The organism is Salinarimonas ramus, assembly GCF_014645695.1.
Lineage (GTDB): Bacteria > Pseudomonadota > Alphaproteobacteria > Rhizobiales > Beijerinckiaceae > Salinarimonas > Salinarimonas ramus.
Genome location: NZ_BMMF01000011.1, coordinates 55,040 through 220,490, shown reverse-complemented (window position 1 = coordinate 220,490; position 165,451 = coordinate 55,040). Strand labels below are relative to the sequence as shown.

Genomic DNA, 165,451 nt, shown 5'->3' with positions numbered 1-165,451 from the left:
TCGATGACCACCCGCGAAGCCGTCCGTCCGCTACGGCGCTATGGAGGGCGCGCGGCCGGACGGCTCCGCTCCCGTCGAGCTACACCACCATCGGGGACACGACCAAGCGAAGGGACTAAACCTGACCTTGCGGAAGAGCTCTTCCCGCCGTAACGTCTCTTTTGAGTAGGCAAGATCTGTTCTGGTTCAGATTCAGATGCTATCCAAATCCGAAGCAGCCTACGTCGCTGGACTTGAGCCGGCGGTCGTTGAAAGGGCGATCGACCGCGCCCGGTTTGCGCGGCCGTACATCGAGCGCCGCCCACGTGGTTGGACGATTAGTCCCCAGGCCGTGCTTATCATCGCAGCAGACCAACTATTGGCCAAGGACGTCGCTGCAGCGGTGCGTACCAAGCTGAGGCGCCATCTCGAGGCCGAACTGCTGCAGAAGCCCGTCGAAGCAATGGGCGTGGTGATCGTGCCCGAGACTTTTCTGCCTCTCAAAGTGGACCTGACCCACGTCGCTGGCTCAATCGTCACGCGTTTGCGGGCTCGAAGCGGCCCGGAAAAATATCGATGAGGACGACGAAGTGCAGGCCGGCGCGCCGACCTTCCGCGGCACCCGTGTCCTGGTGCGCCCCGTGGCGGCTGCCCTTGCGCGAGGGGTCGATCGAGAGAAGCTCAAGGAGGATTATCGGCTCAGCGACGAGCAGCTGAGTGCAGCCCTCGTCTACGTCGCGGCCCGGCCTCGCTGAGGTGTCCCAAATTTCAATCCGAGTTGATTGCCGCCGCCGAGCGGGGTGAAGAGGTGATCATTGCCCACGGCGGTGTTCCTGTCGTGCCGCTCGTTCCGGCGAAACGTCGGCGCGTTCGGCTCGGCCTCCTGGAGGTTGTCGTTTCGAGGGCGACCATACCGAATTTTCTCGAGTTTGTGAGCGAGCCGGAGCTTGCCGAGTGGAGCGCATGACGAAAGTACCCGACAGGATAATCGCGCAACTGCTATTGAGCTGCCGTGCCTTTCGATGTCGAAAGACCATACCTTTGGTGGACTGAAGGCCATATCGGGCTGGAACGGTCGCGTCTGGGACGGGGAAGCGTGAGAGCTGGTCATCTCATCGGCAATCTTGCGTGCCGCTGCCGAAGTAGGCGTTACTCCTCAGACACGCAATGGGGATGTCCACGGAAAGAGCCTTGTGAAGTAGCAATAAAACGGCCTAATAAATAGCCACGCGAGCATGGCGTCGGACCAGTCATTCTGGCTGCGACGAATGATCTCGGTCCAGATGTGGCGGCGATTAGCGATGCGGCGCGCATTGACGCGCCAAGCGTTTATCAAGTGGAGAACTACGAGAACGTTGCTGCTATCGATGAGCGACGCCGATGGAAAGACATGAACGGAACTCCTCTGGCTGACCTTCACACGCTTTCGCGCGACCGATAGCTGCTGCCGAGATCGGCGGATGACCTACTCCACCAAACGTTGGACCTTCAAAGCTACTCGCTGATGTCGTTATGGGGCCCAGTTAAGCTGCGATCCTGCCGGATGGGGTCGACCTTTGGCACGCCGTCAGGCTGCCAGAGGCGAGGGCGGGGTGCCGCTCGTTCAGGTGCGATCACCAGCCGAATTTGGGTCGGTTCAAACCCCTCGCTCATCAGCGCGTCTGAGAAGCTCGTGGGATGCTCGACCGTGTACGCTCGAGCAAAGGTGACGGCTGCCTCGAAGGCTGCGCGCGGAATGTCTGGGTTCTCTTTGACGAGTTCGTCGAGCGTCTCGCCGCGGTTCACCCGTGCGAGAACCGAGTAGACGGTTGTTCGGGTACCGCGAATGACAGGCACGCCGCCATGCACGGCTCCATTCCTCTCGATCCAATTCTTGGACACGCTCAGCCTCTATGGGTTGCTTCAAGAGCCCCGAAGCAATATATACTTTGGTGAAATCTCGATCGTTCTTAACCTTGAGAAGGTATACGCACTTCCCGTGAGCGCGCAACCGAACAGAAGTCCGCCTTATTGCAAAAACTCATCGTGATTTATCTTTTGGTTGCGTTTTCACGTTTGAAGACGCTATACTTCGCCATGTCCAGACTAGCGGGTGTGCCTACACGAATTGCAATTGATTTGTGTGCGAAGGAATTTGGGTGGAAAGTGATGAGCTTTGAGCAAATTCGCCGCACAGGTTTGTGTCACAGAGCGAGAAAAAGCGGTTCTCGATCAATGAGCGGAGCGAAGCACTTCGCTTGACCCTACAGTAGGTGTGAACGTCCCCGAGGACCGGATCGCCTCGCCGCCCCCGCGCTCGGCGGCGTGCGCTCTCGCGCGGCCACGACCCCGTCGCTCGCTCCCTCTCTCATCGGAGCACGTCCCGTGAACATCCGTCCCTACGACGCCGCCCGAGACCTCGAGCGCTGCCTTGCCATCTGGCGCGCCGCCTCCGAGGTCGGGCATCCGTTCCTCGGCCGAGAGGCGCTCGACGCCGACGCCGATCTCGTGCGCGACGTCTACATGCCTCGGGCCGAAACCTACGTCGCCGAGGAGGACGGGCGCGTGGTCGGCTTCGTCGCCCTCCTCGATGCGTTTGTCGGCGGTCTCTTCGTCGATCCCGCCGCACACGGCCGCGGCGTCGGCGCCGCGCTCGTGGCGCATGCGGCTCGAAAGCAGGGCCTCCTGGAGGTCGAGGTCTACGCGCAGAACGCGGGCGCTCGGGCATTCTACACCCGGGTCGGCTTCGTCGAGACGCAACGCCGTGACGAGGACGACCAGGGCCGGCCGCACGCCCTCGTGCGGATGACGAGGCCCGCGCCCGGCTGAGGACCCCGCCGTCGTCCGGCCGCATGACACGCCAATGGGGGGTGGACCACGCGAAGGCGGCCGAGGCGCGCGATACCGCCGGGCGCTGGGTCGCGTCGTCGGCGTCACGGATCAGTCGATGTGCTCCCCGGGGTTCGCGACGACGTCCGTCCAGAACCGCGCCGCGATCGGGGAGAGGGCTCGGCTCCGGCTGCGCACGAGGTAGTAGGGCTCGCTGCGCGCCGGCAAGCGCACCGGTAGAATCGTCGTCGTCTGCGTGCGGCTCAGGACGTTGGCGACCTCCGTCGACAGGAGCGCGACGAAATCCGGGTTGCGCTGGAGCAGGGCGAGCGTGGCGAAGGCGGAGGTCGTCTCGACGAGGCTCGTCGGGAAGCGCAGCTCCTGCGCCTTGAATTCCTGCTCGAGATAAAGCCGCATCGGCATGTTGGCCGCGTAGACGATCCAGGTGCTCTCGGCGAGGTCGCGCAAGGTCGCCGAGCTCGATGCGAGCGGATGGCGGACGTTGGCGACGACCGCGAGCTCCTCCTCCCAGATCCGGGCGTCGACGTACTTCTCGGGGCGGGCGCTGACGCTCGTGCGGCAGATGGCGATCTCGAGCCGTCCCGCGTCGAGAAGCCCGAGCAGGCTGGCGCTCGTGTCCTCCACGAGCTCGACGCGGATCGCGCGGTTGCGATCCATGAGCCGGGTCAGGTGGTGGGTGAGGAGCGGCACCGCACCCATGATGGTGCCGACCGCGAGACGCCCGCCGTGCCCATCCAGGATCCCGAGCATCTCCTCGCGCAGATGCGAGACGTCCTGCTGGATCAGGCGGGCGTAGCGCACGACGCAATGACCGAGCTCGTTGGCCCGCAAGCCGCGATTCGTGCGCACGAAGAGCGGGTGGCCGATCGCGTCCTCGATCTCCTGCAGCGCCTTGGTTGCGCCGGGCTGGCTGATGCCGACGGCCTCCGCGGCGCGCAGGAGCGAGCCGTTGTCGTCGATGGCGGTCAGCAGGCGGAAGTGGCGAAGCTTCAGCCGCGCCAGCATCGGCTCGATGTCGGGCAGCATCCGATATTCCTATCCGTCATACCGATATCCCGACACTCGATTAGCCCAAGCCGGATGCCAACGCTAGGCTCGCGCCAAAGCAAAGAAAGAGGCGGCACGTCCGAGCGAGCCTCCGCCCCGGCGGAGAAGGGACTTTCCGTTTCGCGATACGAGAGGCGCTCAGCGCCCGGGAGGAACGATGTCCTGGCCGCTGCGGTGGCTCATGAGGCTGCTCGACCACCTGCTGGTGGTCGGCATGAGCGTGATGAGCCTGATGGTCTTCTGGAACGTCGTGCTGCGCTACGGCTTCAGCTCCGGCATCCCGTTCTCCGTCGAGGTGTCGCGGCTGATCTTCGTGTGGATCACCTTCGTCGGCGGCGTCGCGGCCCTGGCGCAGGGCGCGCACATGAGCGTGGACACGCTCGTCGCGCGCCTGCCCGCGAAGGCGCGCGTCGCCTGCTTTCTCCTCGCCCACGGCCTGATGCTCTGGATCTGCGTGCTGCTCTGGCAGGGGAGCTGGTCGCAGACGGTGCTCAACTGGAACAACCGCGCACCGATCTCCGGCATCTCGGTCGGGCTGATGTACGCGGCGGGCCTCGTCGCCGCCGCCTTCATGGCGCTGATCCTGGTCGTAAACCTCGTTCGCGCGCTGCGCGGGCACCTGCCGGCCACCTGGTCCGCTCCGGCCGAGCAAGAGGAGAAGCAGGGCGAGCCGCGCACGGGCGAGGTGCCGCGATGACCGCGTTCGTCTTCCTCGGCTCCCTCTTCGGGGCCATCGGCATCGGCGTCCCGATCGCCTTCGCGCTGATGCTGTGTGCGCTCGCGCTGATGTTCCAGCTCGGTCACGTGGACGCGCAGATCCTCGCGCAGAAGCTCATCGACGGCGCCGACAGCTATCCCCTGATGGCGATCCCCTTCTTCCTGCTCGCCGGCGAGCTGATGAACGCGGGCGGCCTCTCGCGGCGGATCGTGGCCGTCGCCCTCTCGCTCTTCGGCCATCTGCGTGGCGGCCTCGGCTACGTCGTCATCGGCACGGGGCTCGTGCTCGCGAGCCTCTCGGGCTCCGCCATCGCCGACACGGCGACGCTCGCGGTGATGCTCATCCCGCTGATGCGGGAGGCGGGCTACCGGATCGAGCGCGCGAGCGGATTGATGGCGGCGACCGGCATCATCGCGCCGATCATCCCCCCGTCGGTCGGCTTCGTCGTGCTCGGCGTCACCGCCAACATCTCCATCATCCGGCTCTTCATGGCGGGCATCGTGCCGGGTCTGCTCATGGCTGCGAGCCTCGTCGTCGCCTGGTGGTGGGTCTCGCGCGGGGAGGAGACCGCGACGCTGCCCAAGCAGCCGCGCGCGGCGGTGCTCGCGAACCTTCGCTCCGCGGTGTGGGCGCTGCTCCTGCCCGTCATCATCATCGGCGGGCTTCGCTTCGGCATCTTCACGCCCACAGAAGCCGGCGTCGTCGCCGCCGCCTACGCGATGGTCGTCGGCCTCCTCGTCTACCGGGAGATGACGCTCGCGACGCTGCACGCCGCGATCCTGGCCGCGGCCCGCACGACGGCCGTGATCATGCTGCTCATCGCCGCCTCGAGCGTCACGGCCTTCCTCGTCACGATCGCGGGCCTTCCGGGGCAGCTCGTCGCGCTGCTCCAGCCCTTCATGGCGGACCCGAAGCTCCTCATGGGCACGATCGTGCTGGGTGTCTTCGTGATCGGGATGGTGCTCGATTTCACGCCCGCGATCACGATCCTCGTGCCGCTCCTGATGCCCGTCGTCGTCGCCGCCGGCATCGACCCGATCTACTTCGGCGTCGTGTTCCTCATGACGGCCGCGGTCGGGATGATCACGCCGCCGGTGGGCGCCGTGCTGAACACCGTGTGCGGCATCAGCAGGATCTCCATGGGCGCCGCGACGCGCGGGATCCTGCCGTTCCTCGTGGCCGAGATCGCGGTGATCGTCCTTCTCGTCCTGGTTCCGGAGCTCGTGACCGTTCCGGCATCCTGGTTCTACTGAAAAATCAACAATCCGGAGGAAAGCTCATGAAGAAGATGCTCGCCATGCTCGCTCTCGCCAGCGCCACCCTGGCGTCCGGCCCGGTGCTCGCGCAGGACGCACGCCTCGGCTACGTGCCGATCGAGGCGCATCCGGTCGGCCAAGGCTCGATCCGGTTCGCCGGGCTCGTCGCCGAGAAGACGAACGGGCGCATCACCATCGAGACCTTCGCCAACGGCGTCCTCGGCAACGAGCCGCAGATGCAGTCCTCGCTGCAGGCGGGCTTCCTCGACGTGATGGTCGGCCCGACCTCGAACCTCGTCGGAACGATCCCCCAGTTCCTGATCTTCGACCTGCCCTTCTTCTTCCCCGATTTCGAGGCGGTCGACGCCGTCACCGACGGGCCGGTGGGCGACGCTCTGTTCGCGCGCCTCGAGGAGATGGGCATCGTCGGGCTCGCCTATTGGGACAACGGCTTTCGTCACATGACGAACGCGCTGCGCCCGGTGGAGAGCGTCGAGGACATGGCGGGCCTCAAGATCCGCGTCATTCCCAACCCGCTCTTCATCGCGACCTTCGAGGCTCTCGGCACGAACCCGGTGCCGCTGCCCTATCCCGAGCTCTACACCGCTCTCGAGAGCGGCGCCGTGGACGCCCAGGAGACGCCCGTCGGCCTGATCTACGCGAGCAAGTTCTACGAGGTGCAGGACCATCTCACGCTGACGGGCCACGTCTACACGCCCTACGTGCTGCTCGCCAGCAAGCGCTGGTTCGACGGCCTCTCCGCCGAGGATCAGGCCCTCGTCCGGGAGGCGGCGCAGGAATCGGCCGAGTACCAGCGCGGGCTGTCGCGCAATGACGCCGAGCGCCTGACGGGCCTTCTCGCGGAGCAAGGCATGGAGATCACGCGCCTGCCCGAGAGCGAGATGGAGACCTTGCGCACGCGCGTCGCCCCCGTCGTCGAGCGCTTCACGGAGACGATCGGCACCGATCTCGTGAGCCAGGCTCGCGAAGCCATCGCCGCCGGCCGCTGACGGTCCGGGGCCGGGCACGCGCCCGGCCCCTTTCCCAAGCCGTTCCGATCCCCGGACGCGCCGCGCGAGCGCGCCCGCAGCTCCTCCTCCCATCCACGAAAGGTCGCCGGCAGATGGCCGCCATCACCTATCTCACCGATATCGAGTTCGGCGCTGGCGCCGTCGCGCAGATCCCCGGACGGCTCGAGCGGCTCGGCATTCGGCGGCCGTTCCTCGTCTCCGACCGCGGCGTCGCCGCCGCGGGGCTGCTCGATGCCGTCGCGCCGTTCCTGCCGGCGGGCTTGCCGACCTTCCTCGACGTTCCCTCGAACCCGACGGAGGAGGCGACGCTCGAGGCCGTCGCGGCCTACCGCGCGCACGGCTGCGACGGCGTCGTCGCGGTCGGCGGCGGCTCGCCCATCGATCTCGCCAAGGGCGTCGCGCTGCTCGCGACCCACGAGGGCGCGATGTCGCGCTTCGCGCTGATCGAGGGCGGGCTCACGGCGATCACCGCCGCCGTGGCGCCGGTGATCGCCGTTCCGACGACGGCCGGGACCGGATCGGAGGTCGGGCGCGCCGCTTTGATCACGCTCACGGACGGGCGCAAGCTCGGCCTGGTCAGCCCCCACCTCATCCCGAAGGCCGCGATCTGCGATCCGCAGCTGACGCTCGGCATGCCGCCCGCGCTCACGGCGGCGACGGCGCTCGACGCCCTTTCGCATTGCCTCGAGACCTATCTCTCGCCACGCGAGAACCCGCCGGCGGAGGCGATCGCGCTCGACGGCGCCGTGCGGATCTGGTCGAACGTCCTCAAGGCGTTCGACGACGGCTCGAACCTCGCCGCGCGCAGCGAGCTGATGATGGGCTCGCTGCAGGGCGGCCTGACCTTCCAGAAGGGCCTGGGGGCGGTGCACGCGCTCTCCCATGCGCTGGGCGCCCTCAAGTCGCCCAACCTCCACCACGGCACGCTCAACGCGATCCTGATGCCGCCGGTCATGCGGCTGAACCGCGCCGCCGCGCCCGCGAAGATCGCGCGCATCGAGAAGGCGCTCGAGATCGAGGCGGGTACGCTGGAGGACGCGCTCGACGGGCTCAACCGCAGGCTCGGCATTCCCGCGGGCCTGGCCACGCTCGGCCTGCGCGCGGACCAGCTCGACACGGTCGTGCGCGGCGCCCTCGCCGACCACAGCCACGCGACCAATCCCCGGCCGCTGACGGCTGACGACTATCGGGCGCTGCTCGACGCGGTGTTCGTCTGAGATGCGCAGACGACCCGTGCACACGTACCCGATCGCCTGCGACTAGGGCGCCGGCGACGCGATCTTCAGGAAGGCGGCGGGTGAGACCAGGACGATCGAGAGCTCGGCGGCGTGGTGGCCCTGCTCGCGAGGTCGGCAGCCGGAGGCCGAGACTCTATCGTGATGGTCTCGTCGGCCTGCAGCCGCCTCGAAGCCCGACCGGCAGCGACACGCGGATCGGGGCGACCTTCGACCCGCTCCCGGCCGAGCTCAAGCCGCCATCGCGCGCCAGCTGCCCTGCCGGACGAAGTGGGCGAGATCGTCCGAGGACATCGGAGTCGCGAAGGCGTATCCCTGGAGCACGTCGCACCCGAGGTCGCGCAGGATCGACACGTGCTCCATCGTCTCCACGCCCTCCCCCACCACCTCGATGCCGAGGGAGCGCCCGATCTCGACGATCGAGGCGACGAGCCGGCGCTGCTCGAGCGACTGAACGATCGGATGAACGAGGCGCCGCTCGATCTTGAGCCGAGCGGGGCGCAGCTGCAGGAGGCCGACGATCGACGCGTACCCGGTGCCGAAATCGTCGATCTCGATGCTGATGCCCATCTCGGCGAGCTGGGCGATGTTGCGTTTCGAGACGGCATCCTCGTCGTCGAGGAAGATCGTCTCGAGGAGCTCGAAGGACAATTCGCCGGGCGTGATCGCGAGGTCTCTGAGCCCATCGATCAAGCTCTCGTCCTTAAGCCGCCCGGCGGAAACGTTGACGGACTTCTTCGGGATGGTGACGCCCGCCGCCGCCCACCGTCTCGACTGCAGGAGCGTCTCTTCCAGGATCGCGCGATCGATGAGCGGCGCGACGCCGAGATCCTCCGCCGTCGACAGGAACGCCGCCGGCGCGAGCAGGCCGCGCGTGGGGTGACGCCAGCGTGCCAGCGCTTCGACGCCCACCACGTCGAGCGTGCGCGCGTCGAATTGCGGCTGGAAGAACGCGACGAACTCGCGCCGCTCCAGCCCGCCGAGGATCTCGTCGGCCAGCGTCTTGTGCGCGACGACCTCCGCCTTCAGCGACGCGTCGAAGAACTCGAATCGGTTGCGGCCTCTGTTCTTCGCGCGATAGAGCGCGAGATCGGCGTCGATGAGCAGTTGCTTCGTCGAGGACGTGTCGCTCTCCTCGTTCACGGCGATGCCGATGCTCGCGCCGAAGCGGCACTCGTGATTCTGGTAGGGCACGGGCCGCGACATCTCGCCGATGATCCGCTCGGCGAGTGCGCACAACCCGGCCGGCGAGACGGCGCTCATGACCGCCACGACGAACTCGTCGCCACCGACACGTGCGACGACGTCGCCCGCACGGGCACCTCGGCGCAACACCTCGGCCGCATGGACGAGCATGGCGTCGCCTGCGGCGTGTCCCAGCGTATCGTTGATCTGCTTGAACCGGTCGAGATCGACGTGGAGGATGGCGGACGGGTCGGGGCGGCCGGGGCCTCCGATCCGCTCGTCGAGGAAGCGACGGTTGGGCAGGCCGGTCAGGCTGTCGTGCAGCGAGGCCTGCTCCATCTGCCGACGGGCGTCCTCCAGGTCGGCGTTGCGCGCCTCGGCGCTTCTGTTCGCCTCGACCAGCTGCATCTTGCGCCGGACGTCGTCCGAGACGTCCCAGTTCACGCCGAGCGCGAGGCGGTGACCGGACGCGTCGCGATGGATGGCGCCGATGGCGCGCACCCAGGACCAGGTGCCGTCGGGACGCAGCACGCGAAACTCGGCGGTGTAGGTCGTCTCGTCGCGGACGGCGGCTTCGAAGGCCGCGACGACGCGATCGCGATCCTCGGGATGCACGCCGTCCTTCCAATCGTCCAGCATGAAGGCGGAGGATCGCGCAGGCGCGCCGTAGAGCTCCTTCATGCGCTCGTCCCAGCGCAGCTCCCCGGTCTCCAGATCGAGTTCCCATACACCGATGCGGGAGGTCTCGAGCGCCAGGCCCAAGCGGCGCGACAGGATCCGCAGCTCGCGCTCGCGAACCGCGAGCTCCCGAGCCTGCCTGCGGTGACGATCGTAGAGGATGCCGGCGACGAAGGCCGGTACGATCACGGCGAGGCCGGCGAGGAGGAGAACGAGGCGAAAGTGGACGACGCCTTCCGGCGTGCTCGTCCATCCGCCGCGCGGCACGGCGGCGATCCGCCAACCGCCGGCCGGCAGCGACACGTCGGCGACGACCGGGTCCTCGTCGAGAACGGCGGCATCGCCGAAGAAGACGCGTGCGTCCTCCGGATCGGAATCGATCCCCGTGAGCGCGACGCGAAGCGGCAGGTCCTCGCGCAGGAGCCCGCTCGCCTCGTAGAAGCGGGTGACGTCGATCACGGCCGAGACGAGCCCCCACGGGCGCTTGCCGGCGACGTCGCCCTCGAATGAGGGGTCGTCGACGAAGACGGGCAGGCGCCCGATGAAGCCGCGCCCGCCCTGCACGAGATCGACCGGTCCCGCCAGCACCATCTCCCGTGCCCGCATGGCGGCGAGAGCGGCGTCCCGCTGCGCGGGGTTGGTGAGATAGCTGAGCCCGACGGCCGCCTCGTTTCCCGCCAGCGGATACATGAAGCGAATGACGAGATCGGGTGCCGCGGCGATGTTGCGAAGCTGCGACCGCTCGCCGATGAGAGCGGACGCGATCGCGTCGAAGCGCGCCGCATCGATCGTCGGATCGGTGGCGATGACGGCGACGAGGCCGCGCACGAGCTGGATGTTGCCGTTGATCGTGCTCTCGATCTCGGCGCGGAGGCTCGCGAGCATGCCGGCCGTCTCGGCACGCTCCTGCTCGCGCGCGACGCTGCGGCTCTGCCGGTCGGCCATGAGGCAGACCAGGACAACCAGCGCGCAAACCGTTATCGCGCCGATCAACCCCGGTCTCAGCTTGGGTCGCATGGGCAATACCCGCCTCGCCTCGACACGTGCCGTGAGACCGTCCCACCGCACGGTCGACGGGTTCGTAGAATGCAGCCGCGATGACTAAGAATTGGTGTTCCGAAGCGACGATGCTCTTCCGGCTCTGCAGAAGACGATCAGGCTCGATCGCGTGAACGAGTGACCGCGCGGGCGAACCTCACGTGGCCTTTCGCCTGCGCACCCGCATCACGAGCGGGCTCGTCGCGACGAGGATCGCGAGCAGCCAAAACACGATCGCCGCCGGCGTCTCGAACAGGATCGACCAGTCGCCCGCGCTGATCGAGAGCGCGCGCCGCAGGTTGCTCTCGAGCAGCGCGCCGAGCACGAGGCCGAGGATCACCGGGGCGAGGCTGAAGCCGAGCTTGCGCAGGACGTACCCGGAAAAGCCGAGGATCAGCATCAGGACGAGATCGAAGGTCGCGCCGTAGAGCGAGAACACGCCGACGAAGGTGAGCATCACGACGAGGGGCACGAGATAGGCCGTGTCGATGGACAGGAGCCGCGCGAAGATGCCGACCATGGGCAGGTTCAGCACGAGGAGCGCGATGTTGCCCATGTACATCGAGGCGATGAGCCCCCAGGCGACCTCGGGGCGCTGCTCGAACATCAGCGGCCCGGGTGTCACGTTGAAGAGCAGGAGCGCGCCCAGCAGGATCGCCGTCGTGCCCGAGCCGGGGATGCCCAGCGTGAGCATGGGCACCATGGCGCCCGCGGCGGCGGCGTTGTTGGCGGTCTCCGGCGCGACGAGGCCGCGCGGGTCGCCCTTGCCGAACATCGCGTCGTCGCCTTGCGCCATGCGCTTCTCGACGCCGTAGGCGACGGCGGACGCGATCGAGGCGCCGGTGCCCGGCAGCACGCCGACGAAGAAGCCGATCACGGCCGAGCGTGCCATCGTCCAGCGATAGCCGACGATCTCGCGCACCCGCTCGCCGATATTGTCGCGCTGCGCCCTGATGGTGGAGGCGACAGGCGTCCAGCTCTCGAGAAGCAGCAGCGCCTCCGAGATGGCGAAGAGACCGATGACGACGATGAGGAATTCCATGCCGTCGAAGAGGTTCGGGATGCCCATCGTGAAGCGCATCACGCCGGTGGCGGAATCGATGCCGATGGTCGCGAGCATCAGGCCGATGACGACGCCGATGATGGTCTTCAACGGGCGCGATCCGACGAGCGTCGCGAGGCAGGAGAAGGCGAAGACCATCAAGGCCACGTAGTCGCCGGGCCCGAAGCCGACGGCGACGCGACCGAGGAAGGGCGCGAACACCGTCATCATGACGAGCGCCGCCGTGCCGCCGACGAAGGAGGCGAGCGCGGAGAGCGCCAGCGCCCGCCCGGCCTCGCCGTTCTTGGCCATGGGATGGCCGTCGAGCGTGGTCATGACGGCGGAGGCGTCGCCCGGCACGTTGAGCAGGATCGACGAGATGCGCCCGCCGTACTCCGCGCCGTAATAGACGCCCGCGAGCAGGATCAGCGCGCTCTCCGCGGGCAGGCCCAGCGAATAGGCGAGCGGCAGGAGGATCGCGACGCCGTTGATCGGGCCGATGCCGGGCAGCGCCCCGACCAGCGTCCCGAAGAAGCAGCCGACGATCAGGAGGCCGAGATTGAGCGGGGTCAGCGCGACGGCGAAGCCCTCCGCGAGACCGGCGAGGATGTCCATGGCGGATCAGCTCCGGAAGATGTCGCCGAAGGGGACGTTGAGGCCGAGCGCCTCGGCGATGCCGAAATAGCCGACGATCGCGAGCACGACGCCGTAGATCGCGGCCTTGACGGCGGGGAGCCCGAACAGGCGGGCCATGGCGAAGGTCATCAGAGCCGTCGAGATCATGAAGCCGAGCGGCACGAACAGCGCGGCGTAGATCCCCATCACGATCGCGCCGGCGCCGACGCGGAAGGCTTGGCCGCGATCGGTGAACCACGTGACCCGATCCGGACGAGCGACGAGGAGCACCCCCGTCGTGGCGAGCACCGCCGCGAGCAGCAGCGGGAACGCGGTCGGCCCCAGCGGCTCGTACTGGAACGGCACGTGGATGTTCCAGGCGTCGACGGCGTAGAGACCGGCGACGCCCAGGAGGACCGCGCCGAACGCGCGGTCCCAGAGCGTGGTGGCGCTCATTGGATCAGGCCGGCTTCCCGTGCGAGATCGCGGAAGGAGGCGACCTGCTCCTTCACGTAGGCGTCGAACTCGGCGCCGGCCATGTCGAACTGGAAGAGGCCCTGCTCGGCGCGGATCTCGGCGAAGCGCGGGTCGCCGTAGAGCTCCTCGAAGCGCGCGACCCACCAGTCGTAGGCCTCGTCGGAGACCTCCTGGCCCATGTAGTAGCCGCGGAAGATCGTCCAGACGACGTCGTAGCCCTCCTCGCGCGCGGTCGGGAACCCGGCGAAGGGCTCGGGCAGGCGCTCCTCGGAGAGGACCGCGAGGATGCGCATCGTGCCCGCACCGAGCTCGCCGGCCATCTCGGAGACGTCGCCGGTATAGACGTCGATCTGGCCGCCCAGCAGCGCGGCCTTGGAGGCGCCGCCGCCCTCGTAGGCGACGTAGCGCAGGTTGCGCGGGTCGACGCCGATCGTGCGCATCAGGAGCGCGGCCTTCATCCAGTCCTGGCTGCCGATCGAGCCGCCGGCGCCGAGCACGATGCCGGTCGGATCGGCCTTCGCCGCTTCCATCAGCTCGCCCAGCGTCTGATAGGGGCTGTCCTCGCGCACGATGACGGCGCCGAAATCGGCGCCCGCGGACGCGAGCCAGCGCGCGTCGTTCTCGTCGAAGTCCGCGCCGAACTTGCCCTGCGCGATGTTGAGCGCCGAGCCCGACGAGAGCGCGACGATGACGTTCGGGTCGTCGATGCGGTTCGAATTCATGTGGGCGTAGGCGACGGCGCCGATGCCGCCGGGCATGAAGGTGACCTCCATCGGCGAAGGCAGCGCCGGCTCCAGCGCGCGCTGCGCCACGCGGCAGGTGAGGTCGAAGCCGCCGCCGGGATTCGCGGGCGCGATGCACTCGGCGCGCTCCGGCTCGAAGGCGGCAGCGGGCAACGCGAAGCCGGCGAGGACGAGCGCAGCGAGCGCCGTTTTCAGGCTCTTCATCGGGTTTCCTCCGTCTGGATGCGCGTCGTGGTGCGCGCTCTCTATCGAGGCGCCGCCCGCGTGTTTCGGCGTACGGGTCGACGCTCCGAGACGTGACACTAGCGCGCGAACCTGTCATTCACCTGTCGTCTAACCGAGCCGTGACGCCGATGCGGATCCTGATCGTCGAGGACGCGCGCACCATCGCCGAGGCCGCCGCCGCACCGCTGGCGCGGTCCGGGCACGCGGTCGACGTGGTGGGCACCGGCGATGGCGCGGAGGACGCGCTCGCGGTGCAGGCCTACGACCTCGTCATCCTCGACCTCGGCCTGCCGGACGTGGACGGCACGACGCTGCTCGCCCGCTGGCGATCACGGGGCATGGCGGCGCCGATCCTGGTCCTGACCGCGCGCTCGGCGGTGGACGACCGCGTCGCGGCGCTCGACCAGGGGGCGGACGACTACCTGATCAAGCCCTTCGAGAGCGACGAGCTCGCAGCGCGCTGCCGGGCGCTGCTGCGGCGCGCGCGAGGGGAGGCGCACGACGCCTTGCGCATCGGCACCCTCGTTCTCGACCGCGGCCGGCGCACGGTGACGATCGACGGTGCGCCCGTCGATCTCCCCAACCGCGAATTCCGCCTGCTCGACGTGCTGCTCACGGCGCAGGGGCGCGTGCTCTCCAAGGAGGAGATAGCCGACAAGCTCTACGGCTTCGACGACACCGCCGGGCTCAACGCCATCGAGGTCTATGTCGGGCGGCTGCGAAAGCGGCTCGACGGCTCGGGCGCGACGATCCGCACCCTGCGCGGGCTCGGCTACACCATCGTGGAGCAGGCGCCGTGATCGAGGCGCGCGTCTCGCTCCTGCGCCGGCTGACCGTGCGCCTCGCCCTCGTCTTCGTGGGCGGGGCCGTGCTGCTCGGCCTCGCCGCCTCCCATTACGGCCGACGCGCGGCGGACGCGGCCTACGACCAGGTGCTGGCGGGGGCCGCGCTGTCGATCGCGGAGACCGTGGCCTTCGTCGAGGGACGGCTCGTGGTCGATGTCCCCGTGGCGGCGTTCGACATGCTGGCGCTCGCCCGCGACGACCGGGTCTTCTACCAGGTGCGCGCACCCGACGGGGCGCTCGTCACCGGCTACGACGATCTGCCGATGATCGAGGCCGAGCCGATCAGTGCGGCGGCGGTCTTCGACGATCGGCCCTACAAGGGCGAGATCGTGCGCGTCGCGACGATCGGGCGGCTGATCGCCGATCCGGGCCTGCAGGGCTGGGCGCGAATCTCGGTCGCGCAGACCCGGGAGGCACGCAGCGCGCTCGCACGCGAGATGGCGCTGGGCGCCGTGTTCCCCCTCGTCGGCATCGCGGCGCTCGCGCTCTTCCTGGCGGGCGCGAGCGTGATCACGGCGCTGCGGCCGCTGCGGCGGCTGGAGCGCGATCTCGCGAGCCGCGACGCGACGGACCTGCGCCCGCTCTCCGGCGCGGTGCCCGCCGAGATCGCGCGGCTGGTCGCCGGCTTCAACACGTTCGTCGGGCGCTTCGCCGGACAGCTCGAGGCGATGCAGGCCTTCATCTCCGACGCCGCGCACCAAATGCGCACGCCGCTCGCCACCATAAAGGCCGAGATCGCTCTCCAGCGCGAGCGCCAGCCGGCGCGCGAGACGCGCGAGACGCTCGCCGTGCTGGAGGCCCGCGTCGACGAGGCGACGGCGCGGGTGAACCAGCTCCTCGCCCACGCCTTCGTCGCCCATCGCAGCGAATTGCCGACGCTCGAGCCCTGCGACCTGGCGCGGCTCGTGCCGGAGGCGCTGCGCGAGCTCTCGCCCCTCGTGCTGGCGCGCGGGGCGGACATCACCTTCGAGCACGACGGCGGGCGCGCGCCGGTACGCGCCGATCCGGTGCTCCTGCGCGAGGCGTTGCGCAACCTCGTCTCGAACGCGCTGGAGCACGCCCGGCGGCCCGGGGGCGGCACGCGCATCCGCGTCTCGATCGCGGACGCGCCCGGCGGCTCGCGTCGCATCCGCGTCGAGGACGACGGGCCGGGCATTCCCGAGAGCCGCCGCGGCGAGGTCGTCGAGCGGTTCAGCCGGCCGGGTGGCGGCGGGCTCGGCCTCGCCATCGTGGCGCGGGTCGCGCGCGCGCATCACGGCCGGCTCGCCCTGGGCGAGAGCCCCCTCGGCGGTCTGTGCGCGGACATCCTGCTCCCCGCCGGCGGCGAGCCGGCGCGTCCCCGCGCCGCCCGAGGCGTCGGCGCCCCCGCGATGCTCCTCGCCGGGGTGCTCGCGCTCGCAGCGCCCGAGACGCCGCACGCGCAGACCATCGTCGAGGACTTCCCCGCCCGCGCCCAGCCGGAGCGGCGCCTGCGCATCCACAGCGCCACCGATCTCGACGCCATGCGCCCCATCGTCGAGGCGTTCCGCATCCGCCATCCCGAGGTCGCCGTCACCTTCGTCGACATGAACACGAACGACCTCTACGAGGCGGCGCGAGACGCGGCGGCGGGAGCCGGCGAGCCGGCGGACCTGATGATCTCGTCCGCCATGGACCTGCAGGTGAAGCTCGCCAACGACGGCCTCGCCGCGCGTCACGTCACGCCGATCGCGGCGAGCCTGCCGGACTGGGCGCGCTGGCGCGACCGGGTCTTCGCCTTCACCTACGAGCCGGCGGTGATCGTCTACAACCCGAGCCTCGTCTCGGCGCAGGAGGCGCCGCGCACGCGCTTCGATCTCGTGCGCCTCCTGCGCGAGGAGCCCGAGCGCTTCCGCGAGCGCGTCGTCACCTACGACATCGTCGACAGCGGCGTGGGCTACCTCCTCGCCTCCCAGGACGCGGCGCAGCCGGGCGCCTTCGCCAACCTGATCGAGAGCTTCGGGCGCGTGGACGCCGACGTCGTCTGCTGCACCTCGATCATGCTCGACGGCATCGCCGAGGGCCGCTGGACCTTCGGCTACAATCTGCTCGGCTCCTACGCCCAGGAGGCGATCGAGCGCGGAGCGAACCTCGAGATCGTGCTGCCCGCCGACGTGACGCTCGCGGTCTCGCGGACGGCGCTCGTGTCGGCGCAGGCGCGCAATTCGCGAGACGCCGCGCTCTTCCTCGACTTCCTGATCTCGATCGAGGGCCAGACCGTGCTCGCGGACGTGAGCCGCATGTTCGCCGTCCACCCGGCTATCCTCGGGCCCCGCTCGACCACGGGCCTCGAAGCGCGCCTCGCCGGCCCCTTGCGCCCGATCCGCCTCACGCCGGCGCTCCTCGCCTATCTCGACGCGCAGAAGAAGCCGCGGTTTCTCGCGGAGTGGAGCGCCCTGATCGGGTACGAGGAGGGCGAGGAGGTGCGGTGATCACCCCTCGTCCCCCGGCAGCACCGTCGCGACGATCGCCGCGTCGAGCGCCTCGTAGGCGGGCAGGTCGATGAGGTCGTAGAGCTCGGCGCGCGTGAGCATCTCCGGCACGAGCGCGCGCGTCGTGCCGTCAGCCGCGAGCGTCGCGTAGAGCCTCCCTTGCGCCTTCGCGGCCATGCGCAGCGAGGAGACCGGCCAGATCGCCATGCGGTATCCCATCGCCTGGAGCTCCGCGGCGGTCAGTGCCGGCGTGCGGCCGAACTCGGTCATGTTGGCGAGCAGCGGCACGTCCGGCATCGCCTCGGCGAAGGCGGCGAGCATCTCGACGCTGGTCAACGCCTCGGGGAAGATCGCGTCGGCGCCGGCCTCGACGTAGAGACGCGCGCGGGCGAGCGCGCCGTCGAGCCCCTCGCTCGCGGCGGCGTCGGTGCGCGCGACGATCACGAGATCGCGCCGGGCGCGGGAGGCGGCGGCGATCTTCGCGGCGGCGTCGCGCGGGTCGGCGAGGCGCTTGTCGTCGAGATGGCCGCACTTCTTCGGCAGCACCTGATCCTCGATCTGCACGGCGGCGGCGCCGGCATCCTCCAGCGTGCGCACCGCGTGCATGACGTTGAGCGCCTCGCCGAAGCCGGTATCGATGTCGACGAGAACCGGCAGATCGGCCGCGCGCGCGATGGTGCGGGTGAAGAACGCCACCTCGTCCGGCGTGATCATGCCGAGATCGGGAATGCCCATGGAGGCCGTCATCGCAGCGCCCGACAGGTAGAGCGCCTCGAAGCCCGCGCGCTTCGCCTGGAGCGCCGCGAGCCCGTCATGCGCGCCGGGCATCACGAGAAGGGTGTCTTCCGCCAGGCGAGACCTCAGGCGTGATCCCGCGCTGCGCGCCGATCGATCCGGGACGAGGTAGGGCATGGCGTGCTCCGATCAGGGAAATGCGTCGGCGGCGTTAGCATGGCGGCGGTGGTGGCGTCGACCGACCGGGTCTCGTTTCGCCCATCGCGGCTTCGCGTTCCTGCGCGTTGAGAACGTCCCGGGAAGGCGACACCCTGTCGAGAGCCGCGCGCCGATCGTCGGGACGGAGGAACCACCATGTCATCGCCCCTGCCCGCCTCCAGGACCGGCCGCATCGGGCGTCCCGACGGCGCGACGATCGTCTACGAGATCACGGGCAGCGGCCCTGCCCTGCTGTTCGCGCACGGGCTCGGCGGCAATCATCTCAGCTGGTGGCAGCAGCTGCCCGTCTTCGCGCGCGCCCACACCTGCATCGCCTTCTCGCATCGCGGCTTTTCGCCGTCCACCAGCCCCGAGGGCGCGCCGGACCCGCGCGACTACGCCGCTGACGCGGCGGCGCTGCTCGATCACCTGGAGATCGACCGGGTCGTGCACGTCGGCCAGTCGATGGGCGGCTGGACCGGGGTCGAGCTCGCGCTCCGGCATCCCGAGCGGCTCGCCGGCCTCGTCCTCGCCTGCACCACCGGCTCGCTCGACTTCGATCGGTTCGACGATCCCGCCATTGTCGCGTGGCGCGAGCGGGCGCCGAGGATGGTCGCGGAGATGGACGCGCGCGGCATCCACCGCGCCACCGGCGAGGTCTTCGCGCGCACCGAGCCCGCTTTGCACAACCTCTACGGCATGATCGACAGGCTGAACGCCGGGCTCGACAAGGAGGCGGTGCGCCGGCGGATCTGGGAGATGCGCAGCCGCGGCCCCGAGGATGCCGCTCGCATCGCCTGCCCCGTCCTGTGCATCACCGGGGAGGACGACGCCGTGATCGCGCCCGCCGGCGTGCGCGCCGTCGCGCGGCACATCCCGGACGCGACGGTGGTCGGAATTCCCGCGACGGGCCACTCGGTCTATTTCGAGCGCGCCGACCTGTTCAACGCCGTTCTCGCCGAGTTCCTCGAGAGGATCGGCTGGCGCTGATCCGCGGCGGCGCCTCGGACGTCCGCTCGCGTCCGCGAACCGAAAACCTCCGCCGTGCGTTCTCGCGCGGGCGCCTGACGCCCGGCGAGCCCTCGAGGAGCGATGTCGCGGCGCAACGATACGATCGACTTCTGGCGGGGGCTCGTCCTCGTCACGATCACCATCAACCACATTCCCGGCAACGGGCTGGAGCACCTGACCCACCGCAATATCGGCTTCTCCGATGCGGCCGAGGCCTTCGTGTTCGTCTCCGGGCTGGCGCTGGCCGTCATCTACGGGCCGCGCATCGCGCGCGAAGGGATCGGACCGACGGCGCAGCGCAGTCTCGCCCGCGCAATCGAGCTCTACCGCACGCATCTTTCGCTCACCGCCTTCGCGATCGTGTCGTTCGCGGCCCTCGCCCTCCTCACCGGGACGGAGGAGCTGCTCACGGCCCACGGCCGGGCGCCCGTCTTCGAGAGCACGCCGGAGGCGCTCGTCGGCCTCGTCGCGCTCAGCTACCAGATCGGCTACTTCAACATCCTCCCGCTCTACGTCGCCCTGATGCTCATGGCGCCGGCGCTCTTCCTGGTGGCGCGGCGCTTCGGGACGGGATGGATGCTCGGCCTTTCGCTCGCGGTCTACGTCGCCGGCCGCATGCTGCCGCTCGACCTCCCCTCCTGGCCGGAGGGAGCGGGCGGCTGGTTCTTCGATCCGCTCACCTGGCAGCTCCTCTTCGCGCTCGGGCTCGCGGCTGGCCTGACCTGGCGCGGCGAGGCGCCGGCGCGCGTGCCGGCACTCGTCGGTGCCGCCGCGGCGATCGTCGCCGTCGCCTGGATCGTGATCACCGAGGCCTTCGGCGCGATGCCGGGCCTGCGCGGGCTCGTCATGCCCCACCTCGATCTCGGCAAGAACGAGCTCGGCCTCGGCCGCATCGTCCATTTCGCGGCTCTGGCCTATCTCCTCGTCGCGCTGCGGGTCGCCGACGTCGTCGGGCACGGGACGGTCGGCGCCGAGCTGAAGCGGCTCGGCCGTCACGGGCTGCCGGTCTTCGTCGCGGGATCGGTGCTGGCCGCGCTCGGCCAGGCGCTCACCATCGTCGCCGTGGAGCATCGCCTCGATGGCGTCGCGGTGATCGCGATGCTATACACGCTGGCCTCGATCGGCTTCCTCGTCCTGCTGGCGCGTCATCGCGAATGGTCCTCTCCCGTCTCTTCCGCGCCGGCGCCGCCGAAGGCCGCCCCTCGCGCGGCGCCTCTCGTGCCCGCACCGGTGCCGGTCCCCTCGCGATCCTCGCGCTCGCGGCGACCCTGATCGCGCCCCTCGCCCCGTGGACGACGCCCGCGCTGGCGTCGTCCTGCGCCGAGGTCACCGCCGTCACCCGGGCCGACACCCTGCCCCGTCTCCCGGCGGCGGGCGGTTTCCGGGTGCTGGCGATCGGCTCCTCATCCACTTTCGGCACCGGCGCGAGCGCGCCGAGCCTCACCTATCCCGCACGGCTCGAGGCGCTGCTGCGCGCCCGCATCGCGCGCGAAGACGTCGTCGTCGTCAATGCCGGCATCCCCGGCGAGACCGCGGACGCCACGCTCGACCGTTTCGCGCGCCTCCTAGCGCAGGAGCGCTTCGATCTCGCCATCTGGCAGGTGGGGACGAACGATGCTTTGCGCGGCGTCGCGCCGGACGAGTTCGCGGCGCGGCTGGAGCGGGGCGTCGCGCTCGCCCGCGACGGTCGCGTCCCGCTCCTCGTCGTCGACCCGCAATACTTCCCCGGCATCCCGGACAGGGTCGCCTACGAGCGCACGGTGCGGCTCGTCGGCGATCTGGCTGAGGCCCGCGGCGTCGCGGTGCTTCGCCGCTACGACGTCATGCGCGCCTGGGCGGACCGCTCGGAGGCGCATCTCGCCTCCATGCTCTCGGGAGATCGCTTCCACATGGGCGACGCCGGCTATGCCTGCCTCGCCGACCTGATCGCGGACGCGCTCGTCGGCGCCGATGGGCGGACCGCCTTCGCGGAGTGAGCGAGCGCGGGCGCCGAGCAGAGGGATCGCCCGCGCGGACGCGTTACGGCAGCTGCAACAGACGGCATCAGCGCGTCGTGCGCGCCCCTCTCAGATCGGCCAGCGTCCGCTGCAGACGCGCCGCCTGCGCCTCGTCGGTGGCGAGCGCCAGCGCGCGGGCGACGGCGCCGTGCGCCTCCTCGACGCGGCCGAGCTGCGCGAGCAGCGCGCCGTGGACGTCGTGGAAGGGCAGGTAGCCGTCGAGCGCGCCGGCCAGCCCCTCGACGAGGGCGAGCCCCGCCTGCGGTCCGAAGGTCTTCGCCACCGCGACCGCGCGAGAGAGGCGCACGACCGGCGTCGGCTGGACGCGCTCGAGCATGGCGTAGAGGAGCGCGATGCGCCGCCAGTCGCAGCCGCCTCCGTCTCGCGCTGGGACATGCTCGGCGGCGATGGCGGCCTGGAGGACGTAGGGTCCCGGCGGGCCGGCGGCCTGCGCCCGCGCGAGGAGCGCGAGCCCTTCGGCGACGACTGCCTCGTCCCATCGGCGTCTCTCCTGCGCCTCGATCGGGACGATCGCCCCATCCGCGTCCGTGCGGGCGCCGGCGCGGGCGTGGTGGAGCAGCATCAGGGCGAGCAGGCCGTCGAGCTCCGGCGTTCCGGGGAAGAGCGCCGCGAGGAGCCGGGCGAGCCGGATCGCTTCCGCGGCCAGGGTCACGCGCGGGTCGCCGGGGCCGCGACCGCAATGCCCCTCGTTGAAGAGCAGGTAGAGCGCCGCCGCCACCGCCGAGAGCCGCGCCTCGCGCTCCTCGGCGCTGGGCACCTCGAAGCAGATGCCGGCCTTGGCGATGGCGCGCTTGGCGCGCGTGATGCGCTGCTCCATCGCGCTCTCGGAGACGAGGAAGGCGCGGGCGATCTCCGCGACGCCGAGCCCGCAGACGATCTTGAGCGCGAGCGCGATCTGATGCGGCGGCGGCAGCTCGGGACGGCAGCAGACGAAGAGGAGCCGCAGCACGTCGTCGCCGCAGCCGGCATCGTCGAGCCGCTCGACGAGCGGCGCTTCGGCGTCGGAGACGTCGGAGAGCGCGTCCTCCGGCGGCAGCGGCACGTCGCGCGACCGGCGCCGCACGCGATCGGTGCCGGCGTTGCGCCCCACGAGAACGAGCCAGGCGAGCGGGTCCGCCGGCATGCCGCGCTCGGGCCAGGTGGCGAGCGCGCGCAGGCAGGCCTCCTGGAAGGCGTCCTGCGCGGCGTCGAGGTCCCGGAACCGGCGCAGCAGCGCCGCCAGCGCGCGCGGCCGCGCCGTCGTCAACGCATCGGCGATCGCGCTCGTCTCGGGCATCGGGGGCGCTCCGCGGGGGACAGGCGACCGAGGACGCACGAGCACGGCGCGTCCCGACACGCGATCATGCTCCGTTCGGGCTGCGACCGCCAGCCGCAGGTGACGTCCTCACGTCGCGTCCTTCGCGTCGGCGATGACGATCCACGGTGCGCCGAAGCGGTCCTTCGTCATGCCGAAGGCGGGCGACCAGGACGTCGCCGCCATCGGCATGCCGACCTCGCCGCCCTCCGCGAGCGCCGCGAACAGGCGCTTCGCCTCGGCGACGCTTTCCACCTCGAGCGTGATCCAGGCGCTGCGCGGTGTCTCGTAGGGCATGGACCAATGCATGTCGCCGCCCATGAGCACCTGGTCGCCGACCCGCAGCTGCACGTGGGCGAGGTGGTCCTTCGCGTTCGCGGGGATCTCGCCCATGCCGGGAAGGTCGGCGAAGGGGAGCATCACGAGCTCGCCGCCCAAAAGCTCGCGATAGAAGGCAAAAGCCTCGCGGGCGCGCCCGTCGAAGCTGATGTTGGCCGAAATGCGCATGCTCGCCTCCCCGCGCTCACATCTCGACGAAGGGCGTGAAGCCGCCCCAGATCATCCGCTTCGTGTCGAAGGGCGGCGCCTCCATGCCGGGCTTGAGGCGGGGGTCCGCCATGACCTTCTGCAGGATCTCGTCGCGTGCCGCCCGCGAGGGGTAGACGATCCAGGAGAAGACGACGATCTCCTCCTCGGTCGCCATCACGGCGCGCGGGAACGAGGTCAGCTCCCCGTAGGCGACGTCGTCGGCGAGCGCCTCGACGTAGGCGAGCGCGCCGTATTCCTTCCAGATCTCGCCCGCGACCCGCGCGAGCGCTTCGTAATCCGTGAGGCGGTCCTTGGGGACCGCGATGATGAAACCGTCGACGTAGGCCATGGCTCGTTCTCCTTGTCCGCGCCGAGGACGCGGCAACCGGGGCTCGCCCGACATCGTCGCGATCCTCGGCTCGGGCGAGGCGTCTTCGCACCCTCGTAACCATTCGCCGACGAAACGTCTCGCGACCGCCCTCGCACGCCTGCGGTCGGCGTGAAGCTATCGGTTCGTTAGCGAACTCACGCTTCCATCCCGTGAAAACGGGAGGAGTTTCGTGTTCCGACGTTTCGTACGCCGCGGCAGGCCCACCTTCACGGCCTACCTCATCGCGCTCAGCATCGCGCTCTCGGCGCCGCTCCTCGTGTTCGCGGGCGTGCTGTCGCACAAGCTCGCCGATCGCGAGCGGGCGGAGGTGGAGCGCGGCGTGCTCGACGCGGCGAGCGAGATCCGGCGCGCGACGGACGATCTCGTGGCCGAGACGGTCGCGGGCCTGCGCATCCTCGCCGCGTCGCGCTCGCTCTGGTCTTCCGACCTCTCCCCCTTCTACGCCGAGGCCCTCGTCGCCGGCCGCGAGCTCGGCGGGCACGTGGCGCTCGCCGAGGCGAACGGCGAGCGGCTGATCTACACGCGCGTGCCCTGGGGCACGCTCCTCGCCAACGAGGACGGCGGCGCGACGGTGGAGACCGTCGTGCGCACCGGCGCGCCCTCCGTGTCCGGGCTCTTCGTCTCGCCGCAGACGGGCGAGCGGATGGTGTCCATCGCGGTCCCGGCGCGTGCGGGAGACGTGACGCGTCGCGTACTGAGCCTGGAGATCCCCATCGAGCGCCTCCTCGCGGTCATCCGCGAGACGGGCGTCGGCGCGCCGCATTGGGGGTCGATCTCGGATGCGAACGGGATCGTGCTCGCCCGCAGCGAGGAGAACGCCGTCTTCGCCGGGCGGCGGCTGCCGGGCTTCGACGAGCTGACGGAGAAGGCCGGCTCCTGGCGTGGCGCGAACTTCCTCGGCGTGCCCGTCTTCGGCGCCTACGAGCGCTCGGACGTCACGGGCTGGACCGCGGGCGTCGGCATCTCTGAGGACGTGCTTCTCGCCCCGCTCGCGGCCTCGCGGCTGCGCCTGCTCGGGCTCGGCGCGCTGGTGCTAGCCGTCACCACGGCGGTCGCGTTCCCCATATGCCAGGACATCGCCTCGAATTTCGCGCGCCTCACCGACATGGCGAAGCGGCTCGGCATGGGCCAGCCGCTGGAGGCGCCGGCGATCCATGTCGCGGAGGCGCACACGATCGCCGCAGTCATGGCGCGCGCCTCGACCCATCTCGCCCATCGCAGCGAGCGACTGCGCGAGGCGAAGGACGAGCTCGAGGCGCGCGTCGAGGCGCGCACGCGCGAGCTCACCGAGCAGACGGCGCTCCTCCAGACCACCCTCGACCACATGGACCAGGGCCTCGTCATGGTCGACGAGGACGGTCGCGTCTCCGTCTGCAACAGGCGCGCCGTCGATCTCCTCGACCTGCCCGAGGACCTCGTCGCCCGCAATCCGACGGTCGCGGAGCTGCACGCCTACCAGCTGGAGAACGACGAATTCCGTCGGGCCGAGGACGCCGAGCGAGTCAAGGAGCTCTACGGCGGGGGCGCCTTCAAGGCGCGCCTCTACGAGCGCACGCGCCCTAACGGCACCGTGCTCGAGATCCGCACCGTGCCGCGCCCCGAGGGCGGCGCCGTGCGCACGTTCACCGACATCACGGCGCGCAAGACGGCCGAGGCCGAGCTCGCGCGGATGGCCCGCCACGACGCGCTGACGGGCCTGCCCAACCGCACGAGCCTGCGCGAGCGCCTCGACGAGCGCCTCGCGGAGGCGACGCGGCACGACCGGCCGTTCTCCGTCCTGTGCCTCGATCTCGACCGGTTCAAGATCGTCAACGACACGATGGGCCATCACGCCGGCGACGTGCTCTTGTGCCAGGTGGCCGAGCGCCTGCGCCAGGTGGTGCGGCGGGAGGACCACGTCGCGCGGATCGGCGGGGACGAGTTCGTCCTCGTCTGCCCGGACGGCGCCGAGGGCTCCGGCGCGGAGGCGCTCGCGCGCCGCATCGTCGCCGCGCTCGCCGAGCCCTTCCTCATCGCCGACCAGACGATCGCCATCGGGGTGAGCATCGGCATCGCCCGCGGCCCGCAGGACGGCGCGGAGATCGACGACCTGCTCAAGGCCGCGGATCTCGCGCTCTACCGGGCGAAGGCGGACGGGCGCAACACCTGGCGCGCCTTCTCGCCGGAGATGGATGCGGCGCATCTCGAGCGGCAGATGCTGGAGATCGAGCTGCGGCACGCGCTCGCGCGCGGCGAGATCGCGCTGGCCTACCAGCCCATCGTCGACATCGAGACCGGCGCGGTGACCGCCGTGGAGGCTCTGTGCCGCTGGACGCATCCGCGTCTGGGCCCCATCTCGCCCGCGCGCTTCATCCCGCTCGCGGAGGAGACCGGGCTCATCGCCGCGCTCGGGGAGTACGTGCTCGACGCCGCCTGCCGCGACGCCGCCTCCTGGGAGACGCCGGTGCGGGTCGCCGTCAACGTCTCCGCCATGCAATTCGCCCGCGGCGACCTCCACGCGAGCGTCGTCGCCGCGCTTTCGCGCACGGGCCTTCCGGCCGACCGGCTGGAGCTCGAGATCACCGAGAGCGCGCTCATGGACGGGCCCGCCGTGCTCGATCTCCTGCACGGCCTGCGCCGGCTCGGCGTGCGCCTCGCCATGGACGATTTCGGCACGGGCTATTCCTCGCTGAGCTATCTGGAGCGCTTCCCCTTCGACAAGCTGAAGATCGACGGCTCCTTCGTGAAGAAGATCACCCGCCCGGAGACGGACGCCATCGTGCGCGCCATCGTCGGGCTGGGCGACCGGCTCGGCATGACGATCACCGCCGAGGGCGTGGAGACGGAGGAGCAATTGCGCCTCGTGCGCGACGTCGGCTGCGGCGAGGCGCAGGGCTTCCTTCTCGGCCGCCCCGGCCCCGCGGACGTCATCGCCCAGCGCCTCCGCAGAGACCGCTCGAAAGCCGCGTGACCCGGAAGACGATCGCGCTCGCGCGGCGCGCTTGGAACCCTCGCCATATCGGCGCCTTTCCGCTCTCGTAGGATCGTGTGACCGCATGATCGTGCAGGCCGGCGCAAACGAGAGAGGGGCGAACCATGACACGCGCGAGACTTCGGCTGACGATGGCCGCGTTCGCCCTCTTCCTGGCGAGCGTCCTCGTGCCCGGCGTCGCGTACGCGGTGCCGGTCGCGACGACGACGCAGCTGAACCTGCGCGCCGGTCCCGGCGTCGGCAGCCCGGTGGTCGCGGTGATGCCCCCGGGCGAGGTGGTCGAGCTGCGCGGCTGCCAGGGCACCTGGTGCTTCGTCGTCTATCGCGGGAGGCTCGGCTGGGCGAGCGGGCGCTACCTCGTGCGCATCCCCTTCCGGGCGCAGCCCCGCGGCGGCCTGCCGCTCCTCGACTGGCTCGCGCCCCGTGCCGAGCCGCCGACCGCGCGGCTCGCGCCGCCGCCTCCCGGGACGGCGTTGCCGCGGGTGATCGAGCCGCCTGCGACGCCCGCGCCCGAGCCGAGGCGCGAGCGCCGCGTGCGGCGTCCCTCCCCCGCGCCGACGCCCGAGCGCGGCGCGCCCCCGCGCGACGGCGGCGTCCTGCGCGACGCGGCTCCCACGATCACGGTCCCGCGCCCCGACGCGTCGCCGCCGGAGCCGGAGACGTCGCCCGGCACCGCAGCACCGCGATCGACACCGCGGGCCTCGGACGAGACGCAGGAGACGACCGGCGAAAGCGGCGGCGAGCCCCGCCGCCGGCTGCATCGCGGCAACGCGACGACCGGCGGGTCCGGCTCGGACGTGCTCTAGGCCGAGCGTGACCTTCGCGAACGCTAGGGAAGGCTTCGGGCTCAGGATCGGTTAACCGAATGACGCCTAAGCTCGGCGCGCTGTCGCAACGGACCCCCGAACGATGCCCGGCCAGAGGCCAGACCCGACGAACATGTCCCGCCAAGAGGACGCCCCCACCTCGCACGATGCCCTGCTCGCGGCCCTCCACGCCGCCGAGGAGACCATCGCCGTGCAGGGGCGCGCCCTCGCCCACAGCCGCAAGGTCTTCGCCCGCGCCTCCGAGGCCGCGAAGATCGGCGTGTGGGAGTGCGACCTCGCCACCCAGGCCATCACCTGGACGGACGGCGTCTACGACATCTTCGACATTCCCCGCGGCGAGCCGGTGGACCGCGCCCGCGCGCTCGCGGCCTACGACCCGGCCTCCGCGCGCGAGCTCGAGGCGGTGCGCTCCGCCGCGATCGACGCGCGCACGGGCTTCAGCCTCGACGCCAGGATCCGCACCGAGCGCGGCAACGTCCGCTGGATGCGCGTGACCGCGAGCATCGAGTGCGAGGACGGGCGCGCCGTGCGCATCTTCGGCATGAAGCAGGACATCACCGAGGAGAAGACGCTCGCCGAGCGCACCCGCTTCCTCGCCGAGTGCGACCCGCTCACCGGTCTCGCCAATCGCGCCCTCTTCCATGCCCGCCTCGCAGACGCCCTGACGTCGGGCACCGAGGGCCTCGCCCTCCTCCTCGTCGACCTCGACGGCTTCAAGGCGGTGAACGACACCTACGGGCATCACGCGGGCGATCTGTGCCTCGTCGCCGTCGCGGAGCGGCTGCGGGACGCCTGTGGGGCGGACGCCCTCGTCGCACGCATCGGCGGCGACGAGTTCGCGATCCTCGTCGCGGACGTCGACGTGGAGGCGCTCGCCGCACGGATCGTGGAGGATGCCGAGCGGCCGATCCCGCACGGCGCCTCGGCGCTGAAGCTCGGCGCCTCCGTCGGCATCGCGCGCGCCGCCGACGCGATGGGGCGCGAGGCGGAGCTCTTCACCGACGCCGATCTCGCGCTCTACGCGGCGAAGCGCACCGGGCGCGGCTGCTACCGCGTCTACGATCCCGCCATGCGGCGCGTGGAGAACGCGCGGATCGCGGTGATCGGCGCCGTCTCGGACGCCCTCGCGGCGGGGCGGCTCGATCTCCACTACCAGCCGCTCGTCTCGCTTCCCTCCGGCGCCGTCCTCGGCAGCGAGGCGCTGCTGCGCCTCGCGACGCCCGAGGGCGACCTCCTTCCCGCCCGCTCCCTCGCCGCCGCCTTCGAGGACGCCGATCTCTCCCGGCGCATCGGCCGCTTCGTCCTGGAGCGCGTGCTCGACCAGGCCGCGCGCTGGGCGCGCGGCGGGCTGCGCCACGGGCGTATCTCGATCAACCTCGCCGAGGAGGAGGCGCGCGCGGCCGATTTCGCACCGACGCTCCTCGCGGGGCTGGAGCGCGCGGGGCTCGCGCCCGGCGCGATTGCGGTCGAGGTCCCCGAGGACGTCTTCGCCCGGGCCGATCCGGACCTCGTCGCAGCACTCGCCTGCCTTCGGGCGAACGGCGTGCGCATCGCCATCGACGATTTCGGCGCCGCCTTCGCGTCCCTGGCCCAGCTGCGCTTCTGCCCGGTGGACATCGTCAAGGTCGACGCCGCGTTCGTTGGCGCCCTCGATCCCGGCAGCTCGGAGCGGATCGTCGTCGAGGCGCTCGTCCACGCCGCGAGCGGCCTCGGGGTCGAGCTCGTCGCCAAGAACGTCGAGAGCCGCGAGCTCGGCTCGCGCCTCTCGGCCATCGGCTTCTCCGCGGCGCAGGGGCACGCCTGGCACCCGGCGCTGCCCGCGAGCGACCTCGCGCGGCTCCTGCCGACGGACACCGCGGACATCGTGCGCGTCGCCTGAGGCGCGCGAGATCCGTGGCCCGGCAGGTTCCTGTCCCCGACCGCCCCTCTCCCATCCCTCTCGTTACGTAAGCTCCTGCATCCACGCAACCTCGCTGCGCAGTGCACGGCTATTCACCGTCGCGCTTGCGGGTGATGGGGCCAACGGATAGTTTACATCTAATCCGTCGTGGGAGACGGAGCGATCTGCCGGTCCACGGCAGCAGGGAGACTATCCGCTCATGATCAAGACCATGCTCAAGGCGAGCGCCTTCTCGATCGCGCTGGCCACGGCTCTCGGTGTGACGGGCGCGCCGGCGCTCGCTCAGGAGGTCGTCTACAATCGCGGCAACGACACCGATCCGTCGTCGCTCGACCAGCACAAGACGTCGACGGTCGCCGAGGCGCACCTCTTGCGCGACCTCTACGAGGGCCTCGTGGTCTACAATTCCGAGGCCGAGGTGATCCCGGGCGTCGCGGAGAGCTGGGAGGTCTCGGAGGACGGCCGGGTCTACACGTTCACGCTTCGCGAGAACGCGCGCTGGTCGAACGGCGACCCCGTCACCGCGGGCGACTTCGTCTTCGCCTTCCGCCGCATCCAGGATCCGGCGACGGCTGCGGGCTACGCCAACATTCTCTATCCGATCCTCAACGCCGAGGCGATCAACCGCGGCGACATGCCCAAGGAGGAGCTCGGCGCCCGCGCGATCGACGATCGCACCCTCGAGATCACCCTCGAGAACGCGACGCCCTACTTCATCGAGCTTCTGACGCACCAGACCGGCCTGCCGCTGCACCAGGCCTCCGTCGAGGAGCACGGCGACGCCTTCACGCGCCCGGGCAACCTCGTCACGAACGGCGCCTACACGCTCGAGAGCTTCACGCCGAACGACCGGATCGTGATGCGCAAGAACGAGAACTTCCACGACGCCGACAACGTGCAGATCGACGTCGTCAACTACATCCCCTTCGAGGAGCGCGCCACCTGCGTGCGCCGCTTCGAGGCCGGCGAGGTGCAGTCCTGCTCCGATTTGCCCTCCGAGCAGATCGCGGATCTGCGCGAGCGCCTGGGCGATCAGGTCCGGATCGCGCCCTATCTCGGCACGTACTACCTGCCGGTGAAGGTGCCCAAGGAGACGCTCGGCGATCCGCGCGTGCGCGAGGCGATGTCCATGGCCATCGACCGCGTCTTCCTCGCCGAGGAGATCTGGCAGGACACGATGGTCCCGGCCTACTCGCTCGTGCCCCCCGGCACGAACAACTACGTCGAGGACGCTCCGCAGCTGGACTACGCCAAGACGGACATTCTCGACCGTGAGGACCAGGCCATCGCGCTGCTCGAGGAGGCCGGCATCGGCCCCGGCGAGCTGACCGTCGACCTGCGCTACAACACCTCCGAGAACAACAAGAACACCATGACGGCGGTGGGCGAGATGCTGCGCAACATCGGCATCGAATCGACCCTGACCGAGATGGAGGGCGCGACCTACTTCAACTACCTGCGCGAGGACGGCGACTTCGACGTCGCCCGCGCCGGCTGGATCGGCGACTACAACGACCCGCAGAACTTCCTCTTCCTCTACGAGTCGGACAACCTCGGCTTCAACTATCCGCGCTGGGCGAACGAGGAGTACGATCGCCTGATGCAACAGGCCGAGACCGAGACGGACCTCCAGGCCCGCGCCGAGATCCTGGCGCAGGCCGAGCGGCTCTTCCTCTCGGAGGTGCCGGCGATCCCGATCCTGTTCTACACCTCCAAGGCCCTCGTCTCTCCGCAGCTCTCGGGCTGGGAGGACAACATCATGAACGTGCACGGCACGCGTTTCCTGTCGCTGTCGAACTGACGCGACGCACCCGTCCCCGCGCGCGGCACGCGCCGCCGCGCGCGGGAGGCTTTCCGGCCGCGGGCCGCGCGTCCCGCCCGCGCGCACGGCGCATCCAGGACAAGAGACATGCTCGGCTTCGTGCTCCGGCGCCTCGCCGGCGCCATCCCGACGATCTTCATCGTCGTGACGCTCGCCTATTTCATGATCCGGGCGGCGCCCGGCGGCCCGTTCGATCTCGAGCGGCCGCTCGACCCCTTGATCATGGAAAACCTCAACGCGGCGTTCAATCTCGACAAGCCGCTGTGGCAGCAATACCTGCTGTATCTCGGCAACCTGCTGCAGGGCGATTTCGGGCCGAGCTTCACGCGCCGCGACTTCTCCGTCGCCGACCTGTTCGCGGTGGGCCTGCCGGTCTCCGTGACGCTCGGCGGCCTCGCGCTCCTGCTCGCGCTCGTCGTCGGCGCCTCCCTGGGCGTGCTCGCGGCGCTGCGCCAGAACAAGGGCGCGGACTACGCCGTCGTGGGCATCGCGACCTTCGGCATCACCATCCCGAACTTCGTCGTGGCGCCGATCCTGTCGTTGCTCTTCGGCGTGTGGATGGGCTGGCTGCCGGCGGGCGGATGGGGCACGCCGGCGCACATGGTGCTGCCGGTCGTCACGCTTGCGCTGCCGCAGATCGCCATCATCGCCCGCCTCACCCGCGGCGCGACGATCGAGGCGCTGCGCTCGAACCACGTGCGCACCGCGCGCGCCTACGGCCTGCCGACCCGCGTCGTCGTGATCACGCACACGCTGCGCGCGGCGATCCTGCCCGTCGTCTCCTATCTCGGCCCCGCCGCGGCGGCGCTGCTGACCGGGTCCGTCGTCGTCGAGACGATCTTCGGCATTCCCGGCATCGGGCGCTACTTCGTCCAGGGGGCGCTCGCGCGCGACTACACGCTCGTGATGGGGACCGTGGTGGTCATCGCGATCTTCGTCGTGATCTTCAACCTGCTCGTCGACATCGCCTACGCGCTGCTCGACCCGCGCGTCCGCTACGAGCGCTGAGGAGGCACCCATGCAGATGCGCATCGATCCGGCCGCCTCCTCCGACGATCTCGCCCGCGAGGTCGCGGACGCGGGCGCCGCACGCTCGCTGTGGCAGGACGCCTTCATCCGCCTTCGGCGCAACAAGGCCGCGGTTGCGAGCGCCATCGTGCTCGCCTTCTTCGCCTTCGTCGCCGTGTTCGGGCCGGCGCTCGCGCCCAACCCCTACGACGAGGTGTTCCCGCAATACGTGCGCGTCCCGGCGAGCCTGGAGGCCTATCCGCGCGCCGACAGCATCGTGCCCGAGTTCGAGAGCGTGCTCGCCCGCGCCCGGGTCGATGTCGGCGAGATCACGCTCGACGGCGGCACGATTTCCGCGCCGATCGTCACCGATCGCGGCATCGATCCGCGCTTCGTGCGCTTCGTGGAGCGCTCGGACCTGTTCACCAATGCCCGCATCGAGGAGGTCTCGCCCGACGAGACCCGCGCCGTCATGGTGGCCGACGTCAAGCGCACGTACTTCTTCTTCGGCACCGACGCCAACGGCCGCGATCTCTTCGCGCGCACCATGATCGGCGTGCGCATCTCGCTCGCCATCGGCCTGCTCGCCTCCCTCACCGCACTCGTCATCGGCGTCACCTACGGCGCGGTGGCGGGCTTCCTCGGCGGGCGGATCGACGGCGTGATGATGCGCTTCGTCGACATCCTCTACTCGCTGCCGTTCATCTTCTTCGTGATCCTGCTCGTCGTGTTCTTCGGCGGCAACTTCGTGCTGATGTTCCTCGCGGTCGGCGCGATCGAATGGCTCGACATGGCCCGCATCGTGCGCGGCCAGACGATCTCGCTCAAGCGCCAGGAATTCGTGCAGGCGGCGGAGGCGCTCGGCGTCAAGCCCGGCGGCATCGTACGCCGGCACATCGTGCCGAACACGCTCGGGCCCGTCGTCGTCTACCTCACGCTGCTCGTGCCCAAGGTGATCCTGCTCGAGAGCTTCCTCTCGTTCCTCGGGCTCGGCGTGCAGGAGCCGCTGACCTCGCTCGGCGTGCTCATCTCGGAGGGCGCCGCCAACATGCAGGGCGCGACCTGGATGCTGATCTTCCCGGCGATCACCCTCATCGTCATCCTCTTCGCGCTCAACTTCCTGGGCGACGGCCTGCGCGACGCGCTCGACCCGAGGGACCGCTGATGAACGCGATGACCAACGATCCCGTCCTCACGGTGCGCGGCCTGAAGGTCGCCTTCGAGACGAACGACGGCCTCGTCGAGGCCGTGCGCGGCATCGACCTCGACGTCCATCGCGGCGAGACCGTCGCCATCGTCGGCGAATCGGGCTCGGGCAAGAGCCAGTCGATGATGGCGGCCATGGGACTGCTGGCCTCGAACGGGCGCGCCTCGGGCCAGGCGCTCTATCGCGGGCAGGACCTGGTGGGCATGCGCGAGCGCGACCTCAATCGCATCCGCGGCGACAAGATCACGATGATCTTCCAGGAGCCGATGACCTCGCTCGATCCGCTCTACCGGATCGGGCGCCAGCTCGCCGAGCCGATGATCCACCATCGCGGGCTCTCCAGGCGCGAGGCGCGGGAGAAGGGCATCGCGCTCCTCGAGCGCGTCGGCATCCCCGACCCGCAGCGGCGTATCGATTCCTACCCGCACGAGCTCTCGGGCGGCCAGCGCCAACGCGTGATGATCGCGATGGCGCTCGCCAACGACCCCGACCTCCTCATCGCCGATGAGCCGACCACCGCGCTCGACGTCACCGTGCAGGCGCAGATCCTCACGCTGCTCGCCGATCTCCAGCGCGAGCGGGGCATGGCGATCGTGTTCATCACGCACGATCTCGGCATCGTCCGGCGCTTCGCGAGCCGCGTCTACGTCATGCGCCGCGGCGAGGTGGTGGAGAGCGGGGCGACGCGCGAGGTCTTCGCGAACCCGAGCCACCCCTACACGCGCATGCTCATCGACGCCGAGCCCGCGGGGGCGAAGGAACCGCCGCCGGCGGGCGCGCCGCTCGCGCTCACGGGAGAGAACGTGCGCGTCTCCTTCGACATCGGCGGCGGCTTCCTCAAGGGCCCGTCCGTGGCCCTGCGCGCCGTCGACGATGTCACCGTGCGCGTGCGGGAGGGCGAGACGATCGGGATCGTGGGCGAATCGGGCTCGGGCAAGTCGACGCTCGGGCGCGCGCTGCTGCGGCTCCTGCCGAGCGAGGGCCGCGTCGTCTTCATGGGCCGCGACATCTCGATGGCCGACAAGGCCGCCATGCGCCCGCTGCGCAAGGAGTTGCAGCTCGTCTTCCAGGACCCGTTCGGGTCGCTGTCGCCGCGCATGACGGTCGGCCAGATCGTCACCGAGGGCCTCCTCGTCCACGAGCCGGGCATCTCGGGCCGCGAGCGCGACCGCCGGGCGGTGGAGGCGCTGCGCGAGGTCGATCTCGATCCGGCCATGCGCAACCGCTACCCGCACGAATTCTCCGGCGGGCAGCGCCAGCGCATCGCCATCGCCCGCGCGGTCATCCTCAAGCCCCGCGTCGTCGTCCTCGACGAGCCGACCTCGGCGCTCGACCGCTCGGTGCAAAAGCAGATCGTCGAGCTCCTGCGCGACATCCAGTCCCGCTACGGTCTCGCCTACCTCTTCATCAGCCACGACCTCGCGGTCGTGCGCGCCATGTCCGACCACGTCGTCGTGATGAAGACCGGGCGCGTCGTCGAGGAGGGCCCCACCGCCGCGATCTTCGACCGTCCCGCGAGCGAGTACACGAAAAGCCTCATGCACGCGGCCTTCTCGCAGGAGGACTTCCACGTCGAGGCCATGCGGGTGGCGCAGGGCGGGTGAGCCCGCGCTCCTCCGCGACGACCTTCGCATCCCCGCACCGCGCACCGCGTTATGGTCGTGCGCGCCGTGATTGACCGGGCGCGTGAGATATGTCAGCATTGCTGACGTAAAACTGCGCGACGAGATCGGGAAAACCGACGGGCGCGGATCGAGGAGGAGGATGCCATGGACGAGGTACGGCTCGATCGCGAGACCGCCGCCGCCGAACGCGCCGCGGGCGCCATCGGCGAGGTGCTCGAGAAGACCTCGCTGCGCGAGGTTTCGCTCGACGACAAGTACGACCTCGGCAAGGAGCGCGTCTTCCTCACCGGCACGCAGGCGATCATCCGCATGCTGCTGATGCAGCGCGAGCGCGATCGCCTCGCCGGGCTCGACACCGCGGGCTTCGTCTCCGGCTATCGCGGCTCGCCCATCGGCGGGCTCGACCTCAACCTGTTTCGCGCCAAGAAGCAGCTCGCCGCCGCCAACGTCGTCTTCCAGCCGGGGCTCAACGAGGAGCTCGCGGCCACCGCCGTGTGGGGCTCCCAGCAGGCGCAGATGCGCGGCGAGGGCAAGCACGACGGCGTCTTCGGCGTCTGGTACGGCAAGGGCCCGGGCGTCGACCGCTCCGGCGACGTCTTCCGCCACGCCAACATGGCGGGCTCGGCCGCGAACGGCGGCGTGCTGGCGCTGATGGGCGACGACCACACGGCGGAGAGCTCCACCGTCGCGCACCAGTCGGAATTCCACTTCGTCGACGTGATGATGCCGATCCTGAACCCCGCGGGCGTTCAGGAGATCCTCGATTACGGCCTGCACGGCTTCGCCATGAGCCGCTTCACCGGCGCGTGGGTGGCCTTCAAGTGCGTGAAGGACAACATCGAATCGACGGCCTCCGTCGACGCCTCGCTTGGGCGCGTGAAGATCGAGATCCCCGACGATTTCGTGATGCCGCCGGGCGGGCTCAACATCCGCGCGGGCGACGGCATCCTCGAGCAGGAGGCGCGCCTCCACGACTTCAAGCGCGACGCGATGCTCGCCTACGTGCGCGCCAACGGCCTCAACAAGCTCGTCCTGTCGGGCGGGCGCACGCCCAAGATCGGCGTCATCACGGTCGGCAAGTCCTATCTCGACGTGCGCCAGGCCATGGACGAGCTCGGGCTGGACGAGGTCAAGGCCAACGACATGGGGCTTCGCCTCTACAAGGTCGCCTGCCCCTGGCCGCTGTCTCGAGCCGAGCTCGTCGACTTCGCCCGCGGGCTCGACCTCGTCATGGTGGTGGAGGAGAAGCGCTCCCTCATCGAGGTCCAGGTCCGCGAGGAGCTCTACGGCACGACGGACCAGCCGACCTGCATCGGCAAGAAGGACGAGGAGGGCCGCTGGCTCTTCCCGGTCAAGGGCGCGCTCGATTCGAACGACATCGCCGTGGCGATCGGCGAGCGGCTCCTGCGCTACCATTCCAACGACGATCTCGCCGGGCGCGTGGCGCGCATCCGCGAGGCGCAGGAGGTGCTGGCGACGACGACCGACGTCGGGACCCGCACGCCGCATTTCTGCGCCGGCTGCCCGCACAACACCTCCACCAAGGTGCCCGACGGCATGCGCGCCTATGCGGGCATCGGCTGCCACTACATGGTCCAGTGGATGGAGCGCGGCACGCAGGGCTTCACGCAGATGGGCGGCGAGGGCGCGAACTGGATCGGCGAGGCGCCGTTCTCCAAGCGCGGCCACGTCTTTCAGAACCTCGGCGACGGCACCTACAACCATTCGGGCATCCTGGCGCTGCGCTGGGCGGCGCACACCAAGACGAACATCACCTACAAGATCCTCTACAACGACGCCGTCGCCATGACGGGCGGCCAGCCCCACGAGGGCGCGCTCACCGTCGACATGATCGCGCGCCAGGTGCGCGCGGAGGGCGTCGAGCGCATCGCGCTCGTCACCGACGAGCCGGACAAGTACCCCAAGACCGTCAAGTGGCCGGAGGGGATCACCATCCATCACCGCGACGAGCTCGACCACGTCCAGCGCATGCTGGCCGAGATCGGCGGCGTGTCGGTGATGATCTACGACCAGACCTGCGCCTCCGAGAAGCGCCGGCGCCGCAAGCGCGGCACCTATCCCGATCCCGACAAGCGCGTGATCATCAACGAGCTCGTCTGCGAGGGCTGCGGGGATTGCTCGGTGCAGTCGAACTGCGTCGCCGTGCAGCCGCTCGAGACCGAGTTCGGGCGCAAGCGTCAGATCGACCAGTCCAACTGCAACAAGGACTTCTCGTGCGTGAAGGGCTTCTGCCCCTCCTTCGTCACGGTGGAGGGCGCCAAGCCCAAGAAGGCGAAGGTGTCGGGCTCCGCCGACGCGCTGCCCGAGACGATGCCCGAGCCGACGATCCCCGGCATCGACCGCACCTGGAACTGCATTGTCACGGGCGTCGGCGGCACCGGCGTCGTGACGATCGGCGCCATCCTCGGCATGGCGGCGCATCTCGAGGGCAAGGGCTGCGGCATGATCGACATGGCCGGCCTCGCCCAGAAGGGCGGCGCGGTCTATTCGCACGTGCGCCTCGCCAACACCCCCGAGGAGATCCACGCCATCCGCGTCGCGGCGGGCTCGGCCGATCTCGTGCTCGGCTGCGATCTCGTCGTCACCGGCATGAAGAAGGTGCTCGCCGGCGTCTCGGCCGGGCGCACGCATCTCGTCGTCAACACGGCGGAGACCTTCCCCGGCGACTTCACCCGCAATCCGGACTTCTCGCTGCCGGCCGCGCGCCTTCGCCGCGAGATCGAGCGCCATGCAGGCGGGCGCATGCTCGACTTCCTGGACGCCACCGCCATCGCCACCGCCGTCCTCGGCAACGCCATCGCCGCCAACATGATGATGCTCGGCTTCGCCTACCAGAAGGGCGCGATCCCGCTCGCGGGCGAGGCGATCGAACGGGCGATCACGCTGAACGGCGAGGCCGTCGCCATGAACATCGAGGCCTTCCGCCTCGGCCGGCGCGCGGCGGCGCATCCCGAGGGCCTCGCCGCCCTCGTCGCCTCCCTCAAGGCGCCGACGCCGGTGCGCACCCTCTCCGAGACGCTCGACGAGGCGATCGCCCGGCGCGTCGACTTCCTCACCGCCTACCAGTCGAAGCGCTACGCGCAGAGCTACGAGCGGCTCGTCTCCAGGGTGCGCGAGGCGGAGGCCGACAAGGTGCCGGGCGCCGACCAGCTCTCCTGGGCGGTGGCGCGCAACCTCTTCAAGCTCATGGCCTACAAGGACGAGTACGAGGTCGCGCGGCTCTATTCGGACGGCTCGTTCCAGCGCCAGCTGGAGCAGACCTTCGAGGGCGAGAACCTCAAGCTCACCTTCCACCTCGCCCCGCCGATGATCGCCCCCAAGGACGAGCACACCGGCCTGCCCCGCAAGGTCACGTTCGGGCCGTGGATGATGAAGGGCTTCTCGCTGCTCGCCCGCTTCAAGGGCCTGCGCGGCACGCCCCTCGACGTCTTCGGCTACACGCACGAGCGGCGCACCGAGCGCCGCCTCGTGAAGGAGTACCGCGCCACGATCGAGGAGATCCTCGCGCGCCTCTCGCCGCAGACCCACGTGACGGCGCTCGGCCTCGCCTCGCTGCCGGCGAAGATCCGCGGCTTCGGCCACGTGAAGGAGCGCAACCTCGCCGCCGCGGAAGCGGAGAAGGCGGTGCTGCTGGAGCGCCTGCGCGACCCGCAGGGGCCGGAGATGGCGAAGGCGGCGGAGTAGGCCATTCCGCAGATCTCGTCCGACAGGCCTCGTCGATCGCGCATGCCCGTGTGATTATGTCGCCGTTCACGCAACATTTGAACGCAACGTTGACGGTCCGCGTGCGATCAAGCTCCTGCACGTCGAAACGAGCAGGAGCACGAACGATGCAAACGCAAGCGGTGAACGGCGGTGGAGCCGGACCGGCGGTCAAGGACAAGACACTGGGCCTGATCGTCTACGGCCTCTATCTGGTGGGCTTCTTCACCGGTGTCAGCGCGCTGATCGGTGTCATCATAGCGCACGTGCGTCGCGCCGAGGCGGATCCGGTGACGGCGACCCATCTCGATTATCAGATCCGCACGTTCTGGATCGGCCTCGCGATGCTTCTCGTCGGAGCTCTGCTCTCGCTGGTGCTGATCGGCTGGTTCGTTCTGCTCTTCTGGGCGGTCTGGACGATCGTCCGCTGCGTCAAGGGAGGCCTGCGGCTGAACGACGGCCTCCCGATTCAGGACCCGCGCGCCCTTCTCTGGTGAGCGCTGCTGACGCGTGCCGTCGAAGTATCTGACCGGTCGTTGAATCGGCCATCGGCAGGAGCCCCGCGCACCCCGGCGCGGGGCTCGTTTCGTTTGCGCGTCGCAACATCGGGATGCGCGCTGCAGCGCAGCATCGTGACGGGCGCGCGCGGCTTTCGATCGCCCAATTCACAACGGATTACGGCCTTTTCGCGACCGCAGCATCTTCCCTAACAGTACTCAAGTGCAGCGCAGCATCATGGTACGAATGTCTAGTGTACTTAGCAGTCATTCATTCTGGATACCGACGATCTCGTGAGCTAGCGTCCAATCATGCCCAAAGGAAGACTGGCCCGATCCAGCGTGCATGCATCCAATCGAGCGAATGTTTCGGGAGGAACTCGATGAGCAAGCTCACCTTCACCAGGCGCGGGTTGATGAAGACCACCGCCGCGGTCGGCGCCGGTCTCGCCATGCCGCATCTCTTCATCCGCGGCGCGAACGCCTTCACCAACGAGCCCGGCAGCGGCAGCGTCACGCTCGGCTTCAACGTACCCCAGTCCGGCCCCTATGCCGACGAGGGCGCGGACGAGCTGCGCGCCTACATGCTGGCCGTCGAGCACCTCAACGGCGAGGGCGACGGCGGCATGCTCTCGACCTTCTCCTCGAAGGCGCTCGAAGGTGCGGGCATCCTCGGCCGCAAGGTCGAGTACGTCACCGGCGACACGCAGACGAAGTCGGATGCGGCGCGCGCCTCGGCGAAGTCCATGATCGAGAAGGACGGCGCCATCATGATCACGGGCGGCTCGTCCTCGGGCGTCGCGGTGGCCGTGCAGGCGCTCTGCCAGGAGGCGGGCGTCATCTTCATGGCGGGCCTCACGCATTCCAACGACACGACGGGCAAGGACCGCAAGGCCAACGGCTTCCGGCACTTCTTCAACTCGTACATGTCGGGCGCGGCGCTGGCGCCGGTGCTCGAGAACGCCTACGGCACGGACCGCAAGGCCTACCATCTCACCGCCGACTACAATTGGGGCTACACGACCGAGGAGGCGATCCGCACCGCCACCGAGGCCATGGGCTGGGAGACGGTGGAGGCGGTGAAGACGCCGCTCGCGCAGACGGACTTCTCGTCCTACATCGCGCCGGTGGCGCAGTCGGACGCCGACGTGCTGGTCCTCAACCATTACGGCGGCAACATGGTCAACTCGCTGACCAACGCCGTCCAGTTCGGCCTGCGCGACCGCATGGTCAACGGCAAGAACTTCGAGATCATCGTGCCGCTCTACTCGCGCCTGATGGCCAAGGGCGCCGGCGAGAACGTGAAGGGCATCTTCGGCTCGACCAATTGGCACTGGACGCTCCAGGACGAGGGCTCGCGGGCCTTCGTGCGCTCCTTCGGCACCAAGTACGGCTTCCCGCCGAGCCAGGCGGCGCACACCTGCTACGTGCAGACGCTCCTCTACGCCGACGCCGTGCAGCGCGCGGGCTCGTTCAATCCCTGTGCGGTCGTCGAGGCGCTGGAGGGCTACGAGTTCGACGGTCTCGGCAACGGCCCGACGCTCTACCGCGCCGAGGATCACCAGTGCTTCAAGGACGTGCTGGTGGTGCGCGGCAAGGAGAACCCGGAGAGCGAGTTCGACCTCCTCGAGGTCGTCGAGGTGACCCCCGTCGAGCAGGTCACCTACCCGCCGGACCATCCGCAATTCGCCGGAGGCCAGCTCGGCGTCTGCAATCCCGGCGCCTGAGCCGGCACCCATCCGCCAGGCACGGCCGGTCGCGCGCTCCCGCGCGGCCGGCCTTGCGGTCCGAACGGACGCGATCCGAGACGGAACATCATGGACGCCATCATCCTCCAGGTCCTCAACGGCCTCGACAAGGGCTCGGCCTACGCGCTCATCGCGCTCGGCCTGACGCTCATCTTCGGCACGCTCGGGGTCGTGAACTTCGCCCACGGGGCTTTGTTCATGCTGGGCGCCTTCTGCGCCGTGACGCTCAACGTCATCCTGCGCGCGTCCTTCACCACGATCGACGAGACGCGCACGGACTTCCTGGGCAATCCGCTCAAGGTCGAGACGCCCTACGTCGAATACTGGTTCGGGCCGGAGGTCGGCGGCTCCATCATCGAATGGTCGGTGCCGCTCGCGATCCTGTTCGCGATCCCCGTCATGGCGCTCGTCGGGATCGCCATGGAACGCGGGCTCGTGAAGCATTTCTACAAGCGCCCGCACGCGGACCAGATCCTCGTGACCTTCGGGCTCGCAATCGTGCTCCAGGAGATCATCAAGGCCTTCTACGGCGCGAACCCGATCCCGACGCCGGCGCCCGACGCGTTCTCCGGGTCGTTCGATTTCGGCGCGCTCGTCGGCTTCGACGCGGGCTCGATCATCTATCCCTATTGGCGGCTCGTCTATTTCGGCTTCGCGGCGGCGGTGATCGCCGGCGTCTTCGCCTTCCTCCAGTTCACCACCTTCGGCATGGTGGTGCGCGCGGGCATGGCGGATCGCGAGACGGTGGGGCTGCTCGGCATCGACATCGACCGGCGCTTCACCTTCATGTTCGCGCTCGCCGCCATCGTGGCGGGCCTCGCCGGGGTGATGTACGCGCCCATCAACGCGCCGAACTACCACATGGGCATGGACTTCCTCGTCCTGTCCTTCGTCGTGGTGGTGGTCGGCGGCATGGGCTCGCTGCCCGGCGCCGTGCTCGCGGGCTTCCTGCTCGGCATCCTCGAGAGCTTCGCCTCGATGGCCGCCGTGGTGACGCTGCTGCCCGGCATCAACCAGGTGATCATCTACCTCGTCGCCATCGTCATCCTGCTGACGCGGCCCCGCGGCCTGATGGGCCGCAAGGGCGTGATGGAGTGAGCCCCATGCTCGGTCTCGGCGCCAAGGACACGCGTCTCTTCCTGATCGTGATCGGGCTGACGCTCTTCGCCCCCTTCCTGCTCAACCCCTTCCCGGCGGATTCGAGCCTCGCGCAGTTCAACGCGGGCTATCCCGACCTGATGCAGCGCTTCGTCATCTTCGGCATCTTCGCCATCGGCTTCAACATCCTCTTCGGCCTGACGGGCTACCTCTCCTTCGGCCACGCGGCCTTCCTCGGGGTGGGCTCGTATGCCGGCGTGTGGATGATGAAGCTGCTCACGATGAACGTCGTGCCGGCGATCCTCATGTCGGTGATCTTCGCCGGGCTGTTCTCGCTCCTCGTCGGCTGGATCTCGCTGAGGCGATCGGGGATCTACTTCTCGATCCTCACGCTCGCCTTCGCGCAGATGTCGTTCGCGCTGGCCTATTCCGTGCTCACGCCGATCACCAACGGCGAGACCGGCCTGCAGCTCGCCCTCGACGACCCCCGCGTGCTCGGCGTCAGCCGCACGGAGGCGGGCTCGATCCCGCTGACCCACTTCTTCGGGCTCGAGATGCGCGACGGGTTCGACTGGACGATCGGTGGCTGGGTCTTCACCTTCAACGTCGGCTACTACCTGTCGGCACTGGTGATGGTGGCGGCGTTCTACGTCTCGATCCGCATCTTCCGCTCGCCCTTCGGCATGATGCTCAAGGCGGTGAAGTCCAACCAGCAGCGCATGCTCTACACGGGGCTGAACCCGCGCCCCTACACGCTCGCCGCCTTCGTGATCTCGGGCATGTATGCCGGGCTCGCGGGCGGGCTCATGGTGGCGATGGACCCGCTCGCCGGCGCCGAGCGCATGCAATGGACGGCGTCGGGCGAGGTCGTGCTGATGACGATCCTCGGCGGCGCGGGCACGCTGATCGGGCCGGTGCTCGGGGCGGGGCTGATCAAGTATTTCGAGAACATCTTCTCGAAGATCAACTCCAACGTCCTGCACCAATGGTTCGGCTTCCTGCCGGACGGGCTCGAGGACGCGCTCGTCTTCGTCGTCTACCCCTTCGTGGGCAAGGGCTGGCACCTGACGCTCGGCATCGTCTTCATGCTCGTCGTCATCTTCCTGCCGGGCGGCCTCGTGGAGGGCGGGCAGCGCATCGGGCGGCTGTTCCGGCGCGGGCGGTCGTCGTCCTCGAAGCACGAGCGCACGGCCGCGACGCCGTCCTCCCACGCGGCGGAGTGATCGACATGGGTCTCCTCGAGGTCAAGCACGTCAACAAGAGCTTCGGCGGGCTCAAGGCCCTCACCGACGTCAATCTCGACGTCGCGCAGGGCTCCGTCCACGCCATCATCGGGCCCAACGGCGCGGGCAAGTCGACGCTGCTCAACACGCTCATCGCCAAGCTCGCGCCGGATACGGGCTCGGTGACGTTCGACGGGCGCCCGCTGGTGGGCATGACGCCCCACGAGATCAACCAGGTCGGCGTCTCGCGGGTGTTCCAGACGCCGGAGATCTTCGGGGAGCTGACGCTTCTCGAGAACGTCATGATCCCCGCCTTCGCCCGGCGCGACGGCGCCTTCGGCCTGCACGCCTGGAACCAGGTGATGCGCGAGGGCGCCATCCGCGAGAAGGCGATGGCGCTCCTCGCCGAGCTCAAGCTCGACGGCAAGAGCCACGTCGAGGCGCGCCACCTCTCCCGCGGCGACAAGCGCCGGCTGGAGCTCGCCATGTGCCTGGTGCAGGAGCCCAAGCTCCTGCTGCTGGACGAGCCCACCGCCGGCATGTCGCGGGCGGACACGAACCGCACGATCGACATCCTCAAGGAGATTGCCGGGCGCGGGCTGACCATGGTCGTCATCGAGCACGACATGCACGTCGTGTTCTCGCTGGCGGACCGCATCTCGGTGCTGGCCCAGGGCGCCATCATCGCCGAGGACCTGCCCGAGAACATCAAGGGCAACCCGAAGGTCCAGGAAGCCTATCTCGGGGGAGCGCATCTGTGAGCGACACCATCGACAAGCAGCCGAACACCAAGCAGCCGGACGCCGCGCCCGCGGCGCGCCCCGCGCGCGGCGGCGCCCTCCTCGGCGACGAGGTGTTCACGCGCCACGGCGAGGGGCCCCCGCCGCGAAACCTCGCGGAGCACGCCTATTTTTCCGTGTGGGACCTGCACGCCTATTACGGCGAGAGCTACATCGTGCAGGGGGTCTCCTTCCAGGTCCGCGAGGGCGAGATCCTGGCGCTGCTGGGCCGCAACGGCGCGGGCAAGACCTCGACCTTGCGCGCCATCGCCCGCGTCGACGAGCCGGCGGTGCGCCACGGCGAGATCTGGCTCGACCACAAGCCGCTCCACGCCATGAAGGCGCACGGCGCCGCGCAGAGCGGGGTGGGCCTCGTGCCGGAGGACCGGCGCATCATCCAGGGCCTCACCGTCGAGGAGAACCTGCAGCTCGCCCAGATCGCGCCGCCCGTCGGCTGGTCGATCGAGCGCATCTACGATCTCTTCCCGCGGCTCGGCGAGCGCCGCAAGCAGGAGGGCACGACGCTCTCGGGCGGCGAGCAGCAGATGCTCGCCATCGGCCGGGCGCTCGCGCGCGACGTGAAGCTGCTCTTGCTCGACGAGCCCTACGAGGGCCTCGCGCCCGTCATCGTGCAGGAGATCGAGCGCACGCTCGAGGAGATCAAGCGGCTGGGCATGACGACGATCATCGTCGAGCAGAACGCCATCGCCGCTCTCCACCTCGCCGATCGCGCCATCATCCTCGACATGGGCGAGATCGTCTTCGACGGCACGGCGAAGGAGGTGCTCGACAATACCGAGCTGCGGCAGGAATACCTCGCGATCTGAGGCGACGTCCGCCGGGCGCACGCCGCGCCCGGCGTCCCGCCCCGCCTCAATGCGCGCCGTGCCCGCCCGTCATCGCCTGCCCGCTGGCGTTGGGCAGCGCGATCATGACGTTCTGCATCATGCCCTGGTCCTCGTGGTCGAGGATGTGGCAGTGGAGCACGAACTCGCCGATGTAGCGCTGGTAGCGCGTGCGCATGACGACCCGGTAGCCCGGCTTCACGAACAGCGTATCCTTCCACACGCCCTTCATCCCAGCGTATTGCGTGTCGTCCGGCTCCCCCGCGACGCTCACGTCGACGCCGTCGGGATTCAGGATCTCCACCACCTGGAACGGGTTGACGTGGATGTGGAAGGGGTGGCCCGCCGCCGGGTTGGTGCCCGAGGTGAGCGTCCATTCGTCCACGCCACCCAGCGTCAGCAGCCGGTCGACGCGGTCGGGCTCGTAGGCCTGCCCGTCGATGAGGAAGCCCGTGGGCGACGTCGTCGTGTCGATGGAGAAGGCGAGGGACTGCGTGCCCGTCACCTCCGAGGCCTCGATGGTCGGGTGCGGCACGAACTTGTCGAGGCGCAGCCCCGCGAGGAGGTCGGCGGCGACCGTCTCGCGCACGTCGGCGGGCATGGTGCGGTTCGCGGCCGCGACGAGGGCTGCGGTGAGGTAGGCCGTGAGCCCCGTCGGGTCCGCGGGTACCGCGTCCGCCCCCGGCGCGACCTCGACCGCCCCCATCAGCTGGCGGCTCTCGGCGCCGCCGCTCACCGTCGTCGAAGCGGGCGCGGCGGCGTCGATGACGCAATAGCTGCCCGCCTCGGGAAAGACGACGAGGAGGTCGGTGCGGTAGCCCGGCTGCAGCACGCTCTCGGTGCGGGGCTGGATGCGCGCGCGGGTGAGGCCGTCCTCCGCCATGGCGAAGGTGGTGAGCGGCTCGCCGGGGCAGTTCGCGGCGAGCCAGTCCTCGTCGGTCTCGGCGTCCGCCACCGTGTCGAGCGGCTGGTAATCGTCCGCCGCCTTGCGGAACTCGAGCTTGATCGTGTCACGGATGCCCGCATGCGCGATGCGCCAGCGCTCGACGCGGCCCGTCTCCGCGCCGGGGAAGGTCGGCAGGATCTCGCCGTTGATCGACGTGTAGCGCCCCGATGCCGCCCAGTCGCCGGGCGAGAAATTGTCGTAGCTCTCGATCACGCCGGCCTGGCCCGGGTCGCAGCGATAGGTGCCGTCCGGGTTGGTCTCGAGGTTCCCCTGCGCGTCGTAGCAGGCGTACTGGTTCTGCTGCAGCAGCACGAGCCGCTCGGTGAAGGGCTGCCCGTCGGCGCGCATCAGGAGCGTGTCGATGTCGCCGTTCGTCTCCGGCGTGGGCAGGCGATCGCCGCGGATGACGATGAAGCCCGCCATGCCCGAGGACACTTGCAGCGCCACGCCGCCGTGGAGATGGGGATGGTACCAGAACGTTCCGGAGGGGTGGTCGGCGGGAATGTTCCACTCGTACTGGAAGCTCACGCCGGGATCGATGGCGATGAGCACGTTGTCGCTGTTGCCGGTGGGGCTGACCCACAGCCCGTGCGAATGCAGGTTCGTGCGGTTGAAGCAGTGGGGGATGTTGATGTCGGTGATGTCCTCCGGACAGGACTGGTCGGGCACCGGCAGCTCGTTGTGGAGCGTCACGCGCACGGTCTCGCCCGGCGCGACCTGGATCGTGGGCCCGACATAGGGCGCGACGTTCGCCACGTCCGCGGGCGCGTTGAGGTCGACATAGGCGCGTAGCCGCGCGGCGTCGTCGCGCCCCTCCGCGGGATCCCAGATCGTGCCGTCGACGTAGCGGATGGCGAGGTCGAGGGCCGCCTCGCCCGGCGCGACGCGCGGACTCGGGGCCGGCGCCGCCAGGAGGAAGGGCCGGATCGCGTCCGGCGGCGGCGCGGCGCGCTGGATCCGCGCGTCCGGGATCTCGGGCACGAGGCGCTCGGGCGCGAGCTGCTCGGGTGCTTGCGCCGCGGCGCCGCTCGCGGCGAGCACGGACGCGGCCATGGCGGCCGCCAGGGCCGCAGCGGAGACCGCCGCGGGCGAGAATGTTCGATGTCGCATGGAAGCCCCTCCCCTCGACGGCCGCGCGCTGCCGAATCACGGCGCGCCCGGAAACGCCCTCATGGACGTTCGATTGCGAAGCTTGCGCCGAGGTTGCCGAGAGCTTCAATTCGGAGATGTACGTGCCCGCGCTTACCTCCCCTCTCCCGCCCGTCCGGCTTCCGGGGCATGGATCAAATCGCCGTGCATCGGCGAACCATTCTTCACGCGTGCGTTACCGTCCCATGCGTCGGGCTCCACCCGACCTTCAAATCGAAAGAGCCGCGTCCTATATTGTGGGGATGGCGCGGCCGTCCGGAGGAGGCCGCGTAGGGCCCGCCCTTCGCGGGGGCCGAAGGAGGAGAACACATGGCTGGCGCGCTACCCGTACTCGCCAACGAAGGCGGTCTCTCCCGCTATCTGGACGAGATCCGCAAGTTTCCCATGCTCGACCCGGCCGAGGAGTTCATGCTCGCCAAGCGCTGGCGAGAACATGGGGATTCCGACGCCGCGCACAAGCTCGTGACCTCGCATCTGCGTCTCGTGGCCAAGATCGCCATGGGCTATCGCGGTTACGGCCTGCCCATCTCCGAGGTGGTCTCGGAGGGCAATGTCGGCCTGATGCAGGCGATCAAGCGCTTCGAGCCGGACAAGGGCTTCCGCCTCGCCACCTACGCGATGTGGTGGATCAAGGCGGCGATCCAGGAATACATCCTGCGCTCGTGGTCGCTCGTGAAGATGGGCACCACCGCGAACCAGAAGAAGCTCTTCTTCAACCTGCGCAAGGCCAAGAGCCGCATCTCGGCCCTGGACGAGGGCGATCTGCGCCCCGATCAGGTGAAGGAGATCGCCACCCGTCTGGGCGTCAACGAGCAGGACGTCGTCGACATGAACCGCCGTCTCGGCGGCGACGCCTCCCTCAACGCGCCCCTGCGCGAGGAGGGCGAGGGCGAGTGGCAGGACTGGCTCGTCGACGATTCCGCCTCGCAGGAATCGATCCTCGCCGCCGAGGAGGAGGGGCAGAACCGCCTCTCCGCGCTGCGTCAGGCGCTCGGTGTCCTCAACGAGCGCGAGCGCCGTATCTTCGAGGCCCGCCGCCTCGCCGAGGACCCGATCACGCTGGAGGACCTCTCCACCGAGTTCGGCGTCTCCCGCGAGCGCGTCCGCCAGATCGAGGTGCGCGCGTTCGAGAAGGTGCAGGAGGCGGTCAAGAAGAACATCGCCGCCATCGAGACCGCGCCAGGACGGGCTCGGGAGCTGACGGACGCGCGGGCGGGCTGACTTCCACGAACGGGTGTGGGGCACGCGGTGCCCCGGATCGGCCGGGAGCGAAACGCCCCCGGCGGGTTGGTGCAGCCGGTTCCCGAAGGGCAGGGATCGGCCGTTCTTGACCGCGCATGAACGTGTATCTACACTCATCGCATGTCGCTCGACGAGACCCGTGCCTGCCTCTGCCTCGCCTCCCGGCGCGCCGCGCGCGCGATCACGGCCGCGTTCGACCGGGCTCTGAAGCCGCACGGTCTTCGGGCGACGCAGTTCACCCTGCTCTCCGTTCTCGCCATCAAGGGCCCGACGCGGATCGGCACGCTGGCGACGATCGTGGGGACGGAGCGCACGACCATGACCCGCAACGTCGCCGTCGCGGAGAAGGCGGGTCTCGTCGTCACGCGCCGCGACGAGGCGGACGCCCGCCAGCGGCTCGTGGGCATCAGCGCGCGCGGGCGGACCGTGCTGGAGGAGGCGTTCGTCACCTGGCGCCGGGTCCAGGGCGAGCTCGCGGCGGGCCTCGGCGCGGAGGCGGTGGACGGGCTGCGGCGATTCTCGGCGGCGGGTCGCCGCCCGGCGATGGGAGCCGTGTCGTGAGCGCCGCGGAACGCCCCGCCGGGCTGCGCCCCCCACGTCGGCGTCCCCCGCGGGTCCTCGCCCCGATCGCCGGCCTCGTCTGCGACGGGCCCTTCGCCGAGGCGCGCGAATACGCCGCCTCGGTCTTCGCTGCGAGAGCGGCTTCGCGCGAGGCGACGGCGTCACCGGCGGCGCGCGATCTCGCCGGGCGGTGAGGACCGGGTCTTCGTCGGCCGCGATGTCGGAAGCGCCGCCCGCGAAGCGTCCTGGGCACGTCCGCCCTCTCCTCGACGGAGCCCGTCCCGATGAAGCTCTACGGCATTCCCCCGACCCGCGCCCTGCGGCCGATCTGGCTCCTCAACGAGCTCGATCTCGAATGCGAGATCGTCCCCGTCGACATCCCGCACGGCGAGCACCTCGGCGAGGCGTTCCTTGCGGTGAACCCCTTCGGCAAGATCCCCGCTCTCGTCGACGGGGACGTGCGCATCGCGGAATCGGCGGCGATCTCGCTCTACCTGGCGGAGCGCTACGGCAACGGGCGCTTCATACCCGACGACGTGCGTGCCAGGGCGGAGATGTACCAGTGGATCTTCTTCCTCGTCACCGAGATCGAGCAGCCGCTGTGGCGCGATGCGCTGCACACGGTCATCTACCCCGCCCACGAGCGTCGTCCCGAGGAGGTCGCGCTCGCCAACCGTGACTGCCGCCGGATGCTGGAGCCGCTCGAGGCGCACATGAAGGAGCGGGAGTGGTTCGTCGGCACCACGTCGACCGTCGCGGACTTCATCGGCGCCTTCACCCTCGACTGGGCACGCGAGGCCGGGCTCCTCGACGCCTCGCCCGCTTTGACGGCGTTCGTCGATCGCATGTACGCTCGCGACACCGCGCCGCCGACGGTGGCCGAGGGCTTCGCCACGCTGCGCGCCGGCGCCATCCCGGACCGCCGTCGCCGGCCGCGATAGCCTTGTCGCGCGATCCCGAGGGCAACCTCTGGAGCCTCTCACCTACGGGCCGAATGCGGACGGCGGCGCCGCTCACGCCGCCACGGCGAAGACACCCACCAGGGCCGCGAGGGCGGCGCCGATGCCGAGCATCTCCAGCGCGTGGCGGCGGTCTTGTCGCGAGGTCGCGCCGCCGCCGTAGTCGAAGCGCTCGTAGACGACGCGCTTCGGCGCGAGCCCGATGTCCTCGAGCGTATCGGAGACGCTCGTCACCATCGGGCCGGGGCCGCAGATGAAGGCGACCGTGCTCTCCGGCTCGCGCCCCGCGAGGAGCGCGCGCAGGCGCGCGGCGTCTAGCCGGCCCACCTCCCCCGCCCAGCCGGGCCCGCCCTCCTCCGCGACGAGGAGCACCGCGAGGTCGAGCCGGTCCGCGTAGGAGGCGATCTCGTCGAGGCAGGCGAAGGTCGCCGGGCGGCCGGCGGCGTAGGCGAGGCGCACGGGCCGCCGATCGCCACGCGCGGCGAGGTCGCGCAAGAGCCCCATGATCGGCCCGATGCCCGCCCCGCCGGCGACGAGGAGCACCGTCTCGCCCGGATGCGCGTCGACCGTAAAGGTGCCGTAGGGCCCGTCGATGCCGATCGGCGTTCCGGGCGCAAGCGCGCCCACGCGCCGGGTGAAGTCGCCCGCTTCCTTCACGATCAGCGAGAGGCCGGGGCGCAGGGGACTGTCGGCGATGGAGAAGGGATGGTCGAGGAGCGGGACGCGCCCGCGCCCCTGCGTCATCCACACGAACTGCCCGGCGCGATAGGCGAGCGGCGGCGTCCCGGGCTGAGGCTGGATGTCGAGCTCCCAGAGCCGATCGGCGCGCTTCGTCACGGATGCGAGGCGCCAGGGGCGGCGATGAAGGCGCACCCAGCGCAGGCCGTGCAGCACGCCGAGGACGAGAACGGCGCCGCCGCCGATCCCCCACCAGAAGACGTAGGCCGGGCCGCCGGCGCTGAAGCGCCCGACCGTGATCGCATGGTGCAGGCCGAGACCGATGGCCAGCACGCCGAGCAGGAGGTGCGATCCGCGCCAGGTCTCGTAGCGCCAGGGCAGCCGCTCGCGCAGAGCCGCGCCGACGACGAGGAGCGCCAGAGCCGCGAGCGCGATCACCCCGGTGCGGTAGTGCGGCGCCGTGAGATAGGCGACGAGCCGCTCGCGCCCGAGCGCGGCGTCGGCCGTCGCGGTCGGCAGCACGTAGAGGAGCGGGTGGAGCAGGAGCGCCGCCAGGACGAACCAGGCGATCATCTTGTGGAAGGCCATGATCCGATCGATGCCCAGCCGCCCCGACACGGTGTCGAACCGTCCCGAGGTGACGAGCTGCACGCTCATCGCCGCGAGCGCCACGAGGCCGAGGCCCGCTCCCACCGCCTCGAAGCCGGCGAGCGGCGCGACCTCGCGAAAGGAGGCGAGGACGAGGGCGCTCGCGCAGAAGGCCAGATAGAGGCCGGCGAGCGCCGCGCCCGGCAGCCGCGGCAGGGAACCACGATCGGCTGCATCGCCCGATTTCTTCGCCGGATACGTATATTCCATGACGTCCCTTCGCTCGCATAAGCCGAGTTCGCGACTTTCGTCGCCAGTCGAGCGCGAAGACTTGAAGACGTCAAGCAGATGCTGCACGATGAACCGCATGTCGCCGCCGTATGGCGCCGCTCGATGGGGAGGACATCCATGCGCTCTGCCGGATCGACCCGCCGCTCGCGCGCAATCGTCTTTGGTGCCGCGCCGCGGCTCGCCTCGCGGATCCTCGCGGCTCTCGGCATGGCGCTGACCCTCGCCGTCGCACCCGCCGCCGCACAGGAGAACGACCTCGACCGGCTCGCCGCCATCGTCGAGGCCTGGCTCGCCTCGCCGCACGGCGATTACCATTCGCAATCGTTCACCCATTGGAACGCCGACGGCGCCGTGCCGCCGGCCTGCGCGGCCTGCCATTCGCAGACCGGCTTCCTCGACCATCTCGGCGCCGACGGCAGCGCGGCGGGCAGCATCGAGGCTCCGTCCGCCATCAACGCGCCCATCGGCTGCGCCAGCTGCCACAGCGCCGAGGCCCACGCCCTCGACGCCGTGACCTTCCCTTCCGGCGCGGTCGCGACGGATCTCGGCGCGAACGCGGTGTGCACCGTCTGCCACCAGGGTCGCCAATCGGGCGCCGCCGTCGCGCGCGCCACCGACGGGCTCGACGAGGACGCGGTCGCGCCCGATCTCGGCTTCCTCAACGTGCATTACGGCATCGCCGCCGCGACGCTGCGCGGCGCGGACGTGACCGTCGGATTCGAATATCCCGGCCGCTCCTATGCCGGCACCTTCACGCACGTGCCGAGCGCGGCCACCTGCGTCGCCTGCCACGCGCCGCACACGACGCAGGTGGAGACGCAGAGCTGCTTCGCCTGCCACCAGGGCGTCGACGACGTGCGCGCGATCCGGATGCGCCACGCCAATTTCGACGGGAACGGCGACGCCGCGGGCGGCATCGGGACGGAGATCGAGGGCCTGCGCGAGAAGCTCGCCGCGGCGATCCGCACCTATGCCACGGAGGTGGCGGGCACGCCAATCGGCTATGCCGACCGCCACCCCTATTTCTTCGTCGACGCGGACGGCGACGGCACGATCGGAGACGACGAGACCGAACGCTATGCGAGCTGGACGCCGCGGCTTCTGAAGGCGGCCTACAATTACCAGGTCGCGAGCAAGGATCCCGGCGCCTACGTCCACAATCCGCACTACGTCCTGCAGATCCTGCACGACAGCCTGGAGAGCCTCGGCGAGACGGTCGCCGTGGACACGGCCGGCATCCGCAGGCCCTGAGGAGACCGCCCGCGCGTCGGTGCGCGGGCGCGGCCTCGCCGGGCTCGGGCTCGCACGAGAGGCATCGCCGGCGCGTCGCTCCCCATCGAGGGCCGACCAGCGGCACACCGGAAGTTGCCCGACCCAACTCCGCGAAATAGCTGCGCTTTTGCGCCTCCGTACTAAACCCCATCGGGGCTCGGACGGAGCTACAGGCGCATTTCGATCGTTATTGTGGCGCATCGTCCGAAGACGCCGCGCATGCGGTCGCTCCCCTCCCCGCTCGTGCGGGGCGCCGGGTCGCATCCGCGCGCGCCAGCGAGGAGGCACGAGCGTGGGCAAGACCGGAGACTGGACGCTCCGCTACGACGGCTTCGATCCCGCGGCCGAGGGCCTGCGCGAGGTGCTCTGCGCGCTCGGCAACGGCACGATCGTGTCGCGCGCCGCCGCGACCGACGCCCGCGCCGACGACGTACACTATCCCGGCACCTATCTCGCCGGCGGCTACGACCGCCTGGTCTCGCAGGTCGGCGACCGCGACATCGAGAACGAGGACCTCGTCAACCTGCCGAACTGGCTGCCGCTCGCCATTCGCATCGACGACGGCCCCTTTCTCGCCGCGGGCGATTACGAGCGGCTCGACCACGTGCAGGCGCTCGCCCTCGACGAGGGGGTGCTGACGCGCAGCTTTCGGATGCGCGACGCGGCGGGGCGGATCACGCGCTGGGAGGAGCGCCGGCTCGTCTCCATGCACGATCCCCATGTCTGCGCGCTGGAGGTTCGCCTGACGCCCGAGAACTGGTCGGGCGTCCTCGGCATCCGCGCCGGGATCGACGGCGCCGTGACGAATTGGGGCGTGACGCGCTACCGCGCGCTCGCCGGCCGGCATCTCGAGGCACCGCAGACGACCTGCGGCGAGGACGGCATCGTCGCCCTGCGCACCCGCTTCGTGCAGTCGCGGCGCGAGGTGGCGCTGGCGCAGCGCCTCCTCGTCGAGCCCGCGGGCGGGCATATCCTCAGCGAGCGCAAGGACGCGCTCGCCGACGGCGCGTTCGAGGAGGTCGCCGTCGAGGTCGTCGCCGGCCGCACGATCCGCGTCGAGAAGATCGTCGCCATCTTCAACTCGCACGACCACGCGGTGGCCGAGCCCCTGCACGAGGCCTGCCGGCGCGTGGCGGAGGTGCCCTGCTTCGAGGCGGCGACGAGCGCGCATTCCCGCGCCTGGCGTCATCTGTGGGAAGAATGCGACATCCGCGTCGAGAGCGCCGAGAACGGCGGCACGCATCCCGAGCACGGCAGCGCACAGCTGAAGCTGCGCCTCCACGTCTTCCACCTGCTGCAGACCGCATCGCCCCATTCCGTCGACCACGACGTCGGCATTCCCCCGCGCGGCTGGCACGGCGAGGCCTATCGCGGCCACATCATGTGGGACGAGCTGTTCATCTTCCCGTTCCTGACGCTGCGCATGCCGGTCCTCACGCGCGGGCTCCTGCGCTATCGCCATCGCCGGCTCGGCGAAGCGCGACGTGCGGCCCGCGAAGCGGGGCGTGCGGGAGCGATGTTCCCCTGGATGAGCGGCTCGAACGGGCGCGAGGAGACGCAATCGGTCCATCTGAACCCGCTCTCGGGCCGCTGGCTGCCGGACAATTCCTGGCGCCAGCGCCACATCGGCGCCGCCGTGGCCTACAACGTCTGGCAATATCTGCAGGCCACCGACGATCGCGACTTCCTGCGCGACTACGGGGCCGAGCTCTTCCTCGAGATCGCCCGCTTCTGGTCGAGCCTCGCCGAGCAGCGGGAGGACGGGCGCTTCTCCATCCGCCGCGTCATGGGCCCCGACGAGTTCCACGACGGCTATCCCGGCCGCGACCCCGCCGCCGAGGGCGGGCTCGACGACAATGCCTACACGAACTTCATGGTGGCCTGGGTTCTCACCCGCGCCCGCGACGTCCTCGACCTCCTGCCCGACGACAATCGCCGGCGCCTGTGCGAGACGCTGGGCATCGGCGAGGAGGAGATCGCGCGCTTCGACGCGATCTCGCGCAACCTCGTCATTCCCTTCCACGAGAGCCCTTCCGGGACGAGCGTGATCTCGCAGTTCGACGGCTACGGCGCGCTGGAGGAGTTCGACTGGGCGGGCTACCGGGAGCGCTATCCCAACCTGCAGCGGCTCGACCGCATCCTCGAGAGCGAGGGGAAGGACCCCAACGCCTACAAGGTCTCCAAGCAGGCCGACGTGCTGATGATCTTCTACCTGTTCAGCCGCGACGAGATCCGCGAGATCCTCGACAGGCTGGGCTACGCGTTCTCGTCGGCGCAGATCGTCGAGACCACCCGCTACTACATGGAGCGGGTCTCCCACGGCTCGACGCTCTCCTTCGTCACCCACGCCTGGGTGCTGGCGCGCACCGACCGCAAGGCCTCCTGGCGCCTCGCGCTGGAAGCCTTGGACGCCGACATCGGCGACGTGCAGGGCGGCACGACCAAGGAGGGCATCCATCTCGGCGCCATGGCCGGGACGGTGGACCTTCTCCAGCGCTGCTACACCGGCATCGGCATGCGCGCGAGCACGTTGGTCTTCGACCCGCGCCTGCCGGAGGAGGTCGCGTGCCTGGAGACGACGGTGCGCTTCCGCCGCCAGATCCTCGACGTGCACGTCACCCAGGAGACGCTCACCGTCTCCAGCCGCTCGATGACGGCGCTGCCCGTCTCCATCGCCTATCGCGGCCACGCCCGCGAGATCAGCCCCGGCCAGAGCTTCACCTTCGCCCTCGTCCGGGACGACCGCCCCGACGACCGGCCCCGCGCGGCGCTCGCCGCGCGCGCGGCCCGCACCGATCCCCCGAAACCGACATCCGAAACGAGAGATCCCGTGGGAGAGGAACCCCGATGAGCAAGGACAAGGAACTGGTACTGCCCCTCTCGGACCTCACGCGCGGCGAGGGAGCGCTCGTCGGCGGCAAGAATTCCTCGCTCGGCGAGATGATCCGAAACCTCGCCTCGCAGGGCATCCGCGTGCCCGGCGGCTTCGCCACGACGGCGGCCGCCTATTGGCGCTACGTCGAGGCCAACGATCTCGGCTCCGCCATCCGCGACGCGATCGGCGGGCTGCGCGAGGACCTCTCGAACCTGCACCTCGTCGGCGAGACGGTGCGCGGGCTCCTGCTCGAGGCCCATTTTCCCGACGATCTGCGCGACGCGATCCTCTTCGCCTATGCCGGCATGACGGAGGGCGGCAAGAAGGCCAAGGTCGCCGTGCGCTCCTCCGCCACCGCCGAGGACCTGCCCGAGGCGAGCTTCGCGGGACAGCTCGAGACCTTCCTCAACATCGAGGGCGCCAACGCGCTGCTCGACGCCTGCCGGCGCTGCTACGCCTCGCTCTTCACGGACCGCGCCATCGCCTATCGCGAGAACCACGGCTTCGACCACATGAAGGTGGCGCTCTCGGTGGGCGTCCAGCGCATGGTGCGCTCGGACATCGCCTCCTCCGGCGTGATGTTCTCCATCGACACGGAGACGGGCTTCGACCGCTCCGTTCTGATCACGGGCGCCTGGGGGCTCGGCGAGACCGTGGTGCAGGGCATGGTCGAGCCCGACGAGTTCCACGTCTTCAAGCCGCTCCTCGAACGCGAGCGCATCATGCCCATCGTCGAGAAGGCGCGCGGTGCCAAGGGCCGCAAGATGATCTTCTCGGCGCCGGGTTCGAAGAGCCCGACCATCCTCGTCGACACGCCGGACGAGGAGCGCCGGCGCTTCACGCTGGAGGATCGCGAGGTCATGCAGCTCGCCCGCTGGGCCGCGACCATCGAGCGGCATTACGGGCAGCCCATGGACATGGAATGGGCCAAGGACGGGGAGACGGGCGAGCTCTTCATCGTCCAGGCGCGGCCCGAGACCGTCCAGTCCCGCCGCGAGGCCGGGCAGCTCAAGTCCTTCTCCATCGGCGAGCGCGGCGCGCTCCTCGTCACCGGGCTGTCGGTGGGCGACGCCATCGGCGCGGGCAAGGTCTGCCGGCTGGACACGCCCGACGAGATCGAGAAGTTCGAGCCGGGCTCGGTCCTCGTCACCACCATGACGGACCCCGACTGGGTGCCGATCATGAAGAAGGCCGCGGCAATCGTCACCGACCACGGCGGGCGCACGAGCCATGCGGCGATCGTCTCGCGCGAGCTCGGCCTTCCCGCCATCGTCGGCACGGAGACCGGGACGGAGGTGCTGAAGGCCGGCCAGGAGATCACCGTCTCCTGCGCGGAAGGCGACGAAGGCCGCGTCTACGAGGGCATCGCCGAGATCCGCATCGAGGAGACCGACCTCTCCGCGATCCCCAAGACCAAGACCAAGGTCATGCTCAACCTCGCCAATCCCTCGGCCGCCTTCCGCTGGTGGCGTCTGCCGGCGGACGGCGTCGGGCTCGCGCGCATGGAGTTCATCGTCTCCAACCACATCAAGGTCCACCCGATGGCGCTCGTGCGCTTCGACCAGGTGGAGGACAAGCAGGCGCGAAAGGAGATCGAGGCGCTCACCCGCGGCTATGCCTCCCGGGAGGAGTTCTTCGTCGACACGCTCGCGCGCGGCGTCGCGCGCATCGCCGCCGCGCATTGGCCCAACCCCGTCATCCTGCGCATGAGCGACTTCAAGACGAACGAGTACGCCGAGCTCCTGGGCGGGCGCGGCTTCGAGCCCGCCGAGGAGAACCCGATGATCGGCTGGCGCGGGGCGAGCCGCTACTACCACCCGGACTACCGCGAGGGCTTCGCGCTCGAATGCCGGGCGGTGAAGCGGGCGCGCGAGGAGATCGGCATGACGAACATCGTCATGATGATCCCCTTCTGCCGCACGCCCGAGGAGGCCGACAAGGTGCTCGACGAGATGCGCGCGAACGGCCTCGTGCGCGGCGAGAACGGGCTCGCGGTCTACGTCATGGCGGAGCTGCCCTCGAACGTGCGCCTCGCCCATCGCTTCGCCGAGCGCTTCGACGGCTTCTCCATCGGCTCGAACGACCTCACCCAGCTCGTGCTCGGCGTCGATCGCGATTCCGATCGTCTCGCGAAGCTCTTCGACGAGCGCCACGAGGCGGTGAAGAGCTTCATCGCCGACCTCATCGCGGCGGCGAAGAAGACCGGGACGCATACCGGCATCTGCGGCCAGGCGCCCAGCGACCACCCGGACTTCGCCCGCTTCCTCGTGGAGGAGGGCATCGACACGATCTCGGTGACGCCGGACACGTTCCTGCGCGTGAAGACGGAGGTCGCGAAGGCGGAGGCCGAGCTGAAGCGCTGAGCGGCGGGTGGTGGGCCGCCTGCCTCAGGTGCCCACCACCAGCGGGTCGACGAGCCGCCGCAGGGCCGCGATCGCCGAAAGCGCGGTGATCCGGCCCGTGCGGGGGTTCGTCTCGCTGGGCACGTTCTCGATCGTCATGGTGAAGCGCGCCGCGTCCGCCTCGACCTCGATCGTGTGCGTGTTGCGGGTCACGCCGGGATCGGCCCAGACCTCGAGGCGGGTGCGGTCCGGCCCGATGCCGGCGAGGCTGAGCGCGGCGGCCACGTTGAGGTTCGCCGGAAAGCCCGGCACGCCCTCGCGCACGCTCCCCGAGAACAGGAGGAGCGGCTCCGAGAGCCCGTCGAGCGAGATGCCGTTCGCGACGACGTGCGGCGCGCCCGCGAGGCCGGCCGGCGGCTTGCGCGTCACCATCGAGACGCTCTCGATCGTGCCCTCGCGGGCGGCGCGCACGGCGTCGAGCCCGATGAGGGCGCCGGTGGGGACGAGGATGCGTGCGCCTCTCTCTCGTGCGCGCTCGACGAGATCCCAGTGCTCGAGGAGCTGGCCCACCGAGAGCGGCATGAACGTGCGCCCCTGGTCGAGCGCGGGCTCCGCGACCGTGCGGAACAGCGCCGGCGGCAGGCCTTCCAGGACGATGTCGCAGGTCTCGCCCAGCGCTTCGGGGGCGACGATCGGCCCCTCGAAGCCCGCGAGCAGCGCGCGCGCCCGCGCGCCGTCGCGCACCGAGATGGCGCCGAGCGCGAGACCGGGGATGCCCGCGAGGAGCGCCTGCGCCACCCGCGCCCCCACCCCGCCGAGCCCGGCGACGCCGACCGTCAGTTCCCGCTCCGCCATGCCCTCGCTCCCGGATCGTGCCATGATGAAAAGGTGCAGGTTAGGGGCTCGCGCGCTCGTGCGGAAGGCGCCCGTCCGCACGGACGGATGGGCGCTGCCTAAGCGCCAGAGCGCATAATTCGGGTTTATGCGCCGATTCCGATATTGCCGATTTATCGGTTTCGGCGCATAGTCGTGCCATGAGCGACCTCGCGCGAACGCCCAAGCAGATCGGCACCCTCGTCCAGCGCGCCCGCAAGAAGCGCGGCTGGAACCAGACCCAGCTCGGAGCGCAGGCCGGGCTGCGGCAGGAGACCATCTCGCTCATCGAGACCGGCAATCCCGCCGCGCGGCTCGAGACCATCCTCGCGGTGCTCGCCGCCCTCGACCTGGAATTCCGCATCGCGCCGCGCAGCACGTCGACCGCCGCCGACATCGAGGCCATCTTCTGAGCCTCACCCTCCCCGCCTCCCCCTAGCCTCCCCCGCCCTCCACCCGCCCGATCACCGCCTTCCGCATCGCCCCGTCGATGCGCGGATGCGCGCTCACGCGCTCGGCGCCGACGAGGCGGGCGAGGCGGTGGAGGGCGGCGCGGAGCGCGGCGCGCTCGGTCCAGGGCACGGCCTCGAGCCGCTCCACCATGAGGCGTCGCCCCTCGACGAGGCGCAGGTCGACGATGCCGGCGAAGGCGGCGCGGTGGATCAGCGGCATGGCGAAGTAGAAGCTGCGCTCGCGCTTGGGCTTGTAGGCCTCGAACAGGAAGCGCCGTCCGAACAGCCGCTCGAAGCGGCGGCGGTCGAAGAGCAGGTTGTCGAGCGGCGGGACGATGCGCATCGGCTCGTCGAGCGCGGGCGCGTCGCCCTCCGCCGCCGCGCGCAGCGCCTCGAGATCGTCGGCGAGGACGAGATGCTCCACGGCCTCGCCGTCGATCACGACCTCCACCGGCACGGCGCCGATGCGATCGAGCGCGGCGCGGGTCTGCGCGCGCAGGCGCTCCTTGCGCGCATCGCTGCGCCAGGGGCCCGCATGGTGCTGCACCCGGTCGACGAGCGCGTCCGGCGTCGCGAGCTTGAGCACGTCGAGGGCGAAGCGGGCGTGGTCGGCGATCGCCTCGGCGTCGAGAGGCAGCGGACCGACGGGCGCCTCGTCGTCCGGGTGGAGCCGCTCCGTCAGGTCGAAGAGGCGCTCGAAGGCGTGCGAGCGCCCGGCGATCTGGAGGCGCCCCGCGAGATAGAGCCGCTCCAGCGCGATCGTCGTCGCCTTGAGCGTGTCGAAGCCGCCGGGCACGCGCACGCTCTCGAAGTCCCGCGCCTTGGCGGGCCCGTTGGCGCGGATGTGGTCGAGCACCGTCTCTTCCAGCGCCGCGACCTCGACGTCGCTCATGCCGGCGATGCGGAAGCGCGTCGCTCGATGCGCCATGCCCTCCATGAAGCGCCGCCGCGAGGCGGCGCGCACGAGATGCACGGGATAATGCTGCTCGACGAAGAGGCCGCTGCCGTAGACCTCCCGGTCGAAGCCACGGGTCGGCACGTCGGCGCGGGCGGCGAGCGCGAGCTCGTGATTGCGCCCGCCCGCGATGCGGATCGTGTCGACCTGCACCATGCCGAGCCGCGGAAGCGGGCTCGCATCCGCCCAATGCGCCCCGGCGAGCCCCAGCCGCTCGCACAGGAAGCGGCGCGCCGCCTCGCCCTCGATCCGCATGCCCGTCCTCGCGCTCCGCAACCCGGCCGCTGATTCGTGCAGCGTCCGCAACACGTCGAGCCTAGCCGAGCGGGCTGCGAGCCGCAGCCCGCTTCCGCTGACATCCGGATGGCGCGAGGGCTTGCCAACCGCGTCGCGGGGGCAGAGCATGGTTCCCCAGAAAAAAGCGCCCGCGAGAAGGCGCGTCCCCGAAGAGGGGCGAAACGCGGGAGGTCACACATGCCAGGCACGGAGACACTGGGCGGCGCGGCACGGTGCGTCGCCATCGTAGGGCCGTTCCAGAGCGGCAAGACCACGCTCATGGAGAGCCTGCTCGAGCGCGCCGGCGCCGTGGCGCGCGCGGGATCGGTGGCGGCGGGAACGAGCGTCGGCGACGCGAGCCGCGAGGCGCGCGCCCATGCGATGAGCACGGAGCTCAACGTGGCGAGCGCGGACTTCCTCGGCGAGACCTTCCATTTCGTGGACTGCCCCGGCTCCGTCGAGCTCGCGCAGGACATGCGCGCGGTGCTGCCCGCCTGCGACGCGGCGATCGTCGTGTGCGAGGCCGACGAGCGCAAGATCCCCGCTCTCGAGCCGATCCTGCGGGAGCTCGAGGAGGCGGACGTGCCGCGCTTCCTCTTCCTCAACAAGATCGACACCGCCGCCCAGCGCGTGCGCGAGACGCTCGCGCTGCTCCAGCGCGCCTCGCGCACGCCGCTCCTGCTGCGCCAGATCCCCATCTGGAAGGACGGCATCGCCATCGGCTTCGTCGATCTCGCGCTGGAACGCGCCTTCATCTACCGCGAGCACGCGCCGAGCCGCGTGGTGGAATCCTCCGACGCTGCGCCGCCGGACGCGCGCGACGCGCGCTTCCAGATGCTGGAGCGCCTCGCCGATTACGACGACGCGCTGATGGAGGAGCTCCTCTCCGACATCGAGCCGCCGCGAGACCGCGTCTTCGACGACCTCGCCCGGGAGCTGCGCGAGCGGCACGTCGTGCCCGTCCTGTTCGGCTCGGCCGAGCGCGGCAACGGCGTCACGCGCCTGTTCAAGGCCCTGCGCCACGAGGCACCGCGCCTCGCCGAGACCCGCGCCCGCCTCGGCGTCGCGCCCGACGGCGCGCCGCTGGCGCAGATCGTCGCCACGCGCCACACCAGCCACGGCGGCAAGCTCTCGGTGGCGCGCGTCCTGCGCGGGCGCTTCGCCGAGGGCGACGGCGTCGTCGGCTCGCGCGGCGCGCCGGGGCGCATCGCCGGCATCCTCGCGCTCTCCGGCGAGGCGACGCAGCGCGTCGGCGAGGCGGGCGAAGGCGCGCTCGCGGGCTTCGCGAAGCTCGACGCCGTCGTCACCGGCGAGAGCGTCGCGGCGGGGCGCGAACGGCCGGACGCGGTGGCGACCGTCATCGCGCCCGACCCGGTCCATTCCCGCACGATCCACGCGCCCGAACGCAAGGACGAGGCGAAGCTCGCCGCCTGCCTCGCCAAGCTCGCGGACGAGGACCCGGCGCTCGTCGTGCGCCAGGACCCCGAGAGCGGGGAATTGCGCCTCTCCGGGCAGGGCGAGATGCATCTGCGCCTCGCCGTCGAGCGGCTGCTCAGCCGCTTCGGGCTCGCGGTGGACACGAGCGTGCCGGCGATCGCCTATCGCGAGACGATCCGAAAGCCGGCATCGGCCCGCGCGCGCCACAAGAAGCAGACGGGCGGGCACGGCCAGTTCGCCGACGTTGCCGTCTCGCTGGCGCCGCTGCCGCGGGGCGAGGGCTTCCTCTTCGGCGACACCATCACCGGCGGCGTCGTGCCCAAGCAATGGATCCCCTCCGTCGGCGCGGGCGCCGAGGCGGCGCTGGCGAGCGGCCCCAACGGCCATCCGGTCGTCGACGTCGCGGTGACGCTGACCGACGGGGGCTTCCACGCGGTGGATTCCTCCGACGCCGCCTTCCAGGCGGCGGGTCGCGCCGCGGTGGCGCAGGCGCTGGCGGAGGCCGGGACCACCGTGCTCGAGCCGGTCCTCGCCGTGGAGATCGTCGCGCCCTCCGACGCGATCTCGAAGGCGACGCAGCTCGTCTCCGCCCGCCGCGGCCAGATCCAGGCCTTCGCCCCGCGCCCGGGCTGGGAAGGCTGGGACGTGCTCACCGCCCTCGTCCCCGAGGCGGAGATGGACGGCTTCATCGTCGACCTGCGCTCCTCGACGGCGGGCGTCGGCACCTTCCGGGCCCGCTTCGACCATCTCGCCGAGGTCGTCGGCAAGCCCGCACGGGCGCTGAGCGGGCGCGCCGGCTGAGCCGCCCCGAGAGCGTTCGACGCGCGTGCGTGAAAACAGAAGGGACATGAGAGTTCATGCCCCTTCATAAACATGGACGCCCCTTCGGGCTGCGATAGCGTCGCCGGCGGCGCCGAGCCGGCGCCTTCTTCGAAAGCCCATCCCGTGATCAGCACTCTGCTCGTTTCCGCGCGCGGCCGCATCGCCGCCGGCGCGCTCGCGCTCGCCCTGTCGGCCGCGCCCGCCATCGCCCAGAACCGCGTCGTCGAGATCGTCAACAATACCGGCGTGACGATGATGGAGTTCTACGCCTCCAACGTCGATCGCTCCAGCTGGGAAGAGGACATCCTCGGCGCCGACGTGCTCGAGAGCGGCTATTCCGTAGACGTCGACATCGACGACGGCTCGGGCCAGTGCCTGTTCGACTTCCGCGCCGTCTTCGCCGACGGCGACGAGGTCGTCGACAATCGCATCAACGTCTGCGAGATCTCGACCTACACCTACCGGTGATCCGTCCGCGACGCTGAACCGGCCCCACGGTGAACCGGCCCTCTGCGGGAGGGTTCACGCGGCCCGCTGCGCGATCCGCGAGCGGGCCGCCTCCGCCGTCCCAGGCCGGCCGATGAGCCAGCCCTGGGCCTCGGCGCAGCCCTCCGCCTTCACCCGCGCGAGCTGATCCTCGGTCTCGATGCCCTCCGCCGTGATGGCGATGCCGAGCCGGCAGCCGAGCCCGACGATGGCGCGCACGATCGCCGCCGTGTCCGGATCGTCGATGTCGCGGATGAAGGAGCGGTCGATCTTGATGCGATCGAACGCGAAGCGCCGCAGGTAGGAGAGCGACGAGTAGCCCGTGCCGAAATCGTCGAGCGCGATGCGCACGCCGAGCGCGCGCAGCGCCTCGAGCTGGCGCATCACCTTGTCGTCGTCACCGATCAGCACCGTCTCCGTGATCTCGAGCTCGAGCCGCGAGGCCGGCAGCCCCGAGCGCGCGAGGGCGTCCGCGACCTTGGCGACGAGGTCCTCGCTCTCGAACTGGGCGGGCGAGACGTTCACGGCGACCCGCGTCGGCGCGGGCCAGGAGGCCGCCGCCGCGCAGGCGCGCGCGAGCACGAGCTCACCCAGGCTGACGATCAGCTTGCCGTCCTCCGCCAGCGGGATGAAGCGATCCGGCGGGATCGGCCCGAGCGTCGGGTGCGTCCAGCGCGCCAGCGCCTCGAAGCCGACGACCCGCCCGGTCTTCAGGTCGAGCGCCGGCTGGTAGTGCAGGTCGAGCTCGCCGCGGGCGATCGCCTGGCGCAGGTCGGTCTCCAGTTCCTGGCGCTCCTGCTCGGCCGCGTCCATCTCCGGCTCGAAGAAGCGCACGGTGGAGCGCCCCTCGCCCTTGGCGCGGTAGAGCGCGAGGTCGGCGCTCTTGAACAGCGCGTCGGCGTCGGCTCCGTCGTGCGGGGCGATGGCGACGCCGATGCTCGAGCCGATGGCGAGATCGCGCCCCGCCACCGAGATCGGCGCCGAAACCGCCTGGGCGAGGCGCTGGACCAGCGTCCGCGCCGCCTCCGGCTGCTGCGCGCCGACCTGCAGGACCGCGAACTCGTCGCCGCCCAGGCGGGCTACCACGTCGCTCGCGCGGACCTGCCCCGCGAGCCGCTCGGCCACCCGCATCAGGATGGCGTCGCCCACCGGATGACCCAGCGTGTCGTTCACCGCCTTGAAGCGATCGAGGTCGAGGCACACGAGCGCGACGGTCTCGCCCGTCTTCGCGGCGGCCTCGAGCGCCGCGTCGAGCCGCTCGCGGAAATGGATGCGGTTGGGCAGATCCGTCAGCGTGTCGTGGCGCGCCATCCGCTCGGCCCGGCGCTCCGCCTCCCGTCGATCCGTCACGTCGGTATGCGTGCCGACCATGCGGATCGGCCGCCCGTCGGCATCGCGGGTGACGACCTTCGCGCGGGCGAGGATCCAGCGCCAGGTGCCGTCGCGATGCGCGAGGCGGTGCTCGGAGGCGAAGTGCTCCGTGCGCCCCTCCAGATGCGCGTGCAGGCGCTCGTCGACGTCGGCGCGGTCCTCCGGGTGGATCAGCGAGCGCCAGCTCGAGATGTGCTCCGGCAGCTCCTCGCGGCGATAGCCGAGCATCTGCGCCCAGCGCTCGCTGTGCCAGCCGCCGCCGGTCTGGACGTCCCAGTCCCAGATGCCCTCGTTCGTCGCCTCGAGCGCATAGGCGAGGCGCTCCTCGCTCGCGCGCAGGCGGCCCTCCGAGCGCCGCAGCGCCTCCTCGGCGAGCTTGCGCTCGGTGATGTCGATGTTGAGCCCGAGGATGCGCTCGGCCCCGGTCTCGGGATCGCGGCTGGGGCGGCCCACCGCCATGATCCAGCGTTCGCCGCCCTCGGGGCGCCGCACGCGGAATTCCGTCGAGTAGGCTCGGCTCGCGGCGATGGCGGCCGAGCGCGCGCGCACGACGCGCTCGCGATCCTCCGGATGCATCAGCGCGCGGAAGCCTTCCGCGGTGAGCGTGTCCGGCGCATCCTCGGTCAGGCCGAGCAGGCGCTTGCTCTCGCGCGAGATGCGAGACGAGCCCGTGACGACGTCGCGCTCGAACCAGCCGGCGCCGCCGGCCGAGAGGGCGAGCTCGAGCAGCTGCGAGGTCTTCGCCAGGCTCTCGCGGTCGCGCACGATGTCGTCGATGTCGAGCGTGGCGCCGAGCCATTCCTCGACGCGGCCCTGCTCGTCGCGGCTGATCGGCGTGAGGGTCAGCTTGTGCCAGCGATAGACGCCGTCGTGGCGGCGCAGCCGCCCTTCCGTCTCCACCGTCTGCCCGGTCTCGATCGCCGCGCGGCGCATGGCGGCGAGGCGCGCGTGGTCGTCGGGATGGCGAAGAGCGATGCGGGCGGCGAGCGAGGAGAGCTCGCCGCCGTGATAGGCGCGCAGCCGCGCGTTCTCGTAGAGCGTCTCGCCGGTAGCGTCGGTGATCCAGACCTTGTGCGGCAGCGCCTCCGCGAGCGCGCGATAGCGCGCCTCCGAGGCCGCGACGCGCGCGGCCGCTTCCGGATCCGGCGTCGGCAGCCGCCCGCGCATGGCGGAGACGACCATGGCCGCGCAATCGTTGAGCGCTTCGAGGCCGCCCTCGTCGAGGCCGCGGGGCTTGGTGTCGATGACGCAGACCGTCCCGACCCGGATGCCCGGCGCGATCACGAGGGGAACGGAGGCGTAGAAGCGGATGCCCATCGGGCCCGTGACGAGGGGGTTGTTCGCGAAGCGCGGATCGCGGGTGGCGTCCTCGACCACCATCGGCTCGTCGGAGAGGATCGCGTGCGCGCAGAAGGCGTGCTCGCGCGGCGTCTCGCTCACGTCCACCCCCACATGCGCCTTGAACCATTGCCGGTCGGCGTCGATCAGCGTCACGAGGGCGATCGGCGTTCCCACGAGGCGGGCCGCCGTTCGGCAGGCCGCGTCGAAGGGTGCCTCCGCCTCCGTGTCGACGATGCGCAGCGCCCTGACGGCCGCGAGCCTCTCGGCTTCGTTCGCCGGTATCGGAACCATGACCACCCCTGTTGGAGCGCGCTTCCGCCGGGAAGGCGCTCGGCTGAGAGGCATCCTGCAGGCTAAAAGGTTTTATGTTTGTTATTGACCCAAGGGAAGTCGCGCATCTCGACTACGAATTTCCGCAATCGTCGCTTTCAGCCGTCTCGCGCCAGCCCACGCGTGCATCCGGACGGGAGTCGATCGATGGAAAATACGGCTTGAGGTCGAGAAGTGGCGTACCGTCGACGCAGTCGAGACCGCGCACGACCACTTGCTTTCCCTCGATGCGCTCGAGCCGCGCCACGGAGAGCGCGATGGGGTTGGGCCGCGCCGGCGAGCGCAGGGCGAAGACGCCGCGGGGCCTGCCGTGGCTGCGCGGCGTCTGGACCACGAGGTTGCGCGGCGCGCGGTCCATCCAATACAGCACGATGACGTAGGTGCAGGTGTCGAGATCCGCGAGACCGGCCTCGTAGCGCGCGTCGAGCTCGATTGTGCAGGCGGCGTCCGAGCCGGCCGGGTTCTTCGGGCAGGCGTCGCGATCGGCCCAGGGCGTGCGGATGCGCCCGATGAAATGGACGCCCGCATCCGTCGTCGCGGGCAGGTCGATGGCGATCTCGCCGGGCCGACGCCCGTGCGCCGCGTCGTCCGTCTCGTCCATGGAGGGTCCCCCTCGGCGCGTCACGATGCGCGTCTTGCGCGCGTCGTCGTCGCTTGCCACAAGGAGCGATGCCACCGCCGAGTCAAGCCGGCGCGACACCGGAGGACATCATGGCCGACCCGATCCCGGAGCCGACGATGCAGGTCTGCAGCACCGCCGAGGAGGCGGTCGCGCGGCTCGGCGCTCTCTACGACACGTCGGCGGAGGCCCTGCGCGAAGCGGTGTCGCGCTTCGTCCACGGCGGCACGCCGCCGACGCCGGCCGAGCGCGCGATCTTCCGCTATCCGCTCCTGCGCGTGCGCCATGCCGGCGACGGCGCGCCGCCGCGGACCGAGCGCGCCTACGCCAAGCTGCAGACGACCGGTCTCTACGAGACCACGCTGACGCATCCGGCCGAGTTCAGGACCTATCTCCTCGAGCAGCTGCGCCCGCTCGTCGCGGAATACGGCGTCACCCTCGAGGTGGGGCTCTCCGAGCAGGAGATCCCCTACCCCTACGTGCTCGAGCGCGGTGACGAGCTCTCGCACGGCGTCGTCACCGCGAGCGACCTCGCCCAGCACTTCCCGACGCCGGCGCTCGCCGAGGTCGGCGACGAGATCGCCGACGGGCTGTGGGACGTCGACGGCCCCCCGGCGCGCCCGTTGGCGCTCTTCGACGCGGTGCGCGTCGACTATTCGCTGCGCCGCCTCGTCCACTACACGGGCGCGGACTGGCGCGCCGTCCAGCCCTGGATCCTGATGACGAACTACCACCGCTACGTGGACCAGTTCGTGCAATGGGGCCTGGGCGAGCTCGCCCGCGAGGGCAGCCCCTACACGCGCCTGACGCTGCCCGGCGGCATCGTCGTCGAGCGCGAGGGCGCCGCCTCCGAGAGCGCCGAGAGCCTGATGACGCGCTCTCCCTGGCACCGCTTCCAGATGCCGGCCTACCACCTCGCCCGCGCCGACGGGCACGGCGTCACGCTGGTCAACATCGGCGTCGGGCCCTCCAACGCCAAGACGATCTGCGACCACCTCGCCGTCTTGCGCCCGCATTGCTGGCTGATGGTCGGCCATTGCGGCGGCCTGCGCCAGACGCAGACGATCGGCGATTACGTCCTCGCCCACGCCTACCTGCGCCAGGACCACATCCTCGACGCGCTTGTGCCGCCCGAGGTGCCGATCCCGGCACTGGCCGAGGTGCAGATCGCGCTGCAGGAGGCGGCGGCGCAGGTGACGGGGGAAGCGGGCGAGATGCTCAAGCGGCGCCTGCGCACCGGCACCGTCGTCACCAACGACGACCGGAACTGGGAGCTGCGCTGGACGCAGGAGCGCCGGCGCTTCAACCTCTCGCGCGCCATCGCCATCGACATGGAGAGCGGCACGATCGCGGCGCAGGGCTACCGCCTGCGTGTCCCCTACGGAACGTTGCTGTGCGTCTCCGACAAGCCGCTCCACGGCGAGATCAAGCTTCCCGGCGCGGCGTCCGCCTTCTACCAGCGGGCGGTGGGCGAGCACCTGATGATCGGGCTCTCGGCGCTCGACATCCTGCGCGGCCAGCGCACGGCGCTGCATTCGCGCAAGCTCCGGTCCTTCGACGAGCCGCCCTTCCGCTGACGCGCGCGGGCGGGGACGCTCGCCCGGCCTCACCCGATGCGGACGCGCCCCTCCCACGCCGCGGCGAGCGGCGCGTCGGGCGCGCGATCGGTGACGAGGCCCGCGAAGGCCTGCGCCGGCGCGACGCGCACGAGCGCCTCGCGCGCGAACTTCGTCGCGTCGGCGAGCACGTAGGCCGCGCGGGCGCGCTCGACGGCGAGCCGCTTCACGGCGACCTTGTCGGGGTCGAAATCGAGGGGGGCGCCGTCGGCGTCGAAGCCCGAGCAGCCGACGAGCGCGACGTCGAGGCGCAGCCGCGAGAGCGCCTCCAGCGCCTCCGCGCCGACCAGCGAGCCGTCGGGCCCGCGCAGCGTCCCACCGAGCACCCGCACCTCCGGCCCGCCCGTGGACGCGCCGAGGATCGCGGCCACCGCGAGGCTGCTCGTGAAGACCCGGCAATCGGCGCGGGACGCCAGCGCGTGCGCCGCCGCCTCCAGCGTCGTGCCGACGTCGAGGAAGATCGCGGCGCCCGTGGGCACATCGCGTGTGGCGCGAAGCCCGATCCGCTCCTTGGCGGCGAGGCGCACGCCCTTCTTCTCGTCGTAGGCGGGCCGGCGGCGCTGCTCGGAGAGCCCCGCCCCGCCGTGGAAGCGCTGGAGCAGGCCGCGCTCGTCGAGGCGGATGATGTCGCGCCGGATCGTCTGCGCCGAGACGTCGAAGAGCCGCGCCAGATCCTCGATCGTGACGAAGCCCCGCGCCTCGACGAGGGCGAGGATCTCGCGCTGGCGCGTGCTGGCGACGTCCTCGCCGGCCGAGAGATCGTCCATGTCCGCTCCTGCCGCCGTCCGGACGGCGAATCGCCGTTCACGTCGTGATGTTAGTTTCTTTACATCGAGCGCGGCGCCTGCCACAAGTCCCGCCGAGCCGAGCGCAGGAGGTGGCGATGACGGGGACCGGTTCGGGAGACGGCAACGGGTTGCGGCTGTGCCCGCGCACGCGGCGCCTGCGGCGTGCGGGCTACGCGTTGGACGCCTGGTCGCTCGCCTGGAGCGAGGACGTGACGCCCCTGCCCGACGGGCCCGATCTCGCGCCCGTCGCGGCGCTGCGCGCGCTCCACGAGGCCGGCCCCGTCCGCGCCGTGCCCGTGGGCGTCATCGGGCCGAAGGCGGCGAGCCCGCGCCAGACGGAGGTCGCCCACGCCCTGGGCGCGGCGGTCGCAGACCTCGGCCTGCAGCTCCTCTGCGGCGGCAAGAACGGCGTGATGGAGGCCGCCTGCCGAGGCAACGCGGAAGCGGGTGGGCGACCCATCGGCCTCGTGCCGGACGAGGAATGGGATGCGGCCAATCCCTTCGTCGCCATCCCGCTCGCCACGGGAATCGGCCCGGCCCGCAACGTTCTGATCGCGCGCGCTTCCTTCGCCCTCGTCGCCGTGGGCGGCGGCTACGGCACGCTCAGCGAGATGGCTTTCGGCCTGCATTTCGACCGCCTCGTCCTCGCGCTCGAGGACGCGCCCGCGGTCGAGGGCGCGATCCGCTGCGCCGACGTCGAGGAGGTCTGCGAGCGCCTGGCGCGGCGGTTCCTCCGGCTGGACGCGGGGTGAAGGGAAGCCTGGTCGGGATGTTCGTGGAAGAGACCTGAATGCAAGCCGCCGCCGCTCTCCCCTCCCCCTCGTGGGGAGGGGCCGGGGGTGGGGGGGGGGCGCGCAGAACGATCTCGGCGCCGATGCGGAGCGCTCCTGCATCGTGAACGCCTGCATACCGGTCGCAGAAATCCTGAACGCCCCACATCCCCGACCCCTCTCCACGAGGGAGAGGGGAGCGCGTCGGCGCCTTGCATCGACGTCTCGCCAGCCCACGCACCGACGACGGTCTCAAGGAACGTCATAAAACTTACATCACGCTGCGGTAGATGATCGTTAGCTTACGCGATCGATCACGGGAACCCCAGCATGATGGCGCTGCGCGAGGTGACGCGACGCTTCGGCGAGACGGCCGTGCTCCACGGCATCTCGCTCGAGGTCGCCGAGGGCAGCTTCACCTCGCTGCTCGGCCCCTCCGGCTGCGGCAAGTCGACGACGCTCCGGATCATGGCCGGCCTCGATCGCCCGACCACGGGCCGCGTCCTCATGGACGGGCGCGACGTGGCGGAGCTGACGCCGGCCGAGCGCAACGTCGCCATGGTCTTCCAGTCCTACGCGCTCTACCCCCATCTCACGGTCGCGCAGAACATCGCCCTCCCGCTCGCCATGCGCCGCATGTCGCGGCTCGAGCGGCTGCCGGGGCTCGACCGGCTCCTGCCCTCCGCGCGGGCGAAGCGGGCGGATCAGGCGCGGCGCGTCGCGTCCATCGCCGAGATGCTCGGCATCGAGGACCTCCTCCAGCGCAAGCCCGGCCAGCTCTCCGGCGGGCAGAAGCAGCGCGTCGCGGTGGGGCGCGCGCTCGTGCGCGATCCCTCGATCTTCCTCCTCGACGAGCCCCTCTCGAACCTCGACGCCACGCTGCGCGTGCAGATGCGCGCCGAGCTGGCGGCGCTCCACCGCCGCACCGAAAAGAGCTTCGTCTACGTCACGCACGACCAGGTCGAGGCGATGAGCATGTCCGACCGCGTGGCTGTGGTGCTCGGCGGGCGCATCGCCCAGGTCGGCGCGCCACGCGACCTCTACGAGCGCCCCGAGAACCGCGCCGTCGCCGCCTTCATCGGCGCCCAGCCGATCAACCTCCTCGACGTCGCCTTCGCTCCCGGCGAGAGCTCCGGCCCCTTCGCCGCGCTCGCGCCGCGGACGGCATCCACGACGCCCCTCCCCGCGCGGGCGACGGTCGGCATCCGGCCCGAGCATCTCGTGCCGGCGCCCGGCGGCGCCGTCCGCGCGCGGCTCGAGGCCGTGGAATATCTGGGCGCCGAGGTCCTCCTCCACCTGCGCGCCGACGACGGGCAGGCCCTGCGCGCCCTCGCCCCCGGCGATTACGCCCCGCCGGCGCCGGGCTCCGAGATCGCCCTCGCCTTCGAGCCGCGCCACGTCCACGTCTTCGACGCGACGAGCGGCGCGCGCCTCGCTCTCGGTCTCGAGAGGGCGGCGGCATGAGGCGCCTCTCCCGCGCCGGGCGCGACGCGCTCACGGACCTGTGGCTCGCCGGTCCCGCGACCGTGATGATGATCGTGCTGATCTTCGTCCCCGTCGCGATCGTCGCGCTGCTCTCCTTCACCGACTACCAGTTCGGCGCGCGCAGCTTCCGCTTCGTCGGGCTCGAGAACTACACGACTCTGTTCACGGACCCCATCGGCCGCCGGGCGGTGACCAACACGCTCCTCTACGTCGCGGTGGTGATCCCGTTCTCCATGGGGCTCGCGCTCCTCGTCGCCATGGCGCTGCACGAGATGGCGACGTGGTCGCGCATGCTCTCCAACGTGCTGCGCGCCGCCTACTTCCTGCCCGTGGCGGCGACGCTCGTCGCCATGGCGCTCGCCTGGCAGATGCTGCTGCACCCCTCGATCGGCCTGTTCAACGCCGTCCTGAGCCACCTCGGCTTCCCGCGCCAGGACCTGCTCTCGGACCGCGGGCTCGTCCTCTACACGCTCGCGGCGATCGGGATCTGGCAGACCATCGGCTACAACATGGTGCTCTTCCTCGCCGGGCTCGCCGCCATCCCGCGCCACCTCTACGAGGCGGCGGAGGTCGACGGCGCCGATCGTCCGTGGGAGCGCTTCTGGACGGTCACCTGGCCCATGCTCGGGCCCACCACGCTCTTCGTGGCGGTGATCACGGCGACGCAGTCCTTCCGCGTCTTCGAGACGGTGGCGACGCTCACCGACGGCGGGCCCGCCTTCGCGTCCGAGACCCTCGTCTACGCGCTCTATCGGGAAGGCTTCGTCTACTTCAAGGCGGGCTATGCGAGCGCGATCACGATGGTGTTCTTCGCCTTCGTGCTCGCCCTGACGCTTCTGCAGTTCCGCATCCTCGAGCGCCGGGTGCATTACAAATGAGCACGCGCCTCCTCGTCCGTCGCGCCGTCTCGACGACGTTCGTTCTTCTCGGCGCCGCGATCGTGCTCCTGCCCTTCGTCTGGATGCTCTCCGTCTCGCTCAAGCCGGCGGACGAGATCTTCACCCGCGAGATCGCCTTCCTGCCCACCCGCTTCGAATGGTCGAACTACGTCGAGGCCTTCACCGCCGTCGACCTGACGCGCTACCTGATGAACGGCGTCGTCGTGTGCGTCGGCATCCTCGTCTTCCAGATCCTGCTCGCCGTGCCCTGCGCCTACGCGTTGACGCAGCGCCGCTTCCGGGCGCGCACGCTCGTCTTCGGCATGGTGCTCGCCGGGCTGCTCGTGCCCTACCACGTCACGGCGATACCGATCTTCCTCGGCCTCGCGCAGCTTCGCCTGCTCGACACCTACACGGCCCTGATCCTGCCCTTCGTCGCCTCCGTCTTCGGCATGTTCCTGTTCCGTCAGTTCTTCGCGCAGATCCCCTCGGACCTGTTCGAGGCGGCGCGGGTGGACGGCCTGTCGGAGACCGCGATCGTCTGGCGCATCGCCTTCCCGCTCGCCTGGCCGGCGGCCACCGCCTTCGCGGTGTTCTCGGTGACCGCGCATTGGAACGACCTGTTCTGGCCGCTGATCGCCACGTCCGACCGGGCGCTCGCGACCCCGCCGCGGGGCATCGTCTACTTCAACGACCAGGAATCCGGCTCCGACGTCGGGCCGCTCATGGCCGCCGCGGCGGTCGTGACGGCGCCGCTCGTGATCGGCTTCCTCCTCGCCCAACGCGCCTTCACCCAGGGGCTCGCCGCCGGCGGGCTCAAGGGCTGATCGAACCCGAGAAGAACGCGCCAAGCGTCACGCTCCGATCCCACGCACCAGACCGACCACAGGAGACAACGACCCATGCGAAACCTCCTCACGGCGACGGCCCTCGCCCTCGTCTTCGCGAGCTCGGCGCAGGCGCAGACCACCGAGCTGCGCGTTCACTATTCCATCCCGACCATCTGGACGCAGCCGAAGAAGGCGCTGGAAGCCGCCTTCGAGGCCGCCCATCCCGAGATCGACATCGTCTACGACGGCCCCGCCGAGAGCTACGAGGACGGCGTGCAACGCTTGCTGCGCGAATCCGTCGCCGGGAACCTGCCGGACGTCGCCTTCGTCGGCCTGAACCTGTGGCGCGTGCTCGAGGCCCGCGACCTGCCGGTGCCGCTCGACGGCTTTCTCGGCGACGACGCCGCCAGGGAGGCGGCGGGCTACACCCCGGCGCTGCGTTCGCTCGGGCGCTACGAGGGCGTCCAGCACGCGCTCGCGACGTCGGGCTCGACGCTCGTCATGTACGTGAATCCCGAGCTCGTCGCGCAGGCCGGCGGCTCGATGGAGGACTTCCCCACCACGTTCGACGGCGTGATCGCGCTCGCCGCGCAGATCGACGCGCTCGGCGACGACATCGACGGCATCTGGATCCAGCCGCACGACTGGCGCTTCCAGTCGCTGCTCGGCTCGCATGGCGGGCGTCCGCTCACCGAGGACGAGAGCGACGTCGCCTTCGACGACGAGGCCGGCCATGCCGCGGCTACGCTGTTCGCGCGCTTCGCCTCCGAGGGCGGCATGCCGAGCTACGGCACCGACCAGGCGCGCCAGGCCTTCCCGGCGGGCACGCTCGGCATCATGCTCGAATCCTCCTCGCTGCTGGCCCGCTTCGAGCAGGCGTCGGGCGAGAACTTCGACATCGTCGTGAAGCCGCTCCCCGTGGTCGCCGAGGACACGGCGAGCGTCTACTTCCCCACCGGCGGCTCGGGCGTCGTGATGCTCACGCAGGACGAGGCGAAGCAGCAGGCGGCCTGGGAGTTCATCTCCTTCGTCACCGGCCCCGAGGGCCAGAAGATCATCGTCGAGAACACCGGCTACGCGCCCGCCAACGGCATCGTCCTCGCCGACGAGGCCTATCTCGGCGCCTGGTACGAGGCGAACCCGAACGCCAAGGTCGCCCACCAGCAGGTCGTGACCTACGGCGGCCCTTGGTACGCCTTCCCGGGCGTCGAGGGCGTCGCGGTCACCGACCTGATCGCGGCCTCCCTCGTCGAGATCACGGAGGGGGCCGAGCCCGTCGAGACCGTCGACGCGCTGGCCGAGACCCTGCGCGATCGGCTGGGCATGAAGTAAGGCCGGCTCAGCCCGGATCGTCGAGACGAACGACGTCGCCCGGCTCGCGCGCGAGCCGGGCGAGCGCGTCCGCGACCCGCACCCCGCCGATCACCCGATCCGGCGCGATCTCGGCCAGCGGCACCAGCACGAAGGCGCGCGAGCCCATTTCCGGATGGGGCAGCGTCAGCTCGGGGCCGCGGAGCGCGAGGTCGCCGTAGTGCAGGAGGTCGATGTCGATCACCCGCGGGCCCCAGCGCACCTCGGGCGTGCGGCCGAGCTGCAGCTCGATCGCCTTGGCGAGCCGCAGGAGCGCGCGCGGCGGCAGGCTCGTCCAGCCCGTGGCGCACAGGTTGAGGAAGTCCTGCTGGTCCGCGCGCCCCCAGGGCGCCGTGCGGTAGACGTGCGAGACGGCCTCGACGGCGACGCCCTCCGCCGCGCCGAGCTTCGCCAGGGCCGCGCGCAGGGTGGCGCGGCTGTCGCCGACGTTCGAGCCCAGCGAGAGCGCGATCGGCGTGCGCCGCACGCGGTGGATCTCGACGCCGACGTGGTCGAGCACCGCCGGCACGGGTGCCGAGGGCTTGCGCACGCGCACCCGCACGTCGAGCACCGCGGGAAAGCGCCCGAGGACGCCCGACGCGATCCGCTCCGCGAGGGTCTCGACCAGCTTGAACGGGCCCGACGCCGACACCTCGGCCGCCAGCGCGCACAAGGCCCCGTAATCCACCACCGCCTCCGGGTCGTCGCCCCGGGCGGCCTCCTCGAAATCGGTGCCGCACTCGATGTCGATGGAGAAGCGCTGGCCGAGCCGCGTCTCCTCGGCATGGACGCCGTGATGCGCGAAGAGGATCAGGTTCGAGACGAAGACGCGATCGCTCATGCCGGCTCTCCCGTCGCCGCCGCGGAAAGGGCGCCGGTCGCCCGCAACATGGCGAGCGCGTCGACGTGCGGCGCCACGTCGTGCACGCGGATCACCGCCGCGCCGGCGAGCACGCAGGCCATGTTGGTGGCGAGCGTCGCCGGCAGCCGCTCGTCCACGGGCCGTCCGAGGAGACGCCCGAACATGGACTTGCGCGAGACGCCCACGAGGACGGGGCAGCCGAGCCGCCTCAGGCGCGGCAGCGCGCGCAAGCAGGCGAGGTTCTGCTCCACGCTCTTGCCGAAGCCTATGCCGGGATCGATCAGGATGCGCTCGCGCGGCACGCCCGCCCGCGCGGCGCGCTCCAGCGCGACGCCGAGGACGCGCTCGACGTCGTCGAGGATGTCGATGTCGGGGTCGACGCTCTCGCGATTGTGCATGATCACGAGGGCCGCGCCGGTCTGCGCCACCGCATCCGCCATCCCCGGATCGCGGGCGAGGCCCCAGACGTCGTTGACGATCACCGCGCCCCGGCGCACCGCCTCGCGGGCGACGCGCGCCTTGTAGGTGTCGACGGAGACCGGCACGTCGAGGCTCGGGCAGAGCGCGTCGAGAACGGGGCCGATGCGGGCGAGCTCGTCCTCGGCCGTGACCGGCGTCGCGCCGGGGCGGGTCGATTCGCCGCCGATGTCGATCACGTCCGCCCCCTCCGCCGCCATCGCGCCTGCGCGCCGTGCCGCGTCGTCGTGGGCCGCGTGGAGACCGCCGTCGGAGAACGAATCGGGCGTCACGTTGAGGATGCCCATGACGAGCGGGCGACGGCTCAGGGCCGCGAGGAAAGCGTCGCGCCTGGCGATGCCGGTCTGGTCGAGCATGGTCGGCTCCGGGGAGAAGATGCGCGGCGCCTGATTGCGACGGGGTGAGGGGTGCGCGCAAGAGGGGATGACGCGGCGCGGTGCTGCGCCGCGCGCGGGGCGCGCGCCGGTCTGGCTCGTCGGAGGGCCCCGTGCTACGCCCGGGACGGGTGCACGGGCAGGAACGGCTGGCGGGAGTGGCTGATGGAACGTCCCACGCGGGGCGCGGCGATCGTGTTCCAGCTGACGCGCGAGATCCTCTCGGGCGCGCTCGCGCCGGGCACGACGCTGGAGGAGATCGCCCTCGCCGAGCGCCTGGGCGCGTCGCGGACGCCGGTGCGCGAGGCCCTGCGCCAGCTCGCCGCGAGCGGGCTCGTGGAACTGCGCCCGCACCGCCCGGCCCGCGTCGTCGCCATCGATGTCGACGGGCTCGCGGAGATGTTCGAGGCCATGGCGGAGCTCGAGGCTCTGTGCGCGGCACGCGCCGCGCGGCTGATGACGCCCGCCCTGCGCCGCCGGCTCGAGGCGCAGCACGAGGCCATGGCCGCCCTCGTGCGCGGGGTCGACCTCCCCGGATATCGGGCCGAGAACCTCTCCTTCCATACGCTGATCTACGACGGCGCCGCGAACCGCTACCTCAAGGACCTCGCCCTCGCCACGCGCGAGCGGCTCGCGCCGCATCGCGGCGTCCAGCTCGATTCCGCCGAGCGTCTCGCGCGCTCCCACGCGGAGCACGAGACGGTAATGCGCGCGATTTTGCGCGGCGACGCGGACGGGGCCGCCGCCGCCATGCGCGCGCATCTCGAGGCGACGCGCAACGAGGTGGTCCGCATCGGCGCGCCGTCCGACCTGCCTTTTCCGTAGGCAAAGTATCGCGCATTGCATACAATGAGTGCCGGACGACACGCCTCGCGTACAGCAGGCCGGCGCTTCTGCGTGGCACGCCTTTCGCGTGAGCACGCGGAACGCCCCGACGAGAGCACGACCTTGCCCGCCACAGCTCCCCCGACCATCGACGCCCTGCACGCCCGCTACGAGGCGGGCGAGAGCCCGCTCGCGATCCTCGACGAGATCGAGGCCGCGATCGCCGCGTTGGACGATCCCGGCATCTTCCTCGCGCGCCCGGACGCCGAATCTATGCGCGCGACGGCACGGGCGCTGCCGGCCTTCGACCCGGCGCGCTTCCCGCTCTGGGGCGTGCCTTTCGCGGTGAAGGACAACATCGACGTCGCGGGGCTGCCGACGAGCGCCGCCTGCCCGGCTTTCGCCTACGTGCCGGAGCGCACCGCGCCCGTCGTCGAGCGGCTGCTGGCGGCGGGCGCGCTCCTCGTCGGCAAGACCAACCTCGACCAGTTCGCCACGGGGCTGGTGGGCGTGCGCACGCCTCATCCGGTGCCGCGCAACGCCTTCGACAAGACGCGCGTGCCCGGCGGCTCGTCGTCCGGCTCGGCGGTGGCCGTGGCGCAGAACCTATGCACGTTCTCGCTCGGCACCGATACGGCGGGCTCGGGCCGTGTGCCGGCGGGGCTCAACAACCTCGTCGGCCTCAAGCCGACGGTCGGTGCGCTCTCCACGCGCGGCGTTGTCCCCGCCTGCCGAAGCCTCGACTGCGTCTCGATCTTCGCCCTCTCCATCGCGGACGCGCGGCGCGCCTTCGACGTCGCCCGCGGCTTCGACGTCGAGGACCCGTTTTCGCGCGCCTTGTCGTCCGCCCCGGCGAGTGCGATCACCCGCGTGGCGATCCCGCGCCCGGAGGATCTCCATTTCTTCGGCGACGCCGCTGCCGCGCGCGCCTGGGAGGCCGGTGTCGCGCGGCTCGCGGCGCTCGGGGTCGCGATCGTCGAGCACGACGTCGCCCCGCTCCTCGACTGCGCGAAGCTCCTCTACGACGGGCCCTTCGTCGCCGAGCGCCGCGCCGCGATCGGCGGCTTCTTCGAGACGCACGCGCAGGCGATCCACCCCGTCACCCGCGCCATCGTCGCGAGCGCCGACCGCTTCTCGGCGGTGGACGCGTTCGAGGGCATGTACGCGCTCAGGCGCTACGCCCGGGTGGCGCAGGCGCTCTTCGAAGAGGTCGACGCGCTCGCCGTGCCGACGGCGCCGCTCTTCCCGACGCTCGCCGATCTCGAGGCCGACCCGATCGTCCCCAACAGCCGGCTCGGGACCTACACGAACTTCGTCAACCTGCTCGACCTCGCCGCGCTCGCCGTGCCGGGCCCCTTCCGCGCGGACGGCCTTCCGGCGGGGACGACCCTCGTCGCGCCCGCGGGGCACGATTCGCGCCTCGCCGATCTCGGCGCGCGCCTGTTCCCGGGCGTCGGCGGTGTCGCGGGGGAGCGCCTCGCATGAACGACCGCATCGAGATCGCCGTCGTCGGCGCCCACCTTACCGGCATGCCGCTCAACCACGAGCTGACCGCGCGCAGCGGCGTCCTCCTGCGCGCGGTGGCGACCGCCCCGCTCTACCGCCTCCACGCGCTGGCCGGCGGACCGCCGGAGCGGCCGGGGCTGGTGCGCGTGGGCGAAGGCGGCGGCGCGATCGAGACGGAGGTCTGGTCGCTCGCGCCCGACGCCTTCGGCACCTTCGTCGCCGGCATTCCCGCGCCCTTGTGCATCGGAACCCTCGTCCTCGCCGACGGGACGCGCCCCAAGGGCTTCCTGTGCGAGACGGCCGGGCTCGACGGCGCGCATGACATCACCGGCTTCGGCGGCTGGCGGGCTTATCGCGCGGAACGCGCCCGCGCGTAGGCGGGCCACCGCGCCGGTCCGCTCCCGTCTTTCGTCCCGCCTTGCCCATGCCCGCGCTTCGTCGTAAACACGGCGGCGCGGCCTTCGCCCCGGACGGGCGGTCCGAACTCTTCCCGGCGCGTGCGGCTCCTCGTGCGCGGCGGACGTTGAACACGCGACGGGCAGGGCATGAAGATCGTCGTCTGCGGCGCCGGGCAGGTGGGCTCCACCATCGCGCGCCATCTCGCCAACGAGGGCATCGACGTCACCGTCGTGGACGCGGACGCGGGCCAGGCGCGGCGCGTGGACGAGAGCTACGAGGTCCGCGGCATGGTGGGCCACGCCTCGCATCCCGAGGTGCTGGAGCGCGCCGGCTGCCGCGAGGCGGACATGCTCATCGCCGTCACCCGCTCCGACGAGGTGAACATGGTGGCCGCACAGGTCGCCTATTCCCTCTTCCGGGTGCCGCGCCGCATCGCCCGCGTACGCCACCACGGCTATCTCGATCCCTATTCCCGCGCGCTCTACGCCGCCGACCAGATGCCCATCGACGTCGTCATCTCGCCCGAGCTCGAGGTGGCGAACGGCATCGCGCGGCGCCTGCGCACGCCGGGCGCCTTCGACACCGTGCCGCTCGCGGAAGGCCGCGTGCAGCTGCTCGGCATCCACACCGACACGCCGGGCTGCATCCTCACCGGCCGCACGCTCGGCGAGGTCCCGCAGGTCATGCCGGACCCGCACATGATCGTCGTCGCCATCGTGCGCGACGGCACCGCCTTCGTCCCCCGTGGCGCCGACCGGATCGAGCGCGGCGACGACGTCTACGTCGTCACCGAGCCCTCCCGCGTCGACCGGGTCATGGCCGTGTTCGGCCACGAGGAGCGCGTGGCACGCCGCGTCGTCATCGTCGGCGGCGGCAACGTCGGCCTCAACCTCGCCAAGATGCTGGCGCGCGAGGCGCCCTACGTGCGGCTCAAGATCATCGAGAATTCCCGCGAGCGCGCCGAGTTCGTCTCCCGCGAGCTGGGGGACCGCGCCGTCGTGCTGCACGGCGACGCGCTCGACAACGACGTGCTCGAGGAGGCGAACGCCGGCTCGGCCGAGACGGTGGTGGCCGTCACCAACGACGACGAGACCAACATCTTCTCCTCGGTGCTCGCCAAGCGCATGGGCTGCAAGCGCGCCATCACGCTCGTCAACAAGACGAGCTACGAGCCGATCATGCCTTCGCTCGGCATCGACGCCGTGGTCTCGCCCAACGCCATCACCATCTCGACGATCCTGCGCCACGTGCGCCACCGCTCGGTGTCGGCGCTCTACACGCTGCGCGAGGAGTTCGGCGAGGTGATCGAGGCGAAGGCGCAGGCCGGCTCGAAGCTCGTCTCGGGACCGATCAACCAGATCGGGCTGCCCGACGGCATGCTGATCGGCGCCGTCGTGCGCGGCGAGCAGGTCGTCATCCCGCACGGGGACTTCAAGGTCCATGCCGGCGATTCGGTCATCGCCATGGTGACCTACAAGGCGCTGAAGAAGGCGGAGGCCTTCCTCGCCGGAAAGGGCTCCGATTTCCGCTCCGACGAGCGCTGACCGGATGGCGCGCGTCTCCATCGACACCTGGGCGCCCCCCGCGTTCCGGCCGATCATGATGCTGGTCGGCGGCATGCTGCTCGCGCTCTCGGCGGCGATGCTCATCCCCGCCGCCTTCGACCTGTTCGCGCGCAACGAGGATTGGCGCGCCTTCGCGCTCTCGAGCGCGGTCACCGCCGCCTTCGGCGCGGGCCTCGTGTCGATCTCGCGCACGAAGCTCGCCGGCGGGCTGACGCTGCGCCAGGCCTTCGTGCTCACGCCGCTCACCTGGCTCACGGTGGCTTTGTTCGCAGCGCTGCCGCTCTACTTCTCGGATTACGCGCAGCTGCGCGACAGCTTCACCAACGCCTTCTTCGAGGCGGTGTCGGGCCTCACCACGACGGGCGCGACGGTGATCGTGGGCCTCCAGGACGCTCCGCCCGGCGTGCTGATCTGGCGCGCGCTGCTCCAATGGATGGGCGGCATCGGCATCATCGCCACCGCCATCGCCATCCTGCCGGCGCTCGGTGTGGGCGGCATGCAGCTCTTCCGAACCGAGAGCTCGGACCGCTCCGAGAAGGTGCTGCCGCGGGTGCGCGAGATCGCCACCGCCATCGTCTCGCTCTATCTCGGCTTCACCGCCCTGTGCGCCGTCGCCTACTGGCTCGCGGGCATGACGCCCTTCGACGCCCTGGCGCATGCGCTCACCACCATCTCGACGGCCGGCTTCTCCACCCACGACAACTCGCTCGGCAATTGGACGACGCCCGCGGTGCACTGGATCGCCATCGTCGGCATGCTCGCCGGCGCGGTGCCGTTCGTGCTCTACGTGCGCCTCTTCCAGGGCCAGCTCGACACGCTGCGCAACAGCCAGGTGCGGGTCCTGTTCGGCTTCCTCGCCGTCGTCATCGCGCTGATGAGCCTGTGGCTCGTCTCCTCCGAGCGCTACGAGCTGGGCGACGCCATCCGCCACGCGGCGATGAACGTCGTCTCCGTCGTCACCACGACGGGCTTCGCCTCCACCGATTACGGTGCGTGGGGCAACGTCGCGGTGGGCGTCTTCTTCGGGCTCATGTTCGTCGGCGGCTGCACGGGCTCGACCGCCGGCGGCGTGAAGATCTTCCGCTACGAGGTGATGGCCCGGCTCCTCCACAGCCACTTCCTGCACCTGCTCTACCCCCGCGGCGTGTTTCCCCGCTCCTATGCCGGGCGCGCGCTGCCGGACGACGTCGTCGCCTCGGTGGTGGTGTTCTTCTCGCTCTTCTTCGTGTGCTACTCGGTCATCACAATCGTCCTGATGGCCTTCGACCTCGACTTCCTCACGAGCGCGTCCGCCGCCGTGTCCGCCCTCTCGAACGTCGGCCCGGGGCTCGGCCCCATCATCGGACCCGCGGGCACGTTCGGCCCGCTGCCGGATCCGGTGAAATGGGTGCTCGCCTTCGCCATGCTGCTGGGGCGCCTGGAGCTGTTCACCGTGCTGATCCTGTTCATGCCGCGCTTCTGGCGGGGGTGATCCCCGCCAGCGCGTAGAGAAGCGCGCCGTCCCGCGCCCTTCAATGCATCATCACGACGGGCACGGTCATCGCCCGCAGGATGCCGCGGGTGGCGCCGCCCAGCACGAACTCGCGCAGGCGCGAATGGCCGTAGCCGCCCATGGCGAGATAGTCGGCGCCCATGTCGGCGGCGTGCGAGAGCAGCGTGTCGGCGATGTCGCCCACGCTCGCGATGCGCCGGCCGCGGGCGCGAACCCCGTGGGCGGCGAGGTGGCGGGCGTAGGCCTCCGGATCCGCCGTGCCCGGCCGGCGCCCGTCCTCGATGGAGACCACCTCGACGGAGCGCGTGCGCGCGAGGAAGGGCAGCGCCGCGCCGAGCGCGCGCGCCGCCGTCTGGCTCTCGTCCCAGGCGACGAGGGCGTGATCGTAGGAAAGCGGCGTCTTCTGGACGTAGGGCACGTGGAGGATCGGCCGGCCCGCGCCGAAGAGCAGCGCCTCCGCCAACGCCGCCTCGCCCTCGCGCTCGCGCGCCGACGCCTGCTCGACGACCACGAGATCGCAATAGCGCGCCCGGCGCTGGAGCTCGTGCGAGCAGGCGTCGAAGCTGCCGGAGATCACCTCGGTACGCGGGTCGATGCCGGCCTCGCGCAAGCGCGAAGCGACTCCCTCGGCCCGGGCGCGGGCCTCGGCACGCGCGGCCTCGCGGGCGTTGTCGAGGATCTCGACGGGCATCTCCGGGACGACGTAGGTCGGCGAGATCATGTCGAAGGCCGGGGCGGCGATCCGCACGGCGGCGCCGTGGTCCTGCGCGAGCGCGGCCGCGAAGGGGCCGAGCGCATCGCCGGCATTGGTCGGGACGACGAGGATGTCCTTGATCATGGGGGCGTTTCCTCTCATGCGCCGACGCGGGCGGCGCGCCCGAGCCCGGCTCGTCCACGAGGCTGCGACCGGCCGCCGCGCCGCGCATTGACCTTTCGCAAGGGCGGGGGTCAGCCGGAGAAGCCGGCGCGCACCAGCAGCTGGGCGATCCGCTGGAACGTGTCGCGCGGGATCGCATCGCCCACCTTCCCCTTCTCGACGAGGATCGGGAACACGTCGGGCGCCTGCGTGATGGCGATGCCGTTCTCCCGCGCGGTCGCGAGGAAGGTCCGCGCGTTCTCGCCCGTGGCCTTGGCGGCGACGACGGGAACGCCGGAGAGCTCCGGCTTGTAGGCGATGCCGATGGCGCCGTCGGGGCCCTCGATCCAGAAATTGGCGGAGTTGGGCCCCACGAGGCCTGCCGACTGGGCGATGCGCTTGCGCTCGGCTCTTCGCTCTCCGCGCACGTGCGGGTCGCCGTAATTCTCCCTCATCTCGCGCTTCACCTCCGTGAGGGTCATGCGGTTGTCGCGGATGAAGAGCCAGCGCTGGATGGCGTAGTCGATGGCGGCGAACAGAACGAGGAGCACGCAGCCGATGACCAGACGATGTCGTCGGCGTAGCCGAAGACGACGGCGAGGCCGACGGCAACCAGGTGATCGAAGCCCTCGTGCTGGGCCCCGACGTCGAAACCGCCATGCGCAAGATCGCGAGCTCCGACGCCACGGCCCTGCGCACCGCGGAGGCGACGGTCAAGAAGGTGGTCGACCTGGTCCGCAAGCGCATGGAGGAGAACGCCCGCGAGGGCGTGCCGCTGTGCCTGATGACGCCCGCGGACCTGCGCCGACAGCTCAGGCGCGTCCTCAAGCAGCACAAGGTCGAGCTGCCGGTGCTCTCCTTCGCGGACGTGGCGCCGGACTACCAGATGCGCACCGTCGCCGTGGTCGGGACCGCCAAGGCCGCCGCCTGAGGACAGATCGAACACTGACGCGACGCCTCGCTTTCGTCACTCTCGCGGGCGACAAGAGAGCCGCAACGCCAACGACGGCGCAGGGGAACGCGCCGATGGGGACAGCCTCGATGACGCGTACGCCTCGCCTGGCGCTCGCGGGCACGGCTCTCGCCGGTGCCGCGACCGCGCTCGCCGCCCTCCTGTGGCTCGTTCCTGCTGGAGGAACAGCCTCGGCGCCGCAGGACCCGGTCGCCACGGGCTCCCTGAACGGCGCGCCGCCCGCCGACGCGGAAGCGAGCGACGACGTCGCCGCGACCGAGACGCCGGACGGCGCGGCCGAGGACGCCGTCGCCTCCGAGCCGGCCACCGTCGAGCCGGCTGCCGTCGAGCCGGTCGTCGCCGCCGCCCCGCCCCGGCCCTCGCCCTTCCGCGCCCTGCGCGACGCAGACGGGCTTCGCCTCGTCGGCGCCGTGCCGGACGAGGCGGAGCGCTCCGCCATCCTCATCGCCGCGCGCGCTCGCTTCGTCGCCGAGCCCGTGGTGAGCGAGCTCGTCGTCGATCCGCAGGCCGAGGCGACCCCGCCCCCCGTCGCGGCGGTCGCGCTCTCGGCGCTGGCCCGCCTCGCCGAGGGCGAGGCGCGGCTCGCCGCGAACGTCCTCGCGCTCGATGGGCGCGCGCTCTACCCGCAGGCGCGCGAGCGCATCGAGGACGAGATGCGCGTGCGCCTGCCCGAGGGCTGGACGGCCGAGCTCGCGGTGGAGACGCCGCAGCCCACGCCCGAGCCGATGATCGCCCCCGTCCCCGCCCGCGCCGCCGCGCCGACCCCGGTCGCGACCGCCGAGGCGGCTACGTCCGAGGCAGACGCGGCTCCTCGGCCCGGATCGCAGCAGGCGGATCTCGCCGCGACCGCCCTGCATCCGCTTCCGCCGCGGCGATGAAATCCGCGATCCGATCGGCGAGCGCGCCCCGCAGCAGCGGCGCGTGCCCCTCGCCCGAGACGTTCTCGGCCTCGTGACGCGGATGCCGTTCGCCCATCTCGGCGAGGGTCTCGCGCGAGAGGATGTCGGAATGCTCGCCCCGGATCGTCAGGACCGGCAGGTGGCCGAGCGCCTCGAAGAGCGGCCAGAGCGGCGGCGGCGAGCGCTCGAGGTCGAGCGCCTCGAGGCTCTTCATCAGAGCGGGATCGTAGGAGAGCGCGAGCGTTCCGTCCTCGCGCTCGGTCCACGTGCCCCGCGCGAGCGCCGTCCATCCCGCCTCGTCGAGGCCGGGGAATTGCGCGCCCTGGAGACGCTTCAGCGCGTCGACGGCCTCGGGCCAGCCCTTCGGCGTCGGCAGCTTGCCGACATAGCCGCGGATGCGGATGAGCCCCTTGCCGTCGATCACCGGGCCGATGTCGTTCAAGACGACGGCGCGCAGGCAGGCGGGCCGCGTCGCCGCGAGCGCCATGGTGATCAGCCCGCCCCGCGAGGTGCCGACGAAGGCCGCGTGCGGTACGTCGAGGGCGGCGAGCACGGCCAGCACGTCCTGCATCTCGACGCCGACGTCGTAACGGGCGGGATCGGGGTCGCGCTCGGAGAGGCCGCGGCCTCGATAATCGAGGGCGAGCACCCGGCGCGGGCGCTTCGGGTCGCGGGCGAGGCGAAGCGCGAGATCGTGGAAGTCCTGCGCGTTGCGCGCGAGGCCGGGCAGGCAGACGACGGGGAGCGCGGCGCTCGATCCGCCGTAGACGCGCACGTGCAGGCGCAGCCCGTCGCCGGCGCGCACGAAATGCGAGGCGTAGGTGTCCGCGGCATTGGTGGAGGCCGGGGCGGCCGGGGCGGCGCTCTCGGTGTCGTTCATGGCGCGTAAAACTCTCCTCGGCTAAAATCCGACGCATCAGCATTCGGCGCCGCGCACCCTGCGCGTCAAGGCCGAAGGCGGGGGACGGGGTTCGTCGAACGGTGGACAGGGGCGGATCACCCGCCGCGCCGGCGTGGAAATCGCTTGCGCGCCATGGGGGCAGACCGTATTGCGGGGGCGGTCGCGCGGGCGCGTCGCCGGCCGCGCGCGGGCGTTCGCGCATGCCGACCGGGCGCCGCAGGGCGAAAGCCGGTGACGGGCAGGCGCAAACGAAGCCGTTCCGCTACCCGAGCCCCACCACGCCCGCGAACAGAGGTGGCCCGACGCCCACATGAGCATCGCCCTCATCGTCCTCCTGCCGCTCCTCGGCGCGCTCCTGGCTCCGGTGACCATCCGCTGGGGCCGCAACGCCTGCGCGGCGACGGCCGGCGCGGCCTCGCTCGGCTCCTTCGCGCTCCTGATGTCGCATCTGCCGGGCGTCTACGCGGGCGAGGTCCTGCGCCAGGAGCTGCCCTGGATTCCGCAGCTCGGCCTCTCCTTCTCGTTCTTCGTCGACGGGCTGGGCTTCTTCTTCGCCGGGCTGATCCTCGGCATCGGGCTCCTGATCATCCTCTACGCGCGCTACTACCTCGCGCGACAGGACCCGATGGGGCGCTTCTACGCCTACCTGCTGCTCTTCCAGAGCGCCATGCTCGGCATCGCGCTCTCGGACAACGCGCTGCTCTTCCTCGTCTTCTGGGAGATGACGAGCCTCTCGTCCTTCCTCCTCATCGGCTATTGGCGCCACCTGCCGGAGGGGCGCCAGGGCGCGCGCATGGCGCTCGCGGTGACGGGCGGCGGCGGGCTCGCGCTCATCGGCGGCATGCTGCTCCTCGGCGAGGCGGCCGGCACCTACGCCATTTCCGAGATCATCACCCGCGGCGAGGTCATCCAGGCGCACCCGCTCTACGTGCCGGCTCTGCTGCTGATCCTGGTCGGCGCCTTCACCAAGTCCGCCCAGTTCCCCTTCCATTTCTGGCTGCCGCACGCGATGGCGGCGCCGACCCCGGTCTCGGCCTATCTCCACTCCGCCACCATGGTGAAGGCGGGCGTGTTCCTGCTCGCCCGCTTCTGGCCGGCGCTTGCGGGAACGGACATCTGGTTCCTGATCGTCACGCCGGTGGGCCTCGCCACGATGGCGATCGCGGCCTTCATCGCCATCTTCAAGAACGACCTGAAGGCGCTGCTCGCCTTCTCCACGGTCTCGCATCTGGGCATGATGACGATGCTGCTCGGCTTCGGCACCGAGATCGGCGTCGTCGTGGCGATGTTCCACATCCTCAATCACGCGACCTTCAAGGCGGCGCTCTTCATGAGCGCGGGCATCGTCGACCACGAGGCCGGCACGCGCGACATCCGCAAGCTCGGCGGGCTCGCCAAGCTCATGCCGATCTCGAGCGTGCTCGCGCTGATCGCCGCCGCATCGATGGCGGGCCTGCCCTTCTTCAACGGGTTCCTGTCGAAGGAGATGATGCTCGAGGAAGCCGCCCACACCGAGCTCACCGGCATCCCCTATCTCGTTCCGGCGCTGGCGACGCTCGCGGCGATGTTCTCGGTGGCCTATTCGCTGCGGCTGGCCTGGTTCACCTACATGGGCCCGGTGCGCCAGAGCTATCCGCACCACCCGCACGATCCGCCGGTCGGCATGTGGGCGCCGGTGGCGCTGCTCGTCGTCCTCGTCGTCGCCATCGGCCTCGTGCCGCCGATCGCAGGCCCGATCGTGGCGCGCACCTCCATGGCGGTGCTGCAGACGGATACCCTGCCCTATTATTCCCTCGCCATCTGGCACGGGCTGACCCCTGCCCTGTTCATGTCGATCGCGGCGATCGTCGTCGGCACGATCGTGGTCGCGCTCTACCGCTCGCTCTCGGCGGCGCATGCGGGGCTGCCGCATCCCGACGCGAAGTCCATGTTCGACCGCACCATCGCGGGCCTCGTCTCCACGGCGCGCGGCTTCACCGGCGCGACGCAGACGGGCTCGCTCCAGCTCTATGCGGGCATCATCGTGGCTTCGATCGTGGCGGTGGGCGCGGTCGCCTTCCTCCAGGGCGGGCATGCGCCGGGCACGCGCGCGACGCTGCCGGCGAGCCCGCCGGCCATCGTCGCCTGGGCGGTCCTCGTCGCCGTGTGCGGCGCCGTCGTCGTCGCGCATACGAGCCGGCTCCTCACGCTCGTCCTGACGAGCGTGGTCGGCCTCGTCGTTTCCGTGGCCTTCCTGCAATTCTCCGCGCCGGACCTGGCGCTGACGCAGATCTCGGTGGAGGTCGTCACCACGATCCTCCTGCTCCTGGCGCTCAACCTCCTGCCGCGCCAGGGCGCGCCGGAGCGCAGCAACGCCAACCGCTTCGGCTCCGCCGCCATCGCCATCACGGCGGGCCTGGGCGTCGCCGCCCTCGCCTACGCCGTGATGACGCGCGACGTCGCCTCGATCTCGGAATACCACATCGCGCAGTCGAAGCCCGGCGGCGGCGGCACCAACATCGTCAACGTCATCCTCGTCGACTTCCGCGGCACGGACACGTTCGGCGAGATCATCGTGCTCGGCATCGCCGCGCTCGCCATCTTCGCCATGCTGGATTCCGCCCTTCGGGGCGCCTCCGCGCGGCGGCTCGCGGCGATGCTGCCGACCCGCAAGTCGGGCGACGCGCATCCCATGCCCCTCGTCGTCGCGACGCGGGTGATCCTGCCGCTCGCCATCACGGTGGGCATCTTCATCTTCCTGCGCGGCCACAACGAGCCCGGCGGGGGCTTCATCGCCGGCCTCGTCGTCGCCATCGCGCTGATCATGCAATACATCGCCTCCGGCTTCGACTGGGCCTCGGCGCGGGCGCGCTACAACCCGCACGCCATGATCGGCGCGGGCGTGATCATCGCGGGGCTCACGGGCGTCGCATCCTTCCTGTTCGGGGCGCCGTTCCTGACGTCGTCGTACGATTACTTCCACATCCCGCTCGTCGGCGAGGTGGAGCTCGCCACCGCCATGGCCTTCGACCTCGGCGTCTTCCTCACGGTCGTCGGCACGGTGCTGCTCGCGCTCTTCCAGATCTCGCGCGTCGAGCACAAGGCGGAGCGCGTGCCGGTGCCGGAGGGTCCCTACGAGCCGCCGTTCCACGACGCGGCACGCGGCAGCGGCCGTGCGATGGCGGCGCCGCGCGTCGTCGAGCCCGCACGCGACAAGGAGGCGTGAGATGGAGCTTCTCGTCGCGACCGGCATCGGCGCGCTCACGGCGGCGGGGGTCTACCTGCTGTTCCGGGCGCAGACCTTCCCCGTCATCATCGGGCTCGCCTTCCTGTCCTACGCGGTCAACGTCTTCCTCTTCGCCATGGGCCGGCTCGCCATCGACGCGCCGCCGATCTACAGCCCCGACGTGAAGGTCTACACCGACCCGCTGCCGCAGGCCCTCGTGCTCACCGCCATCGTCATCTCCTTCGGCATGACGGCGCTCATCGTGGTGCTGGCGCTGCGCGGCTTCCTCGAGAGCGGCGACGACGGCGTCGGCGCGCGCGAGCGGGCCGACAGCGAGAGCGGGCGCACGACGGCCACCGACACCGGCCTCGAGCCCGGCGCGGCCGCGGCCTCCGAGCGGGGCGTGTGAGCGTCATGAACCACCTGATCATCGCCCCCATCCTCCTGCCGGCCTTCACGGCGGCCTTCATCGTGCTGGCGCTGCGCGACGACCTGCGCCTGCAGCGCATCGTCTCGGGCGTGGCGACGGCGGCGCTGCTCGCGCTCGGAATCTACCTCTACGCGCTGGCGGCGGACGGCGAGACGCGGCCCTACCTCCTCGGCAACTGGCCGGTGCCCTTCGGCATCATCCTCGTGCTCGATCGCCTCTCGGCGCTGATGGTGCTGCTGACGGGCATTCTCGGCCTCGTGGTCGTCGCCTACGCGTCGGGCGGCTGGGACGAGAAGGGGCGCCACTTCCACGCGCTCTTCCAGTTCCAGCTGATGGGCATCATGGGCGCCTTCCTCACGGGGGACGCGTTCAACCTGTTCGTGTTCTTCGAGGTGATGCTCATCGCCTCCTACGGGCTGATGCTGCACGGCGGCGGCCCGGCGCGGCTGAAGGCGGGCTTCCACTACGTCACGATCAACCTGATCGGCTCGACGCTCTTCCTCTTCGCCATCGGGCTGATCTACGCCACCACCGGCACGCTCAACATGGCCGACATCGCCCGGCGCTCGGCGGAGGTCGCCGCCGGCGACGTGGCTTTGCTGCGGGTGGGAGCGCTGCTCCTCTTCCTCGTCTTCGCGCTGAAATCCTCGCTCGCGCCGCTGCATTGGTGGCTGCCGACGACCTATGGCGCGGCGTCGGCCCCCGCCGCCGCCATCTTCGCCATCATGACGAAGGTGGGCGCCTATTCCATCATCCGCATGCACGCGATGGTGTTCGGGCCGGAGGCCGGCGAGATCGCCTGGACGGCGGCGCCCTGGATCATACCGGCCGCGCTCGTCACCCTCCTCGTCGGTGCGCTGGGCGTGCTGGCGACGCGCCGGCTCGTCGATCTCGTCGCCTTCTCCGTGGTCTGGTCGATGGGGTCGCTCCTCGTGGCGCTCGGCCTCTTCGACGTCGAGGGGTTGACCGCCGCGCTCTACTACGCCGTCCACTCGACGGTGGCGGCCGCGGTGCTCTTCCTCATCGCCGACATGGTGACCCGCCGGCGCGGCGCCTCCGGGGACGCGCTTCGGACCGCGCCGCCCGTGGGCAACGACGCGCTCCTGTCGGGGCTGTTCTTCGTCGCGGCCATCGCCATGGCGGGCCTGCCGCCCTTCTCGGGCTTCATCGGCAAGCTCCTCATCCTCGACGCCGCCCGCGCCTCCGCCTACGGGCCGTGGATCTGGGCCCTCGTCCTCGTGACCAGCCTCGTCGTGATCATCGGCTTCGCGCGAGCCGGCTCGACCCTGTTCTGGAAGGCGCAGGCGGTGGGCGGCGGCCTCGTCGCGGCGGCGCCGCCGCCGGAGCGCGAGTTCGACACGCCGCGCAAGGAGACGGGCGCCATGCGGCTGTCCGTCTACGCGCTTCTGGCGTTCGCGGCCCTGCTCGTCGTCTTCGCCGGCCCGGCGACGGAGGCCTTCGAGGCCACCGCACGCCAGATCCTCGATCCCGCCGGCTACGTCGCCGCCGTGTTCGACCCGGCCATCGTCCCGGACTGGAGCCGCTGATGTCGCGCATCCTGCCCCATCCCGTCCTGACGCTCGTGATCACGGCCGTCTGGATCCTGCTCGTGAATTCGTTCTCCGTGGGCGCGGTCCTGCTCGGCCTCGTCATCGGCATCCTCGTGCCGATGTTCACGGCGCCCTACTGGCCGGGCCGCCCGCGGGTGCGCCATCCCTTCAAGATCCTCGCCTATCTCGGCATCGTTCTGTGGGACATCGTCGTCTCCAACGTGCAGGTCGCCTGGCTCGTGCTCTTCCGCAAGGGCGACAGCCTGCGCTCGCGCTTCGTGACGATCCCCCTCGAGCTGCGCTCGCCGGAGGCGATCACGGTGCTCGCCGGGACCATCACCATGACGCCGGGCACCGTCTCGGCGGATCTCTCCGCCTGCGGTCGCGCGCTCCTCGTCCATTGCCTCGAGACGGACGATCCGGAGGGCACCGTCGCCCAGATCAAGGACCGCTACGAGCGGCGCCTCATGGAGATCTTCGAATGATCGAGATCGCCTCCCTCGTCGCCATCGCCTCCATCGCGATCTCCATCGCGCTCAACATCTGGCGCCTGTCCAAGGGCCCGGACCTGCTCGACCGCGTGCTCGCGCTCGACACGATGGTCATCAACGCCATCGCGCTCACCATCATGATCGGCATCTGGTACGCCACGCCGGTCTATTTCGAGGCGGCGCTCCTCGTCGCCATGGTGGGCTTCCTGTCGACGGTGGCGTTCTGCAAGTTCGTGCTGCGCGGCAACATCATCGAGTGAGAGAGCCATGACGAACGACATGCCCTTCTGGCTCGAGCTCATCGTCTCCGCGCTGCTGATCGTCGGCGCCTTCTTCCTGATCGTGGGCTCGATCGGGCTCGCGAAGCTGCCCGACATGATGCGGCGCCTGCACGGGCCCACCAAGGCGACGACGCTCGGCATCGGCGCGATCCTCGTCGCCTCGATGATCCATGCGGGCGCGACGCGGGGCTACCTGTCCTATCACGAGCTGCTTATCACGCTCTTCCTGTTCCTCGCAGCCCCGATCACCGCCTACATGATCGCCAAGGCCCACATCCTGTGCGACCGCGCCACGGAGGCCGAGCTGACCCCCACCGGCACCGACGCGCCGTGGTCGACCCTGTCGTCGACCGAGGAGGAGGAGAAGGCGGCGGCGGAGGAGACGGCCGAGCGGGCGTGAGGCCGGCTCACCCCACCCCCACCCGCCGGATCTCCCACCTGAGCTCGACCCCGGACGTCTCGCGCACGCGGCGACGGACCTCCTCGCCGAGCGCCTCGATGTCGGCCGCGCTGGCGCCGCCGTGGTTGACGAGGAAGTTGCAGTGCAGCTCGGAGACCTGCGCCGCGCCCCGCGAGAGGCCGCGGCAGCCGGCGGCGTCGATGAGCTCCCAGGCCTTGGGCGAGCCGCCGGGCCCGCCGGGATTGGCGAAGGTCGAGCCGCCGGTGCGCGTGCTCACGGGCTGGGTCGTGGAGCGCTTCTCGGTGATCTCGTTCATCGCCGCGAGGATCGCCGCGGGCTCGCCTGGCCGGCCCTCGAAGGTCGCGTGCGTGAAGATCACGTCGTCCGGCACCGCGCAGTGCCGGTAGGAGAAGCCCATCTCCTCGTTCGTGAACGTGGCCGCCCTCCCCCGCCGGTCGAGGCCGCGGGCGGCGACGAGCACGTCCTTCACCTCGCCGCCGTAGGCTCCCGCGTTCATCGCCAGCGCGCCGCCGATGGCGCCGGGAATGCCGCGCAGGAAGGCGAGGCCGTCGACGCCCGCCTCCGCGGCGGCGCGCGCGACCTTCACGTCCGCCGCGCCGGCGCCGGCCTCGACGCGCAGGCCCTCGACCGCGATCTGCGCGAAGCCTTTTGCGAGGCGCACCAGCACGCCCGGCAGCCCGCCGTCGCGCACGAGGAGGTTCGATCCGAGCCCGACCACCGTGACCGGGATCTCGTCGGGGAGAGCGGCGAGGAGATGCGCGAGGTCCGCCTCGTCGGCGGGCGTGAACAGCGCCTGCACCGGCCCGCCGGCGCGAAACCAGGTGAGCGGCGCGCTCGGCGCGTTCGCCGCGAGCGTGCCGCGCAGCTCGGGCGCCGCCGCGCGGATCTCGCCCGTGATGTCCGGAAAGCTCACCGCGCCCCCTCGTCGAGGGCGGCGAGCCCCGCCGGCAGCGCCTGCGCCCATTGGGTGATGGTGCCCGCGCCGAGGCAGACGACGAAATCCTCGGGCTCGGCGAGGCCCGCGATCACCTCCGGCAGCTGCTCGGGTCCCTCGAGCGCGATCGCGCGACGGTGGCCCCGCGCCTTGAGGCCCGACACGAGCGCGTCGCGGTCAGCGCCCTCGATCGGCGCCTCGCCGGCGGCGTAGACCGGCGCGACGATCACGGCGTCGGCATCGTTGAAGCAGGTGCAGAAGGCGTCGAACAGCGCGTGCAGGCGCGTGTAGCGGTGGGGCTGGACGACCGCGACGACCTTGCCCTTTGTGGAGGCCCGCGCCGCCTGGAGCACGGCGGCGATCTCCACGGGGTGGTGCCCGTAATCGTCGAAGATGGCCGCGCCCTTCCATTCGCCCACGCGCGTGAAGCGGCGCTTCACCCCGCCGAACTTGGCGAGCGCCCGGCGGATCGTCTCGCCCGGCACGCCGAGCTCGTGGGCGACCGCGATGGCGGCGGTGGCGTTGAGCGCGTTGTGCAGGCCGGGCATCGGCATGACCACGTCGTCGATGACGCTGGCGGAATCGTTCTTGCGGTCGCGGATCAGCACGTTGAAGCGCCCCTGCCCGCCCGAGAGGTCGAGGTCGAGCAGGCGCACGTCGGCCTGCGGGTTCTGCCCGTAGGTGACGATGCGCCGGTCCTCGATCTTGCCGACGAGGTCCTGCACCGTGGGATGGTCCGTGCACATCACGGCGAAGCCGTAGAAGGGGATGTTCTCGATGAAGGAGCGGAACGCCTCCTTGATGGCGTCGAAGCTGCCGAAATGGTCGAGATGCTCCGGGTCGATGTTGGTGACGATGGCGTAATCCGCCGGCAGCTTCAGGAAGGTGCCGTCGCTCTCGTCCGCCTCCACCACCATCCAGTCGCCCTTGCCCATGCGGGCATTGGTGCCGTAGGCGTTGATGATGCCGCCGTTGATCACGGTGGGATCGAAGCCGCCGCCGTCGAGCAGCGTCGCGACGAGGGAGGTCGTCGTCGTCTTGCCGTGCGTGCCGGCGATGGCGACGCAGGTCTTGAGCCGCATCAGCTCGGCCAGCATCTCGGCCCGCCGCACGACGGGCAGGCGCGCCTCGCGCGCGGCCTTGAGCTCGGGATTGTCGCGCCGGATGGCGGTGGAGACGACGACGACCTCGGCATCGCCGAGATGCGCCGCGTCGTGCCCGACATGGACCGCGACGCCCTTCTCGCGCAGGCGCTGGACGTTGGCGTTCTCGCCCGCGTCCGATCCCTGGACCGTGTAGCCGAGATTGTGCATCACCTCGGCGATGCCGGACATGCCGATGCCGCCGATGCCGATGAAATGGATGGGTCCGAGCTTCGGAGGCAGCTTCATGGGATGTGTCTCGGTTCGTGTCGACGGGGCGGCGCGGCTCAGGCCGTCGCCTGACTGGCATAGCGCGCCGGATCGATCCCCGCCAATCCCAGGATCGCGGCGGCGAGGCGCTCGGCGGCGTCGACGGCCCCGGCGGCCTTGGCCTTCAGCGCCGCCTCGGTGAGGCGCTCGGGGTTCTCGAAGCGCGCGACGAGCTCGGCGCAGAGGCGCTCGGGGGTGAAGTCGGTTTGCGGCAGCATGAGGGCGGCGCCGACGTCGTGGAGCGTGCGGGCGTTGGCCGCCTGGTCCTGGTCGAGCGCGCCGGGCAGCGGCACCAGGATCGAGGGCCGGCCGATGGCGGCGAGCTCGGCCACCGTCGAGGCGCCGGAGCGGGCGACGACGAGATGCGCGTCCGCGATCCGTTGCGGCAGGTCGGCGAAGAAGGGCCGCACCTCCGCTTGCGCCTCGATCGCGCGGTAGGTGGAGAGGACGCGCGCCATGTCCTCCTCGCGGGCCTGCTGGGTGACGACGAGGCGCTCGAGGTATTCGGGCGGCAGCTTCGCCACGGCCTCGGGAACGACGTCCGACATCACCTTCGCGCCCTGGCTGCCGCCGAAGACGAGGAGGCGCAGCTTCGCGCCCTTGTGGGCCGCGGGATAGAGCGTCTTCGCCGCCTCGATCACCGCCTGGCGCACCGGGTTGCCGGTATGGACGATCGCCGCGCGCACGCCCCGCGGCAGGCCGCGCACCTCGGGAAAGCCGGTGGCGATCATGTCGACGCGCGACGCCAGGAAGCGGTTGGCACGCCCCACGACGCCGTTCTGCTCGTGGATCGCCCGCTTCGTGCCGAGGCTCCAGGCGGCGAAGAGCGGGGGGACGGTGGGATAGCCGCCGAAGCCGACGACGATCGCGGGCTCGAGCCGCTTGATCAGCGCGCGCGAGGCGAGGACGCCGCGCCAGAGCTGTCCCGCCGCCTCCACCATGCCGAGGACGGAGCGGCGCGAGGGCGTGGCGGAGGGCACGGAGACCACCTCCTCCGCCGGGAAGCGCTCGGCGAGCGCGCCGACGCGCTCGTCGGTGACGAGGACGACGCGCAGGCCGAGCCGCCGCAGCACGTGCGCGAGCGCCTCCGCCGGGAAGAGGTGCCCGCCGGTGCCTCCGGCCGAGATCAGGACGAGCGGCGCGCGTGCGTTCATGCCGGGCGCTCCGCGTAGCCCTCGTCCCAGCCGTTGCTCGGCAGATCGCGCGAGAAGCCGGAGGCGTGCGCGGCGCCAGCGGGACGTCGGCGGGTCAGCGCGATCAGGAAGCCCGTGGCGAGCGCCAGCGAGATCAGCGAGGAGCCGCCGTAGGAAATGAACGGCAGGGTCATGCCTTTGGCCGGGAGCAGATGCAGGTTCACCATCATGTTGATGGACGCCTGGAGCCCGAACATCAAGACGAGGCCCGCCACCGCCATGCGGCAGAAGGCGTCCTCCGAGCGCTGGGCGAGGACGAGGCCGCGCAGCACGATGAAGGCGTAGACGCATACGATGACGAGGCACACCGCGATGCCGAACTCCTCCGCCGTCACCGCGAAGATGAAGTCCGTGTGGGCGTCGGGCAGGATGCGCTTCACCGTCCCCTCGCCGGGCCCGCGGCCCAGCCAGCCGCCGGACGCGAAGCTCTGCAGCGCGGTCTCGACCTGGAAGCTCTCGGAGGCATCCCCCGACATGAAGCGCTCGATGCGCGCGCGCACGTGCGGCAGGAATTCGTAGGCCGCGAAGATGCCCACCGCCCCCGCCCCGCCGAGGCCCAGCACCCAGATCCAGTGCAGGCCGGCGATGAAGAACAGGCAGGCCCACACGATGGTCACGAGCATCGTCTGCCCGAAATCCGGCTGCAGGATCAGCGGCACGATCGTGAGCGGCAGGAGCAGGATGGCGATGGGCGTGCCCGGCATGTCGGAGCGCGCCTTCTCGGAGAAGGCCCAGGCGACGAGCACGACGAAGGCGGGCTTGAGGAACTCGGACGGCTGCACGCCGAGCGGGCCGAGATAGATCCAGCGATGCGCGCCCTTGATCTCGGGCCCGAACTCGAGCGCCAGGAGCACGAGGGCGAGCGAGCCGGCATAGACCGCGAGCGCCAAGCGCCGCACGAGCCGCGGGGAGAGGAAGGACACCCCCGCCATGACCAGGATCGCCGGCACAAGGAACACCGCCTGGCGATTGACGAAGTGGAACGTGTCGAGGCCGAGCCTCTGCGCCACCGGCGGGCCGCCCGCCATGAGCAGCACGACGCCCGACGTCATCAGCACGCCGAGCGCGGCGACGAGCGCCTTGTCGATCGTCCACCACCAGTCGCCGACGAGCGACCGTTCCGCGCGCGAGACCATGGTCGTGAGGCTCCCCGGGTCGAAAGTACCGCTCCACCACCGCCAGAGTGTGGTGAACGCCCGGTTAAGAGAGCCTTTCGAAATCTGCGGGAAGCGGTGGATCGCGGGCGTCGGCTCACCCGGTCCGCGGTGCGCACGATCAGGGATACAGGGCGTGGTTCGCGTCGAGCCAGATCACGAAGAACGTGTCGTCGATGATGATGCCGTGGACGCGCCCGTGCTCATTGCTGGTGAGCGAGAACTGCCAAGCCGGATAGGCTCGGTATTGCTCGTTCAGATGATCGAAGCCCTCCGGCCTCGCGGTGCGCGCCCAATCGATCACGTGATTGCGGACGGCCTTGTCGTACTGGTTCGTGAAGCGAACGACATCCCATGAAGAGAGGTCGCGCAAGCGCTCCATCAAGGTCCGCACGTATCCGTCCTGGAAGCTCCTGGGGCAGACGACCTCGTCGTCGCCGCTGAAAAGTGCGAAGGAGAACTTTATCTGCCGTACCGTGGCCTCGCGCTTGCGGATCGCGCCCGCGTCAGGCGCGGGCTTGCCCTTCCTGATCCTCCCCATCCATCAGGCTCCTGTAATATTCTTTCATAGTATTCTTGCTGATTTTCGCGCTCGACGTCTCGTGCAGAGGCATCCCCGCACGCGCCTCTCGCCACGGACGCTCCTCGTGGGTCATCTGCTCGAGCGCTACCGCGGATTCGGGGCCGAAGACGCGCAGGATCTCGTCGAGATGGCGAGCGAGATCCTCGTCCACACGAGGCATGTCGACGGGTGCCGTAATCGGCATCCACCGGAAATCCTTGAAACGGTGGTATTGCGACGGCAGCACGGGGCCGTGGACCCAGGCCTCGAAATCCTCCGAGAACAGCGGCTCGTCCGTCAGAGCGAGACGCCAGGCCTGGGCATAATAGAGAAGCTTCTGAAGCTTCAGGTTCGTCAAGAGCTCGCCCGCCTCGCGCGCGGAGACGAGGAGGAAGTCCGCGATGGTGGCGGGCTGCACCGTCTTCTCCACGATCTGCATGCGCTTCCCTCCGCTTCTGCGGCCGACGTCGACGCACTATATGGCACGTATCTCGACGCAATCACAGCCGGAAAGCGCACGAGCGACGATCGAGATGCGCTGTCCCTCACCCCGCTGGCGGCGCCAGCCCCGCCACCGCGAGCGCGTCGCGCTGGCGCTCGGCCAGGGCGTCGAGATCGAAGCGGGCGATCTCCTCCTCGAACAGGCGATGGTAGTTCAGCTCCGAGCGCAGATGCAGGTACACGGCGCCCAGCCCGATCGCCGCGCGATCCATGAACACGAACTCGCGCGGTACCGTCACGGGGCCCTTCTCCTTCAGCGCCTTGTGCACCTCGAACGCCTCGCGGCGGCCGTAGGCGCCCGGCGAGACGCCGTCGGCGATGGTGCGCGTGCGGTCCTCCAGCAGCGGGCCGTAGATGAAGCGCGCCCAGATGTTGAGGATGTCGATGAGCTCGGCGTTGAGGTTCTTGAAGCCCCAGGTCTCGTAGGCGTGGACCATGCGGGCGCGGTCGTTCTCCTGCAGCCCGCGATAGAGATCGACGACGCCGCCGACGAACTTCGGGTGGAAGATCCGCACGCAGCCGTAATCGAGCAGGTTGATGCCCTGCGGCTCTCCGTCCGCTTCCCAGACGGTGTAATTGCCCAGATGCGGATCGCCGTGGATCATCGCGCCCGACGAGAACGGGTGCCACCAGGCCTTGAACATGGCGATGGCGAGCCGGTTGCGGATCTCGACGTCGGCCTCCTTGTAGGACAGGATCTTGGTGCCCTCGAGCCATTCGAGCGAAAGGAGCCGCTTCGTCGAGAGGTCCTCGACGACGGTGGGCACCCGCACCTCCGGAACGGAGGCGAGGATGTGGCCGTAGATGCGCGCGTGCTTGGCCTCGCGCACGTAGTCGAGCTCCTCGCGGATGCGCTCGGCGATCTCCTTCTTGATCTCGCTCGTGTCGATCGCCGGATCCATGCGCCGGTGCAGCGCGAAGGCGAAGTCGAGCTGGCGCAGGTCCGCCTCCACGGCGGATTGCATGTCCGGGTACTGCAGCTTGCAGGCGATGGCGCGGCCGTCGAGCGTCGTGGCCTTGTGGACCTGGCCCAGCGAGGCTGCGGCGGCGGGCTTCAGGTCGAACTCGCCGAAACGCGTGCGCCAGCCGGCGCCGAGCTCGGCCTGCATGCGCCGCTTGACGAAGGCCGCGCCCATGGGGGGCGCCTCCGCCTGGAGCTTCTGCAGCTCGGCGGCATACTCCGGAGGCACGACGTCGGGGATGGTGGCGAGGAGCTGCGCCACCTTCATGATCGGGCCCTTGAGGCCACCCAGCGCCTGGGCCAGAGCGGCCGCGTTCTGGGCGTCCTCGCGGCCGAACATCCGCGCGCCCGCCATGCGCGCGGCGACGCCGCTCATGTTGGCGCCGACCCGCGCGTAGCGGGCAGCGCGGGCGGAGAAGCGATTGCCTTCGGCGTCGCGCGTGTCGTTGCTGTCGCTCATCGGGCGCTCGGTCGTCCTTCCCGTCACTCTCTTTCCGAGGATGTAAGGCGCCGGCGCCGCGGCGCCACCTCGCCCCGGGAGAGGTGGATGGCCGCAGGCCGCAGGCTCGCTCACCAGCGCAGGCTCGCTCGCGCCCCGAGGATCACTTAATCCCGAGGATCACTTGACCCCGAGGATCACTTGCGGCCCAGGAAGCCGTCCATCATCGCCTTGATCATGGCGAGCTGCGCGTCCTGCATCTCGCGCCCGGCGTCGATCATCTTGCGCATGGCGGCGAAGGCGTCCTCGGCGGCGGCCTGCGCGTCCTTCTCGGGCTCGGGCGCGGAGGGCTCGGGCTCCGGCGCCGGCTTGGGCGGTGCGCCCATCATCGTGGCGAACATCGCCTCCCACGGGTTGCCGGCGGCGTCCGACGAGGCGCGGGGCGTCTCGCGGCGCGACGGCTCCTTGGCGGCGGCGCTCTCGGCGGAGGGCGGGCCCATGCGGGCCATGCCGTCCATCAGCATGGCGGCGAGGATCGGCAGCATGCGCCCCGTCGCCTCCCCCGCGACGCCGGAGAGGGCGGCCGCCTGGTCTGCGACGCGCGCCGCGTGCTCGCGCGAGCCGAAGAGCGTCGCGGCGGCGTCCGAGCCGGTCTCGCGGGTGCGCGGGGCGAAGGCGGCGGCGGCGTCCTGCCAGGCGCCGGCGAAGGCGCCGCTCGCCATCATCCGCGCGAGCGCGTCCATCGCCTCCGGCCGCGCCGCCGAGCGCTGGAGCCCCATGGCGAAGGCGGGGACGAGGGCCGCCACCGCCTTCTGGGTCTCCTCCGTCGAGAGGCCGAGATTCGTCGCGAAATTGTCGAAGGCGGCGCCGCCCTGGGCGGCACGCATCAGGTCGAACAGGTTCGTCATCGCGGCACATGCACTCCGTCGCGCTCCGCCGCCATCCTGCGGCAAGGTGCGGGCGTTGGGAAGGAGCGCGCGGGCGAAACGCGAGGTCCGCGCCTCATTCCGCGGGGCTGAGCGCCGGATTCGACCGCGGCGGCGTCGCGGCGGGCGCCTTCTGCTTCCAGGGCGAGGCCTTGAACCAGCCGACCACGTAGGCCGTCGCGACGAGCACCGCGACGCCCGTGACGTTGGCGATCGCATAGGTCACCGGCTCCCGGCCGGCGAAGTCGAGATAGATCCCGAGCGCGCGCGAGAGCACGAGGCCGAGCGCGAAGACCGCGAGCGATTGCTGGCCCACCTTGGCGAGAACGCGCGCGACGCCGTTTCGCAAGAGGACGCCCCAGCGGTCCACGACCCACAGCGCGACGTAGGCGAGCGCCAGGAAGTGGACGAGCCGCAGGATGCCCAAGCGCGTCTTCGACAGGTAGGGCACGAGCGCCTCGCGCCCGGCGCCGACCCAGTCCACGGACTGGTAGATCGGCCAATGGGCGAAGGGCACGGTGACGACGACGACGGCGAGGCAGGCGGCGAGGAGCGCCGGGCTCGCGCGGGGCGGCGCCGGCAGGTCGCCGCGCATCCAGAAGAAGCCGAGGAAGAACAGGAGCTGCCAGCCGAAGGGGTTGAAGAACCAGGTCCGGTCCGACCACGGCTCCGCCGGCAGGTCGAGGAGCCGGGCCTGCGCGCAGGCCCACAGCACCACGAGCACGCCGAGCGCGAGCGGCACGCTCGCCCGCGCCAGCCCGACGACGAGGGGCATCATCGCCAGGATGACGAGGTACATCGGCAGGATGTCGAAATAGTTCGGCACGTAGGTGAGCGTCATCAGCCCCACGAGGTTGCGCGCCGTGTCCTCGAAGAAGGGGACGAGATTGAGCTGCTCGACATACGTCTCGTCGCCGAAGGGCATCGGACCCATGACGACGACGAGGGTGGCCAGCACCATGAAGATCGCCAGGTGCACCCAGTAGATCTGCCACACCCGCTGCGCCACCCGCGCCGTGCCGACGCCGAAGCCCTGCCTGTCGAACACGCGGCCGAAGGCGATGGCCGAGGCCATGCCGGACATGAACACGAACATCTCGGTGGCGTCCGAGAAGCCGTACCGGGCCGGGATCCAGTTCGACCACAGGTTCCAGGGGATATGGGAGATCATGATGATGATCATGCCCAGGCCCCGGAACACGTCGAGGCGCAGGTCGCGCGGGCGCGGTACCGTCGGGGGCGCTCCCGGCGGCGGGGCGTGGGTGTCTTTCATGGCATCCTCGTCCGGCGGCGGGCCTCGCGCGGGCGGTTCGTGTTCTATACGCGATCGCCGCCTCGTCGGGTCACGATCCTGCGAGGTGGCGCGCTCGCCTCACGCGCACGACGTGCTCCAGCGAAGGAAGGGCATGCACGCCGGCGCGAAATGCCCTAGTTACCTCCTCGACCCGCCGACGAGCGGGCGCCCCATTCACGGAGACGACGAACCATGACGATCAAGGTCGGCGACCGCCTGCCCGAGGTGACCTTCCGCGCCATGTCGGCGGACGGGCCCGTCCAGCGCACCTCGCAGGCGGTGTTCGAGGGCCGCAAGGTGGTCCTGATCGCCGTGCCCGGCGCCTATACGCCCACCTGCACGCTCAACCACGTGCCCGGCTACATCACCCATGCCGACGCCCTCAAGGCGAAGGGAGTGGACGCGATCGTGGTGACCTCGGTGAACGATCCCTTCGTCATGGGCGCGTGGGAGAAGTCGCTCGGCGCCGACGGCAAGCTCGAGTTCGTCGCGGACGGCAACGGCGACTTCGCCCGCGCCATCGGACTCGAGCTCGACGGCTCGGGCTTCGGGCTCGGCCTGCGCTCGAAGCGCTACTCGATGATCGTCGAGGACGGCGTCGTGAAGGCGCTCAACGTCGAGGACGCCCCCGGCAAGGCCGACGCCTCCGGCGCCGAGGCCATGCTCGGCCAGCTCTGAGGCCGGTCTCGCCCCCGCCCTGCCGGGGAGGAAAACGCTCGCGAAGCGAGCCATGGGTGGGGTCCGACGCCCGCGAGCGACGCACCCTGCCCTTCGGCGAAGCCGAACACGCCTTCGGCGTGCCCCATCCGTCACGCCGCTTCGCGGCGCGCCACCTTCCCCTACAGGGAAGGAGGAGAGGCGGCGGCGAGCTCGTGGGATCGCGGTCGCGCCGGCGGGTCGTCCTCGCCGAGCGCGTAGGCGATGAGGTTCGCCTCCGTCTCGGCCATGGCGGCGCGGGCCTCGAGCTTGCGGCGCATCTGGGCCGAGGTGCCGCGATAGCGCTGGGCCTTCTCGCGGGCGAGGCGCGCGCGGCGGCGGGCGGCCGAGAGGTCGGCCTGCGTGTACATGCCCTCGAACGCGCTCATCCCACGATCTCCGGGCCGAGCAGAGCGGCGACCGAACGCGCCGTGCGCCCGACGCGCCCCTGCGCGACATCGGCCGCCCTCCCGGCGCGATGCGCCGAGACGAGCCCGGCGAGACGCGTCTCGTCGGCGCTGGCGCGGCAGCACGAGGCCGGCAGCATGGAGAGCGCCCGCCCGCTCTCGGCCTCGAGCGCACGCACCAGCCCCGCCAGCGCGCCGACGAGGAGGCTCGCCTCTTCGGCCGGCAGCGTCGCTTCCGCCTCCGCGAAGGCCGCCTCGATGCAATCCGTCTCCCCCGTCGCCCGCGCGGCCGCCACGTAGCGGGCGACAGCGAGAGCCAGGCGCGCCGGCGCGTCCGCACAGATCTCGCCGACGAGGCGGGCCTCGGCGCGGGCGCGCGGGCAGGGCGCGTCGCAGGCGATCTCGGCCGCGTCCGCGGCGCCGGCCGGCAGGAGATCCGCGCGGCGGGCCGGCACGGGGCCGTCGCCGCGGGCGAGCGCGGGGTCGAAACGAAGGGTCATCGGGTCTCTCCAACCGCCGGGTTCAAGGCCCGGGCTCGGACTGTTCTCCCTGCGCACTTTGCCGGATGCGACCCGGGGGTCAAGAAAAAACATCATTGAAATCAATAGCTTGGAATTAGAACAGCTCAAAGCTGGACTATTGGCCCGCTCGTTCGGGTTGACACGGGCGCGCGGCCCGGCTCGTCTTCGGGGCAACGAGAGCGGGAGGAACGAGCGTGAGCGTCGAGATCGTCATCAGCGTCGTCGCGCAGGATCGGCCGGGGCTGGTGAAGCGCCTCTCCGCCATCGTCGCGGCGCAGGGCGGCAACTGGATCGATTCGTCGATGGCGCGGCTCGGCGGCTCCTTCGCCGGCATCGTGCGCGTGGCCCTGCCGGAGGAGGCGCTGCCCGCGCTCGAGCAGGCCCTCGCCGATCTCGCCGAGGAGGGGATCACCGCGCTCGCCCGCCGCTCGGCGGAGCAGCCCGCCCCGCAGGGACAGGCGGCCGTGCTCGAGCTCACCTGCGCGGATCATCCCGGCATCGTGCGCGACATCGCCGATCGGCTCGCCGCGCGCCACGTGAGCATCGACGAGCTGGAGACGGAGGTGTTCGTCGGCTCCATGTCGGGGGACGCGCTGTTCTCGGCCAAGGCCCGCATCGTGCTGCCCGACGGCGTCAGCGCGAGCGCGCTGCGCGACGACCTCGAGGCCATCGGTCTCGACATCATGGCCGAGATCGTGCTGCGCGAAGCGGAATAGGCGCGAACGCCAGAGCTCCTCGTGCGTTGTTCCAGCACGCTGGAGGAGATCATGGGCGACGAGCGCAAAGAGGGGAGCACGCCTCCCGAGAAGCACCCCCGCGAGGAAGCCGGAGAGCGCACCACGCAGCGCCGCGAGGACGCGCGTCCCGAGCGCGAGCCGCCGCCTCCCGCCGGCCCGCACGATCGGCCCGACCTCGTCAATCCGGATGCGACGCCGGGCACCGGTGCGCTGCCGGGGCGCAGCCGCCGCGGGATAGACACCGATCCCGGCGGCGGCTGAGCGGAAAAGGTTCCCGTGCACGGGCGAAAATGCCCGTTTCGCGACGCCACTCGACGGCGCGCGTTTTCACGCTAAGTGGCCGGCTTTATCGACGTGCGTCTCCTGCGCTATAGCCTGGGCAGGGGTCGGCGCCCCTGCGGGAGACCTCAGTGAGTACCGACGACAGAAATCCCCTGCCCGAAGGGCCGCCCTCGAAGATCTCGCGCAGCGGCTCGTCCATCGGGGAAGGCGTTCAGGATCGCCACTCCGACATCTTCTTCGCCGCCGTCGAGAAGACGCGCATGCCGATGATCGTCACGGATCCGCGCCAGCGGGACAACCCGATCGTCTTCTGCAATCGCGCCTTCTCGCACATGACCGGCTACGCGATGGAGGAGATCGTCGGGCGCAATTGTCGCTTCCTGCAGGGCCCCGAGACCGATCCCGAGACCATCGACGAGGTGCGCCGCGCGGTGGCCGAGCAGCGCGACGTCGCCGTCGAGATCCTCAACTACCGCAAGAACGGCTCGGCCTTCTGGAACGCGCTCTTCGTCTCGCCGGTCTACAACGAGGTCGGCGAGATCGTGTATTTCTTCGGCTCGCAGCTCGACGTCTCGCGCCGACGCGACGCGGAGGACGCGCTGCGCCAGTCGCAGAAGATGGAGGCGCTGGGCCAGCTCACGGGCGGCATCGCGCACGACTTCAACAACCTGCTCCAGGTCGTGAGCGGCTACACCGAGATCCTGGAGGGCCAGCTCGCCCTCCTGCCGGACGCGCCGGCCAAGATGGCGCGCGCGATCGCGCAGATAAAGGTCGCCTCCGACCGCGCCACCACGCTGACGCAGCAGCTCCTCGCCTTCGCGCGCAAGCAGCGGCTCGAGGGGCGCGTGGTGAGCCTCAACGAGCTCGTCGAGACGCTCTCCGAGATGGCGACGCGCACGCTCGGCGACGCGATCACGGTGGAGAAGAAGCTCGCGCCCGATCTGTGGAACGCGCGTCTCGACGCGGTCCAGGCGGAGGTCGCGCTCCTCAACATCCTCATCAACGCCCGTGACGCCATGCCCGAGGGCGGGCGCGTCATCATCGAGACGCGGAACCGCGAAATCGCGCCGGGCGACGAGGCCGCCTTCGGCAACATCCCCGGCGGGCGCTACGCCGCGATCGCCATCACCGATACCGGAAGCGGCATGGCGCCGGAGGTGGCGATGCGGGTGATGGACCCGTTCTTCACCACCAAGGAGGAGGGCAAGGGCACGGGGCTGGGCCTCTCCATGGTCTACGGCTTCATGCGCCAGTCCGGCGGGGCGGCGCGGATCTATTCCGAGGTCGGCCAGGGCACGACGGTGCGGCTCTACTTCCCCGCCGCGGCGGACGAGGACACGATCGACGCCGCGCGCCCGCGCGGGATGACGGGCGTGCGCATGCGCGACCAGGACGGCGGCTCGGAGACGATCCTCGTCGTCGACGACCGCATCGAGGTCGCCGATCTCGCCGAGAGCATCCTCTCCGATTTCGGCTACACGATCCTGCGCGCCGCGAACGCCCGCGAGGCGCTCGACGTCCTCGACGGCACGCGGGGCGTGGACCTGCTGTTCTCTGACCTGATCATGCCCGGCGGCATGAACGGCGTCATGCTCGCCCGCGAGGCGCGCCGGCGCCGCCCGAAGCTGCGCATCCTGCTCACCACGGGCTATGCCGAGGCCTCTCTCGAGCGCCGGGACGCCGGCGGCGCGGAGTTCGACGTGCTCGACAAGCCCTATCGCCGGTCCGAGCTCGTGCGCATGGTGCGACGGGTCCTCGACGGACCGACGGGAGTGGGCTAGAGCCCTCTCGATCCATGCGCCACGCGTCCTCGGGACCCGCCTCGGCTCTCGCGCGTTGACGCTACGGCCACGTTCGTAACGGAGCAGACACGTCCATGCCCACCATCCTCCTCGTCGACGACGACGCCCTCACCGCCATGGGCTCCGCCGACCTGATCGAGGATCTCGGACACGTCGTCCTCACCGCGCATTCGGGTCGCGAGGCGCTCGCGATCGTCGCCGAGCGCGCGGATCTCGACCTCGTCGTCACGGATCAGTCAATGCCCGGCATGACGGGCGTCGAGCTCGCCCGCGAGCTCGCGACCGAGCGGCCCGGCCTGCCGGTGATCCTCGCCACCGGCTACGGCGCGGCGCCGGACGGCGAGACGCTGCCGACCCTGCCCAAGCCCTACGATCAGGCGCAGCTCTCGGCCGCCATCGACCGCGCGCTGGGGCGCTGACGCGAGCGGGCGGCGAACCGGCGCGGGGCCTCGTGCCTCGACCCTCCCGACGCGCTCCGTGCAGCGCCGCCTGAGCGGCTCCGCCGGCTTTCTCGTGGAACCTCGATCGGCCTTCGCGCCTTGGCCTTCGGCATGAATGTCGAGGAGGATGCCATGGCGGAGCGCGAGGTCGACCGGAAACAGGGCCCCGAGAGACCCGAACGCCGCACGATCCTCAGGGGCCTCGCCCTGGCCCCGGCCGCAGCGGCGGCTCCCGTGCTGGGCGGCGCGCAGGAGGCGCAGGCGCTCACCGCCCCCATGGACCGCCGCGCCCCGCGCTATCGCGAGACCGAGCACGTCCTGACCTTCTACCGCACGAACGCGCGCTGAGGAGGCCGGCCATGCTGATGCGCAAGCGCGACCGCCGCGACGCCCGCTCCGGTGCCCTCGCCGCCCGCGGCGGAGCCGTCCCCCTCGCACCCGCCGAGCGCCGCGCCCTCGACCGGCGTGATTTCCTGAAGGCCTCGGGCGTCTCCGCCGCCGGCATCGGCGCCCTCGCCGCCCTGCCCCGCGAAGGCCTGATCCGCCGCGCCAGCGCCGCGACCGAGATCCCGTCCGGCCCGCCCATCGAGATCCGCAAGTCCATCTGCACTCATTGCTCGGTCGGCTGCACCGTGCGCGCCGAGGTGCAGAACGGCGTCTGGGTCGGCCAGGAGCCCGCCTTCGAGAGCCCGATCAACCTGGGCACCCACTGCGCCAAGGGCGCCTCCGTCCGCGAGATCGCCCATGGCGACCGGCGCATCAAGTACCCGATCAAGCGTATCGGCGGCGAATGGGTGCGCGTCTCCTGGGAGCAGGCGATCGACGAGATCGGCGACACGCTGCTCGCCATCCGCGAGGAGAGCGGGCCGGATTCGGTGTTCTGGCTCGGCTCCGCCAAGTTCTCCAACGAGAACGCCTATCTCTACCGTAAGCTCGCCGCCTTCTGGGGCACGAACTCCGTCGATCACCAGGCCCGCATCTGCCATTCCACCACCGTCGCCGGCGTCGCCAACACGGTGGGCTACGGGGCGATGACGAACTCCTTCAACGACATCACGAATTCCAAGTGCATCATGATCATGGGCGGCAACCCGGCCGAGGCCCATCCGATCTCGATGCAGCACGTGCTGCTCGGCAAGGAGCGCAACCACGCGCGCCTCATCGTCGTCGATCCGCGCTTCACCCGCACCGCCGCCCACGCCACGGACTACGTCCGCCTGCGCCCGGGGACCGACATCCCGGTCATCTGGGGCATGCTCTGGCACATCTTCGAGAACGGCTGGGAGGACGCGGAATACATCCGCACCCGCGTCTTCGGCATGGACGAGGTGCGCGCCGAGGTCGCCCGCTGGACGCCAGACGAGGTCGAGCGCGTCTCCGGCGTACCCGGCGAGCACCTGCGCCACATCGCCTGGCTGATGAGCCACGAGAAGCCCTCCACGCTGATCTGGTGCATGGGCGCGACGCAGAAGACGGTGGGCACCGCCAACGTGCGCGCCTACACGATCCTGCAGCTGGCGCTCGGCAACATCGGCGTCGCGGGCGGGGGCGCGAACATCTTCCGCGGCCATTCGAACGTCCAGGGTGCGACCGATCTCGGCTTGGACGTGACGACGCTGCCCGCCTATTACGGCCTGCAGGAGAGCTCCTGGCGCCACTGGGCCCGCGTCTGGGACGTCGATTACGACTGGATGGTCTCGCGCTTCGCCACGAAGGAGCTGATGGAGACCAAGGGCATCCCGACGACCCGCTGGTTCGACGCGGTGAACTACCCCGCCGAGGACGTCGCCCAGCCCGGCAAGATCCGCGGGATGATGGTCTTCGGCCACGGCGGCAACACCGTCGTGCGCATGCCGGAAGCCGTCGAGGGCATGAACAACCTCGACCTCCTCGTGGTCTGCGACCCGCATCCCACCACCTTCGCGGCGCTCGGCGACCGGCGCGAGAACACCTGGCTGCTGCCCGCGGCGACGCAATTCGAGATCCGCGGCACGCGCACGGCCTCGAACCGCTCGCTGCAATGGGCCGACGAGGTGCTCCCGCCGATCTTCGAATCGAAGGGCGACCACGAGACCATGTATCTCCTGGCGCGGAAGCTCGGCTTCGCCGACGAGATGTTCAAGCGCATCGCCATCGAGGAGGGCGGCATCCCCTCCATCGAGGACATCCTGCGCGAGATCAACCGCGGCACCTGGTCGATTGGCTACACCGGCCAATCGCCGGAGCGGCTCAAGCTCCACATGGAGTACCAGCATCTGTTCGACCCGGAGACGCTGCGGGCCTCGGAGGGTCCCGTCGCCGGCGACTATTACGGCCTGCCCTGGCCCTGCTGGGGCACGCCGGAGGAGGGCCATCCCGGCACGCCGATCCTCTACAACCTGAACCTCCCCGTGGCCGAGGGCGGCGGCGGCTTCCGGGCGCGCTTCGGCGTCGAGCGCGAAGGCGTGCCGCTGCTCGCCGAGGGCGTCTCGACGCCGGGCTCGGACCTGCAGGACGGCTATCCCGAGTTCACGATGGCGGTGCTCGACCGCCTCGGCTGGGCCGGCGAGCTCACCGACACCGAGCGCGCGGTCATCGACCGCATCGGCGGCGACAAGGTCGAGGACGTCTCCTGGACGACGGATCTGTCGGGCGGCATCCAGCGCGTCGCCATCGCCCACGGCTGCTCGCCCTACGGCAATTCCAAGGCCCGCGCGCTCGCCTGGAACCTGCCCGATCCGGTGCCCATGCACCACGAGCCCATCTACACGCCCCGGCCGGACCTCCTCGCGGACTATCCCACGCTCCCCGACCGCGTCGATTTCCGCCTGCCGACGATCAACCTGACCGTCCAGATGCGGGCGGCCGAGCTCGGTATCGCGAGCGAGTTCCCCTTCATCCTCACCTCCGGCCGGCTCGTCGAGTACGAGGGCGGCGGCGAGGAGACGCGCTCGAACAAGTGGCTCTCCGAGCTCCAGCAGGAGGCCTTCATCGAGATCAACCCGGCCGACGCCGCGCGGCTGGGGATCGAGAACCGGCGCATGGTCTGGATGCACGGCCCGGAGAATTCCGCACGCATCCTCGCGCGCGCCATGGTGACGGAGCGCGTCGCCGAGGGCGTGCTGTTCATGCCGTTCCATTTCGGCGGCTTCTGGATGGGCGCGGACCTGCGCGGACGCTACCCGGCGGGCACGGACCCCATCGTGCTCGGCGAGAGCGTCAACACCGTCACCACCTACGGCTACGACCCCGTCACCGCGATGCAGGAGACGAAGGTCACGCTCGCCCGCATCGTCCCGGCCTGAGGAGGCGCGCCCATGGCCCGCATGAAGTTCATCTGCGACGCCGAGCGCTGCATCGAGTGCAATGCCTGCGTCACCATCTGCAAGAACGAGCACGAGGTGCCCTGGGGCATGACCCGCCGGCGCGTCGTGACCTTGAACGACGGGCGTCCGGGCGAGGTCTCGGTCTCCATGGCCTGCATGCATTGCACGGACGCGCCCTGCGCGAGCGTGTGCCCGGTGGACTGCTTCCTGCAGACGGCGGACGGCATCGTCCTGCACTCGAAGGACGTGTGCATCGGCTGCGGCTATTGCTTCTACGCCTGCCCCTTCGGCGCGCCGCAATATCCCAAGACCACCGCCTTCGGCGCGCGCGGCAAGATGGACAAGTGCACCTATTGCGCCGGCGGACCGGAGGGAGACAACACGCCCGACAGCTTCGTCGTCTACGGCAGGAACCGGCTCGCGGAGGGCAAGCTGCCGATCTGCGCGGAGGTCTGCTCGACGAAGTCGTTGCTCGCCGGCGACGGCGCCATCATCGCCGAGATCTATCGCGAGCGCGTGCTGCGTCGCGGCTACGGCTCCGCCGCCTGGGGCTGGGCCACCGCCTACCAGGACAGCCCGACCGTCCTCTCGCAGGGCAGCTCGCACTGGCCGCCGGCCATGGCGACGGAGAGCATGCGCACGCCGGGAGAGACGCTATGAGAACGCCCTCCCCCCTCGCTGGGGCGCTACGCATCATCGCGATGGCGATGGGGCTCCTCCTCCTCGCGCCGCTCTCCGCGCTGGCGCAGCAAGGCGACGAGGCGCAGCCCGAAGCTTTCCCGCAGGAGCGCGGCGTCTACCTCGTCCCGGACCGCGCGCCCTCCGGCGATCTCGACACGCTCTTCCGCGAGCTGAGCGATCGCGAGATGCCCGACGAGCGGCTCGAGGGCTTCACCTCCTACCAGAACCCGGCGCTCGGCTTCGTCACCGCCGCGGACAACCGGATCTGGCGCGACTTCCGGACCTACTGGTCGAAATGGATCCACGCGATCCTCATCGTGCTCGCGGTGGCGGCCGTGCTCGGCCTCTATCTCTGGCGCGGCTCGCAGGGCTACGAGCGCGACGCGCGCGGGCGGCGCGTGGCGCGCTTTCGCTTCCTCGACCGGGTGGTGCACTGGACGACGGCGATCTCCTTCGTGCTCCTCGCGCTGACGGGCCTGACGCTCGTCTTCGGGCGCCAGCTGATCCAGTCCTGGGCGGGCGACGCGGTCTTCGGCGCGCTGGCGCAGGGGAGCCTCCTCGTCCACAACCAGATCGGCTTCGCCTTCCTTCTCGGCATTCTCGCGATGGCGGGGCTGTGGGTGCAGGACAACCTGTTCTCGCGCGTCGATCGCGAGTGGCTGCGCCAGGCCGGCGGCATCCCCTCGGGACGCCACGTTCCGGCGGAGAAGTTCAATGCCGGCCAGAAGCTGATCTTCTGGATCGCGGTCCTCGGCGGCCTCGCCATGGGCGTCTCGGGCATCCTCCTGATGCTGCCGATCTCGACGATCGGCGTCGGCTGGATGCACCTGCTCCACGGCGGCCACACGATCGTGGCCGCGCTCCTCATCGCCACCATCATCGGCCACGCCTATCTCGGCTCGGTGGGCGTCAGCGGCTCCTTCGACGCCATGTGGAAGGGCGACGTCGACCGCGAATGGGCGCGCACGCATCATCCGCTCTGGATCGAGCGGCTCGAGCGCGAGGGAGATGCGGCCGCCGACGAGCGCCCGCGGCCCGAGCCGGCGGAATAGGAGAGCCTGCGATGAAGTCCTTCCTCGTCTCCTGCGGCGTCGTCCTCGCGATCGGGCTCGTGTCCTACGGCGTCTTCGGCGGGCTCCTCTCGCAGAGCGCCGCGGAGGCCTATTCCGTCGACCGCGCCGTGCGCATCCAGGTCGACGCCTGGCCCGCCCCCGACGGCGAACTCAGCCACCTGCGCGAACCCACCGGCGGCATCGAATCCGGCCGCTCCCCCGCGGGTGACGTAGAGTGAGGGCCTGGTCCCTCACCGCTCCCCCAGCCGCCGCCGCTCACGCTCGCTCGCTTCGTCGCGCGTCTCGTCGATCAGGTCCTGGAGCTCGTCCGTGCTCTCGCCGGGGAGCTCGTTGGGCGGGGTGCGGCCGAGCGGGGTGATGCCGGGCGGGAAACTGTCGACGACCTCGTCCGAATCGATCCAGTCCGGCTCGTCGGGCGTGATCCAGGGGATCTTCGCCTCCCAGTCCGCGGGATCGCGCGCGCCGCGATCCTGGGCCGCCGCGAGGCCGGTCGTGAGGAGGAGCGCGGCGAGCGCGCAGGGGACGATGGTCGAGCGCATCGCGCGCCACTCCTGTGCCGTGGCCTCCGGGCCGGAGGCTCGTGCGCGAGGAACCGGTGGACGCCCCCGCGGTTCCCCGCAGCCTCCTCACGACAGCTTGGAGCGGTCCCGGATGTAGTCGTCGCTGGTGCGCGGCTTGGGGCGCGGCGCGTCGTGGGGATCGAAGCTCTCGTTCACCACCGCCTGGACGCGACAATCCTCGCACATCTGCAGGACGCGAAGGCGCCGCTCGCCCTCCTCGCCGGAGAACATCCAGTGGCGCCCGCCGAGCTTCTCCATGACGCGCCCGATCGTGGCCTTGGTTCCGAAGGCCTTGCCGCATTCGACACAAGCGAACGGCTCCTCCTCCTTGATCACGCGCTTGGGCGCGTCCCAGGCGGCGAAGTCGAGGCGGGGCTCGAGCGTGATGACGGCCTCCGGGCAGGTCGCGGCGCACAGGCCGCATTGCACGCACAGGCTCTCGGTGAAGCGCAGCATCGGGCGCTCGGAATTGTCCGAGAGCGCGTCCGCGGGGCAGGCGGAGACGCACGAGAGGCACAAAGTGCAGCCCCCGACGTCGACGACGATCCCGCCGAAGGGGGCGCCCGCGGCGAGGGGCACCACCGGCACGGGAGCGGGCGCGACGCGGTGGAGCTCACGGAAAGCGATCTCGAGCAGCTGGCGCTTCTTGGGCTGGGCGAGGAAGGAGGCCGGCACCGCCGCGCCCGTCCCCGCGCGCGCCCGTGCGGCGGCGCGGGTCGACGCCCCGAGCACGTCTGGGTCGTCGGTCTCGATCACGGCGACAGGCGCCTCGCCGAAGCCGAGCGCGGTGAGGATCGCGTTCACCGTGTCGACCGTGCGGGCGAGCCCGTCGAGCGGGTGCTTGGGCCGGGCGCGGGCGAGGAACAGCGCGCCCGCGGCGCCGTAGGCGAAGAGCGCGGCGAGCGTCTCCGGGCCGATCTGGGTGATCTCGTTGACGCCGACCGGGATCACCGTCGCCGGCAGCCCCTCGCCGAACCGCGCGAGCGCGTCGATCAGCGGCTCGCCGTGCTCGACGTCGTGGAAGAGCACCACCGCGTCGCGTCCGCCCGCGTCGCGATAGGCGCGCATCATGACGCGAAGCCGCGCCACGAGATCCCCGGCGCCGGGCAGCGCGTAGGACGCGGCCCCCGTCGGGCAGGCGGCGGCGCATTGGCCGCAACCGGCGCAGATCGCCGGATCGATGGCGACGTGATCGCCCGCGGGCGTGATCGCGCCGGTGGGGCACAGGTCGAGGCAGCGCGTGCAGCCGACGATCTTCGAGCGCGAATGGGCGCACAGGCCGGCGTCGTAATTGACGTAGCGCGGCTTGTCGAAGGTGCCGACGAGGTTCGCCGCCTCGAACAGGAGGCGCTCCACGGCCACGGGATCGCGCGGGTCGGCGCGCAGGTAGCCCGGACGCAGGTCGTGCGCCGGAAAGAGCGGCTCGCGGCCGGTGAGGTCGATCACGACGTCGCAGGCCGAGGTCGCCCCGTCGCGGGCGACGCCGAAGACGAGGGCCGCCCGCGAGGCCGGCGAGGGCGCGGCGTACTCGTCGATCGTCAGCTCGAAGGCGCCGAGATGGCCGCTCGCATTGCGCACGCGGCCCTTCAGGACGGGGAAATCCGCCTTGCGCGGCGGCATGATCGCACCCGGGCGCTCGAGCAGCACCGTCACGTCGAGATGGTCCGCGAGCCGGCGCGCCGCCTCGATCGCCACCTCGTCGCGGCCGAGCACGAGAGCGACGCCCTCGCTCTCCAGCGTCACGATGGCGGCGTCCGTCACGGGCACGCTCGCCATGGCGAGGAGCGCCGCCGTCTTCGGCCCGGCGGCGGCGGCGTCCGTCGACCAGCCGCCGGTCTCGCGAATGTTGGCGAGGGCGTAGCGCGCGCGCGTCCCGGTCCCCTCCCCCGCCGCCTCGGCGGCGTCGGCGAAGGCCGCCTCCTCCTGCGTGCAGCCGACGATCACGGGGACGCCCTCGGCGAAGGCGGCCTCGAGGCGCGCGATCTCGGCGCGGCAGAGCTGCGTCGCCGTCTCCAGCCGCCCGCCGCAGCCTTTCGAGAGAGCCTCGACGTCGAGCGGCATGGTGCGCTCGCAGGAGCAGGCGAAGACGATGCGATCGGGCTGTGACATGACGCGGCGGACCTTCGGGAGCGATCTGCGATGCTCTTGCCGTAAAACGGTTTATATTGGAATAGACCCAAGGAAAGGCGCTGGATAGCCGCCCCGATGAGGAAACGCCGCGTGCCTCCGTCCCACATGGTCGCAGCCGTCGCCGAGCTCGACCTGCCCCCGCTCTTCACCCCCGTGCGCCTGCGCGAATCGGGCGACGCCTTCGCCCATGCCTGCCGCATCGCGGCGGAGGCGGGCGCGGGCACCTTCGTCCATGTCGGGCGCTACGATCTCGTGGAATTCGCCGTCGTGCTGGAGCCCGAGGAGCCCCTCGCCTCGGCCCGCCGCGCATTCTTCGCCGGCATGGCGGCATTGGCCGACGCCATCGCGGCGCATTGCCCGCCGGAGAAGGCGGTGGAGTTCGTCTGGCCCGACACGATTCTCTACGACGGCGCGCTCATCGGCGGCGGCCGGCTCGGCTGGCCGGAGGATTGCGCCGAGGAGGAGGAGCCCGCTTGGCTCGTCTTCGGCGCCCAGCTCATCGCCGCGCGGCTGAGCATCGACGAGGCCGGGTTGGCGCCCGATTCGACCTCCCTCGAGGAGGAGGGCTTCGCAGATCCCCACGCGCTGATGGGGAGCTTCGCGCGTCATCTCATGCTCCACGTCGACGCATGGACGAACCGCGGCTTCAAGAAGGTCGCCGACCCCTACCTCGCCCGGCTGCGCAAGGAGAAGGCGGGCGAGCGGCGCGGCATCGACGGCAACGGCGACCTCCTCGTCCATCGCCACGGCGTCACCGGCGCAGAGCGCCGCGCGCTGCTGCCCGGCCTCGCCGCCTGCGCCTGGTACGACGAGGCCCACAAGGGGCCCAAGCTCGATTACAAGCTCGGAGCGCGCCCATGACGGCGCCCGCGAAGCTTCCGCGCACCATCCGCCTCGACCCGTCCGACACGTTCGTTTTCGCCCATGCCGCGGAGCCGGGGCGATGGGCGGTGACGGGATCGTTCCTCTTCCTCGACGCCGACCCCGAGACGATGACCGCCAAGGAGCGCGCCGCCTTCCGCGCGGGCTTCGCCGACGTCGAGGCGCTGGGCTTCTCGACGCTCGTCGTCGTCACGCCGGTCACGCGCGAGGAGTACGACGCGGCCGTCCAGGCGCTGGCGCGGCAGATCGCCGTGCGCTTCTCGGCGCCGACGATGGACCACGCCCGCGCCGCGGCGGCCGAGGAGGTCGCCTACGCCGCGTCCCTGTGCGAGGAGCATGGCGAGGGCACGCTGATCGCGCTCCACCGGACGATCCGCGACGGGCGGCTCGTCGAGCAGTTCCGCACGCTGCGCCATCGCGAGCCCGGCATGCCGGGCGCCGATCGCCTGCACAGCCATTCCAAGGCCTTCCTCGTCGTCGAGAGCGAGGGCGAGGACGAGATCGAGGAGCACGTCGACCTCCTCGGCATGATGAACGCGCGCGAACCGAAGGGCACGGGGGAATGAAGGAGTTCTGGGTCTCGAGCGGCCATCACCTCACGCGACGCACGCCCGAGGGCGCGCTCGCGGTGACCGACGAATTGCTGCTGGCCTATCTCGCCCGTCCCGAGATCCTCCCCCCGGAGGAGGCCTGCGACGCCGAGCGCGCGCTCCACGCGGCCCTCACGGGCGCGCCGCGCCGGCCGGTCTCCCCGGGCGAGATCGCGGCCCTGGCCGATCCGGACGCGCGGGAGAACTGGGAGTTCTTCGTCTCCTTCCGCGACCGGCTCGTCGCCGCGGGTACGGTGGAGGCCGCCTATGCGGGCATCGTGCGCGACGGCGCCGTCGTGCCCCCGCTCTTCCTGTCGCAGATGGTGCATCTCGTCCTGCGCAACGCGCTGGACGGCTGCGCCGATCCCTACACGCTGCGCGCGGCAGAGCTGTTCTTCCGCCCGCAGAAGGTCTCGACCTACGAGGGCGCGACGCTGCTCGCGGACCTCGAGCTGATCGAGGAGTTCGAAGGCAGGAACGCCGCCTCGGGACCGGTGTCCCCTCTCGTGGGCATGCTCGGCAAGTCCGCGGCCGACGAGCTCGACGTCCTCGACGACGGCAACGCCTGGACCTACTGGAGCCGGTCGGACGCGCACACGATGGCGCTCCCGCTCGGCTCGGCGCCGAAGGCCCGCGACGGTCTCGCCCGCGCGATCGAGGCCTTCGTCTCCCACATGCACGGCGTCTCCTGCACGGTGACGCCGATGGAGCGCATCGAGGACGAGGCCTGGCGCTGGTTCGTGGGCCTCGACGCGGACGCCACCGCCATCGGCAACCGCCTCTGGCGCGGCGAGCCGGTGGGGTACGACGACCAATCGCGCGTCCTGTGCCTCCTGCGTCTCGACCTCGCCAAGGACGCGCCCGTCGAGCCTCGGGTGAGGAACGCGCCGATCTGGCTCATCCTGGCGATGAGCCCGGAGAAGGTGGTGCGCATGAAGCCGCAGAACCTGGTGACGGGCCTGCCGCTCGCGAGGAGGACGTGAGCGCGATGGCGTCGAATTCCGCTCCCCTCTCCTTCCCTGTAGGGGAAGGTGGCGCGCCGCGAAGCGGCGTGACGGATGGGGCACGCCGTCAGGCGTGTTCCGCGAAGCGGAAACCTCGGTGCCCGACGTCACGCGTCGGCTTCGGCTGCGCCGAACGCGCGTTGCGCGCCCCATCCGTCTCGGCTCCGCCGAGCCACCTTCCCCTACAGGGAAGGAGAAGAAAGGCGCGTAAAGCCATGGGCCCGCGAGGCGGGGGAGGGAGCAATTCATGACCCACGTCACGCTGGGCATCGTCGCGCGCAGGCGTGAGACGAGCAACCGTTGGGCGCCCGTGTCGTGGGCGCCCTGCGCCGTGCTTCCCGCGGCGCCCGAGACGGCGCCGTGGACGCGGCTCGCGGCGGAGGGCGCGGAGGAGACCTGGTACGTGGGTTCCGCCACGCTCGACCTGCATCCGGGCGAGACCGCGCATTACCGCGACAATCTCGGCTCCGGCCGTCCGTCCGTCTGGGTGGCGCTGCGGCGCAACGGCGAGCGGCTCGAGGTCGCCTCGCTCAGCGTCGATCCCTACGAGGGCGAGGCGCTGGCCGGCGACGAGGCGCTGATCCTCGAGGCGCTGCCCATGCCGGCCGAGGTGGAGGCGCTGGTCGCAGCGTTCGTCGCCGAGTTCCACGTCGAGCGCGAGTTCTACAAGCGCAAGCGCAAGCCCGCCGATCCCAACGCGTTGGCCCGGCGCCCGCCCCGCGTGCTCGGCCTCGATCGCGACGAGGAGGACGGGCGGTGAGCGGCGAAGGCTTTCTCTCGCGCTGGTCGCGCAAGAAGCGCGAGGACGCGCGCGACGAGCCGCGCGAGCCGCAGGAGGCAGCGGCCGAATCGGTCGCCATCCCTGCCGAGCCTGCCCCGGCGCCTGCGCCCGAGGCCGAGCCCACCCTCTCCGACGAGGAGCTCGCCGCCCTCCCGCCCATCGAGACCATAGACGCGACGACGGACATCACGGGCTACCTGCGCAAGGGCGTGCCCGCCGCCCTCAAGAACGCCGCCCTGCGCCGCGTCTGGGCGACGACGCCCGCCGTGCGGGACTATCTCGATCCCGCGCGGGAATACGCCTACGACTGGAACGTTCCCGGCGGCGTGCCCGGAGACGGCCCGCTCTCCCCCGACTTCGACGCCAAGGCCTTGGCGGATCGGCTGTTCGCCAAGCGCGAGCCGCCTGTGGAGAAGCCGCCCGAGGACGTGCGTGAAACGCAAGAACCATCTGTGCAGAATGCGCAGCACAATGAGGACACGAATCCTGCCCGGTCGGAAGAGGCTGACGATGTGGACACATCGTCGGACCCGCAAACCACGGCCGCGCTTGAGAATCGCGAGCCGACGAACGAGCAGCCTGCGGCGCATATGCCGCAGGACCCTGCGGAACTCCGGCCTCGTCCGCGCCGTCATGGCGGGGCCACCCCCGTCTAAAGTCATTCAAAACAAGCTTGCCGGGACCCCATAGCTTCGTACTATGGAACCGTTCGAGAGAAGCCGCCCCGAGAAGGCGGCTAGGACGGGGAAACGCATGCGGGACGAAGGGCTCGATCTGGCGATCCGCGCCGCCGGCGGCGTCGGCGCACTCGCACGCACGCTCGGCATCTCCCAGCCGTCCGTCTCCAACTGGAGCCGGATCCCGGCGGAGCGCGTGCTCGCGGTCGAGACCGTCACCGGCGTCTCCCGCTCGCTGCTGCGCCCCGATCTGTACCCGCAGGGCGGCGGCGAGGCGCACGACGCGATCGACGAGATCGATCTCCTGCGCGCACGCGAATACGACCTCCTCGCCCATCTCCTCGGCAAGGCGCCCGTCGCCGAGACGCTCGAGGCGCTGCGTGGGCTCAAGGGCGATTCGAGCCCGCTGGGCATGGCGCATCTGCAGCTCGCGGACGCGGCGCGCACGACGACGCCCGAGGCGGCGAGCCGCGAATTCTTCGACCTCTTCATCGGGCTGGGGCGCGGCGAGCTGCTTCCCTACGCCTCCTTCTACCTCACGGGCTTCCTGCACGAGCGGCCCCTCGCCGCCGTGCGCGCCGACCTGAAGTCGCTCGGGCTCGAGCGCGAGGACGGGTTGAAGGACCCGGAGGACCACATCGCCATCCTGTGCGACGTCATGGCGGGGCTCGCGGGCCGACGCTTCGACGCCGAGGAGAGCGCCGAGCGCGGCTTCTTCGAGCGGCACCTGAAGCCGTGGGCGCCGCGCTTCTTCGCGGATCTCGAGATCGCCCCCTCGTCACGGCTCTACAAGGCCGTGGGCGCGGTGGGCCGGACCTTCTTCGACATCGAGGCCGAGGCCTTCGAGATCGGGGAATGACCTGAGGAGGGCGCGTGCGCGGGCGCGCCGACAGGAACGACGAGCGGTCCGCACCGCTCGGCACGAACGAGAACGGGCCCGCGCGAGCGTGCCCGAGGTGGAGGACCGGGAATGCGCAAGACGCACAAGGACGAGAGCGCCAAGGTGGCGCTCGATCGGCGTGGCTTCCTGCGGGCCGTCGGCGGTGCCGGCAGCCTGGCGGCGGCGGTCGCCGTCTCGCCCCTCGCGGGAAGCGAGGCGCAGGCGAGCGAGACCGCCGACGAGAAGGTGAAGGCGCGCTACCAGGAAACGGCGCACGTCCAGGCCTTCTACCGCACCAACCGTTACTGAGGAGGCGGGTTCCATGCTCGTCAAGCGCAAGTCCCTCGGACACGACACCGGCGCGGCCCGTCGCGCCCGCCATCCCGCGATCGTCGCCGGCCTCGTCAACGAGGCGGTGGATCGCCGTACCTTCCTGCGCCGCTCCGGCCTCGCCGTCGGCGGGCTCGCCGCCGCGGGCACGCTCTCGCTGGGCGCCGTGCGCAAGGCCGAGGCCGGCCCGATGCAGGAGGGCGTCCCGCTCGAGACCCGCAAGAACATCTGCACCCATTGCTCGGTGGGATGCACGGTCATCGCGGAAGTGCAGAACGGCGTCTGGGTCGGCCAGGAGCCGGCCTGGGAGAGCCCGATCAACCGCGGCACGCACTGCGCCAAGGGCGCGTCGGTCCGCGAGCTCGTCCACGGCGACCGCCGCCTCAAGTACCCGATGAAGATGGTCGGCGGCCAGTGGCAGCGCACCACCTGGGACGAGGCGCTCACCGAGATCTCGGCGAAGCTCGGCGACATCCGCGAGCGCTCCGGAGCCGATTCGGTGTTCTGGCTCGGCTCGGCGAAATTCTCCAACGAGGGCGCCTACCTGTACCGCAAGCTCGCGGCCTTCTGGGGCACGAACTCGGTCGACCACCAGGCGCGCATCTGCCACTCGACCACGGTGGCCGGCGTCGCCAACACCTGGGGCTACGGCGCCCAGACGAATTCCTACAACGACATCCGCAATTCCAAGACCATGATCATCATGGGCGGGAATCCCGCGGAGGCGCACCCGGTCTCGCTCCAGCACGTGCTGTCCGGCAAGGAGCAGAACCAGGCGAACATGATCGTCATCGATCCGCGCTTCACGCGCACCGCCGCCCACGCCACCGAATACGTCCGCATCCGTCCCGGCACCGACATCCCGGTGATCTGGGGCATGATGTGGCACATCTTCGAGAACGGCTGGGAGGACAAGGACTTCATCGCGAGCCGCGTCTACGGCATGGACGCGGTGCGCGAGGAAGTCGCGCGCTGGACGCCCGAGGAGGTCGAGCGCGTCTCCGGCGTGCCGGGCGAGCAGCTCAAGCGTGTCGCCGAGATGTTCGCGACGCAAAAGCCCTCCACCCTGATCTGGTGCATGGGCGCGACGCAGAAGACGGTCGGCACCGCAAACGTGCGCGCCTATTGCAACCTCCTGCTCGCCACCGGCAACGTCGGCTCCGCCGGCACGGGCGCCAACATCTTCCGCGGCCATTGCAACGTGCAGGGCGCGACGGATCTCGGCCTCGACGTCACCTCGCTGCCGCTCTACTACGGTCTCGGCGAGGGCGGCTGGCGGCACTGGTCGCGCGTCTGGGAGGTCGAGTACGACTGGCTGCAGTCGCGCTTCGACGAGGTCCCGGCCAAGGGCGGCCGTGACGCCCGCGACCGCAAGACCAACATGGAGACGCCCGGGATCACCACGACCCGCTGGTTCGACGCGGTGATGATGGACCCCGAGCAGGTCGACCAGCGCGACAACGTCAAGGCGATGATGGTGTTCGGGCACGGCGGCAACACCGTCACCCGCATGCCGGAGGTGGCCGAGGGCTTGAAGCGCCTCGACCTCCTCGTCGTCGCCGACCCGCACCCGACGACCTTCGCGGTGCTCGGCGAGCGCACGGAGAACACCTACCTCCTGCCGATCTGCACGCAGTTCGAGTGCTCGGGCTCGCGCACGGCCTCGAACCGCTCGATCCAGTGGGGCGAGAAGGTGGTGGAGCCGATCTTCGAGAGCGCCACTGATTACTGGGTCATCCATCAGCTCGCCGAGAAGCTCGGCTTCGCCGATCGGATGTTCAAGAACATCGAGATGGTGGAGGGCAAGTTCGGCCCCGAGCCGCAGCCCGAGAGCGTGCTGCGCGAGATCAACCGCGGCGGCTGGTCCACCGGCTATTGCGGCCAGTCTCCCGAGCGGCTCAAGGCGCACATGGCCAACCAGGGCGCCTTCGACCTCGTCACGCTGCGCGCGCCGCGCGAGACGGCGGACGTCGGCGGCGATTATTACGGCCTGCCCTGGCCGTGCTGGGGCACGCCGGAGATCCGCCATCCCGGCACGCACATCCTCTACAACACGAACCTTCACGTGAAGGACGGCGGCGGGGCCTTCCGCGCCCGCTTCGGCGTGGAGCGCGAGGGCGTGAACCTGCTCGCCGAGGGCTCGGCGCCGGTCGGGTCGGAGCTGACCGACGGGCATCCCGAGTTCACCTACGGCGTGCTCAAGACGCTTGGCTGGGACGCCGACCTCACGCAGGCCGAGCGCACCCGCATCGAGACCCAGGGCGGCGCCAACGCCGACGCTGTCTCCTGGTCGACGGATCTCTCCGGCGGCATCCAGCGCGTCTGCCTCGAGCACGGCGCGATCCCCTTCGGCAACGGCAAGGCTCGCGCCATGGCCTGGAACCTGCCCGATCCGGTGCCGGTCCATCGCGAGCCGATCTACACGCCGCGCACCGATCTCGTGGCGCAGTACCCGACCCGCGACGACTTCCGTCAGCAGCGCGTGCCGAACATCGGCCACACGGTGCAGAAGACCGCGATCGAGAACAACATCGCTCGCGACTTCCCGATCATCCTCACCTCCGGGCGCCTCGTCGAGTACGAGGGCGGCGGCGAGGAGACGCGCTCCAACCCTTGGCTCGCCGAGCTCCAGCAGGACATGTTCGTCGAGATCAACCCGGCGGACGCCGCCGAGCGGGGCATCGCGGAAGGCCAGCTCGTCTGGGTCACCGGCCCGGAGGGCGGCTCGAAGGCGCGCGTGAAGGCGCTCGTCACCGAGCGCGTGGGCCGCGGCGTGGCGTTCATGCCGTTCCACTTCGCCGGCTGGTTCCAGGGCGTCGACCAGCGCGCCAAGTACCCGCAGGGCACCGACCCGATCGTGCTCGGCGAATCCGTGAACACCGTGACCACCTACGGCTACGACCCCGTGACCGGCATGCAGGAAACGAAGGTCACGCTCTGCCAGATCGCGGCCGCGTGATCGGAGGATATCGACAATGGCTCGGATGAAGTTCCTCTGCGACGCGGACCGGTGCATCGAGTGCAACGCCTGCGTCACCGCCTGCAAGAACGAGCACGAGGTGCCGTGGGGCATCAACCGCCGGCGCGTCGTCACCATCAACGACGGCACGCCCGGCGAGCGCTCGATCTCGATGGCCTGCATGCACTGCACGGACGCGCCCTGCGCGGCCGTGTGCCCGGTCGACTGCTTCTACACGACGGCCGACGCCGTGGTGCTGCATTCCAAGGACCTGTGCATCGGCTGCGGCTATTGCTTCTACGCCTGCCCGTTCGGCGCGCCGCAATATCCGCGCGTCGGCAATTTCGGCTCGCGCGGCAAGATGGACAAGTGCACCTATTGCGCCGGCGGCCCCGAGGCGGACGTGACGATGGCGGAGTACGAGAAGTACGGCGCCAATCGTCTCGCCGAGGGCAAGCTGCCGATCTGCGCGGAGATGTGCTCGACCAAGGCGCTGCTCGCCGGCGACGGCGAGATCATCGCCGAGATCTACCGCGAGCGCGTGGTCACCCGCGGCTACGGCTCGGGCGCCTGGGGCTGGCAGACGGCCTACAAGGAGACGGTCGCGATCTGAGGCGCGGCTCGACAGGTCGGCGGGGCTCGCCCCGCCGCCGGACCGCCTCGTATTCACAGGTTTGGGAAGGATGACCCACATGTTCCGCGCGAGCCTCACCTCCATCGCCAGAGCCGGGCGCGTCGCGCTCGCGGCGATCGCGCTCCTCGGCCTCGCCGCGATCGCCGTCCCCGACGAGACGCTGGCGCAAGGCACCAACCCCACCGCCCAGGCGGTGACCGAAGAGCAGCTCCTCCAGGCGCTGCAGCCGGGCGGCGAGATCGCCGGGCGCGTCTCGATCCCCGACCAGAAGGCGACGGGCCTCATCAAGCCCGGCGGCCAGGATTGGCGCGCCTTCCACCAGGGCACGATGTTCTGGGTGACGATCGTCGCCCTCGTCGGCATGCTCGCGATCGTCGTCGCCTTCTACGCGGTGCGCGGCAAGATCACGATCGATTCGGGCCTGTCGGGGCTCAAGATCCTGCGCTTCAACGCCTTCGAGCGCTTCGTGCACTGGCTCACCGCCGGCTCCTTCCTGGTGCTGGCGCTCACGGGGATCAACCTCGTGCTGGGCCGCTTCGTGCTGATCCCGCTCTTCGGGCCGGAAGCCTTCGCGACGGTCACGCAGCTCGGCAAGTACGCGCACAATTACCTCGCCTGGCCGTTCATGGCCGGCCTCGTCTTCATGCTGCTCGTGTGGATCAAGGACAACATCCCCGACCGCACGGACGTCGCCTGGCTCAAGGCCGGCGGCGGGCTCCTGAAGAAGGGCGTCCATCCGGAGGCGAAGAAGTTCAACGCCGGACAGAAGGGCATCTTCTGGTCCGTCATCGTCGGCGGCGCGGCGCTCTCGGTCACCGGCGTGCTGTTGCTCTTCCCCTATCTCGCCGGCGGCTATGCCGACTGGCAGCTCGTGCAGATGATCCACGGCGTCGTCGCCGCGATCCTCGTCGCGGTGATGGTGGGGCACATCTACATCGGCTCGGTCGGCATGCAGGGCGCCTTCGACGCCATGGGCTCGGGCGAGGTCGACTACAATTGGGCACGCGAGCACCACTCGCTCTGGGCCGAGGAGGCCCGCCGCAAGCAGGGCGCCCAGGGCGGCGCATCCGGCGGCGCGCGTCCGAGCCCGCAGCCGGCGGAATGATCCCCGGCCCGCTCGCGGGCCGCGCACGGGAAAAGCGAAGGGCGCGGAGGGAGACCTCCGCGCCCTTGGTGTTTCGGGGAGGTGGTGGGTCGGTCAGCTGCGCAGACGTCGCGCCGAGATACGCTTCGCGTCCTTGCGGACGGTGATCTCCCAATGATCGGTCTGCACGACGTCCCTGATCCTGCTCGGGCGAAAGCCGACCACGTTCTCGCCGCCCGCATGACGCAGGCTGTCGTAGACGACGCCGCTCTCGCCGCCGGCACGGAGGCTTTCGCCGAAGGCTTGCGAGGCGGCGTAGCTCGTCGCGGCATATAGGTCGGGACGGCTGGCGCGCTCCCCGCGCAGGTCGACCATCTCGCCGGAGAGTGCCGCCTGATAGGCGCGATAGGGACGCGTCAGGAAGGCCTCTCCACGGACGATTGCCTCGCGACGAAGGTGATGCGCGACCTCCGCTATCGCCGTTCGAATTGCCGCTGCTGCGTACCAGGCACCCAGATCCGGACCGTTGAAGCGCATCCCGCCGGGTGCGACATGGAGAAAGGACGCCATGATCGCGCTGGCGTTGGCCCGCCCGTAGGCCCACTCGTCCCGCGGGAGACGTGCGACGCGCTGTGCAACGAGACGGTCGTTGGTCCACCCCTCCAGGTCCATGACGGCTTCGAGATCTGCCGCGCTCGCCACGCGTTCGAACAGTGCGATCGGTGGAAACCGAGACGGGATCAGCCGGTGGCAGGGCGCGGGAGCCGGGGCGCGCCGGAGCGTCATGAGAGCTCGATGTCGTCGTCCTCGTAGGGCGTGAAGCCCTCGTCGACGACATTGGGGGGCATGTACAGACCGCCACGAGCGGCATCGAGGAAGCGCCGGACCGTGAGAAGGGCGTCCAAGGAACCGTCGGTCACGAGCTCGAGGGGCGGGCGCCCAGCGAAGACAGGAGCCCCATGTTGCGACCTCAGCCAGCGGACGCTCGACGCGTCGTCACCTTCGAGGATCAAGAGGGCCCGGTAGATCCCGAGTATGGCGGAGATGCGCGTCAGGGTATCGAGGCTGAGCGCCAGGTCGCGATGCTCACGCGCAGCCTTGGCCCAGTCGTGATAGGTCGAACGGCCCGGTGCACCAAGGATGCGGAGGCGCTCGGCCTCGGTCAGACGCCAGACGTCGCAGATCGACAAGAAGGTGCGCAGCCCCGGGCCGCTGAGGCGGCGACGCTCCGCGCGATCGAAGAGCGCCGGGTTGACGCGTTGCGGCCCCGCTGTCGCGCGATCTGGTTCCAAGCTCGGTGCCGACATCGGCGCGCTCCCATGACTGTCCGGATCCGAATATGGTCCGGATCCGGACGTCGCACAAGGGGAGTGCCAGTCGCGCGCCTCAGCTGCGCGAGGAATACCAGTCGGAGCCGACGAGGTTGTCGCCCGGGTCGCCGACGCGCGCGCCGCTCGTGGCGTAGGTGTCGGCGGCGGTGGACTGCCAGTTCGTCTCGAGCAGATAGGCCGCGCCGACGGCGACGACGAGCGCGACGACGAGAGAGGCGAGGAAGGCTTTCATCGGGGTTTCCTCCGGAACGTGACCGTACCCGATCTATGCCGTGAAACGCGAGGCGGATCAAGCGTTTGTGCGCACTGGGCAGAGGTTCGCACGGGCGTTCCTCACGCGGCCCGACTCACTCCCAAACGATCCGCGGCGCAACCCTCGCGCGCCCTCCCGCCAGCGCCTCCCACACCTTCTCCGCGATCCCCCGATACACCCGCGCCTGCGGCCCGTCCGGGTCGAGCGCGGTGACGGGGCGGCCCGCGTCGGAGGTCTCGCGGATCGTCATGTTGAGCGGCACCTCGCCCAGGAACGGGACCCCGAGCTTGGCCGCTTCCGCGGCCGCGCCGCCATGGCCGAAGATGTGGCTCGTCTCGCCGCAATGGGGGCACACGAAGGTCGCCATGTTCTCGACGATGCCGAGGATGGGGATCTGCGTGCGCTTGAACATCGCCACACCGCGCCGGGCGTCGATGAGGGCGAGGTCCTGGGGCGTCGAGACGATGACGGCGCCGGCCAGCGGCGTCGCCTGCGCCATGGTGAGCTGCGCGTCGCCGGTGCCGGGCGGCATGTCGACGACGAGCACGTCGAGCTCGCCCCAGGCGACCTCGCGCAGCATCTGGGTGATGGCCGACATCACCATCGGCCCGCGCCAGATCATCGGCGTCTCCTCCTCGACCATGAAGCCGATGGACATGACCTTGACGCCGTAGCCGTCGAGCGGCTCGAGGATGCGGCCCGACAGCACCCGCGGCTTGCCGTGCAGGCCGAAGAGCTTGGGCATGGAGGGGCCGTAGATGTCGGCGTCGAGGATGCCCACCTTCAGCCCCAGCGCCCGCAGGCCGAGCGCGAGGTTGCAGGCCGTCGTCGACTTGCCGACGCCGCCCTTGCCCGAGGCGACCGCGATGACGTGCTTCACGCCCGGAATGCCTTGAGCCTTGGGCTGCGGCGGGCTCGCGGGCCGGCCGGGCTCGACGCCCGCGCGCGAAGGCGGCGTCGCGGACGGGCCCTTCGGGACGGGACGATCGGCCGTGAGGGTCGCGAGCACGGTCGCGCCGTCGGCGACCGCGCGCGCGGCCTCCTCCGCCGCCTTGCGCACGCCCTCCATCGCCTGGGCCTCGCTGGCGTCGATGGCGATGGAGAACATCACCCGCTTGTTCTCGACGACCACGTCGGACAGGCGCCCGGACGCGACGAGGCTCTCGCCGCTCGCGGGAAGCCTCACGGCGGCGAGCGCCTGCAGGACCTGTTCTCTCGTCGTCACGGGCCATCCCTCCGGCAATCGTTCTGTCGCGCCTGATCTAGTGCGTTCCGGCCCTCGCCCGCAACGGCACGAGCGCCGTCAGCGCGTCGCCTCCGCGAGGAAATCCACGAGCGCCCGGCGATCCTCGGCGGCGAGGATGCGCTGCTCGGGCATCTTCGAGCCCGGCGTGTAGGCCGTCGGCCCGTGCTCGAAGAGCGCGGCCACGGTCTGCGGCGTCCAGACGATGTCCATGGCGACGAGGGCGGGGGAGTAGTCGTAGCCCTGCGCCGTGCCGATGCGCCGGCCGAAGATGCCCGCCAGCGTCGGGCCGGCGCGCTCGCCCTCGCTCGCGGAGAGGGTGTGGCAGGCGGCGCAGGCGCGAAACACCTCCGCCCCCCGCGAGCCCGCGAAGCGCGCGAGCGGGTCCTCCGCCGCCTCCAGGATCGGCCCGCTGGAGGGCTCTCCGGTGCGCGCGTCCCAGGCCCGCACCATGGCATCGCCGCCGCCGGTGTAGAGCGTCTCGCCGTCCCGCGCGAAGGCGGCGGACCAGACCGGCAGGCCGGGGCCGACGAGGGTGAACAGCACGTCGCGCGCCGCGACGTCGATGATCGCCACCGAGCCGCGGATCGTCGCCGCCGCGAGGCGCGTGCCGTCGGGCGAGAGCGCGAGCGCGATGATCGGCAGGGGCTGCGTCTCGATTTCGGCGATGAGCGCGCCGTCCGCCGCGAGGAGCCGCACGACGCCGTCCGCTCCCCCTGTCGCGATCGTGCCGTCCGGGGCGATGGCCAGCGCATTGAGCGGGGTGGGCAGCTGGATCACCCGCGCCGGCTCGCCCTCCCCGCCCCAGATCCGCAGCGTCGCGTCGTAGCCCGCGCTCACGAGCCCGCCGTCCGGCCCGAACGCGACGGCGTTGACCTGGCCCGCATGGCCTTCGAGCACCCGCGCCTCGCCGTCGGGGAGCGGCGTGAGGCGCACGATCCCGTCCCATCCGGCGGAGGCGAGCGTCGCCCCGTCGGGCGACACCGAAAGCCCGGCGATCGGCGCCGCATGCGCGCTCTCCACCCGCACCGGGTCCGCCTCGCCCTGGCGCCAGAAGGCGATCCGCCCGTCGGCGCCGCCGGTGACGATGCCGCCGTCGGGCAGGATCGCGACGGCGTTCACCGCGTCGTCGTGGAGGCGCAGCACCTGCGCCGCCGCCTCGCGCTCGAGATCCCAGACGATGGCACGGCTGTCGAAGGAGCCCGACACCGCGACGTCGCCCGCGGGCGCCACCGCCAGCGCCCGGACGGGCCCGCCGTGGCCGCGCATCTCGGCGGAGGCGCCGCCCGCGGCGAGGAGCGGCGCGAGGATCAGCGAGAGTGCGACGGCGGCGAGACGCATGGGCGGGTCAGCTCCTCGGAGCGGGGGTGAAGCCGAGCGCCCGCAGGGCCGCGTGCGTCTCGGGCGCCTCGAGCGCCGCGAGGAAGGCCGCGACGCCCGGCCGCTCGCGCCGCGCGGCGACGAGCGCGAAGTCGTAGTGCTCTTGCGCCAACGGCAGGAAGCCGAGACCGTAGGCTTCCGCGACGGGCGCGATGGCGAGGCCCCAATCGGCGCGCCCCTGCGCCACGGCGGCCGCGACCGCGTTGTGCGATCTCGGCTGGTTCCAATACCCGTCCGGCCGCGCGCCGGCGAGGAGCCCGTCGAGCAGGATGCGCGTGCCGGCGCCCTGGTTGCGCCCGACCATCAGGCACGACAAATCGCCCTTCACCGCCGCCACGGCCTCACGCGCGTCCCGCCCCGCGAAGCGCGTGTCGCCCGCGCGAAAAACGACGCCCTGCATGCGGCGCCAGCCGGAGACGAGCTCGAGGCCCTCCGCGAGGAAGGGCGCGTTGTAGGTCTCGCTCTTCGGGTCGAGCAGGTGGATCGGGGCGAGGTCGCATTCCCCGCGCTTCGCCGCCGCGAGCCCGCCGAGGCTGCCCACCGCGATCACCCGCGCCGAGACGCCCGGCAGCCGTGCGAGGACGGCGTCGAGGCCGGTGCAATGGCTGCCTGCGATCACGAGATCGGGCACGCGCACCTGCGGCGTCAGGAGCCGCACGTCGACTTCCGCGCCTGCGGGGAGCGCATCCGCCAGGGCCTCGACGGCGAGGAAGCCGTCCGCCTGCGCGAAGGTCGTCACCGAGCCCGAGCCCTTGCCGGTGGGATAGGCGACGAGGCCGCCCTCTCCCTCCACGAGCGCGCTCATCACGTATTCGGTGCGCCCCATCTCGGAGGCGATGCGTACCGGCACGCGGGCGCGCACGCTGGCCTCGGCGCGCGCCGGCAGGCCGGCGAGCGTGCGCAGGACGGGCGCGATCATGTCGTGGAAGGTGAACATGGCCGAGGTCGGGAAGCCGGGCAGCACCACCACCGCCTTGCCGTCGCACACCGCGAGGCACAGCGGCTTGCCGGGCTTGAGCGCGACCCCGTGCGCGACGATGCCCGGCGCACCCAGGCGCCCGACGCCGCGATAGGTGAGATCGCCGGCTCCCTTCGAGGTACCGCCGGAGAGGACGACGGCGTCGCATTCGGCGTGCGCTCGCCGCAGCGCGGTTTCGAGCGCCGCGGGATCGTCCGGGACGATGCCGTAGGGCACGGGCTCGCAGCCCGCCTCGGCGATCGCCGCCGCGATCACGGGGCCGTTGGCGTCGTAGATCCGCGCCGGGCCGAGCGCCTCGCCCGGCGCGACGAGCTCGTCGCCCGTCGAGAGAACGGCGACCCGCGGCTTCGCGAAGACCGGCACGCGCGCGATGCCCACCGCCGCCAGCATGCCGATCTCGCGCGCGCCGATCACCGTCCCCGCCCGCAGCAACGTCTCGCCACGCGCGATGTCGGAGCCCGCGAAGGCGACGAACTGCCCGGGATTGGCCGCCCGCCGCACCGCGATCGCAGGACCGTCGGGCGTGTCGAGGGGGCGCGTGTGCTCGATCATGACGACCGCGTCCGCGCCGCGCGGGATCGGCCCCCCGGTGGCGATGGGCGTCGCGCGGCCCGGCCCGACGGCGATCGTCGGCGCGACGCCGCAGGCGATCGTCTCGTCGTTGAGGAGGAGCCGCGCCGGCGATCCTTCGGAGGCCTCGGTGAGGTCCGCCGCGCGCACGGCGAAGCCGTCGACGCCGGAGCGGTCGAAGGGCGGCGCGTCGACGGGCGCGCGCATGTCGGCGGCGAGCGGCAGGCCGAGCGCGTCGGCGAGCGCCGCCTCCGTGCGGCGCAGGGGCGCGGGCCGCAGCGCCTCGGCGAAGCGCCGCGCCGCGTCCTCGCGGGAGAGCACGGTGAGGAATTGCTCCTGGGTCGGAGCGCGTCCCGATGAGCTCACGGCAGCGGCCTCGCCTCGATCGTCTCCCCCGCCCCATAGCCCTCCGCCTGCGGCGGCACCAGGGCATAGGCGTCGGCGCGCGCGTATGCCGCGAGGGCGAGATCACCCACCGCGAGGACGCGCCAGACGTCGCCTTCGCGAAGGAGGAGCGCGATCTCGCTCAGCCCCACGACGGACGTCAGCGCCTCGCCGAGGCGCACCTGCAGCGGAGTTGGAACGCGAGCGCCGCAGAGGGCGGCCAGCGCCGGCGGCAGGAGCGCAAGAGCGGCGCCGAGCGCATCGCCGTCGAGCGCCGGCAGCCGCGCCACCGGCATGCCGTTCGCGTCGCGCGCGAGATGCGTCGTCTCGCCGGGGGCGAGCGCGAGGCCGTCGACGAGCATCGTCTCGCCCTCCCCTCCGCCACCGCGCGCCAGCACCAGATCGGCGTCCCCCGCCGCCGCCACCTCGCCTCCGAACGCCGCGACGAGCGGCGCGAGGAGCGCGAGCCCGTCGAGCCGCACGCGCGGCCTACTTACCGCGACACGATCGATACCGAGAGCGGCGAGCACGGAAACGTCGCTCGCCCGCAGGCGATGGCCCGCCGGCATCAGCAGCGTCCCCGCCCGCGCCTCCTCGCCGGCGCGCCGCACGTCCGTGCCGGGCGCGACTTCCGCCAGGATCTCGGGGATCGGGCCGTCCGAGAGCGCATCATCCCGCAGGATCGCGTCGCAGCCCGTAGGCAGCGCCTCGCCGGCCGCGAGGCGCGCCGGCGGCACGAGGCAGGGTGCGGGCGCGTAGGGCGAGGCGCCGATCGTGTCCGCCGCCGCCACGGCGAAGCCCGCGCGCCGCGCGATCGCGCGAGCCGGCACGTCGGCCTCGACGACGACGTCCCGCGCCAGCGTGGCACCGAGCGCCTCCTGCGGCGCGCGCTCGCTCGTCGCGACGGGCCGCACCTCCTCGAGCCAGAGCGCGAGAGCGTCGTCGAGCGGCGTCAGGGAACGGGATGAGGCGTCGGGCGTCACGTCGGCTTCCGGTCGGCCGCAGATGCGGCCGCGATCCGTATATCTACCGAGCTGCCGCAAGGAAAGTCGAGCCTCTCGGACGTCGGAGACGCATGCGAGGACACTGCCGAATCCTGCGGATGACTGTGTTCATTCCATCATTGCGTCACGACTGCATTCTTGCTCATTTGCCAGCCGTTTGCGCGAGGATTCCGGTGAGCGCCCCCTTCGGTACTGCGTTCGATCTCATCGTCTCCGGCGACCCGGCTCTCTACGAGATCATCGGGCTTTCGCTGCGCGTCACGCTCTCGGCGGTGGCGATCGCGGCGCTCCTGGGGTTGCCGCTCGGAGCGGCTCTGGCGCTCGCGCGCTTTCCCGGCCGGGGTGCGGTGATCGTCCTGTTCAACGCGCTGATGGGCCTGCCGCCCGTCGTCGCGGGGCTCCTGATCTACCTGCTTCTGTCGCGCTCGGGCCCGCTCGGCGATCTCGCGCTGCTCTTCACGCCGGCCGCGATGATCGTGGCGCAGACCGTGCTGATCCTGCCCATCGTCGTCTCGCTGACGCGCTCGGTCACGGAGGACCTCTGGGCGGAATACGAGGAGCAGCTCAAGAGCCTGGGCGCGACGCGGCTTCGCGCCGTGCCGACGCTCCTGTGGGACGGGCGCGTGAGCCTGCTGACGGGCGTGCTCGCCGGCTTCGGGCGCGCGAGCGCGGAGGTCGGCGCGGTGCTCATCGTGGGCGGCAACATCGCCGGCTACACGCGCACCATGACGACCGCGATCACTCTGGAGACCTCGCGCGGCAATCTCGGGCTCGCGGTGGCGCTCGGGCTCATCCTCATGGCGCTGACGCTCACCCTCAACGCGCTCGCCTGGAGCCTCGGGCAGTGGCAGCGGGAGCGGATCGGATGACGCGCACGATCCTGCCCCTCACGCTCGAGACCGTCTCCTACGCGGTCTCCGGCACGCCGCTCTTGCGCGACGTGTCGCTGACGATCGGCGCGGGCCGGCGGCTCGTCGTGATGGGGCCGAACGGGGCGGGCAAGAGCCTGCTCCTGCGCCTGTGCCACGGCCTCCTCGCGCCGACCACGGGACGGGTGCGCTGGGCCTCGGGCGAGGCGCGGCCGAAGGCGCAGGGCATGGTGCTCCAGCGCCCCGTCCTCTTGCGCCGCAGCGTGGCGGCGAACCTCGACTACCCTCTCGCCCTCGCCGGCCTGCCCAAGGCGGAACGCCGCGCGATGGTCGAGGCGAGCCTCGCGCGCTTCGGCCTCGCGCCGCTCGCCGCGCGCCCGGCGCGCCGGCTGTCGGGCGGCGAGCAGCAGCGCCTCGCGCTCGCCCGCGCCTGGGCGCTCCGTCCCGAGATCCTCTTCCTCGACGAGCCCTCCGCCGCCCTCGACCCCTCCGCGACGCGCCTCGTCGAGGCGGCGATCGCGAGCGTCGCCGCGGACGGGATCACGGTCGTCATGACCACGCACGACCTCGGCCAAGCCCGCCGCCTCGCCGAGGACGTCGTCTTCCTGCATCGCGGCCGGCTCGTGGAGCACGGCCCGGCGGACGCCTTCTTCTCCGTGCCGCAGAGCCCGGAGGCCCGCGCCTTCGTCGCCGGCGATCTCGTCTGGTGATCCATCCGGAGAAAACGACCATGCACGCCACCCGCCGCGCCTTATTCGGCCTCGCCTCCAGCCTCGCGCTCCTCGTGGCGCTGCCCGCGAGCGCGCAGGAGTTCATCACCGTGGCCTCGACCACCTCGACGGCCAATTCCGGCCTGTTCGACCACATCCTGCCGATGTTCCAGGAGGAGACCGGCATCGAGGTGCGCGTCGTCGCCCAGGGCACCGGCCAGGCGCTCGAGACCGGCCGGCGCGGCGATGCCGACGTCGTCTTCGTCCACGCCCGCGCCCAGGAGGAGCAGTTCGTGGAAGAGGGCTACGGCGTCGAGCGCTTCGACGTGATGTACAACGACTTCGTCATCGTCGGCCCGGGCGAGGACCCGGCCGGCGTGCGCGAGACCGACACCGCCGCCGACGCCATGGCCGCGATCGCGGAGGCGCAGGCCTCCTTCGCCTCGCGCGGCGACGACAGCGGCACGCACGCCGCCGAGAAGAGCCTGTGGGCGTCGGCGGGCGTCGAGCCGGCGGGGCGATGGTACCTCTCCACCGGGTCGGGCATGGGCGCCACGCTCAACACGGCCGCCCAGGTGCCGGCTTACGCGCTCACCGACCGTGGGACGTGGCTGAGCTTCGCCAATCGCGGGCCGCTCGAGATCGTGTCGCAGGGCGATCAGGTGCTCTTCAACCCCTATGGCGTCATCCTGGTGAGCCCGGAGCGCCACCCGCACGTGAAGGCGCAGGCCGGCCAGGCCTTCATCGATTGGCTCGTCTCGAACGCGGGACAGGCCGCGATCGCGAGCTACCACGTGGGCGGCGAGCAGCTGTTCTTTCCCAGCGCGCAGTGAGGGCGCACGCCGCGCCCCAGCCACATCGAGACCGACCGACGTGCCCCGTCGCCTCGCGAGCGGGGCACGTTCCTTTTGGGCTGGCACCCGCCCTTTCGTGAGACACGTGCACGTTCGCGTGATTTCCGTTGCGTCCAGTTTGACATTTCAAATTTGGCGTCTGAACATGTCGCAATGCTCGACAAGGACTCGCCCTTCGCCGTCGTGACACCCGGGCCGCCGCGCAGCGACAAGCTCGGCGATCTCGCGCTGGCGACGCTGCGCACGGCGATCCTCGCCTGCGACCCGGCACCGGGGAGCATCGTTACGGAAGCTGATCTCGCCCGGCGTTTCGGGCTGGGCCTCGCCGCGACGCGCGCGGCGCTGGCGCGGCTCTCGGCGATCGGCTGGATCGAGGCGCAGCCACGCCGCGGCTGGCAGGTCCTTCCCGTGAGCGGCGCGCATCTCGCCGATCTCCTCGCGGCGCGCCGCCTGCTCGAGCCCGTTCTCGCCGAGACGATCGTGCCCCCCGGGCGCGCCAGGGAGATGCTCGTCCAGGCGGACATCTTCGACGCATCCGTTCGCGACATGGCGGGGCGCCAGGCGGGCGACGCGCGTCATTTCGCCGAGCTGCGCACGGCGTCCCTGTGCGCCGGCGCCGTGCACCAGCCGCGCGTGCGCGCCTGGCTCGCGGAGACCTGGGAGCTGTCGCTCAGGGCCGACCGGCATCTCGCCGTTCGCCTCTCCATCGTGCGCCCGGCCCTGCCGCTCGGCGCGCTCGCCCGTGCATTGGCGCGCGGCGAGGGCACGGCGGCGCTCGCCGTCGCCGAGACCATGCGGCGCGCCTTCGAGGAGCGGGCGCTCGCCGCCTGCGGCTTCAGCGACGCCCCCATCGCGAACGCGCAGGACCGTGCACCCGCACGGCTCCCCGCGGACGACACCCGAGCCGACATCCACCAAGACGGCCCCGAGGCCGCAGGCGACCATCCCACCAGAGGACAAACCCGATGAAGAACACAGTTCGCTTCGCTCTCGCCGCCGCCCTCGCGGCCTCCACGGCCCTCGTCGCGCTCCCGCAGGCGGCCTTGGCCGATGCCGAGCTCTTGACCGTGGACCTCGTCAACGAGCCCTCGTCGCTCGACCCCCACATGCAGTGGAACCCGGACAGCTACTACGTCTACCGCAACATCTTCGACAACCTGCTCACCCGCGACGACGAGGGCGAGATCGTCCCGCAGATCGCGACCGAGTGGGAATACCTCTCCGACACGGAGATCGCCTTCACCATCCGTGAGGGCGTGACCTTCCACGACGGCTCGCCGCTCACCGCCGAGGACGTGGTCTATTCGGTGGAGCGCATCACGAACCCCGATTTCGGCTCGCCGCAGCTCAGCCAGTTCTCGACGATCACCGCGGCCGAGGTGATGGACGACGGGCGCGTGAAGCTCACGACCTCGGCGCCCTACCCGGCGCTGCTCGCACAGCTCGTGAAGCTCTCCATCGTGCCGCAGGCGATCGTCGAGGAGGTGGGCCAGGAGGCCTTCAACCTGAACCCCGTGGGCTCGGGCCCCTACCGCTTCGCGGGCTGGGACCGCGGCGTCGAGGTGCGTCTCGAGCGCAACGACGAGTATTGGGGCGAGGTCGGCGACTTCCCCGCCGCCGTGTTCCGCGCGGTGCCCGACGCCTCGACCCGCGTGGCGAATCTCGTCTCCGGCGCCTCCGATCTCGTCGTCTCGCTGGATCCCGATCTCGCGATGCAGCTCGAGACGGCGGACGGCGTCGAGCCGCGCACGGCGCTCACCGAGCGCGTGGGCTACCTCAAGCTCAACCCGCAGAAGCCCGGCCTCGACGATCCGCGCATGCGCCGCGCCATCGCGCACGCCATCGATCGCGAGCTGATCGTCGAGGGCCTGCTCGGGGGCTACGACCAGCCGGTGGGCCAGATGCTGACGCCCGCCCACGTCGGCTGGGTCGAGGGCGTCGAGGGCGTGCCCTACGATCCGGAGGCGGCGCGCGCGCTCCTCGACGAGATGGGCGACGCCGCCGACCGCACGCTGTCCTTCGCCACCGCGCCGGTCTTCGACCAGCGCATCGTCCAGGCGCTGCAGCAGATGCTCACCGACGTCGGTCTCGACGTCGAGATCGAGATGACGGACATGTCGACCTACCTCGCCAAGGTGCGCGGCGAGCCGGCTCAGGGCCCCGATCTCAGCTTCGGACGCTGGTCCTGCGCCTGCCAGGACGCCGACGGCGTGCTGCATCCGCTCTTGCATTCGGGCAGCTCCTGGTCGGCCGTGCGCGAGCCCGAGCTCGACGTGATCCTGGATGCCGCCCGCGCCACCCTCGACGAGGGCGAGCGGCTCTCGGAATACGCCAAGGTGCACGAATACGTCGCGCAGGAGGTGCCGCTCGTGCCGCTCTACCAGGCCGCGATCATCTACGGCGCGGACGAGCGGCTCGAATGGACGCCGACGCCCAACGAGAGCCTGTTCATCAACCGGATGGACTGGGCCGAGTGAGGCCGACAGCCGACGCGGCCGCCCTCCTGCGGGAAGAGCGGCCGCGTTCCCCCGCCGATCGCATCGCGACGAGAAAGCTCCACGCATGAGCGGCTTCCTCATCAAGCGGCTCGCCCAGGCGGCGATCTCCGTCTTCGGCGTGAGCGCGCTGATCTTCTTCCTCCAGCGCCTCACCGGCGATCCCGTGCTCCTCATGGTGCCCGAGGGCGCCACCCAGGAGGCGATCGATCAGCTGCGCGCGACGCTCGGCTTCGACCGCCCGGTGCTCGTCCAGTTCGGCGAGTACCTGGCGGGCGTGATGCGCTTCGATTTCGGCGCGTCGATCGTCCAGAACGTGCCCGTCCTCGACATCATCGCCTCGCGCCTGCCCTACACGATCGCGCTCGCCGCGGCGGCGCTGGCGCTGGCGCTCGGCATCGGCGTGCCGCTGGGCGTCTTCATGGCGGTGCGGCGCGAGCATTGGCTCTCGCGCATCGGCATGGGCTTCGTGCTCGCCGGCCAGAGCCTGCCGACCTTCTGGAGCGGCATCCTGCTCATCCTCCTCTTCGCCGTCGTGCTCGGCTGGCTGCCGTCCTCGGGTGCGCGGCAGGCGTCGAGCGTGATCCTGCCGGCGATCTGCCTCTCGCTCCTCTCCATGGCGACCTTCGCGCGCGTGGCGCGCACCGCGACCCTCGACGAGCTGGCGAAACCCTATGTCCGCGCCGCACGCGCCAAGGGCCTGCCCATGGGGCGCGTCGTCACCCGCCACGTGCTACGCAACGGCGCGATTCCGGTGATCTCCATCGCCGCGCTCGAGATCGCGAACCTCCTGTCGGGCGCGGTCATCGTCGAGACCGTGTTCGCCTGGCCGGGGCTCGGGCTCCTGACCATCCAGTCCATTGCGGCACGCGACTTCCCCATCGTGCAGGCGATCGTGCTGCTGGGCGCCTTCGTGTCGATCTTCCTCAACCTCGCGGCGGACGTGCTCTACAGCGTCGTCGATCCGCGCATCCGCCTCGACGGAGCGCGCTGATGGCCTCCGCGACCTCCCTCGCGCGTCGCATCGCGCCGCCGCGGCTTTGGCCCTTCCTCGCCATCGCCGCGATCCTCGTCGTGGGCGCCGTCCTCGCGCCGCTGATCGCGCCCTACGACCCCAACGCGCAGAACCTGCTCGGGCGCCTGCGCGCGCCCGGCACGGAGGTGCGCGGGGTCGTCTACTGGCTCGGCAGCGACGAGCTCGGCCGCGACCTGCTCTCGCGTCTGATCCACGGCGCGCGGGTGTCGCTCACCGTCGCCGCGCTCTCGGTCGTCGCGAGCGGCATCGTCGGCACGGTGCTCGGCATGATCGCGGCCTGGTATCGCGGGATCGTGGGCGCGATCATCATGCGCCTCGTCGACATCGTGCTCTCGGTGCCGGCGATCCTGCTCGCCATCATCACCGTGGCGATCATGGGCCCGGGGCTCGTCAATGTCGTCGTCGTCCTCGCCTTCACGCGCTGGCCGCGCTACGCGCGCGTCGCCTACGGGCAGACGCTGGGGCTCGCCTCGATGCCCTATGTGCGGCTCTCGCGCTTCATGGGCGGCTCGACGCTCTGGGTGCTGGGGCGCCATGTCCTGCCCAACATCGTGGGACCCATCATGGTGGTGGCGACCCTCGAGTTCGGCCTCATGGTGCTGTTCGAGGCGGGCCTCTCCTTCCTGGGGCTCGGCGTCCAGCCGCCCACCCCGAGCTGGGGCTCGATCCTGGCGACGGGGCGCAACTACGTCACCACCGCCTGGTGGATCGCGGTCTTCCCCGGGCTCTTCCTCTTCCTCCTCGTCCTCACGGTCAACGTGCTCGGCGACCACGTCCGCGACGTGGTCGAGGGCCGGCGCTGACCAAGCCGATTGCGAGCCACACCCATGCAGACCAAGCACCCGCTCCAGGATCTCGACTTCACGGGCAAGCGCGTCGTCCTCACCGGCGCCGCCGGCGTGTTCGGGCGCTGGATCGCGGAAGCCTTCCACGCGGCCGGAGCGCGCCTCCTCCTGTCCGACCGCGACGACGCCGCGCTCGAGGCGCTGCGCGACGCGCTCGGCGGCGACGTCGTCACGCACCGCACCGAGCTCACCGACGACACCTCGATCGAGGACCTGCTCGCGACCGTGGCGCGCGAGTTCGGCGCGGCCGACATCCTGATCAACAATGCCGGCATCTACCCGAGCGGCTTCCTGCTCGACATCGACGGCGCCGAGTGGGACCGCATCTTCGACGTGAACCTGCGCGCGCCCTTCGTGCTGACCCGCGGCATCGCCCGCCAGATGATCACGGAGGGCGTGCGCGGCTCGATCGTGATGATCTCGTCGGGCGCCGCGCGCAAGATGCGGGCGTCGGTCGCGCCCTATTGCATCTCGAAGACGGCGCTGGACCGCCTCACCAAGGGCTTCGCCCTCGAGCTCGCCGAGTACGGCATCCGCGTCAACGCCGTGGAGCCGGGCTTCGCGCCGGGCTCGACCGCGAGCCCGCTGACGGACGCGCACGTCACCTCCGTGCTCGCCGGCATTCCGCTCGGGCGCGGATCCGAGCCGCAGGACGCGCCCGCCGCCATCATGTTCCTCGCCAGCGAAGCCGCCGCCTACGTCACCGGCGCGACGATCGCAGTGGACGGCGGCAATTCCATCGGCTCCCTCGTCGTCCACCAGGACAAGAAGAAGGCCCTGTGAGCATGCGCGCCCCACCCTATCGCTGGCCCGACGGCAAGCGCTCGGCCGTGTGCTTCACCGCCGACGTCGACGCCGAGGCGCCCTATCTCTGGACGAGCCGCGCGGGGCTGCCGCAGCACCTCGGGCTCCTGGAGCAGCGCCGCTTCGGCCCGCGCGAAGGCCTGTGGCGCATCCTCGACATGCTGGATCGGCTCTCGATCAAGGGCACGTTCTTCACGCCCTCCGTCGTCGCCGAGCTGCATCCCGAGATCCTCCCCGCGCTCGTCGAGCGGGGCCACGAGGTGGGCCTGCACGGGCATCTCCACGAGATCGTCTCGGAGACGACCCGGGCTGAGTTCGAGGACGCCCTCGACCGCTCGCTCGCAATCGTCGAGGCGCAGACGAAGGCCCGCCCCGCCGGCTTTCGCTCGCCGGCCTGGGAGATGACGCCGGGCATGATCGGCGCCCTGAAGGATCGCGGCATCGCCTACGACAGCTCGCTCTCTGGCTACGACCACCCCTACGAGATCGACGGCCTCGTCGAGATCCCCGTCCAGTGGCAGATCGACGACGCGATCTTCTTCCGCTTCTTCGGCGGCGGCGTCGACAAGTGGCCCCCCGCCCGCGCCGCCGACGTGGGCGATGCCTGGATCGACGAGTTCGAGGCGGGGCGCGCCTACGGCCAGCTCCTGATGATCACGATCCACCCCTGGATCTCCGGGCGCGCCCAGCGCGTCGCCATGCTGGAGCGCGTTCTCGGGCGCGTCGCCGCGCAGGACGACGTCTGGATCGCCACCGCCGGCGAGATCGCGCGCTGGCACGAAACGAGCGACAATGCGGGCGTCTACGCCGTCGAGAGCGGGCTCGAGCCGCTCGCCGAGGCGATCGCGCGAAGCCCGATCACCACGAGCTCCGCAAGCGGGAGGACCGCCCGATGACGACGACCTGGACCACCCACAAGGCGCTCGTCGTCGGCGAGGCCGGCATGGTCGCCGCCCAGCACGTGACGGCGGCGCGCGCCGGCGCGGCCGTCCTCGCCCGGGGCGGCAACGCGATGGACGCCGCCGTGACGACGGCGCTCGTCCTCTCCGTCGTCGAGCCCTGGCTCAGCGGCATCGGCGGCGGCGGCTTCCTGCTCCACCGCGACGGCGCGAGCGGCGAGGTCTGCGCGCTCGACTTCGCCATGGTCTCGCCCGCCGGCATCGACCCCGCGGACTACCCGCTGGCGTCGCGCAAGGAGGGGAACTGGTTCGACTGGCCGTCCGTCGTCGACAACAGAAACCTCATCGGCGTGCATTCCATCTGCGTGCCGGGCGCGGTCGCGGGCTTCGCGGAGGCGCTGGAGGCGAAGGGCACGATCTCCTTCGCCGAGGCGCTCGCCCCCGCCATCGCAGCAGCCGAGGCGGGGCTCGAGGTGGACTGGTTCGCGGAGCTGTGCCTCTCGATCGACGCCGACAACCTCCTCACCAACGAGGCCTCCGCGCGCCTGCTGCTGCGCGACGGCAAGGCGCCGCGCCTGCCCGAGGGCTGCGCCAGCATCCGCCTGCCCATGGAGGAAAAGGCCGCGACGCTGCGCCGCCTCGCCGGCGCCGGCCCGCGGGACTTCTACGAGGGCGAGATCGCGCAGGCGCTCGTCGCCGACATGGCGGCGCTCGGCGGGCGCATGTCGCTGGAGGACCTCGCCTCCTATCGCGCCCGCTGGGTGACGCCGCTTTCGCAGGATTATCGCGGCGCGCGCGTGCTGGCCATGCCGGGCCTCACCGGCGGCCCGGCCCTGTGCGACGTGCTCGGCCGCCTCTCGGGCGCGGACGCCTTCGCCGGCGCGGCCGCGCAGGCGCCGCGCGCGACCCACTACGCCGCCTATGCGGATGCCATCCGCGCCGCCTACGCCGATCGCCTTACCACCGTCGGCCATGCGGGACGGCACGGCACCGGTGCCGGCATCGACCCCGGCTGCACGAGCCATCTGAGCGTCGTCGACCGGGACGGCACCGTGGTCTCGCTGACGAACACGCTGCTCTCGCGCTTCGGCTCGAAGGTGACCTCGCCGAAGACCGGCATCCTCATGAACAACGGGATGATGTGGTTCGACCCGCGCCCGGGCGCGCCCAACGCCATCGCGCCGGGCGTGAAGCCGCTCGCCAACATGTGCCCGCTCCTGTGCGAGACGGCCGAGGGCGGCGTGATCGCCGTCGGCGCCGCCGGCGGGCGCCAGATCATGCCCTCCCTCGTGCAGCTCCTGTCCTTCCGCCTCGATTTCGGCATGGATCTCGGCCGCGCGCTCTCGACGCCGCGCATCGACGCCTCCGCGCCGCGCATCAAGGTGGATCGCCGCGCACCCGCCGACACCGCCGGGCGCATCGGCCGCGCCCACGACGTCGACGTGGTCGACGACGTGCTCTACCCGGTGCAGTTCGCGATCCCGAGCGCCGTCGAGCGCCGGCCGGACGGCACGCTCCACGGCATGGTGCACCCGAACCACCCCTGGTCGGCGGCGGTCGCGGCGGAGGAGGCCTCCTCGTGAGCGCGGCGCGCGAGCCCGTCCTCGACGTCCGGAACCTGCGCGTGCGCATCGGCGAGGCGGACGTCGTCGACGGCGTCGATCTCTCGATCGCACCCGGCGAGACCCTCGCGCTCGTCGGCGAATCGGGCTGCGGCAAGAGCCTCACCGCGCTCGCGCTGATCGGCCTCCTGCCGGAGGCCGCGCGGCGGATCGACGGCGAGATCCGGCTCTCGGGGGAGCGTATCGACGCCCTCCCCGAGCGTGTCATGAACCGCATCCGCGGCGGGCGCATCGGCATGATCTTCCAGGAGCCGGTCGCCTCCCTCGATCCGCTGATGAGCGTCGGCGGCCAGATCGCCGAGGCGCTGGCGCTCGAGGGCCCGATCACCCCGCGCGAGGCGCGCGAGCGCGCCATCGCCATGCTCGACCACGTGGGCATCACGAAGCCGGAGCTGCGCGTCGATCAATACCCGTTCGAGCTCTCGGGGGGCATGTGCCAGCGCGTGATGATCGCCATGGCGATGATCCGCCGCCCTTTGCTGCTGGTCGCCGACGAGCCGACGACGGCGCTCGACGTCACCATCCAGGCGCAGATCCTGCGGCTGATGGCGGACCTGCGTGCGGAGACGGGCGCGGCCGTCCTGCTCATCACCCACGACATGGGCGTCGTCGCCGAGACGGCAGAGCGGATCGCCGTCATGTATGCCGGGCGCGTCGTCGAGACGGGGCGCGTCGCCGACGTCTTCGCCGCCCCGCGTCATCCCTACACCGCGCTCCTGATGCGCACGATCCCGCGCCTCGAGGGCGCGCGGAAGGTGGCTCTGCCGGCGATCGCGGGCTCGGTGCCCGACGTCGCGAGCTGGCCCGTCGGCTGCCGCTTCGCCCCGCGCTGCCCCCTCGCCACCGATCGCTGCCGGGCCGAGGCCCCGCCGCTCGCCCCCGTCGGCGCGCCGAGCCAGCGCGCCGCCTGCTGGCACACCGACCGGGTCTCGGAGATCGCTGCATGACGACGCCCGATCGCGGCGCGGCGCCGCTCGTCCTCGTGGAGGACCTCGAGGTCCATTTCCCCGTCCGCAAGGGCCTCTTCGGCCGCACGACCGACGTCGTCAAGGCGGTGGACGGCGTGAGCTTCGCGCTGGAGCGCGGGCGCACCCTCGCCCTCGTCGGCGAATCGGGCTCGGGCAAGTCGACCACGGGCTACGCCGTGATGGGCATGGAGCGCCCCACCGGCGGGCGCGTCGTCATCGACGGCGTCGACCGCGCGACGATGTCGGAGGCGCAGGTGCGCGAGGCGACGCGGCGCATGCAGATCGTCTTCCAGGACCCCGCCTCGGCCCTCGATCCGCGCATGCGCGTGGGCGACTGCATCGCCGAGCCGCTGCGCATCCACGGCATCGGCACGCGCGCGAGCCGCAGGGAGCGCGTGGCCGAGCTCCTCGAGCTCGTCGGCCTCCCGCCCGGCGCCGCGACGCGGCTCCCGCGGGAATTCTCCGGCGGCCAGCGCCAGCGGGTCGTCATCGCCCGCGCGCTCGCGCTGGAGCCGGAGGTGATCGTGTGCGACGAGGCGGTCTCGGCGCTCGACGTCTCGATCCAGTCGCAGATCCTCAATCTCCTCCTCGCGCTGCAGGAGCGGCTGTCCCTCGCCTACCTGTTCATCTCCCACGACCTCTCGGTCGTTCGCCACATCGCCGACGACGTCTGCGTGATGCAGCACGGCCGCATCGTCGAGGCGGGCCCCGTCGACACGGTCTTCGTCGCGCCCGCCCACGCCTACACGCGCGCGCTCATCGAGGCCGTGCCGCGGCTGGAGCGCGCGACGCGGGCGCCGTGACGCGCGCGCGCAGGCGAATGCGGGCGATCGGTAGAGAAATGGCAATCACGATCGGCGTCCGAGTTGCGCGGGCCACCAGCGTGTTGTCGCCCGCGACGTCGAGCACCGCATGCTCGAATTTACAACGCCCCCTCGGAGGACAGCCGTCGACGAACGTATGGCGGGGTCATCGAGAGCCTTCGTAGCTCGCGTTGGCCGCGGCGTCTGCGATCCGATACCCGACCCCCGGCTCGGTGAGGATGAGCGTCGGCGCGCTCGGGTCGGGCTCGAGCTTCTGGCGCAGCGCCTTCACGTAGACGCGCAGGTACTGCGTGTCGTGGAGATGGGCCGGGCCCCAGACGGCGCCGAGGATCTGGCCGTGGGTGATCACACGGCCGGCGTGGCGCACGAGGAAGGCGAGGAGCTCGAATTCCTTGGGTGTCAGCTTCACCTCCTCGCCGCCGCGCAGGACGCGCCGCGCGGGAACGTCGACCGAGATCTCGCCGGCATGGAGGACGGGCTGCTCGCCACGGCGGCGCATGGCGTGGCGCTGGGCCGCGCGAAGCCGCGCCAGGAGCTCGCCCATGCCGAAGGGCTTGTCGACGTAGTCGTCGGCGCCGAGATCGAGGGCCTCGATCTTCTCGGCCTCGCGGTCGCGCGCCGAGAGCACGACGATCGGCACCTCCGACCATTCCCGCACGCGGCGGATCACCTCCTTGCCGTCGAGATCGGGGAGGCCGAGATCGAGGACGACGATGTCGGGCTTTTCGCGGGCGATCCCGTCGAGGCCCGCTCCGCCGGTCGTGGCCTGGACGACGTCGTAGCCTTCGGCGACGAGCGAAGGCTTCAGGAAGCGATGGATCGCCGGCTCGTCGTCGACGACCAGGATGCGCGTGCCGCGACTCATGCCTCGGGCTCCTCCTCGGTGAGCGGAAGGTGGATGGTGAAGGCGGTGCCGCGGCCATGCGCGACGGGGCTCACGGCCGTGATCGTGCCGCCGTGCGCCTCGACCACGCCCTTGGCGATGGCGAGGCCGAGGCCCGAGCCCTCGCCGCCGTCGGCATGCCCGTTGCGGGCGCGCACGAACTTCTCGAAGACGTGGGGGAGCACGTCGGGCGCGATCCCGGGCCCGTCGTCGGCAATGATGATTGAGAGCGTTTTCCGGTCACGCCGCGCCGAGATGGTGATGCGCGCGTCGCCACCTCCGTAACGGATGGCGTTGGAAACGATGTTGGTCAGCGTCTGGTCGAGCAGGCTCTGGTCGCCACGCGCGAGCGGCAGGCCCGGCTCGACCGCGACGGCGAAGGATTGGCGGGCGCCACGGCGCTTCGCCGCCACGACCACCCGGTCGATCAGCTCGGCGACGTCGATCCAGGTCGCATTGATCTCGAGCGCGCCCGCCTCGACGCGGGTCATAGCCAGCAGGTTCCGCACCATCGCGTCGAGGTGCTCGGCCTCCTCACGGACCTGGGCGAGGAGATCGGCGCGGGCGTCCTCCGGGAGCTTCGGCCCGAGATCGCGCAGGCTCGTCGCGGCGCCGAGGATCGAGGCGAGCGGGGTGCGGAAGTCGTGGCTGATCGAGGCGAGGAGGATATTGCGCACGCGCTCGGTCTCCGCGGCCGTCTTCACTGCCGCCATCTCGCGGGCGAGCCGCGCGCGCTCGAGCGCGGCCGAGGTCTGCTCGGCGAGCGTATCGAGGAGGGCGCGGGCCTCGTCCTCGATGGGTGCGCCGTCGGCGGGCTCGGCGACGCCCAGCACCCCGATCGGCCCGGCCCCGCCGCGCAGCGGCACGAAGTACCACGGCACGTTCGGCAATGTCCCGGTGTCCGCGCCGGCGGGCTCGTTCTTCTCGAAGGCCCAGCGTGCGGCGGAGAGGGCCGCGACCTCGAGCGCGTCCTCCGGCGGCCAGGCGGCGGCGAGCGCCACTTCGCCATCTTCCGGCAGGAGGAGCACGACGGGGCGTTGGAGGATGGTGTGGATCTCCGCCACCGCGCCGTCCGCGACGGCCTGGGTGGTGGGCAGGGCAGACATCTTGCGCGCAAATTCGTAGAGGCGTCGCGTCGCCTTCACCCGCGACCCGGCCGCCACCGCCTGCTGGCGCGCCCGCGCCGCCACCGCGGAGGTGACGACGCCCATCGCCAGGAAGATGACGAGCGCGAGGAGCTCGTGGGGCTGCGCGATGGTGAAGGTGTAGAGCGGGTCGATGAAGAAGAAATTGTAGCCGAGGAACGAGAGTACCGAGGCGAGGATCGCCGGGCGAAAGCCGAAGGCCACCGCGGAGAGAACCACGGCGAGGATGAACACCATCGAGACGTTCGGCACGGCGACGAAGGCCGTCATGCCGAGCCCGACGACGAGGGCGACGAGGACGCCCAGGGCCGACCAGGCATAGGCGCTCGCGCGCTCGGCGCCCTCGGGAACGAGCCGCCCCGCCACGGCCCGCCAGCCGCGCGGGCCGCGCGCCTCCCGCGGCGCGGTGACGACGTGGACCGCGATGTCGTCGGCGTGGCGCATCACCTGCTCGGGCAGCGCGCGCCCGAGCGCGTGGGCGAGCGCGCCGCGGCGCGAGCGGCCGATGACGACCTGCGTCACGTTCTCGAAGCGCGCGAAGCGCAAGGCCTCGCCGACGATGTCGCGACCGACGAGCACCTGCGTCTGCGCGCCGAGGCTCTCGGCGAGACGCAGCGCCTGCGCCACGCGCCGGCGTGCCTTCGGGTCGACCGACCGCTCCGGCTGCTCGACGGTGATCGCGAACCAGGGCGCGCCGATGAGATCGGCGAGGCGCTTGGCGCTGCGCACCACGGTGTGGGAGGACGCGTCGGGCCCGACCAGCGCGAGGATGCGCTCGCCCGCGGCCCAGGGGCCCTCGATGGCGCTGCCCTGCATGCGCTCGACGAGATCGGCGTCGATCCGCTCGGCGGCGCGGCGGAGCGCCAGCTCGCGCAAGGCCAGCAGGTTCGAGGTGCGGAAGAAATGCTCGACGGCGCGCGTCGCCGTGTCCTGGACGTAGACCTTGCCCTCGGAGAGGCGCTTGAGGAGCTCGTCGGGCGTGACGTCGACCAGCACGACGTCGTCGGCCTTCTCGAAGACGCTGTCGGGAATGGTCTCGCGCACGCGCACCTTGGTGATGCGCTGGATGACGTCGTTCAAGCTCTCGAGGTGCTGGACGTTGAGCGTCGTCCAGACGTCGATCCCGGCGGCGAGCAGCTCCTGCACGTCCTGCCAGCGTTTGGGGTGGCGCGAGCCCGGCGCGTTGGTGTGGGCGTATTCGTCGACCAGCAGCAGCGCGGGCCGGCGCTCCAGTGCCGCATCGAGATCGAACTCGGCGACCATGCGCCCACGGTAGGGGATCGCGGCGCGCGGGAGCACCTCGAGCCCCTCGAGCAGCGCCTGCGTCTCCGCCCGCCCGTGCGTCTCGATCACGCCCGCCGCGACGTCGAGGCCGTCCGCGCGGGCGGCGCGGGCGGCCTGGAGCATGGCGTAGGTCTTGCCCGCGCCGGGGAAGGCGCCGAGGAAGATCTTCAGCCGCCCGCGGCCCTCGCGCTCGGCGAGCGCGAGGAGGGCTTCGGGGGAGGCTCGCTGATCGTCCGGCGCCATTCCCGCTCCTTCAGCGCTCGGCCGCCTCGCGGAGTGCGAGGTTGAGCGCGAGCACGTTCACCTTGGCCTCGCCGAAGACGCCGAGCACGGGGCGCTCGACCTGCGCGTCGACGAGGGCGCGCACCTCCGCCTCGGGGAGCCCCCGGGCAGCGGCGACGCGCGCGACCTGGATATAGGCGGCTTGCGGCGAGATGTCCGGGTCGAGGCCGGAGCCGGAGGCGGTGACGAGATCGACGGGGATCGGGCCCTCGACGCCCTCCGCCCGCAGGCGATCGACGTCCGCTTCGATGCGGGCGATCAGCTCCGCGCTCGTCGGCCCGAGATTGGACCCCGTCGAGGCGGAGCCGTCGTAGCCCGCAGCGGAGGGACGCGGCCGGAACCAGCCCTCGCCGTCGAAGGCCTGACCGACGAGGGCCGAGCCGACGATCCGGCCCTCGGCGTCGACGACGGGGCTGCCCGCCGCCTGGTGCGGGAAGACCGCCTGCGCGACGCCGGTGATCGCCAGCGGATAGGCGATGCCGGTCAGGAGCGTGAAGGCGAGGATCATCGTGATCGCCGGGCGGATCGTGGCGCCGAGGCGTCGCGCCGGCTCGGTCGCGCTGGTGCGGTTCGCATAACGGGTCATGTGAGCCTCCTCAGGCGAGACCGATGGCGGAGATCGCCATGTCGACGAGCTTGATGCCGACGAAGGGCGCGACGAGGCCGCCGAGCCCGTAGAGGGCGAGGTTGCGGCGAAGCAGGCTCGCCGCCCCGACAGGGCGATAGCCGACGCCCCTCAAGGCGATCGGGATCAGCGCCACGATGACGAGCGCGTTGAAGATCACCGCCGACAGGATGGCGCTCTGGGGCGTGGCGAGCCCCATCACGTTCAGCGCCCCGAGCTGCGGCAGCGCCACGACGAAGAGCGCGGGGATGATGGCGAAATACTTCGCCACGTCGTTGGCGATGGAGAAGGTGGTCAGCGCCCCGCGCGTCATCAGCAGCTGCTTGCCGATGCCGACGATCTCGATGAGCTTCGTCGGGTCCGAATCGAGGTCGACCATGTTGCCGGCCTCGCGGGCGGCCTGCGTGCCGGTCTGCATGGCGACGCCGACATCCGCCTGCGCCAGCGCGGGCGCATCGTTGGTGCCGTCGCCGCACATGGCGACGAGGCGGCCCGCCGCCTGCTCGCGGCGGATGTAGTCGAGCTTGTCCTGGGGGGTCGCCTCCGCGATGAAGTCGTCGACGCCCGCCTCGCTCGCGATGGCCGCGGCGGTGACGGGATTGTCGCCCGTCACCATCACCGTGCGGATGCCCATGCGGCGGAGCTCCGCGAAGCGCTCCTTGATGTCGGGCTTCACGACGTCCTTGAGGTGGATGACGCCGAGGATGCGCGCGCCGTCGGTGAGGCCGAGCGGCGTGCCGCCGGAGCGCGCGATCTTCTCCACAGCCGCGGTGAAGGCGTGCGGCGCCTGGAACGGCTGCTGCGACGGCTCGTTCTGAGCGAAGCGCAGCACGGCATCCACCGCGCCCTTGCGCAGCCGCCGCCCGCCGACGTCGACGCCCGACAGGCGCGTCGCCGCGGAGAAGGTGACGAACTCCGCCTCGTCGGCCAGCTGCGGCGTCTGCGGGATCGTGGCACGATAACGGTCGCGGGCGAGCTCGACGATGGAGCGGCCCTCCGCGGTCTCGTCCGCGAGCGAGGCGAGCACCGCCGCCTCGACCAGCTCGCGCTCGGAGACGCCCGGCACCGCGATCAGCTCGGAGGCCATGCGGTTGCCGAAGGTGATCGTGCCGGTCTTGTCGAGGAGGAGCGTGTCGACGTCGCCCGACGCCTCCACCGCACGCCCCGACATGGCGAGCACGTTGAACTTCACGAGGCGATCCATGCCGGCGATGCCGATGGCGGAGAGCAGCCCGCCGATCGTGGTGGGGATCAGCGTGACGAGGAGCGCCACCAGCACCGGCACGGCGAGCGCCGCGCCGGAATAGGCGCCGAGGCCCGCGAGCGTCACCACCGCGATCAGGAAGACGATGGTCATGCCCGCGAGCAGGATGTCGAGGGCGATCTCGTTGGGCGTCTTCTTGCGCTCGGCGCCCTCCACCAGCGCGATCATGCGGTCCATGAAGGACGCGCCGGCGCCGGCGGTGATCTTCACCACCAGCCAATCGGAGACGACCGTGGTGCCGCCGGTCACCGCCGAGCGGTCGCCACCCGATTCGCGGATGACGGGCGCGCTCTCGCCGGTGATGGCGGCCTCGTTCACCGAGGCGACGCCCTCGATCACCTCGCCGTCGGAGGGGACGAGGTCGCGCGCCTCGACGAGGACGACGTCGCCGACCTGGAGATCCTCCGCCGGCACCTTCTGGAAGACGTCGCGGCGAGCGGGGTCCGCGAGGCGCTTCGCCACCGTGTCGGTGCGTGCGCGGCGCAGCGTGTCGGCCTGGGCGCGCCCGCGGCCCTCCGCGATGGCTTCCGCGAAGTTCGCGAACAGCACCGTGAACCAGAGCCAGGCGGCGATCTGGCCGGTGAAGAGAGCGTCCCCGCCCGAAACGAGGTCGCGGACGAAGAGGATGGTGACGAGGAGCGCCACCACCTCGGTGACGAAGATCACGGGGTTGCGCACGAGGGCGCGCGGATCGAGCTTGACGAGGGCGTCGCGCAAGGCGCGCCCGACGAGGGCGCCGGAGAAGCCGGACGGCGCGGCGGCCGTCGTGTCGGTATGCGTGGTCATGGGGATTGCCTCCGTGCGCTCAGAAGAGGGTCCCGTCGAGCATCATGACGTGCTCGACGACGGGTCCCAGCGCGAGGGCGGGGAAGAACTGCAGGCCGCCGAAGATCAGGATCACGCCCGCGAGCAGGCCCGCGAAGAGCGCGGTGTCGGTCGGGAACGTGCCCTGCGAGGGGGCGAGCCGGGGCTTGGCCACGAGCGAGCCGGCGATCATCATCACGGGCACGATGATGGCGAAGCGCCCGAACAGCATCGAGAGGCCGATCGTCGTGTTGTACCAAGTGGTGTCCGAGCCGAAGCCGGCGAAGGCCGAGCCGTTGTTGCCGGCGCCCGAGGTGTAGGCGTACATGATCTCGGAGAGACCGTGCGGCCCCGCGTCCTGGATGCTGGCCAGCGTCGCCGGCATCACCGCCGAGACCGCCGTGAAGCCGAGGATGAAGAGCGGCATGACGAGGACCGCGAGCATCGCCATCTTCACGTCCTTCGCCTCGATCTTCTTGCCGAGATATTCCGGCGTGCGGCCCACCATCAGCCCCGCCACGAAGACGGCGAGAATGGCGAAGACGATCATCCCGTAGAGCCCCGACCCGACGCCGCCGGGCAGGATCTCGCCGAGCTGCATCAGGAAGAGCGGCACGAGGCCGCCGAGCGGCGTGAACGAGTCGTGCATGGAGTTGACCGAGCCGTTCGAGGCGCCGGTGGTGAAGGTCGCCCAGAGCGTGGAAAGAGCCTCGCCGAAGCGCACCTCCTTGCCCTCCATGTTGCCGCCCGCGACCCCGAGCGCCTGGACGATCGGGTTGCCCGCGCTCTCCGCCCAGTAGGCGAGGCCGGCGAAGGCGAGGAGTGCGCCCGCCATGACGGAGAGCAGCACGTAGCCGTCCCGGTCGCGCGCGGTCATGCGCCCGAACGTAACGGCGAGCGCGAGCGGGATCGCGACGATGGCCCAGAGCTGGAGCGCGTTCGTCCAATAGGACGGGTTCTCCAGCGGGTGGGCCGAGTTGACGTTGAAGAAGCCGCCGCCGTTGGTGCCGAGCTGCTTGATCGCGACTTGGCTCGCCGCCGGCCCCACCGACACCACCTGCTCGGCGCCCTCCACCGTCTGCGCGACGAACGAGCCTTCGAGCGTCTGCGGCACGCCGAGCGCGACCAGCGCCAGCGCGACCACGATCGCCATCGGCAGCAGCAGGTAGAGGGTGCAACGGGTCAGATCGACCCAGAAATTGCCGAGCGTGCGCGCCGACGAGCGCGCGAAGGCGCGCGTCACCGCGATCGCCACCGCGATGCCGGTCGCCGCCGAGACGAAGTTCTGCGTCGTCAGACCCATCATCTGGGTGAGATGCGTGAGCGTGGTCTCGCCGCCATAGGCCTGCCAGTTCGTGTTCGTCGTGAACGACACGGCCGTGTTGAAGGCGAGATCCGCGTCCACCGCCCCGAAGTCCTGCGGATTGACGGGCAAGACGCCCTGGAGACGCAGGATCAGGTAGAGAGCCGCGAAGCCCGCCGCGTTGAAGGCGAGCACCGCGAAGGTGTAGCCGAGCCAGCCCTGCTCGCGCGCGGGATCGACGCCGGCGAGCCTGTAGAAGCCGGCCTCGACCGGCGCGAGAAGGCGCACGCGCCCCTCGAACACGGAGGCCGCATAGCGGCCGAGCGGGGTCGCGGTCGCAGTCGCCACCGCGACGAAGAGAAGGATCTGGAACCAGTCGGGAAACGTCATCGCGGCCTCCTCAGAAGCGCTCGGGCCGCAACAGCGCGGCGACGAGGTAGGCGGCGAGACCGGCGGCGGCGAGGCCGCCGAGAACGAGCTCGAAGGACATGGGGACGACCTCCGGCTCAAAGCCGCTCGAGGCCGCGCGCGTAGCCGGCCATGAGGCCGAACACGGCGAGCCCGAGGGCGAGGAAGACGATGTCGAGCATGAAGCGCTCTCCTGCATCGGCCCCGGACGCGGGGCGGGTGGTGCAGGGTTAGCGCGGGGTCGCGTAAAGGCGCGCGAGGGAACTACGGTCGTGGATGTAAATGCCGCATAAAGAGCACGATCGCGACACGAGGGCCCGAACGGCTGGGCTCGGCCCACACGCGCGTCAGCGACAACCTGCGGAACACGGCGCCATGCGATGGGACGAAGCGTTCGGTCCGACGTACCGCCAACCCCTGCGGTGCTCGCTCGATCGGCTCGAAACCAGCATTCTCGCCGCAGGCTCGCACACGGTACGACGCGGCGACCGCCACACGATCGCGCGGTGGAGCGGCGCGGGTCTGCTCGTCGGGAAACCTCGCTGCCGTGGCGCTCCCTAGGGGACTCGAACCCCTGTTTTCGCCGTGAGAGGGCGACGTCCTGGGCCACTAGACGAAGGGAGCTGGCCGGCGCGAGGCCGTTCGTATATCCAGGCTCCGCGGACGGCACAAGCCCTCCCGAGACGAATTTCGAAAAAAGTTGGGGCCGTTCGGCCCGGAAGGTGGCGTTCTTGGTGCACAGCAACGGTTTCGAGGAAATCGCGGAAGACGAGGACGTCGTCGCCGGGATCGACGACGCGGCTCCCGGCGCGGCCGGGGAGACGCGCGAGCACGTCCACGAGGGCGCGCCGGAGCGGCTCGACCGGGTCCTGGCGCGCGCCTTTCCCGACCTCTCGCGGGCGCGGGTGCAGGATCTCATCGGCGACGGCCAGGCGCGGATCGACGGGCGGGCAGCCGCGAGCGCGTCGACGAAGGTGCCCGACGGGGCGCGCCTCACGCTCGTCGTCCCCCCTCCCCTCCCGGCCGAGCCGCTGCCGGAGGCGATCCCGCTCGTCGTCGTCCACGAGGACGCGGACCTCGTCGTGATCGACAAGCCGGCGGGCCTCGTCGTGCATCCCGCGGCGGGTCACGAGACGGGCACGCTCGTCAATGCGCTCCTCGCCCATTGCGGGGAGAGCCTGTCGGGCATCGGCGGCGTGCGCCGTCCCGGCATCGTGCATCGCCTGGACAAGGACACGTCGGGCCTTCTCGTCGTCGCCAAGAACGACGCCGCGCACAAGGCGCTCGCGGCGCAATTCGCCGATCACGGCCGTACGGGGCCGCTGGAGCGCGAATACGTCGCCCTCGTCTGGGGCGTGCCCTCGCGCCCGCACGGCACGATCGAGGCGGCGATCGGGCGCGGCAGCGTCAATCGCGAGAAGATGGCCGTCGTGCCCGCCGAGCGCGGCCGCGAGGCCATCACCCATTGGCAGCTCGAGGAGACCTATCTCGGGGCCGACGGCGCGCCGCTCGCCGCGCGCATCCGCTGCGCGCTGGAGACCGGCCGCACGCACCAGATCCGCGTGCACATGGCCCATATCGGGCATCCGCTGCTCGGCGACGGCGTCTACGGCGCGGGCTTCCGCACCAAGGCGGCGCGTCTGTCCGAGGAGGCGCGCGCCGCGCTGGAGGCGCTCGACCGGCAGGCTCTGCACGCCGCCGTGCTCGGCTTCGCGCATCCGGCGAGCGGCGAGACGATGTCGTTCGAGAGCGACCTTCCGCGAGATCTCGCCCGCCTCGTCGCGGCGCTGGAGGCCGGCTGAGCCGCGCTCAATCCGCGGTGGGGAGGCGGCGCATGGTGAACTCGATGAGCCCGTCGTCGAGGACGCGCCAGCTCTCCACGCGGGTCATGTAGGCGGCCTTCGGATAGCGCGCGAACCAGTCGCGCGCGGTGTCGCGCGCCTGATCGCGGGGCAGCCGGTAGGTCTGGCGGGCGAAGGCGTCCGCGGAGGCGGCCGGCACGCTCTCGCCGCGCCCGATCGCGCGCTCGGCGGAGCGCTCGCCGAAGCGCCGGGCGAGATCGGCGGGGGTGCGCGGCGTGCGCGCCATGCTCGTCGCCTCCTGCGGGTCTTTTCTTCTCCAAGAATTTAAGGCGCTCCCGGGGAAGAGTCGAATCGTCCTCGCCGCGGGTCGGGAGCCATTTTTTCCTCGCGCTCCGACTCTCCTAGGAACGGGCATCCTCTTTTCGCGTTGGCCGACGGAACCGCCGAGCGGGCGACACGTTCGCCGATCATCTTCTTCTACTCCCCTGCGGCCCCGCCGTGCTGGCGGCGGGAGGCGACCGTCCGAGCCGATAGTCTGGAGCGTTCATGACCAAGACCTACCTCGTCACCGGCGGCATGGGCTTCATCGGCCGTGCCCTAGCGGCGGAGCTGATCGCGTGCGGGCACTCCGTCCGCCTCCTCGACAGCTTGGTGGAGCAGGTCCACGGAGCCGGCGCGCCGCCCGTGCCGGAGGGCTGCGACTTCATCCATGCCGACGTGCGGGACGCCGACGCCGTGCGCCGCGCGGTGTCGGGCGTCGACGGGGTCTTCCACCTCGCCGCCGAGGTCGGCGTCGGCCAGTCCATGTACGAGATCGAGCGCTACACGAGCGCCAACGACGTGGGCACGGCGGTGCTGCTCCAGGAGCTGATCGAGGAGCCCGTCGAGCGGGTCGTCGTCGCCTCCTCGATGAGCGTCTACGGCGAAGGCTTCTACCGCGCCCCCGACGGCAGCCTCGTCGACGACGCCAGGCGCGACCGGCGCGCCATCGAGGCCGGGCGCTGGGACCCCGTCGTCGGCAACGCGGCGCTGACGCCGGTGGCAACCGACGAGACGAAGCCCGTCGACCTCGCCTCCATCTACGCGCTCGGCAAGTACGCGCAGGAGCGCGCGGTGATGATCGCCTGCCCGGCCTACGGCATGGAATGCGTGGCGCTCAGGCTCTTCAACGTCTTCGGCCCCGGCCAGGCGCTCTCGAACCCCTATACGGGCGTTCTCGCCAACTTCGCCTCGCGCTACCTCAACGGCGAGGCGCCGACGATCTTCGAGGACGGGGAGCAGAAGCGCGACTTCGTCCACGTCGAGGACGTCGCCCGCGCCTTCCGCCTCGCCATGGAGACGCCCGCCGCGAACGGCGAGGTGATCAACATCGGCTCGGGGCGGGCCTACACCGTCAAGGACGTCGCGCGCCTGCTGGGCGAGGCGATGGGCGCCGAGATCGAGCCGGAGATCCTCGGCAAGTCCCGCGCCGGCGACATCCGCCATTGCTTCGCCGACATCTCCAAGGCCCGCGAGATCCTGGGCTTCGAGCCGCGGCTGAAGCTCGAGACGGCGCTCGGTCCGCTCGTCGCCTGGGTCGCCTCGCAGAAGGCGTCCGATCGCGGCGCGGAGATGCGCCGGCATCTCGAGGCGCGGGGGCTCGTGACATGAGCGGGGCGGCGCAGCGCGACCCCCGTGCCGGCGATCTCTCGGCGGATGCTCCCCTCGTCATCGTGGGCGGCGCGGGCTTCATCGGCGCCAACCTCGCCGAGAGCGTGCTCACCGAGGGCGGGCGCGTCACCCTCGTCGACACGCTCGCGCGGCCCGGCGTCGAGCGAAACCTCGCCTGGCTCGTGGAGCGGCACGGGGAGCGCGTGCGCCACGTGCATGCGGACGTGCGCGACGGCGCGGCGCTCGACGCGGCGCTCGTCGGCGCGCGCGGCGTCGTGCATCTCGCAGCGCAGGTCGCGGTGACGACCTCCCTGGTCGATCCGGTGGAGGATTTCTCCATCAACGCGGCGGGAACGCTCTCCCTGCTGGAGGCCGTGCGGCGCACGAACCCGCGCCTGCCCGTCGTCTTCGCCTCGACGAACAAGGTCTACGGCGACCTTGCGGGCAGCGCCATGCGCGAGACACCCGACGCCTACGTGCCGGCGGATGCCGAGATCGCCGCCCACGGCGTGTCGGAGGCCCAGCCGCTCGATTTCCACACGCCCTACGGCTGCTCGAAGGGCGTCGCGGACCAGTACGTCCTCGACTACGCGCGCTCCTTCGGCCTGCGCACCGCCGTGATGCGCATGAGCTGCATCTACGGTCCGCGCCAGTTCGGCACCGAGGATCAGGGCTGGGTCGCGCATTTCCTCATCCGCGCGCTGCGCGGGGAGGAGATCACCATCTTCGGCGACGGCAAGCAGGTGCGCGACGTGCTCCACGTCTCCGACGCGGTCGGCGCCTATCGCACGGCGCTCGCGCGCATCGACGAGATCGCCGGCGGCGTCTTCAATCTCGGCGGCGGGCCCGCGAACGCGGTGAGCCTGCGCGCGGTGATCGACGCGATCGAGGAGATCTCGGGCCCCGTCCGGCTCGATCGTGCCGCGTGGCGCCAAGGTGACCAGCTCTGGTTCGTCGCGGATACGCGCCGCCTGGAAACGACGCTCGGCTGGCGCGCGCGGACGGGCTGGCGAGAGGGTCTCGCCGATCTCGCCCGTTGGCTCGAGAACCAGGATTTCCTGCGTGCGGGCGCCTCGCCGCGCCCGGCGCGCGCGACCGCGGAAAGGAGGCTCACGGCATGAAGGTGGCGCTCGTCAACCCCGCCTGGAGCTACGAGGGCTCGATCTATTTCGGCTGCCGCCACGAGCATCTGCCGCTCGAGCTCGGCTATTCGAAGGCGCTGCTGGAGGATGCCGGCCACGAGGTCCTCATGCTCGACGGCCAGCTCATGGGCGCCGACAACGCGACGCTCGCGGCGACGGTCGCCGATTTCCGGCCCGAGATCACCGTCGTGACGACGGCGCCGACCTATCTGTTCTGGCGCTGCGCGCCCCCAGAATTGCGCGTTCCCGCCGAGTTCCTGGCGCATCTGCGCGGGCGCGGCGGACGCACGGTGGCGATCGGCCCCCACGGCTCGGCTACGCCCAAGCCCACCCTCGAGAAGCTCGGCGTCGACGCGGTGATCCGCGGCGAGTGCGAGGAGACCGTGGTCAAGCTCGCTTCGACCGACGACTGGTCCCGCGTCGACGGCGTGGCGCGCCTCGTCGACGGCGCGCTCGCGAACCGCGGTCCGACCATGGCGAGCCCCTTCGTCGATCACGCGCCGCTGCGCTGGCCCGCGGAATGGCTCGCGAACCATCCGCACCATCACCACCGCTTCGACGAGGGCCCCTTCGTCGGCTTCGGCGCGGAGGTCGAGGCCTCGCGCGGCTGCCCGTACGAATGCGCCTTCTGCGCCAAGATCGACTACCGGGACAAGTATCGCCGGCGCAAGCTCGAGCACGTGCTCGCCGAGATCGACGGGCTGATCGACCAGGGCGTCGGCTATCTGTACTTCATCGACGAGATCTTCCTGCCGCAGAAGGCGCTGCTCGAGGCGCTGATCGAGCGCCCGGTCGTGTTCGGCGTGCAGACGCGCATCGACCTCTGGAAGCCCGACCTGCTGGAGCTTCTCGGCGAGGCGGGCTGCGTCTCCATCGAGGCGGGGCTCGAGAGCCTCACGGAGGAGGGCCGCGCCATGCTCGCCAAGCGCTGCCGCATGGATACGCCCGAGCTCGCCTCGCTCCTCGTCAAGGCGCGCGCGCACGTGCCCTTCGTGCAGGCGAACCTCATCGGCACGCCCACCGATTCGAAGGAGATCGTCGCGCATTGGCGCGAGCACCTGATCTCGCGCGGCGTGTGGGCGAACGATCCCGTGCCGCTCTACCCGTATCCGTCCTCGCCGTCCTACCGGGACCTCTGGGGGATGCCCGACGACGAGGCCTGGGAGCGCGCGCACGAGCATTACCTCGCCGCCTTCGATCGCTTCAGCGACATCCAGGACGAGCGCCCGCGCCCGCTCGCCGAGCTCGAATCCGCCTGCTGCGGGGCGCATCCATGAGCGATCCCGTCCCGCCGCGCCGCATTCTCGTCACCTGCGACGCCGTCGGCGGCGTCTGGCGCCACGCGCTGGACATGGCCCGCGCGCTCGCGCCCCACGGCATCGAGACCGTGCTCGTCGCCTTCGGACCCGAGCCGTCCGTCGACCAGCGCCAGGAGGCCCGCGGCGTGGAGGGGCTGACGCTGCTCTGGTTCGACCACCCGCTCGACTGGCTCGTCGCCGACGAGACGGCGCTCGACGGGATACCGGCCGTGCTCGACGGCGTCGCGACGCTCTACGACGTCGATCTCCTGCACCTGAACTATCCTTCCCACGCCCGCGGCCTCCAGACCGTGCGCCCCGTTCTCGTCATGGCGCATTCGTGCATGGCGACGTGGTGGGCGGCGATGCGCAGGGGCGAGACGTTCGCCGAGGACGCGGGGGACCTGCCCGACGCCTTCGCGCTCAACGCGCGCCTCGTGCGCCAGGGGCTCGCCCGGGCGGATCGCGTGATCGCGCCCTCGCGCGCCCACGCCCACGCGATGCGGGTCGCCTACGGCCCGCTGCCGGGCCTCGCCATCGTCCCCAACGCGAGCTTCGCCGAGTCGCGCGCGGCCGAGCCGGAGCCGAGCGAGGGCGGTCCCGTCGCGCTCGCCGTCGGGCGCTGGTGGGACGAGGCGAAGAACGCCGCGACCCTCGACGCCGCCGCAGCGCTCGCCTCGATCCGCGTCGTCGCCATCGGCGCGACCGATGGCCCGCAGGGACAGAGCGTCGCCTTCGCCCATGCGCAGGCGCGCGGCGCGTTGCCGGCGCAGGAGACCCGCGCGGCGCTGGCCCGCGCGGCCGTGTTCGTCTCGCCCGCGCGCTACGAGCCCTTCGGGCTGGCCGTGCTCGAGGCCGCGCAGGAGGGCTGCGCCCTCGTCCTCGCCGATATCCCGACCTTCCGCGAATTGTGGGAGGGCGCCGCGCTCTTCGTCGATCCGCACGACGCCGAGGGCTTCGCCGCCGCCATCGACCGGATCGCGGGCGATCCGCGGCTGCACGCGCTCCAGGCCGCGGCCGCACGGGAGCGCGCGGCGGCCTATGACCCCGACCTCCAGGCGGAGCGGCTCCTAGCGCTCTACGCGGATGCGCTCGCAACCAGCGCCGCGCGCACCCCGCTGGCGGAGACCGCCTGATGCGCTTCGTGTTCTATACCCACTCCCTCTCCTCCGACTGGAACCACGGCAACGCGCATTTCCTGCGCGGAATCATGCGCGAGCTCGTCGCGCGCGGGCACGAGGCGACGGCGCTCGCGCCCTTCGACGCCTGGAGCCGCGCGAACCTCGTCGCCGACCAGGGCTTCTCCGCCCTCGACCGCTTCGCCGAGGATTTCCCCGAGCTCGACGAGCGGCTCTACGAGAGCGGCTTCGACCACGCCTCGGCGCTCGACGGCGTCGACGTCGTCGTGGTGCACGAATGGACGGACCCGGCCATCGTCGCCGAGATCGGCTGGCTGCGCCGGGAGGGGGCGCCGTTCACGCTCCTCTTCCACGACACGCATCACCGCGCGGTCTCCGCCGAGAAGGCGATCGCGGGGTTGGAGCTGCGCGACTACGACGGCGTGCTCGCCTTCGGCGAGACGCTCGCGGCGCGCTACCGCGCCGCCGGCTGGGGCCGGCAGGTCCACGTCTGGCACGAGGCCGCCGACACGCGCCTGTTCCGGCCGATGCCGGACGTGGAGAAGACGGGCGACCTGATCTGGATCGGCAATTGGGGCGACGGCGAGCGCGATGCGCAGCTGCGCGAATTCCTGGTCGAGCCGGTGCGCGATCTCGACCTTCGTGCGCAGGCGCGCGGCGTACGCTATCCGCCCCACGCGCTGGAAGCGTTGGAGGAGGCCGGCATCGCCTATCGCGGCTGGATCGCCAATGCCGATGCGCCAGCGGCCTTCGCCCGCCACCGTGTCACCGTGCACGTGCCGCGCCGGCCCTATGTCGAGAGCCTGCCCGGCATCCCGACGATCCGCCCCTTCGAGGCGCTCGCCTGCGGCATCCCGCTGGTCTGCGCGCCCTGGGACGATGCCGAGGAGCTGTTTCGCCCCGGCGAGGACTACCTTGTCGCCGAGGACGGCGACGCCATGCGCGCGGCGCTCCGCTCGATCGTCGACGATCCGGAGCGCGCGGCCGCGCTCGCGGCGTCGGGCCTCGAGACCATCCGCGCCCGCCACACCTGCGCCCACCGCGTCGACGAGCTGATCGGCATCCTCGCCGATCTCGGCGTCGACACCCGCGAGAAGGAGACCGTCGCGTGAAGATCGCCTTCTACGGCTCGAGCCTCGTGTCGTCCTACTGGAACGGCGCGGCGACCTACTACCGCGGCCTCCTGAAGGCGCTCGCCGGCCACGGCCACGAGATCGTCTTCTACGAGCCCGACGCCTTCGATCGCCAGAAGCACCGCGACATGGACGAGCCGGCCTGGGCGCGCGTCGTCGTCTACGAGGCGAGCCCCGAGGGCGTGCGCTCCGCGGCCGCCGAGGCCGCGTCCGCCGACGTCGTCGTCAAGGCGAGCGGCGTCGGCTACGCCGACGACGCCATCCTGGAGGCCGTGATGGACGCGGCCCGTCCCGGGGCGGTGAAATTGTTCTGGGACGTCGACGCGCCGGCCACGCTGGCCGAGATGGCGCAGGACGAGAGCCACGCGGTGCGGCGCATGCTGCCGCGCCTCGACGCGGTGATGACCTATGGCGGCGGCGATCCCGTGGTCACGCGCTACGAGAGCTTCGGCGCGCGGGCCTGCCATCCGATCTACAACGCGCTCGATCCCGACACCCATCACCCGGTCGCGCCCGATCCGCGCTTTGCCGCCGATCTCGGCTTTCTGGGCAACCGCATGCCGGATCGCGAGGCGCGGGTGCGCACCTTCTTCCTGGAGCCCGCCGCGGCGGCGCCCGACAAGACCTTCCTGCTCGGCGGGTCCGGCTGGGAGCCCTGGCAGACGACGGACAACGTGCGCGCCGTCGGCCATGTCGGCTCGGGCGACCACAACGCCTTCAACGTGACGCCCAAGGCCGTGCTCAACGTCAATCGCGAGAGCATGGCGCATGTCGGCTTCTCGCCGCCCACCCGCGTCTTCGAGGCGGCGGGCGCGGGCGCGTGCCTGATCACCGACCATTGGGAGGGCGTCGCGCAATTCTTCGCGCCGGGCGAGGAGATCCTCGTCGCGCGCGACGGCAAGGACGTCGCCGAGATCATGGGCTGGCTCACGCCCGATTGCGCCGCGCGCATCGGGCGCTGCGCGCTGGATCGCGCGCTGCGCGACCACACCTATGCGCGCCGCGCCGTCGAGGCGGACGCGATCCTGCGCGATCTCGCGCGCATCAAGACGCACACGGGAGCCGCCGCATGACGAAGCCCCTCGACATCGTGGTGCTCGGCCTCTCGCTCTCCTCCTCCTGGGGCAACGGGCACGCCACCACCTGGCGCGCCCTCCTGCGCGGCGTGGCGGCGCTGGGCCATCGCGTCACCTTCCTGGAGCGCGACGTGCCCTGGTACGCCTCGCATCGCGATCTCGCGCAGCCCGATTTCTGCGCGCTCCACCTCTACGCCGACCTCGATGCGCTGCGCGCGCACGACGCCGCGATCCGCGATGCCGACGCCGTGATCGTCGGCTCCTACGTGCCCGACGGGCCGGCGGTGATCGACCACGTGCTGGAGACGGCGCGCGGCGTCGTCGGCTTCTACGACATCGACACGCCCGTCACCCTCGCCCAGCTCGCGCGCGGGGAGACGCCGTCGCTCGAGACGCGCCAGATCCCGCTCTTCGACGTGTACTTCTCCTTCACCGGCGGGCCGACGCTCGATCTGCTCGAGCGCACCCACGGCGCCCGCGCGGCCCGCGCGCTCTACTGCTCGGTGGAGGAGGAGCGCTACCGCCCGACCGGCGAGGCCTTCGAATGGGATCTCGGCTATCTCGGCACCTACGCCCCCGATCGCCAGCCGGCGCTGGAGCGGCTCCTGATCGAGCCCGCGCGGCGGCTGCCGGATAAGCGCTTCGTCGTCGCCGGGCCGCAATATCCCGAGGAGGTCGACTGGCCGGCGAACGTGACGCGCATCCCCCACCTGCCGCCCGCCGAGCACGCCTCGTTCTATTCGCGCCAGCGCTTCACGCTCAACGTCACCCGCGCCGACATGGTCGCCGCCGGCTGGTCCCCGAGCGTGCGCCTGTTCGAGGCGGGCGCGTGCGCGACCGCGATCATCGGCGACGCCTGGGAGGGGCTCGACACGCTCCTACCCGACGGCGAGGCGATGCTCGTCGCGCGCGAGCCCGAGGACGTCGTCTCCATCCTGACCGAGCTCCCGGCCATGCGCCGCGACGCGATCGCCGCCGCGGGACGCGCCCGCGTGCTGGCCGCCCATACCGGCGTCGCGCGGGCGCGCGAGCTCGTCGCTATGCTCGCGCAGGCGAGTGCCGAGCGCGAAACGGCTTCCGGGAAAAAAGTCGCCGGCCTCTAGGTCGGCCTGCATCTTCCACCCCGCTCGTGCGTTGGGCGAAGAGAAAACCTGCCCATCCGGGCCCGTACCGGCGGCAATGGAAAGGTGATCTGGTATGAATACTTTCCGTACGCGCAAGTCTTCGTCGTCACGCGGCGTCCTCGTCGCGGGAGGAGCCGGCTTTCTCGGCTCCAACCTCTGCGAACGCCTCATCGCCGACGGCGAGCGCGTGATCTGCCTCGACAACATGCAGACCGGCACGCCGGAGAACCTCGCCTCCCTGGCGCGCGAACCCCGTTTCTCGCTGATCGAGCAGGACGTCTGCGACCCGATCCCCGCCAATCTCGACGTCGAGGCGGTCTTCAATCTCGCGTGCGCGGCCTCGCCCCCGCGCTACCAGGCCGATCCCGTCCATACGATGATGACGAGCGTCGTCGGCACCCGCCACCTGCTCGACCATTGCGAGCGCCACGGCGCGCGCTTCATGCAGGCCTCGACGAGCGAGATCTACGGCGATCCGTTGGAGCATCCCCAGCGCGAAGGCTATTTCGGCAACGTCAACCCGACGGGTCCGCGCGCCTGCTACGACGAGGGCAAGCGCGCCGCCGAGACCCTGTGCTTCGACTACCTGCGCGGCCGCGGCGTCGACGTGCGCGTGGCGCGCATCTTCAACACCTACGGCCCGCGCATGCGCCCCGACGACGGGCGCATCGTCTCGAACCTCGTCTGCCAGGCGCTGGCCGGCGAGCCGCTGACGATCTACGGCAACGGCGAGCAGACGCGCTCCTTCTGCTACGTCGACGACATGATCGAGGGCTTCGTGCGGCTGATGCGGGTCGACGAGACGCCGGACGGGCCGGTCAATCTCGGCAATCCGGGCGAGTTCACCATCAACGAGCTCGCCGACATGGTGCTCGACCTCGTCGAGACCACGTCGCGCGTCGTCTACGAGCCCCTGCCCAAGGACGACCCGCAGCGCCGGCGCCCGGACATCTCCCGCGCCGAGGCGGTGCTCGGCTGGCGGCCGACGACGCCGATCGTGGAGGGTCTGCCGCCGACGATCGACTGGTTCGCGTCGCTGGTGCGCCCGGCGCGCGAGACGCAGCATCGCTCCCGCGCCCTCTCGGCGGCAGTACCCGGCGCCGCGTGAGCCCGTGCCGGGCCGGGGTGATCACGGTTGCGTGACCTCCCGGCCCACGCGCCCCCTCGACGCCGCGACGGGCTGGCGTCCCCACGCGGCGACGTTATCCTCGTTCGAGGCGCTCCAGCCTGGACGCCGCAGACAAGACCAGGGGGAACCCCGCTCATGCCTCGTATGCCCCACCTCGCCGCCGCGATCGCGCTCGCCTCCTTCGCCGCAGCCCCGCTCCTCCTCGGTCCGGCCGCGATCGCCCAGGGCGACCCCATCGCCGAGCGCCAGGAGATCATGAAGGGCGTAGGCGACGCGACCCGCACCGGCGTACAGATGGTGCGCGGCGAGCGGGACTTCGATCTCGAGGCGGCGCGCAACACCTTCGCCGTCTATCTCGACGCCTCGCAGCGCATGCCCGAGCTCTTCCCCGAGGGCACCGAGACCGGCGGCGACACCGAGGCGCTCCCCGCGATCTGGGAAGAGAAGGAAGACTTCGTCGCGCTCTTCGAGGAATTCGGCGAACGCGCGCAGGCCGGCCTCGACGACACGACCGACGCCACGACCTTCCAAGCCGCGCTCGGCACGGCGACGCAGTCGTGCCGCACCTGCCACGAGCAATTCCGCATGCAGAACTGATCGCGCCGCATCATGGTGGACGCGCTCCAGAAGGCGGCGGTGGTGATCGTGGCGATCGCCATCGTCGCGGTCTTCGGCTTCTTCATGCTCACCGAGCCCGACCTGCAGGCGGCGGGCCTCGAGCGCGTCCCCGGCGGCGAGGCGGACCTCGCCAACGGCGAGGCCCTGTTCTGGGCGGGCGGCTGCGCCTCCTGCCATGCGACGCCCGACCAGGACGACCCGCTGCGCCTGGGCGGCGGGCTCGCGCTCGAGACCGATTTCGGCACCTTCCACGTGCCGAACCTCTCGCCGTCGCGCGACGGCATCTTCGGCTGGACGACGGCGCAGTTCGTGCGCGCCATGCGCGGCGGCGTCTCGCCGGAGGGCGAGCATTACTACCCCTCCTTCCCCTATACGAGCTACCAGCGCATGTCGGCCGGGGACCTGCGCGATCTGCACGCCTACCTGATGACGCTGGAGCCGGTGGACGGCGTCGCCCCGGCCCACGACCTCGCCTTCCCCTACAACATCCGCCGCGGGCTCGGCCTGTGGAAGCTCGCCTTCCTCGACGGCGAGCCCTTCGCCGCGCCCGAGGGCATGGATCCGGTCCTGGCGCGAGGCGCGTATCTCGTGGAGGGCCCGGCGCATTGCGCGGAGTGCCATTCGCCGCGCAGCCTGCTCGGCGCGATCCGCGAGGAGGCGCGCTTCGCCGGCGGGCCCAACCCGGAAGGGCGCGGCTTCATCCCCAACATCACGCCCCACGAGAGCGGCATCGGCTCGTGGTCGCAGGGCGAGATCGTCGAGCTGTTGACCTCGGGCTTCACGCCCGAGTTCGACGTGATCGGCGGCTCGATGGGGCACGTGGTGGACGCCACGTCTCAGCTCGCCGCCTCCGACCGCGAGGCGATCGCCGCCTACCTCCTGGCGCTGCCGCCCAAGCCCGAGACGCCGCGGGAGTGACGTCAGGCCCGAGCGCTGCGCGTGGGCTCGGCGTCCGCGCGTGGAGGGTCGGCAGGGGGACTCGGGGCAGCGGCACTCGGGGCAGGGGCACTCGGGACAGGGGCACTCGGGACAGGGGCACCAGCTGCGGGAGACGTCGCGGCGGGAGCGGGCTCGGTCGTCGACGGGTCCTCGGCCGGCGCGTGCGAGGCGGCGCCGTCCCCCTCGCTCCCCGTAGCGGTCTCGTCGCTGCGCTTGCGCGGCGGCGCGCGCCGGGCGCTCGCGCGGCGGATCTCGGTGTCCGCCGCCTCCGCGCGGCGCTCCAGCGTGCGCGGATCGCGCCTGGCGGAGAGCTCCGCCTGCGCGCGCGCCCGGTCCTGCCGCGCCGTGGCGAGCGCGCCTTCCAGAGAGCCCTTCTCGGCCTTGAGCACCTCTATGCGCTCGTTCAGCGCCCGCAGCGCGCTCTCGTGCGCGCCTTCGAGCGCGCGCTCGCGCGCAACGAGCGTCTCGATGCGCTTCTCCAGCGCCGCGACGGCGGCGCGAGCGGCGTGAAGGGCGCCGTGCGCATCGTCGGAGATGGCGCGGGCGAGGTCGCGCTCGCCCTCGGCCTCGCGCAGCGCCTCGGCGAGCGACGCCGCCTCGTCGCGTGCCCGGCGCCCGGCCTCCAGCGCCTCCTTGTTTCGTCGGTCGAGCACCTCGCCGCGGGCCTGCTCGTCGGCGAGCGCGGCGCGGGTGCCCGCGTGGGCCGTGCGCTCGGCGGCGAGCTCGATGCGCCGCTCGGCGAGGCGCCGGTCGAGATCGTCGCCGCGCCCGGTCTGGATGGTGAGCCGCGTCTCGAGGTCGGCGATGGCGATACGGCGCGCGTCGCTCTCCTGCAGCGCCGCGTCGTGGCGCCCGGAGAGATCGGCATGCGCCGCCTTGAGCTGGGTGAAGGCCTCGCGGGTCTCGGCGAGATCGCCGCGGGTGCCGGCGAGGTCCTCGCGCGTGTCGGCGAGATTGGTGCGGGTCTCTTCGAGATCGGCCTCGAGCCCGGCGATGCGCGCGTCGCGCGCGGCGACGTCGCGCCCGAGCGCCTCGATGCGCACGGCGCGCCGGCCGAGCTCGGCCAGATCGGCCTGCTTGCCCGAGAGCGTCGTCTCGAGCCGCTGCTCGATCCGCCGCTCGCGCAGAGCGAGCTGCGCGCGCAGGTGGTCGCGCTCGGCGTTGAGCTCGACGAGGGAGCGGGGTAGCTGCGCCTCCAGGCGGCGGCGTGCGAGCCGGTCCGCCCGGGCCGCGAGCGCGGGCGCCGTCAGCAGCGCCAGGAAGGTCGCCGCCAGGAACCCCAGCGCTATGAACATCGCGGCTTCGATCACGCGTCGCCTTCCGAGGCTCGGGAATGCGTTCGTCAGTTAAGCCAAACGCGCCCCGGACGCCAGCGTTGCAGTGGGTCCGCCGACCTCAGAAGGGATTCCAGGTCGGCTGGTCGGTGAACTTCAGATATCCGAGGTTGATTCCGAGCCGCGCGCCCACGCCCGTGCGGATCGGCACCACCACCATCTGGTCCGCCATCAGCGCCGTCATGCCCACGCCGCCGACGAGATAGGCCGAGCCGTCGACGCCGACGAAGCGGCGGTA

The 165,451-nt window shown here is 71.0% G+C and carries 146 protein-coding genes, 1 tRNA gene and 2 pseudogenes (1 of these 149 only partly in view); 97 read left to right on the top strand and 52 right to left on the bottom strand.

Annotated elements, in window-relative coordinates; all coding sequences use genetic code 11:
* Window positions 1–196: 196 nt before the first annotated feature.
* Together IEX89_RS18265 and IEX89_RS24790 are read left to right on the top strand one after the other, a co-directional pair.
* Window positions 197–559, top strand: a complete 363-nt coding sequence (locus tag IEX89_RS18265; protein WP_188914682.1) for a hypothetical protein — start codon at window positions 197–199, stop codon at window positions 557–559.
* A gap of 10 nt (window positions 560–569) precedes the next feature.
* Window positions 570–734, top strand: a complete 165-nt coding sequence (locus IEX89_RS24790; RefSeq protein ID WP_188914681.1) for a DUF433 domain-containing protein — start codon at window positions 570–572, stop codon at window positions 732–734.
* A gap of 739 nt (window positions 735–1,473) precedes the next feature.
* Here the strand turns inward: IEX89_RS24790 and IEX89_RS18255 are convergent.
* Window positions 1,474–1,860 carry a DUF433 domain-containing protein gene (locus IEX89_RS18255; protein ID WP_188914680.1) on the bottom strand — a complete coding sequence of 129 codons (387 nt, stop codon included), beginning with the start codon at window positions 1,858–1,860 and terminating at the stop codon, window positions 1,474–1,476.
* A 483-nt stretch (window positions 1,861–2,343) separates the two neighbouring features.
* On the opposite strand from IEX89_RS18255, the gene IEX89_RS18250 reads away from it, so the two are divergent.
* Entirely contained in the window at window positions 2,344–2,787 is a 444-nt protein-coding gene (locus IEX89_RS18250; RefSeq protein WP_188914679.1) for a GNAT family N-acetyltransferase, read from the top strand.
* A 111-nt stretch (window positions 2,788–2,898) separates the two neighbouring features.
* Here the strand turns inward: IEX89_RS18250 and IEX89_RS18245 are convergent, their stop codons facing one another.
* Window positions 2,899–3,834 (bottom strand): LysR family transcriptional regulator, encoded by a 936-nt coding sequence (locus IEX89_RS18245; protein WP_188914678.1) that lies wholly within the window; start codon window positions 3,832–3,834, stop codon window positions 2,899–2,901.
* A gap of 178 nt (window positions 3,835–4,012) precedes the next feature.
* On the opposite strand from IEX89_RS18245, the gene IEX89_RS18240 reads away from it, so the two are divergent.
* The 4 genes from IEX89_RS18240 (at window position 4,013) to gbd (ending at window position 8,077) form a co-directional block, all read left to right on the top strand.
* On the top strand, window positions 4,013–4,552 hold the full coding sequence (locus IEX89_RS18240) for a TRAP transporter small permease (protein ID WP_188914677.1): 540 nt from the start codon (window positions 4,013–4,015) through the stop codon (window positions 4,550–4,552).
* Complete coding sequence (locus IEX89_RS18235) at window positions 4,549–5,826, top strand: TRAP transporter large permease (RefSeq protein ID WP_188914676.1); 1,278 nt, start codon at window positions 4,549–4,551, stop codon at window positions 5,824–5,826. Before IEX89_RS18240 ends, IEX89_RS18235 begins: the two co-directional genes overlap by 4 nt.
* Window positions 5,827–5,852: 26 nt before the next feature.
* On the top strand, window positions 5,853–6,839 hold the full coding sequence (locus IEX89_RS18230) for a TRAP transporter substrate-binding protein (RefSeq protein WP_188914675.1): 987 nt from the start codon (window positions 5,853–5,855) through the stop codon (window positions 6,837–6,839).
* Between the two features lie 113 nt (window positions 6,840–6,952).
* A complete protein-coding gene (gene gbd / locus IEX89_RS18225; protein ID WP_188914674.1) occupies window positions 6,953–8,077 on the top strand; it encodes a 4-hydroxybutyrate dehydrogenase in 1,125 nt (374 codons plus the stop codon).
* A 249-nt stretch (window positions 8,078–8,326) separates the two neighbouring features.
* Here gbd and IEX89_RS18220 read toward each other — a convergent pair whose 3' ends face one another.
* The 4 genes from IEX89_RS18220 to IEX89_RS18205 form a co-directional block, all read right to left on the bottom strand.
* Complete coding sequence (locus tag IEX89_RS18220) at window positions 8,327–10,843, bottom strand: bifunctional diguanylate cyclase/phosphodiesterase (protein ID WP_244645563.1); 2,517 nt, start codon at window positions 10,841–10,843, stop codon at window positions 8,327–8,329.
* 310 nt (window positions 10,844–11,153) lie between these two features.
* Window positions 11,154–12,653, bottom strand: coding sequence for a tripartite tricarboxylate transporter permease (locus tag IEX89_RS18215; RefSeq protein ID WP_188914672.1), 1,500 nt, complete (start codon window positions 12,651–12,653; stop codon window positions 11,154–11,156).
* Between the two features lie 6 nt (window positions 12,654–12,659).
* Window positions 12,660–13,109 (bottom strand): tripartite tricarboxylate transporter TctB family protein, encoded by a 450-nt coding sequence (locus IEX89_RS18210; RefSeq protein WP_188914671.1) that lies wholly within the window; start codon window positions 13,107–13,109, stop codon window positions 12,660–12,662.
* Window positions 13,106–14,077: a Bug family tripartite tricarboxylate transporter substrate binding protein gene (locus IEX89_RS18205; protein ID WP_188914670.1), complete on the bottom strand. Its 972-nt coding sequence runs from the start codon at window positions 14,075–14,077 to the stop codon at window positions 13,106–13,108. Before IEX89_RS18205 ends, IEX89_RS18210 begins: the two co-directional genes overlap by 4 nt.
* A 149-nt stretch (window positions 14,078–14,226) precedes the next feature.
* On the opposite strand from IEX89_RS18205, the gene IEX89_RS18200 reads away from it, so the two are divergent.
* Both IEX89_RS18200 and IEX89_RS18195 read left to right on the top strand, forming a co-directional pair.
* A complete protein-coding gene (locus tag IEX89_RS18200; RefSeq protein ID WP_188914669.1) occupies window positions 14,227–14,898 on the top strand; it encodes a response regulator in 672 nt (223 codons plus the stop codon).
* Window positions 14,895–17,393 (top strand): sensor histidine kinase, encoded by a 2,499-nt coding sequence (locus tag IEX89_RS18195; protein WP_188914668.1) that lies wholly within the window; start codon window positions 14,895–14,897, stop codon window positions 17,391–17,393. Before IEX89_RS18200 ends, IEX89_RS18195 begins: the two co-directional genes overlap by 4 nt.
* On the opposite strand, the gene prpB is transcribed toward IEX89_RS18195, so the two are convergent.
* Complete coding sequence (prpB, locus tag IEX89_RS18190; protein WP_188914667.1) at window positions 17,394–18,305, bottom strand: methylisocitrate lyase; 912 nt, start codon at window positions 18,303–18,305, stop codon at window positions 17,394–17,396.
* 177 nt (window positions 18,306–18,482) lie between these two features.
* Between prpB and IEX89_RS18185 the strand changes: the two genes are divergently transcribed.
* The 3 genes from IEX89_RS18185 (at window position 18,483) to IEX89_RS18175 (ending at window position 21,313) form a co-directional block, all read left to right on the top strand.
* Window positions 18,483–19,316, top strand: coding sequence for an alpha/beta fold hydrolase (locus IEX89_RS18185; RefSeq protein WP_188914666.1), 834 nt, complete (start codon window positions 18,483–18,485; stop codon window positions 19,314–19,316).
* A gap of 102 nt (window positions 19,317–19,418) precedes the next feature.
* Window positions 19,419–20,609: an OpgC family protein gene (locus tag IEX89_RS18180; RefSeq protein WP_188914665.1), complete on the top strand. Its 1,191-nt coding sequence runs from the start codon at window positions 19,419–19,421 to the stop codon at window positions 20,607–20,609.
* Window positions 20,492–21,313 (top strand): SGNH/GDSL hydrolase family protein, encoded by an 822-nt coding sequence (locus tag IEX89_RS18175; RefSeq protein WP_188914664.1) that lies wholly within the window; start codon window positions 20,492–20,494, stop codon window positions 21,311–21,313. The genes IEX89_RS18180 and IEX89_RS18175 overlap by 118 nt, the downstream gene beginning before the upstream one ends.
* Before the next feature lie 67 nt (window positions 21,314–21,380).
* Here IEX89_RS18175 and IEX89_RS18170 read toward each other — a convergent pair whose 3' ends face one another.
* The 3 genes from IEX89_RS18170 to IEX89_RS18160 all read right to left on the bottom strand — a co-directional run bounded on the left by IEX89_RS18170 (window position 21,381) and on the right by IEX89_RS18160 (window position 23,526).
* Window positions 21,381–22,631 (bottom strand): RNA polymerase sigma factor, encoded by a 1,251-nt coding sequence (locus IEX89_RS18170; RefSeq protein ID WP_188914663.1) that lies wholly within the window; start codon window positions 22,629–22,631, stop codon window positions 21,381–21,383.
* Between the two features lie 108 nt (window positions 22,632–22,739).
* Window positions 22,740–23,156, bottom strand: coding sequence for a VOC family protein (locus IEX89_RS18165; protein ID WP_188914662.1), 417 nt, complete (start codon window positions 23,154–23,156; stop codon window positions 22,740–22,742).
* A gap of 16 nt (window positions 23,157–23,172) precedes the next feature.
* A complete protein-coding gene (locus IEX89_RS18160; RefSeq protein ID WP_188914661.1) occupies window positions 23,173–23,526 on the bottom strand; it encodes a DUF1428 domain-containing protein in 354 nt (117 codons plus the stop codon).
* Between the two features lie 211 nt (window positions 23,527–23,737).
* Here IEX89_RS18160 and IEX89_RS18155 point away from each other — a divergent pair, with 211 nt between their 5' ends.
* From IEX89_RS18155 to IEX89_RS18090, 14 genes are all read left to right on the top strand, one after another.
* Window positions 23,738–26,518, top strand: a complete 2,781-nt coding sequence (locus IEX89_RS18155) for a bifunctional diguanylate cyclase/phosphodiesterase (RefSeq protein ID WP_188914660.1) — start codon at window positions 23,738–23,740, stop codon at window positions 26,516–26,518.
* Between the two features lie 152 nt (window positions 26,519–26,670).
* On the top strand, window positions 26,671–27,345 hold the full coding sequence (locus IEX89_RS18150) for an SH3 domain-containing protein (protein WP_188914659.1): 675 nt from the start codon (window positions 26,671–26,673) through the stop codon (window positions 27,343–27,345).
* 133 nt (window positions 27,346–27,478) lie between these two features.
* Window positions 27,479–29,245, top strand: a complete 1,767-nt coding sequence (locus IEX89_RS18145) for a putative bifunctional diguanylate cyclase/phosphodiesterase (protein WP_188914658.1) — start codon at window positions 27,479–27,481, stop codon at window positions 29,243–29,245.
* Between the two features lie 232 nt (window positions 29,246–29,477).
* The gene (locus tag IEX89_RS18140; RefSeq protein ID WP_244645565.1) at window positions 29,478–31,067 is read left to right on the top strand and encodes a peptide ABC transporter substrate-binding protein; all 1,590 of its coding nucleotides are present in this window, start codon (window positions 29,478–29,480) and stop codon (window positions 31,065–31,067) included.
* Window positions 31,068–31,175: 108 nt separating this feature from the next.
* On the top strand, window positions 31,176–32,096 hold the full coding sequence (locus tag IEX89_RS18135) for an ABC transporter permease subunit (RefSeq protein ID WP_188914656.1): 921 nt from the start codon (window positions 31,176–31,178) through the stop codon (window positions 32,094–32,096).
* Window positions 32,097–32,112: 16 nt separating this feature from the next.
* Window positions 32,113–33,261 (top strand): ABC transporter permease, encoded by a 1,149-nt coding sequence (locus tag IEX89_RS18130; RefSeq protein ID WP_188914702.1) that lies wholly within the window; start codon window positions 32,113–32,115, stop codon window positions 33,259–33,261.
* Window positions 33,262–33,269: 8 nt separating this feature from the next.
* Window positions 33,270–34,907 carry an ABC transporter ATP-binding protein gene (locus IEX89_RS18125; RefSeq protein ID WP_188914701.1) on the top strand — a complete coding sequence of 546 codons (1,638 nt, stop codon included), beginning with the start codon at window positions 33,270–33,272 and terminating at the stop codon, window positions 34,905–34,907.
* A gap of 165 nt (window positions 34,908–35,072) precedes the next feature.
* Complete coding sequence (locus IEX89_RS18120) at window positions 35,073–38,633, top strand: indolepyruvate ferredoxin oxidoreductase family protein (protein ID WP_188914655.1); 3,561 nt, start codon at window positions 35,073–35,075, stop codon at window positions 38,631–38,633.
* Between the two features lie 146 nt (window positions 38,634–38,779).
* A complete protein-coding gene (locus tag IEX89_RS18115; protein ID WP_188914654.1) occupies window positions 38,780–39,148 on the top strand; it encodes a DUF4870 family protein in 369 nt (122 codons plus the stop codon).
* A gap of 383 nt (window positions 39,149–39,531) precedes the next feature.
* The gene (locus tag IEX89_RS18110; RefSeq protein WP_188914653.1) at window positions 39,532–40,875 is read left to right on the top strand and encodes a substrate-binding protein; all 1,344 of its coding nucleotides are present in this window, start codon (window positions 39,532–39,534) and stop codon (window positions 40,873–40,875) included.
* Window positions 40,876–40,965: 90 nt separating this feature from the next.
* Complete coding sequence (locus tag IEX89_RS18105; RefSeq protein WP_188914652.1) at window positions 40,966–41,994, top strand: branched-chain amino acid ABC transporter permease; 1,029 nt, start codon at window positions 40,966–40,968, stop codon at window positions 41,992–41,994.
* Window positions 41,995–41,999: 5 nt separating this feature from the next.
* Window positions 42,000–43,217 (top strand): branched-chain amino acid ABC transporter permease, encoded by a 1,218-nt coding sequence (locus IEX89_RS18100; protein WP_188914651.1) that lies wholly within the window; start codon window positions 42,000–42,002, stop codon window positions 43,215–43,217.
* A 5-nt stretch (window positions 43,218–43,222) separates the two neighbouring features.
* Window positions 43,223–43,978, top strand: a complete 756-nt coding sequence (locus IEX89_RS18095) for an ABC transporter ATP-binding protein (protein WP_188914650.1) — start codon at window positions 43,223–43,225, stop codon at window positions 43,976–43,978.
* Between the two features lie 92 nt (window positions 43,979–44,070).
* Complete coding sequence (locus IEX89_RS18090; protein WP_188914700.1) at window positions 44,071–44,823, top strand: ABC transporter ATP-binding protein; 753 nt, start codon at window positions 44,071–44,073, stop codon at window positions 44,821–44,823.
* Window positions 44,824–44,869: 46 nt separating this feature from the next.
* On the opposite strand, the gene IEX89_RS18085 is transcribed toward IEX89_RS18090, so the two are convergent.
* Window positions 44,870–46,897 carry a multicopper oxidase family protein gene (locus IEX89_RS18085; protein WP_210317665.1) on the bottom strand — a complete coding sequence of 676 codons (2,028 nt, stop codon included), beginning with the start codon at window positions 46,895–46,897 and terminating at the stop codon, window positions 44,870–44,872.
* Window positions 46,898–47,245: 348 nt separating this feature from the next.
* Here IEX89_RS18085 and rpoH point away from each other — a divergent pair, with 348 nt between their 5' ends.
* The 4 genes from rpoH to IEX89_RS18065 all read left to right on the top strand — a co-directional run bounded on the left by rpoH (window position 47,246) and on the right by IEX89_RS18065 (window position 49,680).
* Window positions 47,246–48,157 carry an RNA polymerase sigma factor RpoH gene (gene rpoH, locus IEX89_RS18080; RefSeq protein ID WP_188914649.1) on the top strand — a complete coding sequence of 304 codons (912 nt, stop codon included), beginning with the start codon at window positions 47,246–47,248 and terminating at the stop codon, window positions 48,155–48,157.
* Between the two features lie 141 nt (window positions 48,158–48,298).
* Window positions 48,299–48,739, top strand: coding sequence for a MarR family winged helix-turn-helix transcriptional regulator (locus tag IEX89_RS18075; RefSeq protein ID WP_188914648.1), 441 nt, complete (start codon window positions 48,299–48,301; stop codon window positions 48,737–48,739).
* Window positions 48,736–48,933 carry a hypothetical protein gene (locus IEX89_RS18070; protein WP_188914647.1) on the top strand — a complete coding sequence of 66 codons (198 nt, stop codon included), beginning with the start codon at window positions 48,736–48,738 and terminating at the stop codon, window positions 48,931–48,933. Before IEX89_RS18075 ends, IEX89_RS18070 begins: the two co-directional genes overlap by 4 nt.
* Before the next feature lie 90 nt (window positions 48,934–49,023).
* Window positions 49,024–49,680 (top strand): glutathione S-transferase family protein, encoded by a 657-nt coding sequence (locus tag IEX89_RS18065; protein ID WP_188914646.1) that lies wholly within the window; start codon window positions 49,024–49,026, stop codon window positions 49,678–49,680.
* Between the two features lie 72 nt (window positions 49,681–49,752).
* On the opposite strand, the gene IEX89_RS18060 is transcribed toward IEX89_RS18065, so the two are convergent.
* Window positions 49,753–51,234 carry a ferredoxin reductase family protein gene (locus IEX89_RS18060; protein WP_188914645.1) on the bottom strand — a complete coding sequence of 494 codons (1,482 nt, stop codon included), beginning with the start codon at window positions 51,232–51,234 and terminating at the stop codon, window positions 49,753–49,755.
* Window positions 51,235–51,372: 138 nt separating this feature from the next.
* Between IEX89_RS18060 and IEX89_RS18055 the strand changes: the two genes are divergently transcribed.
* The 3 genes from IEX89_RS18055 (at window position 51,373) to ppsA (ending at window position 57,765) form a co-directional block, all read left to right on the top strand.
* Complete coding sequence (locus IEX89_RS18055) at window positions 51,373–52,506, top strand: polyheme membrane-associated cytochrome C (protein WP_244645562.1); 1,134 nt, start codon at window positions 51,373–51,375, stop codon at window positions 52,504–52,506.
* 313 nt (window positions 52,507–52,819) lie between these two features.
* Entirely contained in the window at window positions 52,820–55,378 is a 2,559-nt protein-coding gene (locus IEX89_RS18050; RefSeq protein ID WP_188914644.1) for a glycoside hydrolase family 65 protein, read from the top strand.
* Window positions 55,375–57,765, top strand: coding sequence for a phosphoenolpyruvate synthase (ppsA, locus tag IEX89_RS18045; protein ID WP_188914643.1), 2,391 nt, complete (start codon window positions 55,375–55,377; stop codon window positions 57,763–57,765). The genes IEX89_RS18050 and ppsA overlap by 4 nt, the downstream gene beginning before the upstream one ends.
* 24 nt (window positions 57,766–57,789) lie before the next feature.
* Here the strand turns inward: ppsA and IEX89_RS18040 are convergent, their stop codons facing one another.
* Window positions 57,790–58,599, bottom strand: coding sequence for an aspartate dehydrogenase (locus IEX89_RS18040; RefSeq protein ID WP_188914642.1), 810 nt, complete (start codon window positions 58,597–58,599; stop codon window positions 57,790–57,792).
* Between the two features lie 179 nt (window positions 58,600–58,778).
* Here IEX89_RS18040 and IEX89_RS18035 point away from each other — a divergent pair, with 179 nt between their 5' ends.
* Window positions 58,779–59,030 (top strand): helix-turn-helix domain-containing protein, encoded by a 252-nt coding sequence (locus tag IEX89_RS18035; RefSeq protein WP_188914641.1) that lies wholly within the window; start codon window positions 58,779–58,781, stop codon window positions 59,028–59,030.
* A gap of 22 nt (window positions 59,031–59,052) precedes the next feature.
* Here IEX89_RS18035 and IEX89_RS18030 read toward each other — a convergent pair whose 3' ends face one another.
* Window positions 59,053–60,279 carry a DNA glycosylase AlkZ-like family protein gene (locus tag IEX89_RS18030; protein ID WP_188914640.1) on the bottom strand — a complete coding sequence of 409 codons (1,227 nt, stop codon included), beginning with the start codon at window positions 60,277–60,279 and terminating at the stop codon, window positions 59,053–59,055.
* A gap of 219 nt (window positions 60,280–60,498) precedes the next feature.
* On the opposite strand from IEX89_RS18030, the gene IEX89_RS18025 reads away from it, so the two are divergent.
* Both IEX89_RS18025 and IEX89_RS18020 read left to right on the top strand, forming a co-directional pair.
* Window positions 60,499–62,538, top strand: coding sequence for an elongation factor G (locus tag IEX89_RS18025; protein ID WP_188914639.1), 2,040 nt, complete (start codon window positions 60,499–60,501; stop codon window positions 62,536–62,538).
* A 144-nt stretch (window positions 62,539–62,682) separates the two neighbouring features.
* The gene (locus IEX89_RS18020; RefSeq protein WP_244645561.1) at window positions 62,683–63,027 is read left to right on the top strand and encodes a hypothetical protein; all 345 of its coding nucleotides are present in this window, start codon (window positions 62,683–62,685) and stop codon (window positions 63,025–63,027) included.
* Between the two features lie 54 nt (window positions 63,028–63,081).
* Here the strand turns inward: IEX89_RS18020 and IEX89_RS18015 are convergent, their stop codons facing one another.
* Window positions 63,082–66,048: a bifunctional diguanylate cyclase/phosphodiesterase gene (locus tag IEX89_RS18015; protein WP_188914638.1), complete on the bottom strand. Its 2,967-nt coding sequence runs from the start codon at window positions 66,046–66,048 to the stop codon at window positions 63,082–63,084.
* Window positions 66,049–66,160: 112 nt separating this feature from the next.
* Window positions 66,161–66,688 (bottom strand): tRNA (N6-threonylcarbamoyladenosine(37)-N6)-methyltransferase TrmO, encoded by a 528-nt coding sequence (gene tsaA / locus IEX89_RS18010; protein ID WP_188914637.1) that lies wholly within the window; start codon window positions 66,686–66,688, stop codon window positions 66,161–66,163.
* Window positions 66,689–66,798: 110 nt separating this feature from the next.
* Between tsaA and IEX89_RS18005 the strand changes: the two genes are divergently transcribed.
* Entirely contained in the window at window positions 66,799–68,283 is a 1,485-nt protein-coding gene (locus tag IEX89_RS18005) for an AMP nucleosidase (RefSeq protein WP_373290608.1), read from the top strand.
* A 29-nt stretch (window positions 68,284–68,312) separates the two neighbouring features.
* Here IEX89_RS18005 and IEX89_RS18000 read toward each other — a convergent pair whose 3' ends face one another.
* The gene (locus IEX89_RS18000; protein ID WP_188914636.1) at window positions 68,313–69,089 is read right to left on the bottom strand and encodes a DeoR/GlpR family DNA-binding transcription regulator; all 777 of its coding nucleotides are present in this window, start codon (window positions 69,087–69,089) and stop codon (window positions 68,313–68,315) included.
* 116 nt (window positions 69,090–69,205) lie between these two features.
* Here IEX89_RS18000 and IEX89_RS17995 point away from each other — a divergent pair, with 116 nt between their 5' ends.
* From IEX89_RS17995 to IEX89_RS17975, 5 genes are all read left to right on the top strand, one after another.
* Window positions 69,206–69,862 (top strand): SLOG cluster 4 domain-containing protein, encoded by a 657-nt coding sequence (locus IEX89_RS17995; protein WP_188914635.1) that lies wholly within the window; start codon window positions 69,206–69,208, stop codon window positions 69,860–69,862.
* A 348-nt stretch (window positions 69,863–70,210) separates the two neighbouring features.
* On the top strand, window positions 70,211–71,344 hold the full coding sequence (locus IEX89_RS17990) for an ABC transporter ATP-binding protein (protein WP_188914634.1): 1,134 nt from the start codon (window positions 70,211–70,213) through the stop codon (window positions 71,342–71,344).
* Entirely contained in the window at window positions 71,341–72,243 is a 903-nt protein-coding gene (locus tag IEX89_RS17985; protein ID WP_188914633.1) for a carbohydrate ABC transporter permease, read from the top strand. The genes IEX89_RS17990 and IEX89_RS17985 overlap by 4 nt, the downstream gene beginning before the upstream one ends.
* On the top strand, window positions 72,240–73,070 hold the full coding sequence (locus IEX89_RS17980; protein WP_188914632.1) for a carbohydrate ABC transporter permease: 831 nt from the start codon (window positions 72,240–72,242) through the stop codon (window positions 73,068–73,070). Before IEX89_RS17985 ends, IEX89_RS17980 begins: the two co-directional genes overlap by 4 nt.
* Before the next feature lie 75 nt (window positions 73,071–73,145).
* Window positions 73,146–74,405: an extracellular solute-binding protein gene (locus IEX89_RS17975; protein WP_188914631.1), complete on the top strand. Its 1,260-nt coding sequence runs from the start codon at window positions 73,146–73,148 to the stop codon at window positions 74,403–74,405.
* 7 nt (window positions 74,406–74,412) lie between these two features.
* Here IEX89_RS17975 and folK read toward each other — a convergent pair whose 3' ends face one another.
* Window positions 74,413–75,264: a 2-amino-4-hydroxy-6-hydroxymethyldihydropteridine diphosphokinase gene (folK, locus tag IEX89_RS17970; protein WP_188914630.1), complete on the bottom strand. Its 852-nt coding sequence runs from the start codon at window positions 75,262–75,264 to the stop codon at window positions 74,413–74,415.
* A complete protein-coding gene (gene folP, locus IEX89_RS17965; RefSeq protein WP_195826190.1) occupies window positions 75,261–76,118 on the bottom strand; it encodes a dihydropteroate synthase in 858 nt (285 codons plus the stop codon). Before folP ends, folK begins: the two co-directional genes overlap by 4 nt.
* A gap of 183 nt (window positions 76,119–76,301) precedes the next feature.
* On the opposite strand from folP, the gene IEX89_RS17960 reads away from it, so the two are divergent.
* From IEX89_RS17960 to IEX89_RS17945, 4 genes and pseudogenes are all read left to right on the top strand, one after another.
* On the top strand, window positions 76,302–76,961 hold the full coding sequence (locus IEX89_RS17960) for a GntR family transcriptional regulator (RefSeq protein WP_188914629.1): 660 nt from the start codon (window positions 76,302–76,304) through the stop codon (window positions 76,959–76,961).
* Between the two features lie 123 nt (window positions 76,962–77,084).
* Window positions 77,085–78,844 (top strand): annotated as a pseudogene (gene atzF, locus IEX89_RS17955) (allophanate hydrolase).
* 168 nt (window positions 78,845–79,012) lie between these two features.
* The gene (trkA, locus tag IEX89_RS17950) at window positions 79,013–80,410 is read left to right on the top strand and encodes a Trk system potassium transporter TrkA (RefSeq protein WP_188914628.1); all 1,398 of its coding nucleotides are present in this window, start codon (window positions 79,013–79,015) and stop codon (window positions 80,408–80,410) included.
* Window positions 80,411–80,414: 4 nt separating this feature from the next.
* Window positions 80,415–81,902 (top strand): TrkH family potassium uptake protein, encoded by a 1,488-nt coding sequence (locus IEX89_RS17945; protein WP_244645560.1) that lies wholly within the window; start codon window positions 80,415–80,417, stop codon window positions 81,900–81,902.
* Window positions 81,903–81,942: 40 nt separating this feature from the next.
* Here IEX89_RS17945 and IEX89_RS17940 read toward each other — a convergent pair whose 3' ends face one another.
* Window positions 81,943–82,761, bottom strand: coding sequence for a universal stress protein (locus IEX89_RS17940; RefSeq protein WP_188914627.1), 819 nt, complete (start codon window positions 82,759–82,761; stop codon window positions 81,943–81,945).
* A 110-nt stretch (window positions 82,762–82,871) separates the two neighbouring features.
* Complete coding sequence (locus IEX89_RS17935; protein WP_188914626.1) at window positions 82,872–83,330, bottom strand: EscU/YscU/HrcU family type III secretion system export apparatus switch protein; 459 nt, start codon at window positions 83,328–83,330, stop codon at window positions 82,872–82,874.
* Window positions 83,331–83,395: 65 nt separating this feature from the next.
* Here IEX89_RS17935 and IEX89_RS17930 point away from each other — a divergent pair, with 65 nt between their 5' ends.
* Together IEX89_RS17930 and IEX89_RS17925 are read left to right on the top strand one after the other, a co-directional pair.
* Window positions 83,396–83,710, top strand: a complete 315-nt coding sequence (locus tag IEX89_RS17930; protein WP_188914625.1) for an FHIPEP family type III secretion protein — start codon at window positions 83,396–83,398, stop codon at window positions 83,708–83,710.
* Window positions 83,711–83,820: 110 nt separating this feature from the next.
* Window positions 83,821–84,630 (top strand): hypothetical protein, encoded by an 810-nt coding sequence (locus IEX89_RS17925; RefSeq protein WP_188914624.1) that lies wholly within the window; start codon window positions 83,821–83,823, stop codon window positions 84,628–84,630.
* On the opposite strand, the gene IEX89_RS17920 is transcribed toward IEX89_RS17925, so the two are convergent.
* A complete protein-coding gene (locus IEX89_RS17920) occupies window positions 84,539–85,531 on the bottom strand; it encodes an alpha/beta fold hydrolase (RefSeq protein ID WP_188914623.1) in 993 nt (330 codons plus the stop codon). The two genes, IEX89_RS17925 and IEX89_RS17920, sit on opposite strands and share 92 nt — an antisense overlap.
* A gap of 331 nt (window positions 85,532–85,862) precedes the next feature.
* Between IEX89_RS17920 and IEX89_RS17915 the strand changes: the two genes are divergently transcribed.
* The 6 genes from IEX89_RS17915 to IEX89_RS17890 are packed head-to-tail and all read left to right on the top strand — an operon-like array spanning window position 85,863 to window position 91,909.
* The gene (locus tag IEX89_RS17915; protein WP_188914622.1) at window positions 85,863–88,757 is read left to right on the top strand and encodes a monovalent cation/H+ antiporter subunit A; all 2,895 of its coding nucleotides are present in this window, start codon (window positions 85,863–85,865) and stop codon (window positions 88,755–88,757) included.
* A 1-nt stretch (window position 88,758) separates the two neighbouring features.
* Window positions 88,759–89,166, top strand: a complete 408-nt coding sequence (locus IEX89_RS17910) for a Na+/H+ antiporter subunit C (RefSeq protein ID WP_188914621.1) — start codon at window positions 88,759–88,761, stop codon at window positions 89,164–89,166.
* Between the two features lie 5 nt (window positions 89,167–89,171).
* Window positions 89,172–90,734 (top strand): monovalent cation/H+ antiporter subunit D, encoded by a 1,563-nt coding sequence (locus IEX89_RS17905; RefSeq protein WP_188914693.1) that lies wholly within the window; start codon window positions 89,172–89,174, stop codon window positions 90,732–90,734.
* A complete protein-coding gene (locus IEX89_RS17900; RefSeq protein ID WP_188914620.1) occupies window positions 90,734–91,222 on the top strand; it encodes a Na+/H+ antiporter subunit E in 489 nt (162 codons plus the stop codon). The genes IEX89_RS17905 and IEX89_RS17900 overlap by 1 nt, the downstream gene beginning before the upstream one ends.
* Entirely contained in the window at window positions 91,219–91,488 is a 270-nt protein-coding gene (locus tag IEX89_RS17895) for a K+/H+ antiporter subunit F (protein ID WP_188914619.1), read from the top strand. Before IEX89_RS17900 ends, IEX89_RS17895 begins: the two co-directional genes overlap by 4 nt.
* A gap of 7 nt (window positions 91,489–91,495) precedes the next feature.
* Complete coding sequence (locus IEX89_RS17890; RefSeq protein ID WP_373290607.1) at window positions 91,496–91,909, top strand: Na+/H+ antiporter subunit G; 414 nt, start codon at window positions 91,496–91,498, stop codon at window positions 91,907–91,909.
* Between the two features lie 7 nt (window positions 91,910–91,916).
* On the opposite strand, the gene murB is transcribed toward IEX89_RS17890, so the two are convergent.
* The 9 genes from murB to IEX89_RS17845 all read right to left on the bottom strand — a co-directional run bounded on the left by murB (window position 91,917) and on the right by IEX89_RS17845 (window position 101,285).
* A complete protein-coding gene (gene murB, locus IEX89_RS17885; RefSeq protein ID WP_188914618.1) occupies window positions 91,917–92,843 on the bottom strand; it encodes a UDP-N-acetylmuramate dehydrogenase in 927 nt (308 codons plus the stop codon).
* Window positions 92,840–94,255 (bottom strand): UDP-N-acetylmuramate--L-alanine ligase, encoded by a 1,416-nt coding sequence (gene murC / locus IEX89_RS17880; protein ID WP_188914617.1) that lies wholly within the window; start codon window positions 94,253–94,255, stop codon window positions 92,840–92,842. Before murC ends, murB begins: the two co-directional genes overlap by 4 nt.
* Before the next feature lie 38 nt (window positions 94,256–94,293).
* Window positions 94,294–95,430 (bottom strand): undecaprenyldiphospho-muramoylpentapeptide beta-N-acetylglucosaminyltransferase, encoded by a 1,137-nt coding sequence (murG, locus tag IEX89_RS17875; protein ID WP_188914616.1) that lies wholly within the window; start codon window positions 95,428–95,430, stop codon window positions 94,294–94,296.
* Window positions 95,427–96,605: an FtsW/RodA/SpoVE family cell cycle protein gene (locus IEX89_RS17870; protein WP_188914615.1), complete on the bottom strand. Its 1,179-nt coding sequence runs from the start codon at window positions 96,603–96,605 to the stop codon at window positions 95,427–95,429. Before IEX89_RS17870 ends, murG begins: the two co-directional genes overlap by 4 nt.
* A gap of 139 nt (window positions 96,606–96,744) precedes the next feature.
* Entirely contained in the window at window positions 96,745–97,164 is a 420-nt protein-coding gene (locus tag IEX89_RS17865; protein WP_188914614.1) for a hypothetical protein, read from the bottom strand.
* On the bottom strand, window positions 97,130–97,624 hold the full coding sequence (locus IEX89_RS17860) for a Panacea domain-containing protein (protein WP_188914613.1): 495 nt from the start codon (window positions 97,622–97,624) through the stop codon (window positions 97,130–97,132). The genes IEX89_RS17865 and IEX89_RS17860 overlap by 35 nt, the downstream gene beginning before the upstream one ends.
* A 106-nt stretch (window positions 97,625–97,730) precedes the next feature.
* Window positions 97,731–99,107: an ABC1 kinase family protein gene (locus tag IEX89_RS17855; protein ID WP_188914612.1), complete on the bottom strand. Its 1,377-nt coding sequence runs from the start codon at window positions 99,105–99,107 to the stop codon at window positions 97,731–97,733.
* Between the two features lie 176 nt (window positions 99,108–99,283).
* On the bottom strand, window positions 99,284–99,994 hold the full coding sequence (locus tag IEX89_RS17850) for a DUF937 domain-containing protein (protein WP_188914611.1): 711 nt from the start codon (window positions 99,992–99,994) through the stop codon (window positions 99,284–99,286).
* Window positions 99,995–100,088: 94 nt separating this feature from the next.
* Complete coding sequence (locus IEX89_RS17845; protein WP_188914610.1) at window positions 100,089–101,285, bottom strand: OpgC family protein; 1,197 nt, start codon at window positions 101,283–101,285, stop codon at window positions 100,089–100,091.
* A 213-nt stretch (window positions 101,286–101,498) separates the two neighbouring features.
* Here IEX89_RS17845 and IEX89_RS17840 point away from each other — a divergent pair, with 213 nt between their 5' ends.
* On the top strand, window positions 101,499–101,984 hold the full coding sequence (locus IEX89_RS17840; protein WP_188914609.1) for a peroxiredoxin: 486 nt from the start codon (window positions 101,499–101,501) through the stop codon (window positions 101,982–101,984).
* A 161-nt stretch (window positions 101,985–102,145) separates the two neighbouring features.
* On the opposite strand, the gene IEX89_RS17835 is transcribed toward IEX89_RS17840, so the two are convergent.
* On the bottom strand, window positions 102,146–102,391 hold the full coding sequence (locus tag IEX89_RS17835) for a hypothetical protein (RefSeq protein ID WP_188914608.1): 246 nt from the start codon (window positions 102,389–102,391) through the stop codon (window positions 102,146–102,148).
* On the bottom strand, window positions 102,388–102,909 hold the full coding sequence (locus IEX89_RS17830) for a hypothetical protein (RefSeq protein WP_188914607.1): 522 nt from the start codon (window positions 102,907–102,909) through the stop codon (window positions 102,388–102,390). The genes IEX89_RS17835 and IEX89_RS17830 overlap by 4 nt, the downstream gene beginning before the upstream one ends.
* A 215-nt stretch (window positions 102,910–103,124) precedes the next feature.
* On the opposite strand from IEX89_RS17830, the gene IEX89_RS17825 reads away from it, so the two are divergent.
* The 9 genes and pseudogenes from IEX89_RS17825 (at window position 103,125) to IEX89_RS17785 (ending at window position 111,468) form a co-directional block, all read left to right on the top strand.
* On the top strand, window positions 103,125–103,646 hold the full coding sequence (locus IEX89_RS17825) for a glycine cleavage system transcriptional repressor (RefSeq protein ID WP_188914606.1): 522 nt from the start codon (window positions 103,125–103,127) through the stop codon (window positions 103,644–103,646).
* Between the two features lie 21 nt (window positions 103,647–103,667).
* Window positions 103,668–103,928: a hypothetical protein gene (locus IEX89_RS17820; protein ID WP_188914605.1), complete on the top strand. Its 261-nt coding sequence runs from the start codon at window positions 103,668–103,670 to the stop codon at window positions 103,926–103,928.
* Window positions 103,929–104,077: 149 nt separating this feature from the next.
* Complete coding sequence (locus IEX89_RS17815; RefSeq protein ID WP_373290606.1) at window positions 104,078–105,730, top strand: histidine kinase famiy protein; 1,653 nt, start codon at window positions 104,078–104,080, stop codon at window positions 105,728–105,730.
* A 95-nt stretch (window positions 105,731–105,825) separates the two neighbouring features.
* On the top strand, window positions 105,826–106,170 hold the full coding sequence (locus IEX89_RS17810; protein WP_188914604.1) for a response regulator: 345 nt from the start codon (window positions 105,826–105,828) through the stop codon (window positions 106,168–106,170).
* Between the two features lie 153 nt (window positions 106,171–106,323).
* Window positions 106,324–106,539 carry a hypothetical protein gene (locus tag IEX89_RS17805; RefSeq protein WP_188914603.1) on the top strand — a complete coding sequence of 72 codons (216 nt, stop codon included), beginning with the start codon at window positions 106,324–106,326 and terminating at the stop codon, window positions 106,537–106,539.
* Between the two features lie 11 nt (window positions 106,540–106,550).
* Window positions 106,551–109,475 carry a formate dehydrogenase subunit alpha gene (locus IEX89_RS17800; protein WP_188914602.1) on the top strand — a complete coding sequence of 975 codons (2,925 nt, stop codon included), beginning with the start codon at window positions 106,551–106,553 and terminating at the stop codon, window positions 109,473–109,475.
* A gap of 12 nt (window positions 109,476–109,487) precedes the next feature.
* Window positions 109,488–110,078 (top strand): annotated as a pseudogene (gene fdh3B, locus IEX89_RS17795) (formate dehydrogenase FDH3 subunit beta); the annotation flags it as partial.
* 74 nt (window positions 110,079–110,152) lie between these two features.
* Window positions 110,153–111,229 (top strand): formate dehydrogenase subunit gamma, encoded by a 1,077-nt coding sequence (locus IEX89_RS17790; RefSeq protein WP_188914600.1) that lies wholly within the window; start codon window positions 110,153–110,155, stop codon window positions 111,227–111,229.
* An 11-nt stretch (window positions 111,230–111,240) separates the two neighbouring features.
* Complete coding sequence (locus IEX89_RS17785; RefSeq protein WP_188914599.1) at window positions 111,241–111,468, top strand: hypothetical protein; 228 nt, start codon at window positions 111,241–111,243, stop codon at window positions 111,466–111,468.
* A 12-nt stretch (window positions 111,469–111,480) separates the two neighbouring features.
* Here IEX89_RS17785 and IEX89_RS17780 read toward each other — a convergent pair whose 3' ends face one another.
* Together IEX89_RS17780 and IEX89_RS17775 are read right to left on the bottom strand one after the other, a co-directional pair.
* Window positions 111,481–111,789, bottom strand: coding sequence for a hypothetical protein (locus tag IEX89_RS17780; protein WP_188914598.1), 309 nt, complete (start codon window positions 111,787–111,789; stop codon window positions 111,481–111,483).
* A gap of 87 nt (window positions 111,790–111,876) precedes the next feature.
* Complete coding sequence (locus IEX89_RS17775; RefSeq protein WP_373290605.1) at window positions 111,877–113,919, bottom strand: 4Fe-4S dicluster domain-containing protein; 2,043 nt, start codon at window positions 113,917–113,919, stop codon at window positions 111,877–111,879.
* 111 nt (window positions 113,920–114,030) lie between these two features.
* On the opposite strand from IEX89_RS17775, the gene IEX89_RS17770 reads away from it, so the two are divergent.
* From IEX89_RS17770 to IEX89_RS17725, 10 genes are all read left to right on the top strand, one after another.
* On the top strand, window positions 114,031–114,801 hold the full coding sequence (locus IEX89_RS17770; protein ID WP_244645559.1) for a biotin/lipoate--protein ligase family protein: 771 nt from the start codon (window positions 114,031–114,033) through the stop codon (window positions 114,799–114,801).
* Complete coding sequence (locus tag IEX89_RS17765) at window positions 114,798–115,388, top strand: DUF6505 family protein (protein WP_188914596.1); 591 nt, start codon at window positions 114,798–114,800, stop codon at window positions 115,386–115,388. Before IEX89_RS17770 ends, IEX89_RS17765 begins: the two co-directional genes overlap by 4 nt.
* On the top strand, window positions 115,385–116,395 hold the full coding sequence (locus tag IEX89_RS17760; protein ID WP_188914595.1) for a DUF6352 family protein: 1,011 nt from the start codon (window positions 115,385–115,387) through the stop codon (window positions 116,393–116,395). The genes IEX89_RS17765 and IEX89_RS17760 overlap by 4 nt, the downstream gene beginning before the upstream one ends.
* A 268-nt stretch (window positions 116,396–116,663) precedes the next feature.
* Window positions 116,664–117,176, top strand: a complete 513-nt coding sequence (locus IEX89_RS17755) for a DUF3305 domain-containing protein (protein WP_188914594.1) — start codon at window positions 116,664–116,666, stop codon at window positions 117,174–117,176.
* Window positions 117,173–117,853 (top strand): DUF3306 domain-containing protein, encoded by a 681-nt coding sequence (locus IEX89_RS17750; protein ID WP_188914593.1) that lies wholly within the window; start codon window positions 117,173–117,175, stop codon window positions 117,851–117,853. The genes IEX89_RS17755 and IEX89_RS17750 overlap by 4 nt, the downstream gene beginning before the upstream one ends.
* A 97-nt stretch (window positions 117,854–117,950) precedes the next feature.
* The gene (locus IEX89_RS17745) at window positions 117,951–118,733 is read left to right on the top strand and encodes a Cro/CI family transcriptional regulator (RefSeq protein ID WP_188914592.1); all 783 of its coding nucleotides are present in this window, start codon (window positions 117,951–117,953) and stop codon (window positions 118,731–118,733) included.
* Between the two features lie 111 nt (window positions 118,734–118,844).
* Window positions 118,845–119,063, top strand: a complete 219-nt coding sequence (locus IEX89_RS17740; RefSeq protein ID WP_188914591.1) for a twin-arginine translocation signal domain-containing protein — start codon at window positions 118,845–118,847, stop codon at window positions 119,061–119,063.
* A gap of 13 nt (window positions 119,064–119,076) precedes the next feature.
* Complete coding sequence (locus tag IEX89_RS17735; protein WP_188914590.1) at window positions 119,077–122,043, top strand: formate dehydrogenase subunit alpha; 2,967 nt, start codon at window positions 119,077–119,079, stop codon at window positions 122,041–122,043.
* 16 nt (window positions 122,044–122,059) lie between these two features.
* The gene (gene fdh3B, locus IEX89_RS17730) at window positions 122,060–122,656 is read left to right on the top strand and encodes a formate dehydrogenase FDH3 subunit beta (RefSeq protein WP_188914589.1); all 597 of its coding nucleotides are present in this window, start codon (window positions 122,060–122,062) and stop codon (window positions 122,654–122,656) included.
* 79 nt (window positions 122,657–122,735) lie between these two features.
* The gene (locus tag IEX89_RS17725) at window positions 122,736–123,782 is read left to right on the top strand and encodes a formate dehydrogenase subunit gamma (RefSeq protein ID WP_188914588.1); all 1,047 of its coding nucleotides are present in this window, start codon (window positions 122,736–122,738) and stop codon (window positions 123,780–123,782) included.
* Window positions 123,783–123,875: 93 nt separating this feature from the next.
* On the opposite strand, the gene IEX89_RS17720 is transcribed toward IEX89_RS17725, so the two are convergent.
* From IEX89_RS17720 to IEX89_RS17690, 7 genes are all read right to left on the bottom strand, one after another.
* A complete protein-coding gene (locus IEX89_RS17720; RefSeq protein ID WP_188914587.1) occupies window positions 123,876–124,547 on the bottom strand; it encodes an RES family NAD+ phosphorylase in 672 nt (223 codons plus the stop codon).
* Entirely contained in the window at window positions 124,544–125,068 is a 525-nt protein-coding gene (locus IEX89_RS17715; protein WP_188914586.1) for an MbcA/ParS/Xre antitoxin family protein, read from the bottom strand. The genes IEX89_RS17720 and IEX89_RS17715 overlap by 4 nt, the downstream gene beginning before the upstream one ends.
* A gap of 79 nt (window positions 125,069–125,147) precedes the next feature.
* Window positions 125,148–125,324: a hypothetical protein gene (locus tag IEX89_RS17710; protein ID WP_188914585.1), complete on the bottom strand. Its 177-nt coding sequence runs from the start codon at window positions 125,322–125,324 to the stop codon at window positions 125,148–125,150.
* 115 nt (window positions 125,325–125,439) lie between these two features.
* Window positions 125,440–126,570 (bottom strand): Mrp/NBP35 family ATP-binding protein, encoded by a 1,131-nt coding sequence (locus tag IEX89_RS17705; RefSeq protein WP_188914584.1) that lies wholly within the window; start codon window positions 126,568–126,570, stop codon window positions 125,440–125,442.
* 78 nt (window positions 126,571–126,648) lie between these two features.
* Window positions 126,649–127,929: a c-type cytochrome gene (locus IEX89_RS17700; protein WP_188914583.1), complete on the bottom strand. Its 1,281-nt coding sequence runs from the start codon at window positions 127,927–127,929 to the stop codon at window positions 126,649–126,651.
* A gap of 7 nt (window positions 127,930–127,936) precedes the next feature.
* Window positions 127,937–129,883 (bottom strand): molybdopterin biosynthesis protein, encoded by a 1,947-nt coding sequence (locus IEX89_RS17695; RefSeq protein ID WP_188914582.1) that lies wholly within the window; start codon window positions 129,881–129,883, stop codon window positions 127,937–127,939.
* Window positions 129,880–130,884, bottom strand: coding sequence for a MoeA family protein (locus IEX89_RS17690; protein ID WP_188914581.1), 1,005 nt, complete (start codon window positions 130,882–130,884; stop codon window positions 129,880–129,882). Before IEX89_RS17690 ends, IEX89_RS17695 begins: the two co-directional genes overlap by 4 nt.
* 194 nt (window positions 130,885–131,078) lie before the next feature.
* Here IEX89_RS17690 and IEX89_RS17685 point away from each other — a divergent pair, with 194 nt between their 5' ends.
* The 12 genes from IEX89_RS17685 to IEX89_RS17635 all read left to right on the top strand — a co-directional run bounded on the left by IEX89_RS17685 (window position 131,079) and on the right by IEX89_RS17635 (window position 142,810).
* Entirely contained in the window at window positions 131,079–131,774 is a 696-nt protein-coding gene (locus IEX89_RS17685) for an ABC transporter permease (RefSeq protein ID WP_244645558.1), read from the top strand.
* Window positions 131,771–132,484, top strand: coding sequence for an ATP-binding cassette domain-containing protein (locus tag IEX89_RS17680; protein WP_188914579.1), 714 nt, complete (start codon window positions 131,771–131,773; stop codon window positions 132,482–132,484). Before IEX89_RS17685 ends, IEX89_RS17680 begins: the two co-directional genes overlap by 4 nt.
* Window positions 132,485–132,504: 20 nt before the next feature.
* A complete protein-coding gene (locus tag IEX89_RS17675) occupies window positions 132,505–133,317 on the top strand; it encodes an ABC transporter substrate-binding protein (protein WP_188914578.1) in 813 nt (270 codons plus the stop codon).
* Between the two features lie 174 nt (window positions 133,318–133,491).
* Entirely contained in the window at window positions 133,492–134,307 is an 816-nt protein-coding gene (locus IEX89_RS17670; RefSeq protein WP_188914577.1) for a GntR family transcriptional regulator, read from the top strand.
* Window positions 134,304–135,815: an ABC transporter substrate-binding protein gene (locus IEX89_RS17665; RefSeq protein ID WP_188914576.1), complete on the top strand. Its 1,512-nt coding sequence runs from the start codon at window positions 134,304–134,306 to the stop codon at window positions 135,813–135,815. Before IEX89_RS17670 ends, IEX89_RS17665 begins: the two co-directional genes overlap by 4 nt.
* A gap of 85 nt (window positions 135,816–135,900) precedes the next feature.
* On the top strand, window positions 135,901–136,827 hold the full coding sequence (locus IEX89_RS17660; protein WP_188914575.1) for an ABC transporter permease: 927 nt from the start codon (window positions 135,901–135,903) through the stop codon (window positions 136,825–136,827).
* Window positions 136,827–137,672, top strand: a complete 846-nt coding sequence (locus IEX89_RS17655; RefSeq protein ID WP_188914574.1) for an ABC transporter permease — start codon at window positions 136,827–136,829, stop codon at window positions 137,670–137,672. The genes IEX89_RS17660 and IEX89_RS17655 overlap by 1 nt, the downstream gene beginning before the upstream one ends.
* Window positions 137,673–137,696: 24 nt before the next feature.
* Entirely contained in the window at window positions 137,697–138,497 is an 801-nt protein-coding gene (locus IEX89_RS17650; RefSeq protein ID WP_188914573.1) for an SDR family NAD(P)-dependent oxidoreductase, read from the top strand.
* Between the two features lie 2 nt (window positions 138,498–138,499).
* A complete protein-coding gene (locus IEX89_RS17645; protein ID WP_188914572.1) occupies window positions 138,500–139,414 on the top strand; it encodes a polysaccharide deacetylase family protein in 915 nt (304 codons plus the stop codon).
* Entirely contained in the window at window positions 139,411–141,000 is a 1,590-nt protein-coding gene (locus tag IEX89_RS24270; RefSeq protein WP_210317664.1) for a gamma-glutamyltransferase, read from the top strand. Before IEX89_RS17645 ends, IEX89_RS24270 begins: the two co-directional genes overlap by 4 nt.
* On the top strand, window positions 140,997–141,986 hold the full coding sequence (locus IEX89_RS24265) for an ABC transporter ATP-binding protein (RefSeq protein WP_210317663.1): 990 nt from the start codon (window positions 140,997–140,999) through the stop codon (window positions 141,984–141,986). The genes IEX89_RS24270 and IEX89_RS24265 overlap by 4 nt, the downstream gene beginning before the upstream one ends.
* Window positions 141,983–142,810, top strand: coding sequence for an ABC transporter ATP-binding protein (locus tag IEX89_RS17635; protein WP_188914571.1), 828 nt, complete (start codon window positions 141,983–141,985; stop codon window positions 142,808–142,810). The genes IEX89_RS24265 and IEX89_RS17635 overlap by 4 nt, the downstream gene beginning before the upstream one ends.
* Before the next feature lie 166 nt (window positions 142,811–142,976).
* Here IEX89_RS17635 and IEX89_RS17630 read toward each other — a convergent pair whose 3' ends face one another.
* From IEX89_RS17630 to IEX89_RS17600, 7 genes are all read right to left on the bottom strand, one after another.
* Window positions 142,977–143,696, bottom strand: a complete 720-nt coding sequence (locus tag IEX89_RS17630) for a response regulator (protein WP_188914570.1) — start codon at window positions 143,694–143,696, stop codon at window positions 142,977–142,979.
* Window positions 143,693–146,386 (bottom strand): ATP-binding protein, encoded by a 2,694-nt coding sequence (locus IEX89_RS17625; protein WP_188914569.1) that lies wholly within the window; start codon window positions 146,384–146,386, stop codon window positions 143,693–143,695. Before IEX89_RS17625 ends, IEX89_RS17630 begins: the two co-directional genes overlap by 4 nt.
* A gap of 10 nt (window positions 146,387–146,396) precedes the next feature.
* Entirely contained in the window at window positions 146,397–147,011 is a 615-nt protein-coding gene (gene kdpC / locus IEX89_RS17620) for a potassium-transporting ATPase subunit KdpC (protein ID WP_188914568.1), read from the bottom strand.
* Window positions 147,012–147,021: 10 nt separating this feature from the next.
* Window positions 147,022–149,100 carry a potassium-transporting ATPase subunit KdpB gene (gene kdpB / locus IEX89_RS17615; RefSeq protein ID WP_188914567.1) on the bottom strand — a complete coding sequence of 693 codons (2,079 nt, stop codon included), beginning with the start codon at window positions 149,098–149,100 and terminating at the stop codon, window positions 147,022–147,024.
* 19 nt (window positions 149,101–149,119) lie between these two features.
* On the bottom strand, window positions 149,120–150,811 hold the full coding sequence (gene kdpA / locus IEX89_RS17610) for a potassium-transporting ATPase subunit KdpA (protein ID WP_188914566.1): 1,692 nt from the start codon (window positions 150,809–150,811) through the stop codon (window positions 149,120–149,122).
* A gap of 10 nt (window positions 150,812–150,821) precedes the next feature.
* Entirely contained in the window at window positions 150,822–150,911 is a 90-nt protein-coding gene (gene kdpF, locus IEX89_RS17605) for a K(+)-transporting ATPase subunit F (RefSeq protein WP_188914565.1), read from the bottom strand.
* Between the two features lie 466 nt (window positions 150,912–151,377).
* Window positions 151,378–151,453: transfer RNA gene (locus IEX89_RS17600), tRNA-Glu, on the bottom strand.
* 164 nt (window positions 151,454–151,617) lie between these two features.
* On the opposite strand from IEX89_RS17600, the gene IEX89_RS17595 reads away from it, so the two are divergent.
* Window positions 151,618–152,631 (top strand): RluA family pseudouridine synthase, encoded by a 1,014-nt coding sequence (locus IEX89_RS17595; protein WP_188914688.1) that lies wholly within the window; start codon window positions 151,618–151,620, stop codon window positions 152,629–152,631.
* Between the two features lie 7 nt (window positions 152,632–152,638).
* On the opposite strand, the gene IEX89_RS17590 is transcribed toward IEX89_RS17595, so the two are convergent.
* On the bottom strand, window positions 152,639–152,917 hold the full coding sequence (locus IEX89_RS17590) for a hypothetical protein (protein ID WP_188914564.1): 279 nt from the start codon (window positions 152,915–152,917) through the stop codon (window positions 152,639–152,641).
* A gap of 260 nt (window positions 152,918–153,177) precedes the next feature.
* Here IEX89_RS17590 and IEX89_RS17585 point away from each other — a divergent pair, with 260 nt between their 5' ends.
* The 10 genes from IEX89_RS17585 (at window position 153,178) to IEX89_RS17540 (ending at window position 163,858) form a co-directional block, all read left to right on the top strand.
* Window positions 153,178–154,281, top strand: a complete 1,104-nt coding sequence (locus IEX89_RS17585; RefSeq protein ID WP_188914563.1) for an NAD-dependent epimerase/dehydratase family protein — start codon at window positions 153,178–153,180, stop codon at window positions 154,279–154,281.
* Window positions 154,278–155,402 (top strand): NAD-dependent epimerase/dehydratase family protein, encoded by a 1,125-nt coding sequence (locus IEX89_RS17580; protein ID WP_188914562.1) that lies wholly within the window; start codon window positions 154,278–154,280, stop codon window positions 155,400–155,402. The genes IEX89_RS17585 and IEX89_RS17580 overlap by 4 nt, the downstream gene beginning before the upstream one ends.
* Window positions 155,399–156,700, top strand: coding sequence for a TIGR04295 family B12-binding domain-containing radical SAM protein (locus tag IEX89_RS17575; protein WP_188914561.1), 1,302 nt, complete (start codon window positions 155,399–155,401; stop codon window positions 156,698–156,700). The genes IEX89_RS17580 and IEX89_RS17575 overlap by 4 nt, the downstream gene beginning before the upstream one ends.
* The gene (locus tag IEX89_RS17570; protein ID WP_188914560.1) at window positions 156,697–157,857 is read left to right on the top strand and encodes a glycosyltransferase family 4 protein; all 1,161 of its coding nucleotides are present in this window, start codon (window positions 156,697–156,699) and stop codon (window positions 157,855–157,857) included. The genes IEX89_RS17575 and IEX89_RS17570 overlap by 4 nt, the downstream gene beginning before the upstream one ends.
* Entirely contained in the window at window positions 157,857–158,972 is a 1,116-nt protein-coding gene (locus IEX89_RS17565) for a CgeB family protein (protein ID WP_188914559.1), read from the top strand. Before IEX89_RS17570 ends, IEX89_RS17565 begins: the two co-directional genes overlap by 1 nt.
* Window positions 158,969–160,066: a CgeB family protein gene (locus IEX89_RS17560; RefSeq protein WP_188914558.1), complete on the top strand. Its 1,098-nt coding sequence runs from the start codon at window positions 158,969–158,971 to the stop codon at window positions 160,064–160,066. Before IEX89_RS17565 ends, IEX89_RS17560 begins: the two co-directional genes overlap by 4 nt.
* Entirely contained in the window at window positions 160,063–161,172 is a 1,110-nt protein-coding gene (locus tag IEX89_RS17555) for a CgeB family protein (RefSeq protein ID WP_188914557.1), read from the top strand. Before IEX89_RS17560 ends, IEX89_RS17555 begins: the two co-directional genes overlap by 4 nt.
* A gap of 94 nt (window positions 161,173–161,266) precedes the next feature.
* Entirely contained in the window at window positions 161,267–162,301 is a 1,035-nt protein-coding gene (locus IEX89_RS17550) for a UDP-glucuronic acid decarboxylase family protein (protein ID WP_188914556.1), read from the top strand.
* A gap of 156 nt (window positions 162,302–162,457) precedes the next feature.
* Window positions 162,458–162,919 carry a c-type cytochrome gene (locus IEX89_RS17545; RefSeq protein WP_188914555.1) on the top strand — a complete coding sequence of 154 codons (462 nt, stop codon included), beginning with the start codon at window positions 162,458–162,460 and terminating at the stop codon, window positions 162,917–162,919.
* Window positions 162,920–162,931: 12 nt separating this feature from the next.
* Entirely contained in the window at window positions 162,932–163,858 is a 927-nt protein-coding gene (locus tag IEX89_RS17540) for a cytochrome c (protein WP_188914554.1), read from the top strand.
* A gap of 2 nt (window positions 163,859–163,860) precedes the next feature.
* On the opposite strand, the gene IEX89_RS17535 is transcribed toward IEX89_RS17540, so the two are convergent.
* Both IEX89_RS17535 and IEX89_RS17530 read right to left on the bottom strand, forming a co-directional pair.
* The gene (locus IEX89_RS17535; RefSeq protein ID WP_188914553.1) at window positions 163,861–165,189 is read right to left on the bottom strand and encodes a coiled-coil domain-containing protein; all 1,329 of its coding nucleotides are present in this window, start codon (window positions 165,187–165,189) and stop codon (window positions 163,861–163,863) included.
* A gap of 85 nt (window positions 165,190–165,274) precedes the next feature.
* Window positions 165,275–165,451 carry the final stretch of a DUF1134 domain-containing protein gene (locus IEX89_RS17530; RefSeq protein WP_188914552.1) on the bottom strand. It continues 486 nt past the right edge of the window, so the window shows 177 of its 663 coding nt (coding positions 487–663); its start codon lies beyond the right edge, outside the window; it ends in the stop codon at window positions 165,275–165,277.

Bases quoted from the DNA above. Each gene is read 5' to 3' on its own strand.
- IEX89_RS17845 (WP_188914610.1), bottom strand. From the start codon at position 101,285: ATGAAAGACACCCACGCCCCGCCGCCGGGAGCGCCCCCGACGGTACCG.
- IEX89_RS18150 (WP_188914659.1), top strand. From the start codon at position 26,671: ATGGCCGCGTTCGCCCTCTTCCTGGCGAGCGTCCTCGTGCCCGGCGTC.
- gbd (WP_188914674.1), top strand. From the start codon at position 6,953: ATGGCCGCCATCACCTATCTCACCGATATCGAGTTCGGCGCTGGCGCC.
- IEX89_RS18040 (WP_188914642.1), bottom strand. From the start codon at position 58,599: ATGGCGGAGCGGGAACTGACGGTCGGCGTCGCCGGGCTCGGCGGGGTG.
- murC (WP_188914617.1), bottom strand. From the start codon at position 94,255: ATGAAGCTGCCTCCGAAGCTCGGACCCATCCATTTCATCGGCATCGGC.
- IEX89_RS17855 (WP_188914612.1), bottom strand. From the start codon at position 99,107: ATGAGCGACAGCAACGACACGCGCGACGCCGAAGGCAATCGCTTCTCC.
- IEX89_RS18025 (WP_188914639.1), top strand. From the start codon at position 60,499: ATGCCAGGCACGGAGACACTGGGCGGCGCGGCACGGTGCGTCGCCATC.
- IEX89_RS18140 (WP_244645565.1), top strand. From the start codon at position 29,478: ATGCTCAAGGCGAGCGCCTTCTCGATCGCGCTGGCCACGGCTCTCGGT.
- IEX89_RS17735 (WP_188914590.1), top strand. From the start codon at position 119,077: ATGCTCGTCAAGCGCAAGTCCCTCGGACACGACACCGGCGCGGCCCGT.
- IEX89_RS18030 (WP_188914640.1), bottom strand. From the start codon at position 60,279: ATGCGGATCGAGGGCGAGGCGGCGCGCCGCTTCCTGTGCGAGCGGCTG.
- IEX89_RS18015 (WP_188914638.1), bottom strand. From the start codon at position 66,048: ATGGTTCCGATACCGGCGAACGAAGCCGAGAGGCTCGCGGCCGTCAGG.
- IEX89_RS18060 (WP_188914645.1), bottom strand. From the start codon at position 51,234: ATGGAATATACGTATCCGGCGAAGAAATCGGGCGATGCAGCCGATCGT.
- IEX89_RS17630 (WP_188914570.1), bottom strand. From the start codon at position 143,696: ATGAGTCGCGGCACGCGCATCCTGGTCGTCGACGACGAGCCGGCGATC.
- IEX89_RS17810 (WP_188914604.1), top strand. From the start codon at position 105,826: ATGCCCACCATCCTCCTCGTCGACGACGACGCCCTCACCGCCATGGGC.
- IEX89_RS17830 (WP_188914607.1), bottom strand. From the start codon at position 102,909: ATGACCCTTCGTTTCGACCCCGCGCTCGCCCGCGGCGACGGCCCCGTG.
- IEX89_RS17975 (WP_188914631.1), top strand. From the start codon at position 73,146: ATGCGAAACCTCCTCACGGCGACGGCCCTCGCCCTCGTCTTCGCGAGC.
- IEX89_RS17565 (WP_188914559.1), top strand. From the start codon at position 157,857: ATGCGCTTCGTGTTCTATACCCACTCCCTCTCCTCCGACTGGAACCAC.
- IEX89_RS18125 (WP_188914701.1), top strand. From the start codon at position 33,270: ATGACCAACGATCCCGTCCTCACGGTGCGCGGCCTGAAGGTCGCCTTC.
- IEX89_RS17835 (WP_188914608.1), bottom strand. From the start codon at position 102,391: ATGAGCGCGTTCGAGGGCATGTACACGCAGGCCGACCTCTCGGCCGCC.
- ppsA (WP_188914643.1), top strand. From the start codon at position 55,375: ATGAGCAAGGACAAGGAACTGGTACTGCCCCTCTCGGACCTCACGCGC.
- IEX89_RS18170 (WP_188914663.1), bottom strand. From the start codon at position 22,631: ATGCCCGAGACGAGCGCGATCGCCGATGCGTTGACGACGGCGCGGCCG.
- IEX89_RS17785 (WP_188914599.1), top strand. From the start codon at position 111,241: ATGAAGTCCTTCCTCGTCTCCTGCGGCGTCGTCCTCGCGATCGGGCTC.
- IEX89_RS17805 (WP_188914603.1), top strand. From the start codon at position 106,324: ATGGCGGAGCGCGAGGTCGACCGGAAACAGGGCCCCGAGAGACCCGAA.
- IEX89_RS17760 (WP_188914595.1), top strand. From the start codon at position 115,385: ATGAAGGAGTTCTGGGTCTCGAGCGGCCATCACCTCACGCGACGCACG.
- IEX89_RS18110 (WP_188914653.1), top strand. From the start codon at position 39,532: ATGAGCAAGCTCACCTTCACCAGGCGCGGGTTGATGAAGACCACCGCC.
- IEX89_RS17555 (WP_188914557.1), top strand. From the start codon at position 160,063: ATGACGAAGCCCCTCGACATCGTGGTGCTCGGCCTCTCGCTCTCCTCC.
- IEX89_RS17980 (WP_188914632.1), top strand. From the start codon at position 72,240: ATGAGCACGCGCCTCCTCGTCCGTCGCGCCGTCTCGACGACGTTCGTT.
- IEX89_RS18165 (WP_188914662.1), bottom strand. From the start codon at position 23,156: ATGCGCATTTCGGCCAACATCAGCTTCGACGGGCGCGCCCGCGAGGCT.
- IEX89_RS17590 (WP_188914564.1), bottom strand. From the start codon at position 152,917: ATGGCGCGCACGCCGCGCACCCCCGCCGATCTCGCCCGGCGCTTCGGC.
- kdpB (WP_188914567.1), bottom strand. From the start codon at position 149,100: ATGACCACGCATACCGACACGACGGCCGCCGCGCCGTCCGGCTTCTCC.
- IEX89_RS17905 (WP_188914693.1), top strand. From the start codon at position 89,172: ATGAACCACCTGATCATCGCCCCCATCCTCCTGCCGGCCTTCACGGCG.
- IEX89_RS17650 (WP_188914573.1), top strand. From the start codon at position 137,697: ATGCAGACCAAGCACCCGCTCCAGGATCTCGACTTCACGGGCAAGCGC.
- IEX89_RS18210 (WP_188914671.1), bottom strand. From the start codon at position 13,109: ATGAGCGCCACCACGCTCTGGGACCGCGCGTTCGGCGCGGTCCTCCTG.
- IEX89_RS17985 (WP_188914633.1), top strand. From the start codon at position 71,341: ATGAGGCGCCTCTCCCGCGCCGGGCGCGACGCGCTCACGGACCTGTGG.
- IEX89_RS17895 (WP_188914619.1), top strand. From the start codon at position 91,219: ATGATCGAGATCGCCTCCCTCGTCGCCATCGCCTCCATCGCGATCTCC.
- IEX89_RS18130 (WP_188914702.1), top strand. From the start codon at position 32,113: ATGCGCATCGATCCGGCCGCCTCCTCCGACGATCTCGCCCGCGAGGTC.
- IEX89_RS18245 (WP_188914678.1), bottom strand. From the start codon at position 3,834: ATGCTGCCCGACATCGAGCCGATGCTGGCGCGGCTGAAGCTTCGCCAC.
- IEX89_RS17925 (WP_188914624.1), top strand. From the start codon at position 83,821: ATGACGCGTACGCCTCGCCTGGCGCTCGCGGGCACGGCTCTCGCCGGT.
- IEX89_RS17740 (WP_188914591.1), top strand. From the start codon at position 118,845: ATGCGCAAGACGCACAAGGACGAGAGCGCCAAGGTGGCGCTCGATCGG.
- IEX89_RS17550 (WP_188914556.1), top strand. From the start codon at position 161,267: ATGAATACTTTCCGTACGCGCAAGTCTTCGTCGTCACGCGGCGTCCTC.
- IEX89_RS17850 (WP_188914611.1), bottom strand. From the start codon at position 99,994: ATGACGAACCTGTTCGACCTGATGCGTGCCGCCCAGGGCGGCGCCGCC.
- IEX89_RS18055 (WP_244645562.1), top strand. From the start codon at position 51,373: ATGCGCTCTGCCGGATCGACCCGCCGCTCGCGCGCAATCGTCTTTGGT.
- IEX89_RS17860 (WP_188914613.1), bottom strand. From the start codon at position 97,624: ATGCAGATCGTGGAGAAGACGGTGCAGCCCGCCACCATCGCGGACTTC.
- IEX89_RS17915 (WP_188914622.1), top strand. From the start codon at position 85,863: ATGAGCATCGCCCTCATCGTCCTCCTGCCGCTCCTCGGCGCGCTCCTG.
- IEX89_RS17790 (WP_188914600.1), top strand. From the start codon at position 110,153: ATGAGAACGCCCTCCCCCCTCGCTGGGGCGCTACGCATCATCGCGATG.
- murG (WP_188914616.1), bottom strand. From the start codon at position 95,430: ATGAACGCACGCGCGCCGCTCGTCCTGATCTCGGCCGGAGGCACCGGC.
- IEX89_RS18175 (WP_188914664.1), top strand. From the start codon at position 20,492: ATGGTCCTCTCCCGTCTCTTCCGCGCCGGCGCCGCCGAAGGCCGCCCC.
- IEX89_RS18075 (WP_188914648.1), top strand. From the start codon at position 48,299: ATGTCGCTCGACGAGACCCGTGCCTGCCTCTGCCTCGCCTCCCGGCGC.
- IEX89_RS18065 (WP_188914646.1), top strand. From the start codon at position 49,024: ATGAAGCTCTACGGCATTCCCCCGACCCGCGCCCTGCGGCCGATCTGG.
- IEX89_RS17920 (WP_188914623.1), bottom strand. From the start codon at position 85,531: ATGAACGACACCGAGAGCGCCGCCCCGGCCGCCCCGGCCTCCACCAAT.
- IEX89_RS17580 (WP_188914562.1), top strand. From the start codon at position 154,278: ATGAGCGGGGCGGCGCAGCGCGACCCCCGTGCCGGCGATCTCTCGGCG.
- IEX89_RS17995 (WP_188914635.1), top strand. From the start codon at position 69,206: ATGACGGGGACCGGTTCGGGAGACGGCAACGGGTTGCGGCTGTGCCCG.
- IEX89_RS17570 (WP_188914560.1), top strand. From the start codon at position 156,697: ATGAGCGATCCCGTCCCGCCGCGCCGCATTCTCGTCACCTGCGACGCC.
- IEX89_RS17675 (WP_188914578.1), top strand. From the start codon at position 132,505: ATGCACGCCACCCGCCGCGCCTTATTCGGCCTCGCCTCCAGCCTCGCG.
- IEX89_RS17720 (WP_188914587.1), bottom strand. From the start codon at position 124,547: ATGACGCTCCGGCGCGCCCCGGCTCCCGCGCCCTGCCACCGGCTGATC.
- rpoH (WP_188914649.1), top strand. From the start codon at position 47,246: ATGGCTGGCGCGCTACCCGTACTCGCCAACGAAGGCGGTCTCTCCCGC.
- IEX89_RS18005 (WP_373290608.1), top strand. From the start codon at position 66,799: ATGGCCGACCCGATCCCGGAGCCGACGATGCAGGTCTGCAGCACCGCC.
- IEX89_RS17755 (WP_188914594.1), top strand. From the start codon at position 116,664: ATGACCCACGTCACGCTGGGCATCGTCGCGCGCAGGCGTGAGACGAGC.
- IEX89_RS17725 (WP_188914588.1), top strand. From the start codon at position 122,736: ATGTTCCGCGCGAGCCTCACCTCCATCGCCAGAGCCGGGCGCGTCGCG.
- fdh3B (WP_188914589.1), top strand. From the start codon at position 122,060: ATGGCTCGGATGAAGTTCCTCTGCGACGCGGACCGGTGCATCGAGTGC.
- IEX89_RS17715 (WP_188914586.1), bottom strand. From the start codon at position 125,068: ATGTCGGCACCGAGCTTGGAACCAGATCGCGCGACAGCGGGGCCGCAA.
- IEX89_RS17870 (WP_188914615.1), bottom strand. From the start codon at position 96,605: ATGGTCTCGCGCGCGGAACGGTCGCTCGTCGGCGACTGGTGGTGGACG.
- IEX89_RS18235 (WP_188914676.1), top strand. From the start codon at position 4,549: ATGACCGCGTTCGTCTTCCTCGGCTCCCTCTTCGGGGCCATCGGCATC.
- IEX89_RS18265 (WP_188914682.1), top strand. From the start codon at position 197: ATGCTATCCAAATCCGAAGCAGCCTACGTCGCTGGACTTGAGCCGGCG.
- IEX89_RS17710 (WP_188914585.1), bottom strand. From the start codon at position 125,324: ATGAAAGCCTTCCTCGCCTCTCTCGTCGTCGCGCTCGTCGTCGCCGTC.
- IEX89_RS18035 (WP_188914641.1), top strand. From the start codon at position 58,779: ATGAGCGACCTCGCGCGAACGCCCAAGCAGATCGGCACCCTCGTCCAG.
- IEX89_RS18215 (WP_188914672.1), bottom strand. From the start codon at position 12,653: ATGGACATCCTCGCCGGTCTCGCGGAGGGCTTCGCCGTCGCGCTGACC.
- IEX89_RS18085 (WP_210317665.1), bottom strand. From the start codon at position 46,897: ATGCGACATCGAACATTCTCGCCCGCGGCGGTCTCCGCTGCGGCCCTG.
- IEX89_RS17665 (WP_188914576.1), top strand. From the start codon at position 134,304: ATGAAGAACACAGTTCGCTTCGCTCTCGCCGCCGCCCTCGCGGCCTCC.
- IEX89_RS17745 (WP_188914592.1), top strand. From the start codon at position 117,951: ATGCGGGACGAAGGGCTCGATCTGGCGATCCGCGCCGCCGGCGGCGTC.
- IEX89_RS17865 (WP_188914614.1), bottom strand. From the start codon at position 97,164: ATGGGGAGGATCAGGAAGGGCAAGCCCGCGCCTGACGCGGGCGCGATC.
- IEX89_RS18220 (WP_244645563.1), bottom strand. From the start codon at position 10,843: ATGCTCGCGAGCCTCCGCGCCGAGATCGAGAGCACGATCAACGGCAAC.
- IEX89_RS17700 (WP_188914583.1), bottom strand. From the start codon at position 127,929: ATGCGTCTCGCCGCCGTCGCACTCTCGCTGATCCTCGCGCCGCTCCTC.
- IEX89_RS17635 (WP_188914571.1), top strand. From the start codon at position 141,983: ATGACGACGCCCGATCGCGGCGCGGCGCCGCTCGTCCTCGTGGAGGAC.
- IEX89_RS18205 (WP_188914670.1), bottom strand. From the start codon at position 14,077: ATGAAGAGCCTGAAAACGGCGCTCGCTGCGCTCGTCCTCGCCGGCTTC.
- IEX89_RS17775 (WP_373290605.1), bottom strand. From the start codon at position 113,919: ATGTCACAGCCCGATCGCATCGTCTTCGCCTGCTCCTGCGAGCGCACC.
- IEX89_RS17780 (WP_188914598.1), bottom strand. From the start codon at position 111,789: ATGCGCTCGACCATCGTCCCCTGCGCGCTCGCCGCGCTCCTCCTCACG.
- kdpA (WP_188914566.1), bottom strand. From the start codon at position 150,811: ATGACGTTTCCCGACTGGTTCCAGATCCTTCTCTTCGTCGCGGTGGCG.
- IEX89_RS18200 (WP_188914669.1), top strand. From the start codon at position 14,227: ATGCGGATCCTGATCGTCGAGGACGCGCGCACCATCGCCGAGGCCGCC.
- IEX89_RS17940 (WP_188914627.1), bottom strand. From the start codon at position 82,761: ATGATCAAGGACATCCTCGTCGTCCCGACCAATGCCGGCGATGCGCTC.
- IEX89_RS17800 (WP_188914602.1), top strand. From the start codon at position 106,551: ATGCTGATGCGCAAGCGCGACCGCCGCGACGCCCGCTCCGGTGCCCTC.
- IEX89_RS17840 (WP_188914609.1), top strand. From the start codon at position 101,499: ATGACGATCAAGGTCGGCGACCGCCTGCCCGAGGTGACCTTCCGCGCC.
- IEX89_RS18240 (WP_188914677.1), top strand. From the start codon at position 4,013: ATGTCCTGGCCGCTGCGGTGGCTCATGAGGCTGCTCGACCACCTGCTG.
- IEX89_RS17890 (WP_373290607.1), top strand. From the start codon at position 91,496: ATGACGAACGACATGCCCTTCTGGCTCGAGCTCATCGTCTCCGCGCTG.
- IEX89_RS18145 (WP_188914658.1), top strand. From the start codon at position 27,479: ATGTCCCGCCAAGAGGACGCCCCCACCTCGCACGATGCCCTGCTCGCG.
- IEX89_RS18135 (WP_188914656.1), top strand. From the start codon at position 31,176: ATGCTCGGCTTCGTGCTCCGGCGCCTCGCCGGCGCCATCCCGACGATC.
- folP (WP_195826190.1), bottom strand. From the start codon at position 76,118: ATGCTCGACCAGACCGGCATCGCCAGGCGCGACGCTTTCCTCGCGGCC.
- IEX89_RS17765 (WP_188914596.1), top strand. From the start codon at position 114,798: ATGACGGCGCCCGCGAAGCTTCCGCGCACCATCCGCCTCGACCCGTCC.
- IEX89_RS17625 (WP_188914569.1), bottom strand. From the start codon at position 146,386: ATGGCGCCGGACGATCAGCGAGCCTCCCCCGAAGCCCTCCTCGCGCTC.
- IEX89_RS17585 (WP_188914563.1), top strand. From the start codon at position 153,178: ATGACCAAGACCTACCTCGTCACCGGCGGCATGGGCTTCATCGGCCGT.
- folK (WP_188914630.1), bottom strand. From the start codon at position 75,264: ATGAGCGATCGCGTCTTCGTCTCGAACCTGATCCTCTTCGCGCATCAC.
- IEX89_RS17540 (WP_188914554.1), top strand. From the start codon at position 162,932: ATGGTGGACGCGCTCCAGAAGGCGGCGGTGGTGATCGTGGCGATCGCC.
- IEX89_RS18185 (WP_188914666.1), top strand. From the start codon at position 18,483: ATGTCATCGCCCCTGCCCGCCTCCAGGACCGGCCGCATCGGGCGTCCC.
- IEX89_RS17545 (WP_188914555.1), top strand. From the start codon at position 162,458: ATGCCTCGTATGCCCCACCTCGCCGCCGCGATCGCGCTCGCCTCCTTC.
- IEX89_RS17910 (WP_188914621.1), top strand. From the start codon at position 88,759: ATGGAGCTTCTCGTCGCGACCGGCATCGGCGCGCTCACGGCGGCGGGG.
- prpB (WP_188914667.1), bottom strand. From the start codon at position 18,305: ATGCCCTACCTCGTCCCGGATCGATCGGCGCGCAGCGCGGGATCACGC.
- IEX89_RS18000 (WP_188914636.1), bottom strand. From the start codon at position 69,089: ATGGACGATCTCTCGGCCGGCGAGGACGTCGCCAGCACGCGCCAGCGC.
- IEX89_RS18115 (WP_188914654.1), top strand. From the start codon at position 38,780: ATGCAAACGCAAGCGGTGAACGGCGGTGGAGCCGGACCGGCGGTCAAG.
- IEX89_RS18105 (WP_188914652.1), top strand. From the start codon at position 40,966: ATGGACGCCATCATCCTCCAGGTCCTCAACGGCCTCGACAAGGGCTCG.
- IEX89_RS17660 (WP_188914575.1), top strand. From the start codon at position 135,901: ATGAGCGGCTTCCTCATCAAGCGGCTCGCCCAGGCGGCGATCTCCGTC.
- tsaA (WP_188914637.1), bottom strand. From the start codon at position 66,688: ATGGACGAGACGGACGACGCGGCGCACGGGCGTCGGCCCGGCGAGATC.
- IEX89_RS24270 (WP_210317664.1), top strand. From the start codon at position 139,411: ATGACGACGACCTGGACCACCCACAAGGCGCTCGTCGTCGGCGAGGCC.
- IEX89_RS17655 (WP_188914574.1), top strand. From the start codon at position 136,827: ATGGCCTCCGCGACCTCCCTCGCGCGTCGCATCGCGCCGCCGCGGCTT.
- IEX89_RS17990 (WP_188914634.1), top strand. From the start codon at position 70,211: ATGATGGCGCTGCGCGAGGTGACGCGACGCTTCGGCGAGACGGCCGTG.
- IEX89_RS17680 (WP_188914579.1), top strand. From the start codon at position 131,771: ATGACGCGCACGATCCTGCCCCTCACGCTCGAGACCGTCTCCTACGCG.
- kdpF (WP_188914565.1), bottom strand. From the start codon at position 150,911: ATGTCCTTCGAGCTCGTTCTCGGCGGCCTCGCCGCCGCCGGTCTCGCC.
- IEX89_RS18160 (WP_188914661.1), bottom strand. From the start codon at position 23,526: ATGGCCTACGTCGACGGTTTCATCATCGCGGTCCCCAAGGACCGCCTC.
- kdpC (WP_188914568.1), bottom strand. From the start codon at position 147,011: ATGACCCGTTATGCGAACCGCACCAGCGCGACCGAGCCGGCGCGACGC.
- IEX89_RS17960 (WP_188914629.1), top strand. From the start codon at position 76,302: ATGGAACGTCCCACGCGGGGCGCGGCGATCGTGTTCCAGCTGACGCGC.
- IEX89_RS17900 (WP_188914620.1), top strand. From the start codon at position 90,734: ATGTCGCGCATCCTGCCCCATCCCGTCCTGACGCTCGTGATCACGGCC.
- IEX89_RS18095 (WP_188914650.1), top strand. From the start codon at position 43,223: ATGGGTCTCCTCGAGGTCAAGCACGTCAACAAGAGCTTCGGCGGGCTC.
- IEX89_RS18230 (WP_188914675.1), top strand. From the start codon at position 5,853: ATGAAGAAGATGCTCGCCATGCTCGCTCTCGCCAGCGCCACCCTGGCG.
- IEX89_RS17670 (WP_188914577.1), top strand. From the start codon at position 133,492: ATGCTCGACAAGGACTCGCCCTTCGCCGTCGTGACACCCGGGCCGCCG.
- IEX89_RS18120 (WP_188914655.1), top strand. From the start codon at position 35,073: ATGGACGAGGTACGGCTCGATCGCGAGACCGCCGCCGCCGAACGCGCC.
- IEX89_RS17575 (WP_188914561.1), top strand. From the start codon at position 155,399: ATGAAGGTGGCGCTCGTCAACCCCGCCTGGAGCTACGAGGGCTCGATC.
- IEX89_RS17945 (WP_244645560.1), top strand. From the start codon at position 80,415: ATGGCGCGCGTCTCCATCGACACCTGGGCGCCCCCCGCGTTCCGGCCG.
- IEX89_RS17645 (WP_188914572.1), top strand. From the start codon at position 138,500: ATGCGCGCCCCACCCTATCGCTGGCCCGACGGCAAGCGCTCGGCCGTG.
- IEX89_RS18180 (WP_188914665.1), top strand. From the start codon at position 19,419: ATGTCGCGGCGCAACGATACGATCGACTTCTGGCGGGGGCTCGTCCTC.
- trkA (WP_188914628.1), top strand. From the start codon at position 79,013: ATGAAGATCGTCGTCTGCGGCGCCGGGCAGGTGGGCTCCACCATCGCG.
- IEX89_RS18100 (WP_188914651.1), top strand. From the start codon at position 42,000: ATGCTCGGTCTCGGCGCCAAGGACACGCGTCTCTTCCTGATCGTGATC.